The 230,686-nt window shown below is 69.5% G+C and carries 184 protein-coding genes and 2 pseudogenes (1 of these 186 only partly in view); 113 read left to right on the top strand and 73 right to left on the bottom strand.

Features of this window, described 5'->3' with window-relative positions:
• Window positions 1-791: the 5' portion of an N-6 DNA methylase gene (locus tag K1J60_RS07030; RefSeq protein ID WP_259407598.1), read on the bottom strand. The gene continues 1,429 nt to the left of window position 1, outside the view; the window shows 791 of its 2,220 coding nt (coding positions 1-791); it begins with the start codon at window positions 789-791; its stop codon lies beyond the left edge, outside the window.
• A 203-nt stretch (window positions 792-994) separates the two neighbouring features.
• Here K1J60_RS07030 and K1J60_RS07025 point away from each other — a divergent pair, with 203 nt between their 5' ends.
• The 8 genes from K1J60_RS07025 (at window position 995) to K1J60_RS06990 (ending at window position 15,507) form a co-directional block, all read left to right on the top strand.
• Complete coding sequence (locus K1J60_RS07025; RefSeq protein WP_259407597.1) at window positions 995-1,567, top strand: hypothetical protein; 573 nt, start codon at window positions 995-997, stop codon at window positions 1,565-1,567.
• 50 nt (window positions 1,568-1,617) lie between these two features.
• Window positions 1,618-2,055, top strand: coding sequence for a hypothetical protein (locus K1J60_RS07020; protein ID WP_220645416.1), 438 nt, complete (start codon window positions 1,618-1,620; stop codon window positions 2,053-2,055).
• A gap of 452 nt (window positions 2,056-2,507) precedes the next feature.
• Window positions 2,508-4,568 carry a hypothetical protein gene (locus K1J60_RS07015; protein WP_220645415.1) on the top strand — a complete coding sequence of 687 codons (2,061 nt, stop codon included), beginning with the start codon at window positions 2,508-2,510 and terminating at the stop codon, window positions 4,566-4,568.
• Window positions 4,565-5,557, top strand: a complete 993-nt coding sequence (locus K1J60_RS07010; protein ID WP_220645414.1) for a hypothetical protein — start codon at window positions 4,565-4,567, stop codon at window positions 5,555-5,557. The genes K1J60_RS07015 and K1J60_RS07010 overlap by 4 nt, the downstream gene beginning before the upstream one ends.
• 23 nt (window positions 5,558-5,580) lie before the next feature.
• Window positions 5,581-11,019 (top strand): DEAD/DEAH box helicase, encoded by a 5,439-nt coding sequence (locus K1J60_RS07005; RefSeq protein ID WP_259407596.1) that lies wholly within the window; start codon window positions 5,581-5,583, stop codon window positions 11,017-11,019.
• A complete protein-coding gene (locus K1J60_RS07000) occupies window positions 11,019-12,764 on the top strand; it encodes a hypothetical protein (RefSeq protein ID WP_220645413.1) in 1,746 nt (581 codons plus the stop codon). The genes K1J60_RS07005 and K1J60_RS07000 overlap by 1 nt, the downstream gene beginning before the upstream one ends.
• Entirely contained in the window at window positions 12,761-13,747 is a 987-nt protein-coding gene (locus K1J60_RS06995) for a hypothetical protein (RefSeq protein ID WP_220645412.1), read from the top strand. Before K1J60_RS07000 ends, K1J60_RS06995 begins: the two co-directional genes overlap by 4 nt.
• Window positions 13,744-15,507, top strand: a complete 1,764-nt coding sequence (locus K1J60_RS06990; protein ID WP_220645411.1) for an Hsp70 family protein — start codon at window positions 13,744-13,746, stop codon at window positions 15,505-15,507. The genes K1J60_RS06995 and K1J60_RS06990 overlap by 4 nt, the downstream gene beginning before the upstream one ends.
• A gap of 173 nt (window positions 15,508-15,680) precedes the next feature.
• Here K1J60_RS06990 and K1J60_RS47090 read toward each other — a convergent pair whose 3' ends face one another.
• Window positions 15,681-15,854, bottom strand: a complete 174-nt coding sequence (locus tag K1J60_RS47090; protein ID WP_398683137.1) for a hypothetical protein — start codon at window positions 15,852-15,854, stop codon at window positions 15,681-15,683.
• A gap of 157 nt (window positions 15,855-16,011) precedes the next feature.
• On the opposite strand from K1J60_RS47090, the gene K1J60_RS06980 reads away from it, so the two are divergent.
• Complete coding sequence (locus K1J60_RS06980) at window positions 16,012-17,319, top strand: hypothetical protein (protein ID WP_220645410.1); 1,308 nt, start codon at window positions 16,012-16,014, stop codon at window positions 17,317-17,319.
• Window positions 17,320-17,837: 518 nt separating this feature from the next.
• Here K1J60_RS06980 and K1J60_RS06975 read toward each other — a convergent pair.
• The gene (locus tag K1J60_RS06975; protein ID WP_259407595.1) at window positions 17,838-18,494 is read right to left on the bottom strand and encodes a hypothetical protein; all 657 of its coding nucleotides are present in this window, start codon (window positions 18,492-18,494) and stop codon (window positions 17,838-17,840) included.
• Window positions 18,495-19,201: 707 nt separating this feature from the next.
• Here K1J60_RS06975 and K1J60_RS06970 point away from each other — a divergent pair.
• Together K1J60_RS06970 and fusA are read left to right on the top strand one after the other, a co-directional pair.
• A complete protein-coding gene (locus tag K1J60_RS06970; protein ID WP_220645408.1) occupies window positions 19,202-19,942 on the top strand; it encodes a YhjD/YihY/BrkB family envelope integrity protein in 741 nt (246 codons plus the stop codon).
• A 379-nt stretch (window positions 19,943-20,321) separates the two neighbouring features.
• Window positions 20,322-22,400, top strand: coding sequence for an elongation factor G (gene fusA / locus K1J60_RS06965; protein WP_220645407.1), 2,079 nt, complete (start codon window positions 20,322-20,324; stop codon window positions 22,398-22,400).
• Between the two features lie 227 nt (window positions 22,401-22,627).
• On the opposite strand, the gene K1J60_RS06960 is transcribed toward fusA, so the two are convergent.
• Window positions 22,628-23,998 carry a glycoside hydrolase family 43 protein gene (locus K1J60_RS06960; RefSeq protein ID WP_220645406.1) on the bottom strand — a complete coding sequence of 457 codons (1,371 nt, stop codon included), beginning with the start codon at window positions 23,996-23,998 and terminating at the stop codon, window positions 22,628-22,630.
• Window positions 23,999-24,374: 376 nt separating this feature from the next.
• Here K1J60_RS06960 and K1J60_RS06955 point away from each other — a divergent pair, with 376 nt between their 5' ends.
• The 7 genes from K1J60_RS06955 (at window position 24,375) to K1J60_RS06925 (ending at window position 32,361) form a co-directional block, all read left to right on the top strand.
• On the top strand, window positions 24,375-24,743 hold the full coding sequence (locus tag K1J60_RS06955; RefSeq protein WP_220645405.1) for a hypothetical protein: 369 nt from the start codon (window positions 24,375-24,377) through the stop codon (window positions 24,741-24,743).
• Window positions 24,744-25,018: 275 nt separating this feature from the next.
• On the top strand, window positions 25,019-28,801 hold the full coding sequence (locus K1J60_RS06950) for an nSTAND1 domain-containing NTPase (protein WP_259407594.1): 3,783 nt from the start codon (window positions 25,019-25,021) through the stop codon (window positions 28,799-28,801).
• Window positions 28,802-28,995: 194 nt separating this feature from the next.
• Window positions 28,996-29,877, top strand: coding sequence for a C40 family peptidase (locus K1J60_RS06945; RefSeq protein WP_220645403.1), 882 nt, complete (start codon window positions 28,996-28,998; stop codon window positions 29,875-29,877).
• A 172-nt stretch (window positions 29,878-30,049) separates the two neighbouring features.
• Window positions 30,050-30,940 carry a helix-turn-helix domain-containing protein gene (locus K1J60_RS06940; protein WP_220645402.1) on the top strand — a complete coding sequence of 297 codons (891 nt, stop codon included), beginning with the start codon at window positions 30,050-30,052 and terminating at the stop codon, window positions 30,938-30,940.
• Window positions 30,937-31,149 carry a DUF397 domain-containing protein gene (locus tag K1J60_RS06935; protein ID WP_220645401.1) on the top strand — a complete coding sequence of 71 codons (213 nt, stop codon included), beginning with the start codon at window positions 30,937-30,939 and terminating at the stop codon, window positions 31,147-31,149. The genes K1J60_RS06940 and K1J60_RS06935 overlap by 4 nt, the downstream gene beginning before the upstream one ends.
• A gap of 121 nt (window positions 31,150-31,270) precedes the next feature.
• Window positions 31,271-32,089 (top strand): phytanoyl-CoA dioxygenase family protein, encoded by an 819-nt coding sequence (locus K1J60_RS06930; protein ID WP_220645400.1) that lies wholly within the window; start codon window positions 31,271-31,273, stop codon window positions 32,087-32,089.
• On the top strand, window positions 32,086-32,361 hold the full coding sequence (locus K1J60_RS06925; RefSeq protein ID WP_220645399.1) for a hypothetical protein: 276 nt from the start codon (window positions 32,086-32,088) through the stop codon (window positions 32,359-32,361). The genes K1J60_RS06930 and K1J60_RS06925 overlap by 4 nt, the downstream gene beginning before the upstream one ends.
• A gap of 78 nt (window positions 32,362-32,439) precedes the next feature.
• Here the strand turns inward: K1J60_RS06925 and K1J60_RS06920 are convergent, their stop codons facing one another.
• Entirely contained in the window at window positions 32,440-33,405 is a 966-nt protein-coding gene (locus tag K1J60_RS06920; protein ID WP_220645398.1) for a glycoside hydrolase family 6 protein, read from the bottom strand.
• Between the two features lie 301 nt (window positions 33,406-33,706).
• Between K1J60_RS06920 and K1J60_RS06915 the strand changes: the two genes are divergently transcribed.
• Entirely contained in the window at window positions 33,707-34,720 is a 1,014-nt protein-coding gene (locus K1J60_RS06915) for a LacI family DNA-binding transcriptional regulator (RefSeq protein ID WP_220645397.1), read from the top strand.
• A gap of 161 nt (window positions 34,721-34,881) precedes the next feature.
• Here K1J60_RS06915 and K1J60_RS06910 read toward each other — a convergent pair whose 3' ends face one another.
• Both K1J60_RS06910 and K1J60_RS06905 read right to left on the bottom strand, forming a co-directional pair.
• Window positions 34,882-35,892, bottom strand: coding sequence for a Gfo/Idh/MocA family protein (locus K1J60_RS06910; RefSeq protein WP_220645396.1), 1,011 nt, complete (start codon window positions 35,890-35,892; stop codon window positions 34,882-34,884).
• 47 nt (window positions 35,893-35,939) lie between these two features.
• Window positions 35,940-36,701, bottom strand: coding sequence for an SDR family oxidoreductase (locus K1J60_RS06905; RefSeq protein ID WP_220645395.1), 762 nt, complete (start codon window positions 36,699-36,701; stop codon window positions 35,940-35,942).
• Window positions 36,702-36,909: 208 nt separating this feature from the next.
• Between K1J60_RS06905 and K1J60_RS06900 the strand changes: the two genes are divergently transcribed.
• Together K1J60_RS06900 and K1J60_RS06895 are read left to right on the top strand one after the other, a co-directional pair.
• Window positions 36,910-37,950 carry a LacI family DNA-binding transcriptional regulator gene (locus K1J60_RS06900; protein ID WP_220645394.1) on the top strand — a complete coding sequence of 347 codons (1,041 nt, stop codon included), beginning with the start codon at window positions 36,910-36,912 and terminating at the stop codon, window positions 37,948-37,950.
• A 300-nt stretch (window positions 37,951-38,250) separates the two neighbouring features.
• Window positions 38,251-38,721, top strand: coding sequence for a GNAT family N-acetyltransferase (locus K1J60_RS06895; protein WP_220645393.1), 471 nt, complete (start codon window positions 38,251-38,253; stop codon window positions 38,719-38,721).
• Between the two features lie 24 nt (window positions 38,722-38,745).
• On the opposite strand, the gene K1J60_RS06890 is transcribed toward K1J60_RS06895, so the two are convergent.
• Both K1J60_RS06890 and K1J60_RS06885 read right to left on the bottom strand, forming a co-directional pair.
• The gene (locus K1J60_RS06890) at window positions 38,746-39,285 is read right to left on the bottom strand and encodes a phosphoribosyltransferase family protein (protein WP_220645392.1); all 540 of its coding nucleotides are present in this window, start codon (window positions 39,283-39,285) and stop codon (window positions 38,746-38,748) included.
• Window positions 39,286-39,745: 460 nt separating this feature from the next.
• Window positions 39,746-40,600, bottom strand: coding sequence for a CDP-alcohol phosphatidyltransferase family protein (locus K1J60_RS06885; protein WP_220645391.1), 855 nt, complete (start codon window positions 40,598-40,600; stop codon window positions 39,746-39,748).
• A gap of 106 nt (window positions 40,601-40,706) precedes the next feature.
• Here K1J60_RS06885 and K1J60_RS06880 point away from each other — a divergent pair, with 106 nt between their 5' ends.
• The 5 genes and pseudogenes from K1J60_RS06880 to K1J60_RS45675 all read left to right on the top strand — a co-directional run.
• On the top strand, window positions 40,707-41,687 hold the full coding sequence (locus K1J60_RS06880) for a zinc-dependent alcohol dehydrogenase (protein ID WP_220645390.1): 981 nt from the start codon (window positions 40,707-40,709) through the stop codon (window positions 41,685-41,687).
• 168 nt (window positions 41,688-41,855) lie between these two features.
• Window positions 41,856-42,254 carry a 6-pyruvoyl trahydropterin synthase family protein gene (locus K1J60_RS06875; protein ID WP_220645389.1) on the top strand — a complete coding sequence of 133 codons (399 nt, stop codon included), beginning with the start codon at window positions 41,856-41,858 and terminating at the stop codon, window positions 42,252-42,254.
• Window positions 42,251-43,495, top strand: coding sequence for a glycosyltransferase family 4 protein (locus K1J60_RS06870; protein ID WP_220645388.1), 1,245 nt, complete (start codon window positions 42,251-42,253; stop codon window positions 43,493-43,495). Before K1J60_RS06875 ends, K1J60_RS06870 begins: the two co-directional genes overlap by 4 nt.
• Window positions 43,492-44,526: a methyltransferase domain-containing protein gene (locus tag K1J60_RS06865; RefSeq protein WP_220645387.1), complete on the top strand. Its 1,035-nt coding sequence runs from the start codon at window positions 43,492-43,494 to the stop codon at window positions 44,524-44,526. The genes K1J60_RS06870 and K1J60_RS06865 overlap by 4 nt, the downstream gene beginning before the upstream one ends.
• A pseudogene (locus K1J60_RS45675) lies at window positions 44,523-45,902 on the top strand (lysylphosphatidylglycerol synthase domain-containing protein); the annotation flags it as partial. The gene K1J60_RS06865 and the pseudogene K1J60_RS45675, both read left to right, overlap by 4 nt.
• A 65-nt stretch (window positions 45,903-45,967) precedes the next feature.
• On the opposite strand, the gene K1J60_RS06860 reads toward K1J60_RS45675, so the two are convergent.
• A complete protein-coding gene (locus K1J60_RS06860) occupies window positions 45,968-46,759 on the bottom strand; it encodes a creatininase family protein (protein WP_220645386.1) in 792 nt (263 codons plus the stop codon).
• Window positions 46,760-46,837: 78 nt separating this feature from the next.
• On the opposite strand from K1J60_RS06860, the gene ribA reads away from it, so the two are divergent.
• The 4 genes from ribA (at window position 46,838) to K1J60_RS06840 (ending at window position 51,023) form a co-directional block, all read left to right on the top strand.
• Window positions 46,838-47,497: a GTP cyclohydrolase II gene (gene ribA / locus K1J60_RS06855; RefSeq protein ID WP_033529694.1), complete on the top strand. Its 660-nt coding sequence runs from the start codon at window positions 46,838-46,840 to the stop codon at window positions 47,495-47,497.
• Window positions 47,498-47,681: 184 nt separating this feature from the next.
• Window positions 47,682-48,827 carry an NAD(P)/FAD-dependent oxidoreductase gene (locus tag K1J60_RS06850; protein WP_220645385.1) on the top strand — a complete coding sequence of 382 codons (1,146 nt, stop codon included), beginning with the start codon at window positions 47,682-47,684 and terminating at the stop codon, window positions 48,825-48,827.
• The gene (locus K1J60_RS06845) at window positions 48,824-49,864 is read left to right on the top strand and encodes a saccharopine dehydrogenase (RefSeq protein ID WP_220645384.1); all 1,041 of its coding nucleotides are present in this window, start codon (window positions 48,824-48,826) and stop codon (window positions 49,862-49,864) included. Before K1J60_RS06850 ends, K1J60_RS06845 begins: the two co-directional genes overlap by 4 nt.
• Window positions 49,865-49,871: 7 nt before the next feature.
• On the top strand, window positions 49,872-51,023 hold the full coding sequence (locus K1J60_RS06840) for a saccharopine dehydrogenase family protein (RefSeq protein WP_220645383.1): 1,152 nt from the start codon (window positions 49,872-49,874) through the stop codon (window positions 51,021-51,023).
• Between the two features lie 76 nt (window positions 51,024-51,099).
• Here K1J60_RS06840 and K1J60_RS06835 read toward each other — a convergent pair whose 3' ends face one another.
• The 3 genes from K1J60_RS06835 to K1J60_RS06825 are packed head-to-tail and all read right to left on the bottom strand — an operon-like array spanning window position 51,100 to window position 54,387.
• Complete coding sequence (locus tag K1J60_RS06835; RefSeq protein ID WP_220645382.1) at window positions 51,100-52,326, bottom strand: serine hydrolase domain-containing protein; 1,227 nt, start codon at window positions 52,324-52,326, stop codon at window positions 51,100-51,102.
• Window positions 52,327-52,351: 25 nt separating this feature from the next.
• Window positions 52,352-53,812 carry an MFS transporter gene (locus K1J60_RS06830; RefSeq protein WP_220645381.1) on the bottom strand — a complete coding sequence of 487 codons (1,461 nt, stop codon included), beginning with the start codon at window positions 53,810-53,812 and terminating at the stop codon, window positions 52,352-52,354.
• Window positions 53,809-54,387 carry a TetR/AcrR family transcriptional regulator gene (locus K1J60_RS06825; protein ID WP_220645380.1) on the bottom strand — a complete coding sequence of 193 codons (579 nt, stop codon included), beginning with the start codon at window positions 54,385-54,387 and terminating at the stop codon, window positions 53,809-53,811. The genes K1J60_RS06830 and K1J60_RS06825 overlap by 4 nt, the downstream gene beginning before the upstream one ends.
• Window positions 54,388-54,473: 86 nt before the next feature.
• On the opposite strand from K1J60_RS06825, the gene K1J60_RS06820 reads away from it, so the two are divergent.
• Complete coding sequence (locus K1J60_RS06820) at window positions 54,474-55,589, top strand: ABC transporter substrate-binding protein (protein ID WP_259407593.1); 1,116 nt, start codon at window positions 54,474-54,476, stop codon at window positions 55,587-55,589.
• A 70-nt stretch (window positions 55,590-55,659) separates the two neighbouring features.
• Here K1J60_RS06820 and K1J60_RS45670 read toward each other — a convergent pair whose 3' ends face one another.
• The 3 genes from K1J60_RS45670 to K1J60_RS06800 all read right to left on the bottom strand — a co-directional run bounded on the left by K1J60_RS45670 (window position 55,660) and on the right by K1J60_RS06800 (window position 58,691).
• A complete protein-coding gene (locus K1J60_RS45670; RefSeq protein ID WP_259407592.1) occupies window positions 55,660-56,346 on the bottom strand; it encodes a hypothetical protein in 687 nt (228 codons plus the stop codon).
• Between the two features lie 43 nt (window positions 56,347-56,389).
• Window positions 56,390-57,730, bottom strand: coding sequence for an MFS transporter (locus K1J60_RS06805; RefSeq protein ID WP_220645378.1), 1,341 nt, complete (start codon window positions 57,728-57,730; stop codon window positions 56,390-56,392).
• Between the two features lie 295 nt (window positions 57,731-58,025).
• Entirely contained in the window at window positions 58,026-58,691 is a 666-nt protein-coding gene (locus tag K1J60_RS06800; RefSeq protein WP_033529682.1) for a TetR/AcrR family transcriptional regulator, read from the bottom strand.
• Between the two features lie 130 nt (window positions 58,692-58,821).
• Here K1J60_RS06800 and K1J60_RS06795 point away from each other — a divergent pair, with 130 nt between their 5' ends.
• Together K1J60_RS06795 and K1J60_RS06790 are read left to right on the top strand one after the other, a co-directional pair.
• Window positions 58,822-59,697, top strand: a complete 876-nt coding sequence (locus K1J60_RS06795; protein ID WP_220645377.1) for a shikimate dehydrogenase — start codon at window positions 58,822-58,824, stop codon at window positions 59,695-59,697.
• Window positions 59,698-59,810: 113 nt separating this feature from the next.
• Window positions 59,811-61,601, top strand: coding sequence for a sugar phosphate isomerase/epimerase and 4-hydroxyphenylpyruvate domain-containing protein (locus K1J60_RS06790; protein WP_220645376.1), 1,791 nt, complete (start codon window positions 59,811-59,813; stop codon window positions 61,599-61,601).
• Window positions 61,602-61,614: 13 nt separating this feature from the next.
• Here the strand turns inward: K1J60_RS06790 and K1J60_RS06785 are convergent, their stop codons facing one another.
• The 3 genes from K1J60_RS06785 to K1J60_RS06775 form a co-directional block, all read right to left on the bottom strand.
• Entirely contained in the window at window positions 61,615-63,090 is a 1,476-nt protein-coding gene (locus K1J60_RS06785) for a pentapeptide repeat-containing protein (RefSeq protein ID WP_220645375.1), read from the bottom strand.
• Between the two features lie 140 nt (window positions 63,091-63,230).
• Window positions 63,231-64,703 (bottom strand): hypothetical protein, encoded by a 1,473-nt coding sequence (locus tag K1J60_RS06780; RefSeq protein WP_220645374.1) that lies wholly within the window; start codon window positions 64,701-64,703, stop codon window positions 63,231-63,233.
• A gap of 64 nt (window positions 64,704-64,767) precedes the next feature.
• Window positions 64,768-67,740 (bottom strand): peroxidase family protein, encoded by a 2,973-nt coding sequence (locus tag K1J60_RS06775; RefSeq protein ID WP_220651317.1) that lies wholly within the window; start codon window positions 67,738-67,740, stop codon window positions 64,768-64,770.
• Window positions 67,741-68,026: 286 nt separating this feature from the next.
• On the opposite strand from K1J60_RS06775, the gene K1J60_RS06770 reads away from it, so the two are divergent.
• Window positions 68,027-68,857 (top strand): phosphotransferase enzyme family protein, encoded by an 831-nt coding sequence (locus K1J60_RS06770; RefSeq protein ID WP_220645373.1) that lies wholly within the window; start codon window positions 68,027-68,029, stop codon window positions 68,855-68,857.
• 87 nt (window positions 68,858-68,944) lie between these two features.
• Here the strand turns inward: K1J60_RS06770 and gnd are convergent, their stop codons facing one another.
• The 4 genes from gnd to tkt form a co-directional block, all read right to left on the bottom strand.
• Complete coding sequence (gene gnd, locus K1J60_RS06765) at window positions 68,945-69,823, bottom strand: phosphogluconate dehydrogenase (NAD(+)-dependent, decarboxylating) (protein WP_220651316.1); 879 nt, start codon at window positions 69,821-69,823, stop codon at window positions 68,945-68,947.
• Window positions 69,824-69,873: 50 nt separating this feature from the next.
• On the bottom strand, window positions 69,874-70,815 hold the full coding sequence (opcA, locus tag K1J60_RS06760; RefSeq protein WP_220645372.1) for a glucose-6-phosphate dehydrogenase assembly protein OpcA: 942 nt from the start codon (window positions 70,813-70,815) through the stop codon (window positions 69,874-69,876).
• Window positions 70,812-72,341 carry a glucose-6-phosphate dehydrogenase gene (gene zwf, locus K1J60_RS06755; protein WP_220645371.1) on the bottom strand — a complete coding sequence of 510 codons (1,530 nt, stop codon included), beginning with the start codon at window positions 72,339-72,341 and terminating at the stop codon, window positions 70,812-70,814. Before zwf ends, opcA begins: the two co-directional genes overlap by 4 nt.
• 133 nt (window positions 72,342-72,474) lie before the next feature.
• Window positions 72,475-74,544, bottom strand: a complete 2,070-nt coding sequence (gene tkt, locus K1J60_RS06750; protein ID WP_220645370.1) for a transketolase — start codon at window positions 74,542-74,544, stop codon at window positions 72,475-72,477.
• A 134-nt stretch (window positions 74,545-74,678) separates the two neighbouring features.
• On the opposite strand from tkt, the gene K1J60_RS06745 reads away from it, so the two are divergent.
• Complete coding sequence (locus K1J60_RS06745) at window positions 74,679-75,566, top strand: helix-turn-helix domain-containing protein (protein WP_220645369.1); 888 nt, start codon at window positions 74,679-74,681, stop codon at window positions 75,564-75,566.
• Between the two features lie 60 nt (window positions 75,567-75,626).
• On the opposite strand, the gene K1J60_RS06740 is transcribed toward K1J60_RS06745, so the two are convergent.
• Both K1J60_RS06740 and K1J60_RS06735 read right to left on the bottom strand, forming a co-directional pair.
• The gene (locus K1J60_RS06740) at window positions 75,627-77,030 is read right to left on the bottom strand and encodes a glycoside hydrolase family 16 protein (RefSeq protein WP_220645368.1); all 1,404 of its coding nucleotides are present in this window, start codon (window positions 77,028-77,030) and stop codon (window positions 75,627-75,629) included.
• Window positions 77,031-77,256: 226 nt separating this feature from the next.
• Complete coding sequence (locus K1J60_RS06735) at window positions 77,257-79,740, bottom strand: protein kinase domain-containing protein (RefSeq protein WP_220645367.1); 2,484 nt, start codon at window positions 79,738-79,740, stop codon at window positions 77,257-77,259.
• Window positions 79,741-79,876: 136 nt separating this feature from the next.
• Between K1J60_RS06735 and K1J60_RS47085 the strand changes: the two are divergent.
• Both K1J60_RS47085 and K1J60_RS06725 read left to right on the top strand, forming a co-directional pair.
• Window positions 79,877-80,736: pseudogene (locus K1J60_RS47085) on the top strand (serine hydrolase domain-containing protein); the annotation flags it as partial.
• A 341-nt stretch (window positions 80,737-81,077) separates the two neighbouring features.
• Window positions 81,078-82,877, top strand: coding sequence for a sulfatase-like hydrolase/transferase (locus K1J60_RS06725; protein WP_220645366.1), 1,800 nt, complete (start codon window positions 81,078-81,080; stop codon window positions 82,875-82,877).
• A gap of 36 nt (window positions 82,878-82,913) precedes the next feature.
• On the opposite strand, the gene K1J60_RS06720 is transcribed toward K1J60_RS06725, so the two are convergent.
• Together K1J60_RS06720 and K1J60_RS06715 are read right to left on the bottom strand one after the other, a co-directional pair.
• Complete coding sequence (locus K1J60_RS06720; RefSeq protein WP_259407590.1) at window positions 82,914-83,783, bottom strand: IclR family transcriptional regulator; 870 nt, start codon at window positions 83,781-83,783, stop codon at window positions 82,914-82,916.
• 4 nt (window positions 83,784-83,787) lie between these two features.
• Complete coding sequence (locus K1J60_RS06715; protein ID WP_033529667.1) at window positions 83,788-84,213, bottom strand: MarR family winged helix-turn-helix transcriptional regulator; 426 nt, start codon at window positions 84,211-84,213, stop codon at window positions 83,788-83,790.
• A gap of 251 nt (window positions 84,214-84,464) precedes the next feature.
• Between K1J60_RS06715 and K1J60_RS06710 the strand changes: the two genes are divergently transcribed.
• Genes K1J60_RS06710 through K1J60_RS06695 form a run of 4 tightly spaced genes read left to right on the top strand, consistent with a single transcriptional unit; the run spans window position 84,465 to window position 88,309 of the window.
• On the top strand, window positions 84,465-85,382 hold the full coding sequence (locus tag K1J60_RS06710; RefSeq protein WP_220645365.1) for an SDR family NAD(P)-dependent oxidoreductase: 918 nt from the start codon (window positions 84,465-84,467) through the stop codon (window positions 85,380-85,382).
• 20 nt (window positions 85,383-85,402) lie between these two features.
• Window positions 85,403-86,281, top strand: coding sequence for an amidohydrolase family protein (locus K1J60_RS06705; protein WP_220651314.1), 879 nt, complete (start codon window positions 85,403-85,405; stop codon window positions 86,279-86,281).
• Window positions 86,282-86,330: 49 nt separating this feature from the next.
• Window positions 86,331-87,839: an o-succinylbenzoate--CoA ligase gene (gene menE, locus K1J60_RS06700; RefSeq protein ID WP_220645364.1), complete on the top strand. Its 1,509-nt coding sequence runs from the start codon at window positions 86,331-86,333 to the stop codon at window positions 87,837-87,839.
• Between the two features lie 14 nt (window positions 87,840-87,853).
• Complete coding sequence (locus tag K1J60_RS06695) at window positions 87,854-88,309, top strand: MaoC family dehydratase (protein ID WP_220645363.1); 456 nt, start codon at window positions 87,854-87,856, stop codon at window positions 88,307-88,309.
• Between the two features lie 77 nt (window positions 88,310-88,386).
• Here the strand turns inward: K1J60_RS06695 and K1J60_RS06690 are convergent, their stop codons facing one another.
• The 8 genes from K1J60_RS06690 to K1J60_RS06655 form a co-directional block, all read right to left on the bottom strand.
• Window positions 88,387-90,081 carry a PHP domain-containing protein gene (locus tag K1J60_RS06690; protein WP_220645362.1) on the bottom strand — a complete coding sequence of 565 codons (1,695 nt, stop codon included), beginning with the start codon at window positions 90,079-90,081 and terminating at the stop codon, window positions 88,387-88,389.
• A gap of 20 nt (window positions 90,082-90,101) precedes the next feature.
• Window positions 90,102-91,931, bottom strand: coding sequence for a LamG-like jellyroll fold domain-containing protein (locus K1J60_RS06685; protein ID WP_220645361.1), 1,830 nt, complete (start codon window positions 91,929-91,931; stop codon window positions 90,102-90,104).
• Between the two features lie 29 nt (window positions 91,932-91,960).
• Window positions 91,961-94,918: a glycoside hydrolase family 2 TIM barrel-domain containing protein gene (locus K1J60_RS06680; protein ID WP_220645360.1), complete on the bottom strand. Its 2,958-nt coding sequence runs from the start codon at window positions 94,916-94,918 to the stop codon at window positions 91,961-91,963.
• Window positions 94,915-95,934, bottom strand: coding sequence for an alkaline phosphatase family protein (locus K1J60_RS06675; protein WP_220645359.1), 1,020 nt, complete (start codon window positions 95,932-95,934; stop codon window positions 94,915-94,917). The genes K1J60_RS06680 and K1J60_RS06675 overlap by 4 nt, the downstream gene beginning before the upstream one ends.
• A gap of 30 nt (window positions 95,935-95,964) precedes the next feature.
• Window positions 95,965-96,834, bottom strand: a complete 870-nt coding sequence (locus tag K1J60_RS06670; RefSeq protein WP_220645358.1) for a carbohydrate ABC transporter permease — start codon at window positions 96,832-96,834, stop codon at window positions 95,965-95,967.
• The gene (locus K1J60_RS06665) at window positions 96,831-97,715 is read right to left on the bottom strand and encodes a carbohydrate ABC transporter permease (protein WP_220651313.1); all 885 of its coding nucleotides are present in this window, start codon (window positions 97,713-97,715) and stop codon (window positions 96,831-96,833) included. The genes K1J60_RS06670 and K1J60_RS06665 overlap by 4 nt, the downstream gene beginning before the upstream one ends.
• Window positions 97,716-97,839: 124 nt before the next feature.
• Window positions 97,840-99,123, bottom strand: coding sequence for an ABC transporter substrate-binding protein (locus K1J60_RS06660; RefSeq protein WP_220645357.1), 1,284 nt, complete (start codon window positions 99,121-99,123; stop codon window positions 97,840-97,842).
• An 86-nt stretch (window positions 99,124-99,209) separates the two neighbouring features.
• Window positions 99,210-100,229, bottom strand: coding sequence for a carbohydrate kinase family protein (locus K1J60_RS06655; RefSeq protein WP_220645356.1), 1,020 nt, complete (start codon window positions 100,227-100,229; stop codon window positions 99,210-99,212).
• 150 nt (window positions 100,230-100,379) lie between these two features.
• On the opposite strand from K1J60_RS06655, the gene K1J60_RS06650 reads away from it, so the two are divergent.
• The 4 genes from K1J60_RS06650 to K1J60_RS06635 all read left to right on the top strand — a co-directional run bounded on the left by K1J60_RS06650 (window position 100,380) and on the right by K1J60_RS06635 (window position 107,509).
• Window positions 100,380-101,129: a DeoR/GlpR family DNA-binding transcription regulator gene (locus K1J60_RS06650; protein ID WP_033529655.1), complete on the top strand. Its 750-nt coding sequence runs from the start codon at window positions 100,380-100,382 to the stop codon at window positions 101,127-101,129.
• An 817-nt stretch (window positions 101,130-101,946) separates the two neighbouring features.
• Window positions 101,947-103,287 (top strand): 6-phospho-beta-glucosidase, encoded by a 1,341-nt coding sequence (locus tag K1J60_RS06645; RefSeq protein ID WP_220645355.1) that lies wholly within the window; start codon window positions 101,947-101,949, stop codon window positions 103,285-103,287.
• 125 nt (window positions 103,288-103,412) lie between these two features.
• Window positions 103,413-106,460 (top strand): alpha-mannosidase, encoded by a 3,048-nt coding sequence (locus K1J60_RS06640; protein WP_220645354.1) that lies wholly within the window; start codon window positions 103,413-103,415, stop codon window positions 106,458-106,460.
• 164 nt (window positions 106,461-106,624) lie between these two features.
• Window positions 106,625-107,509 (top strand): sulfotransferase family protein, encoded by an 885-nt coding sequence (locus tag K1J60_RS06635; RefSeq protein ID WP_259407589.1) that lies wholly within the window; start codon window positions 106,625-106,627, stop codon window positions 107,507-107,509.
• Between the two features lie 170 nt (window positions 107,510-107,679).
• On the opposite strand, the gene K1J60_RS06630 is transcribed toward K1J60_RS06635, so the two are convergent.
• Window positions 107,680-108,831: an ATP-grasp domain-containing protein gene (locus K1J60_RS06630; RefSeq protein ID WP_220645353.1), complete on the bottom strand. Its 1,152-nt coding sequence runs from the start codon at window positions 108,829-108,831 to the stop codon at window positions 107,680-107,682.
• A 320-nt stretch (window positions 108,832-109,151) separates the two neighbouring features.
• Here K1J60_RS06630 and K1J60_RS06625 point away from each other — a divergent pair, with 320 nt between their 5' ends.
• From K1J60_RS06625 to K1J60_RS06615, 3 genes are read left to right on the top strand one after another with little or no spacing between them, the layout of a single operon-like run.
• Complete coding sequence (locus K1J60_RS06625) at window positions 109,152-110,063, top strand: metallophosphoesterase family protein (protein ID WP_220645352.1); 912 nt, start codon at window positions 109,152-109,154, stop codon at window positions 110,061-110,063.
• Window positions 110,008-110,715 (top strand): 4'-phosphopantetheinyl transferase family protein, encoded by a 708-nt coding sequence (locus tag K1J60_RS06620; protein ID WP_220645351.1) that lies wholly within the window; start codon window positions 110,008-110,010, stop codon window positions 110,713-110,715. Before K1J60_RS06625 ends, K1J60_RS06620 begins: the two co-directional genes overlap by 56 nt.
• Entirely contained in the window at window positions 110,712-111,695 is a 984-nt protein-coding gene (locus K1J60_RS06615) for a polyprenyl synthetase family protein (RefSeq protein ID WP_220645350.1), read from the top strand. The genes K1J60_RS06620 and K1J60_RS06615 overlap by 4 nt, the downstream gene beginning before the upstream one ends.
• A 66-nt stretch (window positions 111,696-111,761) precedes the next feature.
• Here K1J60_RS06615 and K1J60_RS06610 read toward each other — a convergent pair whose 3' ends face one another.
• From K1J60_RS06610 to K1J60_RS06590, 5 genes are all read right to left on the bottom strand, one after another.
• A complete protein-coding gene (locus K1J60_RS06610; protein ID WP_220645349.1) occupies window positions 111,762-111,989 on the bottom strand; it encodes a hypothetical protein in 228 nt (75 codons plus the stop codon).
• A gap of 120 nt (window positions 111,990-112,109) precedes the next feature.
• Window positions 112,110-113,534, bottom strand: a complete 1,425-nt coding sequence (locus K1J60_RS06605) for an FAD-dependent monooxygenase (protein WP_220645348.1) — start codon at window positions 113,532-113,534, stop codon at window positions 112,110-112,112.
• A complete protein-coding gene (locus K1J60_RS06600) occupies window positions 113,518-114,726 on the bottom strand; it encodes an MAB_1171c family putative transporter (RefSeq protein ID WP_220645347.1) in 1,209 nt (402 codons plus the stop codon). Before K1J60_RS06600 ends, K1J60_RS06605 begins: the two co-directional genes overlap by 17 nt.
• Before the next feature lie 48 nt (window positions 114,727-114,774).
• Window positions 114,775-115,305 (bottom strand): hypothetical protein, encoded by a 531-nt coding sequence (locus tag K1J60_RS06595; RefSeq protein ID WP_033529644.1) that lies wholly within the window; start codon window positions 115,303-115,305, stop codon window positions 114,775-114,777.
• Window positions 115,306-115,336: 31 nt separating this feature from the next.
• Window positions 115,337-115,993 carry a helix-turn-helix domain-containing protein gene (locus K1J60_RS06590; RefSeq protein ID WP_220645346.1) on the bottom strand — a complete coding sequence of 219 codons (657 nt, stop codon included), beginning with the start codon at window positions 115,991-115,993 and terminating at the stop codon, window positions 115,337-115,339.
• Between the two features lie 274 nt (window positions 115,994-116,267).
• Between K1J60_RS06590 and K1J60_RS06585 the strand changes: the two genes are divergently transcribed.
• The gene (locus K1J60_RS06585) at window positions 116,268-116,948 is read left to right on the top strand and encodes an MmyB family transcriptional regulator (RefSeq protein ID WP_220645345.1); all 681 of its coding nucleotides are present in this window, start codon (window positions 116,268-116,270) and stop codon (window positions 116,946-116,948) included.
• 52 nt (window positions 116,949-117,000) lie between these two features.
• On the opposite strand, the gene K1J60_RS06580 is transcribed toward K1J60_RS06585, so the two are convergent.
• Genes K1J60_RS06580 through K1J60_RS06565 form a run of 4 tightly spaced genes read right to left on the bottom strand, consistent with a single transcriptional unit; the run spans window position 117,001 to window position 120,333 of the window.
• Window positions 117,001-117,795 carry an ABC transporter ATP-binding protein gene (locus K1J60_RS06580; protein WP_220645344.1) on the bottom strand — a complete coding sequence of 265 codons (795 nt, stop codon included), beginning with the start codon at window positions 117,793-117,795 and terminating at the stop codon, window positions 117,001-117,003.
• 26 nt (window positions 117,796-117,821) lie between these two features.
• Window positions 117,822-118,598, bottom strand: a complete 777-nt coding sequence (locus tag K1J60_RS06575) for an ABC transporter permease (protein ID WP_220645343.1) — start codon at window positions 118,596-118,598, stop codon at window positions 117,822-117,824.
• Window positions 118,595-119,368: an ABC transporter permease gene (locus K1J60_RS06570; protein WP_220645342.1), complete on the bottom strand. Its 774-nt coding sequence runs from the start codon at window positions 119,366-119,368 to the stop codon at window positions 118,595-118,597. Before K1J60_RS06570 ends, K1J60_RS06575 begins: the two co-directional genes overlap by 4 nt.
• Entirely contained in the window at window positions 119,365-120,333 is a 969-nt protein-coding gene (locus K1J60_RS06565) for an ABC transporter substrate-binding protein (protein WP_220645341.1), read from the bottom strand. Before K1J60_RS06565 ends, K1J60_RS06570 begins: the two co-directional genes overlap by 4 nt.
• 237 nt (window positions 120,334-120,570) lie before the next feature.
• On the opposite strand from K1J60_RS06565, the gene K1J60_RS06560 reads away from it, so the two are divergent.
• The gene (locus tag K1J60_RS06560; protein ID WP_220645340.1) at window positions 120,571-121,473 is read left to right on the top strand and encodes an IclR family transcriptional regulator domain-containing protein; all 903 of its coding nucleotides are present in this window, start codon (window positions 120,571-120,573) and stop codon (window positions 121,471-121,473) included.
• Here K1J60_RS06560 and K1J60_RS06555 read toward each other — a convergent pair.
• The 6 genes from K1J60_RS06555 to K1J60_RS06530 form a co-directional block, all read right to left on the bottom strand.
• On the bottom strand, window positions 121,424-122,377 hold the full coding sequence (locus K1J60_RS06555) for a PDR/VanB family oxidoreductase (RefSeq protein WP_220645339.1): 954 nt from the start codon (window positions 122,375-122,377) through the stop codon (window positions 121,424-121,426). The two genes, K1J60_RS06560 and K1J60_RS06555, sit on opposite strands and share 50 nt — an antisense overlap.
• Window positions 122,374-122,556: a hypothetical protein gene (locus K1J60_RS06550; RefSeq protein ID WP_220645338.1), complete on the bottom strand. Its 183-nt coding sequence runs from the start codon at window positions 122,554-122,556 to the stop codon at window positions 122,374-122,376. The genes K1J60_RS06555 and K1J60_RS06550 overlap by 4 nt, the downstream gene beginning before the upstream one ends.
• Window positions 122,553-123,617 carry an aromatic ring-hydroxylating dioxygenase subunit alpha gene (locus K1J60_RS06545; RefSeq protein WP_220645337.1) on the bottom strand — a complete coding sequence of 355 codons (1,065 nt, stop codon included), beginning with the start codon at window positions 123,615-123,617 and terminating at the stop codon, window positions 122,553-122,555. Before K1J60_RS06545 ends, K1J60_RS06550 begins: the two co-directional genes overlap by 4 nt.
• Window positions 123,618-123,946: 329 nt before the next feature.
• Window positions 123,947-125,212, bottom strand: coding sequence for a tyrosine-type recombinase/integrase (locus tag K1J60_RS06540; RefSeq protein ID WP_220645336.1), 1,266 nt, complete (start codon window positions 125,210-125,212; stop codon window positions 123,947-123,949).
• Window positions 125,213-126,891: 1,679 nt separating this feature from the next.
• The gene (locus K1J60_RS06535) at window positions 126,892-127,473 is read right to left on the bottom strand and encodes an HD domain-containing protein (protein ID WP_220645335.1); all 582 of its coding nucleotides are present in this window, start codon (window positions 127,471-127,473) and stop codon (window positions 126,892-126,894) included.
• A 20-nt stretch (window positions 127,474-127,493) separates the two neighbouring features.
• Complete coding sequence (locus tag K1J60_RS06530; RefSeq protein ID WP_051851142.1) at window positions 127,494-128,594, bottom strand: helix-turn-helix domain-containing protein; 1,101 nt, start codon at window positions 128,592-128,594, stop codon at window positions 127,494-127,496.
• Window positions 128,595-128,709: 115 nt separating this feature from the next.
• Here K1J60_RS06530 and tgmA point away from each other — a divergent pair, with 115 nt between their 5' ends.
• From tgmA to cutA, 5 genes are all read left to right on the top strand, one after another.
• Window positions 128,710-128,964, top strand: a complete 255-nt coding sequence (tgmA, locus tag K1J60_RS06525; protein WP_031112244.1) for a putative ATP-grasp-modified RiPP — start codon at window positions 128,710-128,712, stop codon at window positions 128,962-128,964.
• Window positions 128,965-128,967: 3 nt separating this feature from the next.
• Window positions 128,968-129,927, top strand: a complete 960-nt coding sequence (gene tgmB / locus K1J60_RS06520) for an ATP-grasp ribosomal peptide maturase (protein WP_220645334.1) — start codon at window positions 128,968-128,970, stop codon at window positions 129,925-129,927.
• Window positions 129,924-131,093 (top strand): ATP-grasp peptide maturase system methyltransferase, encoded by a 1,170-nt coding sequence (gene tgmC / locus K1J60_RS06515; RefSeq protein WP_220645333.1) that lies wholly within the window; start codon window positions 129,924-129,926, stop codon window positions 131,091-131,093. Before tgmB ends, tgmC begins: the two co-directional genes overlap by 4 nt.
• Before the next feature lie 74 nt (window positions 131,094-131,167).
• Window positions 131,168-131,470, top strand: a complete 303-nt coding sequence (locus tag K1J60_RS06510; protein ID WP_220645332.1) for a DUF6087 family protein — start codon at window positions 131,168-131,170, stop codon at window positions 131,468-131,470.
• 78 nt (window positions 131,471-131,548) lie between these two features.
• Entirely contained in the window at window positions 131,549-131,872 is a 324-nt protein-coding gene (gene cutA / locus K1J60_RS06505) for a divalent-cation tolerance protein CutA (protein ID WP_220645331.1), read from the top strand.
• 58 nt (window positions 131,873-131,930) lie between these two features.
• Here the strand turns inward: cutA and K1J60_RS06500 are convergent, their stop codons facing one another.
• The 3 genes from K1J60_RS06500 to K1J60_RS06490 form a co-directional block, all read right to left on the bottom strand.
• The gene (locus K1J60_RS06500; protein WP_220645330.1) at window positions 131,931-133,172 is read right to left on the bottom strand and encodes a helix-turn-helix transcriptional regulator; all 1,242 of its coding nucleotides are present in this window, start codon (window positions 133,170-133,172) and stop codon (window positions 131,931-131,933) included.
• Window positions 133,173-133,512: 340 nt separating this feature from the next.
• Window positions 133,513-134,037, bottom strand: coding sequence for a TrmO family methyltransferase domain-containing protein (locus tag K1J60_RS06495; protein ID WP_220645329.1), 525 nt, complete (start codon window positions 134,035-134,037; stop codon window positions 133,513-133,515).
• 75 nt (window positions 134,038-134,112) lie between these two features.
• On the bottom strand, window positions 134,113-135,498 hold the full coding sequence (locus tag K1J60_RS06490) for a Tat pathway signal protein (RefSeq protein ID WP_031112252.1): 1,386 nt from the start codon (window positions 135,496-135,498) through the stop codon (window positions 134,113-134,115).
• Between the two features lie 275 nt (window positions 135,499-135,773).
• Here K1J60_RS06490 and K1J60_RS06485 point away from each other — a divergent pair, with 275 nt between their 5' ends.
• The 21 genes from K1J60_RS06485 (at window position 135,774) to K1J60_RS06385 (ending at window position 155,715) form a co-directional block, all read left to right on the top strand.
• Window positions 135,774-136,262: an ATP-binding protein gene (locus tag K1J60_RS06485; RefSeq protein WP_220645328.1), complete on the top strand. Its 489-nt coding sequence runs from the start codon at window positions 135,774-135,776 to the stop codon at window positions 136,260-136,262.
• Between the two features lie 39 nt (window positions 136,263-136,301).
• The gene (locus K1J60_RS06480) at window positions 136,302-137,021 is read left to right on the top strand and encodes an HAD family hydrolase (protein WP_220645327.1); all 720 of its coding nucleotides are present in this window, start codon (window positions 136,302-136,304) and stop codon (window positions 137,019-137,021) included.
• Window positions 137,018-138,877: a hypothetical protein gene (locus tag K1J60_RS06475; RefSeq protein ID WP_220645326.1), complete on the top strand. Its 1,860-nt coding sequence runs from the start codon at window positions 137,018-137,020 to the stop codon at window positions 138,875-138,877. The genes K1J60_RS06480 and K1J60_RS06475 overlap by 4 nt, the downstream gene beginning before the upstream one ends.
• Window positions 138,874-139,830, top strand: a complete 957-nt coding sequence (locus K1J60_RS06470; RefSeq protein ID WP_220645325.1) for a thymidylate synthase — start codon at window positions 138,874-138,876, stop codon at window positions 139,828-139,830. Before K1J60_RS06475 ends, K1J60_RS06470 begins: the two co-directional genes overlap by 4 nt.
• Before the next feature lie 8 nt (window positions 139,831-139,838).
• Window positions 139,839-141,557, top strand: coding sequence for a carbamoyltransferase family protein (locus K1J60_RS06465; protein ID WP_220645324.1), 1,719 nt, complete (start codon window positions 139,839-139,841; stop codon window positions 141,555-141,557).
• A complete protein-coding gene (locus K1J60_RS06460) occupies window positions 141,554-142,603 on the top strand; it encodes a glycosyltransferase family protein (RefSeq protein WP_220645323.1) in 1,050 nt (349 codons plus the stop codon). The genes K1J60_RS06465 and K1J60_RS06460 overlap by 4 nt, the downstream gene beginning before the upstream one ends.
• Before the next feature lie 96 nt (window positions 142,604-142,699).
• Window positions 142,700-143,212 carry a P-loop NTPase family protein gene (locus K1J60_RS06455; protein ID WP_031112264.1) on the top strand — a complete coding sequence of 171 codons (513 nt, stop codon included), beginning with the start codon at window positions 142,700-142,702 and terminating at the stop codon, window positions 143,210-143,212.
• 31 nt (window positions 143,213-143,243) lie between these two features.
• Window positions 143,244-144,089 carry a class I SAM-dependent methyltransferase gene (locus K1J60_RS06450; protein WP_031112266.1) on the top strand — a complete coding sequence of 282 codons (846 nt, stop codon included), beginning with the start codon at window positions 143,244-143,246 and terminating at the stop codon, window positions 144,087-144,089.
• Window positions 144,086-144,844: a phosphotransferase gene (locus tag K1J60_RS06445; protein ID WP_220645322.1), complete on the top strand. Its 759-nt coding sequence runs from the start codon at window positions 144,086-144,088 to the stop codon at window positions 144,842-144,844. Before K1J60_RS06450 ends, K1J60_RS06445 begins: the two co-directional genes overlap by 4 nt.
• A 2-nt stretch (window positions 144,845-144,846) precedes the next feature.
• Window positions 144,847-145,503 carry a histidine phosphatase family protein gene (locus K1J60_RS06440; protein WP_220645321.1) on the top strand — a complete coding sequence of 219 codons (657 nt, stop codon included), beginning with the start codon at window positions 144,847-144,849 and terminating at the stop codon, window positions 145,501-145,503.
• Window positions 145,500-146,336, top strand: a complete 837-nt coding sequence (locus K1J60_RS06435) for an aminoglycoside phosphotransferase/kinase family protein (protein ID WP_220645320.1) — start codon at window positions 145,500-145,502, stop codon at window positions 146,334-146,336. The genes K1J60_RS06440 and K1J60_RS06435 overlap by 4 nt, the downstream gene beginning before the upstream one ends.
• A 32-nt stretch (window positions 146,337-146,368) precedes the next feature.
• The gene (locus K1J60_RS06430) at window positions 146,369-147,370 is read left to right on the top strand and encodes an NAD-dependent epimerase/dehydratase family protein (RefSeq protein ID WP_259407588.1); all 1,002 of its coding nucleotides are present in this window, start codon (window positions 146,369-146,371) and stop codon (window positions 147,368-147,370) included.
• A 26-nt stretch (window positions 147,371-147,396) separates the two neighbouring features.
• A complete protein-coding gene (locus K1J60_RS06425) occupies window positions 147,397-148,518 on the top strand; it encodes an adenosylhomocysteinase (protein ID WP_220645319.1) in 1,122 nt (373 codons plus the stop codon).
• Between the two features lie 5 nt (window positions 148,519-148,523).
• Entirely contained in the window at window positions 148,524-149,090 is a 567-nt protein-coding gene (locus K1J60_RS06420) for an NUDIX hydrolase (protein WP_220645318.1), read from the top strand.
• Between the two features lie 21 nt (window positions 149,091-149,111).
• Window positions 149,112-149,891, top strand: coding sequence for a 3-deoxy-manno-octulosonate cytidylyltransferase (locus K1J60_RS06415; protein ID WP_220645317.1), 780 nt, complete (start codon window positions 149,112-149,114; stop codon window positions 149,889-149,891).
• A gap of 114 nt (window positions 149,892-150,005) precedes the next feature.
• Window positions 150,006-151,502 (top strand): hypothetical protein, encoded by a 1,497-nt coding sequence (locus K1J60_RS06410; protein WP_220645316.1) that lies wholly within the window; start codon window positions 150,006-150,008, stop codon window positions 151,500-151,502.
• A 598-nt stretch (window positions 151,503-152,100) separates the two neighbouring features.
• Window positions 152,101-153,780: a histidine kinase gene (locus K1J60_RS06405; protein WP_220645315.1), complete on the top strand. Its 1,680-nt coding sequence runs from the start codon at window positions 152,101-152,103 to the stop codon at window positions 153,778-153,780.
• Window positions 153,780-154,193 (top strand): roadblock/LC7 domain-containing protein, encoded by a 414-nt coding sequence (locus K1J60_RS06400; protein WP_031112279.1) that lies wholly within the window; start codon window positions 153,780-153,782, stop codon window positions 154,191-154,193. Before K1J60_RS06405 ends, K1J60_RS06400 begins: the two co-directional genes overlap by 1 nt.
• Complete coding sequence (locus tag K1J60_RS06395) at window positions 154,190-154,561, top strand: DUF742 domain-containing protein (RefSeq protein WP_220645314.1); 372 nt, start codon at window positions 154,190-154,192, stop codon at window positions 154,559-154,561. The genes K1J60_RS06400 and K1J60_RS06395 overlap by 4 nt, the downstream gene beginning before the upstream one ends.
• Complete coding sequence (locus tag K1J60_RS06390) at window positions 154,506-155,162, top strand: GTP-binding protein (protein WP_220645313.1); 657 nt, start codon at window positions 154,506-154,508, stop codon at window positions 155,160-155,162. The genes K1J60_RS06395 and K1J60_RS06390 overlap by 56 nt, the downstream gene beginning before the upstream one ends.
• Window positions 155,155-155,715, top strand: a complete 561-nt coding sequence (locus K1J60_RS06385; protein ID WP_220645312.1) for a GAF domain-containing protein — start codon at window positions 155,155-155,157, stop codon at window positions 155,713-155,715. Before K1J60_RS06390 ends, K1J60_RS06385 begins: the two co-directional genes overlap by 8 nt.
• Before the next feature lie 28 nt (window positions 155,716-155,743).
• Here K1J60_RS06385 and K1J60_RS06380 read toward each other — a convergent pair whose 3' ends face one another.
• Window positions 155,744-156,928 carry an acyl-CoA dehydrogenase family protein gene (locus tag K1J60_RS06380; RefSeq protein ID WP_259407586.1) on the bottom strand — a complete coding sequence of 395 codons (1,185 nt, stop codon included), beginning with the start codon at window positions 156,926-156,928 and terminating at the stop codon, window positions 155,744-155,746.
• Between the two features lie 593 nt (window positions 156,929-157,521).
• Between K1J60_RS06380 and K1J60_RS06375 the strand changes: the two genes are divergently transcribed.
• From K1J60_RS06375 to K1J60_RS06330, 10 genes are all read left to right on the top strand, one after another.
• A complete protein-coding gene (locus K1J60_RS06375; RefSeq protein WP_259407585.1) occupies window positions 157,522-158,463 on the top strand; it encodes a hypothetical protein in 942 nt (313 codons plus the stop codon).
• A gap of 135 nt (window positions 158,464-158,598) precedes the next feature.
• Window positions 158,599-160,251, top strand: coding sequence for a helix-turn-helix transcriptional regulator (locus tag K1J60_RS06370; protein WP_220645311.1), 1,653 nt, complete (start codon window positions 158,599-158,601; stop codon window positions 160,249-160,251).
• Between the two features lie 133 nt (window positions 160,252-160,384).
• Window positions 160,385-160,915: a GntR family transcriptional regulator gene (locus K1J60_RS06365; protein WP_220645310.1), complete on the top strand. Its 531-nt coding sequence runs from the start codon at window positions 160,385-160,387 to the stop codon at window positions 160,913-160,915.
• 154 nt (window positions 160,916-161,069) lie between these two features.
• The gene (locus K1J60_RS06360) at window positions 161,070-162,101 is read left to right on the top strand and encodes an endonuclease/exonuclease/phosphatase family protein (protein WP_220645309.1); all 1,032 of its coding nucleotides are present in this window, start codon (window positions 161,070-161,072) and stop codon (window positions 162,099-162,101) included.
• A 468-nt stretch (window positions 162,102-162,569) separates the two neighbouring features.
• Window positions 162,570-163,118 carry an NUDIX domain-containing protein gene (locus K1J60_RS06355; protein ID WP_259407584.1) on the top strand — a complete coding sequence of 183 codons (549 nt, stop codon included), beginning with the start codon at window positions 162,570-162,572 and terminating at the stop codon, window positions 163,116-163,118.
• Window positions 163,115-163,930, top strand: coding sequence for an MFS transporter (locus K1J60_RS06350; RefSeq protein WP_259407583.1), 816 nt, complete (start codon window positions 163,115-163,117; stop codon window positions 163,928-163,930). The genes K1J60_RS06355 and K1J60_RS06350 overlap by 4 nt, the downstream gene beginning before the upstream one ends.
• Window positions 163,931-164,092: 162 nt before the next feature.
• Complete coding sequence (locus K1J60_RS06345; protein ID WP_220651306.1) at window positions 164,093-165,478, top strand: site-specific integrase; 1,386 nt, start codon at window positions 164,093-164,095, stop codon at window positions 165,476-165,478.
• Window positions 165,478-167,256: a hypothetical protein gene (locus tag K1J60_RS06340; protein WP_220645308.1), complete on the top strand. Its 1,779-nt coding sequence runs from the start codon at window positions 165,478-165,480 to the stop codon at window positions 167,254-167,256. The genes K1J60_RS06345 and K1J60_RS06340 overlap by 1 nt, the downstream gene beginning before the upstream one ends.
• A 65-nt stretch (window positions 167,257-167,321) precedes the next feature.
• Window positions 167,322-169,433, top strand: coding sequence for a site-specific integrase (locus tag K1J60_RS06335; protein ID WP_259407581.1), 2,112 nt, complete (start codon window positions 167,322-167,324; stop codon window positions 169,431-169,433).
• 1 nt (window position 169,434) lies between these two features.
• Window positions 169,435-169,917, top strand: a complete 483-nt coding sequence (locus K1J60_RS06330) for a hypothetical protein (RefSeq protein ID WP_220645306.1) — start codon at window positions 169,435-169,437, stop codon at window positions 169,915-169,917.
• 69 nt (window positions 169,918-169,986) lie between these two features.
• On the opposite strand, the gene K1J60_RS06325 is transcribed toward K1J60_RS06330, so the two are convergent.
• Both K1J60_RS06325 and K1J60_RS06320 read right to left on the bottom strand, forming a co-directional pair.
• Window positions 169,987-171,255, bottom strand: a complete 1,269-nt coding sequence (locus K1J60_RS06325; RefSeq protein WP_220645305.1) for an MFS transporter — start codon at window positions 171,253-171,255, stop codon at window positions 169,987-169,989.
• Window positions 171,252-172,634 (bottom strand): MBL fold metallo-hydrolase, encoded by a 1,383-nt coding sequence (locus K1J60_RS06320; protein ID WP_259407580.1) that lies wholly within the window; start codon window positions 172,632-172,634, stop codon window positions 171,252-171,254. The genes K1J60_RS06325 and K1J60_RS06320 overlap by 4 nt, the downstream gene beginning before the upstream one ends.
• Before the next feature lie 67 nt (window positions 172,635-172,701).
• Here K1J60_RS06320 and K1J60_RS06315 point away from each other — a divergent pair, with 67 nt between their 5' ends.
• From K1J60_RS06315 to K1J60_RS06295, 5 genes are all read left to right on the top strand, one after another.
• Complete coding sequence (locus K1J60_RS06315; protein ID WP_259407579.1) at window positions 172,702-173,370, top strand: ArsR/SmtB family transcription factor; 669 nt, start codon at window positions 172,702-172,704, stop codon at window positions 173,368-173,370.
• Window positions 173,367-174,515: a cysteine desulfurase family protein gene (locus K1J60_RS06310; protein ID WP_220645303.1), complete on the top strand. Its 1,149-nt coding sequence runs from the start codon at window positions 173,367-173,369 to the stop codon at window positions 174,513-174,515. The genes K1J60_RS06315 and K1J60_RS06310 overlap by 4 nt, the downstream gene beginning before the upstream one ends.
• A gap of 80 nt (window positions 174,516-174,595) precedes the next feature.
• Entirely contained in the window at window positions 174,596-174,898 is a 303-nt protein-coding gene (locus tag K1J60_RS06305; RefSeq protein ID WP_220645302.1) for a sulfurtransferase TusA family protein, read from the top strand.
• 79 nt (window positions 174,899-174,977) lie between these two features.
• Window positions 174,978-175,742: a MerR family transcriptional regulator gene (locus K1J60_RS06300; protein WP_220651304.1), complete on the top strand. Its 765-nt coding sequence runs from the start codon at window positions 174,978-174,980 to the stop codon at window positions 175,740-175,742.
• Between the two features lie 58 nt (window positions 175,743-175,800).
• Window positions 175,801-176,136: a YnfA family protein gene (locus tag K1J60_RS06295; protein ID WP_220645301.1), complete on the top strand. Its 336-nt coding sequence runs from the start codon at window positions 175,801-175,803 to the stop codon at window positions 176,134-176,136.
• A gap of 55 nt (window positions 176,137-176,191) precedes the next feature.
• Here K1J60_RS06295 and K1J60_RS06290 read toward each other — a convergent pair whose 3' ends face one another.
• Window positions 176,192-176,791 (bottom strand): TetR/AcrR family transcriptional regulator, encoded by a 600-nt coding sequence (locus K1J60_RS06290; protein WP_220645300.1) that lies wholly within the window; start codon window positions 176,789-176,791, stop codon window positions 176,192-176,194.
• A gap of 86 nt (window positions 176,792-176,877) precedes the next feature.
• On the opposite strand from K1J60_RS06290, the gene K1J60_RS06285 reads away from it, so the two are divergent.
• On the top strand, window positions 176,878-178,047 hold the full coding sequence (locus K1J60_RS06285; RefSeq protein ID WP_220645299.1) for a cytochrome P450: 1,170 nt from the start codon (window positions 176,878-176,880) through the stop codon (window positions 178,045-178,047).
• 171 nt (window positions 178,048-178,218) lie between these two features.
• Here K1J60_RS06285 and K1J60_RS06280 read toward each other — a convergent pair whose 3' ends face one another.
• Window positions 178,219-178,788 carry a TetR/AcrR family transcriptional regulator gene (locus tag K1J60_RS06280; RefSeq protein ID WP_220645298.1) on the bottom strand — a complete coding sequence of 190 codons (570 nt, stop codon included), beginning with the start codon at window positions 178,786-178,788 and terminating at the stop codon, window positions 178,219-178,221.
• A 108-nt stretch (window positions 178,789-178,896) separates the two neighbouring features.
• Here K1J60_RS06280 and K1J60_RS06275 point away from each other — a divergent pair, with 108 nt between their 5' ends.
• From K1J60_RS06275 to K1J60_RS06265, 3 genes are all read left to right on the top strand, one after another.
• The gene (locus K1J60_RS06275; protein ID WP_220645297.1) at window positions 178,897-179,046 is read left to right on the top strand and encodes a hypothetical protein; all 150 of its coding nucleotides are present in this window, start codon (window positions 178,897-178,899) and stop codon (window positions 179,044-179,046) included.
• Window positions 179,043-179,561 carry a hypothetical protein gene (locus K1J60_RS06270; protein WP_220645296.1) on the top strand — a complete coding sequence of 173 codons (519 nt, stop codon included), beginning with the start codon at window positions 179,043-179,045 and terminating at the stop codon, window positions 179,559-179,561. The genes K1J60_RS06275 and K1J60_RS06270 overlap by 4 nt, the downstream gene beginning before the upstream one ends.
• Before the next feature lie 92 nt (window positions 179,562-179,653).
• Window positions 179,654-180,193 carry a DinB family protein gene (locus K1J60_RS06265; protein WP_220645295.1) on the top strand — a complete coding sequence of 180 codons (540 nt, stop codon included), beginning with the start codon at window positions 179,654-179,656 and terminating at the stop codon, window positions 180,191-180,193.
• Here the strand turns inward: K1J60_RS06265 and K1J60_RS06260 are convergent.
• Window positions 180,171-180,620: a heavy metal-responsive transcriptional regulator gene (locus K1J60_RS06260; protein WP_220645294.1), complete on the bottom strand. Its 450-nt coding sequence runs from the start codon at window positions 180,618-180,620 to the stop codon at window positions 180,171-180,173. The two genes, K1J60_RS06265 and K1J60_RS06260, sit on opposite strands and share 23 nt — an antisense overlap.
• A gap of 87 nt (window positions 180,621-180,707) precedes the next feature.
• Here K1J60_RS06260 and merB point away from each other — a divergent pair, with 87 nt between their 5' ends.
• A complete protein-coding gene (gene merB, locus K1J60_RS06255) occupies window positions 180,708-181,685 on the top strand; it encodes an organomercurial lyase (protein WP_220645293.1) in 978 nt (325 codons plus the stop codon).
• Between the two features lie 61 nt (window positions 181,686-181,746).
• Here the strand turns inward: merB and K1J60_RS06250 are convergent, their stop codons facing one another.
• From K1J60_RS06250 to K1J60_RS06230, 5 genes are all read right to left on the bottom strand, one after another.
• Window positions 181,747-182,157, bottom strand: coding sequence for a four-helix bundle copper-binding protein (locus tag K1J60_RS06250; protein ID WP_220645292.1), 411 nt, complete (start codon window positions 182,155-182,157; stop codon window positions 181,747-181,749).
• 147 nt (window positions 182,158-182,304) lie between these two features.
• Window positions 182,305-182,835 (bottom strand): DUF4396 domain-containing protein, encoded by a 531-nt coding sequence (locus K1J60_RS06245; protein ID WP_220645291.1) that lies wholly within the window; start codon window positions 182,833-182,835, stop codon window positions 182,305-182,307.
• An 82-nt stretch (window positions 182,836-182,917) separates the two neighbouring features.
• Window positions 182,918-183,823 carry a F510_1955 family glycosylhydrolase gene (locus K1J60_RS06240; protein WP_220645290.1) on the bottom strand — a complete coding sequence of 302 codons (906 nt, stop codon included), beginning with the start codon at window positions 183,821-183,823 and terminating at the stop codon, window positions 182,918-182,920.
• A 90-nt stretch (window positions 183,824-183,913) separates the two neighbouring features.
• Entirely contained in the window at window positions 183,914-184,540 is a 627-nt protein-coding gene (locus K1J60_RS06235) for a DUF305 domain-containing protein (protein ID WP_220645289.1), read from the bottom strand.
• A gap of 122 nt (window positions 184,541-184,662) precedes the next feature.
• Window positions 184,663-185,064 (bottom strand): DUF6153 family protein, encoded by a 402-nt coding sequence (locus K1J60_RS06230; protein WP_220645288.1) that lies wholly within the window; start codon window positions 185,062-185,064, stop codon window positions 184,663-184,665.
• A 455-nt stretch (window positions 185,065-185,519) separates the two neighbouring features.
• On the opposite strand from K1J60_RS06230, the gene K1J60_RS06225 reads away from it, so the two are divergent.
• From K1J60_RS06225 to K1J60_RS46850, 6 genes are all read left to right on the top strand, one after another.
• Window positions 185,520-185,855, top strand: a complete 336-nt coding sequence (locus K1J60_RS06225) for an ArsR/SmtB family transcription factor (RefSeq protein WP_220645287.1) — start codon at window positions 185,520-185,522, stop codon at window positions 185,853-185,855.
• A complete protein-coding gene (locus tag K1J60_RS06220) occupies window positions 185,855-186,562 on the top strand; it encodes a cation transporter (protein WP_220645286.1) in 708 nt (235 codons plus the stop codon). Before K1J60_RS06225 ends, K1J60_RS06220 begins: the two co-directional genes overlap by 1 nt.
• Before the next feature lie 477 nt (window positions 186,563-187,039).
• Complete coding sequence (locus tag K1J60_RS06215; RefSeq protein ID WP_398684227.1) at window positions 187,040-187,582, top strand: hypothetical protein; 543 nt, start codon at window positions 187,040-187,042, stop codon at window positions 187,580-187,582.
• Window positions 187,579-189,516 carry an ABC transporter ATP-binding protein gene (locus K1J60_RS06210; RefSeq protein WP_259407578.1) on the top strand — a complete coding sequence of 646 codons (1,938 nt, stop codon included), beginning with the start codon at window positions 187,579-187,581 and terminating at the stop codon, window positions 189,514-189,516. The genes K1J60_RS06215 and K1J60_RS06210 overlap by 4 nt, the downstream gene beginning before the upstream one ends.
• Window positions 189,513-190,085, top strand: a complete 573-nt coding sequence (locus K1J60_RS06205; RefSeq protein ID WP_220645284.1) for a class I SAM-dependent methyltransferase — start codon at window positions 189,513-189,515, stop codon at window positions 190,083-190,085. Before K1J60_RS06210 ends, K1J60_RS06205 begins: the two co-directional genes overlap by 4 nt.
• 33 nt (window positions 190,086-190,118) lie before the next feature.
• A complete protein-coding gene (locus K1J60_RS46850) occupies window positions 190,119-191,285 on the top strand; it encodes a bifunctional class I SAM-dependent methyltransferase/NUDIX hydrolase (protein ID WP_220645283.1) in 1,167 nt (388 codons plus the stop codon).
• Window positions 191,286-191,391: 106 nt separating this feature from the next.
• On the opposite strand, the gene K1J60_RS06195 is transcribed toward K1J60_RS46850, so the two are convergent.
• From K1J60_RS06195 to K1J60_RS06180, 4 genes are all read right to left on the bottom strand, one after another.
• Entirely contained in the window at window positions 191,392-191,634 is a 243-nt protein-coding gene (locus K1J60_RS06195; RefSeq protein ID WP_220651997.1) for a hypothetical protein, read from the bottom strand.
• A gap of 393 nt (window positions 191,635-192,027) precedes the next feature.
• Window positions 192,028-193,755 carry a GMC oxidoreductase gene (locus K1J60_RS06190; RefSeq protein WP_220645282.1) on the bottom strand — a complete coding sequence of 576 codons (1,728 nt, stop codon included), beginning with the start codon at window positions 193,753-193,755 and terminating at the stop codon, window positions 192,028-192,030.
• 1,769 nt (window positions 193,756-195,524) lie between these two features.
• Entirely contained in the window at window positions 195,525-195,998 is a 474-nt protein-coding gene (locus tag K1J60_RS06185) for a hypothetical protein (protein WP_220645281.1), read from the bottom strand.
• Between the two features lie 157 nt (window positions 195,999-196,155).
• Complete coding sequence (locus K1J60_RS06180) at window positions 196,156-196,866, bottom strand: hypothetical protein (RefSeq protein WP_031112453.1); 711 nt, start codon at window positions 196,864-196,866, stop codon at window positions 196,156-196,158.
• A gap of 344 nt (window positions 196,867-197,210) precedes the next feature.
• Here K1J60_RS06180 and K1J60_RS06175 point away from each other — a divergent pair, with 344 nt between their 5' ends.
• Complete coding sequence (locus tag K1J60_RS06175; protein WP_220645280.1) at window positions 197,211-198,236, top strand: DUF6615 family protein; 1,026 nt, start codon at window positions 197,211-197,213, stop codon at window positions 198,234-198,236.
• Between the two features lie 98 nt (window positions 198,237-198,334).
• Here K1J60_RS06175 and K1J60_RS06170 read toward each other — a convergent pair whose 3' ends face one another.
• The 3 genes from K1J60_RS06170 to K1J60_RS45660 are packed head-to-tail and all read right to left on the bottom strand — an operon-like array spanning window position 198,335 to window position 200,148.
• A complete protein-coding gene (locus tag K1J60_RS06170) occupies window positions 198,335-198,523 on the bottom strand; it encodes a hypothetical protein (RefSeq protein ID WP_220645279.1) in 189 nt (62 codons plus the stop codon).
• Window positions 198,524-198,547: 24 nt separating this feature from the next.
• Window positions 198,548-199,336, bottom strand: coding sequence for a hypothetical protein (locus tag K1J60_RS06165; protein ID WP_220645278.1), 789 nt, complete (start codon window positions 199,334-199,336; stop codon window positions 198,548-198,550).
• Window positions 199,333-200,148, bottom strand: coding sequence for a hypothetical protein (locus tag K1J60_RS45660; RefSeq protein ID WP_259407577.1), 816 nt, complete (start codon window positions 200,146-200,148; stop codon window positions 199,333-199,335). The genes K1J60_RS06165 and K1J60_RS45660 overlap by 4 nt, the downstream gene beginning before the upstream one ends.
• Before the next feature lie 806 nt (window positions 200,149-200,954).
• On the opposite strand from K1J60_RS45660, the gene K1J60_RS45655 reads away from it, so the two are divergent.
• From K1J60_RS45655 to K1J60_RS06110, 10 genes are all read left to right on the top strand, one after another.
• Window positions 200,955-201,272 carry a hypothetical protein gene (locus tag K1J60_RS45655; protein ID WP_031112459.1) on the top strand — a complete coding sequence of 106 codons (318 nt, stop codon included), beginning with the start codon at window positions 200,955-200,957 and terminating at the stop codon, window positions 201,270-201,272.
• Between the two features lie 89 nt (window positions 201,273-201,361).
• Window positions 201,362-202,072: a hypothetical protein gene (locus K1J60_RS06150; protein WP_259407576.1), complete on the top strand. Its 711-nt coding sequence runs from the start codon at window positions 201,362-201,364 to the stop codon at window positions 202,070-202,072.
• Window positions 202,062-203,618 (top strand): hypothetical protein, encoded by a 1,557-nt coding sequence (locus K1J60_RS06145; RefSeq protein WP_259407575.1) that lies wholly within the window; start codon window positions 202,062-202,064, stop codon window positions 203,616-203,618. Before K1J60_RS06150 ends, K1J60_RS06145 begins: the two co-directional genes overlap by 11 nt.
• Window positions 203,619-203,649: 31 nt before the next feature.
• Window positions 203,650-205,149, top strand: coding sequence for an SCO6880 family protein (locus K1J60_RS06140; RefSeq protein WP_259407574.1), 1,500 nt, complete (start codon window positions 203,650-203,652; stop codon window positions 205,147-205,149).
• A 2-nt stretch (window positions 205,150-205,151) separates the two neighbouring features.
• Window positions 205,152-206,534 (top strand): ATP/GTP-binding protein, encoded by a 1,383-nt coding sequence (locus K1J60_RS06135; RefSeq protein ID WP_220645277.1) that lies wholly within the window; start codon window positions 205,152-205,154, stop codon window positions 206,532-206,534.
• The gene (locus K1J60_RS06130; RefSeq protein WP_220645276.1) at window positions 206,531-208,348 is read left to right on the top strand and encodes a type IV secretory system conjugative DNA transfer family protein; all 1,818 of its coding nucleotides are present in this window, start codon (window positions 206,531-206,533) and stop codon (window positions 208,346-208,348) included. The genes K1J60_RS06135 and K1J60_RS06130 overlap by 4 nt, the downstream gene beginning before the upstream one ends.
• Window positions 208,341-208,946 carry a hypothetical protein gene (locus K1J60_RS06125; RefSeq protein ID WP_220645275.1) on the top strand — a complete coding sequence of 202 codons (606 nt, stop codon included), beginning with the start codon at window positions 208,341-208,343 and terminating at the stop codon, window positions 208,944-208,946. Before K1J60_RS06130 ends, K1J60_RS06125 begins: the two co-directional genes overlap by 8 nt.
• A gap of 28 nt (window positions 208,947-208,974) precedes the next feature.
• On the top strand, window positions 208,975-209,292 hold the full coding sequence (locus K1J60_RS06120) for a hypothetical protein (protein WP_220645274.1): 318 nt from the start codon (window positions 208,975-208,977) through the stop codon (window positions 209,290-209,292).
• A 274-nt stretch (window positions 209,293-209,566) separates the two neighbouring features.
• Window positions 209,567-209,839, top strand: a complete 273-nt coding sequence (locus tag K1J60_RS06115) for a hypothetical protein (RefSeq protein ID WP_220645273.1) — start codon at window positions 209,567-209,569, stop codon at window positions 209,837-209,839.
• A 113-nt stretch (window positions 209,840-209,952) separates the two neighbouring features.
• Window positions 209,953-229,167 carry a UvrD-helicase domain-containing protein gene (locus K1J60_RS06110; protein WP_220645272.1) on the top strand — a complete coding sequence of 6,405 codons (19,215 nt, stop codon included), beginning with the start codon at window positions 209,953-209,955 and terminating at the stop codon, window positions 229,165-229,167.
• 36 nt (window positions 229,168-229,203) lie between these two features.
• Here K1J60_RS06110 and K1J60_RS06105 read toward each other — a convergent pair whose 3' ends face one another.
• Window positions 229,204-230,616, bottom strand: coding sequence for a hypothetical protein (locus K1J60_RS06105; RefSeq protein ID WP_259407573.1), 1,413 nt, complete (start codon window positions 230,614-230,616; stop codon window positions 229,204-229,206).
• Window positions 230,617-230,686 lie beyond the last annotated feature (70 nt).

Below are 230,686 nucleotides of genomic sequence, written 5' to 3'. Positions count from 1 at the left end.
AAGGCGTCGGCGCGGAGGCTGTCGGCGGCGTGGACGGTGACTGTGGCGTCGGGGGCGGTCAGCATCAGGCTCACGGCGCTGCGGCGGGCCTGCACGGGAAGTGTGTCCTGGCCGTACAGCTCGCTCGCGCCCTGGCGGGCGGCGGCTGCCAGGAGGGTGCCGCTGCCGCAGGCCGGGTCGAGGACGCGGGCGGGGGAGCCGGGGATCAGGCGGGCGAGCAGGTCGGCGAGTGGTGCGGGGGTCTGGTAGGCGCCGGAGGCGGCGCTGTCCTCCAGTTCCCGTTCCGCGAGCACGGCCAGCGCGGCCTGGCCGCCTTCGTCGCGTACACACGCGTACAGCGCGCGCAGCACCGGCGCGTCGCCCGGCTCGTAACGGACGGCCTCCGCGGTCGGTACGGCGTCGGCTGCTGCGGCCGCGTCCCGCTGCGCGCGGGTCGCGAGGTCCGCGTCCGGCAGTCGTACGGCGGCGGTCAGCTCCTCCGGTGAGCGGCCTGCCGCGGCGAGGACGAGCAGCAACAGGTCCTCCGGTGTGCCGCCGCCGTCCTGTGCGTGCAGGCGCAGCGTCGTGCGCAGTTCCTCCGACGGGCTCGCGGCCGAGGTGTGCCCGCGGGAGGCGAGCCAGGCGCGCACGGCCTCCAGGTCGTACAGCGGGCTGCTGTCCGTGCCGCCGGACGGCGTCGGGAAGTCGTCGTGCCGACGGCGCCAGTTGCTGACCGTGGCGCGCGTGACGCCCGCGATGCGGGAGATCTCGGCGGCGGTCACCTGGGCGGGTGACGCGGATGGCTGGGGCATGGGTGCGGTCCTGGGCCTCTCGGAAGCGGACGTCAACAACCTACAGCACCCGTCAAATCTGTCAATCTGTTTGACAGTGCTTTCAACCGACTGCTTACCTGGGTGTGCTTCCGCCGGAAGTGGCCGTCTGCAGGCCTTCTTCCTGCGGGCTGCCCTGCCGCCCCTTTCGGCCTGCCGCGCCGACCCGTGGAACGGAGAACGCCATGACCTTCCAGCAGCCCGCCCCCCAGCAGCCCGGCTACGACCCGCAGGGCTTCACCGGCCTCGCCGCGCCGCACGGAGGGGGCCAGGGTGAGCGCCGCAAGAGACGGCTGAAGTACGGCGCTGTCGCTCTGGTCTCGCTGTTCGTCGGCGTCGGGATCGGTTCGAGCGACGGTTCCGCCGACAACACCGGCAAGGCGACGGTCGGAGTGAAGGCCGCCCCCAGCCCCACGGTCACCGTCACCGAGACCGCGACGGCCGCCGACCCCAAGCCCGCGCCGACGGTGACCAAGACGGTGACCGCCAAGCCGAAGAAGACGCACAAGTCCGGGCCGGCGGCCAGCTTCTCCGGTGAGGGGGAGTACCTCGTCGGTGAGGACATCAAGGCCGGCACCTACAAGACCGCCGGGCCCGACGACGAGTGGGGCTGCTACTGGGAGCGCGCCAAGGACGCCAGCGGCGAGTTCGGCTCCATCATCGCCAACAACAACCTCGACGGCCCGGGGCGCGTGACGCTCAATAGCGGCGAGTACTTCAAGACCAACCGGTGCCAGGAGTGGAAGCTGGTCGGCTGAAGCACGAAGGCCCCGTCCCGGTCACCCCTCTCGGTCTGGAAGGCCCATTCGTGACGATCGCCGAGCACACAGAGCTGACCCGTCGCATCGCCGACGACTTCACCGCCCTGCAGGAGGCCGTCCTGGCGCGAATGAACGGGATCTGCGCTCCTGAGTTTGCCGTGGCCTTGGAACCTCCTTCGCTCGCCGGTCCCATCGCCATCGCCATCGCCATCGCCCACGCCGATGTCCTCGCTCGCGGGGCTGTCCGGCGTGCGGAGCTCTCGACACAGTCCCCGGAGCGGCTGCGACGGCCGTCGCCCGGAAGGAGGAGGCGCGGATCCGGCGCTCGCTCGGGTCCCGGTCCGGCCCCTTGTCGGCCTCTGCCTGAATCCATTCCTCTTCATGCCCTCACAGCACTCGACGAAGGGAACTGCTTAAGGGGCGACTTCAACTGGCTTTTTGATCAAGCCCGTTCAGAAATCACGGGGAGATGCGAGAACATCTGAGGACTCACCCGGTCAGGGAGCCATGGATCGAAACCTCCACGGCCCAGCGTGGGTAAAGGTGATCCTCAAGGAGATCGGGACGGTCAGACATACCACCCGTTCCTCGGCAGGGAACCTTTGGTTGTAGGGTAAATCAATTGGTTTTCCTGGGGGCTCGCGGTGGGGGCTGTGACCGCTTCAAATGCATCACTCTTGGTGAGGTTTTGGCCATGCCTTCCGGGTGGTCGTGCGAGCATTGCAGGGGACGCTCGTGGAAACGGTGGGGGATGAGTGCGAGGTCTATGCGTGTCGGGCGCCGTCGGGTTATGTCGGGCAGCGGTCAGTAGAGGGTGCGCCTGAGAGGGCGTTCGGCAGTGACCCGTTGTCAGTGGCGGGTTCAGAGTGACGCGGAAGACCGTTCCGTGCCGGGGAGTTCACGAACAGGGCATTGGAACCTCTCTTTTGGGGACAGAGTGGACCATTCTTATCAGGCGTGGCAGGAAGTGCTGGCCGAGGAGTTCTTCGGACGACAGCACGTCGGCCACCCGACGCTGTTCTACATCGACGACGAAGTGGAGCAGGAGCTCAGGCACGGACACGGCATGGAAGAGCCCCTTGCCCAGTGCGTGGGCAGGTTCCTGCGGTTGGGGACCGAGGAACCGTACCGTGCGCTGGAGGACTACCGCTGGCGCATGTGGCAGCAGGACAAGGACGGCGTGCCCGCCTTCCTGCCGCTGCTGGCCTGCTCGGTGATCGCCGCATCCCGGATGGTGAACGACCGGAACCACCGGGCCACCGCCTACCACGCCCGCTTCTCCGAGTTGTTGACCGGCGACGAGAAGCGACTGGGCAGCCAGCAGTACGAGCCTATCTCCCGCATGTGGCAGGTGCTGGCCTCCTGGCAGCACAGCCAGAAGGGCGCGCGGGGACTCTGCACCCTTCCCGCCCCGGCCGACCTGCCCTCCAACCGAAGCATGATCGGGTTCGCCCAGTCCCAGTCGCTCCTCAGCGGCGCCGACCGGTCCTTCCTGTCGAAGCTCTTCCGGTCGTTGCGGGAACACGGCACGACCTGGCCGCTGCCGGGGGAGACGCTGCTGGCCCAGATCGAGATCCGGGGCATGGAGCAGCACTTCTCCAAGGGCTTCCGCAACGCTCTGCAGGAGGACGAGTTCCGCCCCTTCCTCGCCGAGCTGATCGGCAACTACGCCGCTTCCTGGGACGGTTCGGACGCGCTGGTGCCCACCGGTGTCACCCGGGTCGAACTGCTGGTGCGGCTGGACGCGGGCCGTCTCAGGTGGGTAGCGCGCCTGCGCTCCGCGGAGCAGAAGAAGCGCATCGAGCTCAAGGACGGCGTCGTCCTCGATCAGCTCGGCGACACCGCCTACTATGAGGTGACGGGCCTGCCCGCCCCGAGCGCGGACACCCTCACCCGGGGTATCCGCCGCGACGGGGACAACTTGGTGCTCAGCCGCCCCTCCTCCTCCGTCCTGGTGCTCGCGCGGGACGACGTGCTCGGTGTCTGGGCCGGCACCGACGGCTTCCGCCCGGGAGAGGCGCACGTGGTGCTCGCCGCCCCGAGTGCGCAGCGGGACGTGCAGCGGCTGTTGGACAAGGCCGCGACCACCGGCCGGAGCGCCGACACCAGCAAGCTGGCCTGGGTGCCGCAGGGCTGGTCCCTGCACAAGCCCGTCACCTTCGACGACGCGGTCACCCTGCGTCGGGCGCTCCGGGAGGTCCAGGGCGCGGTCGGCCTCCTGCAGCCCCCGGCCCAGTTCAAGCTCCGCCTCGAGGGCGGTCTGAAGCTCGCGCCCTCGCTCGATCCCCACCTGTATCTGCGGGGAGGCGAGCCGCAGGTGGTCCTCCCGGACGCTGTGGAAGGCACGGGCACCCTCCTGATCGACGGAGAGGAGCGGCCCGAGCTCAGGAAGAGGATCGCCGCGGGCCGCCCCGTCCCCCTGGCCGTGCTCCGGCTGGAGCCGGGCCGCCACACGGTGAGCTACGCAGGCGCCGAAGTCGGCTTCGCCACTGCGGACCAGGCCGTCGTCGAACCGAGGATGACCAAGGTCTGTGGCTTCACCGTCGTGGACGGCAAGGCCTCGGAGTCGCCCTCTCTTCTCGTCGAGCAGACCCTGTCGACCGGCATCACCGGTGCCGACTGCACGGGCGCCACCACCCATGACGCGACAGCAGCGATGGAGCTGTGCCGTCGTGACGCGGACGAGGTCCTGTTCGCGGCGGCCGACGGTCGACTGTGGACGTTGGAGGCCCCGGAACAACCGGACTGGTGGGCAGAACGTCTTGCCGACACCCCCGCCCCGCTCCGCTTCGAGGCCGACTTCCACGGCATCGGCGGCTGGCTCCTGGAGCGCCGGAGCGGACGCTGGAAAGGCCGCCCGGTGAACCCCGGAACACCGAAGCCGAAGACCGCCGGCAACCCGCGGGCCTGGACCCGCGCCGTCCTCAACGCCCAGCAGGCGTCCGTCGACCTCTCGTGGGCCGCGTACGTGCAGGCAGCGAAGGAGCTGGACCGATGACGGGACCGATGAGCAGCACCGAGTTCGGCGGGATCCTCCTGCGCTGGCTGAGCGAGAGCCGCAGCGGCAAGGCGTCCGCACTGCGCGACGGTGTCCGCAACCAGGCCCAGGCATGGGGCCTGGAGCTGGCGGAGTACGCCGACTGGGACTGGATGCGCAAGGTCGCAGCCCTCGGCTTCATCGACGTGGACCTGCGCGTCGACCGCTGGTCGGTCGCCCCGCCGGTGCTGACCAGACTGCCCCACGCCGACGGGCTCGCCGTGCTGACCGGCGCGCGCACCGCGCGGATCAGTATGCGCGTCGAGGAGGCGGCGCAGGAGTGGATGGAACTGATCGCCGTCCCTCACCGGCCGGGGGCAGGTGAGGCTCCGCTGCCCGACACCCTCCTGTTCCAGTACGAGGACCCGCGGATCCTGTGGGAAGCGGCGGAGTTCTTCGGGGCCCGCTACGTCCCCTGCGCCGCCCTGCAGTTGATGGAACTGCTCCCGCAGGCGGCACCGGGCCCCGAGTCCGCACCGCCCGGTGGGAGCACCGCCGACACGCTGGAGAAGTACGAGTTGCGCCGCCAACGGTTCGTCCCCGTGGCACGGGACGACGAGGACGGCCTGTACCGGTGGCGCGGAGCCGACTACGCCCGCCTGACCCGCGTCCGTCGCAACGGCGTCTTCCACGCGGTGGAACGCGAGACGGGCATCTACCTGGAGCTCGCCCGCCACCGCACCGGCGCGATGCGCTGGCGGCCGGAATCCGGCAAGGGACGCGCCGGCCTGGGCCGACTCTTCGTCGACCGGTACGCGCCACTGCCCGCCCTGCATGAGCGCGCGGTCGTCCTGTGCAGCGGCTTCCCGCCCTCGACGGGCAAGCAGGCGCAGACCCGCGCGTACGACAACGTGCCGAGGGCGCTCGCCGAGGCGATCGCGGCCTCGCTGCAGCAGAACCTGGAGACCATGCCGCGACAGGTGGCGGCCACCGTCGGGAGGACCGAGTGAGCGCGGAACAGCGGACAACGGCGGTGACGAACACGGATGTCCAGGACGTCATGGGCACCTTCGACGACCTGCGCAGCGCGCTGTTCCGCTATTACGACACCCCCTTCAGCGTCGACGATCCTTCCGTCATGGAGGAACGGCGCAACCTGCTGGACCGGGACAACGGGGCGTGGCGCGACCCGCTGATCGAGCTGCGACCGCAGTACGCCTCCCGGGGCGTCAGCATCGCGGAGTCCTTCGCGGAAGCAGGGGCACACCCCGACGCGGCCGATTTCGCCCGCTTCACCCTCCCCGACGGCGTGACCAGCCTCTACCAGCATCAGCACGACGCCTTGGTCGCCGCCTGCGAGGGCAAGGACTTCGTGGTCACCGCGGGCACCGGTTCCGGCAAGACGGAGTCCTTCCTGCTGCCCGTCCTCGCCGACCTGGTCGCCGAGTCCGCCCACTGGCAGGGCACCCGTGCGGTGCAGCGGGAATGGTGGCAGGGGGACGGCGACCACGTGCCCAGCCGACAGAACGAGCACGGGCATCCCGCGGCCATGCGCGTGCTGATTCTCTATCCCACCAACGCCCTCGCCGACGACCAGTTGGTCCGGCTGCGGAAATCGCTGGACAGCCGTGAGGCCCACGCCTGGCTGGACCGGAAGCGCAACGGACACCGCTTCTACTTCGGCCGCTACACCGGAGCCACCCCTGTCTCCGGCAGCCGCGATTCCGAGCCGGCGACCTTCCGTCTCCGGCAGTACCTGCGAGAGGTCCAGGAACGGCAGCACAAGGCCGACGAGACGCTCGACGAGGAGCTGCGACCCTTCATCCCGCGCCTCGGCGGAGCGGAGATGCACGCCCGCTGGGACATGCAGGCCGCGCCACCGGACATCATGATCACCAACTACTCGATGCTGAACATCATGCTGCTCCGCAAGCAGGAGGAGCACATCTTCAGTGCCACGAGGAAGTGGCTGGAGCAGACCCCCGGCGCCCGCCTCACCCTGATCCTCGACGAGCTCCACATGTACCGCGGTACGGCCGGCACCGAGGTGGCGTACCTGCTGCGCAACCTCCGCCACCGTCTCGGCCTCGACAAGAACCCCGAGAAGCTGAGAGTGCTCGCAGCCTCCGCCTCCCTGGAGGCGGGCCGGGACGACGACTTCCTCGACGGGTTCTTCGCCCTGCCCGGCTCCCGCCGCGTGATCATCCCCGGAAAGGCGAGGGAGACCCACGGCGAGGGTGACCTCGCCGCCCACACCGAACGCCTCACGCAGGCCGCGAAGGCTCCCGTCACCCAGGACGAAGCCGTCACCGTGGCACGGGAGACCGGCCTCGGTCCGGCGCTCCAGCGCGCACTCACTCCGGGCGGCAGGTCTCGTGCTCTGCCCGCCCCCGAACTGGCGGCAAGTCTCTTCCCGGGCGTCCCGAAGGAACAGCGTCTGGACGCTCTGCACGGCGTGCTGCGCATACTCGGCTGCGCGCAGGACGCCGAACTTCCTCAGCTCCGGGCCCACTTCTTCTTCCGGAACATCGAGGGCATCTGGGCCTGCTCGGACCCGAACTGCCCCCACATCCCCGTGGAGCACGGTCCCGAACGCCGGGTCGGCCGGCTCTTCGCCGAGCCCACCTCCCGCTGCACCTGCGGCGCCCGCGTGCTGGAGCTTCTCTCCTGCCAGGCCTGCGGCGACCTCATGCTCGGCGGGTACGCCAGCCCCAAGGACACCCAGCGGCGCAAGTTCACCGGTGCACTCCACACCGACTTCCCGGACCTGGACCTGCTCCCCGACGAGGCCAGCGGCGCACCCACCGCGGCGAACTACATCGTGTACTGGCCGCGCACCAAGGGCCTCGGCCTCGATGACCCCAGTTGGCACGCGGGCCTGTCCGACGGCGGCCCACAGGTCGAGTTCGCGTTCCGTCGCAGCGCCTACCAGCCCGCCACCGGCCGCCTGGAGAACCGGGACGTCCAGCACACGGGATGGTCGTTCCACATCTCCGTGCCCCTGGACAAGGAGGGCAGGAAGCCGGCCTACGACCCGGCCCGGCTGCAGGCCTTCCCCACCCGCTGCCCCGCCTGCGGCGACGACTGGGAGATCAAGTACGACAGGGACGGCCGTTTCGTCCCGCTGGAATCGCCTGACCGGCTGCGCAACGCGCCGGTCCGACGGATGCGCACCGGCTTCTACAAGATCAACCAGGTGTTGGTGACCGAAGCGCTCGGCCACCTTCCCGATGGCCGGCGCAAGGCGATCGCCTTCTCCGACAGCCGTGACGACGCCTCCGAACTCGCCAGCGGTCTTGCCCTCCGCCACCACCAGGACCTTCTCCGCCTGCTCAGCGCCCAGGCCGTCGAGAGCCAGGGGGATCCCTTCGGAGACCTTCAGACGGTGAAGGGCCACTACGCCGGTGAGCCGGTCGATCGTGCGGCTGCCCGCGCAGCCGTGGCACGGATGCGGGACCGCGACCCGGCGGACTGGGGACGCCTGAAGGCGATCCTCACCGACGACCTCGACGCGGAACCGGAACTCCTGCCGGACCTGGAGCGGAAGTTCTCCGAACTGCCCTCCCTGGACGACCTCGCCTCCGACCTCGAAGGCATGCTGCTGAAGTACGGCACCAATCCCGCCGGTCCCGCGGCCTCGCTCCAGCAGACCTCGGCTGGACAGCCCTGGACCGCGCTCTACAACTGGGAACGGGATCGGGCAGCGGTGACGGAGACCCAGGCGCAGGAGGATCTCCTCAGCCGCATCCGTTCCCGCCTCCGCCTCGAGACCATCGGCAGCCTCTTCTCCGGCGGCGGCCGTGACTTCGAATCGCTCGGACTCGGCTGGCTCTGCCTGCGCGACGACCGCTCACCCTTGGAGATCGGCCCGGACAGCGACCAGGCCGTGGCGCGTGCCAGCCTGCGGATTCTCGGCCTGATGCGGCGCTTCACCCGGATACGGGCCTCGCTGCAAAGGCCGCCCGCGCCCCTGAAGCGTTTCTGGACGCAGGTGGCCGAACGTCAGGGCACCGATCTGCAGACCATCGAGGACCGGGTACGCGGCGTGTGGAAGGACGCCGTGGTCGACTACGTCATCAAGCCGGAGAAGGTGGCACTCCGCCCCGGCGAGAACAAGACATGGACGTGCCGTTCCTGCCACCGGCCGCACCTTCACCCGGGCGCGGGGCTGTGCACCAAGTGCCAGACTCCGCTGCCCGCCGTGCCTCAGCAGTACGACGGAGTCCTCGAAGACGACTACTACGCCTGGAAGGCCGCCCACCGCACCGGTGACTTCCCCCTGCGAACCGCGGAACTGACCGGCCAGACGGACCGGTTGGAGGCCCAGCGTCGGCAGAGCCTCTTCCAGGACGTCTTCCTCGGCGACAACGACGTTCCGCAGGCGGACGGCCTGGAACTGCTCTCCGTGACCACGACCATGGAGGCCGGGGTCGACATCGGCCCCCTCAACACCGTGATCATGGCGAACATGCCGCCCACGCGCTTCAACTACCAGCAGCGCGTGGGGCGTGCGGGCCGACGCAACAGCCCGGTCGCCGTAGCTCTCACCGTCTGCCGTGGCCGCAGCCACGACGAGCACTACTTCGCTCGACCGGAAGCGATCACCAACGATCCGACTCCGCCGCCCTACCTGGTCCTCGGCATGGTTTCCGTCTTCCGCCGGGTCCTGCTGGGAGAGGTCCTGCGCCAGGCTTTCGAGCCCCTGCAGCCGGAGGACCGCCGGAAGGGGCCGGACATGACGACCAACGTTCACGGACAGTTCGGCCTCGCCGCCGACTGGCCGACGCACCGTGGCGCCGTCCGCCGCTGGATCGCCGAACATTCGGAGCGCATCAGGGCCGCTGCCGCCGCACTCCGGAACGGAACACCGGAGAACGTCGCCGCCCTCGACCCGGTATCCGTCATCGGCGAACTCCTCGCTCAGGTCGACGAGGTGGCGACTCGGACGGTCGGCCACCCCGACCTCAGCCAGCGTCTGGCGGAGGCGGGCCTTCTGCCGATGTTCGGCTTCCCGACCCGCTCCCGCCTCCTCTACCGGAGCATCCCGCAGAAGACCTTCCCCTGGCCGCCGGCCGACTCCGTCAATCGCGACCTGGCCGTCGCCCTCAGCAAGTTCGCACCGGGCAGCGAAACCCCGCAGGACGGCCGCCTGCTCCGTTCCAGGGGAGTGGTCTCCCTCGTGCCGAGCGGCCGCGGACTCCAGGCCGCCGAAGACCCCTTCGGACCGGAACAGTTGGTCGCCATGTGCCGGATCTGCTCCCACGTGGACCCGCAGGCCGTCGTCGACCCGGAAACCGGGAGCGCCGGCACCTGCCCCGCCTGTGGCGCGGAGAGCAAGTACTACAGGGCCGTCCCCTTCCGGGAGCCCGCAGGCTTCCGGGCTGCCCACGAAGCACGAGACTACGACGGCTACCGGGAGCTCGGCTCCAACGCCACCAGCGCGCGTACCGCCACCGACCTGGAGAAGACCGCCCCGCGCATCCACCGTGCCGCCGACGACTGGATGGTCGTCCACACCGGCAGCGGCGACCGCTACATCGTCAACACCAACGCCGGAAAGCTCTTCAGGTTCGTCAAGAACACCGGCCCGTGGCGCGGATACCTGGCGCTGGACAGCCCCAAGGCGGAGGCCGACCTGGAGATCGCCCTCGGCGCCACCCAGCACACCGACATGCTCTTCATCGGAGCCAAGGGCGCCCTCGACACGATCCGGGGCCTCCGCTTCGACATCTCGAAGTCCCAGCAGATCGACGGCTTCCCCGAGGCCTACCACGGGCGGCGCGCCGCCTGGTACTCGCTCGCGGCCCTGCTCCGCCGTGCCGCCGCCCCGCACCTGGACGTGCAGCCGGAGGAACTCCTCAGCGGCATCCACGGCTCGGACGCCCCGGTGGCAGCTCCGGTCATGGCCTACCTGGCGGACAGCCTCGACAACGGAGCGGGCTTCAGCACCTACCTCGGTTCGCAGGACCACATCGAGGAGTTCCTCCAGGCTGTCGACCGCTACGTGCACGACCTGGAGGCCGACCGCCATGCGCTGAACTGCCGCAGCTCCTGCTACGCCTGCCTGCGCGACTACGCCAACATGCGCCTCCACCCGCTGTACGACTGGCGGCTCGCCCGCGATCTCACCGACGCCCTGCGCGGTCGGAAACTGCAGATCGATCCGAACGAACACGCCGTCCTGCTGAAGGGCTGGGCGGACGAGGAGCCCAACGTCAGTCTGAAGGAGACCGCTGTCGGACCGGTGGCGCTCTTCACGTCGGACTTCACAGGCGAGCCCGTCGCGGTCGCCGTCAAGCATCCTCTGGAGTCCGCCGCCGATGAATGCGGGAACGAACGGCTGCGGGCCCTGCGCTACGAGGTCCGTGATGGAGGCCTCGCCACCAAAATCGCCTTCGCCGACTCCTACAGTCTGGACCGGACCCCTGCCGCGGTGATCGAGCAGGTGCACATCTTCGCGGAGGAGATCTGATGACGTCAGGAATCCCGCTGGGAGCGGGCCACGACGAGCAGGCCCACCGGGAGGAGCTGCGGCAGCGCGAGATAGCCCGCCGCCTCGCCCTTCTGCAGGCCCGCCGGGCCCAGGACCGGACCGCCGGGAGAGTCCCGCAGAGCGCGGAAGGCGCGGGCGGCCCGGCTCCGGTCGTTCCGCCGCAGAAGCAGCCGGAACCGGAACCGGCCATGCCCCCGCCGGTCCCCGAAGGATTCACCGACCGACATGCCTGGGAGCGCGCCCGCTCCTTCGCTCAACTGGTGCTGCCCGACGCACTGAAGACGGAGCCCAGGACGCTTTCCGCGCGGAAGCTGGCGCGGGCCGCGGCCGACGCAGCGTCCCGGCAGGAAGATCCGGTCTCGGGCGTCTCCCTGCTCGCGATGGCACAAGACCATGGGCTGGACGTCTTCGACGGACGGCTCGACGACCGCGCCCGCGCCCTGTTGGACGACAAGCCGCTGCCGCTCCTGGGCGAGCCGGGCAGTATGTGGCAGATCTACCAGGACGACCGGCGCCTGACGGAGACCAACCTGTCGGCTCCCCGGCAGAGGGCACTCCTGGTGAAGCTTCCCCGGCCGCTCCTCGACGACTACATCGACGAGGAGTGGATCGGCGCGGTCCCCGAGCGTGACGGCACCTCCCGTGCCGCCTACTTCCGCGCCCGCCTGGACCCGGCGTCCCTCACCGACGAGGAGATGGACCTGTTGGCCTGGCCCCTCGAACGGGAGCGCCGGGAGGCGGGCTCGGGAACGGAACCCGGCCCTGACTGGCCGCAGGACTGGCGCCTGCTGGTCAGGCTGCGGGCCAACGACGTCAAAGCGATCACCGAGGAGTGGACCGACCTCCTGCCGCCGACGCAGAAGCTTCTCGACGCCCTGCGCGAGGTGCGGCGCACCCGAGAGGTGCCGGACGACCTCGTCGCCGACGAGCGACTGTGGGTTCTCCTGGAGCGGATACACCCCAGCGTGCACAGTACGAGCAACAAGAGATTCAACGGCTGGATCGGCGTGCGGACCCTGGTGAGGGCCGTGCGGCAGATGCACCGTGCCCTCCTCCGCGGGGACGAAGAGACGGCGGAACAGCGTAGGAAGGCGGCACTCACCATGGCCGCGAGGCTCCGGCACCACTCACAGCCGGTGCGCTGGGAGGCCCAGAACGTTCAGGCCTACTTGCGTGCCGACCAGGAGGTGACCGAGTCCCTCAAACTCCTGGAGCAGGACGCGGAAGGCCGTCCCCCCGTGCCGGACCAGCTCGGCGGAGGTGCCGTGGCCGCGCTGCGGAAGAATCGGAGCTTCCTGAAAGACCGGCCCCTCGGTGAACGCGGGCAGCCGCTCAACCCGCATCTGGTGCTCGGCGTGCCGGACGGGGCGGACGACTGGAAGAAGGCATGGCGAGCGCTGCGGAAGGAGCTCGACGACAGCGGCCGTGTCCGAATCAACTGGGCCAAGGACGTGATCGAGAAGGCCGAGCGGGAGGAGCAGGAAGTACCCTCGTTCACCGTCCCGCTCGCCCCGCACCGCTGGAAGGACCCCCTCGGCACGAGCCCGCGGCTGGAACTTCCGCCCGAGCCCTTGCAGAGGCTCACCGAGCCGCCCACGGACAGCGACCGCGCGTGGTCTCGCACCGAGGCGGCCCGAGAAATAATCACCAGGGCGACGGAACGCCTTTCCTTGGCTGCTGAAGAGATCGCAGCCCTTGAAGATCCGGAGAGCGGTACATCGTGACTAAAGGTCGCAGGGCGCGCGAAGCCCGGAAAAAGCGCGCATCTTTTGCAGGTCAGGAACCGTATTCCGGAAATGACGAACCCAAAGCGGCTGACATGCAACCCTGGAAGTTCACCGCCAGCGACATCCCTAAGCTTGCAGCGGGAGCTCTGGATGCGCCAACGATCCTCAAGTCCATCAACGACTCACTCCTGCCCGCAGTGGAAGAGGAACTGGAGCGCATGGCTGAGACCTTGGGCACCCTTCTTGGAAGCAATGGGGCAGAGGGTGATCCTGTCGGTGTCATCCGGGCTGAGTTGATGAGGCGTGTCCTTCCTCAAATTTCCGATTCTGTGCGGAGCGGTGTGATGGAGGGAATGAGGACCCGCCAAATGCACTTGGCTCAGTTGGCTGCGATCCACCGTCAGACTCTGGAGTCCAAGAGCCTGAGGATCGTATTGGCGCGGATCGATCACGAGTTGTCGCGGGCCGGCTTGGAGATTATCGGGAAGGCCGATGATCATTCAATGTTCAATGTGGTGGAAGATCCACCTGGGGCAATGAGCTCTGGACCGGTTGCATATGAAGTTGCGGCGCCGGCTTACGTCGACAAGGAATCCGGAAAGCTTGTCGAGCGTGGGTGGCTCAAAGCCGTTCCCAAGAACTCATCGCCGGTACCCGCAGCGGAAAAGATGAAGCCGGGGCAGAGGCGCAGAGCCACGCACACGGAGGCGGGTGGCAAGCAGAAGAAGGATCTCAATGGGGGGCCTGATGATTCTCCGCACAGGAAGAAGATTCATCGGGGTCAGACATCTGGTGTTCGGCAGGAGCCTCAAGAAAGTGGCGATCGGCACGTTCCCGAGGAGGGATCGCGTGGCGGTTCCTGGTCTCCAACTGGTTCGCAGGACATGACGACAGGCGGTCGTGCGCAGAAGAAGACGAGTTATCGGCAGTCGTTGCGCGCTGCGGCCAGCAAGCAGATGAACCAGAGAGGCACACGATGAGTTTTGGCATCGACTTCGGTACGAGTAACTCGGTTGTTGCTCGCTGGAACGGGCACACCACCGAGGTGCTGCCGATCGACAGTGACAACGTGCCATCCCAATGGCGTCAACCGGAATTCGAGCAGCTCTTCCCCTCCGTGCTGTCCGTCCGCGACCTCCAGCGCACCCTCTGCTTCGGCTGGGAGGCGAAGACCGGCACCAGCCAGCCGCTCGACGCCGTGAAGCGGATGCTCGGCACCCGCTCCGGTGCCGAGAGGGACAGCGGCGACACCGACGGCTCCGAGGCCGCGGCCCAGCTCGAGGAGCACCACGTCTGGGTCGGATCGGAGACATTCCACAGCACGGTCGCAGCCGCCTCCCTCTTCAGCCGTATGAAGGAAGGCGTCTCCGCCCAACTGCTCGACCTCTCCGACGCGGTCGTCACCGTCCCCGCCAACGCCACAGGTGGCGCCCGCTACCGCACCCGCGCGGCGGCAGCGCTCGGCGGAGTGAAGGTCCGGGCCCTCCTCAACGAGCCCACAGCGGCTGCGATCTCATACGTCCGCGACGTCCCGATCCCGGGCCGTTTCCTCGTCTTCGACTGGGGCGGCGGTACCATCGACGTCACCGTCCTGGAGTACGACGACGGCCTCTTCGAGGAGCAGACCTCCCGCGGCATCACCGCCCTGGGCGGCCTGGAGTTCGACAACGCGCTGGCCAAGCTGATCCAGCAGAAGATCGGCCTGACCGCGGACCAGCTCACCAAGGCCGAAAAACGCCGGTGGCGCCGTTCGGTCGAACTGACGAAGATCGCCTTGTCCTCCGTGCCGATGGACGGCGCGCTCTTCTTCGACCTCCCGGTCGGCCTCGCCCCCTCGATCTCGAGGCGTGAGGTGAGGATCACCGCGGCCGAGTACACCGAGGCGATCAGCGCGCTCATCACCCGAGCCCTGGAGCCGGTCCAGCAGGCTCTGGAAGACCTCGCCATCACCGCGGACGACATCGACTCCGTGCTGATGATCGGCGGCACCTCGCAGATCCCCCAGGTGCGTCACGCGCTGGGCGAGCTCCTCGGGCACGACCGCATCGTCGACAGCGGCCTGTGCCGGCCCATGACCGCCGTCGCCCGAGGCGCCGCTATCTACGCGGCCTCCCTGGATGGCGAACTCGGCGACGACAGAGACTTCTCCCTCGTGACCAGCTACGACCTGGGCACGGCCGTCAGCGCGGGCGAACAGAAGGGCTTTCGCGCCATCATCCGACGCAATGCCACGCTCCCCGCGGAGGGTTCGTCCACCTTCTACCCGAACATGCCGGGCGCTTCGTCCGTGCGCGTGACGGTGATCGAAGGGGAGGTCGGCTACTCGGCTGACAGCGACCGTGCCTTCCCCCTGGCCAACATCGAGGTGGATCTCCCCACGCGCGAACAGGACAGCCGGCGGAACAAGATCGAGATCAAGTTCCGCTACAACGAGAGCGGCATCCTGCGCTTCACCGCCACCCACGCGGAGACCGGCGTGGTGCTTGCCGAGCGGGAGATCGACTCCTTCGGACCCGACGGCACCCCACTGCAGCACGGTCTCGACGATGAGCTGACCCGCCTCCTGGCCCATACCGTCCGCCCGTTCGCCGACGGCTCCTCCACCGTCCGGCACCTCTCGGCAGCCGAAACGGCCAACGCCCGCCCCGCACCGATCGACATGTCCGTGCGCGTAGTGGAGGCCGACCCGGCCGTGACGATCAACGGCGAGCCGCAGGGCTTGGTGACGGGGGGACTTTGACCAGCCTCTGCACTTTGGTGGGTGAATTGCGGGTGCGCCAGAGCGCGCTCCACTGTTGCGGCAGATAGCGGGGGCCAGCGGATCCTGTCGCTGGCCGCCGGTGGCCTGGACGCCCGCCTTGCCCAGGCCCCCGGCGGCGAACTGGACCATCTCGACTTCTTTCAAGTCCTCTGTCAGGACGAGATCACTCGACGCGAGACCGCCACCTTCGAACGCCCCCGCAGGACGCCGCCCGCGCTCAGCACCTCGTCTGCCCTGTCGATCAGCTCCGGCTTGCGGATGCGTCGGCCGAACTCGACCGACGTGATCTGGTCCTCCCACAAATCGGTCTCGCTGGCCCGCACCACGATCCGCCGGTCCCGGCCACCGTTGCATGTGTGGGCGCCGCCCCTACGTTGTGAGATCGTCAGTTCACGGGGAGACAGAGCCCGTAGCTGCATAAACGAGGTTCATGCCGTTCATGTCGGGCGGCAGCCGCTGTTTTTGGAACACAAGGGGGAGACGATGACGGACGATCGCAAGGCAGCCGTTCCGGTGTGGACGCTGGCGACCGGTGACGTCCGGGTGCCGGCAATAGCCGGAAACGAGCCGATGACGGCTGAGCGCCTGGCTGAACTGCGCGGGGTGCTGGCCGCCCTGGCCGCCGCGCCGATCGCCACACTTGAGGTGCATCCGCTGCCCGACAAGCTCGACCGCAGCCGAGGTATCCCGCTCGATGCCGCGAGTCCCCTGGCGCAGCACCTGTCACAGTTCATCACGCAAACGACCCGAACTTCCCTTACAGCGGCCAGGGCGACTGCTGCCGGCGAAAACCTCTATCGCATGGTGGTTCCGGCGAAGGTCGCCGCCCAGTTTGGTCAGGGCATCGTTCGCCCGATGGCGTCGAAGGCGGCGGCCGGTGGCATCCACAGTGCACTCATGAACTCGACGGGCATCGCCGCCAATGCGACGTTCGTGCCAGTCGGTAAAGCGGCGGCAGCAGGCGCGGTCGGCGGAGCCGGTGCGACAGCCGGTGTCGCGGCCGCCGGCAGCGCGGCGCTCACCGTGGCCGCGCCGCTCGTGCTCATGGCCGTAGCGGTGGGCGTGAGCGCGCATGCCGACTACAAGCGCCAGCAGGCTATCGAGCACATCACAGAACTGCTGGAGCAGCTGCACGAACAGAAGCTCGAAGAGGAGCACAGCGAACTCGACGGCTGCCGCGATGCCATCGACAAAGCCACCGCCATTCTGCTCGACCAGGGCAAGCTCGGAGTCTCCCTGGGACTGGACTCGGCAGTGCACGCCATCAACACGGCGCTGGGCGCCGCTGACCGCCGCCTCGCCCGGTGGCAGAGCGCACTCGACAAGCTGCCCGAGGGCAAGTCCGTAGAGATCAGCACGCTGGCCAAGTCGTTCCCCGGCGTCGACGAGTATGGCGGCATGTTCCGTGCCCACCTCGAACTCGCTGCCCTGGCCATTGCGCTGAAGCGGCGGGTCGTCGTCCTGCAGGCTGTCGAGCATGCCCAGGACAACCCTGACAACTTGTTCGAGAACTTTACCCGCGAGCTCAAGCGCGACCAGCAGCGCCTCGACGAACTGGAGTCGAGCATTGCCGGTGTCCTGGAACGCTTGTCGGCGCTGGAGCTGGCAGGTCCGCAAGGTCTGCGGCCCGTCTTCACGACCGGTGAAGTCGATCGCCTGATGCGCGCGGCAAACCGGATTCGCAAGCTGGGCGACGGCGTCACGGTCAATAGCCGCACGACAGACGTGGCGATTGAGATTGCCCGCAGTAAGGACGGCTCGGTGGTCGTGTTCCCTGCGCTGTCCGCGTAGGTGTAGACGCGCTCGCACTCACATGGTGCCGGGTGCGGGGTTGCCCGACCTCGAACGCGATGATGGCCTACGGCCACGCGGTCGGCGTAACTGAGGGTGATGCTGGCCGTTGCGACCGGCCTAGCTTGGTCCAAGGTGCAATCGGGCATGGGACTCTCCAGCTCATGCTGCCTGCGACCTGCGAGACGCAGAGAGTGCCTGCACGGAAGCTGGGCGGACGAGCCACCTCAGGGGCACAAGCGCATCCCATCAAAAAAATTGCGTGTGCATATTCTCGGGGGATGATCTTGCGGCTCGCGGGAACCTCAACATCAATTGGCTCTCTTGTGCCTGGTCAAGGGATCTCGTGAACGTCCCACCACATACCACAGAGATCGACATCGACCCCATCGACCGGTTCCGGTCGGTGGGGTTCTTCGCTGCCGCCGGGGCCCGCTCGGTCCGTCCCGGAAAACGTCGAGCCGGCCCCGCCGATCTCTCTGGACTCACCCCATCTCTCCGGACTCACCCCACCGGCCTCACGGCGTGTACGGGGCGTCGCTGTGGTGGAGTTCGACCATGGCGGGCTCCGTCACCCGGTAGACGGCGGTTCGCCGGAGTGTCACCACGGCCGTCGGTTCCGAGTCGCCGCGGGTGAGGTAGACGACCGTCGCCTGCCTCTCGGGCGCCGAGATGTCGATCGAGACCACCGGCGTACGGTCGCCGAGCGAGACAGCGGCGGCCGGTACCGGCGTCCCGGCGTCGTTGCGCCAGGTGACGAGGCCGTAGAACTTGCCCGTGCCCCCTGTGGTGACCTTGATGGCGGCCACGGCGTCCGCCGCCGGGTCACCTGTCATGTCCCCGATTCCGCACTGCGGCTGCAGCTCGATCACCACACCGTCGCCTTCCCATCGTCCGTCTGTGAAGGCGACGACGGTCCCCTCGGGGGCGTCGGGCAGCCGCATGGAGGAGTTCTGCAGCTCGGCGTTGCGCAGCTGATCGCAGGTCAGCGCACCCGCTGAGCCCTTGCCGCCCGGCTTCTTCGAAGAGTCCGGCGACTCCTTGGCCGATTCTTTTCCGTCGTCCTTGACCGAGCCGCTGTCGGGTTTCTTCGAGGAAGCGGCAGGCTTCGGGGACTTCGATGCCGAGCTCTCCCCGCCGCTCGCCGTGTCCTTGCATCCCACCGCGGCCGACACCAGGGCGAGGGTGGCAATCAGCTGCGTTCCCCGTCTCGCCCATCTCTCGGTTCGATTCACCGTAGGTTCCCCCTTTATCCGCTTCGCAGGGCCGCACGCACGGCCAACAGGGTCGAAGACGCGCCATTTTGCACCACGGTTGCGGATGCCGGGCGGAATCGACGGGGAGGCGCAGGGGTCCGAGGCGTCGTGCCCCTTCCGCCGGGTGGCGGGGCCGCTCAGCCGGTCGCACATCCGGGGTCGGTGGGGCACGCTGGAAGCAGCCACCCGTGACGTACGGGCGGGCCTGGTGCGGGGACGACCCTCCATGCCGGTGCGGAGGAACAGGACGAGGTGACCACGCATGTGCCATGGGGTGGTGCCACCGCCGCCGCGGGTTCGTCGCTGCCCGCTCGGCCAGGGGTGGGGCGGCAGCGCCGTCCGGCTCGTCCGCCCCGCCGGACCGTCGGACCTGTAGAGCCCTGGCGGAACCCATGAAACCCGTCGGACCGCCGGGCCAGCCCGAGCCATCCGAGCCATCCGGTTCACCGGGTGTTCCGCCTTCCTCGGGGTCGTCCGACGCTCCGGTTCCCCTGGGGGACGGCCGGCCCCGCAGACGCGGGAAGAGGAGCCGCCCCGGCAGCCGCGGGCATCGCTCGACGAAACTGCGCCGCTTCCTCCACATCAGGGCCACGCGCGTATGGCAGCGCGGCAGGGAAGTGGAGCTGATGCACCGGGCCATGGGCTTCGCGGCGCTGGGACTGGTGACGTTCGCCCCGCTGCTGATCGTGGTCGCGGCGGCCGCCCCCATCCAGGAACGGGGCTTCGCCCTGTGGATCGTCGACGGCATGGGCCTGTCCGGGCGTTCCGCCGACGCCGTGCAGGACCTCTTCTCCGCACCCCGCAAGGTCCTGAGCACGCTCAGTGTCCTGAGCGTGGTGCTGCTCGCGGTCTTCGGCGTGACCTTCGCGGGCAGCGTCCAGACCGGTTACGAGAAGGTCTGGGACCTGCCGGCCGGGCGCTGGCACACCGTATGGCGACGCGCGGTGTGGCTGGTCGCTCTGACGGCCTACCTCTTCGCCGAAGCGCAGAGCGCCGCGCTCCTGGGGTCGGGAACCCTGCGTTCATGGGCCCGGCTCGTGCTGTCCGCGCTGCTCGGCGTGCTCTTCTTCTGGTGGGGACAGCGTTTCCTGCTCGGCGGCCGGATCTCCTGGCGGGCGCTCCTGCCGGGCGCCGTCGCCACGGTGGTGGGCCTGGGCGGCCTGCGCCTGTTCTCCTACCTGGTGTTCTCCCCGCTCATCGTGAGCAACGCGGCCTCGTACGGGTCGGTCGGCACCGTCCTGATCGTGACGTCCTGGCTCATCGGGGTCGGCTTCGTCGTCTTCGGCGGCGCCCTCGTCGGTCGCTACTGGTACCTCCACGAACCGCATCACCTTCCGCATCCCCACGGCCGCTCCCGGAAGCACTGAGGCGCTGCCGCGGTCCGCTGAAAAAAATGCGGTGCCCCGTCTGCGTCCGCTTCCCTAGAATCGCCACACATCGCGCGCCGCACGACACCGCGGCGCGCGCGTCCTGACGAGTGGACGCAGACCGATCGAGGGGAGCCCGGCCGTGTGTGACCGCACCGCTGTCGTCGTTCCCCGTTCCCGGTACGAGGTGATCCTCGTGTCCTCGTCCGTCCGGTGCCCGCTGCGCGGCCGGTACCGGATGCCCGTGACGAACGCCTGATCCCGAAGCCACGCGTGTGCCGGAGCGACAGCTCCGTGCCTCCCGCGTGCCTTCGCCGTCCGTCGTGCCCGCACGGGAATCGCGCTGCCCCGAAACAGCTCAGCTGAAAGGCCACGGGCCATGCGCAGCAACGTCGACACCATCGCCAACCCTCTGCACGCCGTCCGCAACCTGGGCATCCTCGCCCATGTCGACGCCGGCAAGACCACCGTCACCGAGCGGTTCCTGTACGCCACCGGGACCACGCACAAGCGCGGAGAGGTCCACGACGGCACCACCGTCACCGACTTCGACCCACAGGAGCGCGATCGCGGCATCACCATCTTCGCGGCGGCCGTGAGCTGTGCCTGGGACGGACATCGGATCAACCTGATCGACACCCCCGGCCACGTCGACTTCGCCGACGAGGTGGAGCGCTCGCTCAGGGTGCTCGACGGCGCGATCGCCGTGTTCGACGCGGTCGCGGGCGTCGAGCCGCAGAGCGAGTCGGTGTGGCGCCAGGCCGACCGGCACGGCGTACCGCGTATCGCTTTCGTCAACAAGCTGGACCGCGCGGGCGCCGACCTGGACACGGCGGTCGAGTCGATCCGGCAGCGGCTCCATCCGGCGCCGCTGGTGGTGCAGTGGCCGATCGGTACGGAGGACGGCTTCGTCGGTGTGGTGGATCTGCCGCGCATGCGGGCGCTGGTGTGGGCGGACGGTTCCGACACGGTCGCGGAGGGGCCGGTCCCGGACGACCTGAGGGACGAGGCCGAGCGGCGTCGGCGGCGCCTGGAGGAGGCGGTGGCGGAACTGCATCCGGCGGCGCTGGAGGAGTTCTGCGCGCAGGGCGCGCTCTCCGCGCGGACGCTGGCCGCCGCACTGCGCGACCTCACCCGCACGGGCGAGGGAGTGGTCGTGCTCTGCGGCTCCGCCTACCGCAACCGTGGCATCGAACCGCTGCTCGACGCGGTGGTGGCGTATCTGCCGTCGCCCCTGGACGTGCCGCCCGTACGCGGCACGCACGACGGGACGGAGCAGGAGCGGGCGACCGAGGCGCAGGCCCCGGTCGCGGCCCTGGCGTTCAAGGTGAGCGCCACGGCCACGGGGAGGTTGACGTACGTGAGGCTGTACTCGGGGACGATCCGGAAGGGGGACACCGTGCTGGACGCGGGGACACGCCGCACCGAGCGGATCGGCCGGATCCTGCGGGTCCAGGCCGACCGGCACGCCGAACTGGAGCGGGCCGTGGCCGGGGACATCGTCGCGGTGGTCGGGCTGAAGTCCGCCCGCGCGGGTACGACGCTGTGCGACCCGGCGGCGCCGCTGCTCCTCGAACCGCCCTCCGTCGCCGACCCGGTGGTGTCGGTGGCCGTCGAGGCACGGCGGAGCACCGACACCGACCGGCTCGCCACGGCCCTCGCACGGCTCGCCGAGGAGGACCCCTCGCTGGTCGTACGGACCGACCCCGAGACCGGGCAGACCCTTCTGTCCGGCATGGGCGAACTGCATCTGGAGGTCGCCGTGGAGAAGGTCCGGCAGAGCCATGGGCTCGACGTCGCCGTCGGCCGGCCTCGTGTGGCCTATCGCGAGACCGTCGTCCAGGGGGTGACCGGGCTGGTCTTCCGGCACGTCAAACAGGACGGCGGGGCGGGGCAGTTCGCCCATGTCGTGCTGGACGTGGCACCTCTGGAGGCGGAGGGCGACGCTGCCGCCACCGGCTTCGTGTTCCGTTCGGCCGTCGTCGGCGGCCGGGTGCCCCAGGAGTACGTCCGCGCGGTCGAGGCGGGCTGTCGTGACGCGCTCGCCGAGGGGCCGCTCGGTGGGCATCCGGTGACCGGGGTGAGTGTCACCCTGGTCGACGGGGCGACCCACTCCAAGGACTCCTCGGAGATGGCGTTCCGCACGGCGGGGCGGTTCGCGCTGCGGGAGGCCATGCGCGTCGGGGTGATGGGGGTCCTGGAGCCCGTCGCCGATGTCACGGTCACCGTGCCCGCGGATGCCGTGGGTGGGGTGCTCGGGGATCTCGCCGCGCGGCGGGGGCGGGTGTCGGACTCCGTGGCCCGGGGCGGGTCGGTGGTCGTCACCGCGACCGTGCCGTTGGGCGAACTGTTCGGGTATGCGACGCGGTTGCGCAGCCGTACGCAGGGGCGGGGGACGTTCACGGCGCGGCCGGCCGGGTATGTGCGGGCGCCGGGTGCGGTGGTGAGTGAGCGGTGAGGTAGGGCCGCTGCCGTCGGCGGGTGGGGGGCCGGGTGGGGGTGCGCGTGGGGTTTTTCGCCCCCGCCGCCCCTACCCGTCCCGTCCTCCAGGGGCTGCCGCCCCTTCGACCCCGCCTTCGGTGCGTTGTTCGGGTGCGGGATCGTGGGGGTTCTCGCGCAGTTCCCCGCGCCCCTGATGGGGCTCAGTTCCCCGCGCCCCTGACGGGGCGCGGGGTTCTTTCGTCGCTAGGCCCAGGGGCTCACGGCCGTGAAGGAGCTGTCGGCGCGGAAGGTGTCCGTGGCCTGGTAGATGTCCAGGCGCAGCTCGTAGTTGTAGTGGCGGATGTAGCGGCCCGGGTAGTTGTAGGACTCCAGGCGGACCGAGCCGGAGGTCGTGCCCGGACGGGCGCAGTACGTCGCGTCCTTGTCGAAGACGGTCGTGCCGTCGTCCGTGTCGAAGCGGATCCGGTAGTCCCAGTGCCGCAGATAGCGGCCGGCGGAGTTGCGGAAGGAGTAGCAGTTGGCGTCCGCGAGGCCGGGCACGACGGTGAAGGTCGCGCTCTGCTTGACGGCGGTGGTGCTGGAGGACGTCACCGGGTCCACGTAGCCGAGGTTGTCGGAGCGGGCCACGGTGTAGCGGCCCGTGTAGTTGACGGACTGGAGGGAGCGGGTGGTGTTGGTGGGGAGCGTGACGCCGCCGGAGACGGTCTCCTTGAGGACCGTCAGATGGCGTACGAAGCCGGTGAGGCCCGGGAGCTGCGTCGGGGTCGACCAGGTGGCGAAGTTGTCGTAGCTGTCGCTGTACCAGTACTGCCCGGCGCCGTAGGCGTCGTAGTAGATGCGCCAGCCGCCGTTGTCGAGCTGGACCAGCGCCGGGCCCTCCATGCCGGAGCCGAAGCCCGCCCAGTTGCCGGTCTTCCGGATGGTGTACGGGCCGGTGAGGCTGGAGGCGGTGGCGTACTCGATGTACTTCGTCGTCTCGTTCTTGGTGAACGCGTGGTAGGTGGAGCCGATCTTGACGACGAAGGTGTCGATGTAGTTGGGGCCGATGCCGGAGAGCACGGTCGGGGCGGACCAGGCGGTGAGGGAGGAGTTCGTCGCCGTCAGCTTGTACGGCTTGAAGATCCACTCTCCGTCGGCCGCGATCGACGCGGACAGGATGATGTTGACGCTGCCGTTGCTGTCGACGAACCACTCCGGCGCCCAGGCGCGCTGCAGACCGCTGATCGGGACCGTGTAGTCGTAGAGGAAGGTCCAGTTGAGGCGGTCGGTGGAGCGGGCGAAGCCGATGGTGGTGGAGAGCGCCGACCAGGTGCGGGTGGTGTAGGTCAGGTAGTAGTAGCCGTCCGTGTGCTTGAAGATGCTGGGGTCACGGATCAGGCCGGAGGGCGGGGTGTACGCCGGGCCCTTGCGGAGGGTGAACCCCGTCGCGTCGGGTGAGTCGTAGACGTACATGTTCGACTCGCTGCTGTTGGTGAACGCGGTCATGGTGTACCGCGTCGCCTGTCCCGCCGGCGGGTGGGCGGCTCCGGCCGCGCCGGCGAAGGCGGTGGTGAGCCCCAGGAGGGCGGCCACCGAGGTGAGGAGGGCGAGGACCGCCCTGAGGGTTCTGTTCAACGCTCGTCCCATTTCTGCGTGAACTGCCCTGAGGCGTGAGGATATTGTTTTGTTCGGTATGTCGCACATCGTGCGGAACTTCGGTCAGAAGATAGGAGGGGGGTATGTGCACGTCAATGGGTTGCGCAGGGGTTTCTGCGAAGGGTGATTCCGCTTGGAGGCCTCTGTGACGTTGCTGTGCCTCGCCCGCGCTCCCGCGGACGACCCCGGGGGTTGCCTTCCGTCCCGAAACACCCCTGGTCGCACCGTGTTTCCCGCTCGCGCCCCCGGCGGGCAACAGGAAACCCGTCGATCCCGGAACGAGGGACGGCGATCCTGGCTTCGGAGTCAACGGCCAGTGAGACCCGGCAAGAGTGACAATCAGCAAGGGGGAAACATGCGCAACATGATCCGCGGCGCCGCCGCGTTCCTGACCTCGGCGGCCGTGGTGGTGGCGCTCAGCGGCACGGCCGAGGCCAAGCCGGCGGACACCTGGGACGGCTGCCCGTACGGCGCGGTCTGCATCTATGGCCAGGGCGTCGAACCGCGCGACAACCCGCACCCGACCAACGTGTACTACAGCTACCAGGCCCACAACCTGAGCAACCAGGTCGGGTACCACTGGGTCTACAACAACCAGTACGGCGGCGCCCTCGCGGACCTGTGCAAGCAGTACAACGGCGGGGACTGCATCGAGACCATCCCGGCGGGGCACGCCTTCTACCGCAACCTCACGCCCATCAACTCGATCGTCCTCCGTCCGTAGCGCCCCGCAGAGCGTCCGCCAGACGACGTCCGGAACCGGCTGCCCGCGGTTCCGGACGTCGGTGATTTCGCCACTACGGGTGAAAGACTTGGCCGCCCCCGCCGACCCGGCAGTAACCTGGGCATCCGCCGTCTCACGGCCGCACTGCCTTGGGGGACACCTTGGGGGACCCGCAGCACGGACAGCAAGCAGACCCTCGCCACGGACGGGACGGGGACGCGCTGACCACGCCGCCCTTCCCGGCCCAACTGCGGCGGCTCCGGCAGGAACGCGGAATGTCGCTCACCGATCTCGCCCGCCGGACCCATTACAGCAAGGGCTACCTCAGCAAGATCGAGACCGGCGCCAAGCGGCCGACCGTCGATGTCGCCCGGCTGTGCGACCAAGTGCTGCGCGCCGACGGGGAGTTGCTGCGGCTGGTGCGGCAGGCCCCGCCGCGTGACGGCGACCCGGGACCCGACGCCGACCCCGCCGAGCGGCAGTCCGCCGAGACCTGCCCCTACCGCGGCCTGTCGGCGTTCACCCCTGAGGACGGGGAGTGGTTCTTCGGCCGCGAGCAGGCCACGGCCGCACTGGTGGAGCGGATCTTCGAACGGGTCGGCAGCGGGCCGCTGTTGCTCGCCGCCCCGTCCGGCGCGGGCAAGTCGTCACTGCTCAACGCCGGTCTCGTCCCGGCACTCAGACGCGGCGACCTCCCCATGCCGGGCGCCGACCGCTGGCCGGTGGTCCAGCTCACCCCCACCGCGCGCCCCCTGGACGAGCTGCTGGAACGCACCGCGAAGGTGCTGGGCAGCGACCTCGGGGTCACCGCCGCCGAGGTACGGGACGACCCGGACGCCCTGTTCGGCGCCGTGAGGGCCAGGTCGGACGCCTCGCCACCGCTCCCCGGCGAGCGACGGCCCCCACCGGCCCGACCGGTCCTGATCGTCGACCAGTTCGAGGAACTGTTCACGCTCTGCGCGGACGAGGGCGAACGCCGCTCCTTCGTCCGCGTGCTGTGCGCCCTCGCCACCTCCCGGCCTACGCGGAGTCCGCACCCGCCCGCCGTCGTGGTGCTCGGTGTCCGCGCCGACTTCACCGGCAGCTGTCTGGGCCTGCCCGAGCTGGCCCCCGTCCTCACCGACGGACTGTTCGTCCTGTCCCCGATGACCGTGGCGGAACTACGGGAGTCCATCACCCGCCCGGCGGAGCTCGCGGGGCTCACCCTCGAACCCGGCCTGGTCCCGCTGCTGTTACGGGACGCGGGACTCCGCGACGACCCGGACACGGGCCCCGGGGGTTCCGCGGTCGGCTCCGACGAGACACCCTCCGGCGCGCTCCCGCTGGTCTCCCACGCACTGCTCGCCACCTGGCAGCGCCGGCGGGACTCCGCGCTGACCGTCGACGGGTACGAACGGGCCGGCGGCATCCAGGGGGCGGTCGCCCGCACCGCGGAGAACGTGTTCGCGCGGCTGTACCCCGCCGAGCAGAAGACGATCCGACGCATCCTGTCCCGGCTGGTGCTCGTCATGGACGGGGCCGGGGCGACCCGCCGCCGGATGAGCCGGGACGCCCTGATGGCACGGCTCGGCGACGCGGACGGGGCCGCCGCCGCGCTCGACGCCTTCGTCCGGGCCCGGCTCATCACCATGGACAGCGACACCGTCGAGATCACCCACGAGGCGCTGCTGCACGCCTGGCCCCGGCTCCGCGGCTGGATCCACGCCGACCGGGCGGGCCTCCTGCTCCACCAGCAGCTCTCGCACGCGGCCGGTGAATGGGAGCGCGAGCGGCGCGACCCGTCCGCCCTCTACCGGGGCACCCGTCTCGACACCGTGCGGGCGTGGGCCGACGAATCGGACGGCTGGAGCAGACTCGGGCCCGACGAGGAGGCGTTCCTGAGGGCCAGTCAGGCCGAGGAGGACGGGCGCCGCAGACAGGCCAGACGACAGGTACGGCTGAGACAGTCCATGCTCGCCACACTCGCCGTACTGCTGGGCCTGGCCGTCACCGCCGGAGGGCTCGCCTACCAGCAGCGCGAGGGCGCCCTCGACCAGGAGCGGGTCGCCCGCTCCCAGGCCCTCGCCGCCCGCTCCGTGTCCCTCGCCGGAGGCCGCCCGGAGGCGTCGATGCTCCTCGCGGAGGAGGCCTACCGGACCGCGCCCACCGCCGAGGCCCGCGGTGCCCTGCTCAGCACCCAGTCGCAGCCCTTCTCCGCCCGCCTCGACGGGCACCGCGGCCCGGTCAACGCGGTCGCCTTCGCACCCGACGACCGCAGCCTCGCGACGGCCAGTTCCGACGGCACGGTCGTCCTGCGCAGCACGGCCGACGGCCGCCGCGTCCTCGCCCGGTTCACGGTGCCGGGGCGCGTGCGCTCGGTGGCCTTCAGCGCCGACGGCCGTACGCTCGCGGTCACGTCCACCGACGGGCCCGTGACCCTGTGGAGCGCCGCCGGGCATCAGCGGACGGCGGTGCTCTCCGACGCCACCGAGGGCGCGCGGGCTGTCGCCTTCGACCCGCGTGGCAGGAGACTCGCCGTCGCCGCCGCCGACGGGACCGTTCACCTGTGGGACACCGGGCCCACCCCCCGGCTCTCCGCGGCCCTCCCCGGACACAGGGGCGACATCAACGCGCTGGCCTACGCCCCCGACGGGCGGACGCTCGTCTCCGCCGGCGGCGACCGGGCCGTACGGCTCTGGGACACCGACCGGGCCCGGTCCGTCGACGCCCTCAAGGGGCATTCCGACGAGGTGCTGGGCGTCGCCTTCTCGCCCGACGGGAGCACGGTGGCCTCCGCCGGCGTCGACCGGACGGTACGGCTGTGGGACCTCGACGACAGACGGCTGACCGACACGTTCGCGGGAAGCAGCGACGACATCAACGACGTCGCCTTCACCCCGGACGGAGAGACGGTCGTCGGCGCGGTCGGTGACGGGACGACCCGGCTGTGGGACGTGCGCAGCGGCCGGCAGACCCTGGTCCTCGCCGGTCACACCGACTACGTCCTCGGGGTGGCCGTCACCTCCGACGGCGCCCTGCTGGCCACGGCCGGGTTCGACCAGTCCGCCGTCCTGTGGGACCTGAGCGGGGCGGTCCTGACGTCGCGTCCGTTCACGGAGGTCTGGCAGACCGCCTACAGCCCTGACGGGAAACTGCTGGCCACCGCCGACGCCGACCACACCGTACGGCTGTGGGACGCGCGGACGCACGCCCTCGTGACGGCGCTGGAAGGGCACACCGAGACCGTGTTCTCGGTGGCCTTCTCGCCCGACGGCCGGACCCTCGCGTCGGCCGGCTCCGACGGCACGGTCCGGCTGTGGGACGTCGCGGAGCACGAGGCGCTGAAGAAGCTGACCGGACACAGAGGGCAGGTCTTCTCCGTCTCCTTCTCACCCGATGGGCGGACCCTCGCGTCGGCGGGCGCCGACCACACGGTGCGCCTGTGGGACGTGGCGAAGCGCCGACAGTTCGCCGTTCTCGCTGGTCACAAGGACTTCGTCAACGATGTCGCGTTCAGCCCCGACGGCCGCACCCTCGCCGGCGCCGGCGACGATCTGACCGTGCGGCTGTGGGACGTCTCCGGACGCCGCGAACTCGCCGCGCTGACCGGCCACTCGGGCGCCGTGCGGGGCGTGGCCTTCAGCCCGGACGGCCGCACCCTCGCCAGCAGCGGCAACGACGGGACCGTACGCCTGTGGGATGTCCACGACCGCCGTTTCGAGACCGCCCTGAGCGGCCACTCGGGCGCGGTACGCGGTGTGGACTTCAGCCCGGACGGTCGCACCCTCGTCAGCAGCGGCAACGACCGTACGGTACGCCTGTGGGACGTAGCCGGGCGGCGGTCGTGGGCGACGCTCACCGGTCATACGAACGCGGTGTGGGGCGTGGACTTCGCCCCCGACGGGCGGACCGTGGCCAGCAGCAGCACCGACGGCACCGTACGGCTGTGGGACCTCGACCCCGGCGCCCGGCTGGCGGACATCTGCCGGTTGCGCGCCGGCATAGGCCCCGAGGAGCGCGCGGCACTGCTGCCCGGGGTTCCCGTCCCGGCCGACCCGTCAGCGTGCGGGCGTCGCTGAGCGAGACACGGGGCCGATCCCTTCCGCTCGGCAACCGCCCTGCTCGGAGGGGGTTTCCCAAGTGTTTCCCGTTGCCCGGTGGGACGGGGCTACACCTGGATCTCGACGAGCGGGGTGGTGGTCGGCCAGGCTGCTGCCCGACCACCACCGATTCATCGAGACCAACCAGACCAACAGGAAACGGGGGTTCCGGCATGGTGAGCCGGACCAATGTCATCCGCACACTGATCGCCCTCATGGCCCTGCTCTTCTGGGCGCCGGTGTCCACGGCCTCGGCGGCACCGGCCGCTCCCGCCGCCGGCGACTGCCGCCCCCTCGCGTCCGGCGCCTCCGCCGCGGCCGAGCGGGCGATCGCCGCCGCCTGCGCCGAGGTCGCCGCCGGCACCTGGTACACCTGGGGCGGCGGCCACGGCGCCCAGCCCGGCGCCACGTACGGGCAGGTCGACCCGACCGACCCGGCCAGCGAACACGACCCCGAGCGGCGCGGGTTCGACTGCTCCGGCCTCGTCCGGTACGCGTACGCCCAGGCCACCGGCGGCACGGACATCCTCAACGGCGTCGCCAGCCAGCAGTTCTACACGCACCGCGCCGCCGCCCGCTTCACCGCCGCCCAGGGCCTCGCCCCGCTGCTGCCCGGCGATCTCCTCGCCTACGGCAAGGACTCGACGGACATGCAGCACATCGCCATCTACCTCGGGGCCGGCAAGATGGTCGAGGCCAGGCAGTCCGGCACCAAGCTGATGGTGAGCGACGTCCGCCTGGGCAGCACCTACTTCGGCGCCGTCCGCGTCAACACCGGTGAGCCCACCGGCCACATCCACCAGACCTGGGGCACCGGCGTCTGGACCAAGGCCCTGCCCAGCATCGGCGCCCGCCGCGTCTACGCCTTCCCGTACTCGACCACCATCCGTGTGTACTGCCAGAAGCACGCGGAGCTGGTGAAGGCGGAGGGCTACGAGAACGACGTCTGGTCCTACCTGCCGGACTACAGGGCCTGGGTCACCAACATCTACATCAAGGGCCCGGCCTGGCTGGCGGGCGTACCCGACTGCAAGGACGTGCCGCCCATCTCCTGACAGCCTCATGCCGGTGACCGTCGGGGGGCGGCCACCGGCACAGGCGTCGCCCGGCCCGTACGCTGCGTCAGCGTACGGGCACATTCTGTGGACAGTACGCACACCTTCCCGTCACGCTGGGTGCCGTCGGGGCATGGGGGCCACAGCGCACGAAGACCGGAGGTGGCCGCGGATGACGGGCGGCGGCATGGGCAACGACTACGACGAGGTACTGGCCGACGAGGGGACGGTGGTGGACCGCGAACCCGACCCCTCGGACAGTCTGCGGACGTGGGGCGCCGTGACACAGGCGCTCCGCGAGCACGCCGGGTACAGCCGGGCCGAGTTCGCGGATCTCGTCCGCTTCTCCCGGCACACGGTGGAATCGGTGGAGCAGGGGCGCCGGATGCCGGACGCGAACTACGTGGAGCGGGCCGACGAACTGCTGGGGGACACCGGGGCGTTGCGCAAGTCGTCGCAGTATGTGACGCGAGGGCGGGGAGACGTGGGCCTCGCGGCCTGGTTCCGCCAGTGGGCCCGGCTGGAGCGGGTCGCGGTGAGTCTGTGCACATACGAATGCAGGCTGGTCCCGGGCCTGTTGCAGTCGCGGGACTACGCGCGGGCGGTCTTCGAGGGGACCGTCCCGGTGACCCCGGACGACCAGCTGGACAGCTTCATGGACCGCCGGATGGAGCGTCAGCGGATGCTGTTCGAGCGGCCGACGACACCGTTCAGCTTCATCGTCGAGGAGCATGTGTTCCGGCGGCGGTTCGGGGACGACGCGCGGATGCGAGGGCTGTTCGACCACGTGCTGGAGCTGAGCGCGCCGCGCAATGTGACGCTCCAGATCGTGCCGTTGGAGGCCGGGTTGCACGCGTGTCTGGACGGGCCGGTGCGACTGCTGGAGACGCCGCAGGGGCAGCGGCTCGCGTACTCAGAAGGCCAGCAGAACGGCCGTCTGATCTCCGACTCGAAAGAGGTGAGCCTGCTCCACCAGCGCTATGACACACTGCGCTCGCAGGCCCTGAATGCCAGGGATTCGCGGGCGCTGCTGGAGCGACTCCGAGGGGATCTGGACCTATGAGCACGACGGAACTGGCGTGGTTCAAGTCAAGCTACAGCGGCAGTCAGGGTGACGACTGCGTCGAAGTCGCCGTCACCCGGCAGGCCGTGTGCGTACGGGACTCCAAGGACCTGGCGCTTCCTCACTTCGCGGTCGGACGTGAGGAGTGGTCGCGGTTCGTGGGGTTCGTGGGACACGAGGGGCGCCGGCAGGCGGGCCTCACCGCGTAGACCACGGCGGTGGGCGCCTCCCGCTGGGGAGCGCCCACCGGCCGCACCGGTCACGGAAATGGACCACCACAGGAAGATTTCAGCCCACTACAGGGCGGGGTGGGGTCCGTACGTTCGTCGTATGCCAACCAGCAAGCACCTCCTGACCTCGGTTCAGGTGGCCCGCTTCGTCGCGCAGGGATTCCTGCGCCTGGACGGGGTGGTGCCGCAGAACATCAACGAACGGGCCGTCACCGCGCTGGCCGAGGGCCTGCCGGGAGTGCCGTACGGCACCCCGCTGAGCGCGGCCTTCCCGCCCGACACCTTCGTCCACGCGCTGCTCGAACTGCCGGTCGTCGCCGGTGCCGTGGAGAGTCTGGTCGGACCCGAACCGACCGTCGACCACCACGCCGTGCACGTCCGCGAGCCCCACGAGGGTCACGCGCAGGACCTTCACGCGGACGCGATCATCGACGTACGGCCGGACGCCTTCGACATCCAGCTCATGTACTACCCGCACGAGGTGACCGCCGAGATGGGCGGCACCCTCAGCGTGCCCGGCAGCCATCTGCGCCGGATCAACGAGACGGACATCGGCCGCGTCCAGAACCTGCGGGGGCAGACCCGGCTGACCTGCCCGGCCGGCACGGTCGTCCTCGTGCACCACGGCATCTGGCACGGCGGCCGCCGCAACGACACCGCGCGCCGCCGCTTCATGTACAAACTGCGCCTCAACCCGACCGTGCCGCAGGTGCGCCTCTGGGACACCACCGACCTGCACGACCCGGCCGTCACGGCGGAGCTGGACACCCACTTCCCGTGGTACGAGCAGGCCACCGGCCGACTGGAGATCTACAACCGGGTCCTGCTGTGGCGGGCCCTGACCGGTGACGAGTCGTTCGACGTCGAGTACTGGGTCACACGCGTCAGCAACCGGCCCGCCCTGAGGAGTCACGCATGAGGCAACAGGTCCTGGTCCTGTATCTGTCGACCTCGGCGCTCGACTCCCCGGTCGTGGGCTGGTCCCGGTACGACGGGACCGGCCGGACCCGTCCGACGGCGGGAGACAGCGACGAGCCGCCCTACCCGACGGGGCTCGACGCGCTGCTCGACGGGTGGCGCCTCCTCCAGGCGTCGCAGCTGCTGCCGCCCCGGTCCGGCCACGAGTACGACGTCTCCTTCCTGAAGCACGAGTTCTTCTTCGAGAAGCTGGAGGAGACCTCTCCGGGCTGATCCCGAGACCGTGGCCCGGTCGCGGAGCGAGCGAACCGGGCCACGGGAGTCCTGGATCAGTGGGTCGGTGGCCGTGGTTCAGTAGCCGTAGATCATCTTGTAGGCGACCTCGGGCAGGAACTGACCGGCCGAGGAGCCGGATCCCACACCGCAGTTGCCGTCCGACTCGCCCGGAACCTTGATCCACAACAGCATCTCGGCGCCGCCGCCGATCTGGGTGGCGGGACCGATGCGGCGGCCCGAGGGGTTGCACCACTGGCCGTTGGAGCCGTTGCCGTTGCGGCTGGTGTCCACGACGAAGGGCTTGGTGTAGCCGTAGCGGGCGCTGAGTTGACTGTTGACCGCGTTGCCGTAGGCGGTGTTCTCGGCGGTGGTGAGGTAGTTGGAGACGTTGAGCGAGAAGCCGTGGGCCTGCCGGACGCCGGCCTCGTGCAGGCGCCGGGCCATGGTCGCCGCGTCCGTCCAGGCGGGGTTGCCGGCGTCCATGTAGACCCAGGTGTTGGGGGCCTGGCGGTTGAACTGGGAGAGGGCGCCGCCGAGCATGGCCTGACGCTCGGCGATCTGCGCCTGGTTCATGCAGCCGTAGTCCCCGAGGGAGTCCGGTTCCAGGATCACCAGGGCCGGGCGGTTGCCGATCCCGCCCGCGAACTGGGCGATCCAGCTCGCGTAGGCCGACGGCGAGGAGGCCCCGCCCGCGGAGTGCCCGCCGCAGTAGTCGCGGTTGTAGATGTTGTACGCGACGAGCAGGGGCAGCTTGTCGCGGCTGTCCGCGGCGCCCGCGTAGGCGCTCGTGGCGGTGCCTATGGCCCCGCTCCAGGAGCCGAACCAGCGGGCCGTCGGGGTGTTGGCGATGGAGGCGTTGATCGCGGACGCCCGGCCGTCACCGGGGTTGGCGGCCACCCACCGCTTCGCGCTGGAGTCGGGGTCCACGTAGAACCCGCTGGTCATGGTCGTCGGGTCGGCGGCATGGGCGGACGGGGCGGCGGCGAGCGCGAGCGGCAGAGAGCAGAGCGCTGCCATCAGGGCGCGGAGCCTGCGGCGCATGACATCACCTCGGATTCCTGGCAGGGATGCGTCGCACGTTCTCGTCCCGAGCGTGCGACGCGCTGAGGAAGTGCGGTGGTTCGACGTGCCCAGAGAGGTGGGAGCGCTCCCATTGGAAGCGCTTCCAGTGCTGCCTGTGATGCTGAGAACCTAGGGGGTGTGGTCGGTATCGTGTGGCTGACCGGTAGAGCTGTCAAGAGTCGAGGTGTGAATCTCCCTCTGTACAGGGCGACTTCGAGGCTCTACGGTCCCTGTGACCGGAAGCGCTCCCAGTTTTCGGCCAGGGGGGAGACACATGGTCATGACGGGCGATCCGCCGCGTCGGCAGCCCACGCTCGACGCCGTGGCCCAACTCGCGGGCGTCTCCCGCTCCGTGGCCTCCCGTGTCCTCAACAACGCGCCGCACGTCAGCCGGGGGAAGCGCGAGGCCGTCGAGCGGGCCGTCCGGCAGCTCGGCTACGTGCCCAATCCGACCGCCCGCGCGCTGGCCACGCGGCAGACGGGAGCGGCCGCGCTGGTCGTCTCGGGAGAGGACCCGTCGATCTTCGCGGATCCGTTCTTCGCCCAGGTGATCGTGGGGGCGTCGGCCGCTCTGGAGGAGGCCGACCTGCATCTGATGCTGTGCCTGGCCGCGACCGACCGGGGCCGCAGACGGGTGGAGGAACTGCTGCGCGGCAAGGGCGCCGACGGCGTCATGCTGATGGCGCTGCGCGAGAACGATCCGCTGACGCGGACGGCCGAGGAGGCGGAGATGCCGGTGGTGTTCGGCGGCCGCCCCGTCGGTTCGGCCCCGCGCTGGTACGTGGACGTCGACAACACCGGGGGAGCGCGCGAGGCCACCGAGTACCTGCTCTCCCTGGGCCGGACCAGGGTGGCCGCGATCTGCGGGCCGCTGGACACCGAAGTGGGCCGCGCGCGGTACCGCGGCTACCGGGACGCCATGCTGGCCGCCGGCCACGAGCCGTTCCCGCCGCACGAGGGCGACTTCACGGAGCCCGGCGGGGCCGCCGTCATGGCCGAGCTGCTCGCGGAACGCCCGGAGGTCGACGCGGTGTTCGCCGCCAACGACAACATGGGGGCGGGGGCGCTGCGGACCCTGCGGGAGGCGGGGCGGCCGGTCCCCGACGACGTCGCCGTGGTCGGGTTCGACGACCTGGCCGTGGCCCGGATCGCCGAGCCGCCCCTCACCACCGTCCACCAGCCGATAACGGCCCTGGGCCGCGAAATGGCCCGCATGCTCGTCGCGCTCGTCAACGGCGGGGATCCCACGCCGCTGATCCTGCCCACCCGCCTGGTCGTCCGCGCCAGCGCCTGACTGCCCGACGGCCCATCAGGGGGCGCTCGCCGGGGCGAGGCCGGGACCGTGTCGCCGGGCGGTGAGGTCGTTCGTCCCGATGGGGCGCCGCTCGGCCGGGACGAACGGCGGGGCGCCGCTCGGTAGACGCGGCGCCCCGCCTCTGTCGTGGCCCAGGTCGGTCAGGGGGCTTCCTTGCGGAGTTCCTCCAGCCGCACCGGCCGGTGCTCCGCCACCGACAGGGTCGCCGCCTCGGCGATCCAGCTGGCCTCCAGGGCGTCGGCGACCGTGCAGGGGGAGGTGCGGGTGCCGGCGACGACCTCGGTGAACGCGGTGAGTTCGGCGCGGTAGGCGGGGGCGAAGCGGTCCATGAAGAAGGTGTGCGGGACGCCGGACGGGAAGGTGACGCCCGGCTCGGCGGAGCGCAGCGGGAGCTGGGTGTCGAGGCCGGCGGCGATGCTGTCCTGCATGCCGTGGACCTCCAGACGGACGTCGTAACCCCGGGCGTTGTGACGGGTGTTGGAGATGACACCGATGGTGCCGTCGTCGAAGGTGAGGAGCGCGGACGCCGTGTCGACGTCACCCGCCTCCTTGATGTAGTCCGCACCCTTGTTGCCGCCCGTCGCGTACACCTCGACGACCTCGCGGCCCGTCACCCAGCGCACCACGTCGAAGTCGTGCACCGCGCAGTCCCGGAAGATGCCGCCCGACACCGCGACGTAGGCCGCCGGCGGCGGGGCGGGGTCGAGGGTGGTCGACCGCACGGTGTGCAGCGCGCCCAGCTCACCGCTGAGGACGGCCTCGCGGGCGGCCACGCAGCCCGCGTCGAAGCGGCGGTTGAAGCCGATCTGGGCCTCGATGCCGCTCTCGCGCACGGCCTGCAGCACGGTGAGGCTCTCCTCGACCGTCTTCGCCACCGGCTTCTCGCAGAACACCGGGACGCCCGCCTCGACGGCGGCCAGGATCAGCCCCGGGTGCGCGTCGGTGGCGGCGGTGATCACGACACCGTCGATCCCGGAGGCGAACACCGCCTCGGGCGAGTCGGCCACGGTGGCACCGAACTTCTCGCCGGCCGCCTGCGCCGCGGCGGCCACCGGGTCGGAGACCACCAGCTCCTCCACGACGTCCAGTCCGGCGAGAGTCCCGGCGTGGAAGGCGCCGATGCGGCCCAGCCCCAGGATGCCAATGCGCATGACGAGTGTCCCTTTCGAAAGTGCAGATGAAACAGGTTGGAAGCAGGTCAGTCCGAGGCGCCGACGACGTTCTGGTCCCAGTCGATCACCGAACCGGTGACCACGCCGCTGCGGTCGGACAGGAGGAAGACCACGAAGTCGGCGATCTCGTCGACCTGGCCGAGCTTGCCCATCGGGAGGCCCGCGGCGGCCCGTTCCCGCCAGTCGTCGTCCGCGTCGTGGAACTCGCGCTGGATCGCGTCCTCGCCCTCGGTCTCCGTCCAGCCGATGTTGAGGTCGTTGATCCGGACGCGGTCCCAGCGGTGGGCGTGGGCGGCGTTGCGGGTGAGTCCCGCGAGGCCGGCCTTCGCGGCGGAGTACGGGGCCAGGTGCGGCGGGCCGCCGTGCGCGCAGTTCGAGCCGATGTTGACGATCGTGCCGGGCGCCGTGCGGGCCACCAGGTGCTCGACCACGGCCTGCATGGCGAAGAAGGGGGCACGCAGGTTGATCGCGATGTGAGCGTCGAACAGTTCGGGAGAGGTGTCGAGGAGCGAGCCGCGTGAGGTCAGGCCGGCCGCGTTGACGAGGCTGTCGACCCGGCCGTGTGCGGCGATCACCTGCTCCACGGCGCCGCGCACCTGCGCCGGATCCGTCAGGTCCGCTTGGACGAACGTCGCGCCGGTGTCCGCCGCGAGCCGCTCGCCGACCTCGGCTCGGCGGCCGGTGAAGGCGACGGTCGCGCCCTCGCGCAGGGCCGCCCGGACGACGCCCGCGCCGACGCCCTGGCTGCCGCCGTTGACGAGGACGACTTTGTCCTCCAGTAGGGCCATGGTCTTCCTTTCGATCGGCACCGGCGGGTCGTGCCGGGGCCTGTGGCGGTCTGGTCGTAGGGCCTTTCATGGTTTCCACAGCGCCGCCGCCTCTGTCAGTCTTGGGGCGCGGCCCCCCTCGTACAACCCGCAGCGGACCATCAAAAACCCATCATCCGGTTCACCGTCGCCCACCGTCGCCCACCATCGAGATCCAGGACACACCGCCATGGCGCACCCTTACACGATCCGTGAGATCGCCCGGCAGGCCGGGCTGAGCCAGGCCACGGTCGACCGGGTCCTCAACGGCCGGGGAGGGGTGCGGGAGAGCACCGCCCGCGAGGTGCACCAGGCCGTGAGGGACCTGGACCGGCAGCGGACGCAGGTGCGCATCGGCGGGCGTACTTTCATGGTCGACATCGTGATGCAGACCCCGGACCGGTTCTCCACGGCGGTCCGCGAGGCGCTGGAGGCCGAGCTGCCGTCCCTGCACCCGGCGGTCGTGCGGTCCCGCTTCCACTTCCGGGAGACGGGGTCGGCCTCGGAGATGGTGCGGGTGCTCGACCGGATCGGGCGGCGCGGCTCGCAGGGCGTGATCCTCAAGGCGCCGGACGTTCCGGAGGTCACCGCCGCCGTCGAACGGCTGGTCGCGGCCGGGGTCCCGGTGGTCACCTACGTGACGGACCTGCCGAACAGCCCGCGCTGCGCGTACGTCGGCATCGACAACCGGGCCGCCGGGGCGACCGCCGCGTATCTGCTCCGGCAGTGGCTCGGCGACCGGCCGGGCGCCGTCCTGGTGACGATAAGCCGCAGTTTCTACCGCAACGAGGAGGAGCGCGAGATGGGGTTCCGCGGGGTGATGCGGGCGGTCGCGCCGCAGCGGGCCCTCGTGGAGGTCACCGACAGCGACGGCCTCGACGCGACCCAGCGGGACCTCGTCCTGGGCGCGCTGGAGCGGGAGCCGGGGATCGCCGCCGTCTACTCCATCGGCGGCGGCAACACCGCGACGCTCGACGCCTTCGCCGCGCTCGGCCGCGAGCCGCACGTCTTCGTCGCCCACGACCTCGACCACGACAACACCCGGCTGCTGCGCGAGCACCGACTCTCCGCCGTGCTCCACCACGACCTCCGCCAGGACGTCCGCCGCGCCTGTCAGGTGATCATGCGCGCCCACCGGGCCCTGCCCGACGAGGGCCCGTTCCTCCCGTCGGCGATCCAGGTGGTGACGCCGTACAACATGCCGCCGGGGGCCGGTGCGGTCACCGGTTGACAGTGCTTCGTCAGGTTGTGGGCTGTGTGTGGCTGTTCCGGGGGCGGGGCCGGGGGAGGGTGCCACTGCTTGCCCGCGGCCGCGCCGACGTCGTGGCCTGCGTCGGCGACCACGACCGGTGCCTCCGACTGCCACTCGGCGAGGGTCTCCGCCCTCACCGAAAGTTGCTCTGTGCTCTGAACCTCCTGTGGTGCCGACCTCATGAGATGGCACAGCTCAAGGCTGTCCCGCAACTGCGACCTCGGCCTAGCCTGAGCCGGCTACCCGGGTACCGATCATCTGGAGAGTGAGACTGCGCCCATGGGCATATCCCTGCGCGAACCTGAGGACAGTGACCTGCCGATCTTCTGGCAGCAGCTGACGGATTCCGAGTTGCGGCAGATGGCCGCTGTGACCCGGAAGTATCACTACGACCGTGGCCACTTCGACCGGCACTGGACCAAGGTGCGCTCGGACCCGTCCGTGATCTTGCGAACCGTTCTCGCCGACGGCGCTGTAGCAGGGCACGCCGCTGTCTTCGGTCCGCCGTCGGAGCGCGAGGTCACGTATGTCATCGGGCGAACCCATTGGGGCCAGGGCATTGCCACCGCGGCCCTTGCCGAACTGATCGAGCTGGAGCCCGCGCGGCCGCTGCACGCCGATGCCGCCGCGGATAACGCCGGCTCCATCCGCGTGCTGGAGAAGTGCGGGTTCGTCGTCACCGGAAAGAGCCGGTGCTTCGCCCGGGCCCGTGACGAGGAGATCGACCTGGTGCGCCTGACGCTGAGCTGAGCATGCCGCCGCCCTAGGGGTCCCCTAGCGCCGCGGGCTCCATACGGGGAGCTCGGCCGCTCTGACCAGGCCGCGCACGTCCAGCCTCCGGCGGCATGACTCGGATGTCTGGTCGACGATCACAGCGCAACCGCCCCAACGACTTCCGCCTTCTTCGACCATGGACTTGACGCTGGCTGCTTGGCTGCCGGTCTCGATCCAGTCGTCGACCAGCAGCACCCGGTCGCCTGCCGTGAGCGAGGCGCGCTGAATGCGAAGTTCATGGCGAAGACGGCGGTAGTCGGGCGGCGTCCGCCTGGTGATCTTCTCACCGGGGAACAGACCGTCCTGCTTGCGTACAGCGATGAAGCCGACGCCGAGCTCAAGGGCGACCGCGGCGCCAAGGAGGAAACCCCGGGACTCGATGCCGCAGACAGCGGTGATCCCTTCACTCTCGAATGTCGCCGCGAGCCCCCTGACCACGCCGGACAGCGCGTCCGGGTCGCGGAAGATCTTCCAGACATCGGCGTGGCCGTCGATCCACCGGAAGTGGCTGAGTGTCAGGTCCCGGGCTGGGTCCGTCATGGTCGCGAGTGTCGCGGCCCGACTGCGTCACGACAACTCATTTCTTCCCCGGCAGGCCAGGCGCGAGTCCGCTCGCTCACATTCGGCTGATGCTTGGCGCCGGTGCAGGCGGATACTGTGCGGCGGAGTGGTGGTCGGGGGAGGGAGGGGGAGGGAGGGGGACGAGTGGGACGCAGCAGGCTGCCTGTGGAGAACGCAGGCAATGGGGATCTCTGTCTCTTCGTCGAGCCGTACTCCGATGTGGCTGAGCCGGGCTGACCGCCTCGGTCTCTGAGCTCGGGCCCGGACGCCTGCCCCTTCGTCTCCAGGGCTGGTGCTCCGCCGTGCTCCCATGCCTGGTGCCGGCGTTGGTCGAACGTACACCGGCCCAGAACGCAAGCCGCCCGAAACGTACGGCGGTACATCGGTCGTGGACCCCGACCGTGTCCACCCGCTCCCGCACCGCCCGGCCCGGTCCCCGTCAGCTCGTGACGAGTTCGGCCGCCCGGCGCTCGCCCGCCCGGCGCTCGGCGGACGTCTCCATGGCCACGGTCACCGTCTCGTTCACGGTCACCGGGGCCATCGGCTCGTGCACGGTCGCCGTCGTCGCCTGCTCGCCGAGGCCCTCCCGGTTGCGGAACAGCCAGACGATGTCCCGCCCGAACGACCAGAGCAGCGAGCCCAGCGCCAGCGCGACCAGGCCGAAGCCCGCCTCGTACGGCAGCAGACCGGAGGCGGCGACCAGCAGGAACACGCCCTGGACGGCGGCGACCGTCTTGCGGGCCATGCTGTGCGGCAGGGAGTTGTTCAGCCACGGGGCGGCCTTCGCGGCGGCCACGAAGACGTACCGCATGAGACCGATCAGCAGTACCCACGGGCCCATCGACATGGAGACGTACACGCTCAGCACCAGGATCAGGAACGCGTCGACCTCCATGTCGAAGCGGGCGCCCAGCGCGGTCGACGTCCCCGTCCGGCGGGCCACCTTGCCGTCGACGCCGTCGAGGATCAGCGCCACGGCGGTCAGGCCGACGAAGAGCGAGACGGGCGGCGAGCTCTGGAAGGAGTCGGCGACCAGCGCGGTGACGGCGCCGACGAGTATCGCCCGGCCGAGCGTGACGCGGTTGGCGGGGCCGAAGGTACGCGTCCTGGTGCGCAGCAGGGCGCGGTTGAGGACCGCCCAGGTGGCGAGCCCGAAGGCCAGTCCGGTCAGCCAGCCCGCCGGGCCCAGTCCGATCGCCGTGCCCAGGAAGGCGAGGAGCAGCACCTGGGCACCCGCGCCCACCGTCGTCTCCGACAGCAACAGTCGGCCGTCGTATGTGTTGATCAGGGCCACCGCATACCTTCCGAACGTGTGACAAGTGGATCATCGCCGCGTACCGTGTCCGCGACTCCCACCGCTGCGTACGTGGCTGACCGCTCGACCGTTCACGGAGACGCACATGAAACCGACAGCCAATGCCTTCTGGCTACGCTCACCCGGGCACGGCGAGATCCGTGAGGAGACGCTCGCCGCACCCGCCGACGGGGAGGTCCTGGTCCGCGCGCTGTACTCAGGAGTCAGCCGGGGCACCGAGACGCTCGTGTTCCGCGGCGGAGTGCCCGAGAACCAGCGCGCGGCCATGCGCGCGCCCTTCCAGGAGGGCGACTTTCCCGCTCCCGTGAAGTACGGCTATCTCAGCGTCGGGCGGGTGGAAGAGGGGCCCGACGCACTGGTCGGACGGACCGTCTTCTGTCTGTATCCGCACCAGAGCCGCTACGTCGTTCCGGTGAGCGCCGTCACCGTCGTGCCGGAGTCCGTTCCGGCGGCACGAGCCGTCCTGGCCGGGACCGTGGAGACCGCCGTCAACGCCCTGTGGGACGCCGCGCCCCTCATCGGGGACCGGATCGCCGTCGTCGGCGGCGGCATGGTCGGCTGCTCGGTCGCCGCACTCCTCGCGCGCTACCCGGGCGTGCGCGTCCAGCTCGTCGACGCGGACCCGGCGCGCGCCGACATCGCCCGCGCCCTCGGCGTGGACTTCGCGCTGCCCGAGGAGGCGCTCGGCGAGTGCGACCTCGTCGTGCACGCCAGCGCGAACGAACAGGGCCTCGTACGCTCCCTCGAACTCCTCGCAGCCGAGGGCACGGTCATCGAGCTGAGCTGGTACGGCGACCGTCGGATCGCCCTGCCGCTCGGCGAGGCCTTCCACTCACGCCGGCTCACCATCCGCAGCAGCCAGGTGGGAACCGTCTCCCCGGCCGGACGCGTCGGACGTACGTACGCGGACCGGCTGGCGCTCGCCCTCGAACTCCTCGCCGACGCCCGCTTCGACGCCCTCGTCACCGGAGAATGCGCCTTCGAGGAACTCCCGGACGTCCTGCCGAAGCTCGCGAGCGGAGAGCTGCCGGGGATGTGCCACCGGGTGCGCTACGACGTCGAGTGAGCCAGTGAGTTGAGCGTTCCGCTTCGCCCCACCGCCCCTGAACTGCCCGAACGGAACGATTACCTCCGAAGAAACCGGAAAACTCGGCTGAACAACGGGTAGGGAGCAGCCGTACTACACGGCATGCCCCGGCCCGGGGGCAGACGTACCGCACTGGAGGGTCGTCCGTTGTTCAGCATCACCGTTCGCGATCACATCATGATCGCCCACAGCTTCCGCGGGGAGGTCTTCGGACCCGCGCAGCGCCTGCACGGCGCCACGTTCCTCGTGGACGCCACCTTCCGGCGCGCCGAACTGGACGACGACAACATCGTCGTAGACATCGGGCTGGCCACCCAGGAGCTCGGTGCCGTGGTGAGCGAGTTGAACTACCGCAACCTCGACAACGAGCCCGCCTTCGCCCACACCAACACCTCCACGGAGTTCCTGGCCAAGGTGATCGCCGACCGCCTCGCCGAGCGGATCCACAAGGGCGCCCTCGGGGAGAACGCCAAGGGCATCGCGGGCCTCACGGTCACCCTGCACGAGTCGCACATCGCCTGGGCGAGTTACGAGCGTGCCCTGTGACCGACGTGACCATCGACCGGGCGGCCGTCGGCACCACCGCCCAGGCATACGGCAGCGCTGTGCGGGCGGACGGGGGAGAGCAAGTGCGGCTCGGCTATGTGCCCGTGCAGAACGCGGCACTGAAGAACGCCGCGATCATCCCCATGTCGCTGCGTTCCGTGCACTTCGTGATGCCGGGTGGCGTCGACGACCCCACCCGGCCCAGCGGCGGCAACGCCTACGACCGGCGGATCTGCCTCGATCTGCCCGGCTTCGGCTGGCAGGTGCACAAGCACGCGATCGACGGCAGCTGGCCGAGCCCGGGTGACACGGCCCGCGCCGAACTCGCCCGTACGCTGAGCGAGCTCCCCGACGGCACGGTCGTCCTCCTCGACGGACTGGTCGCCTGCGGCGTCCCCGAGATCATCCTGCCCGAGGCCGAACGCCTCTGCCTGGCCGTGCTGGTGCATCTGCCGCTCGGCGACGAGACCGGCCTGGAGCCCGAAATCGCCGCCGAACTCGACGCCAAGGAGCGCACCACCCTGCGGGGTGTGTCCGCCGTGATCGCGACCAGCGAGTGGGCGGTCCGCAGACTCGTGTCACACCACGGGCTCGCCCCCGAGCGGGTCCATGTCGCCGCCCCCGGCGCCGACATCGCGCCCCTCGCCTCCGGCACCGACGGCGTCTCCCGGCTGCTGTGCGTGGCCGCGGTCACCCCGCGCAAGGGGCAGCACCGGCTGGTGGAGGCCCTGGCGACCGTCACCGAACTGCGCTGGAGCTGCGTACTGGTCGGCGGCCTCGACCAGGAGCCCGAGTACGTCGAGCACATCCGCTCGCTGATCGCGAAGTTCGGCCTGGAGGACCGCTTCCACCTCGCCGGACCGCAGGCGGGCGCGGAACTCGACGCCAGTTACGCCGCCGCCGACCTCATGGTCCTCACCTCGTACGCCGAGACGTACGGCATGGCGGTCACCGAAGCCCTCGCCCGTGGAATCCCCGTCCTGGCCACGGACGTCGGCGGTCTCCCCGAGGCCGTCGGCCGCGCCCCCGACGGAGGCGTGCCCGGCATCCTGGTCCCGCCGGAGAACCCCGCGGCCATCGCGGCGGAGCTGCGCGGCTGGTTCGGGGAGGCCGACGTACGGCGCCGGCTGAAGGCGGCGGCGCGCGGGCGCAGGGCCGCGCTGGACGGGTGGGCGACCACGGCCCGCAGCCTCGCCCATGTCCTGGGCCGGCTACGGCACGAACCTCGGAGGGCCGCATGACCACTTCTGCCGATATGACCATGTCCGCGGGCGGGCCGCTGTCGACGGGCGGACCGCTGCCCACGGGGGCGAGCCCCTCGCCGGGTACGCCGGTCGCCGCGGGGTCGGCCGCGGCCGGTGGGACCACGCCCGCCGCCGGGCCCGCCGCCGGCGGGGCGTTGAGCATGGCGGGACGCGGGGGAGACACGCCGGCGCCCGAGGGCCATCAGTACGCGCCGCAGTGGCTGGAGTTGCGCGAGAGCGCGGACGCGGACGCCCGTGCGGCGGATCTGCTGGACCCGCTGCGGATCCGCCTCGCGAACCTGCCCGGTCGTGCCATCGCGCTGACCGTGCACGACCTCGGCTGCGGCACCGGCTCGATGGGCCGCTGGCTCGCGCCCCGGCTGGACGGTGCCCAGCGGTGGGTGCTGCACGACCAGGACCCGAACCTGCTGCGGCTGGCCGTCGCGCGGGCGCCGCGCGCCGCCGCCGACGGCAGCCCGGTCACGGTCACCACGCGGCGCGGTGACATCGGGCGGCTGACGGCGGCCGACCTCGACGGTGCCTCGCTGGTCACGGCGTCGGCGCTGCTCGACGTCCTCACCCGTGAGGAGATCGAGGGGCTCGCGGCGGCCTGCGCGGGCGCCGGAGTGCCCGCGCTGCTGACGCTCTCGGTCGTGGGCCGTGTGGACCTCGTCCCCGCGCACCCCATGGACGCCGAGATCGCCGAGGCGTTCAACGCCCACCAGCGCGCGAGTGATCTGCTCGGCCCGGACGCGATCACCATGGCCTGTGAGGCGTTCGCCCAGCAGGGCGCCACGGTCCGGGTCCACCCGAGCCCCTGGCAGCTCGACACCCGGCACACCGCCCTCACCGAGGAGTGGCTGCGCGGCTGGGTCGGTGCCGCCTGCGAACAGCGCCCCGAACTCACCGAGCGCGCCGACGCCTACCTGCTCGACCGCCTCGCGGCCAACGAGGCCGGCGAACTCCGCGTCGTCGTGCACCACAGCGACCTCCTGGCGCTGCCCCGACCGAGGGGCGGAGCCTCATGACGGCACCCGTGGAGGAGACGGTCGAGGCCCGTCCACCGGCGACGGGGGACCGCGTACGCGTACGCCCGCGCGGAGTCCGGGCCCGAGTGAAGGCGGGCACGCCGGGTGCGCGGGCGAGGGTGCGCGCACTCACGCCCGGCGGGCGCTCACCCGAACCGCCGTCCGTGGCGGCGGCAGCGGGCACGCGTTCGCCGGAGGCCGCGGCCTCGACGACCGCTTCCCACACGGACCGGGCCTACGGGGCGGCGACGCCCCCGGCCGCGCCGTACGGCCGTACCGGGTCCCCGAGGACCGCCGGCTCGACAGCGCCCGCGGTGGACGTGGCCGGCGCGGTGGATGCGGCGGACGTGGCCGGCGCGGTGCCGGTGGCCCATGAATCGGCCGGTGGCCGGAGCCGGGTCGGGGCCGCGGTGGCCCTTTCCCAGGCAGCCCCGGCGTCCTCCGAGGCGACCCCGGTGCCCTCCGCGGCACCGGAACGCCCCCTCACGTCCCGGCCCGCCTCCACGTTCGTCCGCGTCCTGCGCACCCACTTCGGCACCCTGGCCGGAACGGCGATCCTCGCGGTCGTGTTCTGGCGCATGGGCACCGGCGTGTTCGTCGACGGACTGCGGCGGATCGACGGCGGGACGCTCGCGGCGGCGGTCGGGATCGGCGTGCTGACGACGGTGTTCAGCGCGTGGCGCTGGTGCGCGGTGACGCGGTCGCTCGGGCTCGGGCTGCCGCTCGGTCCGGCCGTCGCGGACTACTACCGGGCGCTCTTCCTCAACGCGGCGCTGCCCGGCGGTGTCCTCGGCGACGTCCACCGGGCGGTGCGGCACGGGCAGAGCTCCGGCGACATGGGCCGGGGCGTGCGCGCGGTGGTGATCGAGCGCACCGCGGGCCAGTTGGTGCTGGCAGTCGTGGGCGTAACGGTCCTGCTGGTGCTGCCGTCTCCCGTGCTGGAACAGACCCGCCACGCGGCCGGTGTGACGGCGCTCGCCGCGCTGGGCGCGCTCGCGATCTGGGCGGCGGTCCGGATGGGCCGCAGGCCGAGCGCCGGCGCGAAGGGCCGGGGCCGCAGGATCAGGGCCGTCCTCACCGAGGCACGAGGCGTGCTGCTGAACCGCGACAGCGGGCCGGCCGTGCTGATCTCGTCCGTGGCGGTACTGGCCGGATACGTGGCCACGTTCCTGCTCGCCGCGCACGTCGCCGGCTCCGCCGCCACCCCGCTGGAACTGCTGCCCCTCGCGCTGCTTGCCCTGATCGCGATGAGCCTGCCGCTCAACGTCGGTGGCTGGGGCCCCAGGGAGGGCGTCACCGCCTGGTCCTTCGGCGCCGCGGGCTTCGGCGCCTCGCAGGGGCTGACCGTGGCCGTCGTCTACGGTGTGCTCAGCTTCGCGGCCGCCCTGCCGGGAGCCCTCGTGCTCGTCGCGCGCTGGTACGGCTCCCTGCGGGCCCGCCGTCAGTCGCCCGCGGGGGAGGCGTCGGGCGAGGCGTCGGTCGGAACCGGACCCTTGCCCCAGCCGTCCGAGGTGACCAACGAGAAGTACGCTCCGAAGGATTCCACGAACCCTGCCAGCAACTCCTTCCCCTTCGCGGCGGATGCCAGGGACGGACGGCCGATGACACCGGAATCGGTGTAGGCCGACATGCCGAGGGAGAGGAGATGACGGCGGTCGTCGGCAAGGAAATCGGTGGTCTCGTGACCGGGTCGGACCAATTCGGGATGGCAATGCAGAAGTATGGAGGTCTCAATTTCTCCCGCATGCATATCACTGAGCAACGAGGTCTGGACGCCCGCCCGTTCGCGGGCGGCGTCCCAGTCCTCCATCGCCGGGAAAAGCGCCATTCGATGTCCCGCCGCGGTGGATTCCTGGACGACATTGCCCAGAACGTAATTCCCACCGTGGCCGTTCACCACCACCAGCGCCTCGACGCCCGACCGGCGCAGGGAGGCGGCGATGTCGCTCACCATCGCGTGCAACGTCGTCGCGGAGATGCTGACGGTGCCGGGCCAGGCCGCGTGCTCGTGCGAGCAGGCGATGGTCACGGGCGGCAGGAGGTGCACCGGGTACGCGGCGGCTATCTCCCGGGATATCGCGCAGGCGACCAGCGTGTCGGTGGCCAGCGGCAGATACGGACCGTGCTGCTCGTAGCTGCCGACCGGAAGCACCGCGACCTGTCGCCCCGCCGCCGCCCCCCTCTCCCGGACGTCCGCGGTGGTGTCCGTCGGAACAAGACTCGAACTGCTCATCTTTTCACGGCCTTTCGTCTCTGCTGATGCTCCGTCATTTTCGCATGACGTCAGGACTCACCAGATAGGAACCAGATCATGACAGAAAATGTTGGTGTACTCGGCACGAATGCCCAGTCCTCCGGCGCCGTACGCGTGGTGAACGCTCCTCTGCCCACCACCTACGGCGACTTCGAGGCCGTAGGTTATCTCGACCAGGACCGCGGCGAAGAACAAGTGGCGCTGGTGTACGGCGACATCAGCGGCGGTGAGGGAATTCTCATCCGGCTGCACTCGGAGTGCCTGACCGGTGACGCGTTCGGCTCGCAGCACTGCGAATGCGGCGAGCAGCTCGACAGCGCGCTGCGGGCGATAGTCGCCGAGGGGCGCGGCATTCTCGTCTATCTGCGCGGTCACGAGGGCCGCGGCATCGGCCTGCTCGCCAAGCTCCAGGCGATGAAGCTCCAGGCGGAGGGTCTGGACACCGTCGAGGCCAACCTCGCCCTCGGTCTGCCGGTGGACGCCCGTGACTACCGGGTGGCGGCCGAGATGCTGCACGACCTCGGCGTACGGTCGGTCCGGCTGATGTCGAACAACCCGCGCAAGCGGGAGGCGCTGCTGCGCCACGGCATCAAGGTCTCCGAGCAGGTGCCGCTGCTCATCACCCCGTGCGAGGACAACATCACCTACCTGCGCACCAAGCGGGAGCGGCTCGACCACTACCTGCCCCACCTGGACGCGGTGGTCCACTCGTCCTGAGCGCCGGGGTCCGCGCGGCGGCCGTCCCGGAGACGACTTTCGACACCGGCCGCCGCGCCCGCCCGGAGGCCCGTACGCCTGCCCCTTCGGGCAAGTACCCGGGCGCCCCGCATGAACGTTCGCCCGGGGTGGAAGACCTGACTCCGTCGGGCATCGCGACCACGGTCGGACGAAGGGAGCGTTCGTGATCCGCAGCGCACGGGTCGTCGTCATCGGCGGAGGAGTCATCGGGACGAGCATCGCCTACCACCTGGCCGCCGCCGGAGTGGACGACGTCGTCCTCGTCGAACGCGACGAACTGGCCTCCGGATCGACGGCGCGGGCCGCCGGCGGGGTCCGCGCGCAGTTCTCCGACGAACTCAACATCCAGCTCGGCGCCCGGAGCCTGGAGGCGTTCGGCCGCTTCCGGCAGGAGCTGGGCCACGACATCGGCCTGCACCGCGTCGGCTACCTCTTCCTCCTGACGACCCCCGACGAGGTCGCCCAGTTCGAGGCGGGGGTCCAGCTCCAGAACGATCTGGGTGTGCCCAGCCGCATGGTCGACCCCGAAGAGGCCCGGCGGCTCTCCCCGCTGATCTCCACCGAGGGCCTGCTGGCCGCCGCGTTCTCGCCCGACGACGGGCACTGCACCCCCGAGTCGGTGGTCCACGGCTACGCCGCCGGGGCCCGCCGCCACGGGGCGACCGTGCTGCGCAACTGCGAGGTCCTGGGTATCGAGACCTGGCGGGACACCATCACCGCGGTGGTCACGAGCAAGGGGCGGATCGTCACCGACACGGTCGTGTGCGCGGCCGGCGCCTGGTCCCGGTCCGTCGGCGCCATGGTCGGTGTCGACCTCCCGGTGGAACCCCTGCGCCGACAGATCGCCGTCACCGAACCGGTCCCCGGCCTCCCGCCCCACCTCCCCATGACGATCGACTTCACCAGCAGCCTCTACTTCCACACCGAGGGCCCCGGCCTCCTCGTCGGCATGTCCGACCCCGACGAACGGCCCGGCTTCGCCACCGACACCCACGACCGCTGGATCCCCCGCCTGTACGAGGCCATGCGGCGCCGCGCCCCCGCCCTGCTCGACCTGCGGCGCACGGGCGGCTGGGCGGGCCTGTACGAGATCACGCCGGACCACAACGCCCTGATCGGCGAGGCCGGTTCCTGCTCCCGCTTCCTGTACGCGACCGGGTTCTCCGGCCACGGGTTCCTCCAGGGCCCGGCGGTCGGCGAGGTGGTCCGCGACCTGTACCTGGGCCGCGTACCCTTCGTCGACATCAGCCCCTTGAACGTCGACCGGTTCACGGCCGACGCGTTGCGCCCGGAGGCCAACCTCGTATGACCGATCTCCACTTGTGGCTGCGCCACGAGACCCGCACCACCGAACGGCGCACCCCGATCGTGCCGTCCGACGCCCGGCGGCTCGTCGAGAGCGGTGTCCGGATCACCGTCGAGGACTCCCCTCAGCGGATCTTCCCCGGGGAGGAGTACGAGGCGGCCGGCTGCCAGGTCGCCGAGGCGGGCTCGTGGGTGTCGGCATCGGCGCGGGCGGTGATCGTGGGCCTCAAGGAACTGCCGGACGAGCCAGCCGAACTGACGCATCGTCATATCTTTTTCGGGCACGCCTACAAGGGTCAGCCCGGTGCCGAGGCGCTGCTGCGCAGGTTCGCGGCCGGGGGCGGGGCGCTGCTCGACCTGGAGTACCTGGTGGACGACCAGGGCCGCAGGCTCGCCGCCTTCGGCTTCTGGGCGGGCTATCTGGGCGCGGCCCTCGCCGTGCTCCACCACCGGGGCGCGCTCCGGGCCCCGCTCGTCCCCACGACCAAGGAGGAGATGGAGGCCGAACTCCGGGCGTCCCGGGGTGAGGTGACCGCGCTGGTGATCGGCGCCCTGGGCCGCAGCGGACGGGGTGCGCGGGTCGCGCTCGGCGAGGCCGGCGTCGAGCCCACCTGCTGGGACCTGGCCGAGACCCGTGACCTGGACCGACCGGCCCTGCTGGCCCACGAGCTGCTGGTCAACACCGTCCTGACGACCAGCCCCGTCCCGCCGTTCCTGACGGACAAGGACCTCGACGACCCGGACCGCCGGCTCCGTACCCTCTCGGACGTCACGGTCGACGTCGGCTCGCCCATGAACGTCCTGCCGGTCTACGACACGACCACCGAATGGGACCGCCCGGTACGGCGGTTGCGCGAACACCCCCCGCTCGATCTCATCGCCATCGACAACCTGCCCTCCCTGCTGCCCCGCGAGGCGAGCACCGACTTCTCGGCGGCGCTGCTGCCGCAGCTGCTGGACTTCGAGACGGGTGGGGCGTGGGGGCGCTGCCTGGAGCGATTCCGTAGGGCGAGCGACGAACTGGGCCTCACAGAAGGGTAGTTGCCCGATGACCGAGGTGGTCCCCGCGAGCGGTACCGTCCACTGGGTCGGTGCCGGCCTGTCCACGGGCAGCGGCCTGGCGGTGCTGTGCGACACCGCCGCCCGGGTGCGGCTGTGGCACCGCACCGAGGAGCGTGCCGAACAGGCGCTGGCGGCACGGGGGCTGACGGGACGGGCCGAGCCCCGTGCGTACACGCTGCCCGCGCTCGTGGCGGACCTCGCCCCGGGAGACGTGGTGGTCTCCATGCTCCCGGCGCCGGACCACGCCCCGCTGCTCGGCGCCTGCGTCGGGGCGCGGGCCCACTTCGCCTGCTCCAGCTATGTGTCCGACGCGGTCCTGGACCAGGTGCCGGCGGCCGAGGCCGCCGGTGTCACCGTCCTCACCGAGGCCGGCCTGGACCCGGGCGTGGACCACCTCTTCGCGCACAGCCTGATCGACCGGGCCGTCCGGGCGATCGGCCCGGAGACCGCCGCCACGTACACCCTCACCTCGTACTGCGGCGGGGTCCCGGCCGTCCCCAACGACTTCAGGTACCGCTTCAGCTGGGCCCCGGCCGGCGTCCTGGGCGCCCTGCGTTCACCGGCCCGCTACATCGAGGACGGTGCCGAGAGGACGGCTGACCGCCCCTGGACGGCCACCCGCGCCCACGTCGTCGACGGCGAGACCTTCGAGGCCTACCCCAACCGTGACAGCGTCCCCTTCGTCGCCCAGTACGGTCTGCCCGCGGCCTGGACACCGAGGACCTTCGTCCGCGGCACCCTCCGTCTCGACGGCTGGCTCACCGCCTGGGCCCCGGTCTTCGCGGAACTGGAACGCGGCGACGACCGGAGCATCGCGGAGCTGGCGAAGGACCTGGCGGCGCGCTACCCGACGACCGACGCCGACCGCGACCGCGTCGTCCTCGCCGTCTCCCTCGACGTGCGCACCGGCGCGGGCGAGGAGTGGTCCGGCCGTTACCTCCTCGACGCCGTCGGCACCGAGGAGGAGAGCGCGATGGCCCGCCTGGTGTCCCGCCCCCTCGCCCTGGGGGTGGGCCACATCCTGGACGGCTCACTGCCGACGGGGTTGTGCAGGGCGGCGGAGACGGGGGAGCGCTCACAGGCCTGGCTCGCCGAACTGGCCGAGGCGGGTGTGGAGTTCACGGCGCGAACCGACTAGAGGCCAGGCGCAGCGCCCCTTGAGGGGCGCGGGGAACCGCGCGACAAGCCCCCACCGGCCGGCATCCGGACCACGATCAGCCCACCACGGCCTCATGAACCGATCGCTTCAACTCCGGATACACCGAGAACGACGACCGCCTCCGCACCTGCGTCATGAACTGCACCGTCAGGTCCCGCCGCGGATCCACCCAGAAGATCGTCGTCGCGGCCCCGGTCCAGCCGAACGTCCCCAGGGAGGAGGGGGACTCGGTCACGGTGGGGTCGATCACGACGGACACCCCGAGCCCGAAACCGACGCCCACATTGCCCGGTTGCCGGTGGAACGGGCTGCCGTACGTGTGGATGTCGACTCCGCCCGGCAGCTGGTTCGTGGCCATCATGTCCACGGACTCGGGGGACAGCAGCCGTACGCCGTCGAGTTCGCCGCGCCGCCGCAGGAACTCGGCGAACCGGTGGTAGTCCCGGGCGGTGGCGACCATCCCGCCGCTGCCGGACAGGAAACGCGGCCGGCCGCGCACCGGCAGACCGGGCACCGGCGCGATCGAGCCGTCCTCCTGCTCCCCGTACAGCTCGGCGAGCCGCTCCGCCTGGTCGGGGGTCACCTGGAAGCCCGCGTCCGTCATGCCGAGCGGGCCGAGGATCCGCTCGGCGAAGAACGCGTCGAGGTCCTGCCCCGACACCACCTCGACGATCCGGCCGAGGACGTTGGTGGAGACGGAGTAGTTCCACTGCGCGCCCGGCTCGAACTGCAGGGGCAGGCGCGCGTACTCCGCGATCGTCTGCGCCAGGGTGGCACCGGGCCGTACGGAGTTCTCCAGACCCGCGTCGCGGTAGAGCGCGTCCACCGGGTGGTCGTAGTAGAAGCCGAAGGTCAGGCCCGAGGTGTGGGTCATCAGATGGCGGACGAGGAGGGGCCGCCGTGCCGGCCGGGTCCGGACGTCGGTGCCCTCACCGGACTCGTACACGCGGGGTTCGGCGAACTCCGGGAGGTGGCGGGAGACCGGGTCGGAGAGCGACAGCCGTCCCTCCTCGACCAATATCAGCGCGGCGACGGACGTGACCGGCTTGGTCATGGAGTACACCCGCCACAGCGTGTCCGTCTCGACGGGCAGCCGTGCCGCGCGGTCGCGCAGTCCGTACGTCGTGAGGTGGGCGACGCGACCGCCGCGGGCGAGGGAGAGGAGGTAGCCGGGCAGGCGGCCCTCGTCGACCTGAAGGGCGAGGTACTCGTCCAGGCGGGCCAGGGTCTTCGGGTCGAGGCCGGCCTCGCGCGGTTCGACCTCTCGGCGCAGTCGTTCCATGGTGGTTCTCCTCCGGTGGCCCGGGTCACGGCTCGCGATCATGCTCGTCGCCTTCACGCTTCTTGTCTTCATCGTTCCGTACTGATCGCGTTCCATCCCTCGCGGGGCGGGCGGGTCGGGGCATTCGCAGGGCAAGAGGCGCACCCGTCGCGGCCACGGCGGCCAGGAGCAGCAGCGCCGGACCCGTGCCGAGCGGCATGAGCGTGGTCGCGGCCGCCACACCGAGCGCCGGGCCGACGTTCATCGCGGTCTGCTGGAGCCCGCCCGCAACCCCGGCCGCCTCCTGCGGCGCGTGCCGTACGACGACGGCGGTCGCGGTGACCATCAGCGCGCCGAACCCGGCCCCCAGCAGCAGGAACCCGCCCCCGATCAGTACCGTCGGCATTCCGGGGCCGAGCCGGGACAGCGCCAGCACACCGGCGGTGAGCAGCACGGTCCCCGTGAGGGCCGTCGCACGGGCGCCCCACCGGCGCAGCAGGACGGGCGACAGCGGTGCCCCGAGCACCATCGCCACGCCGCCGGGCAGCGCGACGAGGCTGGTGCGCAGCGGATCCATGCCGAGCCCGTCCTGGAGGACGAAGCCGCACACGAACAGGGCCCCCAGCATCGCCGCGGAGGCGGCCACCAGCACCCCCAGCGCCGCGCACACGGTGGCCGAGCCCAGCACGGCGGACGGCACCAACGGGTCCCTGGTCCGCCGTTCATGGCGGACCAGGACAGCCGTCGCGCCGACGGCGATCGACAGACCGAGCACGTCGGCGGCCGTCCAGCCGTGCTCCGGCACCCCGACCAGGGTGTGCACGAGGGCCGCGAGGGCCACGGCGAACAGCGTGGCGCCCGGCAGATCGAGGCGGGGCCCGGGTGCCGACCGCGTCCGCCGGGCCCCGGGGGCGCGCACCGCCAGCGTCAGCAGGCCCATGATCAGCGCCGGTACGACGTTGAGGAAGAACACCGCCCGCCAGCCCAGCCGGTCGACGAGCACACCACCGACCAGCGGACCGGCCGCCACCGCCACCCCGACGGCACTGGTCCGCAGCGCGATGGGCATGGCCAGCCGGTCGGGCGGGAACGCGGCCCGCAGCATGCCCAGCGTGGCGGGCTGCAGCAGCGCGCCGAAGACGCCCTGTACCACCCGCAACCCGATCACCCAGCCCACACCGGGCGCGAACCCGATCCCGGCGGAGGCCGCGCCGAACCCCAGCACACCCCAGGCGAACACCCGTCGATGGCCGAACCGGTCACCCAGCCGCCCCGCGAACACCAACAGCCCGGCCACCGCGATCAGATATCCGGTGCTGGTCCACTGCACCTCGGTCAGTGAAGCGTCCAGGTCGCGCCGCAGGGTCGGTTGGGCGATGGTCAGCACCGTTCCGTCGAGGGCGACGAGCGCGGCGCCGAGCACACTGCCCGCGAGGGTGAGGCGGCGGTGCGACGCGGAGACGGTCCCGTGCCGGTCGACCCCGGCCTGCGCCGTGGGTGCCGTCACCGGCCCTCGCTCCCCAGATGCGCGTCCAGCGCGGTGCGCAGCAGGGGTACGAAGTCGTCCGCTTCGGTGGTGAGTTGCAGGCTGCCCCAGGTCCACAGCTGGGCGAGGCCGTAGAGGTTCGCCAGCAGCGCGCCCGCGACGAGCCGCGCGTCGGCGTCGGGCCGGGCCCGCCCGACGAGATCCACCAGCAGCGCGAAGATCGGGAGACTGGCGTCGCGCAACCCCAACTCGTTGCTTTCCAACAGATCGTGACGGAACATCAGCTCGTGCATGCCGCGGTTGGTCAGCGCGAACTCCAGGTACACGTGCCCCAGCGTCGCGATCTGCTCACGCGGACCCGCCGTGCCGTCCCCCAGCGCCGCGACCCCCCGGCCCGCCAGTTCCTCGAACCCCCGGCGCGCGATGGCCGACAGCAGCTCCAGGTGCGTCGGGAAGTACCGGCGCGGCGCCCCGTGCGACACCCCGGCCCGCCGGGCGATCTCCCGTAGCGACAGGGCCTGCACCCCCTCGGCGGTCACCAACTCGACGCCGACGTCGACCAGTCGGGATCGCAGTCCCGTGTCACGTTCGTTCATAGACACTGTCTACCAAAGGGGAGTAGACACTGTCTACCGCGATATTCGGTTGCCTGTCGGGGGCGACGGCGGCTGCAATGTCCGGCATGATCACAGGCGAGCCCGGCCCGGACCGGTACGCGGACGACACCGGTGGACCGATCCGGATCGGCGCCCTCGCCCCCCTGACCCGGCCCGGCTGGGTCGAGGCCGGCCGGCACCTGCTCGCCGGTCTCGACGTGGGTGTGGGCGAGGTCAACGACGCCGGCGGTGTCGCCGGGCGACCCCTCGAACTGGTGGTCAGGGACACCGCCGCCGACCCGCGGCGGGCCTCGGCGGCCGTGGACGAACTGGCACAGCTGGGCGTGGCCGCCCTGGTCGGGGAGTACCACAGCGTCGTCGCCCGCGCCGCCGCAGAACGGGCGCACGCCCTCGGCCTGCCGTACCTCTGCTCGTCGGCGGTCCTCGACGCGCTCACCGAACACCCGACGGACCTGGTCGCACGCCTCTCCCCGCCGCAGTCCCGGGGCTGGCGGATCTACGCGGACCACCTCCTCGGCACGGGGCACCGCCGTATCGCCGTCGTCACCCAGCCGAGCGTCTACTGGGCGGCCGGGACCCGCGTCCTGCGGGACCACCTCACCGCGTACGGCGGCACCGTCGACGAACTCGACAGCGGCGCGCTCACCCCCGAGGACGTGTGCGACGCGCTCGTCGACCGGCGCGCGACGGCCCTCCTCCTGCTGGTCGGCCATCCGCAGCCGGCCGTGCCGATCGTCCGGGCCGTCCGCCGTGACCGTCGCCTCGCCGAGGTGCTGATCGGTGCTCCGGCCGGGCAGCCGGAGTTCGCCGACTGGGTGACGTCGCTGGGGGACGAGGGTGCCGGAGTGCCGTTCCTGAGCTACCTGCCCGACCGGCTCGGTCCCCTCGGCTCACGTGTCGGGAGGATCCTCGGCGAACGTCTGGGCGAAGCGCCCTCCTTCGTCGCCTTCGAGGGCTACGACACGGTCGTGGTGCTCGCCGAGGCCATGCGTACGCACGGCACGGACCGGGCGGGCATCGCCGCGTCCTGGCCGCGCGTCACGGTCGAGGGGACGCGCGGCCGGATCCGCTTCTCCCGGGTGCCGGGCGTCGGCGTGTGGCAGTGGGCCGAGGCGCCGGTCCTGGTCGTCGACCAGGATCCGGCGGTACCGCTACGCCTGCGGGTCCTGCACAGCGGCTGAGCGGCCCGCTCGTCGGCACTGGTCGAGCGGCATGGGGCGAGCGGCAGGTCGATCGCCACCGCCGGGTGCCTCAGCCGGAGGTCTCCGCGCGTTCGAGCACACACAGCTCCCCGTTGTCCGGGTCGCCGATGTACATCCACAGGACGGGGTCCCGCTTCGTGCCCCGGGCCTCATACTCCGTCCACACCGTGCCGGGTGTGAAGGCCAGTTGTACCTCCGACGAGGGTGTGCCCGATGAGGGGCCGTGGGTGGTGTGGAGCTCCCACGTGCCCGCGCCGGGATCCGGAGCCACGGCGGCGTTGAGGTCCCCGTCGCTGAAGTCGCCGCAGATCCCGTCCGAGGCGAACGTCCCGTTCTCTCGGAGCGTCAGCCGCCCGCCCCGCTCGTCGACCCATGTCCCCCTGATCTCGGCCGTGCTCATGGCCAGGGGTTCGCCGTCGGGGATGGGGACCGACAGCCGGCTGACGATCAACAGCACGGCGAACGCGCCGACCCCGAGCAGGAACAGCAGGCCGCACCCCGCCACGCCGACGAGCGGGACGAGCAGAGCGATCCGCCGGCGCCGTCGGCTCGTCTCGGCCGAAGGCCACTGCTGCCACGGGGGCGGGTTGGTTCTGTAAGGGTCCTCGCCGCGCTTCACATCGCCCCCTGCCGTGGTGCCGCGTGGTCGTGGCGGTGCGACCATCATCCCGCCGAGCTGCGCGCGCCTTCCCTCGGGGGCGCGCGGCACCGGCACCACATGGGAGTCCCCGGGCACCTCGCGGGTGTCCGGGGACTCGGGGGCGGGACCGGGCCGTGGCTCAGGCCGCGACGCGCTCCCGGTCGTTCTTCTCGCGCGGGGTGCGCGTGCCGAGGAGGTCGGTCGGGATCTTGTGGGTCTCGCGGGCGGTGAGGGCGGCGAGGACCGGCGGGACACAGAGGGCGGTGGTGAAGAGGGCCACGGCGAACCAGTCGTCGCCGTCGGGACCGGCGATCTGCGCGGCGAAGGTGACGGCGAAACCGGCGATGGCGAAGCCGATCTGGGTGCCGATGGCCATGCCGGACAGCCGGACCCGGGTGGAGAACATCTCACCGTAGAAGGAGGGCCAGATGCCGTTCGCGGCGCTGTAGACGACACCGAAGGTGACGACGCCGAGGACCAGGACGAGCGGGTAGGCGCCGGTCGAGATCGCCCACAGGTAGACGAACATCATCACCGCGCTGCCGGCCGCGCCGATCAGGAACACCGGGCGGCGGCCGATGCGGTCGGAGAGCGTGGCCCACAGCGGGATCGCGCCGAGCGCGACCAGGTTGGCGAGCGCGCCCACCCACAGCATCGAGGAACGGGACAGGCCGACCGACTCGCTCGTGCCGTACGCCAGCGCCCACACGGTGAAGATCGTGGAGACCGAGGCGACCAGCGCGCCCGCGATCACCCGGAGCACGTCCGCCCAGTGCTCGCGCATCAGGATGGCCAGCGGCAGCTTGGCGACGCCCTCGGACTCGGTCTGCTGGGTGAAGGCCGGGGTCTCGTCCAGGGTGCGGCGGATGACGTAGCCGACGACGGCGACCGCGATGCTCATCCAGAACGGGACGCGCCAGCCCCAGGAGAGCAGCTGGTCCTCGGGGAGCGCGGCGATGGGGATGAAGACCAGGGTGGCGAGCAACTGACCGCCCTGCGTGCCGCTCAGGGTGAAGCTGGTGAAGAAGCCGCGCCGGTCCGACGGCGCGTGTTCCAGCGTCATCGAGTTCGCGCTGGCCTGCTCACCGGCCGCCGATATGCCCTGCAGGACACGGCAGATCACCAGGAGGACCGGGGCGAGCGTGCCGACCTGGTCGCGGGTGGGCAGACAGCCGATCAGGAACGTCGACACACCCATCAGGATCAGCGTGAAGACCATGATCTTCTTGCGGCCCAGCCGGTCGCCGTAGTGACCGAGGAACAGCGCGCCGATCGGCCGCGCCGCGTACGCGACACCGAACGTGGCCAGCGAGAGCAGAGTCGCCGTGGCCGGGTCGGACTCGTCGAAGAAGACCGTCGGGAAGATCAGGGCGGCGGCACTGCCGTAGATGAAGAAGTCGTAGTACTCCAGGGCGCTGCCGATCCAGGCGGCCGTGGCGGCCTTCTTGGGCTGGCCGGGAGGTGCGGCGGGGACGGACACGGCGTGCTCCTTCGAAGGATCTCCCCCATGAGAGGGGAGTGAAGCGGAGGAAGGCAAGGCTGGGCAGGGTGGATCACATGGGGGGAGGGGCCGGGCCCCTGGGGTGACGGGGCGGCCGTGCCGGGTGCTACCCGGGCTAATTAACGCACTGGATAGTTAGTAGCGGTTGGCTACGGATGTTGCGCCGACGTTTCCCGGGTGTCAAGAGGTCATGCCGGAGGATCCTGTGGCCGATACCCGACCGAGACCGTGTGCCGCGCCCCGCTGGTGCCGCTCGGTCCGCCGCTGGTGCCGCTCAGTCCGCCGCGCGGTCCGCCGTCAGATAGGCGATCACCATGTCGCCGAGCATCTGGCGGTAGTGGTCGCGGCGTCCGGCGTCGATCAGGTCGCGGCCGAACAGGGCGCCGAAGGTGTGCCGGTTGGACACCCGGAAGAAGCAGAACGCGCTGATCATCGCGTGCAGGTCGACGGCGTCGACGTCGGCGGTGAACAGGCCCGACTCGCGGCCCGACTCCAGGATCCGGCGGATCACGTCCAGTGCGGGCGAGCCGATCTTGGCGAGCATCTCCGAGGAGGCGATGTGCTCGGCCTCGTGGATGTTCTCGATGCTGACCAGGCGGATGAAGTCGGGGTGCGCCTCATGGTGGTCGAACGTCACCTCGGCGAGCCGGCGAATGGCCGCCACCGGGTCCAGATGTTCGACGTCCAGCTCCTGCTCGGTCTGCCGGATCACGGAGTACGCCCGCTCCAGCACGGCGGTGAACAGCTGCTCCTTGCCGCCGAAGTAGTAGTAGATCATCCGCTTCGTGGTGCGGGTCCGGGCCGCGATCTCGTCGACCCGGGCCCCGGCGAACCCGGAGCGGGCGAACTCCTTGGTCGCGACGTCGAGGATCTCGGCCTTGGTGCGGGCGGCGTCACGGATGCGCCCGTTCGGTCGTGCCGGTTCTTCGACGCTGGTCATCGGGTTCCTTCGGGCGAGTGCGGCCGGTGCCCGTGATTCTAGGAGCTGCGGCGACGGTCTTCCCTTGGGAGGGGTCGGCTGCTATTACTAACGTACTAGTTCGTACATTAGATCTCGCGGGAGGGCCGCTGTGGCCAAGGACTCGTATCTCGTCGGCCTCATCGGCTCCGGCATCGGCCCGTCCCTCAGCCCCGCCCTGCACGAGCGGGAGGCCGACCGGCAGGGTCTGCGCTATCTGTACCGGCTGATCGACATCGACGGCCTCGGTGTCGGGCCGGAGGCGGTGGGCGACCTGGTGCGTGCCGCGCGTGACCTGGGCTTCGACGGGCTGAACATCACGCACCCGTGCAAGCAGCTGGTCATCGACCACCTCGACGGGCTCGCCCCGCAGGCCGCCGCGCTCGGCGCGGTCAACACGGTCGTCTTCGAGGACGGTCGCGCCGTCGGCCACAACACGGACGTCACCGGCTTCGCCGCGTCCTTCGCGCGCGGGCTGCCCGACGCGCCGCTGGAGAAGGTGGTGCAGCTGGGCGCCGGTGGCGCGGGCGCGGCCGTCGCCCACGCCACGCTCACCCTCGGCGCCGAGCACGTCACCGTCGTCGACGCGATGCCCGACCGGGCCGCGGACCTCGCCGCCTCCCTCAACCGGCACTTCGGTCCGGGGCGGGCCGCCGCGGCGCCGCCGGACGCGCTGCCGACGCTGCTGCGGGCGGCCGACGGGGTCGTCCACGCGACCCCGACGGGGATGGCCGCGCACCCGGGACTGCCGTTCGCCGCGGAGTTCCTGCATCCGGGGCTCTGGGTGGCCGAGGTGGTGTACCGGCCGTTGGAGACCGAGCTGCTGCGGGTCGCCCGGGGGCTCGGCTGCGCCACGCTGGACGGCGGAGGGATGGCCGTGTTCCAGGCGGCCGACGCGTTTCGCCTGTTCACCGGGCGTGAGCCGGACGCGGTTCGGATGCTGGCCGACATCGCCGAGTTGGCCGGGGTCGCGAGAGCACGTAACTGAGCGCCGCGATGGTCGGTCAGGCGTGTCGGCCGCGGGTTCGTCGTGGCTGGTCGCGCAGTTCCCCGCGCCCCTTACGAGGCGGGGCGCGGCCCTCGCTTCTAAGGAGTTTCCCGATGCGTACGTCCATCGCCACCGTCTCCCTCAGTGGGTCCCTCACCGAGAAGCTCGCCGCCGCCGCGCGCGCCGGGTTCGACGGGGTGGAGATCTTCGAGAACGATCTGCTGGCCAGTCCGCTCGCGCCGGAGGAGGTGCGGGCGCGCTGCGCGGATCTGGGGCTGAGCATCGATCTCTACCAGCCGATGCGGGACATCGAGGCCGTGCCGGCGGAGGTGTTCGAAGGGAACCTGCGGCGGGCCCGGCACAAGTTCGAGCTGATGCGGCGGCTCGGCTGCGACACGGTGCTCGTCTGCTCCAGCGTCCATCCGCTCGCCGCGGACGACGACGCGCTCGCCGCCTACCAGCTGCGTGAACTGGCCACCCTCGCCGAGGAGTTCGGGATCCGGGTCGCCTACGAGGCGCTGGCCTGGGGGCGGCATGTCAGTACGTACGACCACGCGTGGCGCATCGTGCGGGAAGCCGACCACCCGGCGCTCGGGACGTGCCTGGACAGCTTCCACATCCTGGCCCGGGGCTCCGATCCCAAGGGCATCGAGGACATCCCGGGGGAGAAGATCTTCTTCCTCCAGCTCGCCGACGCCCCGCTGATGGCGATGGACGTGCTGCAGTGGAGCCGGCACTACCGCTGTTTCCCCGGGCAGGGCGGCCTCGACGTCACCGGGCTGGTCGGACACGTGAGGGCGGCCGGATACGACGGGCCGCTGTCGCTGGAGGTCTTCAACGACGTCTTCCGGCAGGCCGAGGCGGGCCCCACCGCCGTGGACGCCCACCGATCGCTGCTGATGCTCCAGGAGGCGGCCGGTATCGCCGCGCTGCCGCGGCGGGTGGTGCCCACCGGCGTCGCCTTCGCCGAACTCGTCACCCCCGACGCCGAACCCGTGGCCGCCCTGCTCGGCGCGCTCGGCTTCGCCCGCACCGCACGCCATCGCAGCAAGCCGGTGGACCTCTGGCAGCAGGGCGAGGCACGGGTGCTCGTCAACACCGGCCCCGCCGCCCGGCGCGACGGCACCCAACTCGCCGCGATCGGACTCGAATCACCGGACCCGGCCGGCGCCGCCCGCCGCGCCGAGGCCCTGCTCGCGCCGGTGCTGCCGCGCCGCCGGGCCGACGAGGACGCGCCGCTCGACGCGGTCGCCGCGCCCGACGGCACCGAACTCTTCTTCTGCGCGACAGACCGCCCCGAACTCCCCAGCTGGACCGGGGACTTCCGGCCCGTCGCACACCCGGAGGCCGCCGGCCACGTCCACCGCGTGGACCACCTCGCCCTCACCCAGCCCTGGCACCAGTTCGACGAGGCCGCCCTCTTCCACCGAACGGTGCTCGGCCTCCACGCCAGCGACAGCGTCGACGTCGCCGACCCCTACGGCCTGTTCCGCAGCCGTCCGGTGACCAACGACGACGGCAGCGTCCGGATCGCCCTCAGCGTCGGCCCGGCCCCGACCGACGACACCGCCCGCGCCCAGCACATCGCCCTCGCCACGGACGACGTCGTCGCCGCGGCCCGTGCCTTCCGCGCGGCCGGGGGCCGGCTCCTGGCCGTCCCCGCGAACTACCACGACGACCTGGCCGCACGGTTCGAGTTCGCCGAGGGAGAGCTGGAGACGTACCGGGAGCTCGGCATCCTCTACGACCGTGACGCGGGGGGTGGGTTCCGCCACTGCTACACCGAGACCGTCGGCCGGGTCTTCTTCGAACTCGTCCAGCGCGACGCCGGGTACCAGGGCTACGGCGCGCAGAACGCGCCCGTGCGCCTCGCCGCCCAGCACGTCCGACGACCGGTCGGATGAGGGGAGTCGCGGGCTACTGGCGGCTGACGGTGCGGGTCACGCCCGTGACGACCGTCGTCGCCAGGATCCAGCCGGTGATGACGAGGACGTACGACAGCCACTGCGACCAGCCCTCGGGCGCGTAGGCCCGTTCCTGACCGAAGTCGATGATCGGGAGGAGCAGATCGAGGGTGTAGACGACCGGGTTGAACACCGGGGCCTCGTCAGCCTTGAGCGGGCTGGGCGCTCGCACCGTGTACGCCACCGAGCCCACCGCCATCAGCGACAGCAGCCAGATCGCCGCGCGCAGCGGACGGAAGCCGTAGCCGACGGTGGCGTCCTGGGCGTACCCCCAGAGCCGCCCGTGCCAGCGGAGCGTGGCGCGATGCCGGCGCTGCTTGGCGAGCTGGACACGCCGGGCGGCGTCGTCGTCACCGATCCTGCGGTAGGCGGCGGTCAACTGCTCGTAGGAGTAGGGCAGATAGCCCTCCCCGTCCCGCTCCAGCATCGGCAGTCGCCGCTCGGCGGGCACGTGCGGGATCAGGGAGGTGTAGGCGAGGCTGTTCACCAGGACCTGGTCCGGCAGCTTGTCCGGCTCCACGAACAGCACCTCTATCTGGGCGCGGCGCAGATTCAGGACCCCTTCCACCGGCGGGCCCTCGCGCAGCCAGAGTTCGCTGATGACACTGCTGCTCACCCGCAGCGCCGTACCGCCGGGGTTCGACAACCGTGCGTAGGACAGCTCCAGCCAGCCGCCCACGCGTGCCCCGCGCAGCTCGACCCGCCCGCGTACGTCCGCGTGCCGCAGGACGACATCGGACTCGGTGGCGAGGGTCTCCGCGCCGAGGGCGATGCCATCGGGCCGGTGCAGCCGGGCGCGTCGCAGGTCGACCTTGCCGGCGACATGGGCGCCGCCGAGCCGGACCTCACCGTCCGCGCGCAGCCCGGGAGCGCACAACTCCTCCCCGATCTCCGCCTGGTTGAGCCGCAGCGCGGCCGCCCCGTCCGACGCGGTGAACTCGGCGCGTTCCATGAACAGCGTCCCGGAGATCTGCGCACCGGTGAGCTGCACCGGCCCCCGGAACCGGCACTCCGTCAGCCGCAGCCCGCCGTCGACCCGCGCTCGCGCCGAACGCAGGCCGGGCAGCACGGACTTGGACAGGTTCAGGTAGTTGAAGTGCGCGCCCGAAAAGTCGGGAACCTCGTCGAAGTGACAGCCACTCAGCCGGACGACACTCTCCACCGTCGCGTACTTCAGCTCCAGCCGGCCGGTGATCCGGGCGCCCTCGATCTTGAGGGCGGCGACCTCGCCCTCCTCCTGGGGAGCGGTCAGCAGCAACGCCCGCAGCACCCGGGCTCGGACGGTCCGTTCCGGACCCCATCCGGCGCCGTCCGCGGTGGCGCCGTCCTCGACGGTCGTGCGGTCCGCTGCCCCGAAGTCCACCGCCGCGCCGAGCGGAAAGGCGTCCCACACCCGCCGCTCGGCCGCCGTCAGATCGTTGATCATCATCAACGGGAATCTCACCCGCGACCCTTGTACCTGTCAACTACCGGGTTCCGGCCGCACGTTCCGGCCGCACGTTACGGCCGGAACCCGGCTGACATCCCCTGCCTCCGTCCGGCACCGCCTCCAGCGTTGCCCCTGGGGCCCTAGTGCCCCCACGCCCCGGCGTGCGCCCGGTGTGCGTCCGTGAGGCCGTTCGTGAAGAACCGCTCGTAGTACTCGTTCTCCACGTGGTGGACCTGGAGCCACACGCCCGGGACGTGGATCGCGTCCGTGTGGGCCGGGAAGCGGCCGTGCGTGCGGAGGATGTACTCGCAGATGTCCCGGGCGCAGTCGACCACCCGCTCCTCGTACTCACTGGCCTCGGTGAGATAGCGCTGCCCGTAGTCCTCCCGGTAGATACGGGCGAAGACGTCCCGGTCGGTGTAGACGCCGCCGCGGCCGAACTTCTCCCGGATGATCGTGTCCACCGCCTCCGACATGCTGCCGAACACGGGCGGGCACGCGGCGGCGATCAGCGGTGCGCCGCCGTCGGGGGAGGGGAGCCGGACCGGGTGCGAGCGCACCTTCGCGTACTTCGGCAGGGGGATGTGCCAGCGCCAGATGTCGGCCGGCCGCCAGCGCGGGGTGACGAAGTCGAAGCCCAGCATCCTGCCGTACGCCCGGGAGAACTTCGGGTCCCCGAGGGCGATCTGCGGATTGATGGTGGCGTGGATCCAGGCGCCCAGGCCCATCGCCTCGGCCGTGAGCATCAGGTTCTGCAGCAGCAGGTCCGCCTCGATCTGGGTGCGCATGGGTCCGAGGGCGCCGAGCGGCAGCTTCAGGTCCCCGTTGAGGAACCCGTTCCGCACCCATTTCCGCACCCCGGCGGCACGGTAGAAGTTCCGGTCGTCCACGAGGGTCGGACGGGCCCCGTCCGGCTGGGTGAGCAGATACATCAGCGCGTTCACATACTGATGGGAGAGGTCGACCACCGGGAACAGCAGCGTCGTTCCGGGCAGGTTGGACAGGAAGCGGTTGGAGTCCAGGTACGCCGGGAAGTCCCGCTTGTCCGGTGCCACGTCGAGGCGGTGGTCCAGGACCTTCACCTTGGCCTCGCGCGCCCGCGCCACCAGCGTCGCGGCGTCGAACGGTTCCTGCGGTGCCGGTTCGAGCCTGCGCAGGAAGTAGGTGCCCGAGTCGTTGACGAGGAAGAAGTGGGTGCCCTGTGCGTTGTCCGGGCTGCCCGCGGTGCGGCCCGCCATCGTCAGGTTGGGCTTGGACATGATGGGGGTGCCGTCGTCCGGGTCCTCGAAGGGCCGGTCGGGCATGGTGAGGCCGGTGGTACCGGTGATCGCGATCAGCACCGCCTCCTCCAGCTCGCTCAGGGGCTGCGGTGCGTTGCGGGAGGTGTAGGTCATGGTCCCGGCGGACACCTTCGCCCCCCGGCTCACGCGGTGGGTGCGGCGGCGCCACACGGTCCGCAGCAGTGGACGGTCGAAGAGGTCGGCGAGCCCCGGGTGGGTGGTGCCCGCGGTCGTGCCGGGCTGGTCCTGGACCGCGAGCTGTTCGCCCGCCCCGGGGAGCGCGGACAGCTCTGGGGTTCCGGGCAGCTCGGAGTGGTTGTCGGTGAACGTCATGCGTGTTTCCCCCGTTGTGGTTCGGACCCGGGCGCCTCGCGACCCCGGGTCGTGTGTCACGGCGTCATGGTGAACCGCCGTCGCTCGTACCGCCGTCGCTCGTACCGCCGTTGCTCGCACCGGTGGTGCCCGTACCGGAGTCGCCAGTACCGGTGTCGCTCGCACCGGTGGTGCCCGTACCGGTGTTGCCCGTCGTGGGCACCGTCCGCCACGGTGCGAAGGCACTCGCGTCGCGGGGCAGGAGAGGTGACAGCTCAGGGCAGTGGCGCTGGAGCACCGTGTTCATGCCGCCCTTCTCGACCCAGTCGATGCCGAGCGGTGTGTAGACCTCCGGCCGGTAGTCGACCGTCAGGAACCGGTCGCTCTGCAGCCGTCGGCTGGCCATCAGGACGAAGATCCGGAAGGCGGTGTCGCTGAAGCCGAAGCCCTCCGGCGGGTTCTCCGCGAACAGCCCGACCACGGTGTCGATCTCGTCGACGTCCCGGTAGACGTCCTTGAGCCGGGCCAGCGTCCCGGGGTTCTCGGTCAGCTCCTCGAAGGAACGGATCCGCCCCCGGTGCAGCCCCGCCCTGAAGTCGTTGTAGCGCGGCACCCCACGCCTGCGCGTGCGGACCAGGTCGACGACCGACAGGTCGATGATCTCCCCGTCACGCTCGAAGCGCTGGAGCGAGCGCGGGAAGTTGTGCAGGGTGATCGCGCCGGGGTGGGCGATGCCGAACGAGTACAGCGCGTTCGCGAGTCCCGTCTTGCGGATCCGCGCCTCGGCCGCCCCGCCCTGGATGTCGAGGAAGCCCACCGTCTCCAGCAGCCGCCCGAACTGGTGCTCCCGCAGCTCGAAGTCGTCCGGGATCAGCGGATGCATGCGGTAGACGGTGGTGAAGTCCTCCGTCAGCGAGTACGGCGCCGTGTGGTGGTCCGGCAGCGTCTTCGGAATGCCGGTCAGCGAGTGCGCCTCGAACAGCCACAGGCCCAGCTGGTTGAGCCAGTTCTTCGGCGGGCCCGACCAGTTGGTGCGCAGCGCGACGTCGATCGCCTCGGTGGCCAGGATCGCCGGCGTCCACTCCACGGTGTGGATCTTCGCGATCAGCGCGGACACCACGAGCCGGGCCGTCTGGTAGACCTTCTCCTCGCTCATCGACGGATACTCCGCCCGCAGCGCGTCGCAGACCGCGTTGTGCTCCCGCGCGAACAGGGTGTGCATGGCGCTGAGCCCCATCCACCAGCTCTCGTTGAAGCCGGTGAGCGGGATGCCGTTCGCCCCGCCCGGCAGATGGCCGTCCTCCAGGCGGAGTCGCGCGCCCCCGTCCGGCTCCCGCAGGGACCGCGCGGTCCGCTCGTTCTCCCCGTACACCTCGGAGCCGTCCCACCAGTGCGAGGCGGAGTTGGCGAACAGGATCGGCGGGCGGCCGGGCACCTCCACGCCCTCGTTCTCGGCGAACCGCATCACCCGCTCGGTCGGCCCGCCCGGCACGTTCTGCCAGGTCCCGTCGAAGCCTGGCGGCAGCGGCACCTCCACACTGCGGTCACCGGTCTTGTACCGCCGGTGGTTCACCCAGTCGTGCACCTGGAACTGGATCCACGCCGCCGCCAGCACGTTGAGCGAGGTCGCCGGCACGAAGCTCTCCCGGTGCAGCAACTGCCTGCTGACCGTCACCGGGTTCGGTGTGTCGAAGGTGTCCGGCCGGTAGTCCGGCCGCAGGTTCCGCCCGAAGGCGGCACCCACCGCGCCCATCGTCGGCTCCGACAGATCGTTGTACGTCCCGTCGTACGACCGCTCCGTGCGCAGCCGTTCCGGGACCGGCTCCGGCACGGGCTGGGCCTTCGGCGGGGCCTCGCGGACCTCGGCGTCGATCAGGTTCAGCCGGCGCAGCACCTTCCTCAGGAACACCAGGTTCAGCAGACTCAGGGACAACGGCAGCCGGTGCCACGGCACGACCCGGTTCAACAGGCCGAGGGCGGGGCCCACGAGACGGCCGAGCAGCCTGTTGCGCAAGGGTTCCGCGGTGACGAAGCGCTCTCCGAGACGGTGAGCGCCACTCGCCCGGTACGCCGCCTTCCGGGCGCGGTTGATATGGCCCAATGGCCGGAAATCATCGGTCGTGTACCAGGGGTTGAAGGTCAGGTCCTCGATCCGCCGCGCCGCCGCCCGCGCCTCGGCCCCGTCCAACTCCTGTGCGGGGATGGTGAGCCGGGCGATCGGCACCGCCGGCGCCACCGCGTCCTTCCACTCCACCGCCGCGTCCTCGACCGGTGTGCGCCGCTCGTCCACGTACCGCTGCACGCACAGATCGAACGCCACGTCCGCCTGCCGGAGCCGCCGCGCCAGCTCGCGGTGCAGAAAGTCCGGGTCCCGGCGGTCGGGCGCTGCCGCCGCCGGTGTACCGGGCGCGGGCCGCAACAGGTACCGCACCGGCCCGGCCTCGCCCCACAGGATGGCCCCACGGCTCCAATAGGTCTCGGTGGCAAGGGAGTCGACCTGCCGTCGGGTGGCCGCCGTCACATTGCGCCGCATCCGTGCGGCCGTCCTCAGCCCCACCGCCAACGGCAGCTTCACGAACAGCGCCCACGCCTTCCGCAGCGGACCGCGGGCCCCCGCCATGGCCTTGGCGAACGCCACGAACTCCCGGGCGTCGCTCGCGTGCGACACCGGGAAGCTGGTCGCCAGCAGGTCATGGCTCACGCCCTCCGCCACCCGCACCCGCACCGCCGCGCCCCGCAGGTCCGGCGACCCGTCCCCCTGCCGTATCCCGCTCGCGTTGGACAGCCGGACCACCGCCGGATAGTCGGCGCCCGGCTGCGCGAAACCGGTCCGCAACGCCGCCGGCAGATCGTCGTGGAACCGCAGCCGCGCGTTCTCCACCCCCAAGGGCGCCTTCGCGTGGAAGGCCCGGGCGATCCCGCCGCCCCCGGCCCGCCGGTTTCGGACCTGGACCTCCATCAGCTCCCGGGCCAACCGCTCGAACACGAGCCGCTCGGCCTCGGGGCTGCCCCCGTCGTAGCGCTCGTACCGCTGATCGTGCTGCCCGGTCTCGGCCATCGGCGTCTCGGCCATCGGCGTCTCCTTCGTGCGGACGCGTACGGATGCGTACGGAGGCGAATGGATGCGTACGGAGGCGTATGGATGCGTGGGAAGACGTAGGCAATGCGAGCGCAGTGCATACGGGACAGGGGCCGCACGCTACCGGCGGCGGGGTTCCGGCCACAGCGACAGTTCACGCCATGTACACATCTGACAATAATGCGGGTGAACGCCGCATTCCGCCCGGCGAGGGCGGTGCACCGGGCCTACGGGGGGCCCGGGAGCAGCGGGTAGCGTGATCCCCATGACGAAGGACGGTGGGGCGCCGGGCTCACCGGACGGCGGCGACGTGCTGCCCGGCGGCACGGTGAACGCGGGCGCGGTCGTCCGGCGGGGCTCCCTCGTGGACCGCCCGGCGCCGCACACCGCGCCCGCCCTCCACGCGTACCTGCACGCCCTGCGCCGACGCGGATTCACGGGGGCGCCGTTGCCCGTCGGCCGCACACCGGACGGCCGCGAGCAGCTGACCTTCGTCCCGGGCGACGTGGCACTGCCGCCGTTCCCGGCCTGGGCGCTGACGGAGACGGCCCTGACATCGGTGGGGCGTCTGCTCCGCGACCTGCACGCGACGAGCGCGGACATCCCGGTCGACACCGGCGTCGGGTGGCCCCGGGAGCTGTCCGACCCCGAGGGCGGGCCGATCCTCTGCCACAACGACGTCTGTCCCGACAACGTCGTCTTCCGTGACGGCCGTGCCGCCGCCCTGATCGACTTCGACCTGGCCGCACCGGGCAGACCCGTCTGGGACGTGGCCATGGCGGCCCGCTACTGGGTCCCCCTGCTCGACCCCGAATCGGCGGCCGCCCTCTACCCGGACGGCCCCCTGGACGCGCCCCGGCGCCTACGCCTCCTCGCCGACGGCTACGGCCTCTCCGCGCCCGACCGCGCCGTGCTGCCCGACGTCGTCGAACAGGCCACGGAGGCCTGCCGGGCCTTCGTGGCCGCACGCGTGGCCGAGGGCGACCCCGTCTACCGTCGGGTCCTCGCGGAGCGCGGCGGCTGGGCCCGCTGGGACCGCATCCGGACCTGGCTGAGGACCCACAAGCAGGCCTTCAGTACCGCCCTGCTGTCCTGAGGGGCCCGCGCCCCCGACGAGGCGCGGGGGAAACCGCGCGACCGGCCACGACGCTCCTCGCACACCCACTCACCGAAGCCGGACCGGTTACTGCTTCGCCTCGACCGCGTGCCCGCCGAACTGGTTGCGCAGCGCGGCGATCATCTTCATCTGGGGCGAGTCGTCCTGACGCGAGGCGAACCGGGTGAACAGCGACGCGGTGATCGCCGGCAGCGGCACCGCGTGGTCGATGGCGGCCTCGACGGTCCACCGGCCCTCACCGGAGTCCTCGGCGTACCCGCGCAGCTTCTGCAGGTGTTCGTCCTCGTCGAGCGCGTTGACGGCGAGGTCCAGCAGCCACGAGCGGATCACGGTCCCCTCCTGCCAGGAGCGGAAGACCTCACGCACGCTCGTCACCGAGTCGACCTTCTCCAGCAGCTCCCAACCCTCGGCGTACGCCTGCATCATGGCGTACTCGATGCCGTTGTGGACCATCTTGGAGAAGTGGCCGGCGCCGACCTTGCCGGCGTGGACGTAGCCGTACGGCCCCTCCGGCTTGAGGGCCTCGAAGATCGGCTGGAGCCGCTCCACGTGCTCCGCGTCGCCGCCGACCATGAGGGCGTAGCCGTTCTGGAGCCCCCACACGCCGCCGGAGACACCCGCGTCGACGAACCCGATGCCCTTGGCGCCCAGTTCGGCGGCGTGCTTCTCGTCGTCCGTCCAACGGGAGTTGCCGCCGTCGACGACGGTGTCGCCCGGCGACAGCAGCTCCGCCAGCTCGTCGACGACGGACTGGGTGGCGGCGCCGGCCGGGACCATCACCCACACCGTGCGCGGACCGTCGAGGCGCTCGACCAGTTCGGCGAGGCTGCCCACGTCGGAGACCTCGGGGTTGCGGTCGTAGCCGACGACGGTGTGGCCGGCGCGGCGGATCCGCTCGCGCATGTTGCCGCCCATCTTGCCGAGGCCGATGAGACCCAGCTGCATCGTTGCCATGTCAGTTCACCTGTTCCATGAGGGAGTCGAGCGGAGGCGTGTCAGTCGTCGTCGGCGGCGGTCTGCCCGTCGCCCCCTCCGCCGCGCAGGGCGACGGCGTACATCTCGTCGGCGTCGAGGCGGCGCAGCTCCTCGGCGATCAGCTCGGAGGTGGCGCGCACCTTCAGGGCGAGGGTGCGGGACGGCTGGCCGGGCAGGGTGAGCGTGGCGAGCGGGCCCTCGGGGCGGTCGATGACGACCTCGCCCTTCGCGGTGCCGAGCCGCACACCGGTGACCACCGGTCCGGCGGTCAGGACGCGCTCGACGGACACGCCCAGACGGGCCTCCAGCCAGCGGGCCAGCAGCTCGGCGCTGGGGTTGTCCGCCTCGCTCTCCACGGCGGCCGAGGTGATGGTCTCCTTGGCCTGGTCGAGGGCGGCCGCCAGCATGGAGCGCCACGGCGTGAGCCGCGTCCAGGCGAGATCGGTGTCGCCGGGGGTGTACGACGAGACCCGCTGCTCGAGCGCGGCGAGGGGGGTCTCCACGGCGTACATGTCGGTGATCCGGCGCTGGGCGAGTGCGCCCAGCGGGTCCTTCGCCGGGTTCCGCGGCGCGTCCACCGGCCACCACACCACCACCGGCGCGTCCGGCAGCAGCAGCGGCAGGACCACGGAGTCGGCGTGGTCGGACACCTCGCCGTAGGTCCGCAGCACGACCGTCTCGCCGGTGCCCGCGTCGGCGCCGACCCGTACCTCGGCGTCCAGGTGCGACTTGGTGCGGTCCTTCGGGGTGCGGGCGTGCCGCTTGATGACGACCAGGGTGCGCGAGGGGTGCTCGTGCGAAGCCTCCTCGGCGGCCTTGATCGAGTCGTACGCGTTCTCCTCGTCCGTCACGATCACCATCGTGAGGACCATGCCCACGGCGGGCGTGCCGATGGCCCGGCGGCCCTGCACCAGGGCCTTGTTGATCTTGCTTGCCGTGGTGTCAGTCAGGTCGATCTTCATGGCCTGCGCCAGCTCCGTCCGTCTTGTGCGAGCATCTCGTCCGCTTCCGCGGGCCCCCAACCGCCCGAGGCGTACTGCGCGGGCCTGCCGTGCTTGGCCCAGTACTCCTCGATCGGGTCGAGGATCTTCCAGGACTCCTCCACCTCCTGGTGGCGGGGGAAGAGGTTGGCGTCGCCGAGCAGCACATCAAGGATCAGCCGTTCGTACGCCTCCGGGCTGGACTCCGTGAACGACTCGCCGTACGCGAAGTCCATCGTGACGTCCCGGATCTCCATCGAGGTACCCGGCACCTTCGAACCGAAGCGCACGGTCATCCCCTCGTCCGGCTGGACGCGGATGACGATCGCGTTCTGCCCGAGCTCCTCGGTGGCCGTGGAGTCGAACGGGGAGTGCGGGGCGCGCTGGAAGACGACCGCGATCTCGGTGACCCGGCGGCCGAGCCGCTTGCCGGTGCGCAGATAGAAGGGGACCCCGGCCCAACGGCGGTTGTCGATGCCCAGCTTGACCGCCGCGTAGGTGTCCGTGGTGGAGGACGGGTCGATGCCCTCCTCCTCCAGATAGCCGACCACCTGCTCACCGCCCTGCCAGCCGCCCGCGTACTGGCCGCGGACGGTGTGCCGGCCCAGGTCCTCGGGCAGCCGTACGGCCTTGAGCGCCTTCAGCTTCTCGGTCAGCAGCGACTCGGCGTCGAAGGCCGCCGGTTCCTCCATGGCGGTCAGGGCCAGCAACTGCAGCAGATGGTTCTGGATGACGTCACGGGCCGAGCCGATGCCGTCGTAGTACCCGGCGCGACCGCCGATGCCGATGTCCTCGGCCATGGTGATCTGTACGTGGTCGACGTAACTCCGGTTCCAGATGGGCTCGTACATCTGGTTGGCGAAGCGGAGCGCCAGGATGTTCTGGACGGTCTCCTTGCCGAGGTAGTGGTCGATGCGGAAGACCTGCTCGGGGTCGAACACCTCGTGCAGCACCGCGTTCAGCTCGCGGGCGCTGGCCAGGTCGTGGCCGAACGGCTTCTCGATGACCGCGCGCCGCCAGGAGCCCTCGGGCGGACTGGCCAGGCCGTGCTTCTTGAGCTGCTTGACGACCTTCGGGAACATGCTCGGCGGCACGGAGAGATAGAAGGCGAAGTTGCCGCCCGTGCCCCGGGAGCCGTCCAGCTCCTCCACGGCCTCGCGGAGCCGCTTGAACGCCTCGTCGTCACCGAAGTCGCCCGGGATGAAGCGCATTCCCTCGGCGAGTTGCTGCCAGACCTCCTCGCGGAACTCGGTGCGGGCGTGTTCACGCACCGCGTCGTGCACGATCTGCGCGAAGTCCTCGTCCTCCCAGTCCCGGCGGGCGAACCCCACCAGCGAGAAGCCCGGCGGCAGCAGACCCCGGTTGGCCAGGTCGTACACGGCCGGCATCAGCTTCTTGCGGGACAGGTCACCGGTCACCCCGAAGATGACGAGCCCGGACGGGCCCGCGATCTTCGGGAGCCGACGATCGCCCGCGTCCCGGAGCGGGTTGAGCCACTCGGCGGTCATTGCCCATCAACTCCCTTGCTGTTCAAGGACTTGCCTGTTCGAGGACTTGCTCACCGCGGTGTTCGGGCGGCCGTCGGTGGTCGCCACGGGCGCTTCGGTGGTCACAGTGATCATCTTCCTTCAGGGGCGCGCGTCAGCCGCGCACGGCGTCGGGCCGAGTCGTGCCGGCGAGTGCGGCCCTCGCCGCGGAGACGACGTTCTCGGCGGTGAAGCCGTACTCGGCGAACAGGGTCTTCGCGTCGGCGGAGGCGCCGAAGTGTTCGAGGGAGACGATGCGGCCGTGGTCACCGACGTACCGGTACCAGGTCAGACCGATCCCCGCCTCGACCGCCACGCGGGCCCGCACGGACGGCGGCAGCACGCTCTCGCGGTATTCGCGCGGCTGTTCCTCGAACCACTCCACCGACGGCATCGACACCACCCGGGTGCCGACCCCCTCGGCCTCCAGCCGCTCCCGCGCGGCGACGGCCAGCTGCACCTCGGAGCCGGTGGCTATCAGGATCACCTCCGGCGTCGCGGTCGAAGCCTCCACCCGTACGTAACCGCCCTTCGCCGCACCGGAGTCGGGGGCGTAGGTCGGCACGCCCTGGCGGGTGAGGGCCAGTCCGTGCGGGGCCGGGTTCGTGGTGTGCCGCTTCATGATCTCGGCCCAGGCGATCGCCGTCTCGTTGGCGTCGGCCGGGCGGACCACGTTCAGGCCGGGGATCGCGCGCAGCGAGGCGAGGTGCTCGACCGGCTGGTGGGTGGGGCCGTCCTCGCCCAGACCGATGGAGTCGTGCGTCCACACGTACGTCACCGGGAGCTGCATCAGGGCCGACAGCCGCACGGCGTTGCGCATGTAGTCGGAGAACACCAGGAACGTGCCGCCGTAGATACGGGTGTTGCCGTGCAGCGCGATGCCGTTCATCTCCGCGGCCATGGAGTGCTCACGGATGCCGAAGTGGATCGTGCGGCCGTAGGGGTCGGCCTCCGGGAGCGGGTTGCCCGCCGGGAGGAAGGAGGACGTCTTGTCGATGGTGGTGTTGTTCGACCCGGCGAGGTCGGCGGAGCCGCCCCACAGCTCGGGGATCACCGCGCCCAGCGCCTGGAGCACCTTGCCGGACGCGGCCCGGGTCGCCACGGACGTGCCCTCCTCGAAGGCGGGCAGCGCCCGCTCCCAGCCCTCGGGCAACCGGCCCGCGACCACCCGGTCGAAGAGCCGGGCCCGTTCGGGGGAGGCGGCACGCCACTCGGCGATCCGCTTGTCCCAGGCGGCGTGTGCCTCCGCGCCCCGGTCGAGGGCGCGGCGGGTGTGGGCGAGCACGTCCTCGGCGACGTCGAAACTCTTGGCCGCGTCGAAGCCGAGGACCCGCTTGGTGGCCGCGACCTCGTCCGCGCCGAGCGCCGAGCCGTGCGAGGCCTCGGTGTTCTGGGCGCCCGGGGCCGGCCAGGCGATGATCGTGCGCATCGCGATGATCGAGGGCCGTCCGGTCTCGTCCTGCGCGGCCCGCAGCGCGTCGTACAGGGCGTGCACGTCGACGTTGCCGTTGAACGCCGGCTCGATCCGCTGGACGTGCCAGCCGTACGCCTCGTACCGCTTCAGCACGTCCTCGGAGAACGCCGTGGCCGTGTCGCCCTCGATGGAGATGTGGTTGTCGTCGTACAGGAGGACCAGGTTGCCCAGCTTCTGATGGCCCGCCAGCGAGGAGGCCTCGGCGGAGATGCCCTCCTCCAGGTCGCCGTCGGAGGCGATCGTCCAGACGGTGTGGTCGAACGGGGAGGTCCCCTCGGGAGCGTCCGGGTCGAACAGACCGCGCTCGTAGCGGGCGGCCATCGCCATGCCCACGGCGTTGGCGACCCCCTGACCCAGCGGACCCGTGGTGGTCTCGACCCCGGCGGTGTGTCCGTACTCCGGATGACCCGGCGTCTTCGAGCCGTGCGTCCGGAACGCCTTGAGGTCGTCCAGTTCCAGCTCGTACCCGGCCAGGTACAGCTGGGTGTAGAGGGTCAGTGAGGTGTGGCCGGGGGAGAGGACGAAGCGGTCACGGCCGGTCCACTCGGGGTCGGCGGGATCGTGACGCATCACCTTCTGAAAGAGCGTGTACGCGGCGGGCGCGAGGCTCATCGCCGTACCAGGGTGCCCGTTGCCGACCTTCTGCACGGCGTCGGCGGCCAGCAGGCGGGCGGTGTCGACGGCGCGCCGGTCGAGTTCTGTCCAGTTCATCTTCAAGAAGTCCTCGATGAGACGGCGGAATTGCTCTGGCGTCTTCAAAAGTAAAAGTCTGACTTTTGTTGGGCGAGGTGGCGGTGTGCCAGCCTTCGGTGAAACTGGGACACCGACGACGCGACGGCGAGGACATGACGGACAGAGACTTCCCCGACGGTGACCGGATCAAGACCTTCCCGTTCCCCGTCGACCGCGGCCTCTCCGGCGTCGGCATGCGGATCGGCCCGATGGACGGCCGACGCCCCTGGCACACGGACATACCCCTGGAAGGGGTCCACCGCATCGACTTCCACGTGGTGATGCTGTTCGACGGCGGCCCGGTGCGCCACATGGTCGACTTCACCGAGTACGAGGTGGGCGCGGGCGAACTGCTGTGGATACGGCCGGGGCAGGTGCATCGCTTCTCACCCGCCACCGAGTACCGCGGGACCGTCCTCACCATGCAACCGGGCTTCCTGCCCCGCGCCACCGTCGAGTCGACCGGCCTCTACCGCTACGACCTGCCGCCGCTGCTCCGCCCGGACGCGGCCCAACTCGCGGGCCTACGCGCCTCGTCGGCCCAGCTCGAACGCGAGTACGTCGACACCGCCACCCTGCCGCCCGGCCTCCACACCGCCGTCCTGCGGCACTCCCTGACGGCCTTCCTCCTGCGCCTCGCCCATCTCGCCACCGGTTCGACGGAGGAGGGGCACAGGCTCGACGACACCACCTTCACCCGCTTCCGGGACGCCGTCGAAAGGGACTTCGCCGCCAATCACAGTGTCAGCGCCTACGCCGACGCCCTCGGCTACTCGCGCCGCACCCTCGTCCGCGCGGTCCGCGCGGCGACCGGCGAGACCCCGAAGGGCTTCATCGACAAGCGGGTCGTCCTTGAGGCGAAGCGGCTGCTGGCCCACACGGACCTCCCGATCGGCCGCGTGGGCGTCGCCGTCGGCTTCCCCGACGCGGCGAACTTCTCCAAGTTCTTCCAACTGCACGCCGGGACCACACCGGTGGCGTTCCGGGCGGAGATGCGGTGAGACGCACGGCGACGGGCGGACCCCACCGTCGTGGAGTCCGCCCGTCGCCCAAGTCGTCCGTCAGCGGCCGAAGTTGAACCAGTTCACGTTCACGAAGTCCTGCGCCTGACCGCTGGTGAAGGTCAGATAGACGTCATGGGTGCCGGTCACCTGGGCCATGTTCGCGGGCACCGTCCGCCAGGACTGCCACCCCCCGGTGTTGGCGATCGAGAAACTGCCGACCGGCGCGTTCGAGCGGCTGTCGAGCCTGACCTCGACCAGGCCGCTCACCCCCGAGTTGGCGCCGGAGGCCACGCGCGCGACGAACTGCGTCGCGGCCGTGGAGCCGAAGTTCACGTTCTGGAAGAGTGCCCAGTCGCCGTTGGCCAGGGAGCCGATGTTCTGGCCGCCGCCGGTGTCGGTCGTGGTCTCGGTGAGGGTGCCGCTCTGGCTGTTGTACGACTCGGCCTGGATGGCGCTGTACGCGTCACGGGTGCCCGTCGGCGGCGGAGTGGTCGTGCCCCCGCCGGCCGACAGCACCTGCACGTAGTCGACGACCATCGGGACACCGGAGCGGGTGTCGCCGTCGAGGCCGCCGCCGAACGCGTCGGGGAAGGCGCCGCCCATGGCCACGTTCAGGATGATGAAGAACCCGTGGTTGGTGGCGTTGTTCCAGGTGGTCGCGTCGACCTGGTTCGCGTTGACCGAGTGGAACTGGGTGCCGTCGACGAGGAACCGGATCGTCTCCGGGGTCACCGAGCGGTCCCACTCCATGGTGTACGTGTGGAACCCGGACTGGCAGGTCGTGTTGGGGCACGCGGTGGAGTTGCCGATGCCGGTCGTCTCGTTGCACGGGCCGCCGGGGTTGGTGCCGCAGTGGATGGTGGCCCAGACCTGGTTGCGGCCCTGCACGTTCTCCATGATGTCCAGCTCGCCGACGCTCGGCCAGTTCTGGTAGTTGCCCCGGTAGGGCGCGCCCAGCATCCAGAACGCCGGCCAGTAGCCCTCGGCGGCCGTCCCGGTGACGTTCGGCATCTGGAGCCGGGACTCGACCCGCAGCTTGCCGCCCGCCGGGGGCTGGAAGTCGGTGCGGTTGGTCTCGATCCGGCCCGAGGTCCAGCGTCCCGCCGCGTCACGGATCGGGGTGATGCGGAGATTGCCGTTGCCGTCGAGAGCGACGTTGGCGGTGCTGTTCGTCATCGTCTCGACCTCGCCCGTCCCCCAGTTGGCGGGGCCGCCGGGGTACGAAGTGCCGGTCGCGTACTGCCAGTTGGAGGTGTTGACGCCGGTGCCGGCGGTGCCGTTGAAGTCGTCGACGAAGACCTGCGTCCAGCCCGCGGGCGGGGTGGGGGCGGCGCCCTGCGCGGTCGTCGCCCAGGCCGTGGCCAGCGCCAGCGCGGCGGCCACGGCGAGGAACGCGCGCCGGAGCGGGCGGCGACGTCCCGAGGGTGTGCCGGTGACGGTTGTGCCGGGGGTTTCACTCATGGCGGCCTCTTCGGGTGTACGGAGTGAATACGCGGGTGGGGGAGCGCTCCGTGGAGTCCCGTCCTGAGAGCGCTCTCAGAGAAGAGCGTGCGGTCAATGTGCGCTCCGGCGCTGCGGGCGTCAAGAGTTAAAGCGGAGAAAGTCCTTGCGGCAGCGCCGAGTTCACGATGTGAAGACCGCCTCGCCTCGGGGGGCGTCCGCGCCCACGCGGCGGTGTGACGGCCGGTCAGTCCCCGACGGTGGACACGGACGTCCCGGCCTTCATCGGCTCGTCCGGGTTCACGGAGAACGCCATGCTCCCGGCCGTCGCCACGATCGCGTCGTCCACGAGCAGTACCCCGGGCGGGGTGTCGGTCGCGTTGTCCCCCGGGTCGTCGAGCGCGTCCGTGCGCCACACCTCGGCGCCCGTCCTGCTGTCCAGGGCCAGCAGTCGGCCGAACCGGTTGGCGAAGTAGATCTCGTCACGGGCCGCCGACGCCACCGGCGCGGACAGGTTCTCCATGTCGGTGGTCCGCTCCCACAGCACCTTGCCGCTCCTGGCCGACACGGCGGTGACCGACCCGCTGGTCCGCACGAAGTACACGACCCCGTCCACGAGTGTCGCCGCACCGCGCAGCGCGCGCTTCAGCGGGATCCGGGTGGCCTTGCCGGTGTCCGGGTCCACCCGCAGGAACGCGTCGTAGGGGCGCTCGTACCCCGCCTGGTAGACCTCCTCGGTGGTCTCCGCCTTCAGGAACAGCGGCCGTCCGTCGACGGCGCCCAGGGCGAGCGACTTCTTGGGCAGCGGGGTGCGTGCCCGTGGGGTGCCGTCGTCGGGATTGAGGCGTACCAGTGTGAACGGTTGGGTGTCGAGGAAGTCGTCACCCTCCCAGCACAGTTCGTACGGGTCGCCGCCGAGCGCCGAGGGGATGCAGTTGACCCCGGCGGGCTCGGACGTCAGCCACAGCTCCTTGCCCGCCGCGTCGTAGGCGATCACCTCGGAGTGGTCGGGCGTGAGGGTGAGCACGCCGCGGTCGAAGAGGGGCGCCGTCTCGCTCGTGCTGATGGGCCGGGCCCACCGCTCCTTCCCGGTCCGGGTGTCCAGGGCCACCAGACGCCGCTGGGAGCTGTCGGCTTCCGCGTAGACGAAGACCAGGCCGTCCCGTACGCCGATGGGCCGGGCGGTCTGCGGAAGCCGGCCGTACCGCCATCCCGTTCTCCCGGTGGCGGCGTCCACCTTCGCGACGAGGAAACCCGTACCGCCGCAGTACAGGTCCGTCCCGTCCGTCACGCAGCCCGTTTGGTCGTAATTGACCGGGATGTAATCGGCGGGAAGACCGCTGTCGGCCCGCAGCCGTGTCTGCCACGGCCGCCAGCCCTCGGGGAGCGACGCGGAACGGTAGCCCACGGCGTTGCCGTTGCCGCTGCCGTTGCCGTTGCCGTTGCCGCTGCCGCTGCCGCTGTCGGTGCCGGACGCCGTCGTGCTGTCCTCGGCCCCCGCGTACAGGAGCAGCGCGGCGCTCAGCGCGGAGACGGTCAGGGCGGCGCCGAGGCCGACGAGGAGCAACTGCCGTCGGGCACGGGGCCTGGGGCGGCGCCTGCCCGCCGGTCGGCCGTCCAGCGGGCCGTCGTCGAGTGGTCCGCCGTCCATCGGCCGGTGGTCGGGCAGCCGGTCGTTCGCGGTCGTGTCGTCCGCCCGGCCGGTGTTCGTTCGGTCCGCGTTCGTTCGGTCCGCGTCCGGTCGTTCCGCGTAGGCCTGTCCGGTGTTCCTCCGGTCGGACTTGGGCCGTCCGGTGGTCCTTCGGTGGGGGTCGGTCCGGTCGGTCTCCGTTCGCGTCCCCGACGCCGACGCCGACGGCGTCCCCGACGCCGCCTCTGTCCCAGGCGTCGGCGTCAGCGAGGCGCCACGGGTGCCGCCGGCGGGCGAAGTCGCCAACTCCAGGAACAAACCGTGCAGTTCGGCGAGGTCCGGGCGGCTCGCCGGGTCCTTGTCCAGGCAGCGTTCGGCGATGGCCCGCAGCGGCTCGGGCACCGCCTCCAGCTTCGGGGCCTCGAACATGACCTGATAGCCCGCCAGATAGGGGCTCTCGGCCTTGAACGGGCTGTGCCCGCTGGCCGCGTACACCAGCAGCGACCCCAGCGAGAACACGTCCGACGCGGCGGTGACGTCCCTCGGCGAGCGCAACTGCTCCGGTGACATGAACGGCGGGGTGCCGATCACCCGTCCGGTCACGGTGAGCGGCAGGTTGTCCCCGGCGCGCGAGATGCCGAAGTCGATGACGCGCGGCCCGTCCTCGGCCATCAGGACGTTCGCCGGCTTCAGGTCCCGGTGCACGACCCCGGCGCGATGGATGTCGCGCAGCGCCTCGACCAGCCCCAGCGCGAGGCCCCGGATCCGGACACCGCCCAGCGGGCCCTCCTCGCGCACCAGATCGGAGAGCGTCGGAGCCGGAACGTACTGCGTCGCCATCCAGGGCCTGGCGGCCTCCGGATCGGCGTCCACCACGGCAGCCGTGAACGCTCCGCTCACCCGGCGCGCCGCCGCGACCTCCTGACGGAACCGGGAGCGGAACTCCTCGTCGTCGCGGTAATGCGCGTGCACCAGCTTGATCGCGACCAGTCGCCCCGACGCGGACCGAGCGCGATAGACGACCCCCATGCCACCCGCGCCGAGCCGGTCCTCCAGGGCGTACCCGCCTATGACGGCGGGATCGTCGTCCCTCAGCGGCATGTCCCCTCGCGCTCTTGTCCGTACGACAGCCCCGTACGGATCAGCCTAGGCGATCCGTACGGGGCCGCCCGACCTGGGGCGCCGGTGAGCCGGAGCGGACCGGTGAGCGGATCCTCGTCGGAGCCCGGTCTGTTCGATGGCTCCGCCCGACGCGGCCCGTTACCTTCCCCGCACGGCGAACACTCAGGGCACGTGCACGGACCGGTTCACCGCGGTGCGCGAGGCGTTGGCGGCCTCGTTGGACGACAAGGACGTGGGCGTCTCGGTCGCCGTGTACGTGGACGGCGAGCCCGAGGTCGACCTCTGGGGCGGGTACGCCGACATCGACCGCACGGTTCCGTGGGAGCGCGACACCCTCACCCGCGTGTGGTCCACCACCAAGACGATGACGGCCCTGTGCGTGCTGATGCTCGCCGGCCGGGGCGCACTGGACCTGCACGCCCCGGTGGCGACGTACTGGCCGGAGTTCGCGGCGGCGGGCAAGGAGGACGTGCGCGTCAGCCATGTGCTCTCGCGCACGGCCGGCCTGCCCCGCTTCGAGGCCCCACCACGGTGGAGGACCTGTACGACTGGCCGACCGTCACCGCACGGCTGGCCGGGCGGGCGCCGGCCTGGAAACCCGGCACCGAGGCCGGCTACCACGCGATGACCCAGGAGTTTGGAGCTGCTGGCGCTGGAGTGCGTTGAAGTGCGTGCTGGTGAGCGGGAGTGGGTGCTCCTGGTCTGTGTGCCGTGTCGCGGACCTCGGCGGGGGGCTTCCGTCGGCTGGTCTCCGGCATGCCCACCGGGAAGCTCCGCGCCCGGCTGGCCTCGATGGCTACGGACGGCACCGCCCCCACACGACCGGCGTGATCGTGCGGGGCGAACCCGGTCATCCCGGACGGCACCCCCAACGCGACCGCCTGGCGCCGGGCCGAGATCCCGGCCGCGAACGGTCACGGCAACGCCCGCTCGGTCGCCGCCGTCCAGTCGCTGCTTGCCTGCGGCGGCGCGGCGCGGCGCGGGGCGTGCGGTCATGATCCTCGCGGCCGCCTACGAGGGCCTGTCGGCCTGAACGCCCCTACCCCACCACCGAATCGACGGCACACCTCTCACCGGCCCCGGGAAATCTCCGGGGCCGGTGAGAGGCATGGCACGGGCGTCTGGCAAGATCACCCGCAGCCGATGGAACCAGAACCCCGCATTCCCCCTCTCCGAGGGCGGGGGCGCGCAGTCGGCCATCGCGGTCTCCGCCGACCTGTCGCAACGAGCTGTTCATGCCCTGTGCATGGTTCTGCTCCGAGCGCCTCGTCCACCATCGGACCACGACCGCCCGTCGACCCCCCCCAGGAGTTCGCATGCCCAGCCGCCGCCGTTTCCTCGCCGGGACCGCCGCGGTCGGCGCGACCGGGGCGGCGGCCGGCTGTGTCGCGCACGAGGGACGCGAGGCCGGGGCCCGCGAAGCCGCCGTTCCCGGGACGAGCCGGCCGTCCGCGCCGGTCGTGCCCGCGGCCCGGACCCCGTCGCAGCGCCTCAACTTCGTGGTCGTCCTCGCCGACGACCTCGGCTACGGCGAACTCGGCTCCTACGGACAGAAACTGATCGACACCCCGCGCCTGGACGCCCTGGCCGCCGAGGGACTGCGCTTCACCGACGCCTATGCCGCCGCCCCGGTGTGCGCCCCGTCGCGCTGCTCCCTGCTGACCGGGCTGCACAGCGGCCACGCCACCGTCCGGGAGAACCCCTGGGGGCCGGGCGGCCAGGGCGCGCTGACCGAGCGGGACTTCACGTTCGCCGAGGCGCTGCGCGCCCTCGGCTACCGCACCGCGCTCATCGGCAAGTGGGGCTTCGGCCCGGAGCGCCCGGACCAGCCCAGCCACCCCAACTTCCGTGGCTTCGACCAGTTCTACGGCTATCTCACGCACAAGCACGCGCACGAGTACTACCCGACGTACCTGTGGGACAACGGCGAGAAGCAGGACATCCCCGAGAACCGGGACGGCGCACGCGAGGTCTACGCCCCCGACCTCATCGAGGAGCGGGCCCTCGGCTTCGTCGACGCCCACAAGGACCAGCCGTTCCTGCTGTTCCTCGCCCCGACCGTCCCGCACGCCCCGAGCCTCGCCCCGAAGCCCGGCGCGTACGCCGATGAGCCCTGGTCCCGCCCCGACAAGGCCCACGCCGCCCAGGTCAGCGGGCTCGACCGCCTGGTCGGCACCCTCGTGGACCGACTCCGGGCACACGGCATCGACCGGCGCACCGTCGTCCTCGTCACCAGCGACAACGGCCCGCACGAGGAGGGCGGCACCGACCCGGACCTCTTCGACGGCAACGGCCCGCTGCGCGGCTACAAGCGCAATCTGTACGAGGGCGGCATCCGCGTCCCCCTGATCGCCTGGTCCCCGCAGCGCGTCCCCGTCGGCACCACCGACCGCCCGACCCCGCTGATCGACCTGCTGCCGACCCTCGCCGAACTCGCGGGCGCGCCCGCCCCGTCGGACATCGACGGGCTCTCCGTGGCTCCGCTGCTGCGGGCCGGCGGCGGAGAGGCCGCCCGCCACGACCACCTGTACTTCTACCGCAACCACAGCGGGGTCACCCCGCGCGCCGACCGGGTCGACGGGGGCCGGACGCGGCGGCTGGCCGAGGCGGTGCGGCGCGGGGACCACAAGGCCGTGCGGTTCGCCCCAGGACAGGACCGTGAGGCGCCCGACGACCGCTGGGAGGTCGAGCTGTACGACCTCGCGCGGGATCCCGGGGAGCGGTACGACCTCGCGGCGGCGCGGCCCGCCGAGGCCGACGCGCTGGTGCGGCTCATGCGGTCCTCGTGGGTGGACGACTACCGGCGCGCGCCCTACGGCGTCACCCTCAAGGTCGCCCGCGCGAGCGGGGGGTTCCTCGTCACCGCGACCTTCGCCAACGGGTCGGCCCGCCCCTGGACCGCCGCCCGGCTCGCCCTCACCGCACCGAACAGCTGGCGGGTGCGTGCCCTCGGCACGGTCACCGCGGACCGCATCCGCCCCGGCGGACGGTTCGTCACCCGCTGGGAGGTCACGCCCGCCGCCGACGCCGAGCAGGGGTGGCTCACGGCCCGGGGTACCGCCACCCACGCGGGGGCGTCGGTGACGTACGCGGCGCAGGCGTCGGCCACGAGGTAGGCGCCCTTCGTGCCTGCTCTCCCGCGACTCCGCCGGTCAAGCGGGCGAGGAGCCCCGGCCCGGTATCGGTGAACCTCGGCGGGGTTCGTCGGGCTGCCAGCCCAGTGCGCGGGAGATACCGCGTGCCGCCACGCGCACGGCGGGCGTCAGCACCGGGACCTGGGCGCCTGCTTGCGGCACCACGACCGAGACGGCGGCGACCACGGCCCCGCCCGGTCCGCGCACGGGGGCGGCCACCGACAGCGCGTCCTCGGTGACCTGACGGACACTCACCGCCACGCCCGTCCGACGTACTTCGGCGAGCACCCGGCGCAACTGGGGCGCGTCCGCGATGGTGTACGGGGTGAAGGCGGTCAACGTCCCCTGGCAGTAGGCCTCTTGGGAGGTCGGGTCACTGTGCGCGAGGAGCGCCAGGCCCACGCCCGTGGCGTGCAGGGGCCAGCGGGCGCCGACCCGTATGTGGACGCCGACGGCGGAGCGTCCGGAGAGCCACTCGATGTAGACGACGTCGTCGCCGTCGCGGACCGCGAGCTGCACGTTCTCGTGCGTCGCCTCGTACAGGTCCTCCAGGTACGGCAGCGCGATCTGGCGCAGTGCGAGCCCGCGCGGGGCGAGCGCCGCGAGTTCCCAGAGCCGGAGCCCCACGTGGTAGATCCCGCCCGCGTCCCGCTCCAGGGCGCCCCACTCGGTGAGCGCGCCGACCAGCCGGTGGGCCGTGGTGAGGGTCAGCCCGGCCCGGCGGCTGATGTCGGTCAGCGAGAGCGCCGGGTGGTCGTGGTCGAAGGCGGCCAGTACGGCGAGCAGCCGGTCGGGAGCGGAGCGGGCGGCCCCCGGCGGTGTGCTGCCCGGCGCGGTCTGCTGGGGCACGGGACCCGGCGTCGGCAGCGCGTCGGTGGTCATCGGCATGGTGTCACCCCAGTCCGGCCTCGGCGATCTTCTGCAGCAGCACATGGAGCGTCTCGCGCTCGGCGGCGTCGAGGGGCTCCACCAGTTCGTCGGAGACGCGCTGTCCGGCCTCGTCGGTGTCACGGAGGAAGGACCGGCCGTCCTCGGTGAGCACGATGATCCGGCTGCGGCGGTCGTCGGGGGAGGGGCGCCGCTCGGCGAAGCCCAGCTTCTCCAGGTCGTCCACCAGCCCGACGATCGCGCTCGGGTCGTAGCCGAGCGACGCGCTCAGCTCGCGCTGGAGCGCCCCCGGGGACGTGGCCAGGAAGCGCAGCAGCGCGTAGTGCCGCAGCCTGAGGCCCGACTCCTGGAGGGAGGCGTTGAACAGCTGTCCGGACCGCAGCCCCAGCCGGTACAGCAGGTAGCCGGTGTCCGCGTGCAGCCCGCGCATCCACGGCTCGTGGGCGTCGATCGAAGCGGCGTCCTGCGTCTGCTGGCGGGTGATGGCGGGCTCCCTGGTCCAGGGCCTGTCGTGCGGATCAGGCCTGCGCCCCGGGCGGGGCGGCGCGTACGTACCGTCCCAGCATGACGCAACGCCCGGGGAACAACAACTATTGACGTCAACAACTATTGCTCTTAACTTCGATTTCGAAGCCGCACTTCGATCTCGAAGCCGCTCCGCCACTCGAAGGGACCCCACTCGTGCCCAGCATCGATCTCACCGGCAAGGTCGCCGTCGTCACGGGCAGTGGCCGTGGCCTCGGCCTGGCCTACGCACAGGCCCTCGCCGCCGCCGGGGCCTCCGTCGTCGTGAACGACATCGACGAGGCCGTGGCCGAGGCGGCCGTGAAGTCCATCACCGAGGCGGGCGGCAAGGCCGTCGCCGAGGTGGTCCCGGTCGGTACGACCGAGGCCGCCGACCGCCTGGTGGGCCGCGCGGTGGAGGAGTTCGGGCGGCTCGACATCCTGGTCACCAACGCGGGCATCCTCCGCGACAAGGTGCTGTGGAAGATGTCCGACGACGACTTCGACGCGGTGATCACCACCCACCTCAAGGGCACCTTCACCTGTGCCCGTGCCGCCGCGATCCGTATGCGCGAACAGGGCGAGGGCGGCTCCCTGATCCTCGTCGGCTCCCCGGCCGGCCAGCGCGGCAACTTCGGCCAGACCAACTACGCCGCCGCCAAGGCCGGCATCGCGGCCTTCGCCCGCACCTGGGCGATGGAGCTGGGCCGCGCGAACATCACCGTCAACGCGATCGTCCCGGTCGCCGCCACCGCGATGACCGAGACCATCCCGGTCTTCGCCCCCTACGTGGCGGCCCTGCGCGAGGGCAAGCCGTTCCCCGACTTCCTGCGCAAGGGCGAGGGCTTCGGCACCCCCGAGGACTGCGCGGCCCTGGTCCCGTTCCTGGCCTCCGAGGCGGCGCGCGGAGTCACCGGCCAGGCCATCGGCATCGGCGGCGACAAGGTGGCACTCTGGTCGCATCCGCAGGAGATCAAGACGGCGTACGCGAACGGCGGCTGGACCCCCGAGGCCCTCGCCGACGTCTGGCCGACCTCGCTGGGTGCCGAGCCGCAGACCGTGGGCGTCCCCGCCCCGAAGATCCCGGAGGCGTGATGAGTGCCGCAGACCCCGTCATGAACGTGGACGAGCTGGTCGCGATCGACGTCCACACCCACGCGGAGGTGTCCTCGAAGAAGGGCACGTCGTCGCTGGACGACGAGCTGCACGACGCCTCCTCCGCCTATTTCAAGGTCGAGGGCAAGCGCAAGCCCACCCTGGAGGAGACGGCCGCCTACTACCGTGAGCGGAAGATGGCCGCCGTGATCTTCACGGTGGACGCCGAGTCCGCGACCGGCACCGAGCCCGTCCCCAACGAGGAGGTCGCCGAGGCGGCCGCCGCCAACGCGGACGTGCTGATCCCCTTCGCCTCCATCGACCCCTTCCGCGGCAAGGCGGGCGTGAGGCAGGCCCGGCGGCTGGTCGAGGAGTACGGGGTCAAGGGCTTCAAGTTCCACCCCAGCGTCCAGGGCTTCTTCCCCAACGACCGCGCGGTGGCGTACGCCCTGTACGAGGTCATCGAGGAGACGGGCACGATCGCCCTCTTCCACACCGGCCAGACGGGCATCGGCGCCGGCGTGCCCGGTGGCGGCGGCATCCGCCTGAAGTACTCCAACCCGCTGCACGTGGACGACGTCGCCGCCGACTTCCCGCACCTGAAGATCATCCTGGCGCACCCGTCGTTCCCCTGGCAGGACGAGGCCCTGGCGGTCGCCACGCACAAGCCGGGCGTGCACATCGACCTGTCCGGCTGGTCGCCGAAGTACTTCCCGCCGCAGCTCGTGCAGTACGCGAACACCCTGCTCAAGGACAAGGTGCTCTTCGGCTCCGACTACCCCGTCCTCACCCCCGACCGCTGGCTCGCCGACTTCGAGAAGCTGTCGATCAAGGACGAGGTCAAGCCGAAGATCCTCAAGGAGAACGCCGCCCGCCTGCTCGGCCTGACGAAACCGTAGAGGACGCAGATGGACCTCCCCATGTGCAATGACGGACAGGGGCACAGACATGCGCAATGAGGGACTGGGGTCGTGGCCCGCCCGCCGGGCCCGCAAGACCCCGCACCGCACCGCGCTGATCCACGGCGACACGAGCCTCACCTACGGGGAGCTGTACGAGCGCACCACACGCCTCGCCCACGCCCTGCGCGCCTCCGGCGTACGCCGCGGCGACCGCATCGCCTACCTGGGGCCCAACCACCCCTCGTACCTGGAGACGCTGTTCGCCGCCGGCACGCTCGGCGCGGTCTTCGTCCCGCTCAACACCCGCCTCGCGGGCCCCGAGATCGCCTACCAGCTGGCGGACTCCGGGGCCAAGGCGCTGGTGTACGGCGCCGGGTTCACCGCTCTCGTCGCCGGACTGCCGGGCGACGAGACCGACGTGCGCACGTTCGTGGAGATCGGCGCCGAGTACGAGGCGCTGCTCGCGGGAGCCGGCGCCGAGCCGATCGACCAGCCCGTCACCGCCGACGACACCTGCATCATCATGTACACCTCGGGGACCACGGGCCGCCCCAAGGGCGCGATGCTCACCCACGGCAACATCATCTGGAACGCCGTCAACGTGCTCGTCGACCAGGACGTCATCACCGACGAACGCGCCCTGGTCTCCGCCCCGTTGTTCCACACGGCGGGGCTGAACATGCTCACCCTGCCCGTGCTGCTCAAGGGCGGCACCTGCGTCCTGGTCGAGGCCTTCGTGCCGGAGGCCACCTTCGACCTGATCGAACGGCACCGGATCACCTTCATGTTCGGCGTGCCGACCATGTTCGACCAGATCGCCCGGCACCCGCGCTGGGCCGACGCCGACCTGTCGTCGCTCAGGATGCTCTCCTGCGGCGGCTCCCCGGTGCCGACCCCGCTCATCGCCACGTTCCAGGAGCGCGGGCTCACCTTCCTCCAGGGCTACGGCATGACGGAGGCGGCCCCCGGCACGCTCTTCCTCGACGCCGAGCACGCCGTGAGCAAGGCCGGGTCGGCGGGCGTACCGCACTTCTTCAGCGACGTACGGGTCGTCCGCCCGGACATGACCCCGGTCGACGTCGACGAGCCCGGCGAGGTCGTCGTCCGCGGACCCCATGTCATGCCCGGCTACTGGGGGCTGCCCGAGGAGACCGCCGCGGTCTTCGCCGACGGCTGGTTCCGCAGCGGGGACGCGGCCCGGATCGACGAGGACGGCTACGTCTTCATCGTCGACCGCATCAAGGACATGATCATCTCCGGGGGCGAGAACATCTACCCCGCCGAGATCGAGGACCAGCTCCTCGCCCACCCCGACATCGTCGAGTGCGCGGTCATCGGCGTCCCCGACGACAAGTGGGGCGAGGTGCCGCGAGCCGTGGTCGTCCCCCGGGAGGGCTGCGCCCTGGACGCCGACGAGGTGCTGGCCTCGCTGGCCGGACGACTCGCCAAGTACAAGATCCCGAAGTCGGTGGTGATCGCGGACGAGCTGCCCCGCACCGCCTCCGGAAAGCTCCTCAAGGCCCGGGTGCGCAAGCGCTACGGCACCAACTCTTAGCTAAGGAACGTCTTATGAGCATCACCGTGAACGGCATCGACGAGCTCAAGAAGCTCGCCGGCAGCGACCTCGGCACCAGTGAGTGGATCGAGGTCACCCAGGAGCGCATCGACACGTTCGCCGACGCGACCGGGGACCACCAGTGGATCCACGTCGACCCCGAGAAGGCGGCGAAGGGCCCCTTCGGCGCGCCGATCGCCCACGGGTACCTGACCCTGTCGCTGTTCATCCCGCTCTTCACCGAACTCCTGGACGTCGAGGGTGTCTCGACGAAGGTCAACTACGGCCTGAACAAGGTGCGTTTCCCCTCGCCGGTGAAGGTCGGGTCGAAGATCCGGCTGGTCGGCAAGCTGGCGTCGGTGGAGGACGTGCCGGGAGGCGTGCAGATCACCGTCGACGGCACGATCGAGATCGAGGGCGCGCCCAAGCCGGCGGCCGTGCTGCAGAGCCTGTCCCGCTTCTACGCGTAAGGGTTCGCGGGTGGGGAACCGCGCGTCCGTCGTGGTCGGTCGCGCGGTTCCCCACGCCCCTGGCGGGACGCTCCCGCTCAGCCTCCCACCACGTCCACGAAGACCGGGTTCGAGTAGAACCACGTGTCCTCCCACGGGTCGCCGTCGCCCGGCTCGTGGGGGATCGGGCCGTGCGGGTCCACGGCGGCGCCCAGATACCCGGCGCCGTTCCGCTTGCCGTCGCTGCCGCGCAGACGGACGTAGAAGGACTCGTCGCCTGCCGTGAGCGGGACGCGCAGGGTGTACGTGCCCTCGCGCCCGCTCACGTCCTCGGTGTGGACCACCCTCGTGTCCGGGGCCTGCCAGGCGTCGCGGTCGCTCACCGGGCCGCGCACCGCTCCCCGGATGACGTCGACATGGGCCAACTCCGGCAGGATCCCGTGCGGGTTGGCGCGGGACGCGGTCGTCACGGTCACCGTCAGCGTGAGCCTCTCGCCCTTGCGGACACGCAGCCGGCCCCCCAGGGTGACGCCCCGGCCGTGGTCACGGTCGCGCTTCACCCGGACGTCGAGGCCGTCGAGCAGATGGCCGTGGTCGACCCAGACGCGGCCCGCGCGCAGACCGGCCGTCACCGAGCGGTATCCCCAGCGGGTGACGCCGACATGGGTGCGGCTGAACTGGCCGGGCCAGAAGTCGCTGCCGGGCTGCGGAGTGTCGGTGTTCACCGGGTCGGGCAGCTTGCCGGTGCTGTCGAAGTTCTGCCCGGCCGGCCAGTCGCCGTTCTTCCAGGTGTCGAAGACGATCCGGTGCGCGTCGGAGTTGGTGGTGATCGAGAAGGGCCTGCCCTCGGCCAGCATCGCGTCCCACAGTCCGCCCACGGTCGCCGTCGACCAGTCGAAGCCGCCGTACGTGAGGTACGCCTCCGCCGGGTACCCGGGCCAGGACTGGGCGGAGGGCTTGTTCTCGTACTCGCCCCGGATCGAGGTCGTCCCCCGCCAGCCGGGGAGGGCCGCGCCCTGGGCGCCGGGCGCCCCCTCCATGCCGATCATGATCTCGGGGGCCGCGTCCCGCCAGCCGCGCAGCTCGTGCGGGGAGTCGATGCCGAGGCGCAGCGGGTGGTTGGCGAGGACCAGCACGTCGTCGACGTAGCCCGAACGACGTTGCTCGGCGAGCCACTTGATGGCCTTCACGGCGTGCGCCTCGTTGCGGGCGGTGTCCGCGCCGGCCACGGAACCGTCCGTGTAGCCGAGCAGCTTGCCGTCGTACGCGCTCTCGAAGCGGGTGAGCAGGTCGACCTCGTGCCGCCCGGGGGTGGTGAAGACCGTGCAGTGCTCGGCGGCAGGGATGTACCACTCCAGCCCCTGGAAGATCAGCTGGCGGGGGTTCTCGGCACGGGCCTTCAGGATCTCCTTGTGCTCCAGCGCGGCCCCGAAGTCGGCGTGCCCGAAGTTGGAGTGCTCCGTGAACACCATCCAGTCCAGGCCGTACTTCGCGCCCGCCGCGGCCAGTTGGGAGAACGTGTACTTGGCGTCGTGGCTGTAGACGGTGTGGATGTGGTGGTCGCCGACGAGATAGGCGAGCCGCGGGTCCTCACCCCCGTACGGGCGGGAACCGGCCGCGGCCGGTGTGGTCAGGGCGCCCGTCGCGCCCATCGCGAACGCGGCACCGAACAGGCCCGCGCCCCGCAGCAGCCCACGGCGCGACACCCCCTGCGCGTCGAGGTCGGCGGCGGAGACGGACGGATCGGCCCAGGCGGGCAACTGCTGCTCGGGTGTGCCGGACAGGTCGGACATGGTGGTGGTTCCTTCGCGTCTCAGTGGTTCATGAAGGACTCGACGGGCAGCGCCCGTTCGACGACACGGACGTCACCGAGGCGTCCGTGCAGGATCTGGTCGATCTTCCCGGCGTACTCGTAGCCGCCGAGGATCCAGGGCAGTCCGACGGAGGTGAGCCCGACGGCGGTGGCCTTCGGGTTGCGCACGACCGGGCAGCCCTGGACGTAGAGCGTGGTGTGCCTGCCGTCGTTGACCACCGCGAGGTGCCACCACGTCTCCAGCGGGGTCTCCTGACCCCAGTTGGTGGCGATTCCCTGCTGGTTGAGCGGGCGCACCGCCCACTGCGGCTCCCGGTCGTTCGACAGCGACAGCGTGGCGAGCGGCTCGTCCGGGTCGTCGGCGGTCTTGCCCGCCGCGCCGCCGGTGCCGGTCCGGCCGAGGATGCCCGCCCAGGCGTGGTTCGAGGGGTTCCAGTCGGCGGGCAGCCGGTAGAACGCCTCGATGGTGTAACCGTCCCTGAACGTGGCCGCGTTGAGGGGCGCCCCGTCGACCGTGCGCAGATACGCGCCCGTCAGCGGGGGCTTGCCGCCGTGGAACTCCAGGCTGCCGTGGCCCGGCTGGTCCGGGTGGTGGTCGGCGGACCAGGTGAGGGTGCCGCCGCCGACGGTCACCAGGGTGAGGTCGTTGCCGTGTCCGGAGCGGTCCGGGACGGTGCCGGCGACCTTCGCCCCGTCCTCCCGGCCGTCGAACCGCCAGTAGGCGACCGTGCCGGGTATCAGCATCGTCGACACCGGCCGCGACGCCCGCGCGGGCACCGGCGCGAAACCGGCGAACCGCTTCTCGAAGTCGATCTCGACGGTGAACCGGTCGGCGTCGCCGGAGAGTTCGCTCTCCTGCCGCTCCAGTTCGTTGAGTCCCCTCGCGGCCCGGCCGAGGATCCACGGGGAGATCGTCTCCACGTCGATGGTGTTCCGGTCGAGGTCGAAACGGTAGAGACGGATCATCGCCGCGCCACCGAAATACCGGTTCTGGTAGTTCGTGAGGTGCAGGTGGACATCGTTGTCGGCGGCGTTCCTCCGGGTCGCGCGCGCCGCCGGCCAGTAGTGCCCGTTGAGGGTGAGGAAGATCTGGTCGTGGTCCTCGATCAGCTGGTCCCACAGCTTCTGCCCGTAGGACGAGAGGGAGCCGTCGCCGTCGACGATCTCGTGCGTGGTGAGGACGACCGGTGTCCTCGGGTGCCGGGCCAGGACGTCCTCGGCCCAGGCGAAGCCCTTCGCGGAGAGCCGCCAGTCCAGGGCGAGCACCATCCACTGCCGGCCGGCGGCCTCGAAGAGGTGGAAGGAGTTGTAGCCGTCCGGGGAGGCACCCCCGAAGGTCGGCCGGCCCTGGAAGCGGTCGGGTCCGAACACGTCCAGGTACGGGGTCGGCCCCCGCTGGTCGTCGGTGGAGGAGCGCACGTCGTGGTTGCCCGCGAGGACGCTGTAGCCGACGCCCCTGCGGTCCAGGAGCCGGAAGGCCTCGCCGATCGCCTCGGTCTCCCGCGCCGTGCCGTTCTGGGTGAGGTCCCCGAGATGGGACAGGAACACGATGTTCTCCTCCTCACCGTGCTCCAGCAGGTACCGCAGGGACGCCTCGACTGGCGCCTTGTCGATGCTCGGCCCGTCGAACAGGTACTGCGTGTCGGGCATGACGGCGAGCGTGAAGCGGCGGCTCGTGCGGTCGGGCTTCCAGCGCGCGGGCGCCGCCCGAGCCACGACGGGCAGCGAGGCGGTGGCCGCCGCGCCCAGCAGGGCGGTGGCACGCAGGAAGTTGCGTCTGCCCGAGCGGGCCCGGGCAGACTCCTGCCCCGGTTCGTGCGAGGTGCACACAAGTGACTCCGTAGAAAGGGGTTCGTGGTTCAGAGCGCCCGCAGCGTCCACGACCAGCGGTGGACACCCGGGGGGACGAGATACGGCGGCGAGGTGTCGGGGCCGCACGACGCGGTGCCCAGTCCCCGGTGCGCCGCGTCGATGTGGATCACACAGCCGGGCCGTGGCACCAGCTCGTCGTGATGGGCGACGGCCGCCAGGTCCGCCGCGCGATGCCGCGTGACCGAGACCTGCCGGGGGCCGTCCAGCCGTACCGCGAGGACGTGATCGCCCCCGGAGAGCGTGAAGTGCCGTACCCCGTGCCGGCCCCCGCTCTCCTGCGGCCGCAGATAAGGAGTGAACAACTCGTCCACGGGGAGCGCGTGGTGGCCGACGGGGGCCCCGGCGGCACGGTCCGGATAGCTCTCCCAGGGGCCCTGCCCGTACCAGGCCAGGCTGTCGAAACCGTCGACGGTCTCGAACACCGTGCCGACCCGGGCCACGTCCGTCAGCTCCTCGGGGAGGACGGCCGTCTCCTCGACGAACACCCGGCCGTCCACCAGCGCGGTGAACACCTGCTCGTGCTCGACGAACCCGGCACCCGTCGACCATCGGGACCGGACCCGCACGGTGGCCCCCTTGCGCTCCACCGCGACCGGCTCGCGCTCCATGCGGTCCAGGCCCAGCTCGCGCCAGCGCTCGGCCATGCCGCCGAGAACGTCGTTGTCGGTCGGGGCCCGCCACAGGCTCAGGGCCGGCGGGGAGGCGAGCAGCGGGTGCAGCAGCAGCCCGTCCGGGTCCGTCTCCGGCGGAGGGATGTGCCCGGGGTCCTCCTCCATGCCCACCACCGGCTCACCCTCGTCCGCCGCGTACCACCGGACCTGCGGGCTGCACACCTCGGTGCCGCGCGGTGCCCAGGGCTCGTCGGCGGCCGTCGTCACCCGCAGGGTCAGCCAGATCTCGCCGGCCCCGCCCGCCACCTCGGGCCGGTCGACGACGGCCGAGCCGCCGGGCGGTACGTCCGGCAGCCGGGCCGGAAGCGTCCAGGTGCCGCCGTCGGCCGCCGTGAACTCCCACTCGGCGGTCAGCCACGAAAGGTCGCGGAAGTGCTGCCGGTTGTGCACCCGCAGCACCCGCCAGGTGCCCTCGCCCTCCACCGACAGCCGCACCGGGGCGGCGATCTCCCGGTGCTCGAACATCACCGGCTTGGGCGTGCGGTCGGGGAAGACCACCCCGTCGGCGATGAAGGCGCCGTCGTGGATCCGCTCGCCGAAGTCGCCGCCGTAGGCCCAGCGCAGGCCGGGCCCGGCCACCCCGTTCTCGTACAACCCGGCGCCCCCACGCCCGGCCGGTCGTCCGTCGTTCACACGCTGGAGGATGCCGTGGTCCCAGAACTCCCAGATGAACCCGCCCTGAAGACCCGGGGTTGCCTCGATGGCGGCCCACGTGTCGGCGAGGGTGCCGTTGCTGTTGCCCATGGCGTGCGAGTACTCGCACTGGATCAGTGGCCTCGTCTGCTCGCCGGACAGCGCGTGCGCCACGCAGTCCTCGATGGGCGCGTACATCGGGCAGGCGATGTCGGAGGCGTCGTCCGTGGCCCCCCAGTCCAGCTTCGCCGCACCCTCGTACTGCACCGGACGCGTCGGATCGTGGCGCCGCAGCCAGCCCGCCGCCGCGTCGTGGTTCGCCCCGTAGTCGGACTCGTTGCCCAGCGACCAGACGATCACCGACGGATGGTTCTTGTCCCGCAGGACCATGCGGGAGACACGGTCCACGAAGGCGTTCAGATAGCGGGGATCGTCGGCGATCTCGTGCGCGTGGTCGTGCGACTCGATGTCCGCCTCGTCCACCACGTAGAAGCCCAGCTCGTCGGTGAGGTCGTAGAGGGCGGGGTCGCCCGGATAGTGGGAGGTGCGGATCGCGTTGAAGCCGAAACGCTTCAGCGTCAGCAGGTCCGCCCGCATGTCCTCGTACGACACCGTCCGCCCCGTCAGCGGATGGAAGTCGTGCCGGTTCACGCCCCGGATGTAGACCCGCTCCCCGTTGACCAGCAGGTCCCGGCCACGGATCTCGACGTCGCGGAAGCCGACCCGGTGGCGCGAGGTGTCGGCGACCGTGCCGTCGGCGCGGTGCAGCCGGACGGTGAGGTCGTACAGCTCGGGGGCCTCGGCGTTCCAGGTCCGTACGCCGGGGACGACCGTGCCCAGCCGGGCCTCGCCGAGGAAGTCGGAGACCCGCTCGTCCTCGGCGTTGAGGCGGTCGAACGCGCGGTCCTGACACAGCTCCAGGCCGTCCAGCTCCCCGCTGACGTACCACCCGGCGGGCAGCGCGCCCGTCGCCGTCCCCGCCGCCGAGCGCACCCGGCAGTCCACCCGCAGCTCGCCGTCGTGGCAGGCCCGCACGGTCACGTCCGCGAGATGGAGCGGATCGGTGGCGTACAGCAGCACCGGGCGGGTGATGCCGCCCAGCCACCACTGGTCCTGGTCCTCGATGTGCGAGGCGTCCGACCACTTCACCACCGTGAGCCGCACGGTGGCCTTCGTCCCGGCCCGGACCAGGCCGGACAGGTCGAACTCGGCGGCCAGGTGGGAGTCCTTGGAGACGCCGGCGGGCCGCCCGTCGACATGGACGAGCAGCACGCTCTCCGCGGCGCCGACCTGGAGGACGATCCGGCGTCCGGCCCACTCGGCGGGTATCTCGACGTCCCGCTCGTACACGCCCGTCGGGTTCTCGGGCGGGGAGTCCGGTGGGAACCGGGCCCACGGCATGCGGACGTTGGTGTACTGCGGCGGGTCCTCCGCCGCGTCGAAGGTCCAGGAACCGGGGAGCTCGGCCCAGGACCAGGCGGGCCCGGGCTCCCGCTCGGGCGCCGGCAGCAGTTGGAACCGCCACCGGCCGTCGAGCGACACCGCCCCCTCGCGCCGGTCCACGGCGTTCATGGGCAGCCGCCCCCAGGAGGTCACCTCGGGTGACTGCCAGGGGCGCAGGGCGAAGAGTGCGTCGGTCATGACCGTTCCGAAGTCGGGGGTGACGGGAGGGAGGGGACCGGCCGGGGCAGCACGCGCCCCGGCAAACCCCAGGCGGGGTCGACGGGGATGCCGAGCCGGTCCAGGACGGTGGGGGCGATGTCGACGAGGCGGGGTGTGTCCAGCCGGGTGCCGACCTGCGGGCCTCCGGCGGCCCGGCCGCCGGATGTTCCCGGCTCGGCGAGGACGACGAAGACCTCGCGCTCGGCGCGGGTGTCGCCGCCGTGGCCGCCGGTGTCGAGATGCCCGTGGTCCGTGGTGACCACGACCGTCCAGTGCTCGTCCGCGCGGGCCGGGTCGGAGCACCGGAAGGCGATCGCGTCCAGCAGCCGCCCGAGGTGGGCGTCCTGGGCGAGGAGGGCACTGTCGTAGGCCGGGCTGAGCGGCCCCGTGGCGTGGCCGGCCTCGTCGGTGGCGCCGAAGTACACGAACAGCGCGTCCGGGTCGTCCTCGACGATCCGGCGCACGACGGTGTCGGCGACGCGCCGGTCCGCGTCCTCGTAGCCGTCGGACTCCCCGTCGTACCGCACGCGCTCGCCGATCGCGGGACCCAGGGTGCCGCGGTCGACCAGCTCCGGCCAGGACACCGCGGCCACCGTACGCAGACCGGGTCGCGCGGCGGCGGCGCGGCTGAGGAAGTCGGGGTGACGGGAGTAGTCGGCGCCCTCGAAGTCGTTGCCGGTCACGCCGTGCCGGTCGGGCCAGACCCCGGTCAGCACGCTCGACCAGCCGGGACCGGAGTCGGTGTAGGCCATGCTGGTGGACGGCCCGCCCTCGGCCAGGCCGTCCACCTCGCCGTAGGGCAGCAGACTGCTGCCGTGGGCGCCCGCGGCCATCAGGCCGTGCAGCACCGGTGCCGTCGAGGGCGGGCGAGGCGGGATCGGGGTCCCGTCGGCCGAAGTCCGGGGGAGGGGCAGCCGGTCGAGGCGCAGCCCGTCCATCCCCACCACGAGCACCTTGCCGCGCCCCGGCCGTCCCGCGCCGTAGGCGTCCGCCATCGTGCACCCCTCTCTAGGGAGCGGTTCGGTTCAGCTGCCCTGTACCGCGCCCTCGGTGGCCCCCGCGATGAAGCCCCGCGCGAAGACGGCGAACACGAGCACCAACGGGAGGGATGCCATCAGCACACCGGCCATCACCATGCTGTAGTCGGTGTTGTGGCCGACGTTGAGCTGGGCCAGCTCGACCTGGAGCGTGACGTGCTCGGGGTTGGTGAGCACGATGAGCGGCCAGACGTAGTCGTTCCAGGCGCCGACGAAGGCGTAGATGGCGAGGAAGGACAGCGCGGGCTTGATCATCGGCAGTGCGACGTTCCAGTACTGCCGGAAGAAGCCGGCGCCGTCGATGCGCGCCGCGTCCAGCAGTTCGTCGGGCACCCCGTTCTCGATGTACTGGCGCAGCCAGAAGATGCCGAAGGCGTTGGAGAGGGCGGGCCAGACCAGCGCCTTGAGCATGCCGACCCAGCCGATCTCCGACATCAGGATGAACTGCGGCAGGACGGCCAGCTGGAGCGGCAGCATCATGAACACCAGGAGCGTGCCGAAGAGGATCCTGCGCCCGGGGAACTCGAACTTGGCGAACGCGAAGGCCGCCAGGGAGTCGACGAACAGCACCAGGACCGTGGTGACACTCGCGATGACGATCGTGTTGAGCATCGACCCGAAGAAGTCGACCGTGTCGAGCACGCCCCGGATGTTCTCCAGCAGATGCGAACCGAAGGTCAGCTTCGGCGGGCTCTTGTAGATGTCCCGGGTGGTGTTGGTCGCCATCACGATCGTCCACACGAAGGGGAACACCGAGATCACGACGGCCAGTACGAGGAAGAGGTGCGGCGACAGGCCCTTGGGGCGGCGCGGCCGCTTCGCCCCCGTGTCCGGCCGCGGCGTGACGGCTGTCGTCATGACTTCCTCCCTCGTTGCACGATGCGCCAGTTGATGACGACGAGCACGATGATCAGTACGAAGAAGGCCCACACGATGGCCGCGCCGTAGCCGTAGTCGTTGTCGAGGAAGGCCGATTGGTAGAAGTACAGCAGTGTGGTCAGTCCGGCCTGGCCCGGACCGCCGAGGTTCTGGTTGGCGGCGTTGCTGGCGAAGAGCACCTGGGGTTCGCTGAAGCTCTGCAGACCGTTGATGGTCGAGATGACGACGGTGAACAGGATGATGGGCCGCATGATCGGGATGGTGATCTGGAAGAACGTGCGGATCGGTCCGGCGCCGTCCATCCTGGCCGCCTCGTAGACCGACTGCGGGATGGCCTGGAGGCCGGCCAGGTAGATGATCATGTTGTAGCCGGTCCACATCCACGTCATCAGCAGGGCGATGACCACCTTGATCAGCCACGGGTCGCTCAGCCACGGCACGGGTGAGATGCCGACCGTGCCCAGGATCGCGTTGACCAGGCCGAAGTCGTTGCTGAACACCGCGCCGAAGAAGATCGCCACGGCGACGATCGACGTCACGTTCGGTACATAGAGGGCGATGCGGTAGAAGCCCTTGAAGCGGCGCACCGAATGCAGCAGCGTCGCCAGCACCAGCGCGCCGAAGAGCGTGGGAACGGTGGACAGGACCCAGATGATCAGGGTGTTGCGGATGGACAGCCAGAAGACCGGGTCGCTCCAGAGGAACTCGAACTGCTGCAGACCCACGAACTGCTTGGTGCCCAGCCCGTCGTAGCGCTGGAAGGACAGGTACAGCGAATAGAAGACGGGGACGAAGGAGAAGCCGAGGAAGATCAGATAGAAGGGCGAGATCGCCAGGTACTGCCGCCAGTACGACAGCACACCTCGACGAGTGGGCCGGGCGACGCCCGCGGGCGGGGTGCGCCGCGGGCGGAAGCGGGCCGGGCCCGGCCCGCCACGGTGCTCGGGCACCGTGGCGGGACCGGTCACCGGAGGTGACGTCACCTCAGTTCACCCCCTGTCGCCTGGCGATCTGCTTGGCCTGGGAGACCGCGTCCTTCCAGGCGTCGTCGGGCTTCTTGCCCTTGGCCTCGATACTGGTCAGCTCGGCCATGAAGGGGGCCATGACCGCGGAGTCGGCGGGCGCCTCGTAGCTGACGGGGATGGCCTCGGCGGCCGGACCGAAGACCTCGATGATCTTCTGTCCGCCGAAGAAGTCGTCGGGGCCCGTCATGGCCGGCATCGCGTACGTCTCCGGGGAGGCGGGGAAGATGGAGGCGTCGGTGAAGCTCTTGGCGTTGTTGTCCGGGCTGAGGATCCAGCTGATGATCTTGAATGCCTCTTCGGGGTTCCGGCACTGCTTGGGCAGGGTCAGGTAGGAGCCGCCCTGGTTGGCCGGTCCGCCGGGGGTCGCGCAGACCCGCCACTTGCCCTTGGTGTCGGGGGCGGCCGACTCGATGTCCAGCGCGTGCCAGGCGGCGCCGACCTCGGTGGTCAGACTCTTGCCGACGGCGGCGTTCCAGCTCTGGTCGTTGATCTTGGCGTCGAGGCCGAGCGTGTAGGCGCGGACCGCGGTGTCCCACGCGGCGCGGATGTGGTCCTGGTCGCCTATGAAGTGGTTGTCCTGGTCGATGAAGCGCGTGGTGCCCTGTCCGACCGCGATGCTGAACACCGAGCCCATGTTGTTGATGAGGAAGGTGCCGGGCAGCGCCTTCTTCAGCTCGGTGCCGAGCGCGAAGTAGTCGTCCCAGCTCTTGGCCTCGGCGGCGACCTTCGCCGGGTCGGAGGGCAGCCCCGCCTTGTCGAACTGGTCGGCGCGGTAGAAGAGCGCGGTGGGTCCGATGTCGATCGGGAAGCCGATCTGCTTGCCGTCCTCGGTCTGGGCGAGCTTGGTCTTCCACTCCAGGTACTGGGAGGAGATCTTCTTGAAGCCCAGGTCGTTCAGGTCGAGGAAGCGGTCCGCGTTGGGCAGGAAGGAGGCGATGTCCTCGCCCTTGATGCCGGTGATGTCCGGCACGGAGGAGCCGCCCGCCGCGAGCGTGGTGGTGAGCTTCTGCTTGAAGTCGCCGCCGATGGAGGAACTGGTCAGCTTGATCTGGCTCTTGAAGTGCGTCTTGGCCTCGGCGACCACCTTGTCGCTGAGGGCTCCGCCCCAGTACCACATGGTGAGGTTCTTGCCGTTCTTGGTGCCGCCTGAATCCGAACCTCCGCCGCCACAGGCGACGGTCAGGCCGGAGGCGGCCGCGGTGAACACGGCAGCCTGGAGGAAGCCTCTACGAGAAAGGTCCACGGGTCACTCCTGTTTGTTCCTGTTCGTGGTACTTCAGGGCGTTGGTGCGTGGGGTCTTCGGGGCCGCGCGGGCGGGGTGAGGGGGGTCAGTGGAGCCGCGCGGGCGGGGTGACCGGCGCGTGGTGCACCGGTGGGCCGACGTCGGCCGGGATGCGGTCCGCGAGGAAGCCGTAGGCCTTCTTCAGGCCGGGGTCGGTCAGCGAGCGCCACCAGCGCTCGACGCCGTACCAGCCGGGTGCGGCGAGGCCTCCGCCGTGGTGGCCCACGGAGAGTCCGGCGGACAGCACGGCGAACCGCAGCCGTTCCGTCAGGGGCCAGCCGCCGAGGGAGGCGGCGACGAAGCTCGCGCCGAAGACGTCGCCGGCGCCCGTCGCGTCGAGCACGTCGACGTCCAGGGCGGGGACCTCCGCGTACTCCCCGGTCGTCTGGTCCACCGCTACCGCGCCCTCGCCGCCGCGGGTGACCACGGCCACCGGCACCAGCTCGCTCAGGGTGCCGAGCGCGGCGACCGCGCTGTCGGTGCGGGTGTAGGCCATCGCCTCGGTCTCGTTGGGGAGGAAGGCGTGGCACAGGGCGAGTTGGTCGAGCAGGTCGCGCGACCACTGCTGGGTGGGGTCCCAGCCGACGTCCGCGTAGATGAGAGTGCCGTTCGCGGCGGCCTTGGCGAGCCACTCGCGCGGCTCGGCCTCGATGTGCACGAGCGCCGTGCGCGACTCGGGCGGGTCGCCCATCAGGACGTCCTGGGAGTACGGCGGTTCCTGGCCGTGGGTGACCAGGGCCCGGTCGTGACCGTGCGCGAGGGAGACGGTGACGGGGGTGTGCCAGCCGTCGGCGGTGCGGGAGAGGGAGAGGTCGACGCCCTCCTGTCCGGCGAGGACGTCGCGGCAGTACGCGCCGTAGTAGTCGTCGCCGAAGACCGTGGCCAGCGAGGTCCGCAGGCCGAAACGGGCGGTGGCCACCGCCAGGTTGGCGATGCCGCCCGGACCGCAGCCCATGCCGTCGGTCCAGATCTCCTCGCCGGGTGTGGGCGGCTTTCCCAGTCCCGTGAGCACGAGGTCGTAGAAGAGCAGCCCGGTCAGCAGCACATCGGGCCGGTCGTCGTCCACGCGTGCACCCTCTCGTCGAGACTTCTGAGGATCACTCTTCAAAAGTCTTCAATTTCGGTGCACAGATCGTGCGCGCCTCCGAGAGGTTTGGCAAGAGTCGAGCAGAAGTGAGCATGGATTTGATTGGGAATGACGAGTACTGTTCAGCGCGTGCTGGCAGAGAGACGACACCAACTCATCCTGCGGGCCCTGCGATCAGGCGGGCCGGCGGCGGTCACCGACCTGTCCGAACAGCTCGGTGTGAGCCCCGCCACCATCCGGCGTGACCTCGTCCGGCTGGAGGAGGAGGGGCTGCTCACCCGGGTGCACGGCGGCGCGGTCGTGGACGAGGGCGACCAGCCCTTCGCCGAGGTCGCCGAGGTACGGGTGGCCGAGAAGGACGCGATAGCGGCGAAGGCCGCGTCGATGGTCCACGACGGCCAGTCCGTGCTCCTCGACATCGGGACCACCGCCTACCGCCTGGCCCGGCAGTTGCACGGCCGCCGCCTCACCGTGATAACCAGCAACCTGGTCGTCTACGAGGAGCTGGCCGACGACGAGGGCATCGAACTCGTCCTGCTCGGCGGCATGGTCCGCCGCGAGTACCGTTCCCTCGTCGGCTTCCTCACCGAGGACAACCTCCGTCAACTCCACGCCGACTGGCTCTTCCTCGGAACGAGTGGAGTTCGCCCCGGCGGACAGGTGATGGACACGACCGTCGTCGAGGTCCCCGTCAAACGCGCGATGATCAGGGCGAGCGACCGGGTCGTCCTGCTCGCCGACTCCGCGAAGTTCCCCGGGACGGGCATGGCGAAGGTCTGCGGCCCCAGGGAACTCGACGTGGTCGTCACCAACGGTCCGGTGGAGCAGGCCACCCGCGCGTCGCTGGAGGAGGCGGGGGTCGAAGTGGTCACGCCATGAACGCCCCCCGGGGCGGGGCGGCTGACACGTGTCGGACGGTTCGGGTGGCTGGTCCGGGAGGGGGCAGGGTGGCTGGGCTCGGACGGGGTGGGCAGGCCGGCGCCGGATGGGACGGCGCGTTCGGGTCCGGATGGGTTGGCGTGTCGGGTCTTGGAGGGGTTCGGGTGCGCGGGCCTGGATGGGTTGGCGTGTTCGGTCCCGGAGGGGTTCGGGTGCACGGTCCTGGGTGGGTCGCCGTGTTCGGTCTGGGACGGGTTCGGGTGCCTGGGCCCGGATGGGTCGGTGTGTCTGGTCCGGCGGAGTCGGCCCGTCCGCTTTCGGAAGGGTCCGGGTGCCAAGGCATGGAAGGGCCGGCACGTCCGGTCCCGGCGGAGTCGGCGTGTCCGGTCCCGGCAGTGGCCGGGTGCACGGCTGCGGATGGGTCGGCGTGTCTGGTCCTGGAGGAGTCGGCCCCCGGTTTCGGAAGGGTCGGCGCCGCCGGTCCGGGAGGGGGCGGCGAGTCCGCTCCTGGAAGAGTTCGGGTGCACGGCTCCGGATGGGCCGGCGTGTCTGGTCCTGGCGGAGTTGGCGCGTCCGGTCCCGGCAGGGTCTGGGTGCATGGCTCCGGAGAAGTCGGCGAGTCCGGCCCCGGAAGGGCCTGGGTACCCGGCCCCGGAAAGCCACGCCCAGTCGGTCCCGGGCGGGTTCGGGCTGACGGGCCCGGAAGGGTCCGCCCAGCCGGTCCCGAAGGGGCCCGCGCGGACGGACGTGGCAGCGTCCGCGCACACGGTGCGGGGACAGCCCGCACACATGCACGATCGGCAAAGGTGGTAGTTGCGTGAAGCTGACGATTCTGGGCGGCGGAGGATTCCGGGTGCCCCTCGTGTACGGGGCGCTCCTCGGGGACCGCGCCGAGGGCCGGGTCACCCATGTCGTCCTGCACGACCTGGACGCCGAGCGGCTCTCCGCCGTCACCCGCGTCCTCGCCGAGCAGGCGGCGGACGTCCCCGACGCCCCCGAGGTGACCGCCACCACCGACCTCGACGAGGCCCTGCGCGGTGCCGACTTCATCTTCTCCGCGATTCGCGTCGGCGGCCTGGAGGGCCGCGCGAACGACGAACGCGTGGCCCTGGCCGAGGGAGTCCTGGGCCAGGAGACCGTCGGCGCGGGCGGCATCGCCTACGGCCTGCGCACGGTCCCGGTCGCCGTGGACATCGCCCGGCGCGTGGCCCGCCTCGCCCCCGACGCCTGGGTCATCAACTTCACCAACCCGGCGGGCCTGGTCACCGAGGCCATGTCCCGGCACCTCGGCGACCGTGTCATCGGCATCTGCGACTCACCCGTGGGCCTCGGCCGCCGCATCGCCCGCGTCCTCGGGGCGGCGAACCCGGCCGAGGCCTGGATCGACTACGTCGGCCTCAACCACCTCGGCTGGGTCCGCGGCCTGCACATCGCGGGCCGCGACGAACTCCCGCGCCTCCTCGCCGACCGTGACCTCCTCGGCTCCTTCGAGGAGGGCAAGCTCTTCGGCGTCGACTGGCTGCAGTCCCTCGGCGCGATCCCCAACGAGTACCTGCACTACTACTACTTCAACCGCGAGGCCGTCCGCGCCTACCAGGCGGTCGAGAAGACCCGCGGCGCCTTCCTCAAGGACCAGCAGGCCCATTTCTACGAGGAGATGCGCCGCCCCGACGCCCACGCCCTCAAGGCCTGGGACCGCACCCGCGCCGAGCGCGAGGCCACCTACATGTCGGAGAACCGGGAGACGGCCGGCGCCGGTGAACGCGACGCCGACGACCTCTCCGGTGGCTACGAGAAGGTCGCCCTCGCCCTGATGCGGGCCATCGCCCGCGACGAGCGCACCACCCTCATCCTCAACGTCCGCAACAAGGGCACCCTCGCGACCCTCGACACCGAGGCCGTCATCGAGGTGCCCTGCCTGGTCGACGCCAACGGCGCCCACCCGGTCTCCGTCGCCCCCCTGCCCGACCACGCCACCGGCCTGGTCTGCGCGGTCAAGGCCGTGGAGCGCGAGGTCCTGGCGGCGGCGGAGGCGGGGTCCCGTACGACCGCGGTGAAGGCCTTCGCCCTGCATCCCCTGGTGGACTCGGTCAACGTCGCACGCCGTCTGGTCGAGGGCTACACGGCCGTGCACCCTGGCCTGGGCTACCTGAAGTAGGCTCCCGCTCGGAAAGCGCTTTCTGAACCTGTCCCCTCTCCCCCCGGCCGCCCCCTCACCACCCGCCCCCGCTCCACCCGCCCCCGCACCGCCCGCTCCTGCTCCGCCCTCTCTGGAGACCTCTCATGCATGACGAACGCCGCCGGATCGAGGAACGCGTAGAGCGCGTCCACACCCAACGCATCAAGCCCGCCGTCTACGCGGCCTCCGCCCCCTTCGAGGTCGAGGCCTGGCAGGCGCCGGGCGAACCGGTCCCCTTCGAGGAGGCCGCGGCCGCCTCGTACACCCCGTTCGCGATGGACACCCCCTGGGGCCCGCCGTGGGGCACCACGTGGTTCCGGATGCGCGGACAGGTCCCCGCCGAATGGGCGGGCCGCCGTGTCGAGGCCGTCATCGACCTCGGCTTCGTCGGCGACTGGCCCGGCAACCAGGCCGAGGCCCTGGTCCACCTCGCCGACGGCACCCCGCTGAAGGCGGTGAACCCGCTCAACCAGTACGTCCCGATCGGCAACCCGGTGCGCGGCGGCGAGACCGTCGACTACCTGGTCGAGGCGGCCTCCAACCCCGACATCCTCGCCGACAACTTCTCGAAGATCACCCCGCTCGGCGACATCCTGACCGCCGGCGACAAGCCGCTCTACACCTTCCGGCGCGCCGACCTCGCCGTCCTCGACGAGGAGGTCTTCCACCTCGACCTGGACCTCCAGGTGCTGCGCGAGCTGATGGTCCACCTCGGCGAGCACGAGCCCCGCCGCCACGAGATCCTGCACGCCCTGGACCGGGCCATGGACGCCGTCGACCTCGACGACGTCTCCGGCAGCGCGACCGCCGTCCGCGAGATCCTCGCCCCGGTCCTCGCCAAGCCCGCCCACGCCAGCGCCCACACCATCTCCGGTGTCGGCCACGCCCACATCGACTCCGCCTGGCTCTGGCCCATCCGCGAGACCAAGCGCAAGACCTCCCGCACCTTCTCCAACGTCACCGCGCTGGCCGACGAGTACGAGGACTTCATCTTCGCCTGCTCCCAGGCCGTGCAGTACGAATGGGTGCGCGACAACTACCCGCAGGTGTGGGAGCGGATCAAGAAGGCCGTCGACAAGGGCCAGTGGGTGCCGGTGGGCGGCATGTGGGTCGAGTCCGACGGCAACCTGCCCGGCGGCGAGGCCATCGCCCGCCAGCTCGTCCACGGCAAGCGGTTCTTCATCGAGCACTTCGGCATCGAGACCAAGGGCGTCTGGCTGCCGGACTCCTTCGGCTACAACGCCTCGTACCCGCAGCTCGCCAAGCTCGCCGGCAACGACTGGTTCCTCACCCAGAAGATCTCCTGGAACCAGACGAACAGGTTCCCCCACCACACCTTCTGGTGGGAGGGCATCGACGGCACCCGCATCTTCACCCACTTCCCGCCGGTCGACACCTACAACGCCCGCTTCAGCGGCGAGGAGATGGACCGCGCGGTCCGCAACTACCAGGAGAAGGGCGCCGGTACGCGCTCCCTCGCCCCCTTCGGCTGGGGCGACGGCGGTGGCGGCCCCACCCGCGAGATCATGGAACGCGCGCGCCGCCTCGCGGACCTGGAGGGCTCACCGAAGGTCGTCGTCGAACACCCCGACGAGTTCTTCGCCAAGGCCCGCGCCGAGTACGAGGACGCGCCCGTCTGGAACGGCGAGCTGTACCTCGAACTCCACCGCGCCACCTACACCTCCCAGGCCCGCACCAAGCAGGGCAACCGCCGCAGCGAGCACAAGCTGCGCGAGGCGGAGCTGTGGGCGACGACGGCCGCGCTCCACGCGCCCGGCTACGCCTACCCCTACGAGAAGCTCGACCGCCTCTGGAAGACGGTCCTCCTCCACCAGTTCCACGACATCCTGCCGGGCTCCTCGATCGCCTGGGTCCACCGCGAGGCGGAGGCCGAGTACGCGAGGGTGGCCAAGGAACTGGAGGAGCTGACGGCCGAGGCGGTCGCGGCACTCGGCGCGGGCGACCCGCGCGTCTTCAACACCAGCCCGCGCGACCGGGCCGAGGTCGTCCGTACGGCTGCCGGCGCGCCGGTCTACGTACGGGTCCCCGCCAACGGCAGTGCCCCCCTGACGGCCGCCGCACCCCCGCACCCCGTCACCGTCTCCGGCCGCGTCCTCGACAACGGCCTGGTCCGGGTCGAGATCGCCGAGGACGGCACCCTGGCCTCGGTCCGTGACCTGGTCGCCGACCGCGAGGTGCTCGGCGACAAGGGCAACCTGCTCCGCCTGCACACCGACCTCCCGAACTACTGGGACGCCTGGGACGTCGACAAGCACTACAGGAACCGCTACACGGACCTGCTGGACGCCGAGTCGATCACCGTGGTCGACGAGGACCCCCTGCTCGGCGCGATCCGGGTGGAGCGGTCCTTCGGCAAGGGCTCCCGCATCACCCAGACGATCACCCTCCGCGCCGGCAGCCCCCGGATCGACTTCGAGACGGACATCGACTGGCACGAGGCCGAGAAGTTCCTCAAGGCCGGCTTCCCGATCGACGTCCGCGCCGCCCACTCCTCCGCCGAGATCCAGTTCGGCCACATCCAGCGCCCCACCCACACCAACACCAGCTGGGAGGCGGCCCGCTTCGAGGTCTCCGGCCACCGCTGGGTGCACGTCGGCGAACCCGGCTACGGTGTCGCGGTCATCAACGACTCGACCTACGGCCACGACGTCTCCCGCACGGTCCGCGAGGACGGCGCCACGACCACCACGGTCCGCCTCAGCCTGGTCCGCGCCCCGCGCATCCCGGACCCCGAGGCCGACCAGGGCAAGCACCGCTTCACCTACTCCCTCCTCCCCGGCGCGAGCATCGAGGACGCGGTCGCCGAGGGCTACGCCCTCAACCTGCCGCTGCGTGTCGCCGACGCGGCGGGCGCCCCCGAGCCGGTCGTCTCCGTCGACGGCGACGGCGTCACCGTCGAGGCGGTCAAGCTCGCCGACGACGCCTCCGGCGACGTGGTGGTCCGGATCTACGAGTCGAGCGGCGGGCGGGCCCGTGGCGTCCTGCGCACCGGCTTCCCGCTCGCCGGGGCCCAGATCACCGATCTGCTGGAACGCCCGCTGTCGGAGGCGGCCACGGAGGGGAACGGCGTCCCGGTGACACTGCGCCCGTTCGAGGTGCAGACGCTGCGGCTGGCGGTGGGGGAGCGGTGATCCCGTTTCCCAGGAAAAATTAAGGGAACATGAAACGCCTGGTCGCGGCGGGTGGACCGCCCGCCGCGACCACCGCACTTCTCCTCCCCGACACCTGGAATTCGCCGACTACCCCTGTGATGTGGGGCAACGCGACAGTGCGAGGAAAGTTGTGAGGTGTCATCGTGCGAGACCCGCGCATGTCGGCGATCGGCAAGGGGCTGAGGCGACGCGGCAGACTGATCGCCGAGGCGGTGAGTCCGCCGCGCAAGCCGCTGAACGCCGTCCCCGCGCCCCGGAGCGACGCCGCGCCCGCCGAGGCGCCGTACGTGGCCCCGCGCGCGGCCCGGCTGGTGGACGCCCCGGTGTTCGTCCTGTCCTCGGTGCGCTCCGGCTCGACGCTGCTGCGGGTCGTCCTCAACAGCCACAGCCGGATCCGGGCCCCGCACGAGATGCACCTGCGGACCGTCCACGTTCATCTCTCCCGGGACTTCACCGGGGACGCGATGAAGGCTCTCGAACTCGACAAGACCGAGCTGGAGCACGTCCTGTGGGACCGCATCCTCCACCATGAGCTCACCCGCAGCGGCAAGCAGATCATCGTCGACAAGACTCCGCCCAACACGCTGATCTGGCCGCGCCTGCACCGGTGTTGGCCGAACGCCCGCTACCTCCTGCTGCTGCGCCACCCCGGGGCGGTCGTCCAGTCCCTCACGAGCCGTCGCACCGACCCGGACCACGAGGCGATCCGCGCGGAGGTCCTCGCCTACAGCGAGAAGCTGGAGGAGGCCCGGCAGAACCTCCCCGTGCACGTCGTCCGGTACGAGGAGCTCACGGCGGAGCCCGAGAAGATCACCCGGGGCATCTGCGACCACCTCGGCGTGGAGTGGGAACCCGGCATGCTCGACTACGGCACCCAGGACCACGGCACCTTCCGCCCTCAGCTCGGTGACTGGTCCACCACGATCAAGTCCGGCCGCATCCAACCGGCCCGCCCGGCGGACCCGACGGCGGAACTCCCGCCCCGCCTCCAGGAGTTGGCCGAAGCCTGGGGCTACGACGAACGCTGACTTCTCCCGCCCCCGCCGCCCCTGACCGTCCCACCCCAGGGGCTGCGCCCCTTCGACCCCCATCCGCAGGTCCGGTGGGGCTTCTCGCGCAGTTCCCCGCGCCCCTTCAGGGGCTCGGGGAGGGGCGCGCAGCACTGGGATGGGACGGTCAGGGGCCGGGGGCGGAAGGCTCAGACGGCGAGCGGCCGATCCGCGGCAGTGGGCTTGCAGGCCACAGGCGGCGCGACAGCCAAGGGACGCGCGTCCACGGCGACCGGCACGTCGGCCACCGGTACCTCGGCGACCTGGTGCGGCAACGACACCGGCCGCACCGGCCGCGGCCCCGACACCACCGTGTAGTCCTGCCCCAGCCGCGTCGGCAGCACATCCCCCGGCTCCTCGCCGAGCGCCAACCGCACAGCGGCCCAGGGCGCGTTGATCCCGCACAGCGCGAGCTGGTGCAGCCCGCCCGCCGGACGCGTGTTGACGTCCATGAGGACCGGCTCGTCGCCGTACATCCGGAACTGGATGTTCGTCAGGTAGTGCAGCCCGAACCGCTCCGCGATCCGCCGCGCCGGCTCGATCCACGCCGGATGGAGCGTGAATCCGCGCCGACGGCCGTTCTTGGTACGGCCCACGGCCATCCGGACCCGGCCGTCGGGGCCGGTGAGACAGTCGACGGACACCTCCGGCTGCTCCAGCCGCGGCATCACCATCCAGTCGACGGGCTCCTCGGCCGCCCGCACCGCCTCCACCACCATGTCGAGCTGGACGTACGGACTCGGGAAGCCGCTGAGGTGATCGAGCGAGAAGGGGGTGCGCGTGACCACACGGAAGCCCACACCACCGGCCCCGGACGCCGGCTTGAAGCACGCCCTGTGCCCCCCGGCCTCCAACTCATCGACAGCGGCCACGAGTTCGTCCGCGTTCGTCACCCGGTACCAGGGCGGCACCGGGACCCCGTGCTCCCGGACCGCCTCGTACGCGGTCACCTTGTCCTCGAAGACCTCGATGGCCGTGGCGCTCGGCGCCAGCAGGACCGTGCCGACGGCGGCGAACTCCTCGCGGTGCGCGGCGAGGGCCGCCTGGTGCAGCCGCGGCACGAACACGTCGATGCCGCGCTTGGCGCACTGGTCCAGCGCGTACTCCACGTACGCGGCGGGGGAGAGGCCCTCGGGCTCCAGGTCGGCGGTGTCGGCGGCGGCCAGTACGGGGGAGTCGGCGTCGCCGTGCGTGGCATGGATGTCCACCGGACGAGCGTGCGGATTATGCCGCAGCTGATCCATGAAGAAGACATTCTCCGCGTACGTGCGGTTGAGCCAGACGCGTACGCGAGAGACCATGCAGGCCGCCTTTCAAAGGTTCGCGGGCAGGGCGAAGCAGGCCGTGCCCGGCCAGGGGGGATGGAGGTACGCCGAACCGCCGTACGCGAAGGAGGGGCGTGGCGGTGGTGTAGGACGGATCATACGGCCACTGGGGCCCATGTTTCTGTCACGCGCGTGTTAATCCTCGCGCGGCGGCGTCCCGGGGCAGGTCGGGCCGCTTCTGCGGACGAGCCGGCGGCGCCCCCGCACGGGAAGGCGGCGGGTCGGCAGGTCGGGGTTGTCCACGGGCGCTCACCTGTGTTCTCGTGTTGATGTTCGGTGTTCAGAAGGGAGCACGGGTGGAGTCGAGGGTCGGCCGTCACGGAAATCTGCTGGCCGTCAGTGATCTGCACATCGGCTATCCCGAGAACCGCGCCCTGGTCGAGCGGATGCGCCCCGAGAGCGACGACGACTGGCTGCTCGTGGCCGGTGACGTGTCCGAGACCGTCGCCGACATCCGCTGGGCGCTCACCACACTCGCCGACCGCTTCGCCAAGGTCGTCTGGGTGCCCGGCAACCACGAACTGTGGACCCACCCCAGCGAGACCGTCCCGTACAAGGGCGTCGAACGGTACGACCATCTCGTCGAAGTCTGCCGGGAACTGGGCGTCGTCACCCCCGAGGACCCGTACCCCCTCTGGGAGGGGCCCGGCGGCCCGGTGGTGATCGCGCCACTGTTCCTGTTGTACGACTACTCGTTCCTGCCCGAGGGGTGTGCCACCAAGGCGGAGGGCCTGGAGTACGCGCACGGCACCGGAGTGGTCTGCACCGACGAGCACATGCTGTACCCCGACCCGTACCCGAGCCGCGAGGCCTGGTGCCGCGCCCGCGTCGCCGAGACCGAACGCAGGCTCGCCGAACTGCCGCCCGACCTGCCGAAGGTGCTGGTCAACCACTACCCCCTGGACCGGCACCCGACGGACGTCCTGTGGTACCCCGAGTTCGCCATGTGGTGCGGCACGGAGCTGACCGCCGACTGGCACCGGCGGTTCAACGTCGAGGTCATGGTCTACGGCCATCTGCACATCCCGCGGACCACCTGGCTGGACGGGGTCCGCTTCGAAGAGGTGTCCGTGGGATACCCCCGCGAGTGGCGACCGCGTCCGGAACCCCCGGGCAGGCTGCGCCGCATTCTGCCGATGGAGGTCGGAGCCGGTGATCGAGGAACTGCTCCCGGGAGCGGTCGTGGTCGTGGAGGCGCACGCCCATGAAGCGGCCGCCGCCGTCGAGGGGGTCGAGCTGTACCCCGAGGAGGAGGCCGTCGTCGCCCGGGCGGTACCGAAGCGGCGCCGCGAGTTCACCCTCGTCCGTGCCTGCGCCCGGCGGGCCATGGAGAAGCTCGGGGTCGCCCCGCGGGCGATAGTGCCCGGCGAGCGCGGCGCCCCCGGCTGGCCGGACGGGCTCACCGGCAGCATGACCCACTGCGACGGATACGCCGCAGCCGCCCTGGCCCGCGCCGTCGACCTCGCCTCCCTCGGCATCGACGCCGAACCCCACGCCGCCCTGCCCGAGGGTGTCCTGACGGCGATCGCCCTGCCCGCGGAGGAAGCCCGACTGCGCCGACTGACCGCCGACCACCCCTCGGTCCACTGGGACCGGCTGCTCTTCAGCGCCAAGGAGTCCGTCTACAAGGCGTGGTTCCCGCTCACCCGGCGGTGGCTGGACTTCTCGGAGGCCGACATCGAGGTGACCGTCGAGCCCGGCGGCCGTTCCGGCGGGCTGCGCGCCGAACTCCTCGTGCCGGGACCGGTGGTGGGCGGCCGTCGTGTCGCCACCCTCGACGGCCGCTGGACCGTCCGGCGGGGGCTGGTGGCGACGGCGGTTTCGGTTCCCTTTCCCACGCAGGACGAGGACGGCAGATGAACACACTTTCCTACGCGGAGCTGCACAGACAGGTCGCGGCGGACATCGACGCGGAGATCGCCACCGCCCTGGAGAGCCTCGGGCCGTCGACCACGGCGGTCCGAAGATCCATATCCGGGCTGCTGGGCCACCAGCAGATGAAATACCCGCTGTCCGTGCTCCCGCTCCTCGTGCACGCGTCCGAGACCGGGGTCCTCGGACCGGCCGTTCCCCTGTCGGCCGTGCACGTCCTGTGGTGGACCTCCGCCTGCTACCTCGACGACCTGGCCGACGGACCCGGCGCGCACACCCCCGCCGGACTCGGCACGGACGAGGCGCTGCTGGCGTCCGTCCTCAGCGGACAGGCCCTGCCCATCAGGGTCGTGCAGGCCCAGCCGGTGTCCGAGGCGGTGCGCAACGCCCTCACCCGGGAGATCGTGGACTGCTGGATCGACGCCGTGGAGGGCCAGCTGCGTGACCTGCGCGGCGACCTGGCGAACGCCTCGCGCGACGCGGTCGTGGCCGCCTATCGCGGGAAGTCCGGCGCCCCCTTCGGAATGATCACGGCGATGGCCGCGATCCTCTCCGGCGCCGGGACCGAACGGACCGAACGCTGGCGGGAGTTCGGCGACGTCTTCGGGATCCTCTGGCAGCTCTTCAACGACCAGGAGGACCTGCTCTCCGGCCGTGACGAGGACCTGCGGAACGGCACGGTCACCTATCTCCTCGCCTGCGCCCTGGAGGAGACACCCCCCGGATCCAGGGAGCGGGTCGCGGAACTCGTGCACGCCGCGCGCGGCTCCGGACCGGCCCGCGCGCAGCTCCGCGCACTGCTGCTCGCCCCCGCCGTGCTCCGGCGGTTCGAGAAGGACCTCGCGGCCTTCCGCGACGACGCGCACCGCATCCTCGACGACCTGGGCGGCGACCAGACCTACTTCCCTGCCCTGCGGCAACTGGTGGACCAGGCCGCCGGGATGTACCTGACCGAGGAACCGTCCTAGGGCCCCGGACCGGAGCCGGCGGCGTCCCGTCGGAGGACACCCGGCGGGGCGCCGCCGCCCGTGGGCTCACACCTCCGGGCACCAGCTCCGCAGCAGTTCGAAGAACTCCTCCTCGTTGCCCGACAGGCCCGCCGCCGCCAGCGCCTGCTCCGCCTCGGCGAGCGCGGCGGGCGGCACCACGGGTGGTCGGCGGGACTCCGGCGGCCCGTCGAACGCTGCTCGTACGGTTCCCAGCAAACGCAGATAGGCCTGTACGGCGGCACGCTCGCGGTCGGTCAGTACGGCGGTCGGCATCGAACGGCTCTCCCCTGGTCGGATCGGTGAAACTCCGTGCCCGCCCCGGCATACGGGCGGCACGCTCCCAGCTTGCCGTCCACCACTGACAATCCCGCTCTCCCGCGCGCGGAAGTCGCCCTAGGAGCCCGCTCCCAGCACCGCCTCGCGCTCATCCTCCGTCAGGGGGGGTTCCGTCAACGGGGGTTTGACCGGACCGCGCAGCACCGCGAGGACGACCTCCGGCCGGACGAGGGCGCCGATCGGTGCGGTGAGGGTGACCACGCCGAGGTACGCCCTGAAGACCAGGGGCCGGCCGAGCGCGGTCCTCATCAGCCGTTCCACATAGCGTCCGAAGAGCTTCTGCACCGCGTTCGGCTGCTTGCCTATGGCCTCCGGGTAACGGATGTCCGTGCCCGTGGCCAGCTCCCAGGCCAGCGTCACCGGCTTCGCCACGGCCTGCTGCACCCGCCGCGCCAGCCCCGGCGCCGTGAGCCCGTGCGCGGCCACCCGTTCCCGCAGCGCGAGGGCGCTCTGGGCGGCGACGGACATGCCGTGGCCGTATATCGGGTTGTACGTGGCGACCGAGTCGCCGATCGCGACGAAGCCGTCGGGCCAGCCGGACACCTTCTCGAAGAAGCGGCGCCGGTTGATCGTGCTGCGGGTGACCACGACGTCCGTCAAGGGCTCGGCGCGGGAGATCAGCTCGCCGACGACCGGATGCCGGACGCCCCGCGCGAACGGCTCGAACTCCTCGGCCACCGCCGTCGGTTGACCCCCTCGGGTGCCCGACAGCGTCACCAGCCACCGCCCGCCCTCGATGGGCACGAGCGTCGCGCTCCGCCCCGGCACCGGCTGCGAACCGTCCGGCTGCACATTGACCACCGGGTACTCCTCGGTGCCCGCCGGCGCCCGGTAGACCCGGCTCGCGTACACGAGACCGGAGTCGACCTCGTCCATCGGCGCGGGCGCCACCCCGAGCGCGTCCAGCCAGGCCGTGCCCCGCGAACCGCGCCCGGCGGCGTCCACCACGAGATCGGCCGTGAGCACCCGTTCCTCACCGTCGGTGGAAGAGACCCGGATCCCCGTCACCCGGGAGGCGTCGCCCGCCAGGCCCAGGATCTCGGTGCGGTCCAGCACGGTGACGCGGGGGTCGGCGACGAGCCGGCCACGGACGACCGACTCCAGCAGATCGCGGCTGCACGCGATCATGAACTCCATCTCCGGCCAGCGGCGCAGCCACCCCTGCGGCGACAGGGACACCAGCCCGGTCGGCAACGGGATGCGCCGGGCTCCGGCCGCCAGCCAGGCGTCGGTGACACCCGGCAGCAACTCCTCCATCGCCAGGGCTCCGCCGGACCAGAGCAGATGGGTGTGCCGGGCCTGGGGCACGCCCTTGCGGGGCTCCGGCCCCTCGGGCAGCGCGTCGCGTTCGACGACGGTGACCTCGGCGTGGTCGCGCAGCGCGGCGGCGGCCAGCAGGCCGGCCATGCCGGCGCCGACGACGACGGCACGCCGGGGAGTCGTGACCGTGCTGTCGCGCGGGCCGCTAACGGGTTCGCTCATGGAAGTCGCTTCCTGACCTGGTCGCGGCGGCCCATTCGCGGGCGGCCGCTACGACGGGTGACTGACGCAGGGCGATGGACATCCGCACGAGGTCACGGGGGTTCTCGGCCGGCGGGGCGGGAACGTCGGCCTTGGCCGATCTGATGACCCGGCCCTCCGGATCGTCCGCCCTCGCCCGCACCGCCGCCGTCACCATCGCCGCGTCGGCCTCGGCCCGCGCCTGGACGGGCTCGGAGCCCGACGCGACAGCCGCGTCGTACGCCTTGGCCCGCACCGCGGAGTCGAAGTACGGGTACAGGCTGAGCATGCCGTCGTGGATGTCGGACTCGCGCTGTGTCATCTGCAGCCGGGCCGGCGCCCACCAGGAGATCCGCACCTCGTGGCTCGCCTGGGCCCAGACGGGGCGCAGCTCCCGCCACAGCGGGCCTAGCCGGCGGTACATGGACCAGATGGTCCAGGAGTCCCCGAGACGCTCTCCGGCCAGCGGCAGGCAGAAGCCCACCGCGCAGACCTGTGCGCCGACGGACGACAGCACGGGCGCGACGTACGTGCTCAGATAGTCCAGGTCGCCGCCCTGCCAGCGGGCCACCACGGCGATCAGCTTGACCGCCGCGAACGGGACGTTGAGCAGGAATCCGAACGCGATGATCAGCAGCCCGGCGCGCAGCCAACCGCGTACCTGGAGCGCCCAGCGCCAGCACATCACGTTCATCGCCACACCCGCGACCATGAAGCCGGTCAGGTACAGCACGATCATCTCGCGCAGGAACGGGGCGTCGGCGTAGTACGTGTCGAAGTCCCGCACCCGCTCCACCGGGGCCTCGCCGAGCACGAAGAGCGCCACGATGGCCGCGCACACCGCGCCGTACCCGGCGATCCAGCGGCGCGACAGACGGCGGGTCGTCTCCGGCGGGCCGCCCCGCCAGTTGGTGATCAGCACCAGACAGGAGCCGCTGAACGCGCTCAGCAGCAGGTAGACGACGGCGGCGGAGACGTTCGTGACACCGGTGACGCGGTTGAGCTCGATGATCGTCGGCGGTGCGGCGAAGCAGAAGACCAGGGCGGCCAGTGTCATCAGCGCGCACACGGATCTGATCAGGGGGTCGCCCCAGTTCCGCAGCAGCGCGGGCGTCTTGAGGGCGAGGGCGATCGTCATCGCGACGGCCGGAATGTAGTAGCTGGACCCGTCCATGTCTTCGGCGTTCTCGGCGTTCTCGGCGTCTCGGCGTTCCGGTGCCGCTCAGCCCTGCGGGCCGCGGTAGCCGAGCGAGGCCCCGATGCGGCCGGCAAGGTGATCGCGGCGCACCGGCCCGCGCAGCGCGGAACCGGCCAGCCAGGTACGGCACTTGCTGGCCAGCAGCAGTCCGAAGCTCTCGGCGTCCTGCTCGTCGGACAGGTCGAAGCGCGTCCGGGCGGCGACCCTCAGCACGGTCTCCCGCAGGTCGGCGTCCTGGCTCACTAAGCGCGCGGCGACGGCGGCGCCGTCCACGTGCTGTCCGCAGTGCCCGGCCTGCATGTGCCACAGCTCATGGCCGAGGATCACCAACTGGTGGTCCGGCGCGGTGCGCTCCTCGATGACGACCAGGTCCTGCTCCGCCATGTCCAGCCACAGGCCACTGGCCGTACCGGGTGGGAAGACGGCCGTGCGGTAGTGGACGGGGCGTCCGCGGCGTCTGCTCATCGCGTCGCACAGGGCGCCGTAGAGATCGGCGGGGTCCGCCGGTGCCGGCAGCGTGAGCTCGCCGACCAACTCGCCGCACAGGCGGCGCATTTCCTTTCCGATGCCCACAGATCTCCCCCGGTCAGGACTCGGGCCGCTTGACGCTCTCCAGCAGCATGTCCAACCACTCCGCGACCTTGTCGCGGTGCTGGTCGGTGGGCAGCTGCGCCGCCCGCCAGGCGATGGAACGCACACCGTGGTTCTGGAGCAGCCGCTGCAGCGGGTCGTCCGCGGACTCGGCCGCCGCGCGCTCGCGGTCGGCGAGCTGCTGGAGGAGCTCCTGCTCGGTCCGCATCAGGGCGCTCGCCAGCGCCTCGGGATCCTCGGCGGTGAGGAAACCGGCGTGCACTCTGAAGAAGCGCTGGATGGCGTCGCAGTGCTCCATCGTGGGACGCCGGTCCCCGTTGATCAGGGCACCCGCCTGCTGGCGCGACATGCCCGCGCCGTCGGCGATCTCCTGCTGGGTGTACTTGCGGCCGTTGGGCTTGAGCCGGGTGCGTCGCAGCAGGTCCAGGCGCTGCAGAAAACGGGCCTGGACGTCCGGCTCACCGGCGCGCCGGCCGCTCAGCAGGGCCTTCACGACCGCCTCCGGCACACCCGAGGCCACCGAGAGCCGTCGGGTGTCGAAGACCTCCGCGTGCCCCACGCGCAACTTGTCCGCCAGCGCGGTGACACGGGCCACGACGGCCGGCAGCAGAACCGTCGCCGCGGCGTCCGGAACCTCGAAGCCATCCGTCACCGACAGATCTCCTACGTCTCTCTCAGGCCAATTTCGCGGTACTGCGGAATCCGTGGATCCAAGCCTGGCGCGAGACCCTGGTCCCGGCAAGTACACCGTGAACTGCGGGGAGACTAGCGGTTCCGTCGAACTCACATCCAGGTCTCGCCACAACTGTGGCGAGATTCAGCCGTCAACCGTCGCCAAATGCCACGATAGTTGACACGCCTTAGTCCAGGGCAGGAGGATCAAGGAGCCGCGTGAAGGCCGCATAGGCAAGAGGGGTGACCTCCCGATGGCATATCAGGCAGGAGGGCAGCGGTCGGTACCGCGGCCCGTCCCCGACACATCCGAAGCCCAGGAAGCGCAGGCCTACCTCCAGGACTACGCCGTACTGCTGGATTCCGTCCTGTTCCCGTCCGTCGTCCTCGACCACCGCTGGGACGTCGTCCTCAGCAACGCCGCGTTCCGGGCGCTCTTCACCGGCGTGGGGCCCGACCCGACGGCCATGCCCGACGACAACTTCCTCCGCTTCGTGCTCTTCCACCCGGACGCCGCCACCGTCCTCGGTGACCACGAGTCCAGCTGGTGCCTGCCGATGCTCGCCCACTTCGCCGCCGCCGTGGAACGCCACCCCCAGGACCGGGGCCTGCAGTCCATCCGCCGGGAGATCGCCCAGGACCCCATCATGGACGCCGCCTACCGCCACGGCCTGCCGCACTGGCTGCGCACCGTCGGCCCCGCCGCCGCCCGGCACGACGGCGCCGTACGCCCCGTGGTCCACCCCGACCCGCGCTGGGGCGCCACCCACTGCCGCGTCGTCGGCGAGACCCCCGACACGCTCCGCGACCTCGGCTACCACCGGATGACCCTCGTCCTGCGCGAGGTGGGCCGCCCGTCCGACCCCCGCAGGACCCGTCGCCCCCGCCGCGCCGCAGCGACCCACCTGAGCGTGGTGCCCTCCCCCGAGGGGTGAGCCGCACCCCCTCCGGCGCCGCCGGCGTTCAGGTCGCCGACGGCGCCGGAGGTCAACCCTTGTCCAGCGCGACCCCTCGTTTGGCCGCCTGGATCTGTTCGTAGACATGGGTGCGCAGTTCCGCGAAGCGCGGAGCCACCCGGGTGTGCAACTGGTCGCGCTCCGCGGGGAGATCGACCTTGAGCTGCTCCCGTACGACCGTTGGGGAGGCGGAGAGGATCAGGACGCGTTCGCCCAGGTAGACGGCCTCGTCGATGTCGTGGGTGACGAAGAGGATCGTGATCCCGCGCTCCCGCCACAGACCCCGTACGAGGTCCTCCAGATCGGCACGGGTCTGGGCGTCGACCGCCGCGAACGGCTCGTCCATCAGCAGGACCTCCGGCTCGTACGCCAGCGCGCGGGCGATGGCGACCCGCTGCTGCATCCCGCCCGACAGCTGCCACGGGTACGCGCCCGCGGCGTCGGACAGACCGACCGAGGCGAGCGCGTCGTCGACCAGTCCACGCCGCCGCTGCCTGCTGAACTTCTTCTGCTTGAGCGGGAGTTCGACATTGTCGCGGACCCGCATCCAGGGGAAGAGGCTGCGCCCGTACTCCTGGAAGACGACCGCCATGCCGGGCGGCGGCCCCGTCACCGGCCGTCCCCCCAGGCGGACTTCGCCCGCCGTCGGCTTCAACAGCCCGGCCACGCACTTCAGCAGGGTCGTCTTGCCGCAGCCCGACGGGCCCACCAGACAGACCAGTTCGCCCGGGTCGACGGTGAAGGTGAGGTCCCGCACCGCCTCCACCCGCCGCCCGGAACCCTCGTAGACCTTCTTCAGGCCCGCCACGTCGAGCAAGGCATCCATCGCCCGCTGCCCCTTCTCGAGTTTCACTACGACCGCCGGGTGGACGCGCGCAGACCGTGGTACCAGCCGAGCACGCGCCGCTCGACCAGCCGGAAGACGACGGACAGCAGGAACCCCAGCAGACCGAGCACGAGAATGCCGGTCCACATGTCGGGGATGGCGAAACCGCGCTGGAACTGGACGATGGTGTAGCCCAGTCCGTTGCTGGCCGCGGTCATCTCGCTGATGACCATGAGGATGATGCCGATGGACAGCGCCTGGCGCAGCCCGGCGAAGATCTGCGGGCTCGCCGAGCGCAGCACCACGTTCCGCAGCCGCGCCGCACCCGTGATGCCGTACGACCGGGCCGTCTCCGCCATCACGGAGTCCACCGCGCGGACGCCCTCGACCGTGTTGAGCAGGATCGGCCAGACGCAGCCGCTCGCGATCACGGCGATCTTCATCGTGTCGCCGATGCCCGCGAACAGCATGATGACCGGGACGAGAACCGGCGGCGGTACCGCCCGCAGGAACTCCAGAACCGGCTCGCAGACCGCCCGCACCCGCCGGTAGGAGCCGATGACCGTGCCGAGCGCCACACCGACGACCGCCGCCAGGGCGTAGCCGGCCGTCAGGCGCAGCAGGCTGGGCAGGACGTCGGCGCGCAGCCGCTCCGTCGTCCAGACGTCCGGGAAGGTGGCGAGGATCGTGCGCAGCGGCGGCCAGAAGATGTCGGTGCTGTCGTCCGACACCAGCCACCACGCGGTGACCAGCACGAGGGGAAGGGCCACGACGAAGAGCAGCCGGAGCAGGACACGGCTCACACCGCCACCTCCCCGCGCACCGACTGGTGCCAGGCCAGCGCCCGCCGCTCCACCGTCCGCGCCCCCACGTTGATGAGCAGCCCCAGCAGCCCGGTGACCACCACCAGGGCGTACATCTCCGGCACCGCCTGTGAGGTCTGCGCGACCGCGATCCGTTGCCCCAACCCCGGTGCTCCGATGACCAGTTCGGCGGTCACGGCCAGGATGAGGGCCACGGCGGCGGCCAGCCGGACGCCTGTCATGACGTACGGCAGGGCGGTGGGCCACAGCACGTGGCGGATCCGCGCCCAGGTGCCGAGGCCGTAGGAGCGGGCGGTCTCCTCGGCGACCGGGTCGACGTCCTGGACGCCGTACAGGGTCTGGATCAGGATCTGCCAGAAGGACGCGTAGACCACCAGCAACAGCACCGACCGCAGTTCGCTGCCGTACAGCAGGACGGCGAGGGGGATCAGGGCGACCGAGGGGATCGGGCGCAGGAACTCGATCGTGGAGGACGTCACCTCGCGCAGATACGGCACGACGGCGATGACGACCCCCACCAGGATCCCGGCCGTGACGGCGATCAGGAGGCCGACCGCCCAGCCGGTGAGGGTGTCGCCGAGCGCCGTCCAGAACGCTTCGTCGGCGAACTCGGTGCCGAGGGCGTCGACGACCCGGCTGACCGGCGGGAAGTAGTCGTCCTTGACGACGCCGACCCGGGGGACCGCCTCCCACAGCGCGAGGAACCCCACGAGGCCGGCCGCGCCCAGTGCGGTGTTGCCCGTCCTCACGGCAGCAGCTTGTCCAGGTCCGGGGCCTTGTCGAACAGACCGTCCTGCACGCCCAGTTCGGCCAGCCGCTCGATGGAGGCGCGGTCGGGTTCCGCGGGGAAGTGGGGCAGGGTCAGCTTGTCCAGCAGGTCGCTCGGGATCTTCGTGTACGTGGTGAGGATCTCGCGGACCTCCTCCGGGTGGCTGTCGGCGTACTCGAGGGACTCGACGGTCGCCTCCTGGAACTTCTTCACCAGCTCCGGGTTCTTCTGGGCGTACTGCTGGGAGGTGAAGTACATGGCCACGGTGAGATTCGGGTCCACGTCGTAGAAGTTCGACGCGATGGACCGGCCGCCGGCCGCCTTGACGGTGGCCAGCGCGGGCTCCGGGGTGCAGGCCCCGTCGACCTGGCCCTTGTCGAGCGCGGCGGGCATCTGGTCGAAGGCCATCTCCACGAACTCGACCTTCGACGGGTCGCCGCCGGCCTTGCGGATCGACTCCCTGATCGAGGTGTCACAGATGTTGTTGAGCGTGTTGACCGCGACCTTCTTGCCCTCCAGCTGGTCGGGGGACTTGATGGGGCTGTCCTTCTTCACCGTGATGCCGCAGAAGTCGGCACCCTTCTCGGCCGTGGACGCCACACCGTTCGCCACGACCTTGACGGGCACGTTCTTGGACTGGGCGACCAGCAGCGACGTCGTGTTGCTGAACCCGAACTGGAACTGGCCGGAGACGACACCGGGCACGATCGCGGCCCCGCCCTGAGCGGGCGTCAGCTCCAGCTTGAGGCCACGCTCGGCGTAGAAGCCCTTCTTCTGGCCCAGGTAGACCGGAGCGACGTCCAGGATGGGAATGACGCCGACCTTGAGGGTGGTGGTACCGCCGGACGCGCCGGCCCCGCTCGACCCCGAGGAGTCGGACGAACCGCAGCCCGTGGCGGCCAGAAACAGAGCGCCGGCCGCGAGGCCGATGGGCAGACGACGCATGGCTCCCCCTAGTGGGACAGTTGCTCGACGACGTGTGCGTAGACCGCACAGCAGTGCACAGCGCGAACGTAGAGCGTCGCGGGGGGCGGGTCAATGCCCTTGCTGTGCAAGGTCGTTGACAGTTTCCGAAGTGTGCTCCTAGCGTGCGCAGAACGCACCACCGTGCGTACGGATCGCACCACCGTGCGTACGGATCGCACGTGCCGGGCGTCTCCGTGCGTCTTCCTGGAGGCGACGATGGCAGATCGAGCCCGGTTCGGCGCGGCCCGCGAACCGCACTTCGTCCGGTCCTTCGAGCGGGGACTCGCGGTCATCCGGGCCTTCGACGCGGAGCATCCCGCGCTGACGCTCAGCGAGGTCGCCCGGACCTGTGAACTGACCCGGGCCGCGGCCCGCCGCTTCCTGCTCACGCTCGTCGACCTCGGCTACGTCCACACCGACGGCCGACTGTTCCGGCTGACCCCGCGCGTGCTCGAACTCGGCTACGCCTACCTGTCGAGCTTCACCCTCCCCGACCTCGCCGAACCCCATCTGGAGCGGCTGGCCGCGCAGGTCGGCGAGTCGTCCTCGCTGTGCGTCCTCGACGGCGACGACATCGTGTACGTGGCCAGGGTGAGCGCGTCCCGGATCATGACGGCGACGATCACCGTGGGCACCCGCTTCCCCGCCCATGTCACCTCGGTCGGCCGGGTGATCCTCGCGCATCTGCCGGACGAGGAGATCGACGCCCGGCTGGCCCGCGCCGACCTCGTCCCCCTGACCCGGCGCACCCTCACCTCCGCCGACCAGCTCAGGGCCGAGCTGCGCCGCGTACGACGGCAGGGGTACGCCCTCGTCGACCAGGAACTGGAGGAGGGGCTCCGCTCGGTCGCCGTGCCGGTCCGGGACCGGGACGCCGAGGTGGTGGCCGCCGTGAACATCCCCGTCCACGCCGGGCGCACCTCCGTGGAGGCGGTACGCCGCGACCTGCTGCCCCATCTGCTCGCGACGGTCGCCCGGATCGAGGCCGACCTGTGCGTGACGGGAACGGCCGCGGGCCGGGCGCGGGCCGCGACCGGCGCCGCCCCGGCCGGCCGCCCCGGCTCCGCCGCTACAGGTCGAGCACCAGCCGTGACCCCTGGCAGCGCGACACGCAGATGAGCATGGTCTCCCCTGCCGCGCGCTCCTCGTCGCTGAGCACCGAGTCACGGTGGTCCGGGGTGCCCTCCAGGACGTCCGTCTCGCAGGTTCCGCAGGTGCCCTCCGCGCAGGAGTAGAGCACCTCGACCCCGGCGGCGCGCACGGTGTCGAGCACGGAGACCCCGACGGGGACCGTGACGGTCTTCCCCGTCCGCTCCAGCACGACCTCGAACTCGCTGTCCGGGCCGGTCTCCTGCTCCTTCGGCTGGAACCGCTCGACCCGGAGCGCCTTGGCCGGGCACCGTTCCTCGACCGCGTCCAGCAACGCGCCGGGACCGCAGCAGTAGACGAGGGTGTCCTCGGGCAGCCCGTCCAGCACGGCCCCGAGGTCGAGCAGCCCGGTCTCGTCCTGCGGGGCGACCGTCACCCGATCACCGTACGCGCCCAACTCCCGCTGGAACGCCATGGATGCACGGCTGCGACCGCCGTACAGCAGCGACCACTCCGCGCCCGACGCCTCGGCCGCGGCCAGCATCGGCAGGATGGGCGTGATGCCGATGCCGCCGGCCACGAACCGGTAGCGGGGCATCGGCTCCAGCGCGAAGTTGTTCCGCGGCCCGCGCACCCGGACCTTGTCGCCACGCCCCAACTCCGTGTGCACGTAAGCCGATCCGCCGCGCCCGTCGGGCTCCCGCAGCACCCCGATCCGCCAGGTGTGCCGGTCCGCCGGGTCGCCGCACAGCGAGTACTGCCGCTCCAGACCGGGCCCGAGCAGCACATCGATGTGCGCGCCCGGTTCCCAGGCCGGGAGCTCCTCGCCCAGCGGATGCCGCAGGGTGAGGGCGAGGACGCCGTCGGCGGCGAACTCCCTGCTGTCGACGATGAGTTCGGCCTCGTAGACGGGCGAGGTGGAGGACGAGGTCATGACGTGCTTCCTTGTGGCTCGTGTCCTTGCGGGTGGGCGAGCATCCACTCCCACATCTCGATGGGGTCCTGCGCGGTGTTCTCGCGCCCGCAGTGACAGGTGCCGTGCAGGATGTCCGTGCCCGGCAGCCAGTCGATGCGGTAGACCTCCCCGGTCCGGAAGGTGGGCGCTGTGCTCACTGGACCTTCTCCACCGGCTTCTCGCCCTGCTCGACCAGCCGGGCGAGGATACGGCGGGCGGCCAGACCACCGGTGTCGATGTTGATGCTCAGCTCCTGGTAGCCGGTGCGCTCGGAGCCCAGCGTCTCCTGGAGCAGGTTCAGCGCGACGACGTCCTGCATGACGACCGTGTGGTTGTTGCCCTTGAGGAACCCGGTGACCTCGTCGTCGTCGGTCGCCCAGTCGCGGGAGACCATCCAGAAGTCGTACACCTTGCCGTCCGTCGACGGGGTGATGGCGTAGGTGATCTCGGTGTGGAAGCCGTTCGGGTCGCTGCCGTCCGCCTCCGGGAGCACTCCCACGGGCGCGATCCGGCTGTGCAGCAGATACAGGCACGGGGCGAAGTACTCGATGTCCTGCCAGCGCGTGATGCGGCCCTCGATACCCGTCGACTTCGCGTAGAACGGCGGGCACTCGGCGTCGTCCATGTGCCGGCTCACGCGGACGACGCCGGCGCCCTCGTCGACCTCGGTGGTGATCGGCGTCTCGGCGACCTCGGGGGTGCCGATGTAGCCGCCGTGCAGGTACGTCTCGTGGGACAGGTCCAGCAGGTTGTCGACGAGGAGGCCGTAGTCGGCGTCGATCGGCTCCATGCCACGCACGGTGAGCCAGCCGGGTGCGGCCAGGTGCTTCGCGCGCGGGATGGTCTGCGGGTCGGCGAGCGCCGGGTCGCCTATCCACACCCAGATCAGCGAGTCCTGCTCGACCACCGGGTAGGAGGCCACGCGAGCCGTCCGCGGGATCCGCTTCTGCCCCGGCACATACACGCACGCGCCCGTCGTGTCGTACGTGAAGCCGTGGTACCCGCACACGATCCGGTCCCCGTCCAGCCCGCTCTTGGAGAGCGGGTACCGGCGGTGCACACACCGGTCGTGCAGCGCGACCGGCGTCCCCTCCTCCTCCGTCCGGTAGAAGACGAGCGGCTCACCGAGGATCGTCCGACCCAGCAGCTCCCGCCCCACTTCTTCGGCGTAGGCGGCGACGTACCACTGGTTCCTGGCAAAAGCAGTCATGTGCGGCATGAGCGGGTCCCGTCATCCTCGACGTCGTGTCGGAAACACCATGACGATGTCGCCTCCGCCCCGGCAATAGGACTTCCGTGGGACGGAAACCCCCTGGTCAGCCGCTTGCTGCCAGCCACGTGGTATTCAGTTCGCTTCACCGCACCGGCCGAGACCGGAACAAGTGCCATTCTGGCCCTGCGCTCGCGGGGTCGAATCGGGGTCGAATCGAGCATGTTGACCGTTCCACGGGTCAACGCGCCCTCTTGCCGCGATAGTTAGCCTCGCTTCGTCACGGAGTCTTTCACATTAGGGGCGGACCGGGTCAAGTCCCCCTGACGGGTTGGTCGTCAGGCGGCGCGTTCCTCGGAGGTGTCCGACGGAGCGAACAATCCGCTGAACGTCGTGACGGTCACACCCTCCACGGCCCGCGGCGGATGGGCGTAGGTCTCCCACGTCTCGGAGAACCTTGCGTGCCTGCTCAGAGCCTGCACAGTCTTCGGGTCGTGCCGGCCTGAGGCGCCAAGTTGCGATGTGTAGAAGTGCTTTAGGTCATGGAACCGGGTCTCGGGCGGCAGCCCGGCTATCCGGACGGCGGTGCGCCACTTTTCGTTGAAGTCTCGGCTGGACACCGGGCGGCCGTATCGGTTGGTGACGATCAGCCCCTCGTCCGGCGGTGCAACCCAGCCACGGCGCCGACGGTCACGTTCAGCACGGCGGGTCACCGGTGCCAGTCGGGGGAAGCGCTCGATGTGCTCCCTCAGCTTTTCGATGAGGAAGGCGTCGACGGGCAAGGTTGCTGCGCTGGCCTTGGTCTTGAGCTTTGCTGCCTTCCCGCCTTGTCGCTGTTCCTCGACGTACAGGAGTCCTTCCGCCCACTCCACAGATGTCTTCTTGAGGCCGATGGCTTCTCCTTCGCGGAGACCCGCGCATGCCGCGATCCACACGAAGACCTCGAACCGCGGCTCAACCTGTCTCATCGCAGCCGCTAGACGATTGACCTGCTCCGGGCTCAGGGAAACCTTGACGCGTTCTTCCACGTCCGGCAGCTCGATACGAGAGACGATGTTTGCTGGCAGTGGTACGTCCTCGTCGATCATATAGTTGACGAGGATGCGCCAGGTTTTGAAGATCTGGACACCATAGACACCTCCGACGGTGGGTTGATCGATCAGGTAATCCACTAGTGCCATGCTGTGCTTGCGGCGCAGCGTCTTGGCGGTGTGCTTCCCCAGGAATGGAATGATGTGGACGCGGATGTGCGTGTCGTACGTGTCAGTCGTGTTCTTGTTCTTGTTCCTCTTTCTCCGGCGTTCAAGGAATTGATTGGCATAGAACTCAACCGTTTCGTTCCCGAGGTCCGGATCCACCCAGCTGCCGTTGCGGATCTGCACCCGGACTTCGTCCAGGTGGTCGCGGGCTGCCTGCCAGGTGTCGAACGCCGGACGTCGGGTCTTGCCGTTCGGGTCCGTGTAGCGTGCCTGCCACTGCTGGCCGCGGCCGTGGTCAGTGGATGGGTACAGTGGGTTCCTCTTCGTGCCGCACTTGCAAGGCACGTCGCCCTCTTTCGGGTATTTCTTGTGCCACCGATCGAACGGTGCATCGGACTCGGCCATATGTCCCTTCCGTGGGAGAAGTCCAACCTTTCTCAGCCCTAGCGCTTAGGGATCCAGCGGTTTGGGTGAGTGGGCGAGTTCGCCCCTCTTGATGCGCTCGAAAAGGTCGTTGACCTGCTTCTCGCTATAGCGCACCCGGCTGCCATTCCTGTTTCCTTCCCGGTTGCCTCCTGGGCCGGGTCGGTAGTGCGGGCCAAGAGGGTAGGCGCGCAGAAGACCGCGATTGGTCCACCGGCGCCGCGTTGAAGGTGAAATGCCAAGTCGGTGTTCCACCTCACGGGGCATCATATAGCGATCCACGGAATCCGAATGAGGGTTTTCGGGTGCCTTATTCGACTTGCTGATCGGGGCACCCGAGCCCGCTATGTCGGAAGAACTCGAAGCCGAAACCCTCGCACTTCTGAACCTGGCATCCGGCAAGACTGTGCCTCCTGTAGCCACGTCGCTCCACCCGTGGTGGGTTCGGCTGGGGCGCCGTACTCGGCATCCGAGTGCGCCAGAGCCATCCATCTACAGGTGTTTATGGACAGGGCTGAACGGTAGCTCAAGTGATCCGGAAGCGACAGCAATGATTCGACCGATTCGCTCGCTTATGCGAACAAATGTCGTAAACATATGTATAGAACTTGGCGTGCGGAGCCTGGCTGGGCGGCGTCCAGGTGGGCTGCGGATGCGACGACGACAGCGCCAGCTGGCTCCTGACGGCAAACGCTCTTGCGGAGCCGACGGTCAAAGATGAAGAGGGACTCCTGGTAGGGCTACGCTGCCAGCGCGGGTTCCCTGCTCTTCGGCAGTGCTGTCCAGGAGTCCGAGGTCGGCCGCCAGGTCGATGAGTCGTTGACGTCCTGGAATGGGGTGTGTGCAACAAGCAGTCCGCGGACGGCTTATTCGTAATCGCCCGCTGCTCTGCAGGAATTAGGGTCTTTCCGTGTTCTCGCAGCGTAGATCAGCGACTCCCGTGTTGCGGCTGCGTGAAGCCGCGATGCGTCGCAACTCCTGTACGTCGTCAATGGCCTGTCGCGATCGAAGACGCCCAACCTCGTCGAGGGCACGGTGACCAACCGACACGGCTTCCTCCGGGTCGCCGGTGGTCATTTTGAGTGATGCGAGCTTCGTCCCGGAGAGTGCCCCGAGATCGAACGTATCCGTCTCCGTGCTCTTTGATCGCGATTTCCAGGCGCTCGGCCGCCGCAGATGGACGGTGGCCGGCGAGGAGAGCCAGGTCGAAGAATGCGTGGCCTGTGTCACCGTGATGCTGTGCGTGGTCGTAGTAGGCCATCCAGGGGGTGTCTTCTCCCTCAGTGGCGTGAGAGAAGATCTCGTCTGAACGGCCAATCGCGCGAACCGCTTCGTCGGTGTTCCTCATCTTGGCGTGGGCGCGGACACGGGCGTTGTGCAACATCGCCTGTTCCTTCGGCGTCAGGCGATCGGAGCGCACCAGGCCGTTCTCAGCGTGAGTCAATCCATCGTCAGGTTCTCCACCCCCAGATGGCCTGACGGGCCAACCAGTTCATGCCCGACGCCCGAAGGTGCCAGTTTCCGGCGGAATCGGCGCATTTGACGCCTTCGCTCAGGTAGTAGTGGGCGTCGGTGTGCTCGTATGCATCAAAGGCGCTCGCCCCCATAACGATCGCGAAGCGACCGACTGCCGTGAACAGTTCTGGCTCCAGGCGGCCAGGTCAGGGAAGGTACGTCTGCTGCCATTCGATGGAGCTCATGTTGAGCGCGGCCTCGGCGAGGGACTGGGCAGCGGCTGTCTTGAGCTTTGCGAGGCTGCTGTCGATCCAGGGCTGGACGTTCGCGCAGCCTTGTTCGCGGTACTCGACGGCCTGAAGAAGGCATTCGAGCTTATCCGCGTCGTGAGCGCAGATCACTTCGAGGGAGTCGCCAGTCTCGTACTCCTCGACGATCCGCTGGGCGCCGGCCCTCACTGCGGGGTGCGCGGCCGACACCTGGTCTGCGGTGACCATCTCGTTGCTGGCGGCTTCGAGGTAGCGCCGGCCGATGTGCGGGATGTCGCTGACGCGGGTCTCCTGCGTGTCGTGCCAGAGTCCGAGGAGGGCTGTCTTCGCTGGGTCGGCGCCTTCCATCATGGCGAGCACGGAGCCAATGAGGGCGACTCTGAAGCTGTGCTCGGCGATGGTCTCGGGGTCTTTGACCCCGGCGATCCACCACCCGGACCGCTTCGCGCGCTTCAGCATCCCCATTTCCAGCAGGAAGCCTGCCGTACCCTTCGCCTGCTCCTGCTCTGTGTCCGCCATGAGATGCGTCCTCCGATGTGTCATGCGCGGTTCTCGCGTAGAACGTAATGCACTGCGCTGAGTTCCCGCCTCGATCGCGGGGAGATTCCGTTGCGATCAAGCAGTCCACTGATGTGCGCGTACAGCGAGTCCGCCAGTTCGGGCTCCGCTAGGGGCAGCCAGTGGTGGTTGGTCAGCAGGGCCCAGAGCGAGTGAACGTACAGGTCCACGTACGCCGGCGCTTGGTGCAGACCGGCGGCGAGTCCCCGCAGGAGGCGTACGGGTTCCCAGTTGTTTGGCCCCTGCCGCATGAACCCGTCGTTCGCTTGAGGCTCCCTGATCGATCCGAGCCAGTAGGCCCAGTAAGTGAGGTTGGCCGTCTCGGCGGCGTCATCGTCCGCCATGGCTCTGTCGATGAAGTCCAACAGGGGCTGTGGGTCGCCAAGCCGAGCGAGAGCGACCGCAGTTGAGCGTGCTGTTGACCAGTGGGGTGTCCAGCCACGAACCGTGATGAGGTCACGGCGCGTGTGCAGGGCATGGCCCATCCAGGATGTCGCCTCTGGCGTCCGGTCGTACGAGCACAGGTAGAGCGCCTGCCGGTGAAGGAGTAACCCGTCTTCTCCCATATGTACGGCCAACTCCGCCGTTTCTCGGAGCTGGGAGAAGAACACGCCGCGGTCGAGCGTGGGCAGTAACGGCGCCTTGGCTACAGGACCGCGCCGTCCCGGCGTTGAGTGGCGCGCAAGGCTGGGGGGAACCGTTCCGTTCAGCGCCCACGCGATCATGTCGGCCGTATCGCGCGTGTGCACCCAGTCGGCGAGAGGATGCTGTGCCGTGTTCTCCGGGTGAATGGTCGCAGAGATGATCCGGTCCGCGTCCATGGCCGGATCGAGGAGGTGCAGTATGCGAGGGTCCGCCCCCATCGCCAGCAAACGGCGCCTCAGGTTCAGGAGTGTCCCGGCCTTCACATTGGCGAGCGGCCTTCGCCCGGTCTCCCATCCCTGCCAGGTGGCGAGGTCAACGCCGATGGCTTCGGCCATTCCGGCCTGTGTGCTGTGCGCGCTCTCCCGGGCGATGCGGAATACGAAGCCGGCGATCGTGCCCGTGGCCGCACGACCTCGTGCAGCTCCTTTCGCAGCCATGCCGCCCCCTGTGCCCTTGGTCGTCTAAACCCGTACCCACAGTCAGTCCTACTCGCTCCGCGGTGACCGTAACTTCTGGTTCGCAACAGCCACCGTCATCAAGGAGGCAGGCACAATGTCTACCGCAGTCAAGGCTGCCGTACGCCCGTGGGGCACTGGCCGACTTGGCCCATACCCGACGGTCACCCACCGTCCCCACGCGTCGGTCACGCTCGACCCCGACACCCAGCTCGGCGTCTACCTGGACCATGCCGGCCAGGTGGTCGAGATGGGCAAGCACGGCACCAGCAAGGGCACCGAGACGAAGACGGCCACGAATTCGGACTCCGCGCCCGACCAGGGGCACGACCAGGACTCCGAGCAAGACTGACCGGTGACTGAGGACAAGCCGGTGCTCGTGGCCACCGAGGCGGACGACCCCACCGCCGACATGGTGATCGCCCAGCTGAACCGGCAAGGCGTGCCAGTGGCCAGGTTCAACCCCGCTGACATCGGCGCGGAGCTGACGCTATCCGCGCGGTTCGGTACCTTCCCGTCCCTCGTGGCCGGGCAGATCCGCACTTCATCGCGGACCGTCGACCTGACCACGGTACGGTCGGTGTACTGGCGCCGCCCGGTGTGGCCCACCTTCGACCACCTCGACGCCGACGACGCCCGTTTCGCGGCAGCACACGTCCGCCACGGGCTTGGCGGCATCTTCTATGCCCTTGACGGACCGCTCTGGGTGAACCATCCACTCAAAAACGCTGCCGCCGACTACAAGCCCGCCCAGCTCGCCGCCGCCCAGCGCCTCGGGCTCGCCGTGCCACCGACTCTGGTGACGAACGACCCGGCCGAGGCCCGGTGTTTCATCACCAGCCACGATCAGGTGATCTTCAAGACCCTCCGCTGGACGCCCTACCAGCGCGACGGGGTTCCCGTGACGGGATGGGCCGACCCGGTCACGGCATCCGAGATCGACGAGAGCGTGCGCGTGGTACCGCACTTGTTCCAGGCTGTCGTGGACAAAGTGGCCGATATTCGTGTCCTGGTGGTGGGCCGACAGGTGTTCGCCGTGAGGATCGATTCCGGGATGCTGGACTGGCGCAAGGACTACTCGGCCTTGACTTACAGCGTGGTGAACCTGCCCGATCCTGTGGAGAAGGCTCTCCTCGCCTACCTGGATCACTTCGGACTGGTATCAGGGAGCTTCGATCTTGCCGTGGACAAGACGGAGGGCCTGTGGTGGCTGGAGCTGAACCCGAATGGACAGTGGGGCTGGCTGGAGGAGTCCACCGGCCTTGCGATGTCCGCCGCCTTTGCTGAACTGTTGACGCAAGGAGTCACCCCATGACCGACACCGGCCTGCTGCGACGTGCTCTCGCCGACCGCCTGACCGAGGCCGGCGTCCTCGTCAGCCCCCAGTGGCGAGAAGCGGTGAAGGCCGTACCTCGGGAGCTGTTCCTGAACCCGGGCGTGTTTCTGCCCGCAGACGGCGGCCGATGGCGGCCAGTTACGGCGGTCGGAACCGACCCGGACGAATGGGCGCAGATCGCCTACCGCGACGAGTCCTTGACCACCCAGCTCGACGGGCACCTCACCGCCGATCAGGCCAGTGACCTCGTGGACGGTTCGCCGACGTCATCGTCCACCACCCCGGTCACTGTCGTAGACATGATCGAGAAACTTGAGGTGGAAGACGGCCATCAGGTATTGGAGATTGGTACCGGCACCGGCTACTCCTCCGCCCTCATGTGCCACCGCTTGGGGGAGGACAACGTGACCACGGTCGAGGTAGATCCCTTGGTCGCGGCCCGTGCGGATGCCGCGCTGGAGACAGCCGGATACTCGACGTGGACCGTCACGGGAGACGGGCTCCTCGGCCATCCCCGCCGCGCACCGTACGACCGCGTCATCGCCACCTGCGCTGTGCGCCGCATCCCCTACACCTGGATCCGCCAGACCAAGCCGGGCGGCATCGTCCTCGCCACGGTCGGCGGATCCTGGCAGTACGGCACCGGACTCGCCAAGGTCACGGTCGCCGAGGACGGTACTGCCGAGGGCAGGATCATCGGTCGCTCCTCGTTCATGCAGGCCCGTTCCCAGGCGGAGGTGCCGATCGCCGGCGACCTGTCCGCCCGTACCGCCTACGCCGACAGCGAGCGCGAGTCCAAGGTGTCTCCGTTGTCCCTGGAGGAGTGGATGCCGGCGTTCCTCGCGCAACTCGCCGCTCCCGGAGCGCACTTCACGCGAGCCACGTCGCTGGAAGGGAACCGGCTGCTGTACATCTTCGACCAGGAACGCGAGTCGTTCGCATCGTTCACGGAGAACGAGGGCACCTGGACGGTCCGCCAGGGCGGCCCGCTGCCTCTGTGGGACACGATCGAGCAGGCCCTCACCGCGTGGCAGGATGCGGGAAGCCCCGCCATCACCTCTGTGCGGCTTCGTGTCACGCAGGAGACACACAGCTACTGGATCGAAGGCCATCCGGCCCTCCGTTGGCAGCACCACCTTCTCTGATCGAGGACGAAGCGATCCCTGCCGGGGCGCACTACTCTGCTGGGGCAGGAGCCTTCGGAGCGTAGGGAAGCAAGATGGACGACGAGCCGCTGTCGGAATGGGCGGAGCGCCGTGACGCGAAGATCGGACGCCTTCGAGCTGTCCCGCTCGTGTCCGGCAACGGCCCCAAGGGCTCACACCTACACCCCGATGCGCCCCGAGTCATCCAGCGGTGGAACGGTCACGCCTGGGAACCTCACGGGTTCGCAGCCAATCTCACTGAGGCTCAACGCATCCTGCACCCCCCGGCCGAGCAAACGTCATCTGCGCCAGCGCCCCTGCCCCAGCCGCTCAGTGCTGGGCGGGGCAGGCACAGGAGACCTCGCCCGGGTGAATGAGGCCGGCTGTCGCGTTCTGGCGCTTCCTGATCTGGGGCTCGCGCACCCTCGGCAAGCCGCTGGATAGAGTCGGGTCACATGACCGACTTCGTGATTGCGCAGACGACCATCGACGATGAGGGCCAGGCGAAGGCGCTGGCTCGGGGCGCGGTTGAGAGCAAGCTGGCAGCGGGCGCTCACATCGACGCGCCGTTTACCGCCGTCTACTGGTGGAAAAGCGAGATCGAGACGGCGCGAGAGTGGCGGATCTCGTACATGACGACGACGGACAATCTTTCGGAGCTGGAAGCGTGGGTGGCCGAGAATCACTCATACGAGGTGCCGCAGTGGGTCACCCTTCCTGTGACAGGCGGATCGAGTGCTTACCTGTCCTGGGTCGTTGCGGAGACGACCGAGGGCTGACGCGCTGCGTGACGGCGTTCGCGTCCTGGATGAGCCCGCGTTGAGTGTGGCACGAGCCTCAAGATGCGAACTGCCGTAGGTGATCGGCGAGTTCTCGCTCGTTGTCTGGAAGCCAGGCCGCGATGGTTCGGGCCCGCTCCTTGCCCATCGTGTTGGGCTTGGCCTGACTCGCAGCCGCAAACTGTCGTGTTACGTAGACGCCTTGGTCGACATCTCCGCCGCGCAGCAGCGCCGCAGCGAGATCGCCGAGGACGACAACACCTCCATCCGGCAGGTCATCCCCGAGGCGTTCGACGGCAGTGGTGGCCGTGGCGGTCAGTTCAGATCGTCCCAGCTGTCCGTACACGGAGAGTGCCAGGGAGTCCATGCGGTAAGGGGTCACGAATCGGACCCACGCCTGCTCGCTTGTGTGATCTGCGAAGTCGTAGGCGAAGCGCGCTCGATCCAGGGCACGCAGTGCCCCTGTGTCGTCGCCGAGCGCCGCAGCCTCCTCGGCGTGCCTGCCGAGCACCCAGGCGGCGGCCGTGGCGTTGCCGTGGCCTCGAACATCCTGGGCTGCCTGGGAAAGAAGCCTCAGCTTCTCCTTAGGCGTCGGAGCTCCGTAGCTGGCATAGGTTAGAGCCAGGGCTCGGAGCGGGGGGTGCCCGGCGGTCAAGGCACACTCCGACGTGACCTTGTAGTAGGCGTCAGCCTTGTTGGTCTCGCCCAGATCCCAGGCCACCCATCCGGCCAGGGCTGCGGTTTCCCCGGCTGCGATAGTCAGAGCCCGTTCGTGCTCGCCGGCACGCGGCAAAGCTGCGGTGATAGCGTCAAGGTGAGACTCAACCGTACGCTGTAACCGGCGTGCGCTGAAGGTGAGTTCTTGAATGTGCAACTCAGCAGCTCGGTTGACGAGCGCAGCTGCGGAAGGCGCGTCAGTCTTGGAACCCTTGCTGAGGGCGAGGGCTAGCCGCCCCCAGGGCTCGGCAGCCGCGCTCACGCCGATGGCGGCGCCCTCCAGCAACGTGCGGCGCTTCACGTCCTCCTGGTCCTCCTTTTCACGGGCGCATTCCTTCTTCTTCCTGGCGCGGGCGGCCTTGGCCTCCCGCCGCAGGTCTTCGAATGAGATGCCGTAGGCCGCCGCGATGTGCTCAAGTGTGTGGTCGGTCGGGACGTTCTCGAACTTCTCGTAGCGGCTGATCTCTCGACGGGTCATGGTGTCCCGGCCGGAGACAGCGTTGATGGCGGCTGCCTGCTGCTCCTGTGTCCGGCCTGCGTCCTGCCGGAGCCGGAGGAGCAGTTCGGCGAACGGATCTGCCATGAGTGTGACCTCTGTCGGGGAGTGGAATCCAATCATGGCCCCAGCTCCCCCTTTGATTTCCCCCCTTGACAGATTTTTCCCCCTCTGATTTCCCCTGGTCCGGGGCCTGGTCCCGCGATGCGATGGGCCCATGACGACGTTCCGCAGGGCAGCACCGCCCCCACTCGCGCGGAGGACCAGCCCGGCGGGCGGAACTTGGCCAAGGACAAGCCAAACCTGCAACGCGGCCATGCTGTGGGACCGAGGCTCGTTCTCTTCTGCCGCCCGAAGGGGAACTGGTATTCCCGCGGGCGATGGCCGCTGCCTGGTTGGTTCTGTGGACGTGGTGAGGGCCGCTGCGCTACGGACGAGCCCCTTGGGGATCAGCATCTCCGCCGAATCCGCGCTCGGAGACGTCTCGCCAGTAGTCCTTCAGCATCTCGCTGGGCCAGGACGGCTGTGTGACAGGGCCGCGAGGGAGCATCTCCTGGAACACCGCTACCAGGTCGACCACAAGTGTGCCGTCATCCGCGTCGAGGTCGGTGACGTGCAGGTCGCGGCCTTCAACGCGCAGAAGACGGGGAAACGAGGTGGCGAGTCGTGCTGGCCGTCGGTGGTTGTGGTGCACGAAGGTCCCCGTCGCCGGCCAGGCCGGGTTGTCGCGAGGGCTGCGCGCGTGCAGCGCGACGTCGTCGGGAGATCCGAAGTTGAAGAACCAAGTGACTTGGATGTGCGAGAACTCTTCGATCCCCTGCAGCGTCTCCACCGGATACTCCGGGTGCAGCCGGATGATCGATTCCACCCCGCTCTTGAAGTCGTCGAGCCGCCCAGTGTGCCCTCCAACCACGGTTGCGATGACAGGCACTTCGATGGACTCAGTGGACACGGCTTTCCCCTTCTCGGCTGTGAGCAGGGCGGGACGTACGGCATGTTCGTGGTCGTCCTCGCCACGACGGCGCCGTCAGGCTACTCGTTGGAGTACTTCCTTAGCCCGCTCGTCGATCTCTCCAGCTGCTGTGATTCCTCGGTTCCGGAAAGGGGAGAGCACCCTGCGCATGTTCACGACGGCCTCACGCGCCCTGCCCGACTGAACTCCTTCCATGGCGTCCAGTGCTTGGGCCCACGTATGGCAGGCGGCCTCAACGTTGCCTTGATGCGCCTGTACCGCGCCCATGTAGCCCAGGGTGACGGCATGCGTACGGCTGAAAGTCTCGGCCTTCCTGGTCAAAACGCTGTTGTGGAACTCGCGAAGAGCCCCTCCGAGGTCACCAAGGGTCCACAGAGTGCGCGCCGTTTCGTGGGCCAGGGACGCCTGCTGGAAGAACCACACCCGATGCGGATCATCGTCGCCGGGCCTAGCGGCGGCGAGATCGTCCTCAGCGCGGAGAAGTGCTGCTATCGCCTCGCGCCTCTGCCCGTCCGTGGCAAGGCTGCGTGCGCGGACAACGCCGAGCAGGGCGCGTTCACGTGGTGTCGCCAGCGTGTAACGCCTGCGGTCGACGGACGCGGTCGCGAGCTGCACTCCGGTTCCGGGGTGGCCCAAATCGATCGCCTGATGGGCCATGGCACGGAGAATATGACCGGCCAGCGGCGCCTCGTCGGCTTCTGCGGCGAGTTTCAGCGCCAGCGTGAAGTAGCGACGCGCTGCCTCGTGCTCCGAAGCATCGAAGCTCATCCAGCCAGCGACGTAGACGGCTTCGGAGGCTGCGGCAAGAAGGTGTTTACGGGTTTCGTCGCTGGTGAAGACGCCGCCAACGTATCGAGCGACGTCATCGAGGATGTACTGGCGGAGGGCTGTGCGACCGTCCATGCCGCCGTGCCGCTGGTCCCTTTTGGAGAAGAACTCGGTCATCTCCCGGACCGCGGCAACTTCGCTGACACCGATGCGGCGGGATGTGGCAGCCGGACGAGACTTGGCTCTTTCCGGAGCTTCGTCCCACCATTGCTGTCCGGGCAACACCAGGCCGCCTACCGAGTAGGCGGCGCCGGCCAGCAGTTGGCGGCGTTCCAAGTCCACGTCGCTTCTCCCCAGATCCACCAGCGCGGTCAGCGTATCGACGCGCCACTCGGATGCTGGGTCGGGGTCGGCGGGCGATGCCGAAAGCCCGATTTCCGCCAGGGTGATCGGGCGTTGCAGCCGTCGAGACAACGTCTCACACAAGATACGGGGTGCCCTGCCGCTGGGGCGGGTGCCGGAGATCCACATGGCGATGTGCGAGCGGCTCGTGGCCAACAGCTCATCCGCGCCGACCTCGGCAGCCACCCTGACTACGGCTGCGGCGAGTTTGGGCTGCGACCAGCCTGTCTCTGCGATCACAGCGGCCAGTTGTTCGTTCCTTGGTGCCATCCGACGTCCCCGTTCACAAGAGAACGATCTTTGACGGGTTTGACGGCATCGAGGACTGGCCGGGGATACCAACCCGTCGTCATTCACGGTTCGCTCAAGGTCAACGAAACCACCATCTGCCTTTGCCCGGGAGGAAATCCGGTGAAGACCAGCCACTCGTCTGGTGCCGACGCCAGGTCCCTTCCCGGCGCTGTCACCACCGGCATCGACGCTTCGGGATCGATCGTGAGCCGGAAGCTGTCGCCCTCCCGGACACACGCGGTCGGGAGGCAGGCATGAACGAGCCTAAGGCTGCGGAGGAATACGACGGCGTCACTGAACAGCACAAGAGCATGACGCTGGCCGCCAACGACAGTGCCCCGCGCGTTGCCCGTTCTTTCACCCGCGACGTACTCACGGCGTGGGGGCTGGAAGACCTGATGGATCAAGCCGTGCTGATCGTCAGTGAACTCACCACCAACGCCGAGCGCCATGGCCGGCGCAGTGAAGACGGCGAGGACACCTCATCCGGCTCGCCGGACAAGGCGAGCGAGGAGATCACGCTGACCCTCGCGGTCCAAGCCGACGTCGTGGCGATCGAGGTTGAGGACAACTCGCCCTACGCCCCGATCCAACAGATTCCTGGGCAGTACGCGACCAGCGGGCGCGGCCTGTGCCTCGTGTCGGCGATGGCCGACAGCTGGACCACGCGTCCCACCGCGGACGGGACCGGCAAGCGCGTGAGCGCCTTCATCAGTCGCGCTGAATCGAGCGCCGCTTCCTGATCCGCGTCGTCCTTTTCGCCCTCTTTGGAGATCCTTGTTATGTCACCCAAGGCACCTCTCACAGTCTCGCCCCCCGCGACAGGGAGCAACGTCGGCTGCGGCTCTGAAGCACCGCGTTGCCTCCTCCTCGATCTGGACGGCGTGCTCGTCGACACGCGTCCTGTGATGGAGCTTGCGTGGCGCGCAGTCCAGGACGCCCACGGCGTGACCGTTCCCTTCGAGGCGTACCAAGAGCATCTTGGCCGCCCCTTCGATGACATCATGGGTCTCCTTGGCCTGGGCAACGCTGAGGAGATTCACCGGACATACGCCCAGACGTCTGCGGCTGCGTCTCATCTGGCGCAAGAGTTCGATGGCATTACGGATGTCCTTCTCGCGGTCGCCGCTAATGGCTGGTCGCTCGGCGTTGTCACGTCCAAGCCGCTTCCTCGGGCGACGCCCCTTCTTGCGCGGATCGGCTGCCCGTTCGCCGCAGTCCGCGGGCCCGATGAACATGGGCGGGGCAAGCCTGCACCGGACCCGATCTTGCTTGCTCTGATCGACCTCGGCGTGGATCCAGCCGATGCGACCTACGTGGGCGACATGGCGGTCGACCAGGAAGCAGCGCGCCGCGCCGGCGTCTCCTATGTCCATGCAGGTTGGGGATACGGCCGTCCGATGGGGGCATACCCCGCCGTCGCCGATACGCCCAGGCAGCTGTTGCACCTCCTCGGTGTCAGCACCCACAAGGGCCCGTTTGTCGAAGGAGGCTTGCTGTGAAGGCCGCTGGACACAGCGCTCTTGGCCTTGCCCGGTCACAGTTCGGTGAGCGGCCATCGTGGGCCTTGGTGGGAGAGGGCGCTCTCGCCACCGTGCGGACAGACCGCATCACCACACGGGAACTGGAGGCTCGGCCGCTCCATTTGGGCGAAGTCGACGAGCACATCAACCGGATCATGGAGGCCCTTGAAGCGTACGGCGCGCATCTCGCGGCGACACCAGGTGGCGCGGGATGGCTGTACGTGCAGCACGTTCCGGCGCGGCGTCTGGTGGGGCAGCTCGTCCGCAAGTTATTGGCCCTCAGCGCCTGGGAGCCCTTCGCGAGCGCCCCTGGTGGCATCACTCTCGCTCCGTACGAAGGGCTCGTCGGGGTGCGGTCGAGCAGTTCGCGCGAGTACCGGTCGTACACCGTGACCTGGTCCGGCCTGGCGTTCGTGCTCGGGGCTCCGGCCCCGCACAATCCGTTGCGGTCCGCACAGTTACGCAACCTTCCCTCGGCTCGCCCGAATGCAGGCTCGGGACTGGTGCCTGCGACCTGGCCGCGGAGTGAGGTGGTGGCGCTGTCGTGGTCCTCCCGGCACGCCGCCACGGTGCTCCCGGTACTCGAAGCTCTCTCCCGCGAAGGCGCACGGAGTCTGCTCCTCGACCTGGCCACCGACGACGCCGACCGCTGCACCGCGCCGGATACAGAGGACCTGCGCTTCGGTGCCCTGCCGGCTCATCTCTTCAGCGCCTCCGGCACGGTGGACGGGCTCCGCCTGCCGGATGACAACCACGTCGTGCGGGTGAAGGAACACGGTGTGTACCTGTCTCGGCTCGTCAGATTGATCTCCGTTGTCCTGGAGACGGCTGGAGGGTGCACCCAGCCGTCGTGGCGAACAATCGTGGAGATTGAGAGGCGACTGGACGAAGTCCTGAACGCGGCCCGGCCGCGCACCGTGCTGGTCAGCAACGACACAAGCCCGCTGGGTGCGCTAGCCGTCCAAGTGGCCGAGCGCCATGGGCTCGACACGGTGCACGTCCAGCACGGTGCGTGGACGGCACAGGCCGTTGCCTGGCCCGCCCTGCACAGTCGTCACATCGTGGTCATGGGCGAACGAGACGTCCCGCTTGCGAAAGCCTGGGCACGGCATCCGCGCTCCGAAGTCCACGTCCTCGGGCAGCCACGCTTCGACTGCCTCACGGGTCTCGACCGCGCGGCTCAACGGCGGTATCTGGCAGGGCTGATGGCCACAGGCCGTGATCGTGTGCCCTCCCGGATCATGGTCTGGGCCTGCCAGCCCTTCGGCCAGGAACGTCTCAAGGCTCAGGCCAACCTGATCGCGGAGGGGCTGCGCCGGGCTGAAGGGGACTGGGGCCTCGTTGTTGCTCCGCACCCTGCACAAGGCGCCGAAGCGTTCTCCTCTCTCTTCGCGCACGACGACGAACCCGGCGATGACGAGCTGCGCGTGGCCGTGGCCGATGCGCAGGTCGGCGCACGCGGGTGCATGGCCGGCGCCGACGCCCTGGCGAGCGCTTATTCGACGTGCGGAATTGAAGCTGCCCTCCTGTGCGTGCCGGTCCTCGAAATCGGAGCCTCCGGCGAGCGCACCCTCGGCCTGGCCGACCACGGCCTGGCTCACCGCTGCCGTAGCGCCGACGACGTGACCACCGCACTTACCGCGCTGGCCTGCCCCGATGTGCCCGATGTCGAGCCGATGCCGGATGCCGTTTGCCGGTGGCGCGGAGACAGTGCCGGCGCCATTGCCCGCCTCATCCTCCCTCCTGCCCGTGTCACGCCCCTCGATCCCGTCCCCGCTGATCCCCCCGCCGCTGATTCTGCTCGGCCGCGGGGTGAAGGAGTCCCTGCCCGATGACACACCTGACCGCCGATACCGTCGCTGAACTCTTCGCCGGGGCCGTCACCCTGGCCAAAACCGGCGAGAAGGTCGCCCCCCGCGGTATGGCCACCCGCGAAGTCCTCGACGTCCATATGCGGTTGACCCAGCCCCGGGCACGTCTGCTGCACGCGCCGCCAGCCCGGATCCTCAACCCGGCGTTCGCGGTGGCCGAGACCGTCTGGCACCTTTCCGGCTCGGATGACCCGTGGATCTTCGACTACAACGCCCGTTTGCGGCGGTACGCGGATGACGGCGTGCTACTGGGCGCGTACGGGCCGCGGATGCGGAACTGGGCAGGAAAGGTGGACCAGCTCCACCGAGTCGTTGACATCCTCAAGGTGGACGCCGACTCCCGCCGAGCTCTGATCCAGCTCTACGACCCGGCCATCGACGCCGCCGGGCACAAGGACGTGCCGTGCACGCTCGGATTCGCCTTCCACTTGCGCGCCGGCCGCCTGCACATGACGACCACGATGCGCGGCCAGGACGTATGGATCGGCCTGCCCTACGACCTGTTCTTCTACACAGTCCTGCACGAGTTGGTCGCCGGGTGGCTCGGCGCCGAACTCGGCGAGTTCCACCACCAGGTCGGGTCCCTGCACATCTACGAGAGCCACCTCGACGACGCCGAGCAACTCACCTCGCTCAACGCGAGCGAGATCATGCCGGACCTCAGCACTCCGTGGGACGGCTTCGACGGGCTGCTCCGGAACGTCCAGACCGGGGAGCTGACGGGACATCCGGGCTGGGACACCATGACCGAGACGATGCACAGCTACCGGCTGTGGAAGGGCAACCTGCGCGACGAAGCGTGGCAGCAGGCCGGCCGCGTCGGCGGCCCGCTCGGCCTGGCGCTGACGTCCTGGTACAGCGAGTTGAACCGCCGCGCCGCGTCCTCGTCCGCCCGCCCTGTGGCAGGGGTCAGGTGACGCTCGCCATGGATCACATTCCCTCCGTCATTCTCGGCTTGTGCTCCTACACCCATGACTCGGCCGCCGCGCTGCTGGTCGACGGGGACTTGGTCGGTTTCGTCGAGGAAGAGCGCCTGTCCGAGGACAAGCACACCAAGGCGTATCCGCGCCATGCGGTCGCATGGCTGCTGAAGGAGGCCGGGCTCACCGCCAGCGACGTGGACGCTGTCGCCTACAACTTCGAGCCCGCCCGCTACCTCGTTGAATCCCCGGTCGCATTGCGCTTGGCTCTGTCGGCGACGACACGCGAGCGGGCGCTGCCCAGGGCCCACGGCTTCGCCAAGGTGGCACTGCGTACCCAGCACCGCGTGCGCACCCTCGGGCGGCTGTTCCCCTCCGCTCGCGTCACACCAGTTCTGCACCACCGGGCCCACCAGATGGCTGCCTTCGCCGCGTCGGGGTGGGCCGAATCCGCGGTGCTCGTCGTCGACAGCCTCGGGGAACGGCAGACCACCACCATCGGACACGGTCACACCGCGCTGCGCCCGCGCACCCACATCGTGGAGGCCCTCCACGACCCGGCGTCTTTGGGCTACGTGTACGGCGCGGTCACCGAACACCTGGGGTGGCGCCGCGGCGACGAGGAGGGCACCGTGATGGCCCTCGCCGCTCTCGGCGACCCCAAGCGGTTCCGGCACCTGTTCGCGCGAGCCGTCCGCACCACGCCGACCGGCTTCTTCGTCGACCCGGCCTACTTTCCCCCGCGCACCCTGTCCTCCGGCTATGCCCGGACCTCTCGTCGCTTCATCGCCGAGACGTGCCCCGCGCGCCATCCGGAGGAGCCGGTGGGGGATGTCCAGCAGGATTTGGCGGCTGCGCTCCAGGAGCGCACCGAGCAGGTCATGCTGCACCTGGCCCGCCGCGCCAGGATGATCACCGGTTCCCGCCGCCTGTGCGTTGGCGGCGGAGTCGCCACGAACTGCGTGAGCATTGGCAGGATCATCGAGGCTGGCATCTTCGACGAGGTCTTCGTGCCTCCCGCCCCGGGGGATGCCGGTACCGCGCTCGGCGCGGCGGTCGCTCTGCACATGGACGGGGGAAACCGGCGCCCCGTGTCGGGCATCGCCCGCGCCTGCTACCTCGGTCCGTCCTTCGCCGACGAGGCCCTCGACCTCACCCCCTGGCCTGGACTGCAGCAGAAGATGCTGGGTATCGAGACTGCGGAGTTCCTCGCCGACCAGCTCGCCCACGGCATGATCGTCGGCCTGTTCCAGGGCCGGGTGGAAGCCGGACCCCGCGCCCTGGGGAACCGGTCGATCCTCGCCTCGCCTCTCCAGCCGGGGGTGGTGGGACGGTTGAACGCCACCGTGAAATACCGAGAGCCTTTCCGGCCCTTCGCCCCTATGGTCCTGGCCGAGCGCGCCCGGGAGTTCTTCACACTCGGCCAGGAGGCGCCGTACATGTCCATGGCCTCCGGCGTGACGGACACCGCGCGTGAGCGGGTGCCAGCCATCATCCACGCCAACGGCACTTCCCGCCTGCAGACCGTCACCGCCGCGCAGAACCCGTTCATGCACGCGGTCCTGACCGCCTTCGCCCGCCGCACTGGGGTCCCGGTTCTGATCAACACCTCGCTCAATGTCAAGGGCAAGCCCATCTGTGGGACACCGGCCATGGCCTTGGACTGCCTGGCCGACTCCGGCCTGGACGCCCTGATGCTGGAAAGCCGGTGGATCACCAAATGAAGATCGGATACAGCTTCTGGGGCTTCCTCGGAAACGGCATTACCGACACTCCGGATGGGGGCCGCAGCCACCGCCGCCCCTTCATCGACGCCCTCCTGGCCCGCGGGCACGAGATCGTCTTCCTCCAGGCCAACCGCGACCTGCTGGAAGCAGGCGACGACCTCGGCGGCACCTACACCTTCGACGGCGGCATCCCGAAGATCGACGTGCTGTTCCTCGAATGGCGCTGGGCGATCGACGGGCGCAACACGACCCCGTGCGGAACCGACGGCCACACCTGTGACCTGCACCGCCAGGCCGAACTCATCACCCGGTACACCGCGCGGCGCGGCACGCCGACCCTGATCTGGGACAAGGACCGCACGCTGCGACCCGAGAGCATCTGGCGCGGCACCCTGCAGACCGCCGTATGCGAGGCGGCTGTGGCCCCCTCGCCGGGCGCCCACCCCCTGCTCTTCCCCGTCGACGACCGGCTCCTGGCCCAAGCCGACCCTGTCGCACTCGCCGCCCAGCCGCGTGACCTGACGCTCGCCTATGTCGGCAACCAGTACGACCGCGACGCGCACTTCGACCGCTACTTCGCCCCGGCCGCCGCACACGTGGCGCACCTCGTCGGCGGCAAGTGGACCCAGACTGACCGCTGGCCGCACGTCCGCTTCCTCGGACGAATCCCCTTCCAGGAAGCCCACGGACTGTACGGCAGGTCCCTGGCCACCGTCCTCATGCTGCCCGAGCGGTACGCCGCGGTCGGGCAGATGACCCAGCGGATTTTCGAGGCAGTGCTCGCCGGCTGCCTGCCACTGGCTCCGGCCGACATCCATCACGTTGAGCAGTTCGTGCCTACCGAGCTGATCGTGGCCTCCGGCCAAGAGGTGATCGAACGGCTCGCATTGCTCCAGAAGATCGCCGGCAGTCAGCAGCACGCGGACCTGATACGGGCTTGTCTGGACCGCCTGGACCTGTTCCGCCTGAGTCGGCAGGTCGATGCGCTGGAGAGCGTGCTGGCCACGTTCACCCGTGGCGCGGACGAGCGGGGAGCGGCCTGATGCGACAGATCTTCCAGGCTGGCGTGCCTGGATCATCCGGATATGTCCTGGCGGCTGGTCCGCTCGGGCACGAAAGCGACTCTAAGCTGGAGCACCATGATGAAGGTTGCCATTGTCGGCTGCGGGGGCAGCGGCAAGTCGTACCTGGCCCGCGAGCTGGGGAAGATCCTCGAAGCCCCGGTGACTCATCTGGACGCCGCGTTCTACGACGACGAGTGGAACGCGCTGCCGATGGACAAGTTCGCCGAGCTGCAGCGGGAGCTCGTTGCCGGGCCGCGGTGGGTGATCGACGGCAACTACAACTCGACGCTCCAGATCCGGCTGGAGTCCTGCGACACCGTGGTCCTCATGGACGTGTCCACGATCTCCGCGCTGTACGGGATCTTCTCCCGACAGCTGCGGCACGGGGCCGGTCACAAGGGCAACGGGGTGCACAACCGGATCCACTGGGGTGTGATCAAGTACGTGGCGACGTACCGCCGCAGGATGCGCCCCCGCGTCATGGCCAAGATCGACGAGTTTGCCTCCGGCCGTGCCGACGTCGTGCTGCTGACCAACCGGCGACAGACGCGCCGCTGGCTGCAACAGGTGGCTGCCCAACACAGCTGAGCCCTCCGCGTCCGCGAGGGGAGGGCGCGGCGTGACCGAGGTCAATCCCTTCCTCGACCCCTCACGGCAAGCGGACCTCTACGGGGATCCGTCGCGCCTCGCTGGCCGGTCCAACGCCCTGATGCGGGCCAAGACCGCTGGTCGGCCCGTGCCGGACACGATCGTCCAGCTGGTGCGGGCGCACCACGGGCGAGCGGACCGCCTCGGTATCGTCCTGGACATCGGCTGCGGTCGCGGTACGAGCAGCAAGGTTCTCGCCGAACTGCTGCGCCCAAGCCGTGTCGTAGGGTTCGACGCGTCCGCGGCACTGATCGATCAAGCCCGCGAGCGCATGCGGCGCCTGCCTGGGGTGCAGGTGAGCTTCCTCCGAGGCGACTTTCACCAGCTCCCCCTTCCCACCGGATCGTGCGATCTGGCAGTCGCCGCGTTCTGCCTGTACCACTCGCCGCGCCCGCAGGCCGTTGTCGCGGAGATCAGCCGTGTTCTCGCCCCCGAGGGAATGGCCGTGCTGGTCACCAAGTCCCTTGACAGTTACCGGGAGTTGGACCAGCTGGTCGCAGCGGCCGGCCTCGACCCGAGGGGCGAGCGGCACGAGAGCTTGTACGCCTCCGCGCACAGCGGAAACCTCGCAGACCTGGTCGGCACCTCGCTCGACGTGGTGACGACCGAAGACGAGGAGCACCGCTTCACCTTCGACGGTCACGACCACGTTGCGGAGTACGTGGCCACCAACCCGAAGTACGACCTGGCGCCCGGCCTGTACGGCAATCCGGGAGCGGTGGCGGCAGTCCTGCACGAGTTCCTGCCGGACCGGCTGGTCACCACCCGCTCCGCCATCACCTACGTTGTGGCGAAGCCGGGGGGAGGACCGGCGTGACGAGGGGTTATTTCACCAAGCACTACACGGAGTCCGCTCGGGTCGCCGCCGCTGTTCGTCACCACTGGTGGCTGATCGAGCACGCTCGCACTCTGAGCCTGCCGGCGCTGGGGGTGATCGGACCGAAAAGCTTGAGCTTTCAGTGGATCAAGGGGCGCCCGGCCCGACCGGAGGACCTGCCGCGCCTGGCGCAACTGCTCGGCGACGCTCACGGCACCGCCTGGGCCAGCGACCTCCACGCGGCCGACTTGCACGTACCGCATCGCTTCGACGACGGCACTGAGTTCGCCGACTACCTCGGCCCGCGCACCGCCGCGTTGCGCAAAAGGCTGGAGCAGGGGTACCTGCCCAACAAGGTCGCCCTGCACGCGATGCTGGCGCTGCTGGAGAAGACTGCGGAGGGCCCCACCGTCTTCTACAAGGACAGCAACCCCCGCAACTTCCTCGTCACCGAGACGGGCGCGCTATTCACCGTCGACACCGACGACCTCACGCTGGCTCCGGCGGCGTACGACCTGGCGAAGTTGGTCGCGACGCTGCTACTCACGTACGGACCGCTCCCGCGCACAGCCATCGACGCTGCCTTGGCCATCTACAACGCGGCTGCCTGGCGCCACGATTCAAGGCTCGGTGCCACGGACCGCGACCGTCTCGACGACTTTCTTGCCTTACACGCGGTCCTGACCGCCCCGTACCTGGGGCGCAACGGCTACCTCTACGGCTGGCCACCCGACTTTCCCCGACTCCGAGGTTGAGCATGATCACCACCGAACTCGTCTTCGTCCGCCACGGCGAAGCCCAGTGCAACGTCGACGGTCTGGTCGGAGGACCGCGCACCTGCACCGGGCTGACCAACCGCGGCTACGACCAGGTGGAGCGAGTCGCACATCGGCTCGCCGCCGAGCACCAGGACCGACCGTTCGACGCGCTCTACGCCGGACCGCGCCTGCGCCTGATCCAGACCGGTGAAATCCTGAGCCAGGCCCTTCGCGTCCCGCTCACCACGGACGCGCGCCTCGACGGCCCCGTCCACGGCGATGCTGACGGCAAGCCTTGGCCGGAGGTGAAAACCGCTGCGGACGGCGGACCGCACGCTCACCCCGACACACCCTGGGCGCTGGGATCCGACACGTGGAACGGATACCTCACGCGCGCCGGTGCCTTCCTGGCACAGCTCATAGACGAACACGAGGGTGACCGGATCCTGTTCGCTGCGCACGGCGAGACCGTGATCGCCGCTCATACGCTGCTTCTGGGCATTCCCTTCGGTACCCCGTCGGGCTTCACCGTCACCCACGGATCGATCACGTGCTGGCAGCATCACCGTAACCGGCTGGAACAGACCCGATGGATTCTGGACCGGCACAACGACACCTCGCACCAGCTCCTCCCGGTAACGAAGGTCGCCTCGTGATCACGGCGTCCGTCGATCCGCGCCTCGAACTGGCCCGCGAAACGGTCGGCTCCGTCCGCATCCTGCCGGATCCCAGCCTTCCGTCCCGACTGATCCAGCTGATCGACGGCCGGGGACGCAGGTACTTCGCCAAACAGCACAGCAATCGCCCACGGTACGTCCAGGAGGTCCACGCGTACCGCACCTGGTCGCAGCACCTCACCGGGCATGTACCAGACCTGGTCGGCTGGCACGACAGGACGCACACGCTGCTGGTGACCGCGCTGGCTGGCACGCGTGCTGACGCCGTGGCCCCAGGATCGCGCGAGGAGGAACTGGCCCACTACGAGGCCGGTCGCGTCCTGCGTCTACTCCATCAGGCCACCCTCATCCCACGCTCCGGAGCCGTCGGCCCCGACCTGGCAGACCGCCTGGCCCGCTGGATCGCCCGGGCCGAGCACGCCCGCCTCATCTCCACGAACGAGCGCGGACTCCTGTCCGCGCACGAAGAGGTCCTGGCGAACACGCTCATGGACAGCGCTGCCTGCCACCTCGACTACCAGCCGCGGAACTGGAACTTGGGCGAATCCTTCGGCCTGTACGACCTGGAACACATGCGACGTGATGCCCGCATCCGAGACTTCGCCCGCATGGAGTTCCGCCGCTGGCAGGCAGCTACCCATCTCCGGAACGCGTTCTACTCCGGATACGGAAGGCACCCCACCGACACCGAGCAGCGCCTCCTCGAATCCTTCGGAGCCATCGAAGCCGTCACCGCCCTGGTCCGCGGATACGAGCAGGACGATCTCGCCCTCTCCGCACACGGCCGCACCGTGCTGGCCCGGCTGAGCTGAACCGTCGACACCACCGTTTCTGGAGACACCCTGTGACACACCAGCTAAGCCCGCAGCTCACCATCTTCCCCCGCCGCGCCGTCGTGACCGGCGCCGCCGGCTTCATCGGTTCCCACCTCGCACACGCCCTCGTCCAAGCCGGGACCGTCGTGATCGGTGTCGATCGTCGTGACCCCGGCGCTGACCCGATCGCGGCGGCCAACCTCGCCCCCTTGCGGTCGTTCCCGGGGTACCTGCATGTCACGGCCGACCTGATCGGCTGTGCGATCGACCCTCTCCTGATCGATGCAGACGCGGTGTTCCACCTCGCCGGAATCCCTGGTGTCCGTCCGTCCTGGGGAGCGCAGTTCAGCGACTACGTCGCCTCCAACATTCTCGCCACCAAGCGCCTGTTGGACAGCGCCGTCCGCATGCGCGTTCCGCGCCTGGTTGTCGCTTCCTCTTCCAGCGTCTACGGCGCCACCGACGGTGGCCCCAGCGTCGAGACCGATCACCCGCGGCCCACGTCACCGTATGCCGTCACCAAGCTCGCCGAGGAACAGCTCTGCCTCGCCCACGCTGCGCAGTCCCATTCCCCGACCACGGTCGTCGCGCTGCGGTACTTCACCGTCTACGGCCCCCGGCAGCGCACCGACATGTTCGCCCACCGCGCTCTGCTGGCCGCTCTGACCGGACAGCCACTGCGCCTGTACGGGGACGGTCACCAGCGCCGGGACTTCACCTACATCGACGACACCGTCGCCGCCACCATCGCCGCAGCCACCGCTCCCGAGGCACATGGAGTGATCAACGTGGGAGGCGGCTCCAACGCCTCCCTCCTGGAAGTCATCGGCATCGCGAGCAGCCTCGCCGGCCGCGACATCGAGTTGCACCAGGAGAGCCCCCGCCACGGCGACGTCCCTATCACCTGTGCCCACCCCGGCCACGCCCACGAGGTACTGGGGTGGAAGCCACAGGTCGACCTCCACAACGGCATGCGTGCCCACATGCAGACCCTGGCCGCCGAACCCGCTGTGTACAGCCGGGCTGCTTAATCAGACGCACATCAGGAGGAGTTGCTGTGGAGAGTCTTGAGCGAGCACGACTCGACGCCTTCTTCCGGCGAGTCACCGAGCAATTCCCCGTCGGCGGCCCGATCACGTCACTCATCATCACGCACCTGCTCTCCGAACGCCCGGCGTTCTTACGCGCGATGGCCGAGACTTCGACCGTCGGTGCCGTACTGCCCAAGCCCAAGTCCGTCGACCAGCGGACACTGGACGTGGTTCAGAGCCTCTATCCGGTCCACGACCTCAGCAGGGAGCAGTTCGCCGACTCCACCCGTGCGCTGGAGTACGTGGAGGACACTGCAGGCGGCCAAGACGTCGTCCTGGTAGACATCGGCGGCTACTTCGCTCCTAGCCTCGGCACCGTGACCGAGAAGTTCTCCGGCCGTGTCCTTGGCGTCGTCGAGGACACGGAGAACGGACACCAGCGGTACGCCGCGCTCGATCACCTTCAATGCCCCGTCATCTCGGTGGCTCGCTCACCGCTCAAGGACTGCGAGGACCACCTCGTGGGCCGGTCCATCGTCTTCTCCACCGACGCCCTAGTGCGCGCCCGTGGCGACATCCTGACCAGCCGCAACGCCTGCGTCCTCGGCTTCGGTAAAGTCGGCCGCTCTATCGCGCAGACCCTCCGGGCCCACGACCTGCGGGTTACGGTCTACGACAAGGACCCCATCCGGCGCGTGCAGGCGCACTCGCACGGATTTCGTACCACCGCAACCACCACCGATGCGGTCAGGAACGCCGAACTCGTCCTGTGCGCCACCGGAAACCTCGCCTTGCGCCAGCACGACTTCGCTGCCCTGCGCAACGGCGCCTATCTCGCCTCGGTCACCTCTTCCGAAGACGAGCTGGAACTCACACCCCTCCACGAGCTCTACCAGCGCATTCCGGTGGGGGACCAGCTGACGCGCTACGAGATCACTGGTCACTACTTCTACGTCCTCGCCGACGGCGGCGCTGTCAACTTCGTCCACGGTGCTGCCGTTGGCACCTACATCCACCTCGTCCAGGCCGAGATACTCGCCGCCACCAGCGCTCTCAGCCACGGCCACTTCCAGCCTGGCCTGCACAGCATGCCCACGACGGACCGCCAGGCCATTGCCAGGATCTGGCTCGACCACTTCGACAGGTGAACCACATGCCGCCGTCCCCCGCCCACATCCGTGCCACCGCCGAGGCGTACCTAGCCCGCCACCCCGGTGAGCGGCAGCTCCTTGAACCGCTGTTCAGCACCCTGGCCGGCGTGGAAGACCCCACGCACCGCAAGACGTTCCCCGCCCACGTCACGTGCAGCGCCATCGTCCTCAACGACGTCGGCGATGTGCTCCACATTCGCCACAATGCAACGGGCAAGGCCCTCGCGCCGGGCGGACACCCCGAACCTGGCGACCCGGACCTCGTCCACGCCGCCCTGCGGGAACTCTCTGAGGAGACCGGCATTCCCCGCGACGCGGTTCACCCTCTCGCGGGCTACGAGACGGTCCCCTTGGACATCGACGTGCACGACATCGCCGCCAACCCGGCCAAAGGCGAGCCAGCGCACCAGCACATCGACTTCCGCTTCGTCTTCCTGCTCCAGGTGCAGCACGCGGTGATCCTTCAGACAGAGGAGGTCAGCGGCTACGAGTGGCGGCCGTCCGAGGAGACCGCCTCGCCGACCGTCCGCGCCAAGCTGGCGCTGCTTCCCCGCTCCGCGCATCCCTGAGACGCACCGACCGGAGTCGCCATGACCGCCGTTCACACCACACAACCGACCAGCCCACGCCGCCACGTAGCGATCATCCCGTGCCGGTGGGGTGCCTCGCGTTTCCCGGGCAAGCCCCTGGCTCCGCTCGGAGACAAGCCCCTGCTCTGGCACGTGCACCAGCGCTGCATGGAGGCGACACGCCTTGATGGTGTGTTCGTCGCCACGGACGACGAACGCATCGAAGCCGCCTGCCATCGACTGGGCATCGAATGCATGCGCACCCAAGAACACCTCACCGGCACGGACCGAGTCGCGGAGTGCGCTGAACGCCTTTCCGCCGACGCCTACATCAACGTTCAGGGCGACGAGCCGTTCATCGCGCCAACCGCGATCGACGCCATATCCGATGCCCTGCACCACCTCACACCCGGCGCACTCGCGGTGAACGCCTACACGGAACTGGACGACGTCGGAGCCGTCCTCGACCACAACGTCGTGAAGGTCGTCCTGAAAAGCGACGGAAACGCCTTGATGTTCTCGCGTCAACCGATCCCTTATCCACGCGGAGACCGCCCGCGGTACTTGCGCCAGTTGGGACTCTACGGATTCACCGGCCTCGCTCTCCGCCAGTTCTCCCAACTGCCTCCGGGACCACTGGAACGAGCCGAAGGCGTCGAAATGCTGCGCTTCATCGAGCACGGACACGGCGTTCAGATGCTTTCCGTCGCAGACAAGGGCATGGCCGTCGACACACCTGAGGATCTCGCCAGGGCCTTCCGTCTCCTGCACTCAACAACAGGTCTTCGCGCCACAGGGTGAACTGCCTCTTCCTTACACCGGAAGTTCCCTGAGGTTGATAGTTACCGCAAGATCTACTGAGCGTCACCGAATTAAGACCGCCGTAGGAAGTAACAGAACGGGAGAAGAAGACCCATGGACACGCTGACGCGTCCAACACTGCTGTACGCCGTGCTGGAAAAGCGCCAGTGGCTTCGGTTCGAGGTGTTTCAGAGGCAACTTGGAAATGCAGGCTCCCGGGCAGCAGGCCACTACGGCAACCCGCGCCTGGCGACCGTGAGCGTCACAAAACTCACGTTCAAGCGTTGGCTGGCCGGCGAACAGGAGCCGCGGGGGGATGCTGCCACCGTGCTCGAATTCTGGCTCGGCCACACCGTGAAGGAACTCCTGGGCCCGGCCCCGATGCGCAAGGTGGTGCTGGCACGGGTCCCTCATGATGCGTCGCTGGCCGCCGTGCACAGCTTCGACGTCCGGTTCGACAGTTCACACCTGTCCGTCAACGGGCCGATGCCAGGTGCGGGAGGGGTCTGGCACCTCGACGGGCTTCGGATCCTGGACGGGACGTCGGTGGCGGTCCAGATGTATGAGGCAGAGCCACAAGGTGACACCGTGATCATCGGGCCCGAGGACCAGGAGCACCTTAGGTACTTCACCCAGGCCCGTCGGCGGGCTCTGATCATCGCGGCACTGGGTGCACGCGGGGCGGATGACCTGTACGTCATTGACGCCGCGCATGCACGGCGCCACCTGCTGATGCCAGTCGACAGTCTGCCGATCCCCGCAGCCTACCGACTCGACAAGCTGGTCTACGCCCTGCTCTGGGCAGCGCTCAACGTAGATGACAGCCTCTTGGCTGACGACCAGGCACTCCACATCGAGCAACGGGCCCTGGAAGTTCATCTCACCCAATCGCGCTCTGCGGCTGCTCGGGCCGCCTATCCCGACCTCACGGACGTCGGAGCAGCCTGGATCGGATCCCACGTCTGCGCGTCGTATCTCCGACGCCACCTGGACCCCACCGACACAGCGCCTTGGCTGTGGTCAAGGGTGCAGTACGGGGGGCAGGCCGCGGGCTGGTTGCTGTTCACCGAACGGCACCAGGTCCTCCAGCTGATGCAGGAGCGCTCGGCCGAAGCAGGAGACGCACCTGGGTGCGTCTTCTGCATCCCCGAATCCGCGGTCAAGAGCAGCGAACCGTACGAGCGGCTGTTGTTGCTGCTCACTATGGCTCTCATGGAGTCCTACGGCTTGACCGCGCGCCTATACCCGGCACAGGTGAACACCGCGGAATTCGTACTGGCCCCACAGCGGCGTGCGGTCGTGGCCGACTGGCTGAGTCCGGACGCCGTGTGGCATGTCAACAGCACGACCAGCAAGAGTGAGATCAACTCTCTTGCCCATGCCCTCGATCAAGCGCGATCCCACAGCATCACCTCCGCCAGCACGCCGCACGAGAGACTGCATCAAGCAGCGAACTACCTGGAATGCGATTGGGGTTGGCTGGTCGAACGGTGCCAGGAACTGAGCGCGTACGGCATCAGCGGCCTGCTTCAACTGCGAAGCCATCTGATCCAGCCCAGCGGTATCGAGCGCGCACTGTCCTTTCTCGGCGAATCCCCCTCGACCAGATAGAAACTGTGGAACCTCCCGCCAGCCTATGTTTTCCCTCCTGTGCCGTGCTGGCCGTCCGTACGGCGGGAACAAGCTGGCACCGAGGGGATGCGGCCGACCAAGACGTCCCAGCTACAGGTTTGGGTAATGGCTGGGTGAATCGGTTCCACATCGCTTGCCCTGACTGAAGACCCGCGGACGATCTCACATGATGCGCAAAGCTGAGTGCGATGAGCTGGCAGGCGGGCATGTAGCCGGAAACGACCTCCGAACGATTCAAGTTGCACTGGCAACGATCAGCGTCATCGGCCAGGCTGTGCGGTGCTCCTGATACCGCTGGGAACAGGTTTCCAACCGGGACCAGAGGTGTAGGTGAGGCCAGTCGTCGGCGGACGATGCATCGGGACTCGCCTCGCACCTCCAGGGGGGCCTGACCTCGCACGTGTCCTTCTGGATGCGGCGGACAGCTCTCCCGATCGGCCCCCTCTCTGGCGGCACGGCGTTCGGCCCCAAGCAGTTGACGGCACGTACTGCACCACCGGGCCGACTGTCGAGCCTGACTGATGCGGCATGCGGTGTCGAGCCAAGGGCCTGCCCACCCGTCTTTCCGAGGACATCGATGTCTGAACTCTCTCCACCCGCCCCGGCGGGAGCCGGCCGCCAGGGCGGACGGCACGCCGCGCGCGACAAGGCGGCGGACGACTACGGTCTCCGGCGTCGGCTCATACGGGCCGTGATGGTGCCGACGGCATGCGAACTTGTACTCCTGGCCACTGCGGTGATCGTTGCGGTCGCGGCAAAGCCCTCCGCCGGTTACGCAGCCTGGCTGGTGGTCGGCACGACAGCCGTTGGGAGCGGCATCCTCGTGATCGCCTATCGGCATGTCCGGATGATCGCGCGATCGGTGGAGGAAGAAGACCAGCTCGTCGGGGAATGGCTCACGTTCCTGCGCACGCGAGTGAATGCGGGCAGCCTGGCCCTCCAGGAGTACACGGAGGCCGTGCGCCGGGGTGAGCGCTCGGCCCGGCCGCCCGCGTTCGACACGGTGGAGGGCAGCCACACGTTCGCGGTGCTGGCGCGAGCCCTATCCGCGTTCTTGGGGATCGCGGTGACGTCGGTCGCCCAGGCAGTGCAGCAGCAGCACTTGGCAGTGTTCGTGAACGTCGCCCGTCGGCTCCAGTCCAATTGTGCGTCAGCCTTCAACGGGCTTGAGGCAGTCGTACGGGACGAGGAACATCCACACCGGCTCACGGAGCTCTACGGCGTCGATCATCAGATCACGCAGATCAGACGGTCGGCGGAGAGCATGCTGGTGCTTGGCGGCGACAGGTCACACCGCATCAGCCAGCCCGTTTCCATCAAGGCTGTGCTGCGCTACGGGATCCAAGAGATTCAGCACTTCAACCGTGTCCAGGTCACCGAGGCACCCACCGGTCTCATCCACGGCTTCGCTGTCGCCGATGTCACCCACCTGCTGGCCGAGTTGCTGGAGAACGCCACAAGGTTCTCCGATCAAGAGGTCAGCGTCCGAGCCGAGGACGTCCCGGACGGATTGCTGATCGAAGTGGACGACCGCGGGCTTCCGATAGAACTCGCCGTACGGCGCCGGCTGAATGCCCTGCTGCGGGAGCCCGACAGCTTCGACTTGGCCGAGCACCTGATCCAGGACGGCCGCAGCGGGCTGTTCGTTGTCGCACGGCTCGCCCAGCGCCACGGCATCAGGGTCGAGCTGCTGCGCAACAGGTACGGCAGTACCCAGGCGGCCGTGGTGATTCCCCATGCTCTGCTCGTTCCCCAGCAGCCGCCCGTGGCGCAGCAGAGGGCCGGTGCCGATGCACCCCGCAGTGCGACCGTCGTCGCCGGCGCGGCACCCGTACCGGGGCGCGTCCTGCTCTCCGGGGCGGCGGAGCGGCCGGCGGCTGCGGCGCCGCCCGTCCTTCGTGCTGTGCCTGATCGCCCGCAGCCCGCAGTTGCCGATGGCCGACACCCGGCAGCACGTACCGCGAAGGCCCCGGAACCGCCCGGCAGCAGCCCGGAGGCCGCCTCGGGGACGCCTGCCGATGCTGTGGTCCCGACCCCGGGCCGGAAGCCCTTGCCCAAGCGGAACGGGAACCACATGGCTCCCCAACTCCGGCAGGAGCAGGGCGCCCAGACTTCGCAAGTCACCCATAATCCGCAGCTCGCTGCCCAATTCGCCGCGGGATTCCGCACACCCGTCGGCGGCGAGTCCTCCGAGCCCACCGTTCCACTACCTGCTCCCGCTACCACCTCTGCCCCCACCCACGAGGAGATGTCCTGATGAGTGGAAAGACCCCGAAGGAAACGCTCGAATGGCTGCTGCGCGACTTCGCCGAACGCGTCGCGCATGTGCAGGCCGCCGTTGTCTCCTCCACCGACGGCATCCGCATGTACTCGTACGGGATCGACGACACTGACGACGTCGACCAGGCCAGCGCGATCTCCAGCAGTCTGTTCTCGCTGGCCAAGGGGGCGGACGGCTTGTTCGCCGACGGCGTGGGCGGTGCCCGTCAGGTCATCACGGAGGGCGACAGCGGGCTCGTCTTCGTCACCCACCCCGCGGCGGGCGCGCTACTGACCGTGCTGGCCTCCCATGAGGCGAACGTGGGTCTGATCGGGTACGAGATGAACATGCTCGGCCAGAGCATCGGCCCGGCTCTTGCGACCGCGCCGCGTATCTCCGCGGCAGGATGATGACGGCCTCCGACCAGCACCCCTTCATCGACGCCGGTATCGCAGACCTGCGCCCCTATGCGATCACGCAGGGCCGCACCACGCCTACACACGAGCTGGATCTGATCACGCTGGTGGGGGCACGCAGCTCCGCGCACAGCCCGCCTCAGGGCCTGGTGGAGGAGGCGGTGTTCCTCCTCTGCCGGTCTGAGGCCCGCTCGATAGGGGAGTTGTCGGGTCGGCTCCGGCAGCCCGTCCACGCGGTGAAAGTCGTGGTCTCCGACCTCATCGACCAGGGCTTCCTCATCCCCTCCATGGCCGGAGAGGACGAAGATGCCCGTGATCCCAACGTCTTGGGGAAGATCCTTGCAGGACTCAGAGAACTCTGACGCGCCGCTGGCGCCGTGGAAGATCCTCATCGCGGGGGGCTTCGGAGCCGGTAAGACCACCTTGGTCGGTGCGGTCAGCGAGATCGAACCGCTGTTGACCGAGGAGACCCTCACCCAGGCCAGCATCCGCACAGACAGCGTGCATGGCGTGGAGGCCAAGACCACCACCACCGTCGCATTGGACTTCGGCCGCATCACCCTGGCCCGCCAGCGAATGGTGCTGCTGCTCTTCGGCACGCCTGGCCAGGAGCGCTTCTGGTTCATGTGGCCCGACCTGGCCAAGGGTGCCGTGGGAGCCGTCGTCCTCGTCGACACCCGCCGGATCGAGGACTGCTTTCCCGCTGTGGAGTACTTCCTCAGCAAGAAGCTGCCCTTCGTGGTCGCCGTCAACCACTTCGACGGGGCAGACCGCTACGAGCCCGAAGAAGTGCATATCGCGCTGGACCTGCCCTCTGGCACCCCGGTGGTGCTCTGCGACGCCCGCGACACCGGCCAGGGACGCGATGCGTTGATCACCCTCGTTCAGCACGCACATGATCTCGCGACCCGCAACAGACCACCCGCCCCCTGTCCTCCCCTCTCCAGGAGCACACATGCTTGATTCCGCCACCGGCACCGACCCGCTGACCCGCTTGCGGGAACAGACCCCGGCCCGGCTCGCCCGTGTCCACGCGCTCGGTCTGTTCAGCGAGCCTGACGCTGAATTCGATCGGTTCGCCTCCGTCCTCGCCCGCGAATCGGGCACCGACGAGGCGCTGGCCATGGTCAACTTCTTGGGCGACCGGCAGTACTTCGCTGGCCTGTGGGTACCCCCCAGCGCCCGCGACACCGTCGCCATGTCCCGGGTGATGTCCCTGGAACACGGCTGGTGCCCGGAGGTCGTCGACCGCGGCAAGGCCCTGCCCCTGTACGACGTCTGTCTCTCCCCGCGGTTCCGCACCAACGAAGTCGCAAACGAGTTCGGCATCCGCACCTACATGGGAGCCCCGCTCTTCGACCCCCAAGACCCCACTCTGCCGATCGGCACGGTCTGCGTCATCGGCAAGCAGGCCCGGCCCAAGGAGGACGGCGAGCAGATGCTCGCCTTCATCAAGGACCGAGCCCAGCAGGCACAGTTCCTCCTCAACAGCCGCGTTCACGAGCAACTGCTGTGACATAGCCGGCCGCCGCCGCTCCCACGGCCTAAGTGGGGGCGGCAAACATCTGCGACCACTCCGGCTGCTGCGCAGTGCCCAGCGCGAACTTCGCCAGCCTGAGTCGCTGTACATCCGAAGTACCGGCCGGGGCGAAGATGGCATGCGCGTCCCGGAAGCACCGTTCGATCGGGCGGTCGGTGAACAGGCCGCAGGCGGCATGCACCTCCATGCCCAGCTTCGCCGACGCCGTCCCCAGCTCGTAGTTGACGAGCTTGGCGTTCATCAGTTGTCCGTCACACGGCACCCCCCGGTCGAGCATGTCGGCTGCCCAATACAGGACGGTCTGGGCTGTCATCAGGTTCGACACCATCTGGCCCAACCGCTGTTCGACCGCGCCGAGTTCGCTCAATGGTCGGCCGTAGCGTTGCCGCTCGGCCGCGAACGCGAGCGTCGTCTCCACGGTGGCCTGGTGCACGCCCAGGGAGACTGCTCCCAGGTTGGTCCGTCCGTTCAGGACACTTGCAGAGTCGGCGACGTCCCGGCCGTCGCCCACAGCTCCCAGCAGGTTCTCCTCCGGCACCCATACGTCCTCGAAGAGGACCGTGCCGAAGGAGAACCCGGCCAGTCCCATCGCCGGCACCTGCGGGCCCACCGACACACCGTCGCGTTCACTTTCCACCAGGAACGCGGACAGACTTCCCGGGCCAGAGTCGGCCGTACGCACCACCACGCAGTGCAGGTTGGCGAGGTGGCTGTTGCCCACATACACCTTCTGTGCATTTAGCACCCACCCGCCCCGTCGGCGGCGGGCATGGCCCTGAATGCCTCCGATCTGGCTGCCCGAGACCTCCTCGGTAACGGCGATCGTCGGCATGACTTCGCCCGCTGCGATCGGCCGAAGCCAGCGCTGTTTCTGATCCTCACTGCCGAAGTTGTCGATCATCGCGACAGGAAGCTGCGATGCCTGAGCCGCAGCCCCCATCGCCCCGCACACCCGGGCCAACTCCTCGATGAGGACCACCTTCGCCACGTGGCCGGCACCCATCCCGCCGTACGCGGAATCGATCGTGACGCCGATCCACCCTCGCCGGGCGATCTCCCAGGCAAGGTCCCGCTCCACAACGCCACTCGCCTCCATGCGCGCTATACGAAGCGCGACCTCGGTCTCGGCGAACGCCCGCACCTCGGCCTTCAGTTGCTCGTGGCGCTCAGTGATGCCTCCGCCGAACACCAGCGTCCTCCCTCACACGCGACCTCGGCCCCACCACCTGTGCGCACGACGGCGTACGCACCGGCCGCAGGGCCGACCGGTCGACCACGGCTTCTCCCCCTGACGCCGCTCCAGCGATGAGGAGGATCGGCCCCGAACGGGCCGTGCCCTTCCTGTTCTGAGCCATGTCCGGCTGATGTCCCAGGTGAGCACTCCTCTCACCGTGGCGATTTATCGCCTTCGTCGCACCACCGCTCTTGAATCGTTTGAGGGTCGTTCGCCTCGCCGGCAGCACCGCCCGCAAGCCCGTTTGCTGCTTTTGCGCACGGATGCTCGACTCCATGACAGGTCTGGCGGATAGCGAACGATCGCCGAACGATTCCGCCGCAGGTAGCAACGATCCGTTGCCCTGGCCAGAGTTGAGGCACTCCGGACGCGCAGCACCACGGCTCCCGTAGTTGGCCGCTGCGTGCCGCGAGAGTGCGGCCCCGGTTTCGCCCTGCCAGTCCATCCGGCCGGGGGCCTGGGCAACCAGACCCCGTTCGCGCACGCGCCCCCGTCGCGTACGCGAACGGACGTCCTTCAGCTGGACCACATGAAAGGGCTGCCTCCGGGTGTCTGCACAGTCTCGGCGTATCAGGATCGTCAGCTGCAACTTCGAGTTGAACGGCAACGGCGACTACCAGAAGTGGCTGAGCATGCATCAGCGGCTGACCGCGCTGCGTCCGACGATCCTGTGCCGACAGGAGACGTTCGGCTACGCCCCGACCGGCCGCGGATCCGTACTGTTCAGCGAGTCGCAGCGCATCCTGAAGCTCACTGGCGAACTCGGCCCGAAAAAGCATGCGACCGCGCTGTACTACGACCCCGAGGTGTTCGAGCAGATCACCGTATGGGACACGGAGTGGCCGGGCTGGCTGCTGCACCCCACGGCGATGACCCTGCGGGTGCGCGGTACCCAGGACGTCGACGTCGTGGCGGGGTGCGCCCACCTGTCCTACAACTCGCCAACCAAGCGGAAGGGCGAAGCCGAGGATGTGACACGGTTCGCCGACCGCGTCGAGACGTACGAGACCGAGCACGGCCCGGTCAAGCGCAAGCTACCCGTGCTCGCGATCGGCATGGACTGCAACAGCTACGTCGACCCGGACCGGCTTGTACCCGGCGAACACCCGATACCCACGCTCGACGAGATCAAGGACCCGCAGCACCGCGCTCACCGCAGCTACGAGATCGCTCCCGGTCAGCGGGTGATGGACTCCGAGCCGGACCGCATCCTGCTGACCGCGCACCTGGAGGACGTCGCCCGGCACGCCGCGCTCCTGCCCGGCGGCCCCGGCCTCTCGGCCGTCGCCCCGACCGTGGACGCATCCGACACCCACGGCCCGGCCCACCGTGTTGACCGCGTCTGCACCACCGATTGGCTGCTTCCCGCCGTGGTGAACGTCGAGGTCATCGACATGACGGGCCTGAGCGATCACCACACGGTGGTCGTGACGTACGACCTCGCGACGGTCATCGATCTCTACCGTGCCCGTTTCGCGCTCACCGACTGATCCATCACCCCGCCGGAGCCGTCCGGCCCTAGGACCGCCAGTTCCGTCCGTGCCCCCCGTCGCGGGCGGAACTGGTCACTCCCTTTCCCTGCACATGCCGACTTACCGCGCCGAGAGCGCCCGACAGCGAAACTCATGACCCTAGCCTGCGAACACCTCAATTACGCGCCCGCCGATCCGGGCGACGCCACGACCGTGGCGCCGCTCGCCGGCGCGCCGGTTCTCCTGGAGGAGGAGGACCTGACGATCCTGCATCTGATCGCGGCCGGGCGACGCCGCGTCGACATCGCCAAAGCCACCTTCAGCAGCATCACCAAGGTCGACGAGCGGACGCGGCGACTGTGTCACGTGCTCGCGGCAGACAACCGACAGCATCTCGCCGCCCTCGCTGCCGTGTACGGCCTGGTCACCGGCGAGCCCCTCCCCGGTGTACCCGGCATACGACCTTACGTGTCCGAGGACGATCAGAAGGTCCTCGACCTGGTCGCGGCCGGGTTGAGTAGCTCGCGCATCGCGGCTCGGCTCCAGTGCGACGTCGACCCCGTGAACACCGCCATGACGCGGCTCACCTTCGCGTTCAGCGCGGACAACCGGTATCAACTCGCGGCTCACGCAGTACTGCTGGAAGCCGTGGCCTGCCGCGCCGTCTCTCCGCGCTTCCCCGCCACGGCACTGTCCGAGCTGCCCCCGTTCCACGTAACGGTTACGGGCACCGGCGTCCTCCTGCACGCCACGCCGCCGCTGCCGCTGCCGTCGGTGGCGCCCGCCCGCCGGAGCCCGGCCGGGAGCGTCCCACCTGCCAGGGCACCCGACCCGAGCGAGGCAGACCGAGGCAAGAGACCAGTTGCGGAATCACGAGGAGCCCCGGCGCCGCTCCCGCCGGAGCTGGCCACCTGGGTGAACAACTACGTGGGACGCCATCCGACGTGGGAGCTGCCCAAAGACGGTTCCGGCGCCCGTAGTTGGCGGATGTCGGCGCCGGAAGGGATCATCGAGCTGCGGGTTCCGCGGACCCACAGCGACCTCCAGCGCGAGGTGTCAGCGCACCGGCACGCCATCGGCCGGCTGGGCGCCGGACAGGCGCCGCGCCTGCTCGGGTTCGACCCCAGACTGCGGGCGCTACTGACGCGGCAGCCACGCGGCGAACGTGTGGATGACGCGCCCGACAGGGGCCTCCATCTGCGCGAATCCGTGCACGAGCAGGCTGGGCAGCTGCTGCGCATCCTTCACGAGAGCACACTCGGGGCCGGCGATCGGCATGCGCAGGCCGTCGAGAACACCTCGCGGTACCTCGACTACATCGACCGCGTACTGGAACGGATTGATCCCCCGGTGCTAGCCGGGCACCGCGCGGTCATCCGGCGCCGCCTGGTCGTCCTGCGTGAGGACCTGCCGCAGCTGCCGGTCGCCTTCTGCCACGGCTCGTTCGGATTCGGCGCCTGGCGATGGCAGCGGGTGACACGATCCGTGGCCCTGACAGGGTTCGAGCGCTCGCAGGTGATGGCTGCCGCCGTCGACTTCGCCCGGCCGTCACTGCTGTGGGCTGAGTACCCCGCTCTGCAGAACGCCTTCGTCCGCGGATACGGCCGGTCCCTGGATGAGTGGGAACGACGGCTGCTGGGCGACTTCGCCGTACTCGCCGCCCTTGAGGATCTGTGGCACACGAACCCGAGGGACGACGCCAAGACCTACGCGCGTTTTGCCGGCGCCCTGCGCACGGCGGCGGGCCAGCTACCTGTCCCTGAGACCGTCACCGCCGTTCGCCGCACGGAGGCACCGACCGGATGAAGAACTCGCGTTGTGCCGCCGTCATCTGCCGGGCCCATCCGGTACCGGTGTCGTTCCCATCCACTGTGTCCCGTCCTGGGCCGGGCGCGCGACCAACTCCATCCCTCACAGCTCCGAATGCGGTGATTGCCCTTTGAACGCGTCAGCCCACCTCAGCGATGACGAGACGCGCTTGCTCGATCCGAAACAAGCCGGACAGGCCAGCCGGGTACACCGCGGTCTGCAGGAAGCGATCACCGAGGGAGTGATCCCGCCCGGCGTCCTCCTGGTGTCGACAGATCTGGCGAGCGGCTACAAAGTCGACCTCCACGTCGTGGCAGTTGCCCTGCGCGGTCTGGCTCACAACGGCCTGGTCTACCTGCACCACCGAGGCGCAAAGGTGGCGGACGCCCCAAGTACTCCTCCGATTCCGCACCGGAGCCCCCGCCAGGCCCGCAGTCACATCGAGCTCACGATCCGTCGGCGTCTCGCGACGAGGATCTATCAGCCCGGGAGCATGCTCCCTCGCCAGAGGGTGCTCGCGAAGGAGTTCGGTGTATCCGCTGCTGCCTACCGTCGCGCCATCCAAGCGCTGGTCGACGAAGGCTTCCTGATCCCGTCCGTGAACCCCAGGGGCACACGGGTCGGCGATCGCCTTCCACGCGTTGAGACCGTGCCCGGCTGACTCCGCGCGGGCGGGAGGCCACCACGCCGACTGCCTCCCGGCCACGCACGGTGCACTCCGGCTCCGCCAGCCCCTACCGAACAGCCTGTCCTGTCTTCCATCAGGGGCGCGACAGGCGCCCGCCTCCGTTCGTCCTTGACCCCGAAGGATTCCCATGCCGATAGCCCGGCCGTCCTCCCTCGTCCCGTCGAAAGCGTCCTACGGCGAACGGGTCGTTCGACTGGTGCAGTCGAACATCAAGAACGATGCCGGCCCCGAGGAAGAACCAGGCGTCCTTCCCCTCCTGTGGCATCAGAACTACGGGGAGCGGCTGGCTCCGCTGGAGGCTGACTGGCTGGGGCTGGCGGAGCTGACGTACTCGCAGGCCAGGCCCGATGCGAGCGCCGAGGTCAAGGAGGCCGCCGAACGGCGGTGGCGGGCTCTGCAGGAGACGGTAGGGATGCGCGGCTTCCGCGCCCGTATGGGCCAGGGCCGCAACCCGACGGGGCTCCTGGTGAGGGAGTCCACGTTCGCCGTCGGTCTTCAACACCATCACCCGAAGGTGTTCCGGACGCCTCCCACCAATGTGCAGCTGACGCTTCCGGAAGTTCCTGAAGTGCCCATCGTGACGGCCGAGTTCCACAGTGCGTTCTGCTCGCCGCTCGGCCGGGCGGCCGAGGCGTACGAGCTGTCGGCCATGGTGGACAAGGTCAAGGCCCAGCATGGTACCGACCCCGAGCGCTCCCGGGCGGCCTGCTGGCTGTTCGGCGACACGAACGAATACCCGGTGCCCGTCGGCGAGTCGGTACCGGAGATCGACTGGACCACGGTCACGGACCTCGTGCACCGTCGCCACCGTGCCCTCAAGCAGGCGGACGGATCATGGCGGAGCTGCACGATGCTGGACGACCTGATGCTGGACTGCAACATGCACGACCCGGCCCGGTTCGCCGCGCGCCGCCTCGGCCAATCGGGCGCCCTGGCTCCAACGGCGGGGTTCGCTGCCGTCGGCCAGGGCGGCGAGTCACGGACCGACCGCGGCTATATGGATCCATGGACCGTCCAGGCCGTGCTGGGCGTCACCGTTCTGGACATGACCGGCTTGAGCGATCACCACGCCCTGGTCGTCGACCTCTCCTATCGCGGGCTCGTCGAAGCTCTGCGACGGGCATTCGCTCCGCTGCCTGCCTGGGACTTGGTCGCTTGACCTCGAAGGGGGTCCATCTCGCGCAGGGGCACCGCCACGCGGCTGTTGCCCCGGTGCCGGTCCCTGTTCCGGAGGAGGGGTGTCGTAGGCCCAGGCGCGGGCCAGCTCAACCACGGCAATCCCTCCAGAGGGTGACGACCCCCTGTGCGAGTGAATCGAACGTCGCATCACGGCCACGTCACCCAGTTCCCCCAAGGGCGGTCCGAACGTCGTCGAACTTTCGACCGACTCATCGCTCCCCGTCAGCCGTAACTGCTTCTCCAGCAGGGAAGTTGACAAGTCGCCCCATCCACCCAGGTCTTCACAGGAGGAATCCATGAATCCCGCCCTTGCTCTCCCCCTCGCTCCTCCTGCTCTCGAACAGCGGGGCCCGGCCGCCTCGCCCCACCACGCCCGGACTGGGCGCGGTGTTGACGCCGTACACACGTGCGCGGCGGATATCTCAGACCTGGATCCGAGGTGGGGGGCATGAGCGGCGCCCAACCCCACGGTGACCGCGGGATCGTCGAGCGGCGGGCGGACGACGCTGGCCCGGCTGGAGGTGCGGACGGCGTGTGCGATCCGTATCTGAGTCCGGCGAACGTGATGGTGCTGGTGGTGCGCGACGACGGGCGCATCCTGGCCGTGCGGCACAACGAAAAGTCAAGGACCAGCGCGAACCAAGTCACCGTGGTCGGCGGGAAGTTGGAGGCCGGCGAGTTCCTCGACGAGGGGGCGCTGCGCGAACTCACCGAGGAGACCGGTGTCCACGTCGCACCCGACGACCTGGAGTTCTGCCAGCTGGTGCACTACCTGGACACGGACGGGGTGCGGGTGATCGGAGCCGTGTTCACCGCGCAACGGTGGCAGGGCGTCCCGGTCAACGCCGAGCCCCACAAGCACGACGGGATCCTGTGGATCGACCCCGGGAATCCGCCTCGCGACTGCCACCCCTACACCCGGGAGGTCCTGGAGAGTTTCACCGCTGGCCGGCTGTTCACCACCATCACCGTCTCGGCGGACGGGGGCGCGGCATGACGCCTGCTCCGAAACCCGCCCCAGGTCCGGCTCGCGCCCCGGCTCCCTCGCAGGCTGACGCCCCGGCTCTGTGGCGCCACCGCGCCTATCTGCTCTACGTGGCGGGTGAGGCGACGAGCGTGGCCGGATCGTCGGTGAGCAGCGTGGCCGTGCCCTTCCTGGCCGTGGTCGAGCTGAACGCCTCCACTGCCGAGGTGGCCGCGCTCGTGTTCCTGACACAGGTGCCCAGCCTGCTGTTCGCGCTGCCCGCCGGGGCGCTGGCCGACCGTCATCCCAAACGCCCGCTCATGATCGGCGGGGATCTGGTCTGTTTGATCACCCTGCTCAGCTTGCCGCTCGCCGCCGCGTTGGAAGCGCTCACCTTCCAGCAGCTGATGGTGGTCGCCCTCGTCCAGGCCAGTGCCGGGGTCGTGCACGATGCCGCCGCCATCGCCTATCTCCCCACCCTGCTGGACCGTTCCCTGCTGCAGAAGGGCAACAGCCGGATCGGCGCCTTGTTCTCCGTGTCCGCCACGGCGGGCAGCAGTCTCGGCGCGGTCCTGGTCTCCGTCCTGGGGGCGAGCCGTGCGCTCATCGCGGACGCCTTCTCGTACGCCGTCAGCGCCTGGTGCACGACCCGTATCCGCGTCACCGAGTCCACGCCCCCGGCCAGGGCCCGCGGAGCGCGGCTGCGCACGGACATCGCGGAAGGCATGCGGTACGTCTTCCGCGACACCACCCTGCGCACGCTCACGCTCACCAACTCGACCACGAGCTTTGCCCTGGGCGTGCTGAACACCGTGTGGGCGCTGTACCTGCTTGTTCCCGCTTAACGACGGTGTTGCTTACCGTCTGATACCCCGCCTGACCTGCTCGTTTGGTTGTTGCACTCAGCCGGGTTGCATTGGTACTCATCGGCCATGCACCAATCGACGTACTCATCAGCAGGCTGGGAGTCCTGGGGACTTGCGTTCAGGCCGGCGATCCCGGAGGGGATGCCGTTGCTGTTTGACGACGACCTTCTCTTCGAAGACAGCAACGGCGTCCGTCCCACCACCGTGATCAACTGCTGGGCCTGCGAGCTACCGGCGAATGGATGCCCATCGCCAAATTCGTGGCCCTACTACGTGCGTACGGTGCGTGAGTGGCTGGAGTTCATATCCGGGCACGGGGTCGCGCTGTTCGACACGCGGCGTCGTCTGAAGGCAGCGTTGGGCGCGTACTCCGTCTATCGAGCCCAGGGGCCCATCAAGCACCGCTTCGAGGCGTCCACGTGGAACCAGAACATGGGGATTCTGGCGGGGTTCTACAAGTGGGCGAAGGACGAGGAGTACGCAGACTCCGAGCCATTCACGTACCGGCAGGCGGTCTGGGCCTTCAAGGGGCAAGTCCGTCGCGGACGGGTCAACCAGTCACGGCGGCGCCAGGCCAAGCCTCACGTGACGATCAAGTATCTCGACGACGACTTCACGGACATGTTCCTGAAGGGGTTGGCGGGCCTGAGCCCCGACGGGGAGCGGGATCTGCGTTACTGCGGACGGGAGTTGGCCCGGAACTCGGCGGTCGGCCGAATGATCGTCTCCAGCGGGCTACGCAGCCAGGAGTACACGTACCTGCTGGTCTGCGAGGTGCCCGTACTTCCCTCGCGACGGACCGCGGTGCCGGTGTCGTTCCCGGTCCCTTCCGGAGTCACCAAGGGGAGCAAGTACCGCGAGTCATGGATCGACTACGACTCGCTTGCCGAGCTGCATTCCTACATCGCTCTCGACCGGGCAGCAGCGACCTTCGGATCGTCGTGGCGTCCGCCGGCCCGCTGGGGAGAGCCGCTGTTCGTGACGGACGCCGACCAGCGGGGCGGTCGTGTCAACGGGGTTCGTGTGCAGTGGAGTTCTCTCGTCCCTGACGAGCGGCGGCGTCTGGTCGCCCCGGAGGGGGGTTCGATGCTGCTGTCGGTGTGGGGCCAGGGGCGCCCGTTCACCGGATGGTCCACGGTCTTCGCCAGGACCTCTGACCGCATCCGCGAGCGTTACGAGCCGCGTTTCCCGCACGTAAATCCGCACCGGCTGCGTCACACCATGGCCATGGCGACCATGGCGCGGCTGATGCGGGGCTGGTACGAGCAGGCTGCTCGACAGGTCCGCGACACCGACGACGATGCCGCCTTGGCGCACTACCTACGGACCCAAGAACCGCTGCTGATTCTGCGCGATCTGCTCGGACATACCAGTTCACTGACCACGGAAGCGTACCTCCACCGTCTGGACGTGCTTCGCCTGTTCACGTCCCTGTATCGGCGGGTCGGCAAGGAGTACGGGCTGCTGGCCGAGGACGTCGAGCTGGAGCTCGAGACTGAGTTCGACGACGAACCGGCGGTGGTCTGATGCCGGCCACCGTCACCCTTGACCCGCTAGGTGTGCACTGCATCTTCAGCGACGGGTCGGAGTACCGCCGTCGCCTGCGTGTGCGGCGACCAGTGGAGCTCCCGGGGCTGGCACGCACTCTGCTGGAAGGCGCTACGGATCTTGTCCATCCGCACGGGCAGGTCGACAGCGCGGGAGGCTTCGACCTCTACCTCACGGCCGTCCGTGGCTTCAGCGACTGGCTGGTCGAGTCCGGGTTCTCCGGCGAGGCATCCGATCTGACGCGCGCGCTCCTCGCCCGGTACTGGCGGCAAGGTGTGCGATCCTCCCAGGAGAGCGCACTGCGGGCGATGTTGCGCTGCGCGGATGACCAGGATCAGATTCTGGCGCCGGACGTGCGCGCGTTCGTCGATGGCCGGCTGTTCAACACGGGCGAGCGGTACGGCTCGCACCAGCCGTACAGCGAGGCCGAATGGGCCCGGCTCATCCGTACCTGCCGGGACGAGGTCGATGGCGCCTTCCGCGCGTTCTGCGCGGCCCGTGATCACGCTTCGTCAGCTGACGGGCCGGGGGCTGCGCTCCGTGAGCGCACCGCCCATCACTGGCTGGTGCTTCACAACGGGCCCGACCCGCTCGTCAACGAGATGGCAGACCGCGGCTCGTTCCCCTTCCGGCAGAGATACGGGGTCGGTCTTCGCGCGGTGCTGGATCCGCTGATCCCGACCCTGGATGTGATCATCGCCTATCAGCTGCTGTTCGGCGCCTACACCGGGATCGTGCCGGACGGGATCGCGGATCTGGGACTCGACGACATCGAGTGGGCGGGTGACGAGAAGATCCTCCTCAGCTACGTCAAGGGCCGCACGGCGGCGGAGAGTCTTGCTCTGTCACGTCAGGCCACTCGCCTGCTGGAACAGTGGCTCGATCACTCTGCGGTGGCCCGCCGCTTCGCGCCCGAGGAACTACGCCCCGAGCTCTGGGTGCGTTTCACGCCGAGTGGCACATGGGCGGGAGAGCGATGGCTGGCCAAGCCGGCCACGCGCCTGTCCATATGCGCCTGGGTGGAGCGGCGCCAAGCCGCCGACGAGGTCGGGCGCCCCACGCAGATGACTGGTGACGACGGTCGCCCCCTGTTCCTTCACCGGCACCGCATCCGCACTACCCACGACGCGCTGAAAGACCGGTCACACTGGCGCGGTAGCCGCCGGTCCACGCTGGATCCAAACCGGTCCCCCGGCGTCGAGGGGGACCACTACCTGACGAACACGACGCCGGCTCAGCGCGAGGCGGCGGAAGACATCATCGCCCAGGCGCAGGAGGACCTCGTTCGCCGGGCGCTGCCGCCCTTGGTGCTGGCCACCGCTGAAATGGCCGACCTAGTGGAGAACTATCCCGAGCACATGAAGCGGCTCGGCCTGGACGACGACGCCTTGGCGCAGCTTTTATCCGGGGAACGCGACGTATTCACCGCGGCATGTGGAGATCAACTGTCGGGACTCCACGGGCCGAAGGGCAAGCCTTGTCCGGCCCGCCCGTGGGTGTGCCTGCTGTGCCCGCTGGCCTTGTTCGCCCCACGCCATCTGCCGAACTTGCTGCGGCTCCGGGCGTTCTTCTCCCGTCAGTGGCAGCAGATGACCACTGCCGAGTTCATCCCTGTCTTCGGCCCGTACGCCCACCGTCTCGACGAGATCCTGACCCCCGACCGGTACTTCTCCGAGCACGCGCTGCGGACTGCAGCTGCCGAGGTCACCGACTCCCATGCCGAGCTTCCCCTGCGCCCCGAGGAGCACACCGTATGACCACCCCGCACCCGCCCACGGGCCTCGCGGCTGCCTTTTCGCGTTCCGTCTTTCGAGGTGAAGACGTGTGTGCTGCGGCCGGTCTGCCGGTCCACGGCGCGGGCCCGCATCCTCACTTCGACGACGCAATCTGGGACTTCACCGGTGTCATCGGACTGCCCCATTACCTTGCGCGCTATGCGCGGATCTTGTCCTTCACCGAGATCCTCAATCCCCAGTGGAGGGAACTCGCAAAGGAGTTCATCTTCGCCCGCCTCGCACCGGACCACCCCGCGGTGCGGGAACTTGCCCACGCCTACCGAACGCCCGTGCAGGTAGCCACGGTGCACGGGCGGCTGACCGTGCTGACCGGCTGGCTGAACTGGCTCACCGAACAGGGCGTGGACAATCTCGGGGAGGTAACCCAGCAGCACTGCGCCGCCTACCTGGAGCTCCGCAAGAAGGTACGGGACAAGCACGGCGTCGTGATCCGCGACAGCAGCCCTGGCTACCGCATGGACGTAGTGGCGGTCATCCAGGAGCTGGGCTATTACAGGGAATTGTTCTCAGCCGACGGCTACATTCCGGATTTCCGTCCGTGGGGGCGACGCACGGCGTACTCCGTCGCCGGGATGGTCCGTCGGACGGGCAACACGACACCTCCGCTGAGCAACGACGTCTTCCAACCGCTCGTCGCTGCGGCCCTGTACGTGGTGGAGGTGCTGGCGCCGCACGTCAGGGAGCTGCAGCAACAGTTGCAGGAGATGGTGCCGAACCGGCCGGGCCGCAACAACCGGAAGCGTCCGGACTGGAGGGTCGAGGTCGTGCAGGCCATCGACCGCCACATACAGGAGGCTGATCCGTTCGATGTCGCCCTCGATCACGTCGTAACCGAGCGGCTGGCAGACGGCTGGGATCCGGACGATCCGCTGCTACGGGTGAACCTGATCTCCCTCGCCCACGAGACCGGACGGCACGCCTTCCACTACACGTGGCTGCCCACCCTGCGCGGCCACCTGGAGAAGGCCGTCAGGGAAGTCGGCCTGTCCAAACGCTGGGGCCGGACGGCCGCCCTGGTGGAGCGCGCGGACGGACGGGGCAGTGTCCCCTGGACCCTGCCGATGAACACCACCGAGGCCCGACTGCAGCTCTCCCGGGCCCGCACAGCCTGCCTCATCGCGCTCGCCGCACTGACCGGAATGCGGAAGAGCGAACTGGCTGAGCTGACCCACGACTGCCGCCTGCCTCCCGAACAGCTCGGCGAGGGCCGCCTCCGCTACCGCCTGAAGGGCAAGGTCATCAAGGGCCGGAAGCTGGGTGGTGAACACGATCAGTGGGTGACCATCAAGCAGGCGTACGACACCGCCGACGTAGCCGCCTCGCTCACTGACCCGGTGAAGAACGACGGTCACCTGTTCAAGTCGCTCTCTTTCTTCACCCCGTACGAATGGTTCCTGACCTGGGTCAATGGGCCAGAGGGCCGTCGGCTTGGGCTGGCGCCGATCCCCGAGGTGCCGGTCAGTCTGCGGATGCTACGGAGAACCCTCGCGGTGGAAATGGCGCACCGGCCCGGTGGTCTGCTGGCCGCCAAGATCCATCTCAAGCACATTTCCGTGGTCACCACGGAGGGCTATGCGGACCGCCCCGGTGGGGCCCAGTCGGTGCTGATGGCCGAGTTCGGCCAAGAGGAGCGAGAGCACAAGATGCGCGTCGCCCTCGACGCTTTCCACGACTACCAGAACGGTATCCGCCCTGCGGGGCCCGGCGCCAGCGACCTCCTGGACTTCTTCGCGTTCGTCGACGACCAGCTGGATTCCTCCGGGGCGCCGAACATCAAGCGCAGCGACCAGGAGGTGACGAACCTGCTCGCCAAGCGGGCCAAGTCCCTGCACCTGGGGCCGGCGAACTACTGCTGGTTCCTCGATCCGTCCAAGGCGCTGTGCCTCAAGCTCGCAGGGGCCCACGCCCGCGGGGCAACAGAGCCCTTGATCGGCATGTGCGATTCAGCGCGGTGCCCCCAGGCCACCCACCATGCCGGGCACCGCCCGGTATGGGCGACCAGCGCCGAGAGCAAGAAGGTCTTCATCGCCACCATCGGACGCGCTCAGCGGACGGAGAAGGCCCGGCTGAGTACGGAACTCGCACGCGATGAACGGGTGCTGGCCGAGATCGACGCCCACTCCGGAACGGGGGCATGACGTGGCCCGCATCAGCGACGAGACCCGGCGGGACAACAAGACGGCCATTCGGCACGTCATGGAACGGCTCCTTGCCGGCGACGTTCCTCCGGGCGCCAAATGCGACATCAAGACCCTCGCAGCACAGGCTGGGGTCGCCCGCACCGGTTTCTATCCCAAGAAGAACCGCGACGGCTCGCCGCGGCCTGGCCCCTACCAACGCCTGGCGGAGGAGTTCGAGCGCCGGTTGACCGAGCTTCGGGAAACGGGCGTGATTCCGGACCCGCGGGCGGCACAGATCAAGCGCCTCAAGGAACAGGTCTCCGGGCTGAAGGAACGCCTCGCCGCGCGTGACGTGCAGATCGATGGGCTCACTGACTTCAGGGAGCGGGCTCTGTCGCAGATCGCCGCCCAGAGGATGGAGATCGAGCGGCTTCGCGATGTCTTGGCCTCGCCGTCGAACGTGCGGGCTCTGCCGATCGCAGCCACCCGATCTCCTGGCTAGCTTCCTTCGTCGCGCACCAGACTTGTCGCCGCAGCCCGCCCAACGGCAGCAGCCCCTCTACGCGACACGTCAGCTTCGTGGATGTGTCTCGTACATCCGCAGCGCCACTACCAGGCCGGAGGCGGCGGTGAGGGCGGCGATGGCCCAGATGGCTGTGGTCAGGCTGTAGGCGTCGGCGAGGGCTCCGGCGAGGAGGGCGCCGACGGCGAAGCCGCCGTCACGCCAGAGGCGGTAGACGCCGACGGCGCGGGCGCGCCAGGCGGGGTGGGCGACGTCGCCGATGACGGCGAGCAGGGTCGGGTAGACAAGAGCGGTGCCGAGACCGAGGAGGATCTGGGCGGTGGCCCAGACGCCGAAGGTGGTACCGGCGGCGACGAGAGCGATGGCGGCGGCCTGGAGCAGCATTCCGGCGGTGATGAGGTGTTTGCGGCCGATGCGGTCGGACCACCAGCCGGTGAGCATCTGCCCGGCGCCCCAGACGGCTGGGTAGAGGGCGGCGAGGAGGCCGATCTGGGCGATGGACAGGCCGTGGGCGGCGAAGAGGAGGGGGAAGATGCCCCAGGCCAGGGCGTCGTTGAGGTTGTTGACCATGCCGGCCTGGCTGGCGGCGGACAGGGCCTTGTCGCGAAGGCTGGTGAGGCGGGCGATCTGGCCGGTGGTCAGTTCCGCGTCGTGCTCGCTGCCTGCAGGGGTGACGTGGCGGGCGGCTTCGAAGCGGGCGTGGTCGCGGGTCTCGCGGACCGCGAAGGTGGACAGGCCCAGGGCCAGTACGACGTAGGCGGCGCCGAGCAGGAATGGCTCGGGGCGCAGTCCGGCGTGTTCGGCGATGGCGCCGGTGGCCATGGCGGTGGCGGCGACGGCGACGTATCCGGCGGCCTCGTTGAAGCCCATGGCCAGGCCGCGGCGCTCCGGGCCGGCCAGGTCGATCTTCATGATGACGGTGGTGGACCAGGTCAGGCCCTGGTTCATGCCGAGCAGGATGTTGGCGGCGATGATCCAGCCCCACGACGGGCCCCAGGCGAGCATGGCGGGCACGGGCAGGGCGATGAGCCATCCGGCGATCAGGACGGGTTTGCGGCCGTAGCGGTCGGACCAGGTGCCGGCGAAGAAGTTGGTGACGGCTTTGGTGGCGCCGAACGCCAGGATGTAGGTCATGGCCGCGGTGTAGGCGGACAGGTGGAAGACGTCGTCGGCCAGGAGCGGCAGGACGGTGCGTTCCTGGCCGAGCATGCCGCCGACCAGGGCGTTGACCACGACGAGCAGGCTGAACTGGGCGAGGTTGGCCTGTAGTCCGAGACGTATTGCAGGGCTGGTCTCGCTCGTGGTGTGGGTGGTCACGCGGTCTCCTCCAGGGGACGGCCGGTGGCCTTGGACCAGTCGGCCGGTCCGCCGTCGAGGACGGCGAGATCCTTGTGGCCGGTGCGCTGCAGGAGGCTGGCGGCGGTCATGGCACGTTCACCGTGGCCGCAGGCCACGACGGGGCGCCGAGGTGCCTCGCCGCTGCGCTCGGTGAGGTCGCCGAGTTCGATGTGGACCGCGCCGGGGATATGGCCGGCGATGTGCTCGGCTCGCTGGCGGATGTCGAGGACGGGGCGCCCGGCGATCCGGTCGGCGGTGAGGAGCTCGATACGTTCCTGCTCTCCGCTGTCTGCAGTCCAGGCGTCCATACCGCCGTCGAGGTGTCCTGCCAGCCGCTCGTAGCCGATCTTCAGGGCCTGCCAGGTGAGTTCGGCGAGGTCCTGATCGGGGTTGGCGACGAACACGAGTGGGGTGTCGTCGGGCAGCAGCCAGCCCAGCCAGGTGGCGAACTGGTCCCGCAGCGGGATGGAGACGGCGCCGGGGATGTGCCCTGCGGCGAAGTCCGCCACGGGGCGTACGTCGATGATCTGGGCGCCCTCCCCTATCAGGTGGGGCACCTGGTCCAGGGAGAGCGCGGGCAGAGTCGGGGCCGAGCGGAGGACGGCGGGCCCGCGCCGGTTCGCCTCGCCCAGGCGGTCGAAGTACGCGGGGTAGGAGCCGAGACTGCCGAGCAACTTCCGTACGAAGGTGTCCTGGTCCGGTGCGGCGAGCAGCGGGTTGGCCCGCTTCTGCGCGGCGATGGTCGTAGTGCGCTCGGCACCCGGCGGCGCGGAGCAGAACGAGCCCGCGCCGTGCGTCGGCCACACGGCCGTCGCGTCCGGCAATTCGGCCAGGCGCCGCAGCGAGCGGTACTGGGCACGGGCCAGCTCCTCCGCGCGGTCGGCGCCGAGCAGGTCGGTACGGGCGGCAGAGCCGACGATCAGGGAACCGCCGGTGAAGACTCCGAGCTCGCGGGTGCCGTCCAGGAGCAGGAAGGACAGGTGCTCGTCGGTGTGGCCGGGGGTGGCCAGCGCGCGCAAGGTAAGGCCGCCGAGATCTGTCTCGTCGCCGTCGGCGAGCGCGGTGTGCTCGAAGGCCCGGTTCCCGGCGGCGGAGGCGAGTACGGCCGCGCCGTCGTCGTGCGCGAGCTGCACCGCACCGGACAGGAAGTCGGCGTGCAGGTGGGTGTCGGCGGCGAAGGCGACCGTGAGGCTGCGTCGGTCGGCAGCGGCACGCAGGGCACGCAGATCGCGGCTCGCATCGACGGCCAGGGCCCGTCCGTCGCCGAGGTCGACGAGGTAGGCGCTGTTGCCCAGCCCCTCATCGACCAGCGGTATCAAGTGATCGTCGGCGAAGCCCATCGGATCCTCCAGGTTCACGGAGAGGTGCAGGTCGCTTCAGCGCCCACCCTTAGCTACAATATTCCATGGAATGATGGAGGATGTCATGGGAGACCCCCAGCGCAAAGCGGCGCTGTACGAAGCCTTCGCCCGCACCGGCAAGGCACTGAGCAGTGGAAAGCGCCTGGAACTGCTCGATCTGCTGGCGCAGGGCGAGCGCACCGTCGATGCGCTCGCCAAAGCGGCGGGGCTGAACCTGACCACTGCCTCCGCCCACCTGCAGACCCTCAAGCAGGCCGGACTCGTAGCCACACGCCGCGACGGCGTACGCATCCACTACCGGCTGGCCGGCGACGATGTCGCCGCCCTCTATGCCCTGCTGCGCCAGGTCGCCCAGACGCATCAGGCCGACGTCGAGCCCGCCCGCACTGCCTACCTCGGCACGGACGATGCCGAGGAGGTCGACCGCGAGGAGCTCCTGGCCCGCGCCCGGGTGGGGGGCATCGTCGTCCTCGATGTCCGCCCGGCCGAGGAGTACGCCGCCGGGCACATCCCCGGCGCGATCTCCATCCCCGTCGACGAACTCGCCGAGCGCGTCGCGGAGCTGCCGGATGATGCCGAGGTGGTCGCATACTGCCGCGGCGCCTACTGCGTCCTCGCCTACGACGCCGTACGCCTGCTGCACGCCCGTGGCCGCAAAGCGGTCCGGCTGACCGACGGGATGCTGGAGTGGCGGCTGGCCGAGCTGCCCGTGGACAAGGTGGCCGCCGCGTGATCCCCGCGCTCGACGGCAGCCCCCTCTATCTGGACTACAACTCCACCACCCCGGTCGACCCGCGGGTCACCGAGGCGATGCGCCCGTATCTGGTCGACTGGTTCGGCAACCCCTCCAGCAGCCACGCCTACGGCGCCGAGCCCAAGCGGGCCCTCGCCCGCGCCCGCGGCCAGGTCTCCGATCTCATCGGCGCCGACGCCGCAGAGATCGTCTTCACCGGCTCCGGATCCGAGGCCGACAACCTCGCCCTGCGTGGCGCCGTACTCGCCGCCGAGACCGACCGCCCGCATGTGATCACCCAGGTCACCGAGCACCCCGGCATTCTGGAAACCTGCCACGCCCTGGAGCGGCTCCATGGCGCAGAGGTGACGTACCTGCCCGTCGACGGTGACGGTCTCCTCGACCCGGCGGCGCTGGCCGCCGCACTCACCGAGCGCACCGTCCTTGTCTCGGTCATGGCTGCCAACAACGAGACCGGCGTCCTCCAGCCCATCGCCGAACTGGCCCGCATCACCCACGCCCACAGCGCGCTCTTCCACTGCGACGCCGCCCAGGCCGCCGGAAAGATCCCCCTGGACGTAAGGGACTTGGGCGTCGACCTCATGACGATCGTCGGCCACAAGATGTACGCCCCGAAGGGCATCGCCGCCCTGTACGTCCGCGCAGGTGCCGCCCTCGAACCGCTGATCTACGGCGGCGGCCAGGAACGCGGCCTGCGCTCCGGCACCGAGAACGTCGCCCTCACCGTCGGCCTGGGCGCCGCCGCCCAACTCGCCGCGGAGGAGCTGGCCGACGGTGGCGTACAGCGCATCACCGCACTGCGCGACCGCCTCCACACCGGCCTGACCACCCGGCTCCCCGGCCGTATCCATCTGAACGGCCCCGCCGAACCGCGCCTGCCCAACACGCTCAACATCAGCATCGACGGCATCCGCGGCCACGAACTCCTCGACGCCGTCCCCGAAATCGCCGCCTCCACCGGCTCGGCCTGCCACAGCGGCGACCACCGGCCCTCCCCGGTCCTCAGCGCCATGGGCCTGCCCGAGACCCGCAGTCTTGCCGCTCTCCGCCTGTCCCTCGGCCGCTGGACCACCGCCGACGACATCGACCGGACCGTCGAACTGCTTGCGCGGGCAGCAAACTGATGGCCAAGGAGACGGCCGGCAAAGAGCACGGAGAGCAAGCTGCCTCGCCGCCGGTGGAGCGTCACCTGGAGCCTGCCGCGATGACGACGGCTCCCGTTCCGGCGGCGGACATCACCGTCGACGGCACGGGCTTGCTGTGCGTGACACTCCTGCTCCGGCTGCGTGACCACATCCAGGATGCACAGGCCGGCACGATCGTTCACGTCATCGCCACCGACCCGGCGGCCCCGCTCGACCTGCCCTCCTGGTGCCACATGACCGGCCACGCCTACCTTGGCCCCACCCCGGGCCACGACCAGCCGGTGTACGCACTGCAACTGGCCGCCGACGCCCGCCCAACCCGCGCCGACGCACCGTGGCACCCGGCAGCAAAGGGCCACTGACCCGGCCGCGGTAGGGCCCGCACGAATCGACCTTGACCTTCGAGTCGGGTCGAAGGTTTACCGTCGGGGTGTGAGCACGATGCGGATCTCCCAGCTTGCCGAGCACTGCGGTGTCCCGGCCACCACACTGCGGTTTTACGAGAGTGCCGGTCTACTGCCCGCCGACCGGAGTCCGGCCGGCTACCGCCTCTACGGGGAAGACGCCGTCGAGCGCCTGGCGTTCATCGGCGCGGCCAAGCACCTGGGGCTGCCGCTGGAGGAAGTCTCCCAATTGCTGGCCGTGTGGGAGTCGGGGGCATGCGCGGATGTGAAGGCCAACCTTCGACCCCGCGTCGAGGCCCGGATTGCCGACGCCGAAGTCCGCGCCGCAGAGCTGGCCTCGTTCACCGCCACCCTGCACCAGGCGCTGGACCACCTCGATGCCCTGCCCGACCGGCCGGGCCGCTGCGACCCCGAGTGCGGCTTCCTCACCCCCGCGGCACACGACGCGCGCCCCGTCGATGTGCCGCTGTTGCCCAGCAGCCAGGCCGCCGAGGCCGACACCGAGCGGTGGAGGACCGCACCGGTGGCCTGCTCCCTGAGTGCCGACGGCATCGGCGAGCGCACCACCCAGTGGCAGCAGCTCACCGAGGGCGCCGTGCGCAAGGCCATCCCGGACGGCCTGCGCCTGTCTCTGCCCGCCAACCTGGCCGGGGACGTGGCCGCACTCGCCGCCGCCGAGCAGCAGTGCTGCCCGTTCTTCGACTTCCGCCTCCACCTCGACGGCCGACTGCTGCACCTGGAAGTACGCGCGCCCGCCGACGGGTCCGGCCTGCTCGCCGACCTGTTCGGCCCCATCGACTGACCAACCCACCCCGTCGTTCCTCACCCTTTCCGTTTTCTGTCAGAGAGATCCTGCCGCCGTGCTCATCGCCCGCTCCGTTGCCCTGTTCGTCGTCGCCGCCCTCTTCGAGATCGGAGGCGCGTGGCTGGTCTGGCAGGGCATCCGCGAGCACAAGGGCTGGATCTGGATCGGCGCCGGTGTCATCGCCCTCGGCCTGTACGGGGTCGTGGCCACCAGGCAGCACGACGACAACTTCGGACGCATCCTCGCCGCATACGGCGGGATCTTCGTCGCCGGATCGATCGCCTGGGGCATGGTCGCCGACGGCTACCGGCCCGACCGCTTCGACGTCATCGGCGCCCTCGTCTGCCTCTCCGGGATGGCCGTCATCATGTACGCCCCGCGCGGCCACTGACTGAGTCGGCAAGCAGGTCGCTTGCCCCTGCGTCGGGCAGCTGCGGCCATGGGGTTCAGTCGCCGGCCGGGCGTGCGGCCTCGATGACTCCGTGGATGGCCTGACTGATCCGGTCCGCCGCAGCTTCCGGGTCCGGCTGTCCGGCGTCCAGCCAGCCGATGACGGCTTCGATGGTGAATGCGGGAATCACCCGCGCCGCCCAGCCCAGCCAGGGTCCGGCGGGCAGGAGTGCGGCAAGGTTACGCTGGGCGATCTCGGTCGAAGCCGCTGTCAGAGTGTCGATGAGGTCGCGGAACTCCGGCTCCCGGGCGGCATGACGGAACAGCAGCCGGAAGGCGTCGGGGTCGGCCGCCGCGGCACGGACCAGGGCGGGCACCGAGTTCTCGTCGAAGTTGCCGCTGCCCACGTTTCCCGCGAGCCGGGCGCAGGCTCGGTCCAGGACCGCTCGGTACATGCCGGCTTTCGACTCGAAGTGCCGGTAGAGCATCACCCGGGTGATGCCCGCCTCGGCGGCGACGTCATCAAGGCCAGTGCCAGCAAAGCCAGCGCGTGCGAACGCCCGGGTGGCGGCATCCAAGATCTGCTCACGTCGTTCGGCGCGCCGCATCCGCTTCACCGGCTCGACGCCATCGGAGTCTGCTCGCTCTGCCGCCACCCGATCCTCCTCTTGTTTACACATGAGTATACAAGTACGTTTGTTTACATCGGAGTGTACAAACTCGCGTCTACTCAGGAGCTGCCGTGACTCCCCAGCTGCCCTTCGAACAGACCGGCCCCTTGCAGGTCCCGCCGCTGCTGCGTGAGCTGCAGGCCCAGGGCCCCGTCCACAAGATCCGCACCCGCGTTGGCGACGATGCCTGGCTCGTCACCGGATACGACGAGGTGCGCCAACTCCTCGACGACAGCCGACTCGGCCGTTCCCACCCGTGCCCGGAAACCGCCGCCCGCTCCAACGAGTCGGCCCTCTTCGGCGGCCCGCTGGGCAACTACGCGACCGAGAAGACCGACCACGTCCGTATGCGCTCCCTGCTCCAACCGCACTTCACGCCAGGGCGCATGCGCGCCTTCCGTCCTCGCGTGGAAGTCCTCACCGCCGAGCTTCTCGACCAACTGACGCACCAGGACCAGCCGGCCGACCTCAACACAGCCCTCGCGCTGCCGCTGCCGATCCTGGTCATCTGCGAGCTGCTCGGCGTGCCGTACGAAGCCCGCGTCCGGTTTCGCACCTGGACACAGGCCGCCGCCGACGTGCTCGACCGGCAACGCTCCGAGCAGGGGCTGGGCGAACTGTTCCAGTACGGAAAGGAGCTCGTGACCCACAAGCGCCGTGAGCCCGGTGACGACGTGATCTCACGTCTGTGCGCGACCGACGGGGTCGGTGACGACGAGATCGCCATGCTCGCGATGGCCCTGCTGTTCGCCGGCCACGAGACCACCGTCGTCCAGATCTGCCTCGGCGCACTGCTGCTGCTCTCCCACCCGGACCAGTGGCAGGCCACGGCAGAATCCCCCGACCGGATCGCGAATGCCGTCGAGGAAGTCCTGCGAGCCCCGGGCAAAGGCAGCGGAGGCATACCCCGCTACGCCCGCACCGACTTCGACGTCGGCGGCGTCACTATCCAGGCCGGGGACCTGGTCATGCTGGACAACGGTGCCGCCAACCACGACCCCGCCGTCTTCCCCGACCCCGACCGCTTCGACATCACGCGCCGCGCCGCCTCCCACCTCACGTTCGGACACGGCGCGCACTACTGCATCGGCGCACCCCTGGCCCGCATCGAACTGCAGGTCGCCCTCGTGCAGCTCGTCCGGCGCTTCCCCACGATGCGGCTCGCCGTCCCGATCGAGGAACTGACCGTCCGCAGCGAGGTGCTGACGGGCGGCCTCGTCAGCCTCCCCGTGGTCTGGTGATCGACATTAACCGCCCTCCGAGATTCATGAATGGCTTGACCCGGGAACCCGTACCTGTGCCCCTGTCAGAGTGCGGCCGCAGTACGCGTTGGGACGCTTCTACGCCATGGGTGCGGATCTGCGCGTACAGCGGGTTCGTCTGCGTGGACTCACGTGATGTGGCGCTTGCGGCTACGGAATTGGACGCAGCCCGTTCAGGGTGACCCCGACGAGCCGGCGGACAGCGGCCACTGAGGGAAGGCCCGCTGCGGCAGTCAGCGCGTGGAGGCAGTACTGGGCGAGCTCGGCTGGTGGGATGTCACCGCGCAGGTCGCCGCTGTCGGCGCCTTCGGCGATGAGGGCCTGGACCATGTGTGCCAGGTGGTGCTCGGCGTGGGAGACGTGCTCGCCCTGGTGGAGAAGAGTGGCGAGTTCGCCGCCGTGGCGCTGGCGTGCGATGTCCGCATACGCCTCCAGGACGGCTTGGAGGCGCTCGGCAGGGGTGCCCGGTTGTCCGGCAACCTCGGCCATCTGGTGCAGGTGGCCTGTGACTTGGCGCTCGTGCCAGGCCAGGAGGACGGCTTCGACGTCGGAGAAGTACTTGTAGAGGGTGGCGCGGCCGATGCCGGTTTTCTCGGCGATCTGCGACATGGTCACCGATCGCAGCCCGCCGGCTTTCACCAGCTCCGTGGTGGTGTTCAAGATGGCCTCGCGCACGGCGTGGCGGTGGGCGTCGATGGTCTCGTTCCACAGCTTCGGCACCCCTCAAGGATACAGACGTCTACCCTGGATACACTCCGCCGGGAGAGAGACACTGTGTATTGAAAAAGATTGGCGCGGTCGGTCTGCGCCCGACTCCTGGAGGACGCCATGGCTGACTTGCCTTCCCGCCCCGACGCGCCTGATGATCACCGGGCGCCGCGCTGGGTGAAGATCTCCGCAGCAGTGGTGGTCGCCCTGATTGTGGTGTTCGTGATCGTGCACCTGGCCGGGGGCGGCATGGTCGGGCACGCCCCGTGAGCCCGTTTCCCGCGCGGCTGCGCAAGGCGACGCTGACCGCGCACGTCACTGCTTCCCTGGGCTGGCTGGGCGCGGTCGCGGCCTTCCTCGCACTGGCCGTCGCCGGTCTGGTCAGCGATGCTCCTCAGACGGTCCGGTCGTCGTATGTGGCGATGGAGCTGGTGGGATGGTTCGTGATCGTGCCGTTGGCCGGCGCATCGTTGGTGACCGGCGTGGTGCAGTCGCTGGGGACGGTGTGGGGGCTGCTGCGGCACTACTGGGTGATCGCGAAGTTGTTGATCACCGTGGTCGCCACCGTGGTGCTGCTCGTTCACATGCAGCCGGTCGGGCACCTCGCCGACGCGGCGGCCCGGGCCGCGCTGGCGGACGGTGAGCTGGAGGGCATGCGCATCCAGTTGATCGCTGACGCGGCCGCCGCCCTCGTGGTGCTGCTGGCGGCCGCCTCTCTGTCGGTGTTCAAGCCCCGCGGCGTAACCGCCCTCGGACGCCGCCGGCAGCGCGACCAGACCCGCTGACAAGGCAGGGCGCCCTGTTGGTTACGGCGTCTTGGAGGGGGCATCATCGCAACCCCGGGTGGAACCGTGAAGGTCGAGCGGGAGCACAGGCCATGGCATACACGTATCCGATGGACCGGCAGGCGGTACACGAGGACTACGAGCGGGCCCGGCAGGCGTTCCATCGTCTCCTGGACACGGCTTCGAAGGCCGACCTTGCCCGGGCCACCGAAGTCACCCGGTGGACGAACGAGCAGCTGCTGTGGCACATGCTTTTCGGCTACATGATCGTCCTGCGGCTGCTGGTCCTTGTGCGCGTCTTCGGGCGGCTTCCCCGCAGTGTCGGGAAGGTGTTCGCCAGGCTGCTGGACGTGGCGACGGTCCCGTTCGACCTGATCAACTACGCCGGTCCCGTGGGGGCGGTGAAGTTCTACGGGCCGCGCCGCATGGCCGCCAGATTCGACCGGGTCACTGCCTGCCTGGAGCGCAGGCTCGCCGCGGAATCCGAGGCTGAACTCCAGCGCGGCATGCACTACCCCGTGCGCTGGGACCCGTTCTTCGAGGACTTCATGACGCTCGCCGACATCTACCGCTACCCGAACGAGCACTTCGACTTCCACCACGCCCAGCTCACCCTGGATGGCGAGAGCTGACACCGCCGGCCGACGCGCCCGGGCTGTTTCGGGGTGGGGTGAGGATCGTGCAGATTTCGTCCCGGCTGCACGAGGCGGGGTCGGTCGCGGCGGCCCGCCGGGCCAGACCGCGCAGTGCGTCGCGGGTTGCGGCCAGCTCGGCCAGGCGCCGCTCGATGTCGTCGAGGCGCTGCTCGATCAGCCCGGTGACGTGTGCGCACGGCGCCTGGCCGCTGTCGCGGAGCGCGAGGACCGAGCGGATCTCGGCCAGGGTCAGGCCGGCGCCCTGGGCGTCGCGGATGAAGCCGAGCCGGACCGCGGCCTGCTCGCCGTAGTCGCGGTAGCCGCCTGCGGTACGCGGCGGCGCGGGAAGCAGACCGCTCTGCTCGTAAAAGCGGATGGTCTTGGTGGACAGCCCGCTCGTGGCGGCGAGATCGCCGATGCGCATGAGTCCAGGCTACGCCTTGACCTTCCAGCGCACTGGAAGGTCTAACGTCGCAGGCGTACGGGGGTGAACCGGGAGGAGATGGCGGCGATGCGGATTACGGTGCTGACGGTCGCGGGGTGCCCGAACGCGGAGCCTGCGGCCGAGCGGGTCAGGGCCGCGCTGGCCGGCCGGGCGGCCGAGGTGGAACTGGTCGAGGTGCACGACCAGGCGCAGGCCGCCGAGTACGGAATGAGCGGCTCGCCTACGATCCTGCTCGACGGCGTCGATCCGTTCACCGCCGCCGGGACGGCGCCGAGCATCTCGTGCCGCCTGTACCGGGACGCGGACGGCACGGTCTCGGGCGTGCCGAGCCAGGCCGCCCTTCGCCAGGCGCTCACCGCCGCGGGCCTGCCTCAGCCCGCCGCCGTGCCGGCCGACTGCTGTGGCAGCGATGCGCTGGACGTGGTCGGACGGGCCGGCCGGGGGCGCCGAGCCCCCGCCGAGCGGGGGCTGAGGGCGGTGCACCAGGCCGTGCTGCGGCACTTCGCCGCCACCGGCACCGCGCCGGAGCCGGGCGTCCTGGAACCGGCCGTCGCCCAGGCGGGCCGCACGGCCGGTGAGGTGCTGGAAGAGCTGGCCCGCGAGGATTTCCTGACGCTGGACGCAGAGGGCCGGATCCGCGCCGCCTACCCGTTCTCCGCCGCGGCGACGCGTCACCGCGTGTCGATCACCGGCGGCGCCGAAGTGTGGTCGATGTGTGCGATCGACGCGCTTGGCATCCCGGTGATGCTCGGCCAGGACGTCGTGATCACCTCCGCCGATCCGGTAACCGATGAGCCGGTCACCGTCACTACCAGCGGCCAGAGCGCAGTGTGGGAGCCGGCGGGCGCGGTGGTGTTCGTCGGGCAGCGCCCCGGCGGCGGGCCCGCGGCCACGGCCTGCTGCGACGCGCTGAACTTCTTCACCGGCGACGTCACCGCCCATGCCTGGGCGAAGCAGCACCCCGAAGTGCCCGGACAGGTCATCGTCCAGGCCCGCGCCCGGGAGATCGCGGCACAGACCTTCGGCCACTTGCTCGCCGACTGATTGTTCCGCCCGCGAACCAGATCCGGGTCGCCCATCTGGAGTACGGGCAACGGCAGGAGGGTCAGCCCAGGGCCTGGAACAGTTCGTTGCACGCCTGCTCGCAGGAGCGGCAGGCTTCGGCGCAGACGCGGCAGTGTTCGTGCATGTCCGCGTGCCTTTCGCATTCGTCGCCGCACGCCTTGCAGGCCATGGCGCACGCCCGCAGCATCGCGGCCGTGATGTTGGCGTCGTAGCCGGTGTGCCGGGAGAGCACGGCCGCGGTGGCGTTGCAGATGTCGGCGCAGTCCATGTCGGTACGGATGCATTTGGTCAGATCGCCCACCATGCCCTCGGACAGGCAGGCATCCGCACACGCCGTACACGCCTGCGCGCAGGCGATGCATGTTTCGATGCAGCGGGTGAGCTTGGCCTGGTCGATGCCGCCGAGGTCGGCTGGGTAGGTGGCGAGCATGTCCTTCACGGTGCTGGACATCAGTACCTCCTCACGCCGCGGCGCCGGCGATCCGGGGCGGCCGCCGTTGGAAGCGCCCGGGTACATCTCCAGCTAACCCCCCGGACTGCGAACGCGCCCGGCCGCACCTTCACGGTGCGGCCGGGCGCAGGTGTCGAGCGGCAATGGTCAGTGGTAGGCGTGGACGACGGCGTGGCCCTTGCCGCGGCCGATCATCCACTTGTTGACCGGAGTCGTGATGAAGAAAGCCACGACGAAGCCGCCCAGCAGCGCGGTCCAGAACAGCGCGTCCGACAGGTGGGCGTCCATCGCGCCGGGGGTGAGAGCGATGATGCCGTTGTCGACCAGCTCCATTACGGCGATCGAGACGGTGTCGGCGGCCAGCGCCACCTTGATGGCGCTCTTGAAGTCCAGGCCGGCCCGGCGGACGGCGAACAGCGTGAACGAGTAGCCGAAGAGGAACGCCAGCGAGATCGCCAGAACCATGGTCTGAACGTTGCCCCACAGCAGGGCGGTGCCGATGACCATGCCGAGGATCTCGCCGATGGCGCAGCCGGTCAGGCAGTGCAGCGTCGCCTTCGCGGCCGTTGACCAGGACGCCCCGTGCGCGTGCCCACCGTGCTGATCGGCCTGAGCGTGGTGGCCCTCGTGGGTGGCCGGGTCGTGCGCGGTGCCGGTGTGGTGAGTGCCGTGGTCCATGACCTTCATCCCCAATCCCGTCCGGTGTGGTCCGTTCACCGGGCCCCACACCACCAACCATATACCCCCTAGGGGTATTCCTCTAGTGGTGTTGCGTCGTCTGCGACGGCTGGTGGAGGACCTTCCAGGTGCGGCCGGCGTCGGTGGACTGGTAGACGGTGTCGGAGCTGTCGGCAGCCAGCAGCCGCTGCCCGGTCACGGCGGTCAGCACCGTCGGATCACCGCCGTCGGGCAGGCGGCCGCGCTCGGTCCACGTGCGGCCGCCTCGGCTGCTGACCACGCGGCCGTCCGCAGCGAGGGCGACGAACAGACCGGGCTCGGGCTCTTCGACGGCGACCACACCAGGGGCGGCGGGGACGGCGCTGAAGGCGCGCCCGCCGTCGGTGCTGCGCTCAAGACCCTTGCCCGTGGCGGCCCACACCGTCTCGGGGCTCTTGGCGTGGGCGGCGATGTCGAGCAGCGGCTGCTTGGCGCGCTTGTCCCAGCTGCGGCCGCCGTCGGCGCTGGCCCACAGCCGTCCGCTCTGGCTGTCGAATCCATAGAGCACGCCGCCGGCCTGCTCCAGGGCGTGGAAGTCGGCCTCTCCCTCGACGGAGAGCATCTGCCAGGACCGGCCAGCATCGGTGCTGCGGATCAGGCCCAGGTGGGGTGAGCGGGCGTCGGTGTCGGTCGGAGAGGGGTGGCCGCTGGCCAGGAACGTCGAGGGGCCGGTGACGGTGAAGCCCATGGTGTCCTGATAACGGTCGGCCACCCGCACCGCCTTCCCGCCACTGAGACGGAAGACACCGAGGTGGCCCGCGGCGTAGACGGCGCCGTCAGCCGGGTCGACACCCAGGCCGTGCAGATGCCCGGTACCGGGATCGGCGGCCGCGGCGTCGGTCTCCGTGCCGGTATTGGGGCCGGTGCAGGCGGCGAGCAGCACCGCGGCCGCCGCAAGGAGAGCAGCGGCGCGCCCGCGGCGCCGGGGTATGCAAGCAGAAGTGATCACGTGCGGTCCAAGCTGTCGAAGAAAAGCAGACGGCGGATGAGGAGACCGGGTGGGGCGGGCGCCAGCGGCGCCCGCCCCTGTAGCGGTCCGTCAGTTCTTGCCGAGGAGCTTGTTCATCTGGGCGATCTCGGCCGTCTGGGACGTGATGATCGCGTCTGCCATCTTCTTGGCCGGCTCGTAGGCGCCGTCGGCCTTCTCGGTCTTCGCCATCGCCACAGCGCCTTCGTGGTGCTTGATCATCATCTCCATGAAGGAGGTGTCGAACGCCGTGCCCGAGGAGTTCTTGAGCTGGTCCATCTCCTCGGCCGTCATCATGCCGCCCGTGCCGTGCGCGGAGTGATCCATGGCGCCCTCCGCGGGTACTTCCTCGCCCCAGGAGGTCAGCCAGCCGGACAGCGTCTTGATCTCCGGGTCCTGGGCCTTCTTGATCTGCTCGGCGAGCTTCTTCACCTCCGCCGACTCGGCCCGGGACGGCGCGAGGTCGGCCATCTCAACCGCCTGGCGGTGGTGCGGGATCATCCCCTTGGCGAAGGCGACGTCGGCCGCGTTCTGCTGACCCTGCGAAGCCGGCGCCGAGGCGGAGGGGGACTTCGTGGCGTGCCCGTCGTGTCCGGCGGAGCTGTCGCCGTTCCCGCCGCAGGCGGCGAGGACGAGGGCGGCGGTTGCCGCGGCAGCCACGGCGGCGGTACGGCGGACGAGGGATCGCTTGCTGGTCATGTACAACTCCTTGTGCGCGCGGCCACGACACAGCGGCGCGCGAGTGATCTGGGATGAGGGCGTGCAAAACCGCGGCACCCTGCGCCGGAGCATCCGGGCAAGGGGGTGCCGTGCGGGCCGCTCTATATCCGCAGAAGTTGCAGCTCAGACAGGTCGGGCGGTGCCCGGCCGCTCACGGCCGGCCCTGTCACGCTTGTCGCCGGAACGAAAGTGGCAGGGGCGTCCATCAGGGCGCTGGTCAGCGCGGGCGGCGCGTACGCCGAGCCGATCCCGGCCGCCGCACACGTTCCATCCGCATGGTCGAGATGATCGCTGCCGCCATCCGTGTGGGAGCACCCGCTGCTCACCTGCGGCGCCGCGGCCGTATGGGCCATCACCATCTCGTGCCCGGCCTCCGATCGCACTGCCGGCGCCCAGCCGGGGCCCAGAGCGTGCATGCCCAGCACGCCGGTCAGCACCGCCATCACCAGCAGCACAAACAGCCGCCCGGCGGGGCGGCGGCTCGATCCCGTGCTGCTGGTCATGCGCCCATCGTACGAGCAGCCCCGTACGGGACTGCTCGCCACCGGGCAGGCGCCGGGGCATGAGATGAGTTCCATCAGGGTGTCGAAGCGCGGTCCACCGGTTGCGTGCCGGCCGGTCGCCCACCTCACACGATCGAAAACCACCGAGATGAACCCGCGCACTGTTCGCTCCCGCCTCGCTGCCGTGCTCGCGCTGGCTGCCGCCTTTCCCTCGACGACGCGCCAGGCCCGGCTCCAACTGGCGCGACTGGCGCGACACGACTGCGGCCCACGCAGCAAGAGACCCCGGCGAAAGGCGGTCGAGGGGCCTGGCCGCGCGGGACGGAAAAGGTCGGCGTGTCAGCCCAGGGAAGCGATGCGGTCGTTGCACGCCACTCCAGTACAGCGGAGCACGAGCACCCTCCCCCAATAGTTCAACCATCCGTGGATTCAAGTATCTGTGTATCGTTATTGTCATGCTGACCCTCGCGACCGACCTCGACGCCCTGACCCGGTTCGGTCGGGCACTGGCCGACCCGATCCGCTGCCGCCTGCTGCTCGCGCTGCGCGAGGCCCCGGCCTACCCCTCCGACCTCGCCGACGCCCTCGGTATCTCCCGAACCCGCCTGTCCAACCAACTGGCCTGCCTGCGCGACTGCGGCCTGGTCGTCGCCGTCCCCGAAGGCCGCCGCAGCCGCTACGAACTCGCCGACTCGCGCCTCGGCCACGCACTGGACGACCTGCGCACTGCCGTGCTCGCCGTGGAAGCTGACCGCACCTGCCCGGACGCCGACGAAAAGGGCTGCTGCTGATGAGCGCGATATCCCTCGGGCCCTCCCCTGCCCGCCGTGACGCCCTCGCTAAGCGCATACGCCTACTGGTCGCCGCGACCATCACCTACAACGTCATCGAGGCGATCGCCGCCATCACCGCCGGCACGATCGCCTCCTCCACCGCGCTGATCGGCTTCGGCCTCGATTCGGTCATCGAGGTCTCCTCCGCCGCGGCGGTCGCCTGGCAGTTCTCCGCCCGAGACCACGTTCTGCGCGAAGCGCGGGAGAAGACGACTCTGCGGATCATTGCGGTGTCCTTCTTCGTGCTCGCCGCCTACGTCACCGTCGATGCCATCCGGGCGCTGACCGGCACCGGGGAGGCTGAGCGGTCCATCCCCGGCATTGTGCTCGCCGCGCTGTCCCTGGCGATCATGCCGTTCCTGTCCGGCGCCCAGCGTCGGGCCGGCCGCGAACTCGGCTCAGCCAGTGCGGTAGCCGACTCCCAGCAGACCCTGCTGTGCACCTACCTCTCCGCCGTCCTGCTCCTGGGCCTGGTCCTCAACGCCACCCTCGGCTGGTCCTGGGCCGACCCGATCGCCGCCCTCGTCATCGCCGCCATCGCCGTCAAGGAAGGCCGAGACGCCTGGCAGGGCAAGGGCTGCTGTGCACCGGCCGCCGCCGCAACGCTGCCGAGCGCCAGCGCCGAGCCGGACGCCTGCGACCGCCCCGGGTGCGCCTGCTGCTGACGGCCACCTCGCGCGACAACTAAAGAGATATGGCGATCAAGATCCTGCTCGTGCCGGAAGGTGCGCCAGGCCCTCAACAGCGCTACCTGGGCTGGGCCGACGCATCCGGCACCGGTCGGGAGAAGGAAGGGCGGAACGATGGCCGACAGCGAGCAAGCCCTGCCAGACGCGCAGCGTGCCGACACTGGCAGGACACCTGCACGGCCCACCCCGGGATGTACGGCGGGGGTGGAAGCTCAACGAGGTGCACTCTGCGCAGAGTTCGTTGTCCCGGCCCCCAACACGAGACCGCTCGCTAGAGTGTGGGCTTCGTCACGTGCCGACCCGGAGAAAGCGACACGATGAGCTGCGCGAATGCGACACAGGCCGAAACAGCAGCCCGCCTGTAAAGCGACACCACGTGTGGGGGACACGGTCTCTGCGGAAACAAATCTGCTGCGTGAACTCCGCTTCAGCTCAACGGCGTTCGGCCTCGTCATGGGGGCCGCCGCCCTGGGCAGCTGCGCCGGAGCCCTGTTCGCTCCGCGCATGACTCGGTGGTTCGGTCCCGGCCCGATGATGCTCACCGCTCTCGTCCTGACCCCCCTCACCCAGTTCCCGCTGCTGCTCGCGTCTCCGGGACGCGGATGGCAGATCACGATCGGAGCCGCGCTCGCCGTCCAGCTCCTGTGCGCGGCAGCGGTCGGTACTACCCAGCGGTCCATCCGCCAGATGATCACCACACCCCGTCTCCAGGGGCGCATGCAGGCGGTCAGCACCTGGCTCACGGGAGGGTCACGCCCCGTCGCCGCCCCCCTCGCCGGAGCCATCGGCACGTTGCAGGGGGTACGCAGCGCCCTGATCGCCGGCACCGTTCTGCTGCTCGTTCCGGTCATCGTCCTGGTGCTCTCCCCGGTGCGTTCCCTGCGGGCGCTACCGGTGGCGCCGTCCGATCCCGGTAGCCGAGCCTCGGGCGTGACGGACAGCGTCTCGGCCGCCGACGCCTCCACCCCCGGAGCCAAGGAGGGAGACAGGCCGTGACGGAGACCTCCGACCGACTGCACGACAAGAACGGCGAGACCGACGAGGCAAGTTCGGTGCCCGACGAGGAGGAACTGGCGTTCAACCATCCGGGTGGGGACAGTCTGGAGATCGCGGATCTGCTGACCGGACGCACCATGGCCCGGCGGCTTCCCTCACTGATCCGCAGGACCTTCTCCCTGGCCTGGGAGGTCGACCGCAAAGCCGTCATCGCCCTTCTCGCCTGCCAGATTGTCTCCGGGATCTCCGGAGCGCTCGGGCTGTTCGCCACCACCGAGGCGCTCGCGGTGCTCATCGAGACGGCACACAACACGAGCCGGCTGCCCGCAGCGATCCCGGCCGTGGCCGTCCTGGCCGGGACGGCCGGACTGCGGGCCCTGCTCGGCATCGCCATCCAGGCCCTGTCCAACCGGCTCTCCCCGCGGATTCAGCGCGAGGCGGAGTACAAGATGCTGGAGGCAGCGACCAACGCGGAACAGGCCGCCTACGACCACCCCGGCTTCAATGACCGGTTCGACGCTGCCGAGCGGGGCGTCGAGGTCAGCCGGGACATGATCGGCCAGTCCCAGAACTACGTCTCCTCCCTGGCCACTCTGATCGCGGCAGCTGTGGTCCTGGCCAGCCTGTATCCGCTGCTCCTGCCCCTTCTTCTGCTGGCCGCCGTACCGCAGGCCGTCGCCTCCATCCGGGGCGAACGCATCACCTACCTCGCGGTGGTCGCCACCCACAAGGACCGGCGGGTGAAGACCATGCTGCGCTGGCATCTGATCGCCAAGAACCAGTCCGACCAGATCCGCACCGACACCCTGGCCCCCTACCTGCTGAAGAAGTACACGGTCAGCGCCGAGCGGGTGGAAGCCACCAGCAACACCGCCGCCTGGGACCGGGCCAAGATCGCCATCGTCGGCGCCGCGGCCACGGGCCTGGCGTCCTCGCTGGTGTGGGGTGCGGTGTTCCTACTGCTGGGGACCGGCCGGATCTCGGCGGCAGCGGCCGGCACCGCCGTGTTCGCGCTGCGCTCCGCGGCCACCGGGCTGCAGGGGCTCGTCGGCTACGGCCGGGATTTGATGCGCACGGGCTTCTACCTCGACGACTGGGAGCGGTTCGTCACGGAGGCCGCCGGCCAGCGCCTGGACCGCGGCGACCTCACCCCCCAACGGCCGCGCCACATCGCCCTGCGCAACGTCACCTTCCGATACCCCGAGGCGGATCAAGACACCCTCCACAACGTCGACTTCGAGGTCCGTCAGGGCGAAATCGTGGCCGTCGTCGGGGAGAACGGCTCGGGCAAGTCGACCCTGATGAAATTGCTGTCCGGGCTCAACCTGCCCACCAGCGGCGTCGTCACCTGGGACGGCATCAGCATCGCCGACCTCGACCCCCACGCCGTGTGGCGCCAGACCAGCGTGGTCCCGCAGGACTTCGCCCGCTGGCCCATGACCGCGCGCGAGAACATCTCCCTCGGCCAGCAGCGTGCCGAGGGCGATGCGGCCATCCATCGCGCGGCACGGTCCAGCGGCGCCGACGATGTGATTAAAACCCTGCGGTCGGGGCTGGGCACCCTGCTGGCCCGGGAGTTTTGGGGCGGCGTAGCCCTGTCGCCGGGACAGTGGCAGCGCATCGCGGTCGCCCGGCCCGCACACCGAGACGCGGGCCTGCTCGTCATGGACGAACCCACCTCGGACCTCGACCCGCGTGCCGAGCACCGGATCTTTACCGGCCTGCGCGACATGGCCGGAGACCGGGCCGTCGTCCTCGTCACCCACAACCTCGCCAACACCTCCACCGCCGACCGCATCGTCGTCCTCGACAAGGGCCGCGTGGTGCAGGAAGGCACCTTCCACGAACTGGTCAACCAGCCCGGCCTGATGCAGGAACTGTGGCAACTCCAGCAGGACCGGGCCGCCTACCGCAGCGAAGGGGAAGAACGATGACCCAATCCACAGTCGCCTACTGGGAACCCCTGTGGGCCTCCGGCCGCCGCTACCGCAAGATCACCGACCCGGAGAGGCAACTCCTCGCCGAACACCTCGGTCCCGGCCACTCACGGCCGGCGCTCGACATTGGATGCGGCGATGGCCTTCTGGCCCGCCACCTGCACGACCCGCTCGGCTACCGGAGCACCGGCATCGACTGCGCACCCAGCGCCATCGCCCTCGCCGACACCGGTCATCGCGAAGACGGCCAACCCCACTTCCAGGTCATGGACTTCGCCACCGACGACCTGAGCGAGCTGCCCGATCCGGCGTACGCGGTCATCACCTGCCGCCTGGCGTACAAATTCTTCACCGACAAGGCCGCCTTCCTTGACCGGGTCCGTCAACTCCTCGTTCCCGGCGGGATCTTCTGGGTGGTCACCGAACTCGCCGACCGGCGTGACGACGACGATCCCCTCCAACGCCTCGGCATCACCAGCCACGACCGCGAAGTCCTCACCTCCGACTGGTCCACCGTCACCACTGTCGACCTCGACCTGCTGGCCTGCTTCGCCCTCCGCCCGTGACCCGCCCTTTCCACCACCGGAGACAGCCACTTCATGATCGAATCAGCCAACGCCGAGGCGTGGACCACCTACGGCCGCCACCATCTCCAGCGAGGCACACTCCTGGCGGAGGTGGTGCGGATCGACTGGGGCCCCGGCGGCACCGGGCCGGGTACCGCGATCCTCGGCGACCTTGACGGCCGGCGGGTGCTGGACCTCGGGAGCGGCCTGGCCCGGCACGCCGCCCACCTCGCCCGCGACCACGGCGCGCTCGTGGACGCCGTCGACTTCTCACCCACCCAGATCGAACGCGCCCGCGCCCGTTACGACGAAGTGCCTGGGCTGAACGTGGTGCTGGCGGACGCCGTCGAGCACCTCCAGGCCGCCGCCCCGTACGACGTGATCTACTCCGTCCATTCCGTCCCCTACATCGACCCGCACCGGCTGCTGCCTGCCCTGAGCGCGGCGCTCAAGCCCGGCGGCCGGCTGTGCTTCACCGTCCTGCACACCAACTCCCAGGGCGATGGCCCCTCCACCGCGCTCGCCCCGCGGCCGGAGACCCTGCGGCTGGCCGACGGGCCGGAGTTGACCGTCCAGATGTGGGTGCTCACGTCCGAACTGTGGGAGGACCTGCTGGTCCAGTACGGACTGCGGGTGGAACACATCACCGTCCTCGACGCCCCGGAAGAGGACAACCACGCCTCCTACCGGCTCTTCCAGGTCCGCCGCCCCGTCCGCGTCACGTCCCGCCCGCGGACCACCCGGCCACCCGTCGCGCACGCGGCCCTCGGCGTCGGCATCATCCTGTCCGGGCCGGACGGTGTCCTGCTGGGCCGGCACCGCCGGCGCACGGTCGAGCTGCCCGGAGGCACTGTGGAGCCCGGCGAATCATGGTCCGAGGCCGTCGTGCGCGAACTCGCCGAGGAGACCGGCCTCACCGCCCTCCCGGAGAACGTCCGCCTGCTCGGCACGCTCCTCGACCACGTCGGCGACGTCGTCCGGATCACGGTGGCCGCCCTCGTCACCACCTGGCAGGGGAACCCCGCCGACCAGCTCGACGAGAGCGTGAGCGACTGGCGCTGGTGGCCCCTGGACTCCCTGCCCTCCGGCCTGTTCGAGTGCAGCGCCCAAGTCCTGACCGCTTGGCGGCCCGACCTGCCCATCGACCACCCGCCCGCGCACTTCACCCCCTTCGCCGACACGACGGCCGCCGCGCAATGACTGTGGCAGACAACAGCCCACACCACCGTCTATCCCGCCACCCGTACCACCGACTCCCACCCAGGCGGCACTTGCTCGTAGGCCACCCGCCCGCACGCCCCGCCCGCTACCCCTCTCGATGATTCGGAGCCCACATGACCTCTCCACCGCCCAGCGAACCCGCGCCGCACAGCACCGCGATGCCGGCCACCGCGTACAGCGCCTCCCGGGCCACCCTGTGGACCGGCGTGTCCGTGCTCATCACCGACACGGCCGGCCACATGACTTCCTCAGCGGTGGGCCGCCATTCGTACCGGTTGAGCGAACGCGCGATCTCGCTCACCCTGCGCTGGTCGAGGGTCTGGGTCATGGTCGCTACCGTATGAGCGACGCCGTCATGCTGCCAACACCGGCCCGAGCCCCAGCCTGGGCCGCGTGGGTGCGCTGCAGGAGCCGACCCAGACTCCCCGGATCATCCGACAGGTCCTGGCCGAGCTGGTGGGGCATTAGGGTCCCTGGGCATGAACAGTGATGGCCGATGGCACAAGCGGGGCAGCCGGACCCTCTTCGCCGGTGGACCAGACAACCGAATCCGCCTCGCGGTGGATGACGCCGTACGGCCTGACGGTGCGACGGTCGCGTATCCGCACGAAGCCGCGCCTGACTTCTCTGAACTAACGGTCCACTAGGTCTAGTTGTCCTTTGTGCCGCGCGAGCGAGGTGGGCGTGCATGACCGACGTCGGCACGGCAGGATCTTCGTGGTCATGGGAGGTGCTCAACGAGCTGCTTGGTCAAGGTCAGGCCCGTGAGCACCGGGTTGACCGAACCGACCGTGGGAAACAGCGATTGGTCGCATGCATAGGCGTTGCTTACGTGATGGAACCGGCCCACGGAGTCGGTTACCGAGGTCTGCGGAGTGTCTCCCATCCAGAGGGTCCCCGATTCGTGGTACGTCGTTCCCAGCCCGCGGTGCCATTCCGGGAACGGCCGGTTCAATGGGAAGGGGGATGCCTGCCAGCCTCCGTCGTAGAGGTACTCGATGGAGGCGGCGTTGCCGGCGAGGCCCTGAGCGAGGTCGAGCGCCGCCTTGTCCATCCTGCCCCAGACGGTGGCGTCCTGCTGGCTCAGTGTGAAGTGGACGTAGGCGCGTGGCTCCCCGAACTCGTCTCGTTGGTGAGGGCTGAGGTTCACCCAGCTCTTCGACGTGTCCGGCACGGAACTGACCGTGTCCCCGCTCATCTCGCCGATACAGCGCAGGGTGAGGGTGAGCCAGTCGGGATCGGCGTTCGCCATCTGCTGCTCGAAAAGATCGACGTCGGGGATCATACGGAAGAGGAGCTCGTCCGATCCGCCCCGGCTGGTCGACGCCGTGACCTGGATATGGAACCGCCCTTCGGGCACGGCCCCTCGAACGAGCAGTGCGGCGGTTTCCACACGCCCCGGCGGCGTATGAGGGAACGCGGGCAGGGCAGTTCTCCTGATGCGCACGGTGAAATCGCTGCGCACATGGGCCATCAGATTCCGACCCATGAGCGGGGTCGGAAACGAGTGCAGCGCGAGCCGGGTGCTCTCCACGGCACTCGCCGCGAAGATCACCGAACAGTGTGGCCCGACCGGCAGGGACGCGCGCTGGCCAGCAACGTCCAGCTCGACGGCGTTGGCGACTCCTCCGGCTGTGTGCACCTTGATTACATGTGCCTGGGGTACGACGAAGAGCCGACGGTTGCTGTCGTTGCCGCCTGACACGCCGACGTCCGCACGAACGGCGTCGCTGAGTAGCGGCAGGCTGCTGTACTTGTCGAAGCTGAACAACCCCGAAGCGGGGGCGTTCCCCTGTACGGCCAGCGGCGGTGGCTCGACGCCCTGGTTGCCCAGAGTCGTCTCGATGCCAGGGACCGCCGCGGCGGCCGCCGGAAGCCGCGCGAGCAGAGCCGTGTACAGATCCCCAGTGATGAAGTCCGTGTCCGGAACAACGCCGATCTCACGTTCGACGTCGAGGTAGTTCATGGCTAGGTACAGTGCGGTCGAGGCTGGCCACCGCAGCAGGTCCCCAGGGGTGAGCCTGGGGCACCAGCCTCCCCAGTAGAGGGACTTCCCGCCGGTGCAATAGGCGAGTCCGGGGAATTCCACGTTGCCGCGCCATGGAATGCCCCAGACATGGGCTCGGGCGACGTGCGGATCGTTCGCCGGATCGATGGGGGAGGGGATTTCCAGCCCCGTGCGTCCAAGATTCTGCATGTGCTCCGGCAGTAGGAACTTCCCGGCGTCCAGCAGCAGGACCCGCTTCCCGGGGTGGCGCCGGAAGACCTTGGCCGCGCAGTACGCTCCGTACATGCCTCCGCCGATGACCACCACGTCGAAGGCAGGACCGCCGTTCTGGGTGGCCTCCTCCCAGGTGTTGCAGAGGAAACGCCCCAAGACATCGATCGAGAAGCTGGTCTCCTGAACCGAGGTCGGATCGTCGCCTACGACAAGCTGCTTGAGCATCATCACCCTCGTCGGAAAGAGTATCGGGCCAGGCCGCCGCAGCCGGGCCCACTGCGGTACTACCAGACATCCATGAGTACATCGTGCAGGCGTCCGTACCGCCCCGCGAGACGACCAAGGGGGAAGCCACCTGACGATCCCTGAGGGGCGCGATCGGCAAAGCTGCGTTACGCTGAAAAGAGCCCTACTTGCAAGATTCAAGGTGCGGCCATGTCCACTGCCCACGAGCCACCGAGGCATGACGAAAATGGCTCAACTCGAAGTAGGCGAGTCTTCGCTCGACTCCAGCAGATTATGTCCGGTAGGCGCCGGACGGTCATCCCGTATGCCAGTTATCGCGAAGCTTCGCAAGCAGCGAGCGGCCGCCGCTTGCATCTAATGGCGGCGATGAGGCAAGAGCTATTGCGGCAATTCCCAACAGAGCATCCACCCCTCAGGCACTCTCGCGAGAGAAGGGTTGTTGAGCTCAGTCCACGAGAAGCCGCAGATCGAGCATACTGGCTGCGCCACGAAATGGAGAGCGAACCGCTCCTGCTTATAGGGCGGGTAGCCGACACCGTCGCGGCAATTGTGCAAGACGTTGCCGCCTACAGTGATGAGCCTTTCCAAAATGCGTGGAAGAACCTCTCGCCATCCGTTTCACTGCAACTTGTCCCTAAATTCAGGATGCGAGCACGGAGCCACACGAAGCAATTCCCCTATTGTGCAGTAATATCTTCAAGACATCCAGAGGTTTTTGTAGGCTACCTCCGGAGCATCGCAGAGGTTTCTCCTGACTGGTTCGGAATAGGGGTCGACGTAGAACAGCGAAGGCCGCCGACGCCACTAGGCCACTGTAAAGTCCCGGGAGGAAGATCCGGTCGAATTGGCGGCATCCTCACCGTTGGAGAAGTCGGCGACTTGGGAGTTACATGCGCTCATGTGATTTCTCCGGGATGCTACTCGGCGGAATTCGTTGAGGAATATAGAGAAAGCATGACCGCGCCTGACCTCGCACTCCTTTCGCTCGATCAAGAATGTTTCGATATACCGAGCAAATTGCGAGCGGTGCACCCCTGTGATCTCGGACAGAGGGAACATCACCCGGAAGCTATCAATACGGTTGTGTATCTAAGTCGAGGACGAAAGAGGAAGCGCCTAGGGGTAATCGAGGGATATAATCCCGAGTTCCCCCATGACGGGAGAGTTTGCCTTGTTCCATCTATCATGATCCGGCGCCAACAAGTAAGGCGAATAATCGCTTGGCCGCCGTTCGGTGGAAAATTTAGTAAAGAGGGAGAATCTGGCAGCTGGGTGCTGAGCAAAGATGGTTCCGTTTGGTACGGAATGGTCATCAGCGGTAACGGAAAATTCTCATACGCTCACGTCCCAGAAGCCATTCTGCGGTCGGTTATTGACGGGCCAGCCAGATCACTTGGTCCAGTACAAGTGCATGCACGGATTGGCGAGTGACATGAACGAAGACTTCTATACGGCAGACTCATTCCTCAGTTTCGCCGGTTCGGTTGCCATCGTTTTTCTCCTCGGCAATACGGCTAGGGTCCTAGTGGGGCGAGACTCGCGCGGGATTCCATTCTTCATCGCAATAGGTGTCGCCTATTTGGGTGCAGCGATAGTCGGCGTGAACGAATGGTACGGCTGGGTGATCCCAATAATCAATGGATGCCTTCTCTACTGGAGCGCATTTGGTGCTACTGTCGCACTCGTAGAGGCAAAAGAAGGGGCGCCGACTGGAGGACCTAAGCCACATGGCAAGCAGGAGGTGAAGTGGCTCAGTTATTGGGGCGCCGAGCATCGTACGATGGTCGGTTCGTGACGATCTGCCGGCTCGGCAGCGTCCAGCAGCGGCAGCGCGAGGAGGTCCAGGCTCTTCTAGAGACCCGCACAGGCCCCTTGCGGCCCAGGAGGCGCTGATGGCGCTCACGTGGTGGGCGGGAGAAGGGGCGGGAGGGAAGTCCCAGGATCCTCTCCAGACGGTCCAATAGCGGTAGAACTTCAGCAAGTCGGCTGCCGGGACGAGCGTTCCAGGTGGCGATGGCGTCTCGAACGCGCTGGAGGAGCTCAGCATCGGCAAGGCGCAACACTGCCTCATGCTCGTTCAGTTGTTCCAGTGCGTCGTCGATGTCGCCAAGAATCACTTGATCGTTCTGCACGGTGGTGAGAACCTCGCCGAGGACATGAGCGGCAGCGAGGTTGTGCAGGGAGACATAGATGTCCCACGCCGCGTGCTGCGTCGCCTCATCCATGGGGCCACGTTATCCGTGGGGCAGTCCCACCAGGAGAAGCGCGGCGACGCTTGCCGTCTATCGCACTGCTTCGCTCGCACAACCGGAGAAGCCGGCGGGTGCTTCGCCCGCCACAGCTCCGCCCCGTGCTCAGGCATGCGTACCGGATGTCGCCGTCTTAAGGCCCGGGTACCAGTTCCACCGAGCCTGCCGAGAAGTGAAAGCACAGATTGCCGAACACCGTTTCGGGGCGCGGCTCGGTGTCGCTGCCGTGGTGGTATTCGAGCACGGCGCTCGTCAGGTACTCGCGGGTCCGGTGCCAGTCCAGCAGCTCTTCCTTGGCCACCGAGGTGGCCCACTCGGGGAGGTCCGGACCGGTCTGGACCGAGTGGAGCAGGACGTCTAGGGCGTCGTACCACTCGGCGAGCTGAGCACGATGGTGCCGTACCAGCTTGTCGACACCCCCGGCCCCATCCTTGGCCGCCGCCTCGCGTAGGTCCTCGCCTTGGAGGCAGGATTCGCGTGCCTTATGCCTTCTGTCCACGTACCTGGCGTACTGCAGCCGAGACTCCAGCGGAATCCGCGCACCCTCGCGACTTTTCCAACCGGCCTGGAAGTAGTCCGCGTGCCAGGTCGGCACGTCGGACCGTGGCACCAGCCGCACTTCGGCATCTCCGTCGGTCACCGTGTGGACTGCGTTGCCGACCCGGCACCACGAGGCGCCATCGGCGAAGTACTCCCGCAGTGTTTCCCTCAGTTCATCCAAGTCACCGCCGAACCCGCGTACCAGCGCGACGGATGCACTGGCGACAGGCAGATCGGCGAATGCAACTTCCAGGGCGGTGATGTCGAGTCGGTCCCCGGGTACTTGGATCTCCACCATCGTCATGATCGGAGCGTCGCGCACCCCAGGATGGCCGGAGCGGCGACACACTTACAGGTCACCCGTCCGCACCGGGTAGGGCTCGCTCAGGTCTGCCGGGATCGGGGCGAGGGCGGGACTGTCGGCTATTCGGCACCGTCCTCGAAGGGGGCCGAAGGCCGCCTGCGTCCCCACCGGAATAGTCGGGAGCGCCGATGTCTTGTGTGGCTAGTTGTCAGCGGCCCGCTGCGTTCTTGGCGAGGGCCTTGCCGAGGTGAAGGTCGACGAGGGCCGGAGAGCCGGAGAACGACGTCCGGTTTCTCGGCCGCTTCGGACGCCTCATGTCGGTGGCCTTTGGTTAGCTGATGCCCATGATCGGAACCGCATTCCCCTTGCCGAGCACCGACCCCCAGGTGGGTCAGCAGACTTCGCTGTGCGAGGTGCTGATGTGGATAGCCGGCGACACGTTCCACTGGCTGCACAACGGCCATCACCGCTACCCCCCTGCGCCTGGTGAGGAAAGCCTCACTGACATGAACATCCGGCACTTGCGTCAGTTCGTCGGCGACCGGGTCAAGGTCTTCCAGTTCACCAAGGACCAGGAGCGTCAGAACGGTGCCGACTGGGAGCTGTGGATCCATAACCGCACTCACGGGGTCGGTCTGCGGATCCAGGCCAAGAAGGCGTCGAAGCAGAGCCGGTACCCCTTCAACTACACAGTCGGGAAAAGGAACGTCTACCAGTGCGACCTGCTCGTCCAGCACGCGCTGGCCGTCGGGTGCGTGCCTGTCTACTTGCTGTACAACCACTGGGATTGGGCCGGCGGGGGCGAGGAGGAAGCGGCTCAGGCAGGGCTTCTATGCGATCACGTCGTCGCTGACGGGTCACACCATGGATGCACGCTCCTGTCGGCGTATCGCGTGCAGAGCGAGGTCGGCCGGAAGGCAGACGGGCAAAATGTGCGTCACAAGGTTCTGTGGGCGGAATCGCTGCCTTGGAACAGGGTGCTGTGCGACCGTCGTGGGGCCGCCAACGCATCGACCTCCCGTTCCAGCAGCGAGATCATTAGTGACGTATTCGCCGCCGTCAAAGAGATGACGCTCGTGGGCATGGACCGGTCACCGACGTACTCGGCCGGATCAACCCCCGGCCACGGCGCTGGGGAGAACGTTGCCCACGCCCAAACCCCGGACGTGAATCGTGACGATGACGCTCCCGTCATCTTGCGTGGTGGCCCTCACCGGTTGCCACCCCATGTGCTCCAGCTCCTCGAAGCCGATGAGGCGGAACCGCCAGCCCCGCCTGTGCCCACTGTGGCGACCGTGTTGGTGGACGTCAGCGACGGCCGAGCGCAGATGCCCCCCAACTGGTTCGAGGGGTGTGTCCGCTACCGGTAGCGGTACTGAGAGCAGCACGAGCAGGCTCACGCAGGCTGGATTGCTCCGTCATGCCTTGCACTCGGGGGGACAGGCTCGGAAGCACGACTTGGTGCAGATCAGTAGCCGCTGCGCCGACCGCGTCGCCAGGCCCAAAATCCGCCAACGGCCGCTACGCCAAGGGCCTGGAACGCTGTGCCGACGCCGCCGGGGGCGCCAGCGACCTTCGACGCGGCGAGGATTCCGGTGACTATGAGGGTGTACGGCAGGAGGAAGATGATGGTGCGCCCGAGGCGGATGGGATTCATGGGTTAAGTATCCCTATTTGTCCACTAGTTGGCCAGGGCGATTCTCTGCGTCCATTGGTTGATGGTCCGAAGTGCCGAGTCGGCGTTCGGGATGGTGATGTCCTGAAGGAGCTTGACTACATGAGGGGCGGACGCCTTCGCGTCCTCGGGCTGCAGGCGCCCCCAGCAGCCGAGAGCGTTGCCGACGGCGCGGACGGTCGTGCCGTGCTGTGGGCCGAGGTGGAGGTGCCACGACCGAGCCATGAAGATCCAGATCTGCGCGCCGTATAGATAGTCCTGGCTGAGCCAGGCGATGTCACCGCGTACGAGGGCGACTGCCAGGGTGTACAGGTGGCTGGGGCCGTACTGGGTGGACAACTCGGCAAGAAGCTGATCGGCCTCGTGGGCCGCCTCGGTGAAGCGGTCCTCGTTGGCGGTTGCGCATGTGGAAGCTAGCCGTCCGCGGTAGGGCTCAGGCAGCGGTTCGTACGGCCGATCTGGAGGTACAGGATCCGCAGTGTGTGGCGATGCGGGAGGTGCCGGCATGGCGGTCGGCTGAGGCAGGTTCGGGTTGTGGGAGACCGACGTCTCGTCGTCCAGGGGGTGGCTGGTGCCGTCGGTGTTGACCTGGATCGATGTCGTGTACTGGGCTTGCTCGTCTTGGATCACGGCCTGGATTGGCATCTCCAGCGCCGCAGCCTCCAACTGGAGGTGAGCCAGGACGGCTTCGTTGAGGGACGCGCCGGGAGGTGGGGTGAAGTACTCCTCGTCAATGAAGCAGATCCCATCAGGAGTGATCCGAACCTGCATTGCATCAGGAGGTATTGCGTTCACTGTTGGCCCACCTTCTTGTCCGGGAGGAGGGGGATGGTGCTGATTCCGCCGGCGCTCGGGAAGCTCGGCTCGGCCCATCCGCGGTACCGCAGCCGCCAGGCGCCGTTCGTGAGCTCTTCCCGTGGAACGATTGCGATCTTGCCTTGGCGCGGGTAGTCGTCCCCGACGTCGTTGCTGGCGACCTGGTCGTTGCCCAGGTAGAGGGTCACGTGTCCCGCTGACTCGCCGGTGTCGTAGAAGAGCAGCGCTCCTGGGGGTGGTGACATGTTGCCGGGGTGAGCGAGCCCCGCGTCCACGAGTCGGTTCCAGTGAACGTTGGCGGTTGCGGATCCGGAGGAGCCCCAGCCGTAGGCCTGGGCGACGAAGTTGTCGCACCGCCGGTACCAGCCTGTCTTGCCCGCCTCGTTGCGGGCGCTGGTGATCGCCTGGGCGACGGTGCGCGGATTCTTGACGTTGAACTTGGTGTTGGGGTCCTTGCCGCCGGAGGCGGCAGGGTCGTCGCAGCCTGTGCTGATCGAGGTCACGGCGTGGGTTCCCCAGGTCTTGGCCACGAGTGAGCCGGCTGTCGACTCCCATTTGGCGTACTCGTTGCGGTACTTCTCGGCAGGTCGTTGGACGCTCGCGGCGACCTTGGTCAGGGATTTCTTCTGCCAGTTGTCGATCTTGACGAGTTGGTCGTAGAACTTGCCGGCCGCGTACACGGGGTCGGTGAGCTGACTGACTGTTCCCCAGCCCTGTGAGGGCCGCTGCTGGAAGAGTCCCACGCTGTCCATGTGACCGCCGCGAAGGTTGTCGAGCGTGCTCTCCTGCATGGCGACCGCCACGGCGATGACCGCTGCCCGAGGTGAAAGGTGCCGTGTGCGGGCGACGTTGGCGATCGTGCCTGCGTTGCGTACCTGTCGAGCGCTCCACTTCGCGCTGTTCTGTGTGCCCTCCGGGTGGAGCGGCACGGTTACCTGGGATTCGCTGACTTCCTGCGTGCCGTCGAACTTTGGGGCTTCCCCTCCCGCGCCCGCTCCGTTTTCCCCGTCTCCCACTGGCTGGAGGCCTGTCTCGCAGGTGTTGGCGTTGGCTGCTGTCGTGGCACCGCCGACTGCGAGAACGCAGAGCGAGAGCACCGAGACGCCTGCCGCAGCGACACCTATGGCCGTTTTTCCTAGCCCATTCATCAGGTCCTCAGCCATAAACGTGTGTTGATGACATGAGGTCAGTGAACAGTACTTGTGGGGCGAGAGCTACCCACGCCGGGGTCGCGTGAGGCTACTCGGGGGCGGGTTCACTGAGGATTTGATGGCGCCACATTGGGGTTCTCCACGACGCTTCCGCCCGTCTGGAGGGGCGCCCTTGGGTGCGGACTGAAGCCGCATGAGGCAGATACAGGGCGCCTGTGACCTGGGACTTTACGCTGCCTCGAATGACTATTCGAGGAACCCGCAGGGAGGTGCCACATAAGGGCTGACCGTGGTTCACGGGAGCGCCCCCCGGTGCGTTCTTGACGTCGTGCAACGGTCTCTCAATCTGTAAACGCTTGTTGTCAAGTTTGCGTGTATGTACCTTTCACCGTCACGGCCCAGGTTCGGGTCGACCTCCGGAACGAGGGTGGAAGGGGAGTCGGGGGATGCCACAACACCTGGTGGATCTTGCTGCGAGTGGTGACATCGGCACCCTCGTGAACGGACTGTCCCCGGACTGGGGTCCATTCGGGCAGCTGGGGACGACCGGGCGAACGGTGATCCAAGCCCTCATGGCCGGCGTCGTCCTTGTGTTGCTGGGGCGCGCGATTCTCGGCGCGGTGCATCTCAAGGTCGGTGAAGGCCAGCACGACGTGGCCCAGGTCAGCAAGGGCAAGAAGGAGATCGCCGGCAGCCTCGTCGGTGCCTTCGTCGTCGCCTCAATCGGAACAATTTTCACGATCGTTTACGGGATGGGCATATGACCCGCCAGAGCTCCCCTGGCCGGGGTACCCGAGTCCTGGTCGACGAGAACCCGACGGAGGCGACGGGCGGGAAGCCCTGGTGGCGGGGTATGGCCATCACTGGCGCGGCCTTCCTCGCGCTGGTCATCCTCGCCGTGTTCATGAGCCTGTCCGGCGGTAGCGGCGGATCGACGTCCGACGGCTCGTCCGATCGCCAGAACCAGACCGCACCGGCGGAACGGAACGACACCGGCGGAGACACCAAGAGCACAGCCAAGAAGCTCGTCAGCGGTGTCCCGGTCGGTTACACCCACAACCAGGCCGGCGCTGTTCAGGCCGCGGTGAACTACCAGGTGGCTCGATCGTCTGCTGCGTACTTCACCGATGAGAAGGTCAGGCACGCGACCCTCGCCGCGATGATGACCAGCGAGGCGCTGGACCGGCAGACCCGCAACGACGACAACGGGATGCAGCAAGTCCTCAGTTCACTGGGCGTCACCAGTGGCAATGGGGATGAGCTGGTCGCGCGGGGTGCGGCGATGGGCACCCGGGTCACCACATACACCGATCAGGTGGCCACCGTCGAGGTGTGGATGGCCGGACTCGTCGGCGTCACGGACACGAACGCACCGATGCCCGTGTCCGCGTCCTGGACCACCTACACGCTGACGCTGCAGTGGCAGTCGGGCGACTGGAAGTTGGCCTCGATCAATTCCGTCAACGGTCCAACGCCGCTGGACGCAGGCAGCGACGACCCCACGAGCGTCGACGAGTTCCGCACGGCAGATCGGGAGTTCAATGCGCCCCCGTATGCAGGCTGAGACTCGTTACCGGGTGCGTACCCGGCTGACCTGGATCGTCGGCTTCACGGCCACGATCTCGATAATGCTTGCCCCGGGCCAGGCCCAGGCGAATGAATTCAGTGACTGGTCGTGCAAGAACATTCCGTTTGCGGACAAGGTCTGCGGCGTCGTCGAGAAGACGAATGAGGCCATTGATTTCGCGAGCGATCCTCTGGGGTATATCGCCCAGTTCTTCAACAATGCCGTGACCAGCATCTTCACCCAGATGATGAAGGCATTGGGTTCGACCACGCGAATCGACTGGCAGGACCCGGGCTTTCTGCGGACGTACACCATGGCGTTCGCCGCGTCCACGGTGTTGACCGTGATCTATTGGCTGATCGCCGTGGCCAAAAGGGCGATTCAGGGGGTGCCGCCGCTTCAGGCGCTGGCCGAGTCGATCGGCTTTCTTCTGATGTCGGTTCTGGTCTCTGCCTTCGCGCCGCTGGCCATTGCCTACACCGTGCGCATCGTCGATGAGGCTGCGGAGGCCATGTTCAAGCCCGTGGCCGGAGACGCCGCCGACATGGTGGTCACTGTTACGACGGCGATGCTGGCGCTGATGGCGATCCCTGGCGGCGCCATCATCGTGATCTTCTTTGCCCTGGCGCTGCTGGCGGCGGTGGCCGGCGTGTGGCTGGAGCTCATCGTCCGCAACGCGCTGATCTTGTCGGGACTCGTCTTCGGGCCGACCGTGTTCAGCGGGCTGGTGGACCGCGATCTGTGGGGGCACACCAAACGATGGTTCGGCGTGATGGTCGCGATCATCGGGTCGAAATATGTGACGTTCACGGTTCTTGCGCTGGCTTCGGGGACGCTGGCCTCCGACAGCCCCAATAAGAGTCTGGCGCAGTCCTTTGCAACCGTCTTCACCGCGTTGGCGCTGTTGTTTCTTGCCTTCTACATGCCCTTCCAATTCTCGAAGTTCATCCCGGGATTCGTCGACGAGCTGCGCGACATGTATTCCGCCCGCGACGACCTGAAGGGCCGGGCCAAGAACGTCGGAGACCAGGTGGGCGACTCCTACGGAGAGCTCAAGTCGCGTATGGGCGGAGGTGACGGCGGCGGATCCGGCGAGGACGACGACGGCGACGACGCTGACGCGGCGGACGGCGACGCATTGAGCGGCGGGGAAACCGAGGGAGCCACCGAAGCCGGAGCGGCCGAAGGAGCAGCTTCCGCGACCGGTGCCGGCGCAGCGGCCGTGGCCGCGAAGAAGGGCGTCGATAAGGCCAAGGACGAGACCGAAGCCGCCGTCGAACGCGGCGTCGACGGGGCGACCGCCGGTCTCGACTCCGGTGGCTCGGCGACACCGTCGTCCGACGGCAGTGACTCCGACGGCAGCGGTGGCCCTGCTACCGGCGGGGAAGCGCCGCCTGCCACCAGTGCTCCCGAAACCGGAGGACCGGACAACGCGACGGCCGGCGAGGAGCCGATGGGGCCGGGAGGCCCGGCGTCCCTGCCGCCAGAGCCCGCCGACGAGCAGCCGGAACCACCTCCGCCACCGGACGAGGAGATGCGCTGATGCCCGTCCCGTCGCACGACCAGGAGTAGTTGTGGCACGCACCTTCACATACCCCCGGCCGAGGCCTCGCGGACTGCTCGGCAGGAAGCTCGAAGCCGATGAGCAGCTCGTATTGGGAGCCGGGCTCGTCGGCGGACTCCTCGCGGCCTGGATCCTCGCGGGCATCGCGGTGAAGATCGTCAGCTTCGTGCTGATCGCGGGAACCTGCGTCTGGGCGACCCTGGCGCCGTACAAGGGGCGGACCTACGTCCGGTGGTTCGAGATCAACCGGACCTACAAGAAGCTGCTGCGTGACGGCTCGTTGCTGTACAAGTCGAAGGCGCCGTACGCAGGCCGATTCGCCGACGGCCGCCGTGTCCCCGTCGACGTGCCAGTCGGCGTGCCCCGGAACATGCAGTGGATCACGGCACGTACCGCCTTCGGCGAGATCGCGATCGTGCTGCAGCCGGACGAGCTGATGTTCACGGCCGTTGTCGAGGTGGAAGGCCAGCGCGACTTCGGCAGCCTCGACACCGCGGACAAAGAGGCGCTGGTCCGGGCCTACGAGCACCTGCTCAAGACCACGGCCGACAGCGGAGGCCGGATCCGCCGCCTGCAGTGGATCAGCAGGGTCATCCCCACGGACCCCAACGCCCACGCCCGGGACGCCGCCGACCGCCGCGACACCGACAGCCCGTCGTGGCTGCAGCAGTCGTACGACGACCTGATCCGACGCGTCGCCGTCACAGCGGAGGACCGCCGGCTGCTGCTTGCGGTGGGCATCCCCTACACCTCCGACCTGGTCGCTGAGGCCCGCCGCTACAACACCCTCCACGAGGGCTACGCGATCACTCTCGGGCAGGAGATCGAGAGCTTCATCCGCACGCTGGGACGCGGACAGCTGCGCCACGTGCGCAACTTCGACGAAGCCGGACTGGCCTCCTACCTGCATCACTCGTACGACCCCAGCCACTGGATCGACGACACCACCGGGATGGACCGGGTCACGTGCTGGCCGGCCGTACTCGATGCCCGGAACAAGAAGTACATGGCCTCCCGCAGCTGGGAGGCCTCCGAGGACAACTGGTACTCGATGACCGCCTGGGTGAAGGAACTGCCCGTGCTCCCGGTCGGCATCAACTTCCTCGCGCCCGTCCTGCTCTACATCCAGGACATCATCCTGTCGGTGTCCGTGGTCATGGACCTCGTCAGCACCGACCAGGCCATCACCGAGGCAATGGCGGACGCCACCAACGAGCTGGGCCAGGCGGACAAGAAGGCCGGACGCATCGAGGATCCGCGGGAGCAGAAAGCCCAGCGCGCCTCGCTGAGCACCATGCGGGACATCGCCGACGGCGCGGCAGGCACGCGGCTTGCAGCTTGGATCACTGTCACTTCCCCCACCCTCGATACCCTGCGCCGGGATGCCGACACCGTCCGCGCCGGCGCCACCCGCGCTGGCCTGCGCCTGGAGTGGTGCGACGGCGAGCACTACAGGGCCTTCGCCAACACCCTGCCCTTCACCGCTGGGCTCCTGAAGGAAGGGCTGTAGCGATGCTGGAGATGCTGCGGCGGCAGTCACAGACCCGACGCCGGGCCATGCGCTCGACCACCAGCCACGCCTGCGGTCTCTACCCGGCGGTCGGTGCCGCCAGCATGGACCCTCGTGGCGTGATCATCGGCCGGGAGGCCTACAGCGGCAAGGCGTACATCTACGACCCGTTCATCTTGTACAACCCGCGGGCACGCGTCAGGCTTGCCAGCGGACATGCGCTGATCTTGGGTAAGAGCGGATACGGCAAGTCCGCCTTGGAGAAGACCTACGTCCTGCGCCAACTTCGCTTCAGGGACCGGAACTTCGCCGTTCTCGACGCGCAGGGTGAAGACGGCGCCGGCGAGTGGGACGGCATTGCCCGGCAGTTGGGCATCACGCCGATCCGCCTGGTCTACGGTGCGGGCGACGCTGGTGAAGGGGTGCGGATCAACCCGCTCGACCCCCGGGTGCCTGCCGAGCATCAGTTCAAGGTGCTGGTGTCCATGATGGAGATTCTCACCGGCACCATCTCCTCCCAGACCAAGTTCGCCCTGGCCGAGGCGCATAAGACGGCAACCGCCGCCGCGCGCGAGCAGCAGCGTGTGGTGATCCTCTCCGACGTCCTGGACGCCCTGACCGCTCCGGAGCCGACCCTCCTCGGACAACAGCCGGTCACTCCCGAGGAGTTGGTGGAGTGGGGGCAGCCTGCGGCACTGGCCCTGGACGAGCTGTGCAATCCCAGCAGGGACTTGTCGGGCATGTTCGACGGGCCGACGACTCCTGGTATCGATCTCGATGCCCGTTTGATCATCTTCGATTTGACGAGGCTGCCACGCGAGGGCGAGGCCATGCCGCTGCTGATGGCGGTCATCGGGCCCTGGTTGAGGTTCGGCTGGATCAAGGCGAACGACCGGATCAAAAGAACCTTGATCGTTGAGGAAGCGTGGCACATCCTCTCCCACCGGCCGGTCGCGAGGCTGTTTGAGGAGCTGGTCAGGTACGGCAGGCGGCTGGGCCTGTCCTTCTGGGCGGTCCTGCACCACCTGGGGGATTTGCTGCTCGACCAGGCTCCTGAGGCAGCGGCCATCCTGAAATTGACCGCGACCCGGGTCCTGTATCACATGGACCGGGACGAGGCCGAGACCACGGCCGACTACCTGGGACTTCCCGACTGGGCGCGCAAGGCGCTGGCGGACGGATCCAACGTGTGTGCGCCAGGGCGGGGCATCTGGCAGGTGGGCTCGCGGATCAATCTTGTGGAACACATCCGGACACCGCTGGAGGTCCGCCTGACGGACACCAACCGCCGGATGTCCGAGACAGGGCCTCGCGAGTCCGCGGACGGCCGCGGTGGTCAGGCCTCGGCGCCCATTATCCCCCTCCACAAGGGGGCTGCGGCATGATGCCGAAGGCCGCCACTCCCAAGACCGCGGCCCGCCTGCGCCTCGGGCGCGACACCGTGTGGATCATTCCCCTGATCGCGGCGTTCGTGCTCACCGCGCTGCTGTGGCTGACCGCGCTGGTGTCCGGAGTCCTCGCTCACGGACGGCCCGCCGCCATCAGCTGGGACTCGGCGGGCAAAGCGGTTGTGGCCGTCTTCCGGCACCCCGGTGACCCCTCGGCAGCCTGGCCGCCCAGCGCGGGTGTGGCCGGCCCCTTCGTGTTCTGGCCCACCTTCCTCGTTTTGCTCGCCGGCGCTGTCTGGGGCGCGTGGAAGACGTACTGGTGGTGGAAGCACCGTGGCGCCGACGGTGCCGACGGGATGGCCACCCGGGCCCAGCTGGAGAAGGCCATGGGCGAGCAGCAGGCCCTGTCCCGTGCCGGGTCCCTGCGCCCCACGCTCGCCGAGCGGAACCCTAAGGCCATCACCATCCGCGACGTCGCCGTCTACATCGGAAGCGCCGACCCCTCGGAAATCCACCTGTGGATCACTATCGAGGAATCCATGATCCTTGTCGCCCCGCCACGCGAGGGAAAGACCTCCCAGATCATCCTTCCCGAGATCCTCGAATTCCGTGGAACGGTCCTCGCGACCAGCAGCAAGACAGACGTCCTGTACAACACCGCGCTTCTGCGGCAAGAACACGGTCCTGTCTGGGTGTTGGACCCGACAGGTCTATCCGGCTGGCCGAATCAGCTGCGCTGGCCGCTGACGCAGGGGTGCGAGGAATACCAGGTAGCGCGAAAGCGGGCGGAGACCCTAGCTGCTACCACGAAAACGGAAGAAGGGACAAAGAATGGCGGTTATTTCGCGCTCAACGCGAAAACCCTTATTACCTGCTGGCTGCATGCTGCAGCCCTCCACAACCGTCCAGTCCTCGACGTGCTGGCCTGGGCGACGGACCCCGACAACCGCGAGGCCGTCGACCTTCTGGCAGCGAAGGGCAAGCACCTCCTCGCCGCCGCGCTCGCCGGCCAGCACGCGGCGGCCGAGGAGGAACGTTCCGCCACCTGGAGGACCGCGGAGCAGAGCTTCATCGCGCTCTACGACGAGAAGGTCGCCGAGATCTTCGCCCCCCAGGGGGACGTGGAAGTCTTCGACATCGAGACGTACCTCAGGCAGTCAGGAACGCTTTTCCTGATCGGTGAGGACGAAGAGGGAAGTGCCTTGGCACCGCTGAACGCAGCGTTCGCCAAAGCGATGTTCGACACCGCCAAGAGGGTTGCGGCCCGCAGCCCTAACGGGCGTCTTCCGATTCCGCTTGGCTGCTTCCTGGATGAGCTGGCCAACGTAGCCCCCCTGCCGGAAATTCCGAGCCTCATGAGCGTCAGCGGCTCACAGAACATCTTCATCATGGCCGTGCTTCAGGGCTATGCCCAGGCAGAGGAACGCTGGGGCGCCTTGGGCGTGCGGAAAATGTTCGCCAGCGGCACCGTGAAGGTCTTCCTGGGCGGTATCAGCGACCCCGAAGAGCTGAAGTCCTACAGCTCGCTCGCGGGTGAATTCGACGAGGACGTGGAGACCGTATCCGACGACGGAGACCGGGTCTCGGTGTCGACGTCGGTCCGCCGCCGCGCCGTCGTCGAGCCGGCCACGATCCGGATGATCCCGGAGCGCGGGGGCATGGTGTTCCACCGCCGAACTCCCGCCACCCTCGTCACGTTCGTCCGAGCCCACGAGGGGCCACGGGCGGCGGAGATCAAGGAAGCCACCCGCAGGGCCCACGAGATGGTCGACGACCGCGTCCGGCTGGAAAAGGCGGGCGGACATGGCTAGCGGCTTCGATGACATCTTCGCCGAACTCACCAACATCAACGCCGAGCAGGTGCTCCTGAGCGAGCGCGTCAAGCTGCTGGAGGAGCAGCTGGCGGCGGGAGGATCCGGCAGCGGGGAGGCCGACGGCGAAAAGGAACGCCCGGTCGGCGCCCCGGTGCGCTGGGACGAACTCGACGCCGAAGAACGCGCCGTGCTCTGGCCGAAGTTCGTCCGCTGGGTGATCTGGGTCGCCGACCGGTACGAGATGACCACGGATCAGCTGCCGCGCCAGTGCTGGTGGAAGCACGGCGCGGTCGTCGAAGAGCTTACGGCGTTGTGGACCTCCCACGAGTCGGCGTACGCGAGCGGGGAGGACGGGGGGTCGGCGCCATATCTGTGGCAAGACGCCCTTGCCCGGGCGGTGGAGCGCATGGGCCGGTTCTGGCTGGGCTCATGCCGAAACGGCCAGCACCGGGCCCGCCACCGTGATGCCCCCTGGGGCGAAGACGCGGAATACCTCTCCCTGCTCCTGGCCGCCGGAGGCCCCGATCCCGACGGCGATGCACCAGGCCCACCTGACGAAGACCGGCCCGATTCCGACGAGGACGGCAGCAAATGACGACACCAGCCGAGAGTCAGACATGGTCATGAACAGCTACGGGCGCGCCGCTCTGGCCCACTGGCGTGAGCATCTGCCCGGCCAGTACGGGATGCTGCCGGACCCGCTGGCGTACTTCACCCGTCTCGGGGAGAAGGCCGAGCGGCAAGCCGGGGAACTGACGGACGCGATGGTCCTCGCAGGCACGCCCGTCGGCGGTGAGACCGGCGAACAGCGCTCCGTCCGGCTCCTTGCGGTCATGGACGAGGCCGAACAGCTCGTGCTCCGCAAGCTCATACGCCCACCCGCCGAGCCTTCCCCGGACGGCGCACCCCCTGGTCTCGCCGCACCGCCACCCCCCGTCTGACCCAGCCCACGAGCAGCCCCCTTGGGCCCTGATGCACGCAACTGCCCTTTTCGACGTTGGGAGCAGGCGTTGAGTACACCGCAGCAGCCCGCCGACGACAATTCGATCAACGACAGCGGCTTCCTGCCCGGCCTGGACTTCGACGCCCAGGATCCTCCGGCGCGGGGAGGGGCTGCGGCACGCCCGGACGGCCCGGCGGCGGGAGAGGATGAGGCGGGGCACCCGACCCCGTCCACCAGGTCCAACAGTGCTGAGTCGGCAGGGGAGTTCGAGGATGAATCGGTACGGCGAGCAGGCGATGACGCACTGGAAGGAGAACAAGCCCCAGGCGTTCGCGGAGTTGGAGAACCCGGAGGAGTTCTTCACGGCACTCGGGGAGGAGATCGCCACGGAGATCGAGACGCGGGCCCGGGCGCTGGCGGGCCAGGAGCCGGAAGGGGAGGGCTACCTGCAGCGCCTGCAGCGGCTGAACACCTCCCGGCTGGAGGCGGAGGGCGAAGTGCTTCGGGAGAGGGTGCTCCTGGACGTGGAGCCGGACCAGGAATAACACGGACTGGGCCGCGTACGGAGCGGGAGCGGGTCGCCGCGAACATCGCGGCCGTACACGTCGTCCTGCGGCTGCGGGCGGAGAACCGGCCGACCACCGAGGCCGAGCGGCAGGTGCTCCAGCAGTGGACGGGCTGGGGCGCCACCCCGTACCTGTTCGACGAGCGCAAGAAGTTCGCCGCCACGTTCGCGGCCGAACGCGCCCACCTGCGCGAAGTCCTGTCGGACGACGAGTACGCCAAGGCCCGGGCCTCGACCCTGAACGCGCACTACACCGATCCGGCCTACGCCCGGGTCGTCTGGCAGGCCCTGCAGCGGTTCGGCGTCCCAGCCGGAGCGAAACTGCGGGTGCTGGAACCCGGCGTGGGCGCTGGGCGCTTCCTTGCAGATGCCCCCACCGACGCGGAGATCGTCGGCGTGGAGGTCGACCCCATCACCGCGGCCGTCGCCCGCGCCCTCTACCCGGACGCGCAGATCCTCACCGAGTCCTTCGCCGACACCCGGCCACCGGAGGAGGACTTCGATGTCGTGGTCGGCAACGTCCCGTTCGGCAAGTACAAGGTCCGGGACTCGAAGTACAACCCCGGTCGGCGCCACTCGATCCACAACCACTTCATCCTCAAGAGCCTGGAGTTCACCCGGCCCGGCGGCATCGTCGTTCTGATCACCAGCCGCTACACCCTCGACGGCACCGACCAGACCCACCAGGAGGCCCGGGAGCGGATGGCCGCCCTCGGTGATCTCCTGGGTGCGGTCCGGCTGCCGAGCGGAGCCCACCAGGAGGCCGCCGGCACACCGGTCGTGACCGACATGCTCGTCTTCCGGCGTCGGGCTGACGGTGAGCCACCGGCCGAAGCCGACTGGCTGGACATCGAGCCGACCGTCTTGCCCGGATCCCGGACCGGTGTGGCACCGCAGCCCATCGAGATCAACAACTACTTCGTGCAGCACCCGGAGATGGTGCTCGGCACACCCAAAGCCGACATCGTCCGGCACGGCCCCGATCTCGTCGTCCAAGCGGACCAGCCGGTGGACACCGCCCTTGCCGCCGCCCTGGACCAGGTGGCACAGCGCGCCCAGGAGACGGGCCGCACCTTCACCGAGCGCATGGTCTTCCACGGGACGCTGGAAAAGTACGACGGGCTGCTGGAACTCGGCCCCGAGGGCACCTTCACCGAGATCCGCAACGGCCGGCCCGTTCCGCACGTGCCCGCTAAGACACAGGCCCGGGAACTGCGCGAGCTGATCGGCCTACGCGACATCGCGGTGGCCCTGCTCGATGAGGAGTCCGAGAACCACCTCACCACCCCGCGTATGACGCAGCTGCGGGCCGAACTCAACCGCCGCTACGACGCCTACGCGGCCCGGTTCGGCCCGATCAACCGCTTCAAAGTCAGTAACCGCCCCTCCACCGAGGCGCCACAGGACGACGACGCAACCGAGCGCCGGACCTACCCGCGCATGGGCGGGTTCCGCAACGACCCCTTCGCCCCCTACGTCTTCGCGCTGGAGAATTTCGACGAGGACACACAGACGGCGAAGAAGGCCGACCTGTTCGCCAAGCGGGTCGTCGCCCCACCGGATCCGCTGACCCGTGCGGACAGCCCGGAAGACGCCGCGCTGATCTGCTGGGACCAGCACAACGAGATCCGCCTTGATGCGGTGGCTGCTCTGCTCGGCTTGGACAGCGAACAGGCGGCGCGCGAGGCACTGGGCACCCTCGTCTACGACGACCCGGACGGCGGTCTGGTCCGCCGCATGGAGTACCTGTCGGGCAACGTCCGCCGCAAGCTCGCCGCGGCCGAGAAGGCCGCGGCCAAAGACCCCAAATACGCCGTCAACGTCGACGCCCTGCGCGAGGTCATTCCCCGCGACCTGCAGCCTGCCGAGATCGAGAGCCGGCTCGGCGCCGCCTGGATCGGCGCCAAGTACGTGCAGCAGTTCCTGCGCGAGATCCTGGAAGACGACGACATCCAGGTCAGCAACCTCGGCGCCCGCTGGAGCGTCAAGGGCGGCGACGCGAGCAGCCTGATGGCCCGCACCGTCTGGGGTACCCAGGCCCGCTCGGCCCAGGCCCTGGCCAGCAACCTGCTCAACAACCAGGAAATCGTCGTCACCAAGAAACTGCCCCCCGACGGCCCGGTGGTGACCGACCAGAAGGCAACAGCGTTTGCCCTGGCCAAGTCCAAGCAGCTGGATGACCGCTTCCGGATGTGGCTCTGGGAAGACCCCGACCGGGCTGAAATCCTCCTGAGGTACTACAACCACCGCTACAACGCCATCGTCCCCCCGAACTACAACGGCGTTGAGATCACGGCCCCGGGACTGTCCAAGGCCTACACCCTGCACCCCCACCAGAAAGCGGCGGTCGCCCGGATCCGTGCCTCCAAGCACGGAGTCGGTCTCTACCACGGCACCGGCGCCGGCAAGACCCTCTCAATGATCGTCGGCGGGATGGAACTGACCCGCCTGGGCCTGGCCAAGAAGCCTGTCTACGCCGTACCCAAGGGTGTCCTGGGGCAGTTCCAGCGCGAGTTCCTCCAGGCCTACCCCCGGGCCCGGATCCTCGTCGCGGACTCCTCCGACCTCACCGGGGAGCGCCGTCACCAGTTCGTCGCCCGCTGGTCGACCGGTAACTGGGACGCGGTCATCATCAGCCACACCGCGTTCAAAAAGATCCCGATGTCCAAAGCGGCTCGCCTGGACTACATCAACCAGGAGGTCAAGCGCCTGGAGGCGCACCTGGACAACGCCGACGGCGGCGACAAGTACACCGTCAAGGACATCGAGAACCAGATCGCCACCTTGAAGGGGCGGATCGAGGACGAACTCAAGACCCCGGGCGACTCGGGTGTGGAGTTCGAACGGACCGGCTCCACCTACATCTTCTACGACGAAGCCCACACCCTGAAAAACCTCCGGGTGATCTCCTCCATCCGCGAACTCGCCCTCGAAGGCAACCAGATCACCGCAGACATGGACATGAAACTGTCCTACCTGCGCAAGAACTACGGCGGCCGGGTGACGACCCAGGCCACCGCCACGCCGGTGGACAACAGCCCGATGGAGATCCTGACCGCCATCAAGTACAACGCCCCCGACCTGCTGCGCGACGAGTGGGGCATCGAGGAGGACGACCAGTTCGTCTCCACCTTCATCCAGCCCGTCAACCGGGTCGAGATGAGCCCGGACGGCAACTCCTTCTCCACCCGCGCCCGCTACGCCCGGTACGTCAACCAGACCGAGCTCAAGCGCGTGCTGTTCAGCATTGCCGACGTCAAACTCAAGCGCGATCTCCAACTCGGTGAGCCCGCCATCATCGGCGGGGAGATGCGAATCCTGGAAGCCGAGGCCTCCCCGGAACTGCGCCAGGTGATGCAACAGCTCGGCCAGCGCATGATGAGCATCCGCCTCGGCCAGCCCGACCTGAAGTTCAACCGCAAGGGCAAGCGGGTCGAGGACAACACCCTGTGGATCTCCACCGACGGGCGCCTGGCCTCGCTCGACGTGCGCCTGGTCAACAAGTCCACCGACGAAGCCCAGAAGGTCGACGTCGCCGCCGACGAACTGTTCCGGCTGTGGCAACTGCACAAGGACGACGTCTACTACGACGACGACGGCAACGAGGAAACCAACCGCGGCAGCCTGCAACTCGCCTTCTGCGACCTCGGCGTGCCCGGCCCGGACAAGGAGTTCGTCTTCTACGAGGCGCTGCGCGAGGCACTGACCGCCCGCGGCATGCCGGGCAGCCTCATCCGCTTCGACCAAGAAGCGAAGAACCCGCAGCAGAAAGCCCGGCTCGACAAGGACGCCCGCGAAGGACGGGTCGCCGTGCTGGTCGGCAGCCGCTCCGGCCTGGGCACCGGCCGCAACCTGCAAAAGCGCGTCATCCACGTGATGCAGATCGACCCCACGTGGAAGGCCACACCGATCATCCAGAGCCTTGGGCGAGGAAAGCGCCAGGGCAACCAGAACAAGGCGATCCACCACACCGCCATCGTCACGAAGAAGTCCTACGACCCCTTCCTGTGGCAGAAGGTCGCCACCAAGCAGGCGTTCGCAGAGGCCATCCTCGACGTCAACGACACCAGCCGCATCCTGGAAGCCGCCGAGGACGGCGACGACGGCCGCATCCCCGCCGGCGTCATGTTCGCCGTCGCCGCGGACAAGCCCGAACTCGAACAGCTGGAGCGCGTCGAGGGCCGGCTCGCCAAGCTACGCCTGGAACAGCAGATGTGGCACGACGAGCAGTTCGCGTACCAGATCACGGGCGAGCAGGGGCAGCGGCGCGTCAAAGACCTCAGGGCCCGCATGCAGGAGGCCGCGACCGCCATGCAGCGGCGCACCGACACCCGCGGCGACGCCTTCACCATGACGGTCGGCGGCCGCACATTCGACGAACGCCGCGAGGCCGGCGAGGCGCTGGCCCAGCGGCTGGAACGGCTTGCCCGCTCGTCGGTCGGCACCGGCATGCAGCAGGACGCCGTCGTCGGCGAGTTGGGCGGCTTCCCGGTCTTTGCCGTCACACGGCGTTCCTTCGAGGGCATGTATGTCGAGGTCGCCTTCCAGGGCGCTCCCGTCGACGAGGTGCGGCTGACCGCGAGCGGACTGGCCAACCAGGACCGCGTCGGTCTGATCCGACGCCTGGAGAACACGCTGGACACCCTGGAAACCGTCCACGCCAAAGCGCAGGAGCACATCGCCCGTATCGAGACGAACATCGCGCGTGCTAAGGAACTGGTCGGCAAGCCCTTCCCGCAGCAAGCTGAACTCGACGAGATCGAGGCCCAGCACCGCAAGCTGACCAAAGCCCTCGGCGTGCAGGGACCCCCGGAAGCGAACGAGCCGGAAGTCCACGACGCGGGGGTCACCGAACCCGGCGCCGACCTGGTCGATGCAGCCGTCCACGACGCCATGGTCCTGGCTGGTGGCTCCACCGACGGCTGGGTAGAGGTCGATCCGGCCAGCATCACGCCTGCCGACCTGAGTGACACCACCCGCGGCCTTCTGGACGCATTGGCCGACGGCGCGGGTGCTGGGGGCAGCCCCACTGCCCCGTCCGCCGGCTCCGGGGCCGGAACGTCGGCACACAGCGGGCCGGCTGCGGGCGCAGGACCTGGCCGCTTCGCCTCGGACCCGCCGCCGTACGCCGATGAAGCCGCCGCCGAGGCAGGTGAAGACGCAGTGCTGGCCGCCTTCGGCGCCTGGCAGAACCTCGACGTCGTCAACGGGATGGGCGGCCGTGGCCAAGAGCTGGCCCGCCAGATGGAGGAAGCCGGACTCGCACTGGCCCACGCTGTGCGGGACGCGCGTGCGGCAGCATCCGAGGGCGCTGAGACCGGAAGCGACCCTTGGGCCCTGGACCTCTGCCGTGATCTCGCGCGCACCAGCGAGGAGTTCCTCTCCCACCTGGACTCCCCCATGTTCAAGCCCAACGAGGCCGGGCGAGCGATGCGGGACCGTACCGAGCAGGTGTCACGGGCCGCCAACGAGCACACCCTGCGCGCCGCACCGCTGAAGCACGTGCTGCGCTCCACGCCGCAGACGCCAGCACTCGCCGATCCCTCTCCAGCGCGCCCAGCGGCACCGGCGCACGATGCCAGCGGACCGTTCGACCGGGAGCGCTGGTACCAGCACACGATGAACGGCGGGACGCTCAGCGACTCGCGCGGCACGTTCCTCAACGACATCGTTGTGCAGCTCGGCCACGAAGGGTCGGACGTAGCTGTCGAACCGGACGCCACGGGCGCGGTGGTGATAACCGGCCCCATCGGGTCGGTGAAGGTCACACCGCTTACCAAGGAGTTCCCTGCCGGCGTCGCCCAGGCACACGAGGCGGCCATCGACCAGCTCATCCAAGACGCACAGCGTGCCCTGCGCGCCAGCGGCAGCCAGGCCGGTGACCTCTTCGACGCCTGGTTGACCGACCAACTCGACGGCCCGGCAGCGGCGTTGAAAGCCACCCTGACCAGTGATGAAATCGAAGCCGCCTTCCGACAGGCGATGCGGGTGCGCTTCTATGAGACCTCCTCTTGGGCCCACCCGGACACGGCCGACCGGCCCCAGCCGGAATCCCGAACACCGCAGGAAGTCGCGGCCGACGCCGAAGTGGCCGATGCCCCACCGCGACCCCGCACACGCGCAGCGGAAGAGACACCAGGTGACGCGGCATCCACGCCCGTAGCCGAGCCGACCGAGAACCCGCCGGTGGCAGGAGGCGACGATCAGGGCAGCGCGCACCGTGCGGACAGCGCCCGTGCAGCACGGGAAACCCCCGAGAGCACAGACGATGCGGAGCCGGCCCCGGCGACGACCCCAGCCGCCAACGCCCAGCGACCCTGGCGCGCGCCGAACGCGCCCTACACCGACCGGTCCGAGTACTGGGCCGCCGAGCAGGTGGCCCTGTCCGCCTACGGCCGCTGGTCGGCGGACAACGCCCGGCGCCTCGCGACAGGAGAGCGAGCGGACGCCCTGGCCGCGGCAGCCGAAACCGCGATAGCCGCCAGCCGGACGGGCCGGATCGCCCGCCTGCTCGGCATGGACTTGGCACCCGAGTGGACGCACCTTCAGCGCTTCGCCGACCAATGCCGTGCCGTGGTCGAACAGTGGGAGCGAGAAGACGGCCGGAGCACCGAGGGCAACTGGGAGATATACACCGCACTGCGCGACCACGCAGCCCGGTACCGCAGCACCGTGGAGGACCCCAGCAGCGACGCCTACCAGCAGTGGGCCAGCTCCCCGGAACCCCTCACGCTCGACGAAGACGCCCTGGAATTCATCCCCGGCATCCTCCCGTGGGACGAATACACCGTCGCCGGGCCCAAGGGCCTCCTCGTCGGTCCGGTCAGTGGCCGTGACCTCGCGGCTGGCCTGGCTCAACTCGCCGCCGACGGCACGGACCTGGAAGAGACCGAGGACGGCCTCGTGGTTTCCGGCCCCGGCGGCGACCGGTTCTCCGTTCAGCTGGCCACGGCACAACCGGGCACCCCGGCGCCTTCTTCCGCCGCTGCGACTGTGCCGGAACCGCAACCAGAGGCCAGCGCCGCCCACTCACCGGAGCCGGATCACGAGGCCGAGACTCCCGTGTCTACATCCTCCACCGCGCTGGTGACCCCGGTGGAAGGGACAGAGGACGTCCTCGGCTCCGTGCTGCCCCAGGTGGCGAACCTCGCGATCGTGCTCGAAGGCTACGCGGACGCCGCGGAACTGGCCGGTGGGCGCCACTACGTGGGTTTGGCCGCCGAGCAGTTCCGGCAGGTCCTCGTACGACACGAGAGCGACACCCCGGCCCCGGCGGCAGTACGCCACGAGGCCGCCGCAGCAACCGCGGCGGTGATCGAGAGTCAACCGCGCACGCCTGCCGAGGTGTTCACCCTCTACGACCGCCTCGCCGAGGCCGCCGTGCAGCTCGCCGACGACCCCCGTCACGACGTGAGCACAGCGGCCCAGAAGGCCGCCCAGTACACGGAGCGTCACCTTGCCCGCATGCAGGCACGACGAGCCGACCTCGCCGACCTGCTCATGCACGCAGCTGATCTCGCCAACGACGACCCTGCCGTCCTGCACCACCACGACCCGCTCCGGTTGACAGCTCCCTGGTACCAGGACAGCGCCGAGATCGGCCGTGCACTGTCTGACATCTTCGACGGCTTCCCGAAGTGGCCGCACGCCTACGACGACCACGGCGGTCCGTACTCGGACCAGTTGCGCGGCGCCATGCTCATGCTGCACCGGCCGCACGACACGGTCGCCTCAGCCCTGACCGACTGGATGGAGGTCACCTCCTACGCCCTCGGCGCCGCGCAGGAGGCCGAGGCTGCCGGGGACGGAGTCAGCAGGTACGCGCTGCGGGACCTGGCCCGCAAGACCTTCCAGCACCACCAGCGCCTCGCAGCCCACGAGTTGGGCTTGGAACAGCCCCCGTACGAGGATCCCGACGCCTTCGTCGGCGGAGCCAACAAGGCAGAATCCGCGTGGAACTGGTGGATGGCGAGCGACACCGCCAAGGCGCTCCTCGACAGCACGCCTGAGGAATCCGCCGCGCGCGCGGCCCTCGACGCGGCCCGGGACGCCCAGTACGCGGTCGATTTCGTCACGGTAGCCGCCGAGACCCTGGACGAGGTCAACCGGCGTGTGACGGCGATGGCACATGCAGCGTACGACCTGGTGCTGAGCCTGCGCGCCAGCGATTACCGTCATCCCGACGACGCCAAACGGCTGGACGACCTCGTCCGCCATTGCTACGAACACGCGGTCGCCTGTCGGGCCTCCACCGCACGGCCGGAGACGGTCGCTGCCGTGCGGGCTGGCGTGGCCCAGCGCCGTCAGCGGCTCGACGCCGAACGCGGCTCCGTCCCCGAGCCGCAGCAGGCCGCTCCGTCCACCGGCACCACCCTGGAGATCGAGCACCACTACCGGGGCACGGTGGTCCGCGGCACCACCAGCCAGGACGCCGACGCGCCCGTGCGTGCTGCTCTGGACCGCCACAAGTTCAGGTGGAGTCGCAACCAGCAATTCTGGTACCTGCGGCGGAACATGAGCCGGCCCACCCGGGACCTCCACGTACGGAATCTGACGGACGAGCTGACCCGCATGGGCCGCTCCTACCGCATGGTGGAGGAGCCCCAGCAGGAGACGGCGCCCGAGATCGTCATCTCCGTTGGCGAGCCGTACGCGTCGTTGGGGGAGGCCCAGCAGGACTTCTGGGAGATGTACGGGGCACTGTCGGGGCTGAAGGACACCCCGGCGGGCCGGCGCCTGATCGGACGGGGCCTGACAGACCAGGGAGTGCAGACCCGACCGGACGGCCAGGCGGTATGGCTGGCGATGGAGGAACTGTGCGACGGACCGGTGGGGCTGGTACGCGATCCGTTCACCCATCCGGCCGACACCATGGTCGAGCGCTGCACCAAGCTCGCCCGCGCCATCCTGGTCCTCGCCCAGAACCTGGAGGAGGAGCGATACCGGGCGCCCGTGGTGATGGCTCACTTCCGCACGATGAAGCAGCACGCCGTGCAGTTGGCCTCACGTATCACGGCCACCGCCCAACAGGGAGAGGACTGGCAGGAGATCTTCGGGACTCCCGCCCTCGCAGCAGCACAGACCGCGGGCGAACTCTCGAAGCCGGTCGGACCAGAGCCCCCCGCGGCTCCGAGCAGCCCACCGCAGCCCGACGCACCTGAGAGCGAGCAGGCTCCCCTTCCGACCGGGGAAGAAGGCGCCACCACGGGCGCCGGACACGCGGCTGCGCATCGACGGGAAGAGGTGCAGCAGCGACGCGTTGAGATCACCGTGGCGGCCAGGAGTGCTGCAGGGCATTTGCTGGTCAACGTCGCCATCCCGGCAGAGCAGACCGGCGCCGCCCAGGAGGTTCCCGACCTACTCGCGGCCGATATACCAGGGCTGACACTGCCCGCTCACACCGCGCTGCCCCTCCTGGTACGACCGGCGAAACTCACGGACTCGCTGGTGTCCGACGAGGAGGTCGACGCGTGGCTCAGCGAGCATCTGCCCGACAGCTCGGTAGCACCGGCCTGGAACACGCCAGCCGTACGCGCGGTGATCCAGGGGACGGTCCGTGATCTGCTGCGTGACTCCATGGCTCCAGCCCCCGAGGACGTCGCGGCTTGGCTGGTGAGCGTGGCGAGCGAGAACCGGGCTCTGATCCATGCCGCGCACGCCAACGAACAGGCCGACTTCCTCGCTGTCTTCGCAGCCGCCGCCGACGAACTGATCACGGATGGCGGCTCGGAACACCTGCTGTGGACCTACCTCAAGGAAGACGGACGCCGGGAGGTCCTCGACCTGGCAGGCCCCCGTGCCTACCGGGAGCTGCGTGAGCAGGCCGTGGAACCCGCGCCGCAAGAGCCCGGCCCCTCCGTCCCCGATGAGCAGCCGGCCGCCTCGCCCGCTGAGAGCGAACGCGAGCGGAAGCGTGCCGAAGCCCAGGCCGAGAGCGCCCGCTGGGCCGCCGCGATGCGCGACGACGCCCGGGAACGAGCGGTGCGAGCAGCCCTCGCGGATGACCCTCTACGGGCGCTGCTCGTGGACGGGCGATCCCGCGAGGAAGCCCGCCAGTTGTTCATGGACTGGCTCAGCAGCGCCGATCTGTCGGCAACAGGCTCAGGAGGAGACAGGTTCCCGGACTGGTTCCGCCACGACCGTCAGGGCGTCGAGGAACAGTACGCGGGAAATGCCTTCGAGCAGGTGTACGCGGCCGTGTCCGCAGCGTCGACCGATCAGCCCACCGAAACAGGCGCAGCCCGCCAAGCCGGCGTACCGCCGCCCGAATCGTCGACACCATCTGCCGCGAGCGAGAGCCAGAAGACCAGTACGCCGCGAAACAGGAACCCTGCCGAGCCCTCGGCACAGGCGGTCAACGACGCCCCGACCGGCACGCTCACCGGCCCCTACCTGACAGAAGAGCACCTGCACTCGCTGCCCCGTGGCCCGGAGCACCGACCCAGTGAAGACGTCCGTCTCGCCGTGCTGGCGACACTGCCCTTCCGGAACGGACAGGTTCACGACGCGCTTCTGCTGCTGCAACAAGTGGAGGATGACGAAGAACTCGGCGACGCCCCCCTCGTGTACGGGGCGCAGATCGTGCCGGCGAACGGTCACGTCGTCAGCAGCGGGGATGCCCGGTGGACTCCGGAACAGCTGCTGTTCCTGCCCGACTCCCGGGTCCTTCCGCTCTCCCGCCCGATTCCCTGGGCAGAAGTCGAGTCCCTGGTTGGCCTGCCGCATGGGGAAGCGCTGCGGCGCCTGCCCGTGACCGGCGCAGATGAGGTCAACCAGAACGCGCCGGAGGCGCTCGTCCCGACGGAGAACCCTGTCTCTGCAGATCAGGGGAACCAGACCGAGGAGCAGAATTCCACAGCGATGACCGCCGGCCCGGAGCAGGCCGCCCCTGAAGCTCCGCAGCGGGTCACTCCAGCCCGGCCGGAACTCGTCGGCTCTCAGGAGGCGTTGAGTACCGCCGTCGAACCGCTGACCCGAGAGCACCTTCGTTCACTGCCGCGCTACAACGAACGCCCCCCGGACGACGCAGAGATTCAGTTCGGAGTGGTCGCCAACCTCACTTTCGCCAAAGGCGTGGTCCCCGACGCCGTGATCCTGCTTCAGGCGGCTGAGGAAGACCGGCAGTACGGCGACGTACTGCACGGTGTCCTGATCGCCCCGGAGAGTGAGCTCAACCTCACCTCCAAGACCGGGTACGCGGTGTTCCCCCGTGACCTGCTGCATGGCACCAATGCCCGGTTGCTGCCACTTGAGGGCGGACTGACCTGGGAGCAGGTGGAGGAACTCGTCCGGCTGCCCTACGCGCAGGCCCTGGACCGGCTGCCGCTCGCCGCCCAGAACGGCCCCTCCGCGGGCGTGCCCGCTCGGGATACCCAGCAGCGCGCCGACCAGCCCCAGCCAGAGACCGCGCCCCTGCAGGACCTGATCGGCGCCCTCGGCGACCGCATCGTCATCGGTCACGTCGGCCCCAGCAGCCCCGGGCAAGAGGGGAAAGCCGCATCGGCTCCGGCACAGGAACCCGCACCTGCGCCGACGGCCCCGGCCGATGAGCAGCAACAGGAGGAAAGCGTGACGGCGACCGAGCCGGAGACGGCGGCCGAAGGACCCTGGACGAGCCGGATCAAGATCGTCAGTGACGCCACCGGCACCTACGTCACCGGCACGACGGGCGCCCCGGCGGAGGACGGCCTTCGCGACCTGCTGAAGCGGGATCGCAACTTCAAGTACGAGAAGGGCCGTTGGCGCTACAACGGCATGCGCGGACAGAAGGAGCAGGTCCTGGAGGAAGTCCGGGCCTTTCTCGCGGCCAGGGACGCTCAGGAAGGCGCGGTTGCGGCCGTGGCCAGTGGGAAGTACCCGCCCACGGCCCAACAGCAGGCGATCATCACCGCGGCGGTGGAAGGCAAGAACGTTGCCGTTCAGGCCCTCGCGGGCACCGGCAAAACGTCCACGCTGGTGATGATCGCTTCCCAAATGCTGGAACGGCGCATCGGCTACATCGCCTTCAACCGGGCCATCGCCGACGAGGCAGGCCAGAAGTTCGGCCGCAACGTCACCGCCCGGACGAGCCACTCCTTCGCACTGCAGGATCTGCGTAACACTCCCTACCGGCACAAGGTTTCCATCGCCGGCTCGCGCAACAGCGGAGCCCGGCGCCCCAAGGACGTCGCGGCTGCGCTCGGGATCACCGCCGAGGTGCGCGTCGGCGACCGCGACGGCAACATCCAGTACGTCGGTCCCGAGGAGATCGCCAAGATCGTGATGGGGGCGATCCGACGCTACCGGCAGAGCGCCGACTCCGAACTGGGGCGCCAGCACCTCGGCGAGAAGTGGGCACACGTCCCCGCCGCGCGCACGCTGCTGGAGTACGCCCGCCGGGCCTGGGCGGACATCGCGGATCCGAACAGCAACAAGATCTTCTTCGACCATGACGACTATCTGAAGATCTGGGCCTTGTCGGAGCCGCGCCTGAACTTCGACACGATCTTCTTTGACGAGGCACAGGACATCAATCCCGTCTTGAAGAAGGTGATCCAGGACCAGGACGCCCAGATCATCGTCGTCGGCGACAGCAATCAGGCGATTTACGAATTCCGTGGGGCGATCGATGCTCTGCAGGACTGGCCGGCCGACGTGGTCCTGCCCCTGACGCAGAGCTGGCGCTTCGGCCCTGCTGTGGCAGAGGTGGGCAACGAATACCTCGCCCTCCTGGAGTCCGACCTCCGTCTGGAGGGCGCGCCCACGCTCGATACGACCCTCGGCACCGTCGAAGAACCCGATGCGATCTTGACCCGGACCAACGTCGGCGCCATCTCCGCCGTCTTCGCGGGATTCGAGGCCGGCAAGCGCGTGGCACTTGTCGGCGGCGGCCGGGACATCGAAGACATCGCCCGGGCCGCCCGGGATCTCCAACAGGGCCGCCGAACCAAGCACCCTGAGCTGTCGGCCTTCGAGAACTGGAGCGAGGTCAAGGAGTACGCCGAATCCGACGAGGACGCGCGCACCCTGCAGATGTTCGTACGGCTCGTCGACCGCTATACGCCTCAGGGTCTGATCAACATGATCCGTGACCTGGTCCCGGAGGAAGCACGCGACGAGGAGACCCGCCCGGAGCTGGTCGTCTCCACCGCCCACAAGTCCAAGGGCCGCGAATGGGACGTGGTGCAGATCTGGGGCGACTTCCCCCAGCCCAAGGAGGACACCAAGACCGGCGACCTCGTCCTGCCCGGCAAGGACGAGCTGCGACTGGCCTATGTGACGGTGACCCGGGCCAGGAAACGCCTCGACATCGGCTCCCTCGGCTGGATCCACTCCATCGGCCACATCGCGGATACCCCGCAGGCCGAGATCACTGCCGCCCCCACTCCGGCCGCCGTCGCTGCCGAGACCCCCGCCGCCCCCGAGCCGCCACTGCCCCAAACGAGCCCCGCGGTCACAGAGACCGCCCCGCCGGCTGATGTCGTCCCAGAACAGCAGCCGGACCGCGCGGTCACCGAGGCGGCAGAGGAGGAAACCGCCGTCTCGGTTCGCCAGCCAGCGCCCGTCTCCGCCGAGCCGTCCGCCCCCACGCCGACCGACGACACCGAGAACACGACGCAGGCCGTCACCGAACCGACCACCCAGCCGGAGTCGGGCTCCGAGGAGCAGCGAAAAACGACCGCCCCCACCTTGCAGGACCCGGGCGAACCACTCAACGGAGCCGACCAGCCATCCCTCTTCGTCGGCCAGGCGGACAACACGCCCGTCGACGAGCAGACCACCACCCCGGCCGCCGTACAGGACGCAGATGCAGGCATCGCGCCCCTGCCCTGGGACGACCAGAAGATCAAAAAGCGCGGCACAGCAGGAATCCGCCGCGGCCAGAAGAAGGAGATCCCCAACCTCGCCCGAGAAATGCGCGAGGCCCTCGGCGACAACCAGGTACGCGACGTCTGGGAACAGGACAACCCCTGGGCCCAGTTCGAGGAGAACCTCCGGCACACACAAGACGAGCTCGCGCAGTCGGACTCCGCCCTGAGCACGCTGGTGACGGAGGCTGCCGAACAGCTACGCACCAAGATCGATCAGCTCGCCGCCGAGGCCTTCAACGCCTTTGAGACCCTGATCCAGGCCCGCGCTGACGACCCTGACCAGCTGGCCGAACTCGACGCCCAGCTTGCTGAGGCGCACCGCCTGCCAGAACTCACCGACCCGCTCGTTCGCCAGGCCCTGATCCTCTGCCTGGAGGCCGTGGACACCATCGAGCGCACCGCGCGCAGCAGCAAGCTCAGGGCCGCCGCCGCACGGGACGCCCTGGAGCAGGTCATGGGACTGGCCGGCACGTCGTACAGCCCCGACGGCCAGCAGATGTGGCCGAACGTCGACGCGGCCCTGGCCCCGGTCAAGGTGGAGGTGGACCGGGCCCGCGAACGCATTGCCGAGCTGTCCAACTCGACGGTCACCGAGCAGTACGCCCGGCTCCGGGCGCTCATCGCCGCCCACGAGGCGCAGCCCGATGCGCAGGCCCAGACCGTCGACACCCCGGCACCCGCCCCGGAGGCCGAGAACACCAGCGAGCCTCCGGCACCCGCCGCGCAGGAGGAACGCACACCCGACCCGCTGACCGACCGGGACATCGGCGCGGCACTGGCGAAGATCAGTCCGTTCGACTTCGGCCAGCTGATCTTCGAAATGGATCAGAAGAAGAGGAAGACCCCTCAGCTCTACGAGGGCTGGATTCGCCTGCCCTCGGAGCCCGGCTACAACGAGGAGGGCAACGAGTTCGCCAGCGCCTATTCGCGAAGCGGCGCCATCGAGATCGAGGTCAAAACTTCCGACGACGTCATGGCACCCGTCCGTGCGGGTCGGCTCACGCTGGCCAAGGTCATCGCATGGTTCCGGCCGGCCCTGCCGCCGGAACGGCGTCGGCTGGTGGCGGCGGCGTGGCGGACCGGAAACGCGATGTCCCGCTCTGAGCGGGGCTTCGAGGTCATCGGTGAGTTTCGCCGCTGGAAGGCAGCCGATGACGAGGTCCGGCGAATCCTCCAAGATGCCCAGGCCCGGGTGATGACGGAAGCCCTGGAGGCTCATCTCACCGGGACGGCAGACGAACGACTCGCCCAGATACGCGCTGCTGAGAACTGGGTCCAGGAAGAGCAGCAGTTGCAGCTGATCGACTTCGGCGCGATGGAGGAGGCCTTCGTCGACATCGCTGCGTTGGAGCGGGTGACCGCGCTCAGGGCGGTGCTGCCCGACCGGCGCAACAGCATCTGCCGCCTTAGCGAGGTCAAGCCGGGCGACTGCATCACCGGTGTGTCCCAGGAACGGCTGCCGTTCATCGTGCGAGAGCGCCCCGTCGTCACCGAGGGCACGGAGGTTTCCCTCGTGGGAGACCTCGTCGCCGGACCGGGCGACCTGCGTCCCTACACGTGGGAGACCGGCCGTGACCCGGACGACACTGTCGAGCCTCTCCTTCTGCCCGAGTCGCTGGCCGGGCTCGTGGACGTGCCCGCCGACGGACCGCACCCTGTTGCCGCTCCCGTGCAAGCTGATGCCCCGGTAGAGGCCGCGCCACCGGCGGCGGAAGGCGTGCCGCAGACAGCGCCCTCCGCTGCGGGATCGGCAACCACCGAGCCGGACACCGCAACCGGGCCCGAAGAAGTCTCCGATGCCCCAGAGCAGCAGCCCCAGGCGCCAGCGGCGGCCGAGGCCACCGATCCGGCCCCTGGCGTCGACACAGGGGCGAGCAAACAGGCCCCCCAGAGCGGGCCCGCCGCCCCGACTGGCCAGGACGTACCCGATGCAACTTCGGGAGTGCAGGCCACGGACCCAGCACGGGGCACGGACACCCCTCCGGCGCAGACGCCGTACAGGCTGCTGGAGGAATTCCTCACCGACCTGTATGTCACGGAACAGCGCTACAAGGCATGGGCAGCTTCAGCCACGGGCCAGTCACTCTTGTCGGAGGCTCACGAACTACAGGAGGAGACGGGTCTCGCCGACTCCAACGAGGCGGCCCTCGTTCAGACCGCATTCCGCGGCGTGGCTCTCGCGGCTACGAGCACTTCTCCCTCAGGGGACCACGTGCTGGACGCCTGCCGAAACTTGCAGTCAACCGTCGCGGAGGCCGGGCGGTCCTTGGCAAGTCGCAGGGCGTTCGCGTCTGACGAGGACCGACAGCTACTGCTTGCGGTGTACGGCCAAGGGCAAGAGCAGCTCGCGCGCCTGGAGGCCACCGGGGACGTTCAACGACTGCTCGATAGCCAAGACGACGGGGCCTGGGCGCAGGCCGCCGAGGACGTTCGACGACGCCTCGGCGCTGAGAACGACGATTCCTGGCTGCTGACCCGCTACAAGGAAGCCCGCCCCTCGGAGCAAAGGACAGTCGGCGGACCATCCGAGACGGTGTCTGCGGATGAGGCGAAGAACGCTGTCGAGGAGATCGAGTCGGCGACGACGTATGAGGCACCAGCCGCAGAGACTGACGCCGTCCCGGTGGGCGCTGTGGCTGGCTCCGGGCCGGCTGCGGTGGATGAGCCGGAGACGGTCGGCGCAGTCGAGCTGCCGGAGACAGAGGACGAGCCGGTGCAGGAGACCGTGGCCGATCGGGCCCCTGCCGTGTCCGAGCCCGAGACTCCTGCCGAGTCCGAACCAGCCGCCACACGCCCCGCGGAGGCGCCGCCGGAGCAGGAAGGCGACGACTTCGACTTCTTCAGGGACGTCATCGGCGATGACCTGGTCGTCAACGGCGTCGTCTACAGCAGCGCCGAGTGGGAGCCGGACCCGGAAGAGGGCGTTCGCCGCCGTACCGAGGCAGAAGACGAGCCGGTGTCCGCTGAGGAACTGGCAGCGATGGAAGTGGACCGGGAGTACGAGGCCCTGATCGAGGAGGAACGCATGGCTGCGGCCGAAGCAGTCACGGGAAGTGAGGTTCCGGGGCAGGACGACTTCGACCGGCACTTCGAGGACATCGTCGCCCTGTTGCGGAGCGCTGAGCCTCCGGCCGAGACGCAAGCCTCCATACCGCGGCCGCGTTTTAGTGCCGAGGACGAACAGCGGCTGCGGGAACAGTACGCCGCCACACGTCAGGCGCTGTCCGAGATCCTCACGAGCATCGACGCAGATCCGATCCTGCCGACGGCGGAGGATCCAGCGGTCGAGGCCGGTGACGCCACCGCGCTCGAAGCGGCGATGGGCAACGCAGAGGCCGAGGCGGGTCAGTACTGGGGCACCCCCGAATGGACGATGATCCGATCGATCGGCCAGGCGGGACAGCAGCTTCGAGGAGCCGTCCGGGAGGCGCTGCTGACCTACGGGGAGACGACCCTTCGCGACATCCGTGCGCACGGCATCAACCGGACGATCGAAGCCCGTACGGCGCGGGCCATCTCCCATGCGGCGATGCACCTGGCGCGGCGCCTGGAGCGGTCGGGCCAGCGGGACTCGCGTGGCTGGCGGGCGGTATGGGGCCTTCACCGGGCCGCCGCGACCCGAGCAGACCGGTTGACTGGGCTGCTGCCCGCCGGCCAGCGCATCGACCTGGCCGACCAACTGGGCCGCGCCTGGCAGTGGTTCTCCGAGCGGCTCGCCGCCCGGCGCCAGGGCACGGGGAACAGCACGGGCGGTGAGGACCAGGGCCGTATGCGTGCGATGCTGTCGAACAGCGTCGAGTCGATCGGCCGCCTCTACGGCGCCGCCTCGGAGCGCCTTGGGAGCCTGGCGCAGCATCCGGTGTGGCGACGGATCGCCTCCGTGTGGTCAGCGGTGCGCGAGGCCGTCAACAGGGGCTGGCTCGGGGTGGGCCGCTTCATGGCGGACCGTACAACGCTGGGCACCGGCCGAGCGCTGTGGGTTCGAACGCTGGAGATCATTTCGTCCGGGGCTCAGGCTCTGATCAACCGGCTGGCCGCGAACGGCCAGCAAAACGGGCTGCGGTGGAACCTGCTGCGGGTACTGCGCCATGCCGCCGAAGACCACATCAGCCACATTCACGGTCACCTGCCTGAGGAAGTGAGCACCCCGCTCGGCAGCTATGAATCCGCGGTCGACGAGGCGGCCGAGCAGACGCCCGCGGTGGGAGAGGAGACGGCACCGCAAGCGCCATCGCCCGAGGGGCGCTCCGCCGATGAGGCCGAGCCGGCACCGATTGGTGAGAGCCTCGCGGGCGATCCGGACCGGTTCCGTGCGGTCGTGCTGCAGGTGGCGGCGAAGGAGTACACCCTGGCCCTGGACCTGAGCTACGACTACGGCATCTCGCCGTGGTTGGCCGACGTCACGCTGGCACGCATGGAGGAACTCGGCGTCGTCGGGCCCCAGGGCGAGGGAGGCGTCCGGAACGTCTTGGTCACGCCTGACGAAGCGGCGCGCATCCTGGACGCGACCCCGACGGCCAACGCCCCCGCGCCGCGATGGCAACCGGTCAACGAGCCGCTGAGCCAGGCCTGGTTCGAGGAAGTCAGGACCGCCATACGGCGCGACGTCCAGCCCGATCGCGGGCTGTCCCGCCGGGACTTGATGAGCCTGCTCAACCACGAGAACGCGCGCCCGGGCAACCGGACGGACGCCGGCCGGCGCGCGAACGAGTGCGTCGAGCTCTTCCTGCAGGGCCGCGGCGACGAGGTGCCGCAGCACCTGGCGGGCGAGGGCTTCGCCTACGTGCGGGGCGAGGCGAACAGGGACTGGGTACTCCGGGAGGCCGCGCCTCCCGCAGCCTCGCCGACGCCTGCCAGCGGGCAGGTGAAGGCGGAGGGAGAGCAGGCCGCTGCGGGGCCGCAGCTGCCGCGTCGGCGTCGCCAGGCGCCGACGGATGGTCCGTCGAAGATCGAGCAGGCGGCTGCCGGACGGCGACGGCAGCCATCCCCGACCGAGGGAAACCGGTCGGCGGTCACCGCGAGCACGTTCGCAGCTCAGGCTCAACGGATGCAGGACCGCGCGGACTTCGCGCGGGCTGCCGCGACCAGCCCGGCCGAGGAACGGGCAGCGGGAGTCCTGCAGACGATCGCGGCGAACTCGCGGGCCACTGCTGACCGGATCGCCGGAGCGGCACCCGCTGGCGGACCGCCGGCGTCTCCACAGGCCGGGCTGACCGCCGAGGCCTTCCTTGCGGCGCTGCGGACCACGGCCCAGGCGCGGGGGGCGCAGATCCCCGACGATCTGCTGGCAAGTGCTATGGAGGCGGCCAAGGAGGCGGTCGCCGCGGCGCCGCAGCGTTCCGCAGGCACTGCCCCAGCAGGGCCTCGCCCGACCCGCAAGGGACAGGCCGAGCGAGAGCAGGCCGAGCACCGGCTTCACGGGCAGCAGAATGCCCCGAGCGGCGTCGGCCGCAGGTAGGGCACGACGATGCTCGGGGCTCGGATCGGTGTGCGGTCAGGAAGCGGGATAGACCGCGACCACGTCGCGGGTGCGGAAGACACCGTGCCCGTCCGCCGCCACATACATCGGAACCTCGGCCGCTGCGGGCAGCGCCTTGGCCGTCCCGGTCCGCACGCTGACACGGGCGGAGTCCCGCTCGGGCGTGTCCGTCCCGTCCTGGGCAATCGGCAGCCGCCCGTACAGGGAGGTGGCTTCGGTGTCGTCGACGGCATGCACTATGCCGTACGCCGTGCCGTCGTCGGCGACAGCGGTCAGATCGATGCCCTTGGTGCTGTCGGTGCTGGTGAAGCAGTGCCCGCGGCCGGTAGCCAGGTCGAACCCGACCTGCCCGGAGACGAGGAAGTCACCGCTCGGCGAAAGGCGGGTGGAGGACTGCGCGGACCCCGGCTGAAGGGTGAGCCCCTCGGCGGAGGTGCAGCTCACCTGCGCCTTGATCTTCCCGGTGGCGAGATCGTGCACCGCCAGTGTCGTCTTTTTCGTGTCGGAGAGCGCGGGCGGGTCGGTCTGCGTGTCGCTGGTGTGCCAGGCGGCCACCAGATACTGCCCGGCGACCGCGAGCGGGATGCCGACGTGCATATCGCCGGGGGCAAAGCTGGTGCTGGTCCAGGCGTCACCGACCTGGAACCCGTAAGTGCACGGGGTGCCGCCCCCGGCCCACTGGTCGCAGCCGTCCTGCTGCTGGAAGGTGAAGACGACGCCCTGAGCGGTGGCGAAGGCAGGAGAGGCCTGAACGGTGCAGGACCCCGCGCCGCAGCCGGAAACCGTCAGCGTCTTCGTCTGCACCACGCGCTGGGCGCCCGTGGCCGCGTCGACCGCGACGGCCTTCTCGTGCACGCCGCCGGTCACCGGGCCGACCAGGAAGCCGGAATCGGTGGTCGTGAAGGAGGCCGCGGTGTCGTCAGGCGCCTCCAGGACGAGGTGATGGTCCGCGGTTGCCTTGCTGGCCGAGTCCGCCGCGATGACATCGATCGTGGTCGTGCGGTGCGACGCGTTCAGGCCGCTTCCGCTGGTCTTGCCCTGGCGGGCCAGCACCACCTTCTCGCCGGCCTTGCTCTCCTGAACGAAGACGCCGGTGCGGGCACTCGTGAGGGCCTTGGGGGTGAAGGTCCACTCGGTCTCGCCGCTGGCGAGGGAGAAGGCGCGTACCCGCGAGCCGTCGGCGGCTGCCTGAATCACCAGACCGCGCTTGGGCGCGACGGCGACCAGGGGGAAACCGCTGGATCCCGGCTCCACATCGGTGGCCTCGGGGCTCGCCGATGTGCTCCAGCCGGTCTCCGTGGCGAATCCGTCCGGGACCGGCAGCCGGACCGGTGCCGCGGCCTTGTGCGTTGCCCCGGCGGTCGGATCGGCCTTGCCGCCCGAGGCATCGCTGCAGCCAGCCAGCGCGCCGAGGACGAGTGCCGCCATTCCCGCGGCGACCGCCCGGCGTGGTGCGCGGCGCGATCTTGTTGCCGAGGACGCGCTACGTGCGCCGGTC

The sequence above is a fragment of the Streptomyces akebiae genome, assembly GCF_019599145.1.
In the GTDB taxonomy this organism is placed as follows: Bacteria; Actinomycetota; Actinomycetes; order Streptomycetales; family Streptomycetaceae; genus Streptomyces; species Streptomyces akebiae.
This window is presented reverse-complemented; position numbering and strand designations above follow the sequence as displayed.

Excerpts from the sequence above, each read along its gene's own strand:
- K1J60_RS06910 (WP_220645396.1), bottom strand. The coding sequence starts at position 35,892 with ATGCGCATTGGCATCCTGGGGCTGGGCCGCATCGGCGCCTTCCACGCC.
- K1J60_RS06735 (WP_220645367.1), bottom strand. The coding sequence starts at position 79,740 with ATGCCGCTGAGGGACGACGATCCCGCCGTCATAGGCGGGTACGCCCTG.
- K1J60_RS06675 (WP_220645359.1), bottom strand. The coding sequence starts at position 95,934 with ATGGCGGACGCCTACGGCGCGGGACGGCCGGGGCGCGGCAAGGTGCTC.
- K1J60_RS06345 (WP_220651306.1), top strand. The coding sequence starts at position 164,093 with ATGCCGTTGCTGTTTGACGACGACCTTCTCTTCGAAGACAGCAACGGC.
- K1J60_RS06680 (WP_220645360.1), bottom strand. The coding sequence starts at position 94,918 with ATGACCGACGCACTCTTCGCCCTGCGCCCCTGGCAGTCACCCGAGGTG.
- K1J60_RS06115 (WP_220645273.1), top strand. The coding sequence starts at position 209,567 with ATGAATCGGTACGGCGAGCAGGCGATGACGCACTGGAAGGAGAACAAG.
- K1J60_RS06560 (WP_220645340.1), top strand. The coding sequence starts at position 120,571 with ATGGCAGATCGAGCCCGGTTCGGCGCGGCCCGCGAACCGCACTTCGTC.
- K1J60_RS06580 (WP_220645344.1), bottom strand. The coding sequence starts at position 117,795 with ATGGATGCCTTGCTCGACGTGGCGGGCCTGAAGAAGGTCTACGAGGGT.
- gnd (WP_220651316.1), bottom strand. The coding sequence starts at position 69,823 with ATGCAGCTGGGTCTCATCGGCCTCGGCAAGATGGGCGGCAACATGCGC.
- K1J60_RS06905 (WP_220645395.1), bottom strand. The coding sequence starts at position 36,701 with ATGGCCCTACTGGAGGACAAAGTCGTCCTCGTCAACGGCGGCAGCCAG.
- K1J60_RS07010 (WP_220645414.1), top strand. The coding sequence starts at position 4,565 with ATGACGGGACCGATGAGCAGCACCGAGTTCGGCGGGATCCTCCTGCGC.
- K1J60_RS06460 (WP_220645323.1), top strand. The coding sequence starts at position 141,554 with ATGAAGATCGGATACAGCTTCTGGGGCTTCCTCGGAAACGGCATTACC.
- tgmC (WP_220645333.1), top strand. The coding sequence starts at position 129,924 with ATGACCGACACCGGCCTGCTGCGACGTGCTCTCGCCGACCGCCTGACC.
- K1J60_RS06605 (WP_220645348.1), bottom strand. The coding sequence starts at position 113,534 with ATGAGCGAACCCGTTAGCGGCCCGCGCGACAGCACGGTCACGACTCCC.
- K1J60_RS06775 (WP_220651317.1), bottom strand. The coding sequence starts at position 67,740 with ATGGCCGAGACCGGGCAGCACGATCAGCGGTACGAGCGCTACGACGGG.
- ribA (WP_033529694.1), top strand. The coding sequence starts at position 46,838 with ATGACAGAAAATGTTGGTGTACTCGGCACGAATGCCCAGTCCTCCGGC.
- K1J60_RS06715 (WP_033529667.1), bottom strand. The coding sequence starts at position 84,213 with ATGCGCGGGCTGCACGCGGACACCGGCTACCTGCTGTACCGGCTGGGG.
- K1J60_RS06190 (WP_220645282.1), bottom strand. The coding sequence starts at position 193,755 with ATGATGCTCAAGCAGCTTGTCGTAGGCGACGATCCGACCTCGGTTCAG.
- K1J60_RS06920 (WP_220645398.1), bottom strand. The coding sequence starts at position 33,405 with ATGCGCCGCAGGCTCCGCGCCCTGATGGCAGCGCTCTGCTCTCTGCCG.
- K1J60_RS06640 (WP_220645354.1), top strand. The coding sequence starts at position 103,413 with ATGCATGACGAACGCCGCCGGATCGAGGAACGCGTAGAGCGCGTCCAC.
- K1J60_RS06880 (WP_220645390.1), top strand. The coding sequence starts at position 40,707 with ATGAAACCGACAGCCAATGCCTTCTGGCTACGCTCACCCGGGCACGGC.
- K1J60_RS06260 (WP_220645294.1), bottom strand. The coding sequence starts at position 180,620 with ATGCGCATCGGCGATCTCGCCGCCACGAGCGGGCTGTCCACCAAGACC.
- K1J60_RS06235 (WP_220645289.1), bottom strand. The coding sequence starts at position 184,540 with ATGACCAGCAAGCGATCCCTCGTCCGCCGTACCGCCGCCGTGGCTGCC.
- K1J60_RS06265 (WP_220645295.1), top strand. The coding sequence starts at position 179,654 with ATGGCATACACGTATCCGATGGACCGGCAGGCGGTACACGAGGACTAC.
- K1J60_RS06790 (WP_220645376.1), top strand. The coding sequence starts at position 59,811 with ATGCGTACGTCCATCGCCACCGTCTCCCTCAGTGGGTCCCTCACCGAG.
- K1J60_RS06780 (WP_220645374.1), bottom strand. The coding sequence starts at position 64,703 with ATGACGTTCACCGACAACCACTCCGAGCTGCCCGGAACCCCAGAGCTG.
- K1J60_RS06480 (WP_220645327.1), top strand. The coding sequence starts at position 136,302 with ATGTCACCCAAGGCACCTCTCACAGTCTCGCCCCCCGCGACAGGGAGC.
- K1J60_RS06915 (WP_220645397.1), top strand. The coding sequence starts at position 33,707 with ATGACGGGCGATCCGCCGCGTCGGCAGCCCACGCTCGACGCCGTGGCC.
- K1J60_RS06205 (WP_220645284.1), top strand. The coding sequence starts at position 189,513 with ATGACCCAATCCACAGTCGCCTACTGGGAACCCCTGTGGGCCTCCGGC.
- K1J60_RS06890 (WP_220645392.1), bottom strand. The coding sequence starts at position 39,285 with ATGACGGACCCAGCCCGGGACCTGACACTCAGCCACTTCCGGTGGATC.
- K1J60_RS06390 (WP_220645313.1), top strand. The coding sequence starts at position 154,506 with ATGCCCGTGATCCCAACGTCTTGGGGAAGATCCTTGCAGGACTCAGAG.
- K1J60_RS06770 (WP_220645373.1), top strand. The coding sequence starts at position 68,027 with ATGACGAAGGACGGTGGGGCGCCGGGCTCACCGGACGGCGGCGACGTG.
- zwf (WP_220645371.1), bottom strand. The coding sequence starts at position 72,341 with ATGACCGCCGAGTGGCTCAACCCGCTCCGGGACGCGGGCGATCGTCGG.
- K1J60_RS06145 (WP_259407575.1), top strand. The coding sequence starts at position 202,062 with ATGCAGGCTGAGACTCGTTACCGGGTGCGTACCCGGCTGACCTGGATC.
- K1J60_RS06540 (WP_220645336.1), bottom strand. The coding sequence starts at position 125,212 with ATGGCCGAGTCCGATGCACCGTTCGATCGGTGGCACAAGAAATACCCG.
- K1J60_RS06350 (WP_259407583.1), top strand. The coding sequence starts at position 163,115 with ATGACGCCTGCTCCGAAACCCGCCCCAGGTCCGGCTCGCGCCCCGGCT.
- K1J60_RS06955 (WP_220645405.1), top strand. The coding sequence starts at position 24,375 with ATGCGCAACATGATCCGCGGCGCCGCCGCGTTCCTGACCTCGGCGGCC.
- K1J60_RS06170 (WP_220645279.1), bottom strand. The coding sequence starts at position 198,523 with ATGAATCCCATCCGCCTCGGGCGCACCATCATCTTCCTCCTGCCGTAC.
- K1J60_RS06180 (WP_031112453.1), bottom strand. The coding sequence starts at position 196,866 with ATGACGATGGTGGAGATCCAAGTACCCGGGGACCGACTCGACATCACC.
- K1J60_RS06745 (WP_220645369.1), top strand. The coding sequence starts at position 74,679 with ATGACGGACAGAGACTTCCCCGACGGTGACCGGATCAAGACCTTCCCG.
- K1J60_RS06150 (WP_259407576.1), top strand. The coding sequence starts at position 201,362 with ATGGCCATCACTGGCGCGGCCTTCCTCGCGCTGGTCATCCTCGCCGTG.
- K1J60_RS06490 (WP_031112252.1), bottom strand. The coding sequence starts at position 135,498 with ATGGCACCAAGGAACGAACAACTGGCCGCTGTGATCGCAGAGACAGGC.
- K1J60_RS06415 (WP_220645317.1), top strand. The coding sequence starts at position 149,112 with ATGACCGCCGTTCACACCACACAACCGACCAGCCCACGCCGCCACGTA.
- K1J60_RS07000 (WP_220645413.1), top strand. The coding sequence starts at position 11,019 with ATGACGTCAGGAATCCCGCTGGGAGCGGGCCACGACGAGCAGGCCCAC.
- K1J60_RS06130 (WP_220645276.1), top strand. The coding sequence starts at position 206,531 with ATGATGCCGAAGGCCGCCACTCCCAAGACCGCGGCCCGCCTGCGCCTC.
- K1J60_RS06980 (WP_220645410.1), top strand. The coding sequence starts at position 16,012 with ATGACGGACGATCGCAAGGCAGCCGTTCCGGTGTGGACGCTGGCGACC.
- opcA (WP_220645372.1), bottom strand. The coding sequence starts at position 70,815 with ATGAAGATCGACCTGACTGACACCACGGCAAGCAAGATCAACAAGGCC.
- K1J60_RS06610 (WP_220645349.1), bottom strand. The coding sequence starts at position 111,989 with ATGCCGACCGCCGTACTGACCGACCGCGAGCGTGCCGCCGTACAGGCC.
- K1J60_RS06500 (WP_220645330.1), bottom strand. The coding sequence starts at position 133,172 with ATGGCAGATCCGTTCGCCGAACTGCTCCTCCGGCTCCGGCAGGACGCA.
- merB (WP_220645293.1), top strand. The coding sequence starts at position 180,708 with ATGCGGATTACGGTGCTGACGGTCGCGGGGTGCCCGAACGCGGAGCCT.
- K1J60_RS06135 (WP_220645277.1), top strand. The coding sequence starts at position 205,152 with ATGCTGGAGATGCTGCGGCGGCAGTCACAGACCCGACGCCGGGCCATG.
- K1J60_RS06530 (WP_051851142.1), bottom strand. The coding sequence starts at position 128,594 with ATGGCTGCGAAAGGAGCTGCACGAGGTCGTGCGGCCACGGGCACGATC.
- K1J60_RS06485 (WP_220645328.1), top strand. The coding sequence starts at position 135,774 with ATGAACGAGCCTAAGGCTGCGGAGGAATACGACGGCGTCACTGAACAG.
- K1J60_RS06600 (WP_220645347.1), bottom strand. The coding sequence starts at position 114,726 with ATGGACGGGTCCAGCTACTACATTCCGGCCGTCGCGATGACGATCGCC.
- K1J60_RS06930 (WP_220645400.1), top strand. The coding sequence starts at position 31,271 with ATGCCAACCAGCAAGCACCTCCTGACCTCGGTTCAGGTGGCCCGCTTC.
- K1J60_RS06315 (WP_259407579.1), top strand. The coding sequence starts at position 172,702 with ATGGGAGACCCCCAGCGCAAAGCGGCGCTGTACGAAGCCTTCGCCCGC.
- K1J60_RS06230 (WP_220645288.1), bottom strand. The coding sequence starts at position 185,064 with ATGACCAGCAGCACGGGATCGAGCCGCCGCCCCGCCGGGCGGCTGTTT.
- K1J60_RS06175 (WP_220645280.1), top strand. The coding sequence starts at position 197,211 with ATGATCGGAACCGCATTCCCCTTGCCGAGCACCGACCCCCAGGTGGGT.
- K1J60_RS06950 (WP_259407594.1), top strand. The coding sequence starts at position 25,019 with ATGTCGCTCACCGATCTCGCCCGCCGGACCCATTACAGCAAGGGCTAC.
- K1J60_RS06405 (WP_220645315.1), top strand. The coding sequence starts at position 152,101 with ATGTCTGAACTCTCTCCACCCGCCCCGGCGGGAGCCGGCCGCCAGGGC.
- K1J60_RS06740 (WP_220645368.1), bottom strand. The coding sequence starts at position 77,030 with ATGAGTGAAACCCCCGGCACAACCGTCACCGGCACACCCTCGGGACGT.
- K1J60_RS45660 (WP_259407577.1), bottom strand. The coding sequence starts at position 200,148 with ATGCAGGAGAGCACGCTCGACAACCTTCGCGGCGGTCACATGGACAGC.
- K1J60_RS46850 (WP_220645283.1), top strand. The coding sequence starts at position 190,119 with ATGATCGAATCAGCCAACGCCGAGGCGTGGACCACCTACGGCCGCCAC.
- K1J60_RS06725 (WP_220645366.1), top strand. The coding sequence starts at position 81,078 with ATGCCCAGCCGCCGCCGTTTCCTCGCCGGGACCGCCGCGGTCGGCGCG.
- K1J60_RS06120 (WP_220645274.1), top strand. The coding sequence starts at position 208,975 with ATGAACAGCTACGGGCGCGCCGCTCTGGCCCACTGGCGTGAGCATCTG.
- K1J60_RS06545 (WP_220645337.1), bottom strand. The coding sequence starts at position 123,617 with ATGCCGCACATGACTGCTTTTGCCAGGAACCAGTGGTACGTCGCCGCC.
- K1J60_RS06695 (WP_220645363.1), top strand. The coding sequence starts at position 87,854 with ATGAGCATCACCGTGAACGGCATCGACGAGCTCAAGAAGCTCGCCGGC.
- K1J60_RS06565 (WP_220645341.1), bottom strand. The coding sequence starts at position 120,333 with ATGCGTCGTCTGCCCATCGGCCTCGCGGCCGGCGCTCTGTTTCTGGCC.
- K1J60_RS06970 (WP_220645408.1), top strand. The coding sequence starts at position 19,202 with ATGCACCGGGCCATGGGCTTCGCGGCGCTGGGACTGGTGACGTTCGCC.
- K1J60_RS06615 (WP_220645350.1), top strand. The coding sequence starts at position 110,712 with ATGAACACACTTTCCTACGCGGAGCTGCACAGACAGGTCGCGGCGGAC.
- K1J60_RS06940 (WP_220645402.1), top strand. The coding sequence starts at position 30,050 with ATGACGGGCGGCGGCATGGGCAACGACTACGACGAGGTACTGGCCGAC.
- K1J60_RS06585 (WP_220645345.1), top strand. The coding sequence starts at position 116,268 with ATGGCATATCAGGCAGGAGGGCAGCGGTCGGTACCGCGGCCCGTCCCC.
- K1J60_RS06225 (WP_220645287.1), top strand. The coding sequence starts at position 185,520 with ATGCTGACCCTCGCGACCGACCTCGACGCCCTGACCCGGTTCGGTCGG.
- K1J60_RS06535 (WP_220645335.1), bottom strand. The coding sequence starts at position 127,473 with ATGGCGGACACAGAGCAGGAGCAGGCGAAGGGTACGGCAGGCTTCCTG.
- K1J60_RS06670 (WP_220645358.1), bottom strand. The coding sequence starts at position 96,834 with ATGACGACAGCCGTCACGCCGCGGCCGGACACGGGGGCGAAGCGGCCG.
- tkt (WP_220645370.1), bottom strand. The coding sequence starts at position 74,544 with ATGAACTGGACAGAACTCGACCGGCGCGCCGTCGACACCGCCCGCCTG.
- K1J60_RS06220 (WP_220645286.1), top strand. The coding sequence starts at position 185,855 with ATGAGCGCGATATCCCTCGGGCCCTCCCCTGCCCGCCGTGACGCCCTC.
- K1J60_RS06455 (WP_031112264.1), top strand. The coding sequence starts at position 142,700 with ATGATGAAGGTTGCCATTGTCGGCTGCGGGGGCAGCGGCAAGTCGTAC.
- K1J60_RS06845 (WP_220645384.1), top strand. The coding sequence starts at position 48,824 with ATGACCGATCTCCACTTGTGGCTGCGCCACGAGACCCGCACCACCGAA.
- K1J60_RS06395 (WP_220645314.1), top strand. The coding sequence starts at position 154,190 with ATGATGACGGCCTCCGACCAGCACCCCTTCATCGACGCCGGTATCGCA.
- K1J60_RS06900 (WP_220645394.1), top strand. The coding sequence starts at position 36,910 with ATGGCGCACCCTTACACGATCCGTGAGATCGCCCGGCAGGCCGGGCTG.
- K1J60_RS06275 (WP_220645297.1), top strand. The coding sequence starts at position 178,897 with ATGGCTGACTTGCCTTCCCGCCCCGACGCGCCTGATGATCACCGGGCG.
- K1J60_RS06355 (WP_259407584.1), top strand. The coding sequence starts at position 162,570 with ATGAGCGGCGCCCAACCCCACGGTGACCGCGGGATCGTCGAGCGGCGG.
- K1J60_RS06720 (WP_259407590.1), bottom strand. The coding sequence starts at position 83,783 with ATGCCGATGACCACCGACGCGCTGCCGACGCCGGGTCCCGTGCCCCAG.
- K1J60_RS06340 (WP_220645308.1), top strand. The coding sequence starts at position 165,478 with ATGCCGGCCACCGTCACCCTTGACCCGCTAGGTGTGCACTGCATCTTC.
- K1J60_RS06410 (WP_220645316.1), top strand. The coding sequence starts at position 150,006 with ATGGACACGCTGACGCGTCCAACACTGCTGTACGCCGTGCTGGAAAAG.
- K1J60_RS06935 (WP_220645401.1), top strand. The coding sequence starts at position 30,937 with ATGAGCACGACGGAACTGGCGTGGTTCAAGTCAAGCTACAGCGGCAGT.
- K1J60_RS06215 (WP_398684227.1), top strand. The coding sequence starts at position 187,040 with ATGGGGGCCGCCGCCCTGGGCAGCTGCGCCGGAGCCCTGTTCGCTCCG.
- K1J60_RS06690 (WP_220645362.1), bottom strand. The coding sequence starts at position 90,081 with ATGTCCGACCTGTCCGGCACACCCGAGCAGCAGTTGCCCGCCTGGGCC.
- tgmA (WP_031112244.1), top strand. The coding sequence starts at position 128,710 with ATGTCTACCGCAGTCAAGGCTGCCGTACGCCCGTGGGGCACTGGCCGA.
- K1J60_RS06835 (WP_220645382.1), bottom strand. The coding sequence starts at position 52,326 with ATGGAACGACTGCGCCGAGAGGTCGAACCGCGCGAGGCCGGCCTCGAC.
- K1J60_RS06250 (WP_220645292.1), bottom strand. The coding sequence starts at position 182,157 with ATGTCCAGCACCGTGAAGGACATGCTCGCCACCTACCCAGCCGACCTC.
- K1J60_RS06195 (WP_220651997.1), bottom strand. The coding sequence starts at position 191,634 with ATGACCCAGACCCTCGACCAGCGCAGGGTGAGCGAGATCGCGCGTTCG.
- K1J60_RS06185 (WP_220645281.1), bottom strand. The coding sequence starts at position 195,998 with ATGGATGAGGCGACGCAGCACGCGGCGTGGGACATCTATGTCTCCCTG.
- K1J60_RS06595 (WP_033529644.1), bottom strand. The coding sequence starts at position 115,305 with ATGCGCCGCCTGTGCGGCGAGTTGGTCGGCGAGCTCACGCTGCCGGCA.
- K1J60_RS06400 (WP_031112279.1), top strand. The coding sequence starts at position 153,780 with ATGAGTGGAAAGACCCCGAAGGAAACGCTCGAATGGCTGCTGCGCGAC.
- K1J60_RS06555 (WP_220645339.1), bottom strand. The coding sequence starts at position 122,377 with ATGACCTCGTCCTCCACCTCGCCCGTCTACGAGGCCGAACTCATCGTC.
- K1J60_RS06300 (WP_220651304.1), top strand. The coding sequence starts at position 174,978 with ATGCGGATCTCCCAGCTTGCCGAGCACTGCGGTGTCCCGGCCACCACA.
- K1J60_RS06420 (WP_220645318.1), top strand. The coding sequence starts at position 148,524 with ATGCCGCCGTCCCCCGCCCACATCCGTGCCACCGCCGAGGCGTACCTA.
- K1J60_RS06245 (WP_220645291.1), bottom strand. The coding sequence starts at position 182,835 with ATGGACCACGGCACTCACCACACCGGCACCGCGCACGACCCGGCCACC.
- K1J60_RS06630 (WP_220645353.1), bottom strand. The coding sequence starts at position 108,831 with ATGGTCTCTCGCGTACGCGTCTGGCTCAACCGCACGTACGCGGAGAAT.
- K1J60_RS45655 (WP_031112459.1), top strand. The coding sequence starts at position 200,955 with ATGCCACAACACCTGGTGGATCTTGCTGCGAGTGGTGACATCGGCACC.
- K1J60_RS06825 (WP_220645380.1), bottom strand. The coding sequence starts at position 54,387 with ATGAACGAACGTGACACGGGACTGCGATCCCGACTGGTCGACGTCGGC.
- K1J60_RS06125 (WP_220645275.1), top strand. The coding sequence starts at position 208,341 with ATGGCTAGCGGCTTCGATGACATCTTCGCCGAACTCACCAACATCAAC.
- K1J60_RS06945 (WP_220645403.1), top strand. The coding sequence starts at position 28,996 with ATGGTGAGCCGGACCAATGTCATCCGCACACTGATCGCCCTCATGGCC.
- K1J60_RS06925 (WP_220645399.1), top strand. The coding sequence starts at position 32,086 with ATGAGGCAACAGGTCCTGGTCCTGTATCTGTCGACCTCGGCGCTCGAC.
- K1J60_RS06895 (WP_220645393.1), top strand. The coding sequence starts at position 38,251 with ATGGGCATATCCCTGCGCGAACCTGAGGACAGTGACCTGCCGATCTTC.
- K1J60_RS06840 (WP_220645383.1), top strand. The coding sequence starts at position 49,872 with ATGACCGAGGTGGTCCCCGCGAGCGGTACCGTCCACTGGGTCGGTGCC.
- K1J60_RS06800 (WP_033529682.1), bottom strand. The coding sequence starts at position 58,691 with ATGACCAGCGTCGAAGAACCGGCACGACCGAACGGGCGCATCCGTGAC.
- K1J60_RS06990 (WP_220645411.1), top strand. The coding sequence starts at position 13,744 with ATGAGTTTTGGCATCGACTTCGGTACGAGTAACTCGGTTGTTGCTCGC.
- K1J60_RS06385 (WP_220645312.1), top strand. The coding sequence starts at position 155,155 with ATGCTTGATTCCGCCACCGGCACCGACCCGCTGACCCGCTTGCGGGAA.
- K1J60_RS06440 (WP_220645321.1), top strand. The coding sequence starts at position 144,847 with ATGATCACCACCGAACTCGTCTTCGTCCGCCACGGCGAAGCCCAGTGC.
- K1J60_RS06465 (WP_220645324.1), top strand. The coding sequence starts at position 139,839 with ATGGATCACATTCCCTCCGTCATTCTCGGCTTGTGCTCCTACACCCAT.
- K1J60_RS06510 (WP_220645332.1), top strand. The coding sequence starts at position 131,168 with ATGGACGACGAGCCGCTGTCGGAATGGGCGGAGCGCCGTGACGCGAAG.
- K1J60_RS06865 (WP_220645387.1), top strand. The coding sequence starts at position 43,492 with ATGACCACTTCTGCCGATATGACCATGTCCGCGGGCGGGCCGCTGTCG.
- K1J60_RS06705 (WP_220651314.1), top strand. The coding sequence starts at position 85,403 with ATGAACGTGGACGAGCTGGTCGCGATCGACGTCCACACCCACGCGGAG.
- K1J60_RS06470 (WP_220645325.1), top strand. The coding sequence starts at position 138,874 with ATGACACACCTGACCGCCGATACCGTCGCTGAACTCTTCGCCGGGGCC.
- cutA (WP_220645331.1), top strand. The coding sequence starts at position 131,549 with ATGACCGACTTCGTGATTGCGCAGACGACCATCGACGATGAGGGCCAG.
- K1J60_RS07025 (WP_259407597.1), top strand. The coding sequence starts at position 995 with ATGACCTTCCAGCAGCCCGCCCCCCAGCAGCCCGGCTACGACCCGCAG.
- K1J60_RS06785 (WP_220645375.1), bottom strand. The coding sequence starts at position 63,090 with ATGATGATCAACGATCTGACGGCGGCCGAGCGGCGGGTGTGGGACGCC.
- K1J60_RS06105 (WP_259407573.1), bottom strand. The coding sequence starts at position 230,616 with ATGGCGGCACTCGTCCTCGGCGCGCTGGCTGGCTGCAGCGATGCCTCG.
- K1J60_RS06820 (WP_259407593.1), top strand. The coding sequence starts at position 54,474 with ATGATCACAGGCGAGCCCGGCCCGGACCGGTACGCGGACGACACCGGT.
- K1J60_RS06305 (WP_220645302.1), top strand. The coding sequence starts at position 174,596 with ATGACGACGGCTCCCGTTCCGGCGGCGGACATCACCGTCGACGGCACG.
- K1J60_RS06360 (WP_220645309.1), top strand. The coding sequence starts at position 161,070 with ATGCCGATAGCCCGGCCGTCCTCCCTCGTCCCGTCGAAAGCGTCCTAC.
- menE (WP_220645364.1), top strand. The coding sequence starts at position 86,331 with ATGCGCAATGAGGGACTGGGGTCGTGGCCCGCCCGCCGGGCCCGCAAG.
- K1J60_RS06860 (WP_220645386.1), bottom strand. The coding sequence starts at position 46,759 with ATGAGCAGTTCGAGTCTTGTTCCGACGGACACCACCGCGGACGTCCGG.
- K1J60_RS06370 (WP_220645311.1), top strand. The coding sequence starts at position 158,599 with ATGACCCTAGCCTGCGAACACCTCAATTACGCGCCCGCCGATCCGGGC.
- fusA (WP_220645407.1), top strand. The coding sequence starts at position 20,322 with ATGCGCAGCAACGTCGACACCATCGCCAACCCTCTGCACGCCGTCCGC.